Here is a 200,808-nt window from a genome sequence, read left to right as displayed (position 1 = left end):
GACAGTCAACCATAAGAGGAAGCGGAGCCTAGGAACTCCGCTCACTGCTTACTGGCTCGTTTTCTTTTGGGTTAGCCCAAATCCTAACACCCTCTTAGCATCACGTTCCGAGCTTGCGCTCTTCAGCATATTTCCCCTTCCATGAAACTACTACTCGTTGAGGATGAGCCTAAGCTCGCCACGTTCGTCAGCAAAGGCTTTCGGCATGAAGGCTACGAACTGGATGTGGCTTACGACGGCCAGATGGGGCTCTCCATGGTGCGGCAGCAGCCCTACGACCTGGTGATTCTGGACGTGAACCTGCCCCACATCAACGGTTTTGAGCTGTGCCGGCTCATCCGGGCCGACTACCCGCGCCTGCCGGTGCTGCTGCTCACGGCGCTGGATAGCCTCGATGATAAAGTAACTGGCTTTGAGGCCGGGGCCGATGATTACCTCGTCAAGCCATTCGAATTCAAGGAGTTGCTTCTGCGGGCGCGGGTGCTCACGCGGCGTGGTACCGAAGCCACCGCCGTGAAGCAGGTGCTGCGCCTGGCCGATTTGGAATTGAACCTCGACACCAAGGCCGTGACCCGCGCCGGCCAGCGCATCGAGCTCACCACCAAGGAATACGGCCTGCTCGAATACCTGCTCCTGAACCGCAACCGGGTAATTTCGCGGGTCGATATTGCCGAGAAAGTCTGGGACTTGAATTTCGACACCAATACGAATATCATCGACGTGTACGTGAGCCACCTGCGCAAGAAGATGGACAAGGGATTCGGTATGAAGCTGATTCATACCGTGGTGGGCATGGGCTACGTGGCCCGCGAGGGCGGGTGAGAGTAGTAGCGCGGACTTTTAGTCCGCGAGTTGAATAATAATGCTCGCGGATTAAAAGTCCGCGCTACAATTCATGCTGATTCGCAACAAGCTGATTCTGCGCTTTACGCTGCTCGTGCTGGCCATTCAGCTCGGGTTTTCGGCGTTTGTGTACTACTTCCACGCGGCGGCGCGGGAGCAGCGCTTCACGCGGCGGCTGGCGGGCAAGGCCATCATGACGGCCCGCCTGCACCTGCGCGCCGCACCCGCCGATTCGGCCGGGGCCGTGCGCCGCACCTTCAGCCGCAGCGACCTGCTGACCATCGAGCAGGAAGAAATCAGCATTTACGCGCCGGATAACCGGCTTATTTACGTGAGCGCTGACACCGTGCCGCAACAGACCAACCAGAGCCAGCTACTGCGGCTGGCGGCGGGCGCGCCACTGGTGCGCTTCCGCACCGGGCCGCTCGATGCGGTGGGCTTTACCTACGGGCCGGCGGGGCAGCCCTACCGGCTGTTTGCGGCCGGCTACGACGAGCTGGGCTGGGCCCAGCTGGCCAGTCTGCGGCTGATTTTGCTGGCCGGCAACGTGGGGGCGCTGGTACTCATCATTCTGGCCGGCTGGTACTTCGCCGACGAGTCGCTGAAACCCATTGCCCGGGTGGTGAAGCAGGTGAAGAAAATAACCGCCCGCGAGCTGAGCCGCCGCGTGGATGAAGGCAACGGCACTGACGAAATCGCGCAGCTGGCCATCACCTTCAACCAGATGCTGGGCGGACTGGAACAGGCTTTCGAGGCCCAGCGCAGCTTCGTGAGTCACGCCTCGCACGAGCTGCGCACGCCGCTCACCGTGGCCCTGGGCACCCTGCAAACCGCCCTGGCCTACGACCAGACCCTGCCCGATGCGCAGGAAAGCATGGCTTCGGCCGTGGAAGATTTGCGCCAGCTGGTGGGCATTACCAACGGCCTGCTGGCCCTGGCCCAGGCCGGCGAGATGGGCGGCCGCCGCGAACCCGTGCGCCTCGACGAGTGCCTGACCCAGGCCGTGGCCCAGTGCCAGGCCCGCCACCCCGGCCGGCTGGTGCAGGTGGCTTTCGGCGATATTCCCGACCAGCTGGATACGCCCTTTGCCGTGGCCGGCAATGCCCAGCTCCTCACCACGGCCCTTCTCAACCTGCTCGACAACGCCTGCAAATATTCGGCTGCCGAGGTGCGTGCCACCCTGGGCTACGCCAACCCCGATACGGTGCAGGTAGCTGTGACCGATGCCGGCATCGGCATTGCCCCCGACGATTTGTCGCGGGTATTTGAGCCGCTGTACCGGGCCGAAAACGGCCGCCAGCAGCCCGGCTACGGCATTGGCCTGGCCGTGACGCAGAAAATTGCGCAGCGGCATGGCGGCACGCTGGTGCTGGCCTCGGAGCCGGGGCAGGGTACCACGGCCACGCTGCGCCTGCCGGTGGTGGGGTAGGGGGCAACGGAAAACGACTGTCATGCAGAGCGTAGCGAAGCATCTCGCGTGTGGTAGTAATCAAAATAGTGAAGGCGTTATTGATTAGTGACGGCATGCAAGATGCTTCGCTACGCTCTGCATGACGGGCTTTTTCTTCCTGCTCTCCTCCGCACACGCTCTTGCCCTAGCCCTACCTCGCCCCGCTCACATTTTAATGTTTTTTAATCTCGTGTTCAGGCCAGGTTAATACCGGTTCGGGTCCTTTGTAGCCAACACTGCCACTGGCTTTGCTATGAAGAGAACCGCTCAAACCCGTCCGCGCATGCTGCTCTACCTGTTGGTGGGGGCCCTGGTGCTGTCGACGGCGTTCAACTTTTACTGTTTGCTGCGGCTCGAAACTCATGCCTTTGACCAAGAGCTGGAGGCCCAGCTGCGTGTGCCCACTGCCCTGCTGCTGCCGCCCGATTCGCTGCAGCAGCCCGCCGCCGCACCGGCCGATTCGCTGCTGGCCGCCCAACCCTGATACCTCACGCTATTCTTAACCCCGCCCAACACCATGTTCTCTCCTTCCTATTCGACTGCTCCGGTAAATTCCGAAATGCTGCCCCGCCAGCAGGTGCTGCTCGATGCTCTTTTTACCTGTGCCACGGCCTGCAACGAGTTCATTGCCTACAGCTGGAATGAGCCCGACCTCCCGAGCCGGGCGCGCAGCATGCGCCTGGGCCGCGACTGTGCTGACCTGTGCCAACTGGCCGGCGTGTTCGTGGCCCGTGGTTCCGAACACTTCCGCTACATCCTGCGCGAGTGCGCCGAGCTGTGCCGCGCCTGCGCCGACGAAACCACCCAGCACCCCGGCGACCTGAGCCGCCGCTGTACCGAGGCCTGCCGCATGGCCGAAGACGCCTGCCGCACCAGCTACTAGGGCTTCATTCCTGCTCCTTTCTCCCTTCTCATTCATCCTTTTTCCGCCTTAGCCATGACGACGACCAGCTTCTCCGCCCTTTCGCCCGCCGCCCAGTGGCAGGCCGTTATTCAGCTGCGCTGCGACATGGTGCGCCGGCTGGGCCGTTCGGCGGCTTCGCTCTCGTGGTGGCACCGCGCCATTCTGGCCGCCGACCCGGTGCTGGACTGGTCGGCCGACCAGCATACGGCCGTGGTGCGCCGGGGCCAGGTGCTGCTCGATTTCATGGCCCGCTGCTACCTGGTCACGCCCCGCGCCTCGGCCGTCCGGCCCGATGCCGTGGACGAGGAGCTGCTGGCCCTGCTGCCCTAAGCCGCCGGGCCGGCAGCCCTTTTCCTGTTGATTTTTCTCCTTTCGCGGACCCCACTATTTTTTTTATGCTGATTAACCCTTTTCGCCACCTGCGCCCCGTGCTGTTTCTGCTACTGCCCGTGCTGGGCGGGGCCGCTCTCACCGGCTGCGGCAATGGGGAAGCCAATACCCCCACCAAAGACGACCAGCCGCTGGAACTGCCCGTGGTGCGCCTCGTGGCCCACGATACCGTGCTCACCCGCGAATACGTGGCCGAGATTCAGGCCGAACGCAACGTGGAGCTACGGGCACGGGTGAAAGGCTACATCGAAAAAATATTCGTCGATGAAGGCCATGTGGTGAAGAAGGGCCAGCCCCTTTTCCAGATTTCGGCCGCCGAATACCGCACCAAGCTGGCCCGCCTGCACGCCGCCCTGAGCAACGCCGTTGCCCAGGCCCGCGTGGCCGCCCTGCAGTTGGACCGCGTGAAGATGCTCACCGCCAAAAACGTCATCACCGCCTCGGAGCTCGACGTAGCCCGCGCCCAGCTGAACGCCGCCGAAGCCAACGTGGCCCAGGCCCGCTCGGCCCAGAGCAACGCCGCCCTTATGCTGAGCTACACCCTGGTGCGCGCCCCTTTTGACGGGGTGGTAAACCGCGAGCTGCTGAAAGTGGGCAGCCTCGTGGACGATGGCACGCTGCTCACGACGGTATCGGACGCGAGCGAGGTATTCGCCTACTTCAATGTGTCGGAAGCGGATTACCTGGAATTCATCAAAACCCGCGCCCAGGACTCGGCCCGCAGCACCAATATGGTGCGGCTGGTGCTGGCTGATGGCTCGCTCTACTCGCCCCCGGGTAAGATTGAAACCGTGGAAAGTGAATTCGAGTCCAACACCGGAGCCATTGCCTTCCGGGCCCGTTTCGGTAACCCGAAGCGCATTCTCAAGCACGGCGCCACCGGCAAGGTGCGCCTGGCCAACACGGTATCGGATGCCGTGCTGGTGCCGCAGAAAGCGGTGTTTGAGCAGCAGGACAAATACTACGTGTATGTGCTGAACAAGCAAGGCATTGTGCATCAGCAGAGCTTCCTGCCCAAAAGCCGCCTGGCGGCCTACTACGTGGTAAAATCGGGGCTGAAGCCGGGCGAGCAGGTGGTGTGCGAAGGCATTCAGGACCTGCGCGACGGCACCCATATTGCCGGGCGGGCAGTGACGCTGAAAAGCGTGGCGGCGAACGACTAGGCGGGGACGCCCTCCGCGGGTCACCTCACCCCCCGGCCCCCTCTCCCGTGGAGAGGGGGAGCCTGACGATTTCCGTCCCAAGCATAACCGGTGCCCCCTCTCCGCGGGAGAGGGGGTCAGGGGGTGAGGTGACCCGCCCGAACGACTAAAAACCCTTCTGATTCTATGTTCAATATCTTCATTCGGCGGCCCGTTCTGTCGCTCGTTATCTCCCTGTTCATCACCCTGCTGGGGCTCGGCGCGCTGTTTGTGCTGCCGGTTACGCAGTTTCCGGATATCGTGCCGCCGTCCGTGACGGTGCGGGCCAAGTACAACGGCGCCAATGCTGAAGTGTGCGCCAAGGCCGTGGCCACGCCGCTGGAGCGCGCCATCAACGGCGTGCCGGGCATGACGTACATGAACACGGTGACGACCAACAACGGCACCACGCTGGTGGAGGTGTTCTTCGAAGTGGGCACCGACCCGGACCTAGCCGCCGTGGCCGTGCAGAACCGCGTAACCACCATTATCGACGAGTTGCCGGAGGAAGTTATCAAGGCCGGCGTGACCACCGAGAAGGAGGTAAACTCTATGCTGCTCTACCTCAACGTGGTGAGCGACGACAAAAGCGTGGGGGAGAAGTTTATCTACAACTTCGCCGATATCAACGTGTTGCAGGAGCTCAAGCGCATCAAGGGCGTGGGCCTGGCCGAGATTATGGGCTCGCGGGAATACGCCATGCGCGTGTGGCTGAAGCCCGACCGCATGCTGGCCTACAAGCTGGGGGCTGATGAGATTGTCACCGCCATTCAAGCCCAGAATATTGAGGCGGCTCCCGGCCGCTCGGGCGAAAGCTCGGGCCAGAGCGCCCAGGCGCTGCAGTACGTGCTGCGCTACACGGGCAAGCTTTTCGAGCCGGAGCAGTACCGCCAGCTGGTGGTGCGGGCCAACCCCGATGGCTCGGTGCTGCGCCTGCAGGACGTGGCCGACGTGGAATTCGGCGCACAGACCTACCGCATGACTTCGAAATCGAACGGGCAGCCCTCTGCCGCCATCATGCTCAAGCAGCTTCCCGGCTCCAACGCCTCGGACGTGATTGACGCGGTGAAAACCCGCATGGCCGAGCTGCAAAAAACCAACTTCCCGCCCGGCATGCGCTACAGCATCAGCTACGACGTGTCGCGCTTCCTCGATGCCAGTATTCACGAAGTGCTGCGCACGCTGGCCGAGGCCTTTTTGCTGGTGTTCGTGATTGTGTTCCTGTTTTTGCAGGACTGGCGCTCGACGCTGATTCCGGCCCTGGCCGTGCCGGTGGCGCTGGTGGGCACGCTGTTTTTTATGAAAATCATGGGCTTCAGCATCAACCTGCTCACGCTATTTGCGCTGGTGCTGGCCATTGGTATTGTGGTCGATAACGCCATTGTGGTGGTGGAGGCCGTGCACGCCAAGATGCACGAGGAGCATTTGAGCGCCATGGATGCTACGCTGGCGGCCATGGGCGAGATTGGCGGGGCCATTATCGCCATCACGCTGGTGATGTCGGCGGTGTTTATTCCGGTGTCGTTTATGAGCGGGCCGGTGGGGGTATTCTACCGGCAGTTTTCGCTCACGCTGGCCATTGCCATTGTCATTTCGGGCGTTAATGCCCTGACGCTCACGCCGGCCCTTTGCGCGCTTTTGCTGAAAGAGCCGAAAGCTGATAGCGAGCGCACGGGCCTGATGGGCCGGTTCTTTGCCGGCTTTAACCGCCGCTACGAAGCCTTTGCCGACCGCTACCAGGTACTGGTGCGCACGGTGGCCTCGCGCCGAGTGATTACCGTGGCCATGCTGCTGTTTTTCTTCGGCGCAACCTGGGGCGTGAGCCGGATTCTGCCCACCGGCTTCATCCCGAGCGAGGACCAGGGCATGGTGTACATCAACGTGACCACGCCGCCCGGCGCCACCGTGGAACGCACCCAGCGCGTGCTGGATAAGGTGCAGCGCGTGGCCAGCAAGCTGGGCCCTGTAGAGTCGGTTTCGACCCTGGCCGGCTACAGCTTGCTCAACGACGTGTCGGGTGCCAGCTATGGCATGGGCATGATTAACCTCGCCGCCTGGGACAAGCGCGAGCAGTCGACCACCGACATCATCAACGAGCTGAAAGCCAAAACCCGCGGCATCACCGATGCCCAGATTCAGTTTTTCACGCCGCCCACGGTGCCGGGCTTCGGCAACGCCGGCGGCTTCGACTTCCGGGTGCTGGACCGCACCGGGCGCGGCGATTTGCAGCAGACCGCGAAAGTCACGCAGCGATTTATTAAGGCCCTGAACAAGACGCCGGCCATCGAGGGCACGTTCTCCGGCTTCGACCCCAACTTTCCGCAGTACCTCATCCACCTCGATACCGACCTGGCCGCCAAAAAAGGCGTGACCGTGGAGCGGGCCATGAGCACCCTGCAAACCCTGATGGGCGCGAACTACGCCTCCAACTTCATCCGCTTCGGCCAGATGTATAAGGTGATGGTGCAGGCCCTGCCCAACGCCCGCACCCAGCCCGAGGATGTGCTGAAGCTCTACGTGAAAAACGACCGGGGTGAGATGGTGCCCTTTGCCACGTTCCTGCGCCTGGAGCGCGTGTACGGCCCCGAGCAGCTCACCCGCTACAACATGTACACCTCAGCCCAGGTGAACGGCGACGCCGCGCCCGGCTACTCCTCCGGCGATGCCGTGAAAACCATTCAGGAGGTGGCGGCCAAGGAATTGCCGCGCGGCTACAGCTACGAATGGAGCGGCATGACCCGCGAGCAAATTATTTCGGGTAACCAGGCGCTGTACGTATTCGGCATCGTGCTCATCTTCGTGTACCTGCTGCTGGCGGCGCAGTACGAGAGCTTCCTGCTGCCCCTGCCGGTGCTGCTGAGTTTGCCCACCGGCATCTTCGGCGCCTTCCTGGCCCTCAAGCTGCTGGGCCTCGAAAACAACATCTACGCCCAGGTGGCCCTGGTAATGCTGGTGGGCCTGTTGGGCAAAAACGCCATTCTCATCATCGAATTCGCGGTGCTGCGCCGCAAGGAAGGCCTCTCGGCCCTCGACGCGGCCGTGGAGGGTGCCCGCTCCCGCCTGCGCCCGATTCTGATGACTTCGTTCGCCTTCGTAGCCGGCCTGATTCCGCTCTGCATCGCCGACGGCGCGGGCGCGATGGGCAACCGCTCCATTGGTACCGCCGCTGCCGGCGGCATGTTCATCGGCACCATCTTCGGGGTAATCCTGATTCCGGGGCTTTACGTGCTGTTTTCGCGGGGCAAGAAGGAGAAAGTGGAAGAACCGCTTTCGGAGGAGGAAGTACGCGAGGCAGCCCACGCGTAACCTCACCCCCCGGCCCCCTCTCCCGCGGAGAGGGGGAGCCAGACGACTTGTAGCACATGCTTCAGCTTGTGCCTAGAAAATTAAAACTGCTTTATGTCTTTCATTCCCTCATTCCTTTTTTCTGATAATAACTCAACAACGAGTCGTCAGGCTCCCCCTCTCCGCGGGAGAGGGGGCCGGGGGGTGAGGTTAACATTAGGCGGCATCCTGCTTTTCTTAACAAGCTGCACCGCTTCGCTCCCCCTCGTCACCCAGCCCCGCGCCACGGCCGTTCCCACCGGCTTCCAGACCGCCGCCGCCGACACCGCCACCATCGCCCGGCTCGACTGGCAGCGATTCTTCGCCGACTCCGCGCTGGTTTCGTTAATTGACACTGCCCTGCGCGCCAACCCCGACCTCGGCATTGCCCTGCAACGGGTGGAGCAGGCCCGCGCCGGGCTGCTGGCCGCCCGGGGTGCGCTGTATCCGCAGGTGAGCGCCGGGGGCGTGGGTAGCCTCGACAAGTTTGCCAACTTCAGCGGCGTGGGCAACACCCAAACCAACGACGGCCGCAACCTGCCCACGCTCGTGCCCGACCTGTTCGTGGGCTTCCGTAGCACCTGGGAAATCGACCTCTGGGGCAAGCTCCGCAGCCGCCGCAAGGCCGCCTACGCCCGCCTGCTGGCCACCGAGCAGGGCCGCCGTCTGGTGCAAACTTCGCTGGTAGCCCAGGTGGCCAGCGGCTACTACGAGCTGCTGACCTACGACAACCAGCTGGCCGTACTCGAAAAAAACCGCGCCTATCAGGAGCGCGCCCTCGAAGTGGTGAAAATTCAGAAGCTGGGCGGCCGCGCCACCGAGTTGGCCGTGCAGCAGTTTGCCGCCCAACTGCTGCGCACCCGCAGCCTGGCCGCCGAAGCCCGCCAGCGCATCGCCGCCGCCGAGAACACCCTCAACCGACTGTTGGGGCGCTACCCACAGCCCATCCGGCGGGGCCGGGCCCTCACGATGCAGGCGGTGCCCGCGGCCGTGTCGGCTGGCATGCCCGCCGCCATGCTGCTGCGCCGGCCCGATGTGCAGCAGGCCGAGCTCCAGCTCACCGCTGCCCGCGCCGACGTGGCCGCCGCCCGCGCCGCCTTCCTGCCCTCGCTCACGCTGGGGCCCTACCTCGGCGTGAATGCCTACACCCCGGCCCTGCTGCTGAGCGCGCCCGGCTCGCTGGCCTACGGCCTGCTGGCTGGCGTGGCCGCCCCGGTATTCAACCGCAGCGCCGTGCGGGCCAACTATGCCCGCAACGCTGCCGAGCAGCGCGCTGCCTACCTCAACTACCAAAAAACCATTCAGACCGGCTTTGAGGAGGTGACCACCAACCTGCGCGGCGTCGAAAACTACCGCGAAGTGGCCGACCTGCGCCAGCAGGAGGTCAACGCCCTCACCAATGCCGTGGCCACGGCCAACGACCTGTACCGCGCCAACTACGCCACCTATATCGAAGTCATCACCGCCCAGCGCAGTGTGCTCGATGCCGAGCTGAACCTGACGGCCGCCCGCCGCCAGCAGTTCCTGCTGCTGATTGACCTGTACCGCGCCCTCGGCGGCGGCTGGACAGCCGCGCAGTAACCGCCTGATTTGCTCACGCTTTTGCCTGCGTATGCGACCAGCACGCGCCGGCAAAAGCGTGGGCAATCCGTTTCTAACGGCCAATATTCCGTATACCCGTTTTCCTATGCCCACTTTGCCCCAACTGCCTGCGCCCCACCTCACGCTCCGCGACGAGCTGGCGTTGGAGCGCACCAACCTGGCCAACGAGCGTACCTGGCTGGCGTACCTGCGCACGGGCATGGCGCTGGTGATTGCGGGCCTGTCGCTGATTAATTTCTTTCGGGAGTATGTTTTTGTGTGGATTGGGGCCTTTTTCATCCCATTTGGGCTGGCTCTGGTGGCGCTGGGCTGGGTCCGGTTTCGAACCAAGTACCGGCGCATCAACGCCGCGTTGCGGGCTCGGCAGCAGCGCGAAGCCGCGTATGCTTCACCGGCTCCGGTCTGACCGCCCTAGGCGGTCTGACCGGTTGTTGTCAGGGCGAAATCGACCTCGCTTCAATCGACCTCACTTCAACCGGTCAGACCGGTGGTCAGTACATTAAAACGGGCCTCTGCCCGCTCCTTTTTTCTCTCACGCTCTGCCTTTGGCTGTTTCAGCCCTTCTGCTATGTCAAAAACAATTATTGTTTCTAACCGTCTTCCTACCAAAGTTCAGCGTACCGACGACGGCCTTACTTTCCACCCCAGCGAGGGGGGGCTGGCCACCGGCCTGGGCTCCATCTACCGCCAGGGCGACAACGTGTGGGTGGGCTGGCCCGGTCTGTTTGTGCACGACGAATCCGAGGAAAGCTTCATTACCCAGGAGCTGCACACCGACAACATGGCCCCGGTTTTCCTCACCGAAGACGAAATCCGGGACTACTACGAGGGTTTCAGCAACTCTACGCTCTGGCCCACTTTCCATTATTTCACCGAATTTTCTACTTACGTCGACGAGCACTGGGCCGCCTACGTGGCCGTGAATGAGAAATTTTGCAAAGCCGTGCTGGCCCAGTCCGGCCCCGACGATATTATCTGGGTGCACGACTACCAGCTGCTGCTGCTGCCCGAGCTGCTGCGCCGCGCCCGGCCCCGGGCCACCATCGGCTTCTTCCTGCACATCCCGTTTCCGAGCTATGAGCTGATTCGGGTGCTGCCCTGGCGCACGGAGCTGCTGCGCGGCATGCTGGGGGCCGATTTGATTGGCTTTCACACCTTTGGCTACATGCGGCACTTTCTTAGTGCCGTGTCGCAGCAGCTGGGCCTGCCCAACCAGAACGGCCAGATTGAAACGCCCAGCCACACCGTGCGCGTCGACGCCTTCCCGATGGGCATCGACTACGAGCGCTACGCCACGGCCGCCGCTTCGGAAGAAGCCCAGGCCCACACGGCCGAATACCGGCAGGCACTGGGCGACACGCGCATCATCCTCAGCATCGACCGGCTGGACTACACCAAGGGCATTCCGCAGCGCCTGCGGGCCTTTAATGAGCTGCTGGAGCGCTATCCCGAGTGGCGCGGGCAGGTGAGCCTGATTATGGTGGTAGTGCCCTCGCGCGACCAGGTAGCGCAATATGCGTCGCTAAAAGAGGAGGTCGATGAGCTGGTGGGCCGCATCAACGCGCAGTACCGCACCATCAGCTGGAGCCCGGTGCACTACTTCTACCGCTCGTTTCCGTTGCCCGAGCTGGCCGCGCTCTACGCCATGGCCGATGTGGGCCTGATAACGCCCCTGCGCGACGGCATGAACCTGGTAGCCAAGGAGTACGTGGCCAGCCGGCTCGACCACCGGGGTGTGCTCATCCTGAGCGAGCGCGCCGGTGCGGCCCGCGAGCTGTCCGATGCCCTCATCATCAACCCCACCGACACCCGCGCCCTGGCCGAATCCCTGCACGAGGCCCTGGTGATGCCCGACGACGAACAGGAGCGCCGCATGCGCAACATGCAGGCGCTGGTGCAGCGCTACAACGTGTTTGCCTGGACCAAACTTTTTATGAACCAGCTGGCCTATACCAAGATGAAACAAGAAACCCTGGCCACGGCCAACCTCGACGAAGCCGCCACCGCCACGCTGCTGGCCGATTACCACGCCGCCGAGCAGCGCCTGCTGCTGCTCGACTACGACGGCACGCTCGTGCCCTTCCACCCGGACCCCACCCGCGCCGCCCCCGACCAAGAGCTGCGCCTGCTGCTGCGCGCCCTCACCGACAACCCGCAGAACCGCGTGGTGGTGATTTCGGGCCGCGACCGCAACACCCTGCAAAAGTGGCTGGGCCACCTGCCGCTGCACTTCATTGCCGAGCACGGCGTGTGGCTGCGCGGGGCCGAGTCGACTGAATGGGAGTTGTTCCAACCCCTGCGCAACGACTGGAAGCGCGAACTGCGCCCGGTGCTGGAAGTGTACGTGGCCCGCACCGCCGGCTCCTTCATCGAGGAGAAGGACTACTCCCTAGTATGGCACTACCGCCGCGCCGATGCCGAGCTGGGCCCCGTGCGCGCCCGTGAGCTGCTCAGCCACCTCAGCTTCATCACCGCCAATACCGATTTGCAGGTGCTGGAAGGCAATAAAGTGCTCGAAATCAAGAATGCGGGCATCAACAAAGGCACGGCCGCCGTGCGCTGGCTCGGCCAGTACGAGCCCGGCTTCATGCTGGCCCTCGGCGACGACCGCACCGACGAGGATACCTTCCGGGCCCTGCCGCCCGAGGCCTACACCGTGCGCGTGGGCCAGGCCCAGCACTCGGCCGCCCGCTTCCACATCGCCTCGCCCACGGATGTGCGGAAGCTCCTGCGGCAATTGATTGTGTGAGCTGAACAGCTTCCTGAAAGCCCGTCAGGCAGAGCGTAAGCAACCGTATGCTCCGGTCTGACCGCCCTAGGCGGTCTGACCGGTTGTCGTAAGGACGAAATCGTTGGTGCTTCAACCGGTCAGACCGCCTAGGGCGGTCAGACCGGAGCATACGGTTACCTCTGTACAAGTACTCTTCCTCAAGCATGCTTGCCGGGCGTCCAGCCGTGGCCGGCCAGCTGCTGCTCGCCCAGGGCCACGGCGCCGGGCTCCAGGTGCGTGCCCATCGAATCGTTCCAGCGGTTGAGGTAGCCGAAGAGGCTGATAACGCCCAGCATCTCCACGATTTCGCCCTCGTTCCAGTGCTGGCGCAGGTTGCTGGCAATGGTGTCGTTCACGGCGTTGGGCACGGCCGAGGCGGCTACGGCAAAGTCCAGGGCCGCGCGCTCGGCCGGCGAGAAGGCGGCGTGCGTGGCGTACTCCCAGATGTGGTCCATCTGTTCCTGCTCGGCCCCGTAGCGGCCGGCGGCCAGCATGGTGTGGGCCTGGCAGTACTGGCAGCCCGCCGCCAGGCTGCTCACGTAGCCGATGAGGCGCTTGAGGGCGTTGCTCACGCGGCCGTGGTTGGCCATCACGGCCTTATTCAGCTCAATAAACGCCGTGGCAATGGCCGGCCGGTGCTGCATGGTGAGCACGCTGTTGGGGCAAAAGCCCAGCGTTTCATTGAAGAAGGTGGCCAGCTGCGCCACTTCGGCATTGGCATCGGGTGGGAGTGGTGCTACGAGGGGGAGGGACATGGGAGGAGAAATAAGGGCGACGAATGGCCGCGTAAAGCTGCACCAAAATAAGCGTCTCCGCTTTGGTTCGGCGCAGCGTCAGCCGAAAAAAGGACGTCCTGCTGAACCAGTTCAGCAGGACGTCCTTTTTTGTTGGACAACTCATTTGTTGGTCTACTTACCCTACAAAGCTCGGCTTATCAAGCCGCTGGGCGATGCGGTAAGCCGCATTCACCAGCCCCACATGGCTGTAAGCCTGCGGGAAATTGCCCCACTGCGAGCCGGTTTTGGCGTCCACGTCCTCGCTCAGCAGGCCGAGGTGGTTGGCGTAGGACGTGAGGTGCTCAAACTCGCGGATGGCCTCGTCGAGGCGGCCGACGCAGGCCAGGGCCTCCACGTACCAAAAGGAGCAGATGAGGAAGGTGGTTTCGGGCGTGCCGAAGTCGTCGGGGTGGCGGTAGCGGTAGAACAGGCCCTCGGGCGTCATCAGCTCCTTTTCCAACTCGGCGAGGTGGTGTTTGGCCTTTTCTGATGAAGGGTCGAGGTAGCCCATGGTGATGAGCTGAATGGTGCTGGCATCGAGGTGGGGCGAGCCGATGGCGTTGGTGTACACGCCGCGCTCGGCGTTGAAGCACTCTTCCAGGCGCGTTTGGGCCTTTTCCATCAGGCCGGTGGCGCGGATTTCCATTTCGGTATCGCCCAGGCTTTGGGCCACGCGGCGGGCGGCGTGGCTGCCGGCCCAATGGAAAAGGTAGGTGTAGCAGTGCTTCTGGGCAATGTGGCGGAACTCCCAGAGGCCGGCGTCGGGCTGGTCCATGGTGGTTTCGATGAGGCGCAGGCACTCCTCCACCAAGCCCAGCGGGGCCACGCGCTCGGGGTCGCGGAAGCGGCTGTCCACGTACAGCGGCAGCAGGGCCACCAGCACCTGCCCGTACACATCGTTCTGAATGTGCGTGTAGGCATCGTTGCCAATGCGCACCGGCTGGTTGCCCAGATAGCCGGCCAGCGGCAGCTCCGTTTCCGTCAGCTCCGAGGCTCCGCCAATGCCGTAGAGCGGCTGAAACTTGTCCTTGACCTTGGTGCTGATGTTGGCAATGAAGTGGAAATACCGCTCCAGCTCCTCAAAGTGGCCGATGTTGTTGAAGGCCGTGAGAATGTAGTACGTGTCGCGCATCCAGCAGAAGCGGTAGTCCCAGTTGCGGGTGCTGCCGGGGGCTTCGGGCAGGCTGGTGGTGCTGGCCGCAATCACGGCCCCGGTGTCTTCGTACTGGTGGATTTTCAGGGCCAGGGCCGAGCGAATCACCTGCTCCTGGTGGAAGCTGCCGATGCTGGTGCTCTTCACCCAGTTGCGCCAGTAGGCGGCAGTGGCCAGCAGAAACCGCTCGGCGGTGCTTTCCAGCGGGGCCTCCAGGGGCGCACCGTAGGTGAGCACGAGGTACTTGGTTTCGTTCAGCACGAAATCTTCCTCGTCGAAAATATAGGTGAGCGGGATGTTGGTGGTGAGGCGAATTTCCTCTTCCAGACCCAGAAAGGCAATGTGGTTGGAGCTGCGGCGGCGCGTGAGGGCGAGTTCGCCGTACTGGCCCACGGGCCGGCAGGCCACCCGAATGCGCGGCGCCCCGCTCAGCGGCTCCACCTTCCGGATAAACATCAGCGGCTTGTAGTAGCGCTCGTACTGCGGGAAGCGGGGCGCAAAATCGGTGACGCGGTAGCGGCCGTCCTCGGTTTCGATTTCCGTGCACAGCACGTTGGTGTTTTCCTGGTAATACTGCCGGCCCGGCCCGGTAATGCCGGCGGCGGGCCGGATGCTGTACTCGCCACCCTTGTCCTCATCGAGCAGGCTGCCAAACACAAAGCTGCTGTCGAAGCGCGGCCAGCAGAGCCAGCGCACGGCGGTATCGGTGCCAATGAGGCCCAGAAAGGCGCAATTGCCAATCAGGCCCATGTCATAGGTGTGTTTCGTCATCAGGTTGCGGAATTGGTATGCGTTGGCCCCGGGTGCGGGGCAGGTTCCTTATAGGGTACCCCGTTCGGGGGGCTGGGGTTGTCACTTGTAGCACATGCTTTAGCTTGTGCAGGGGCAGCGCGCCTCATCAAAAGACCCCGGACCTGCTGTTCAACGCCGCACAAGCGGAAGCATGTGCTACAAGCCGCCGCCCAGGCGGGCCAGCACTTCGGCCGGCAGCTCCAGGGTGCGCATGGGGAAGGGGATAACGATGCCGGCCGCATCGAAGGCCCGCTTGATGCGCATGATGGCCTCGCTTTTGGCCCCCACGTAGTCGGACTGCCGGCGGTACGGAATCCAGAAGCGCAGGCTGAAGGTGATGGAGCTGTCGGCAAAGCCGGTGAACATCACCTGCGGTGGTTGCTCGGTGAGCAGCTCGGGGAAATCCTCCATCGCGGCCAGCACCACGGCGCGCACCTGGTCCAGGTCGGAGCTGTAGGCCACGCCACACTCTAAATCTACGCGGCGGCGGGTGGTGACGGTGAAGTTGGTGACGGCACTCTCGAACACCTTGCGGTTGGGCACGCGCACCAGCTCGCCCGTTACCTGGCGCAGGTCGAGGGTGCGCAGGTTGATGCGCTCGATTGTGCCGAAAAAGGCATCGGTCTGAATCACGTCGCCCACCGTGAAAGGGCGCTGCACGGCGATGATAATACCGCTGATGAAGTTGGCCGCAATGTCCTGAAACGCAAAACCCAGCGCCAGGCCAATAATTCCCACGCCGGCCAGCAGCGAGGTCACCGTCTTATCCAACCCCAGCACTTCGAGCCCGAAAAAAATGCCCACCAGCAGCACCGCCACATACGCCAGCGTGCTGATGAGGCTGTGCAGCGTGACGGCCCCCGGCGACATGCGCGGCAGCACGCTGGCCAGCGCCCGCCGCGTGAGCCGGGCCGCAAATACCGTGGCCGTGAGGACCAGCAGGGTAATGAACAGGTTAGGCAGCAGCAGAATGAACTGCTCCACCCAGCTCATAACCTTGTTGGAAAGCAAATTAAAGGTGCGGTGAATTTCAATCATGCAGTAAAAATAGGATTGTAGGGTACCCGCTGATACGGGGCGGCATCAGGCCCTGGTTTGTTCGGGCCGCATCGGTGGACCGGCTGCGGGCTTCAGCCAGCAGCCTTTTCCGCTTGCTCCGGTGGCGCGGCGGCGTTGGTGGCCGCTTGCTGTTCCTGCTGCGCTTCGGCCCGCGACTGGGGCACGTCGCCTTTGCCGGCGGGCCAGCCTTCGCGCTGGCTTTTGCGGTCGCCGTCGGTGGCTTCGGTCTGGTCGTGCCACAGAATTTGCTGCGTGGGAAACGGCAGGTCGATGCCGTGGGCGGTGAGCGTATTTTTGATGGCCTCCAGCACCCGGTCCTGCGCGCCCATGATGTCGGCGCGGCGCGGCGGGTTTATCCACCAGCGGGCGCGGATGTTGACGCTGCTGCCGGCCAAATCCACCACCAGTGCCTCGGGGGCGGGGTCGGTCAGCACGCCCTCCACGCCCTTCATGGCCTCCATAATAAGCTGACGGGCCTTGTCGATATCGTCGCCGTAGCCAATGCCGATGTCGTATTGCAAGCGGCGCTTGTCGTAGGCCGTGTTCACCGTCACGGCGTTGATAAACAGCTCGGCGTTGGGGATAACCACCCGCCGGCCGTCGTAGGTCCGGATGGTCGTGGCCCGCGTCTGAATGGTTTCCACCGTGCCCTCAAAGTCCTTGTACTTAATCTGGTCATCGATTCGGAAGGGCTCGGTAACCAGTAGCAACACCCCGGCCAGGAAGTTCTGGAAAATGTCCTTGAAGGCAAAGCCGATGGCCACGCCCCCCACGCCCAGCGCGCTGATAAGGCTGGCCGGCGTGAAGCTGGGCACCATGATGGTGACCGTAACCAGAATGCCCAGCAGCAGCGCGGCCACGTAGGATAACCGGCTCAGCAGCAGCTTCAGGCTTTGGCTTTGGCCCCGGTTCTGCACCAGCCGCTCGACCAGTGCTTTCACCCCGCGGGCAATGAAAATAAACACTACGAATACCACCAGCCCAAAGAGCAGGTTGGGCAGCAGGGCCATGAAATCGCGGCCCATCTGGTTAATTTTCTGCCAGGCGATGGAAAAGTCCATGTAGCTAAATAAGGAGGTGCGGAAAAGGGAGGTAATGCGGGAATCATTCCCGCGTCAGCTGGCCGGGCCGGTGGAATTTAGGGCGTTGCCTGGACTTCTTTCTTGATGCCTTCCAGGTTCTGCTTCGACCCTTCCAGCTGCTGCTCCATGGCGGTAAGTTTGTTTTTCTCGGTTTCGATAACGGCCTTTTGCTGGGCAATCTGGGTGGTTAGCTCCTGCACTTTGCGGGCCTGCTCGGCCACGGCCGGGTTAGCCGAATTGAGGTCGGCCGCCACGGGTGCTTCGGTCCCCGATTGGCAGCCGGCCAAGGCCAGGGTGCCGACCAGAAGTAAGATGCTGGAAAAAGAAGAGGTGCTCATCGGTTTGGTGCGTTAGAAGGTTGAGTAACTGTAACGTGATGCTTGTCAGTGAAAAGACCTATTGGTCAGGCAGCGCCAGCTCGATGTACAAAGGGAAATGGTCGGAGCCCACATCGGGCAGGCGTTTCAGCGCTACTACCTGAAACGGCTCACTGACAAAAAAGTGGTCGAGCGGCCAGCGGGCCAGCGTCGAGCGGGCATCAAACGTGTTGTACAGGCCGCGTCCGAGGCTCACGTCGTGCAGCTCGCCCTCGCGGGTAAGCTGGTGAATGGTGCTCGACCAACTCACGTCGTTGAAGTCGCCAGCCACGATGGTGGGGCGCTCATTCTGCCGTACCGCATCGGTCACCTTTTGCAGCGCCTTGCCGCGCAGGCCCACGCCGTCGGGGTAGGTATCGGGGATGGGCGGCGTGGGATGAATGCCAAAAAACGTGACCTGGCGGCCATCGGGCAGCTGCAGCCGCGTGCGAATGGACGGCACGCCGTGCTGGAGCAGGTTTTGCACCTGCGTATGGGCCAGCGGCAGGCGCGAGTAAAGTATCATGCCGTAGGCGTCATCGCGGGGCAGCTCCACGCGGTAGGGGTAGGCGGGCTGCAGGGGGCGCAGGGCCCGCGCCCACCAGGCATCGGGCTCCAGGGCCAGCAGCACATCGGGCTGCACGGCCTTCACCAGCTGCCGCAGGCGCTCGTCCTGGCGGTTTTTCATCAATACGTTGATTACCAGAATGCGAAGCCGGGTGCTGGCCCCGGCCCGGGCAGTGGGCACGTCTTTGGGGGCAAAGGGCAGGTAGGGCCACAGAAAAAAGACCTGCACGCAAATGCTTGCTCCCAGGCCGATGAGCAGCCCCTGCCGCACCCGCCGGTGCGCCGGCCAGCGCAGCGCCAGCCACCCCAGCAGCAGCACCGCCAGCACCACCAGCGCCTGGAGCCGGGGGAAGCCCAGTACCTGCACCCACCATTTGCTCGACGGCACCACCGAAACCAGCGTCAGCAGCAGTGCCAACGCGCTCAGCGTTGCCAGCAGGTAGCGGAGTCCGGTCAGCAATTGCCTCATGGATAATGTTTTGGGTGTAATATATTGGGTGTCAGTTGCCAGGCGACATTTCTTGCCTGACAACCGGCCACCCTGCAACCGGCCATCGGTACCCGCCCGCTACTGGGTTTTGGCCTGCGTTTTCACGCCTTTCAGGTTCTGCTTGGCCCCGTCGAGCTGGCTTTTCAGGGCGTCGAGTCGCTTCTTCTCGACATCGGCTTCCTCTTTCTGTTTATCAACGGCTCGCTCCCGGTCTTTCACGGCGTCTTTCTGGTTGCTGTAGGCTTTCTCCTGCGCATCTACCTGCTGCTGGAGGTCGACCACCTTTTGGGCCTGTAGCACTACGGCGGGGTTCGTCGATTTGAGGTCGTCGCTGGCCGAATGGCCCAGCGAACAGCCGCTCCCGGCAAGGCAAATCAGGGCAAATAAGCAGCTAAGGCCTGTAGGAAAATACTTCATAATATGAGGGATTTATTTTTGAAAATGAGCGTGAAAGCCCATGGGGCTCTCTTGGTTTTACGGGGTTGGGGCCGGCAAGTTCATTTCGATAGCGGTAGGGGCGGGGCGCAACCCCGTCCACTTGTGCCGGTGCGCCTACTTGCGGCGCGACGGTTTCCGGCGGGTGGGGGCCGGCCGGGGGGCGGGGTCATTCTGCGGCTCAACGAGCAGGCGCACGCGCTGGCGGTTGCCGGCCCGCAGGCTCAGCCAGGCGGCCAGGCGACGCTCCTCGGCGGCGGGCAGCGGGCGGCGGGTGCGCACGGCCACCAGCACGGTGGTATCGGCCCGCAGCGAGTCGGCGGCGGGGCGCACCAGGCGGCTCAGGCCCAGCTGGCGCACGGTGGGGTGCTCTATCTGCACTTCGCGCAGCAGCGAAACCGCGCCGGGCAGGCCAACGGCAGCGCTATCGGGGTTGGACAGCAGCTTCTGAAGCTGGGCCAAACGGGTTTCGTAGCCCACCAGGCTTTGTTCCTGGCGGCTGCGCACGTCTTCGAGCACACTGCTGCGCAGGGCCTGCGTATCGGTGGAGTCGAGGCGGGCCAGGCCCTGGCGCACGGTGAGGCCGGCACCGGCCAGGCGGTAGCTATTGAGCTGCGTGCGGGCCTTTTGCAGCTGCGCCGCCGTGAGCCGCTGGCCAGCCAGCAGCACGTTGATGGTGTGGGCCCGGGGCTTGATGCGGCTGGTGACGACGTAGGTGCCCGGCAGGTTCAGCTGCTCGTCCACGAAGCGCTGGGCGTTGTGCGTAAAGGTGCCATCGCGCACGATGCCCACGGCCAGGTACACGCTGGGCGCGGCCGTGAGCAGCGCCACCGCCCAAATGCCCAGCTGCACCCGCCGCGCCCGCTTCACGCTCACGAAGGTGTGCCTGGGCAGTGGCAGCACCCGGCACACCAGAAAGGTAGCCAGGGCAATAAACACGCAGTTGATGGAGAACAAATACAGCGCCCCAAACAGAAACGACCAGTGCGCCGTGGCCAGCCCGTAGCCGGCCGTGCACAGCGGCGGCATCAGGGCCGTGGCAATGGCCACCCCGGGAATGGCATTGGTGTGGCCCTTGCGGGTGAGGGCCACGGCCCCGGCCGCCCCGCCAAACAGGGCAATGAGCACGTCCCAGGTGGTGGGCACGGTGCGCGACAGCAGCTCGGAGCCGGCATCGGTGAGGGGCGTGAGGCGGAAATACAGGGCCGAAACCAGCAGGCTGAACGTCGAGGCCGTGAACAGGCTCTTGAGCCCGCGCTGAATCAGGTTCAGTTCCAGCGTAGCCGCCCCGTAGCCGATGCCCACGATGGGGCCCATCAGGGGCGAAATCAGCATGGCTCCGATGATAACGGCCGTCGAATTCACATTCAGCCCCACCGATGCCACCAGAATGGCGAAAATCAGTACCCACAGATTAGTACCCCGAAACGCAATTCCCGCCTCTACGTCGGCCTGAATCTCGGCCGGCTCGGCCATGTCATCGGTGAGCAGAAAGCGGATGTGCAGAAAGCGGAGCAGGACGTCAAACATGCGGCAAGATAGGCGCGGGAGCCGCACCGGAGGCTAGGGGCATATTTAAGCGGCCGGCGTGCTGGCCGGGGCCTGGTCTATTACCCGTACGCGCAGCTCGGGCAGGTTTTTGGGGAATTGCATCTCCACAATGTCGGCGGGCAGCGACACATTGTCGGCGGCCATGAGCACGGTTTTCACGCGGTTCATCACGCGCGAGCGCAGCTCCAGCACGCCGCGTCGGTATTCTTCCGATTCCGTCCAGAAAAACACTTTCAGGTTTACGGTGCTGGTAGCCAGCTCGTGCACGATGATGAAGGGCTCGTGCGGAAGTGTCTGGAGCACTTCGGCCTCCTGCCGCAGCTGGCCGCTGATGGCTTCTATCACGGTGGGCACGTCGGCCTCGTAGTCGATACCAACCAGGAAGTCCTGCCGAATGAAACCGTCGCGGGTAAAGTTCGTGACCGACTCTTTCAGCAGCACCGAATTGGGCACGTAAATATCCTTGCCGTCGTAGGTTTTGATGCGCGTCGTGCGCAGGTTCAGCTCCATCACCCGGCCCATGTGGTCCTTCACCTGAATGCTGTCGTTGACGTTGAAGGGCCGGTTGAAGGCCAGAATGACGCCGGCCAGGAAGTTCTCCGCAATGTCCTTAAAAGCAAAGCCCACCAGGAATGCCGACAAGCCCAGCCCGCCCAGCAGCCCGCCCACCACGCCCGAAAACCCGATGATTTGCAGGGCCAGCAGCAACCCGCCCAGCACCAGCAGCCAGCGCCCCACCTGCGTGAGGAAATTGGTGAGCAGTGGGTCGGCCGAATGAGCTGCGAGCCTGGCCGTGAGGAAGCTGCGCAGCCGGCTCGAAGCCAGCCACACCACGGCCAGCAGCACCGCCGCCACCAGCAGGCGCGGCAGCACAAACAGAAACTGGGTCCAGTAAGTATGGAATACAGCGGAAAATTCCTCTAGCATAGACGCAGCTGGTTGAGGGAGTGGGGCTCGTTAAAATCCAGGAAAGTCAACGGGAACATCATGCTCATCGGGCGTCTACACGGCTTCATCCGCTCGCAACCATTCCGTGGCGGGTGGAATCTCCTCAAAAAAGGCCGTGGTGACTGACCGGCGCATTTGGGCGGCCACGGCGGGCGTGTGCAGGCGGGTGTCGGGCGTGAGGGTGGGCACTACGGCGTAGCGCTCAAAGGCAGTGTCTTCCAGCACGGCGGGCAGCCAGGTATTCAGCAGCCAGTCGCGGTCGGCGGGGTCGGGGGCGGCGGGCATGGCGCGGTGGTCGGCCAGCAGGCCGCGCAGCGGGTAGCGGCGCAGCAGGTTGTGGGCATGCGTGTAGAGGGCCCGAAACTCGGGGCTCGTCATGGACGTGCCCGACCAGTGCAGGTGCACGTAGCCGTCTTCGGGGGAAAAATCCACTGAGCCAACGGCGTTGGCAAAATAATTTTGGGTGGGGAGCATTATAAATGGTACAAAAACAAACGCGGGCCCGGTGGCCCGGTTAAGCTGGACGGCTGGTGAGCCAGCCCAGTAGCCTCTTTAACGTAAGCCCCTGCACAACGGCCGAAAACAGCACCACGGCAAACGTCATGGGCACAAATACTTCGGGGTGCAGGCCCGTGGGCAGGCCCAGGGCCAGGGCCAGCGAAATGCCCCCGCGCAGCCCGCCCCAGCTCAGAATGGCCAGCGTGCGCGGCGGCAGCTGCCGCGACAGGCCCAACAGCCCCGTCGTAAGCGTGAGCACCACGTAACGCACCAGCAAGGCCAGCACGGCCGCCGCCACGCCCAGCCCCAGGTAAAACGGGCTGACCCCAATCACGACCAGCTCCAGGCCCATAAGCACGAAGAGCACGGCGTTGAGCACCTCGTCGAGCGCCTCCCAGAACTTTTCCAGGTAGTCGCGCGTAGTGTCCGACACCGCCCCGCTGCGGCTTACGTTGCCAATGGCCAGGCCCGCCACCACCATGGCCAGCGGCCCCGACACGCCCAGCGCGTGGCACAGCGCGTAGCCGCCCATTACCAGGGCCAGGGTCAGCATGACTTCGGTCTGGAAGTGGTCCACGGTTTTGATGAGGCGGTAGCCCACGTAGGCCAGCACGCCGCCGGCCAGCAGGCCGCCGCCGGCCTCGCGCAGCAGCAGCAGGGCCGCCGAGCCGGCGCTGGGCGTTTCGCCAGGCGTGGCCACCTCCAGCAAGGTCACAAATACCACCACCCCAAAGCCGTCGTTGAAGAGCGACTCGCCAGCCAGGTTGGTTTCAATGTTCTTATCGAGGTCCGTAGTTTTCAGGATGCCCAGCACGGCAATGGGGTCGGTGGGGGCAATGAGCGCCCCAAACAGCAGGCAGGGCAGCAGCGGCAGCTCCACGCCAGCCAGGTGCAGCAGGACATAGGTGCCCAGGCCCACCAGCCCGGTAGCCAGCAGCACTCCCAGCGTGGAATAGGCCGCAATGCTGCGCCACACGGCTCTCAGGGCATCTACCCGCACGTGCAGCGAGCCGGCAAAGAGCAGAAAGCTCAGCACCGAGCCCATGAGAAACTCCGTGAAATCGAACCGGAGCAGCGCCCCGCGCACGGCAACGGTGAAGCTCGGCACAATGTGGCCCCAGGCCAGCACGCCCAGCGCCACGCCCACGCCCAGCAGCAAAAACATAATGCCCGCCGGTCGGCGCATAAACCGGGCGTTCAGATAGGAAAATAAAGCAGCCAGCGTTAGGAGCGAGGCGGAAAAAGTAAATAAGCTCATCAACTAAAAAAAAGTAAAGGGGTTTGCGGCCCGCAGGCCGCCTGCCCGTGCGCCGCCAGTGGCAGCATGCCCGGCTGGCAAGTTAACAGTCTGCCCGCCCGCCGGACGGTAAAGCGCCGAGCCGGAGCTAACCGGCTACTTAAGGCGCGGCCGTGGCCCGCAGCTTTGTGTCAGTCAGGGCCCGCAGAGCAGCCTGCCCGACCTCGGTGGTTGCTTGCAGCCGTTGCACCCTACGGGCCTGGGGCGTCAGGCTGAGGTTGTTCGGGTTAAGGTCGGCGGCCAGCGTTGCTGTGTCTTCGAAACGGAATTTCGGGTACTAAAGTTGTGTGCACCGCCGAAGCCGACAACGCTCCGTTTTTGCAACATTCCGATAATAGGCGATGGCCTGTTGGCGTGAATCCGGGCTGATTTGCGCCATTTATCGGCTTACTTATAAGTTGATTAGGGGGCGGCAACCGATTTCTGGTGTGAAGGGGAGTACCCGGTCATAAAAGCAGAACTCATCGGGAGGCCCATAGGGCAGGTGCCTCAACTGGTTCGGATGCGCCAGGGCTTCAATTGCCCCGCCATGCTGCCTTCGGGCTAGGCAAAAACCAGGGTTGCGCATTTGCACAAATACCCAAACACCAGCAGCAACGACGAGATGCAAAAGGTTACGTGTTTAGTATTATTTGATTTGTGTAATATTCTGGATAACAATAGTATGAGGCCTTTTTTCAACGGCATTAGATGTCATTTTTAGTGCATGCTAAATTAATTTTTAGACTAACCTAAAAAATGCACGTACTTTTGTTCGGCTTGTTATTAGGGCAGGGGCACTCCCTGGTTTTTTACGCCAAGCCATGCCTGCCATGTCTGTTAAGTGCTTGTACCTGTTTTTATTGGTGTTCAGCGGCCCGCTGGTCCTGCGGGCCCAAAGCCTGAGCGGACAGGTGCTGGACGCGGCCGGCTGGCCGCTGCCCTTCGCCAGCGTGGCAGTGCCGGTGCTGAGCCAGGGCGCGACGGCCGACGAAAACGGCCGCTTTGCCCTGCCCAACCTGCCCGCCGGCTCCCATCGGCTACAGGTGAGCGCCGTGGGCTATGCCACCGCCACGCCCTCGGCAACGGTGCCGGCCGATAAGCCCCTGACCATTCGCCTGACTGCCGAGGGCAAAACCCTGAGCGAAGTGGTGGTGACGGGCGTGAGCCGGGGTACCGAAATTCGCCGTTCGCCGGTGCCCATCGCGGCCCTGTCGGGCAAGGAAATTCGCCTCAATGCCAACGCCAATGCCATTGATGCGGCCGTGCGGGGCATTCCGGGCCTCAGCGCCGTCACCACCGGCCCCAACATCAGCAAGCCGTTTATCCGGGGGCTGGGCTATAATCGGGTGCTCACTATGTTCAACGGCCTGCGCCAGGAGGGGCAGCAGTGGGGCGATGAGCACGGCATTGAAGTGGATGGTTACGGCGTGGACCGTATTGAGGTGGTGAAGGGCCCCGCCAGCCTGCTCTATGGCTCCGATGCCGTGGCCGGGGTGGTGAACCTGCTGCCGGCCCTGCCCGGCGGCCCCGCCGGCCAGCTGCACGGCGAGGCGCTGACCGAATACCAGAGCGTGAACGGCCTGATTGGCAATTCGCTGGCCTTCAACTACCACAAAAACGGGTTTCAGACCAGCCTGCGCGGCAGCCACCGCCTGGCCCGCGACTACCAAAACCCCGTGGACGGCCGCGTGTACAACACCGGCTTTGCCGAAACCCAGCTCACCGGCATGGTGGGCCTGGCCAGGGCCTGGGGCGGCGTGCACCTGTGGCTGACCAGCTACGACGACCGCCAGGAAATTCCCGACGGCAGCCGCGACTCGCTCAGCCGCCGCTTTACGCGGCAGGTGTTCGAGGCCAATAAAGACGACATTGGGAACCGCCCGCTGGTGAGCGACGACGAGCTGAACAGCTACCGCATTGCCGACCTGCGCCAGCGCATCCGCCACTACCGGGCCTTTGCCACCAGCGAGGTGAAGCTGGGGACCGGCGAGCTGCGCCTGCTGCTGGGCGTGCAGCAAAACCACCGCCAGGAGTTCAACCACCCCACCGCCACTAGCCAGCCGGGCCTCGACCTGCAGCTCACCACCGTGAACTACCAGGCCAGCTACCTGCTGGCCGCCGTGCGCGGCTACGAGTTGACGGTGGGCGCCAACGGCATGAGCCAGGCCAACCAGCACCTGAACGCCACCGATTTTGCCATTCCGCCCTACCGGCTGTTTGACCTCGGCGGCTTCGGGGTGCTGAAAAAAACGTTTGGCGGTCTGGAGCTGACCGGCGGCCTGCGCTACGACATGCGCCAGGTGCGCTGGGACGATTTTTACGTGGCCCCCAACCCCGCCACGGGCTTCGATGCCGTGGCCGGGCCGACCACGGCCGGTGCCGACCTGCAGTACCCCGGCTTCCGCCGCACCTATACCGGGCTGTCGGCCAGCCTGGGCGGCTCCTATGCCGTGGGGCCGCGCCTGGTGCTGCGGGCCAACGTGGCGCGGGGCTACCGCGCCCCCAACGTGCCCGAAATCGGCTCCAATGGCCTCGACCCTGGCGCGCACATCGTGTACTTAGGCAACCGCGACTTCACCCCCGAATTTAACGTGCAGGAAGACCTAGGCATCCTCTACAAAACCCCCGGCTTTGAGGGGAGCGCGGAGGTTTTCTACAACCACGTCGATAACTTTATCTACCAGGCCCGGCAGTACGACGCGCAAGGCCAGCCCCTGCGCGATGCAGTGGGCAACTCCACCTACCAGTTTCAGCAGGCGGCGGCCAGCCTCTATGGCGGCGAAGTGGCGCTCAATTTCCACCCCTCGGCCCTGCCCTGGGCCAGCCTGCGCACCGGCGCGGCCCTGGTCATCGGCCTCAATGAAAATGCGGCCCTGCGCGAGCGGGTGGGCGACGCCGGCCGCTACCTGCCCCTGATTCCGGCCCCCACCTCGCGCTCTGAACTGCGCCTGATGGCGCCCGAACGCGCCGGCGGCCGCCTCACCAACAGCTACTTCCGCTTCACGGTAGATGCCACCGCCGCCCAAAACCGCTTCTACGCCGTGGACGGGGCCGAAACCCGCACCCCCGGCTACGTGCTGTGCGGCACCGGCGTGGGCACCACCTTCCGCACCAAAGCCGGCCGCGAAGCCGTGCAGCTGGTATTGCAGGCCGATAACCTGTTCGACGTGGCCTACCAAGCCCACCTCAACCGCCTGAAATACTTTGAGTACTACAGCGCTTCGCCCACCGGCCGGCTGGGGGTTTTCAGCCCCGGCCGCAGCCTGAGCGCCAAGGTAGTAGTGCCGTTTTAGCGTTGAAGCAATTTCTGATTTGGTGTACCGGACCGGACAATAGTGCGAACTCTGTAGTTCGCGTCCCCGCGCCAATTGGGCGTCATGCAGAGCGGAGCGAAGCATCTTTACCGCAATAGCGACTGATTACTATCGCGGTAAAGATGCTTCGCTCCGCTCTGCATGACGCGATTTTTAGCGCCTATGTTGGATAGTCTCTTAGCGCTTGGTGCGATTACCGGACTGGCTGCCAGCGGCTATTGCTGCTCCAGGCGCTTTATCATGGCCTGCATCTCGGTGATTTCCCGCTTTTGGGCGCTGATGATGTCATCGGCCAGCTTGCGTACTTCGGGGTCCTGAATGTTGGCCCGCTCGCTGGTGAGAATGGCAATGGAGTGGTGCGGAATCATGGCCTTCATCCAGCGCGTGTCGTTCACGAACGTCTGGCTGCGCACCATTATCAGGGCACCCACAAACAGCGTCAGGCTGGCCCCCATGATGATGCCGTTCGTGGTTTTGTTGGGGTACATCATGGGCATCATCAGCAGCATGACCACGGCCATTACCGTCACCATCAGTACCGTCATGTAGAAGCGGGTGAGGCTGAAGTAGACGTGGTCGAGCTCGTAGGTGTTGAGGTACATCACCACGTACATGACGACGAAGGAAATGGCCATCGTCAGCAAAAACTTGCGGTAGTGGCCCTGGGGCGCGGGGGTAGCAGGCGTAGTGGGGTTCATCATCGGGAAATAAGGATAACTGGCAGATGCACGCCGTTTCCAACCCTTGGAACGACGGCCTTTGGTAGGCAAACGCACGATAGATAACGTTGGTTGTGCCACTATCCGGCCGCCGAATCGGTTAGAAACAGGCGGTGGCCGGCGGCTCCCCGCTCAATTTACCCGCACCTTTGTATAGTATATGCCCGATTCTCCCTCCCGCTACGCCCGCGTCCTGGCCTGGTTCGACCACGTTTTCATCCAACCACTGTACACGGCGCGGGTGCGGCGTCTTATCCTGCAAAGCTTCCCTTTCTGGATTGCCTCGCTGCTGACCGGGCTCATGGCCGTGGGCTACGAAAAGGTGTTTGCCTGGGCCGAAGAAATCAGTTTTTCCTGGCTGCGCCGCGAGCCGCTGCTGGCCTTTGGGCTCACGCCGCTGGCCTTTCTGGCCTCGTGGGCGCTGGTGAAATGGCTGGCCCCGGCGGCACGGGGCAGCGGCATTCCGCAGGTAATGGCCGGCATTGAGCTCTCCACGCCCGTGCAGCACCGCCGCACGGCCTACCTGCTCAGCTTGCGGGTGGCCGGCGTGAAGGTGCTCAGCAGCGTAGTGCTGCTGCTGGGGGGCGGCGTTATTGGCCGCGAAGGGCCGACGATTCAGGTTTCGGCGGCTATTTTCCGGGCCATCAACCGCCTGCAGCCGGCGGGCTGGCCCCAGCTCTCGCGCCAGATTGCGCTGGTAACCGGCGGTGCGGCCGGCCTGGCGGCGGCCTTCAACACGCCCCTGGGCGGCATCGTGTTCGTGGTAGAGGAGCTGACCCAGATTCACCTCTCGCGCTTTCGCATGGCCGTGTTCAGCGCCGTGATTATCGCGGGCCTCACGGCCCAGCAGTTTCTGGGTTCCTACCTGTACCTGGGCTTCCCCAAAATTACCTCGCCGGCCGGCTGGTACCAGGCCCTGGTGATGGTGGCGGCCGTGGCCTGCGGGCTGGCGGGCGCGTATTTTGCTAAAACCCTGCTCTGGCTGAACAGCTACCGCAAGCGCTTTACTACGCCGCTCACGCAGGCGGGCTGGGTGGTGGGCTGCGGCCTGCTGCTGGCCACACTGGCCTACCTGGTGGGCCCCGATGGCGTGGGCACGGGCAAACCCATCATCAACCGGCTGCTGTTTCAGAACAGCGGCGTGATGCCCGGCTACCTGTTTCCGGTACGCTTCGTGGGCATGGCCCTGAGCTACAGCAGCGGCGGAGCGGGCGGCGTGTTTGCCACGTCGCTGAGCGCGGGCGCGCTGCTCGGCGATGGCATTGCGCAGCTGGCGCACGTAGCCGTGGCTGACCGCAACCTGCTAATATTGGTGAGCATGGTGGGCTTTCTGACGGGGGTGGTGCGCTCGCCGTTCACGGCCGCCATTCTGGTGCTGGAAATGACGGACCGGCACTCGGCCATCTTCCAGCTGCTGATTGGGGCTATGCTGGCCCAGGCCGTGGCCGCACTGGTCGACCCGCACTCGCTGTATGAGCACCTGCGCCAGGGTTTCATCCGCGAAACGCTGAGCCAGGAAGCCGCCACGCCGCTACCCGCGTCGGAGGCCATACGGCCTTCCTAAAACCGGGGCGCAAAGGGCCCGCCAATGCGTCAGGCAACAAGCTTGCTATCGCCCGGCAGGTTTTGTTGATTTAGCCCGGGAAGCTATTGGCCGCAATAGCGGTTATGTTTGCAGGCTTTCCATTCGTTCGTCGCCCATGTCCGCTACTCCTGCCCATTTGTTGCCCGCCAACGAAACCGAGCGGCTGCAAAGTCTTCATACCTACGATGTGCTGCCCACCCTCAGCGAGCCCTTGTTCGATGAGTTTGTGGCCCTCACGGCCCAGGTATTCAGCCTGCCCATCTCCCTTATTGCCGTGGTTGAGGAAGACGAGGTGCATTACCCCGCCAACCACGGCATGCCCGGCAACGCCCAGCAGCCCCGCGTCGAAGCCCTCTGCTCTACGGCCATTCAGCAGGCCCGCACTGTGGTTTACCACGACCTGCTCCTCGAAGACAGTGACCGGCTCACGCCCGAAGCCGTTCGCGCCGCTCAGGATAACAAGCTGCGCTTTTATGCCGGGGCCCCATTGCGCCTGCCCGACCAGCGCCTCCTCGGCACGCTTTGCATCATCGACCGCGAGCCTCGCACCTTCAGCGCCGATGAGCAGCAGGTGCTCGACCACCTGGCGGCCGTGGTTAGCCAGGCCATTGCCGTGCGGCACACTTGCCTGGCCCGGTCTGCGGCCGGCGCGGCGCAGTGGGAGCAGCTGTGCACCCAGCTTCAGGAAGAGTTGCGCGAGCTCACGGCGTTGGTGCGCTACCTTTTCACGCGCCACGGCGTTCAAATCCCCGTGCCCGCCGACCTGCTAGCCCAGGTAGAGCGCCGCCTGCTCGACCTGCAACGCCTGCTTTCCGAGCCGCAGCTCTAATAAAATTTGCTGATTTTCAGCCTTCCAACGCAACACGAGCGGGCCAAATGGCCCGCTCGTGTTGCGTTGGAAGAATGGAATAGGTGCACCCGCCTCAACTGGTGGGGCCGTTGTCGACGCGGGCTTCGATGACCTGCTGCACGGCGGTGGGCACGGCCGAAAGCAGGTCGAGGCCCGTGGCCGTTTCAATGGCATCGACGCTGGTACGGTATGTGTCCCAGGCGGTGCTGAGGGAGTTGTCGTTGGGCGTGTCGATGGCGATAACGCGGGTGCCGGTGCCCACGCGGGCGGCATCGTTGGTGCCGGTGGGCAGCACCACGATGACTTTCCAGCAGTGGGCCGGCACCGCGACGCGGCCCGCGTCGAGGGTGGTGGCGTAGCCGTTGCTGCCCGTGCCGCCGCGTCCGTAGCTCCCACAAATAAGGTACACCTCATTGCCGGTGTCGAGGAAGGTGCGGCAGTAGTTCTCCATGTTGGCCCACGTCTGCTGATTGTTGCGCGGGGCCTGGGGCATCATGTTGGTCATGAAAAACGTGGCCGAGTTGTCGGCCACGGTACTGGTGCGGTCGGCACTGGGGCAGTTGTGGCCACGGTCGAAGCCCGAGCCGGTGTAGCTTGTGGCCTGCACCTGGTACCAGTCGGCGGGCAGGGTGTTATCGGGCCGGAAGTCGTCCTGGCGGGCGGCGCTGCCGCGCCATTCGGGGCTCAGGTGCCAGCTCACCCAGTTGGGAATGCCCCGGTCGCGGTGGTAGCTGAGCGCATACTGGGGCTTTAGCAGCAGGTAGTTAGTGGGCTGCGCGATGTCGGCGGTGGCTCCGCTGGGGTTGCCCAGCGTGAGGTGTTCGGGCAGCGGCTGGGTGGTTGCGGTGGGGTTGCCGGGCGTGGGGGCCACGGTTTCCCGCTGGCAGGCAGCCAGCAGCAGGGCCAGCAGCAGGGCCAGCGCGAGGGCGGGCAGGCGGAAGTGCCGGATAAGGGTGTTTTGCATAGGTTGGCATGAAGACAATTGCCTTTACTACGCAGATGAGGCGTAAAAAAGTCCTCGCATTCGCTAAGCCAAGCTATTTCAGCGCTTCCCTTCTGGTTTTGAGGGAGCTTACCTTACTCAATAATGTTACGCAATTAGTTTATTCTGCCGTTCGCCTCACCCCCTAGCCCCCCTCTCCTTTTCGGAGAGAGGGCTAGGGAGTGAGGCGAACGCGGAGGGCGACAAGCGCTGCCTAATATCAGTTATGTATGAAGTTGCTGAAAAAGTGGCATTGCTCCGGTCCGACCGCCCTAGGCGGTCGGACCGGTTGTCGCGAGGAACGGCCCAATGGTTGTTGAACTGAAGCCAACGACAACCGGTCAGATCGGAGCAACGACCTTGGGCCGACCGCAATTCCCAGCGCTTAGTACGGAAACACCGATTCGTAATACTTAATCGTCTCGGCGATGCCATCCTGAAAGTCGGTGAAGCGGAACAGCGGGAATACCTGGCGGAATTTGGCGTTGTCCATCACCTTTTTTGGGGCCCCGTCGGGCTTGCTGGCATCCCAGCGAAGCTGGCCGTGGTAGCCGAATTTGGCCTGGATGATGTCCACCAGCTCGCGCACGCTCAGGCCGTCGTTCTGGGCCAGGTTGGTGGGCTGGTCGAGGCCGGTCCGGACGGGGTTTTGCAGCACTTCCCACACCAGGCGGGCAAAATCGGGCGCGTAAAGCCACTCGCGGATGGGCAGGCCCGTGCCCCAAATCGAGAGCTCGGGCTGGCCCAGCTTTTCGGCCTTCACAAATTTTGAAATCAACGCATTGAGCGCGTGGGCTTTGTTGGGGTCGGTCGAGTCGAAGGGCCCGTACATATTGGGCGTGAGCAGGTGAATGCTGCGCACGCCGTATTGCATCTCGAAGCACTCGGCGGTGGCCCATAGAAGGCGGCGGCTGGCCCCGTAGCTTAACACCGAGCGGTGCAGGTGGCCGTTCCACCAGCCGCTTTCCTCAAATACATCGGCCTCGGCCGGGTAAGCGCAGTTAGCGATGGGGTTCACCACCAAAGCGTCTGGGCATTCGCGGGCCACGGCCTCGTACATGCCCAAAATCATGCGCGAGTTATCAGCAATTACCGTGGCGGCCTTCTCTGTCACGTAGTTGAGGCTGCCCACGTGGGCCGCGCAATTCACGATGTGCGTGGGGCGCTGGGCGCGCAGAAACGCGGCCGTGGCCGCAGCATCGCGCAGGTCGAGGCCGGTGCTGAGCGACGCGCCCACGTAGGCCACGCCCTGCTGGCAGAGTTCCCGGGCCATGTTGCGGCCGGCAAAGCCGGTGTGGCCAAATAGTACGACTTTCATGGCCGGGCTCACCATCCTTGCTTGATTATGTCCACGATGTAAGCTGCCTGCTCGGCGGTCAGGGCATCGTGCAGGGGTATGTGAATCTGGGTTTCGTCGAAGTGGCGCTGCCGGGTCAGGTCGGGGCGCTTGCCCCCAAACAGCGCGTTGTGGTCGATGCCGTCGTGCACCACCGACGCCGCCACGCCCCTGGCCCGCAGCGCCCGGATGAAGCCCAGCCGGTTCTCGACGTGGAAGCCGAACAGCCAGTGGGCGCTTTCGCGGTCGGGCTGGTGCACGAAGTGCGTGAGGCCCGGCACCCGGCGCAAGCCGTCACGGTACTGCTGCACGCGGGCGCGGCGCGCCGTCATGCGCCCGGCAAAGCCGTCGAGGTTGGCCAGCCCGAGGGCGGCGGCGTAGTCCGATAAATGGTATTTGTAGCCCACGTCGGTGAGGTCGTATTCGCGCTCGCCCAGCTCATTCACCGGTGAGCTGGCCCGGTCGATGCCAAACCAGCGCCGCCGAAAAACCTCGCGTGCCAGCTCCGGCGAGCGGGCGCACAGCGCGCCCCCATCGCCGGTGGTAAGGTGCTTGATGGCTTGAAACGAGAAGCAGGTGAAATCCGAAATTGAGCCAATGGCCTGGCCTTGGTAGGTGGCCCCGGGGCTGTGGGCCGCGTCCTCAATCACCACCAGGCCGTGCCTGTCCGCAATGGCCTGAATTTCGGTCAGGTCGCAGGGGTAGCCACCCCAGTGCACCGCCATAATGGCCTTGGTGCGTGGCGTGATGCGGTGCTCGATGTCGGCCGGGTCGATGTTGCCCGTATCGTACTGAATATCGGCAAATACCGGCCGGGCCCCTACCTGCACCACCGTCAGGGCCGAGGCGATGAAGGTTTGCGGCGCCAGGATAACCTCGTCGCCCGCCCCGATGCCCGCTACCTCCAGGGCTAGGTGCAGCGCGCTGGTGCCCGAGTTCAGGGCCGCCGGGTGGCGCATGCCCAGCTCGGCGCTCAGCCGGGCCTCGAATTCCTGCACCAGCTTGCCTTCGCTCAAGTAAGTGCTGGCCAATACATTGCATACGCGCTGGGCCGCGCTGGGATGTACAAACGTGCTGAACATGGGCAGCAGCTGGCCCGCTGCCGGAGCCGGAGCCCCAACGGATGGGGCAGGGAGGTAAGGGTTAGCCATGTGGATGAAGTAGAAAGATGCGGCTTAAATATAATAATATCTTCGGATATTTATTTACTGTTCGCAGAAATTCGCTTTTTATCGTAAAACATAGTGGTCTGGTATGAGCGGGTGCCCGCTGGCGTAGCGCCGGGCGCTGCCACCAAACCGGACGGCAATTCGGCGGTAGCACTGCACCGTGGAGCCGGGCGCGGGCCAGCGCGGGCCGCCGGCCACCCACTTCCGTGGCCCTGCAATAATAAAAATAGATTTAAAACAAAACGAATATCGGCATAAGAGAAATAGAAGAAAAATTAGCGGATATTAATATTTTGTACTTGTAATATGCTGCAATAGAGCCTTTTTGTCTCATAATGTTCAATGTAACTTTCCAAATAGAAAATTCTAATAATAGGCTTTTTCCGCGAATGGCTGAACCAAAACAAAATGGGAAAAGTTAGGCTCCCGAGTGTCAGATATAGCCCTGGTGCTGGATTCGAATGCTTAGCCGTTAAATAACTAGATGTTTCACTATGTTCGTCCCCGCTGCGGGGCGGCGTAACCCCAAAAGTTGTTTGCATGAAAAAAATGCCCCTATTCTTGGGTGTGGCCCTCGCCGCGCTGACCTTAGCTTCCTGCGAAAAAGAGCTCGAGCAAGTAAATAGCTCTCCTCAATCGGCCACTGCGGCCTCCACGCTGGCCAAGCCGGACCTGCTCACCACCGGCAACTGGCGCCAGACCGGCCTCACCGTGAGCGCCCCCGCCGAAGGCACGGCCCCGGCCGCTACCTCCGACCTGTTTGCCCAGGCCCGGCCTTCTATGCTGGTGCAGAATGCCATGTATAAGTCGGATGGCACCTACACGCTGCTGCGCGGCCCGCGCCCCGGCAAGCAAACCGCCGAGCCTGTGAGCGGCACCTGGCGCCTGACGGCCTCGGCCGACTCGCTTATCCTCACGCAAGCCGACCGCACCCGCCGCTTCGCCGTGGCCGAGCTGACGGCTACCACGATGCGCCTCACCCATTCTGAAGGCGATGCCGGCAAAGGCTCGGTGTACACGTCGGTTTTTTCGCGCTAAGCCCGCCTTCATTTTCCTGGGTATGCTGCACCGCCCGGCCACTTTGGCCGGGCGGTGTTTTTTTGGTTTTTACTCGCAGTATCCACGGTATAGTCCATGGCCGGGCTTAGCGCCGGCTGCCAATCATGCTCTCGGCCATGGGGCTATCGTCGTAGCCCGCCGTGAAATCGAGTAGCAGGCGCTTGAGCTCGGGCAGGGCGTGGGGCAGGTTGCTCACCCGGAAGTAGGCCGCGCTGGGAGCCAGGTAGCCCGACAGCGTTACCGGCCCGGCACCGGAGCGAAAACTCATGCTCCAGTCCGGAAACACCTGCTTCATGTTGTGGCCCTCGCTTATTACGATGAGGTGCTCGTGGCGCGGGTCGGCGGCAATGCGGTGGTAGTACAAGTGCTGCACGGCCCCCTTTTCGCCTTCCAATAGCTGCAGAAACTGGCCGTTAGGGGCGTGCAGCAGAATGCCCGTGATGCCTCGGGCCACATTGTACGTGCGGGATTGTTGCAGCAGTTCCAGCAGCTCTGGCAGACTGAAGCTGGCCAGGGCCTGGCTTTGGTATAGAAGGTGATACAAGCCCATGGTAGGAAAGCTGCTGAGGCCGTGGTGACGGCGGTAACAAATACGAAAGGGAGGCTTACCTGGAAAGGGCTGGGTGGGGCTTCCGACGACGCTGGCATTGGCGCAAAATGCTATTGCCAGCCCATGCTGCACGCTTTAGACCAGACTGCTGCCTACTGTGAGTGTAATAGAAGCGTCACAGGAGCTTAAGACTGTAAGTTCCTCAAATGTACATATGATTTTACGTGTTACATATTGTATATTAAATTGATTCAAAAATCAGTATGTGCTATTGTGATGCCATGGGTAGGAATAAGCCTTGGATTGGCAATACCCCCTTGATATCCCGGCCGCGCCGCTGGGCAGTAAACCCCGGGCGGTGATAGCCACGTCACCAGGGAGTAAAGGCCTGAGGCTGGGGTTAGTACGGGATTAACAGGAAAAGTAAATATGTAAAATAATCAATATTAAAAATAGATAATGGGCTGTAATTCAATCACAAGAGTTGTAATTATTTCCACAAATAAAGTTATTTAACTAGTTTTTAATTATATTTAATATTGGTAATTAAATATTAAAGCCATATCTTACTTCCATATTCACCCCGGAGCAGCTGCTGGCCGGGAGCAGTGAGCAACTTGTTACTTCCTGAGCTATGGAACGATATGTACGGTACTCGGATACTTCCCGATTTATTCTGCTGGCTATGGATGGCGTCCTTATCTGGTTGGCCTTTCATGCGGCGCAGCTGGTTGTATGGCACTCGTGGGCGATGAGGGGCGATACGCCCTTTTTTATTGTCACGTTTGCGCTGCTGTGGTGGCTGCTCTCGCGGCAGTACGCCAATGTGTACCGCCTCGACCGCCGCATTTCCTACGGCGAGAAGCTGCGGCATCTGCTCAAGGCTTTTCTGCTGCACGGGGTGCTGGTGGTGGGCACGGTGGTGGCGCTGCGCATCGACTATCTATCGACCCGCTACCTGGCGGCCATTTATGGGTTTTCGGTGGTGGGCGTGGTGGTGGGCCGCTTCGGCATCACGTTTGGCTACCGCACCTGGCTGCGGTATTTCGCCCGGCTGCACAACCGCTTTGTGATAGTGGGGGCCAGCCAGAGCGGGCAGGAGCTGTACCACGCCCTCACGGCCGACGACTCGACCAGCTATCAGTTTAAGGGCTTTTTTACGGATGAGGCGCTGCCCACCAACCTGCGGGCCATGCGGCGCGGCGCGGTAACGGACCTGATGAGCTACTGCCTGAGCACGCCGGTAGACGAAATCTACTACGCCCTGCCGCTCGACCGGCACGATTTGATTGAGGAGCTGTCGCGCTTCGCGGAAGACCATTTCCTGGCCTTCCGCATCGTGCCCGACTACCAGGGCACGGTGGGCAAGGATGTAGGGGTGTATTTCCACGACCACCTGCCCATTCTCATGGTGCGGCAGGAGCCACTGGGTTTCCGCACCAATCAGGTGCTGAAGCGGGTGTTCGACCTGGCGTTTTCGCTACTCGTGATTCTGGGGCTTTTTCCTGTTATTCTGCCGGTGCTGGCGCTGCTCATCAAGCTCGATTCGCCGGGGCCGGTGTTTTTCAAGCAGATGCGGCCGGGCAAGCGCAACAAGCTGTTTCCGTGCTACAAGCTGCGCACCATGCGCGCCGACCACCGCCAGACCGAGCTGCAGGCCACCAAGGCCGACCCCCGGGTGACCCGCGTGGGCGCTTACCTGCGCAAGTATAATCTGGACGAGTTGCCGCAGTTCTTCAACGTGCTGCTGGGGCATATGTCGGTGGTGGGGCCGCGGCCCAACATGGTGTCGCAGCTGGAGGAATACTCCAAGCGCGGCCGCACCTACCAGCTGCGCCACGCCGTGACGCCCGGCATCACGGGCTATGCGCAGGTAAACGGCTTTCGGGGCGAAACCCGTGCCCCTAACGCCATGGAAAAGCGCGTGGAATACGACCTGAAATACGTGCAGAACTGGTCGTTCGTGCTGGATTTGCAGATTATCGGCAAGACCGTGCGCAACATGGTAAAAGGGGAGGAGAATGCCTATTGAGAAGCTGAAACGAAGCAATTAGAACAACCATGCGGATTAACTGAACGGTCATGCTGAGCGCAGCCGAAGCATCTCTACCTCATTAGTAATTCAATCGATTCGACGAAGCGGTAGAGATGCCTCGGCTACGCTCGGCATGACCGTTCCGAAATATTCAAAACATCACCCCAACCCCGCCATGCTGCCAAAACACGCCGTATTGCACGCCAACATCTCCACTGGGCGCACCGCCGATTTCGTCGATGCTATTCTGGAGCTGGGCGCGGCGCGGGCTTCGGCCTACGTGTGCTTTGCCAACGTGCACATGCTGGTAGAGGCCGAGCGCAACGCCGATTTCCGGCAGATTTTGAACAACGCAGCCGTGGCCGCGCCCGATGGCAGCCCGGTGGCCGCCGCCGTGCGCTGGTTTCGGGGGCCGGCGCAGGAGCGCATGGCGGGCATGGACCTGCTGCCCGCCCTGCTGCGCGCCGCCGCCGAGCGCGGGCAGTCGGTGTATTTCTACGGCACCACCGACGATGTGCTGGAAGCCATGGTGTGGCGCGCGCGCTGGGAGCTGCCCACGCTGCGAATCGTGGGGGCATATGCGCCGCCGTTTCGCCCGCTCACGGCGGAGGAAGATGCCGAAGAGGTAGCCGCCATCAACGCGGCCGACCCGGATTTGCTGTTTGTGGCGCTGGGCTGCCCGCGCCAGGAGCGCTGGATGGCGGCCCATCAGGGGCGCATTGGGGCGTGCATGCTGGGGGTAGGGCAGGCCTTCCGGGTATATGCCGGCCTGGAGCCGCGCCTGCCGGCGTGGGCCCGCAAGCTGTGGCTGGAATGGGCCTTCCGGCTGTGGCAGGAGCCGCGCCGCCTGGCCCGGCGCTACTTCGTGACAAACACCCGCTTTGTGTACCTGATGGCCCGCGCCACGCTCGAAAACCGGGTTGGCTGGCTACCCGTCGTGGCCTGAAACAGCCCAGGCCTCCATTCACCTACTTACTCATTTACTCACTTACTCATTTACCATGAAAGCAGTGATACTAGCGGGCGGCTACGGCACCCGAATCAGCGAGGAAAGCGGCGTGCGGCCCAAGCCCATGGTTGAAATTGGCGGCAAGCCCATTCTGTGGCACATCATGAAGATTTATGCCCACCACGGCATCACCGATTTTGTGATATGCTGCGGCTACAAGGGACACCTGATAAAGCAGTATTTCTCGGATTATTTCCTGCTGAACTCGGACGTGACCTTTCGCATGGACCGCAACGAGATGCAGATTCATCGCAACAACGCCGAGCCCTGGACCGTGACGCTGGTAGATACCGGCCTGGAAACCATGACCGGCGGCCGCCTGCGCCGCGTGCAGAAATACCTGGATGATGAAACGTTTTGCCTGACTTACGGCGACGGCGTGAGCAACGTCGACATCGCGGCCAGCATTGCCTACCACCGGGCGCAGGGTGTGCTGGCCACGCTCACGGCGGTGCGGCAGCCGGGCCGCTTCGGGGTGTTCAATCTGGGCGACGGCGACAGCCACGTCAGCAACTTTATGGAGAAGCCCGAGGGCGGCGAAACGCCCTGGATTAACGGCGGCTTTTTTGTGCTGGAGCCGGGCATCTTCGACTACCTCGACCACGACCAGACGGTGTGGGAAAAGGCCCCGCTGGAGCACCTCGCCGCCGCCGGGCAGCTGGCCGCCTACCGCCACGCCGGTTTCTGGCAGCCCATGGACACCCTGCGCGACCGCAACATGCTGGAGGAGCTGTGGCAGGCCGGCAAGGCCGAATGGAAGCTGTGGGACCAGGCCCCCGCCGCCCCCGCAACCGCGCCCGAGCTCAAAACCATTCTGGCCGCGCCGCTGGCCGCGCCGGCCGGCCGGGGCCGCGCTGCCGCTACCCGCCTCATGCCCAGCGACTGACGTTCCTAATCTGTCATCCTGAGCTTGCGAAGGACCTTATCACGCCCTCATCGCCTGGATTGCTGCAAACTGTTCGGCCGTGATAAGGCTCTTCGCTGCGCTCAGGATGACAAATGGTTGAAGAGTCAGCGCCCGGTACAACCCTCACTACTAATGGAATATCGTATGAAACCTGCCCGTATTCTCATCACCGGCAACATGGGCTATGTGGGGCCCGGCGTGGTGCGCCACCTCCGACAAACCTACCCCAACGCGGAGCTGATTGGCTACGACATGGGCTTTTTTGCCCACTGCCTCACCGGGGCCACCCGCCTGCCCGAGTCGCGGCTCGACCGCCAGGTTTTTGGCGATGTGCGGATGCTGCCCTCGGGCCTGCTGGCCGGCGTGGATGCCGTGGTGCACCTGGCCGCCATTTCCAACGACCCCATGGGCACGGCCTACGAGGACGTGACGATGGACGTGAACTACCGTGCCGGTATTGCGCTGGCCCAGCGCGCCAAAACCTACGGCGTGAAAAGCTTCGTGTTTGCCAGCTCGTGCAGCATGTACGGGCTGGGCGGCGAGGATGCTAAAACCGAAACGTCGGCCCTGAACCCGCTCACGGCCTACGCCCGCTCCAAAGTGGCCAGCGAGCGCGACCTGGCCCCGCTGGCCGATGCGAACTTCCGGGTGACCTGCCTGCGCTTTGCCACGGCCTGCGGCTGGAGCGACCGGCTGCGGCTCGACCTGGTGCTGAACGACTTTGTGGCCGGCGCGGTGGCCACCGGCGAAATCAGCATTCTGAGCGACGGCACGCCCTGGCGGCCCCTCATTCATGTGCTGGACATGGCCCGCGCCATTGGCTGGGCCGTGACGCGGGAAGCCTGCAACGGCGGGGCCTTCGTGGCCGTGAACGCCGGGGCCAACAGCTGGAACTACCGCGTGCGCGAGCTGGCCGAGGCCGTGGCCGAGGCAATTCCCGGCACCACGGTGCGCCTCAACCCCGACGCCGCCCCCGACCTGCGCTCGTACCGCGTCGATTTCAGCCTGTTCCGCCGCCTCGCGCCCGACCACCAGCCCATTCATACCCTGGCTGATACCATCAGTGAGCTGCAGCGCAAGCTGGTGGAAATGGGTTTCCGCGACCCCAATTTCCGGGCCTCCCGCCTGATGCGGCTGCGCGTGCTGGCCGCCCTGCGCGAGCAGGACGAGCTGACCGAGGACCTGACCTGGGCGCTGTGCCCCACCAAAGCCGCCGTGCCGCTCTACCGGGCCGAGCTGGTGGTGGTGTGAGTTTGAACAGTAAATCGTCTGTCATCCTGAGCTTGCGAAGGACCTTATCACCGAAGAACAGCTTGCAGTAATCCACACGATGCGAGCGTGATAGGGTCCTTCGCAAGCTCAGGATGACAGACGCGAAACCAATAGCCCAACCGACACTTCCAACCTTGCTTTTGATGCGATGAAATTTACCGAAACTAAACTCTCCGGGGCCTTCATTATCGACGTGAACCGGCTGAGTGATGAGCGCGGCTTTTTTGCCCGCTCCTGGTGCGAAGACGAGTTTGCTGCCCACGGCATTGCCATGCCGCCGCAGCAGGCCAACCTGTCGTTCAACCCGCGCCGGGGCACCTTGCGCGGCATGCACTACCAGCTGCCGCCCTACGAGGAAACCAAGCTGGTGCGCTGCACCCGGGGCGCGATTCTGGACGTGATAGTGGACCTGCGCGAGGAGTCGCCCACCTTCCGGCAGTGGATAGGGGTGGAGCTCACGGCCGACAGCTACCGCATGCTGTTTGTGCCCGGCCGCTTTGCCCACGGCTTCCTCACCCTGGAGGACAATACCGATGTGTGCTACCAGGTGTCGGCCAAATACACGCCTGGGGCCGAGCGCGGCCTGCGCTGGGACGACCCCGCCATTGGCATCCGCTGGCCCTTCGAGCCCGTGCTCATCTCCGAAAAAGACCGGGCGCATCCCGATTTCCAGGGGCTGGCCGTGCCGGGGAAAGAACTGGTGACTGCCTGAGCCGGCCGCACCGGTCTGACCGCCCTAGGCGGTCTGACCGGTTGTCGGCCAAACGAACCCCGAACCAACCCAGCGGCACTTGCAACAACCGGTCGGACCGCCTAGGGCGGTCGGACCGGTGCGCCCCCAAACTGCTTTTCTCACCTCTCTCTCTGCATTATGATACTTGTTGACAATGCCTTGAAGAAACGCCAGCAGGCCGGCCAGCCCATTCGGGTGGGCATGGTGGGCGCGGGCTTTATGGGCCGGGGCGTGGCCCTGCAAATTTGCCGCTACGTGCCCGGCATGGAGCTGGTGGCCATTGCGAACCGCACCATTGGGCAGGCCCGCCGGGCCTACCACGAGGCCGGCGAGCTGGGTACTGCCGAGGTGAGCTCGGTGCACGCGCTGGAGGCCTGCATTGCGCGGGGCGAGCGCGCCATCACCGACGATGCGCTGCTGCTGAGCCGTGCCGAGGGCATCGATGCCATCATCGAGGTGACCGGGGCGGTGGAGCACGGCGCGCAGGTCGTGATGGAGGCCATCCGGCACGGCAAGCACGTGGTGCTGCTGAATGCCGAGCTGGACGGCACGGCCGGGGCTATTCTGAAAGTGTACGCCGACCGCGCCGGCGTGGTGTACACCGTGAGCGACGGCGACCAGCCCGGCGTGACCCTCAACCTGGCCCGCTTCGTGCTGGGCCTGGGCGTGAAGCCGGTGCTGTGCGGCAACATCAAGGGCCTGCACGACCCCTACCGCAATCCCACCACGCAGGAGGGCTTTGCGAAGCAGTGGGGCCAGAACCCGAGCATGGTGACGAGCTTCGCCGACGGCAGTAAAATCAGCTTCGAGCAGGCCGTGATTGCCAACGCACTGGGCATGGAAGTGGCCCAACGCGGCATGTACGGCCCCACCGTGGCCCCGGGCACGCCCATCAGCAAAGCCGCCGAATGGTACCCCCAGGAGCGCCTGCTGGACGGCGGTCCCGGCATAGTGGACTACGTGGTGGGGGCCGAGCCCGGCCCCGGCGTGTTCATCCTGGGCACGCACGACGACCCCATTCAGCAGCACTACCTCAAGCTGTACAAGCTGGGGCCAGGGCCGCTCTACTGTTTCTACACGCCCTACCACCTGTGCCATTTCGAAACGCCGAACTCGGTGGCGCGGGCGGTGCTCTTTGGCGATGCCTGCCTGGCCCCCGCCGGCGCGCCCAAAGTAGAGGTGATAACGGCCGCCAAAATTGACCTGCGGGCCGGCGACACGCTCGACGGCATAGGCCACTACATGACCTACGGGCTGGCCGAAAATTATGCCGTGGCCCGCACCGAAAACCTGCTGCCCATTGGCGTGGCCGAGGGCTGCCGCCTGCTGCGCGATATTCCCAAAGACCAGGTGCTGACCTACGACGACGTGGCGCTGCCCCCCGGCCGCCTCATCGACCAGCTGCGCCACGAGCAGGAGCTCTATTTCAACCTGCCCGTGCCGGCCGCCTCCGCTGCGCCGCTCGTGCCCGCCGGCTTTGCCCTGGCCAACCTGTAGCCAGCAGCCAGCAGCCAGCGCCGCCTTTTTTCCTGCCTTTTTACCGAAGCCTCATTGCCATGAATCCCGCTCTGGTTGAGTTTTTGAAACACCCCGGCCAGCTGCCTGCGCGGCCGGATGCCGCCGCTGCCGCCCCGGCCGAAACTGCCGTTCCGCGCCCCGCTACGGCTCCGCTCACGGTGCTGGTGCTGGAGGGCGAGTACCGCCTCACCGGGGCCGTGCTGTTTTGTCTGAGCCGGCAGCCGGGCGTGCGGGCGCACCTGCTGTCGCGCGATGCGCGGAGCCCGTACCGGTTTTCGAGCTACGTGCGCTCGTTTCACCTGCTGGGGCCCGAGAGCCCGGCGGAGGTATTTGTAGCCTTCGTGCAGAATGCCGCCTGCGCCCTTGGGGCCGAAGTGCTGCTGCCGGTGGACGTGGCCGGCATGCGCTTCGTGATTGCGCACCGCGCGGCGCTGGCGGCCGCCGTGCCGCTGCTGCCGCTGCCGGCCGGGGCATACTACGAAATTGCCACCGACAAGGGCCTGCTGGGCGCATTCATGCAGGAACACGACATTCCCGCGCCCGATACCATCGTGGACATCCGGCATAACCTGGCGGCCAAGCTGGCGCAGTTCGAGTTTCCGGTGCTGCTGAAACCCATTGAGGGGGCCGGCGGCCGGGGCATTGTGCGCTACGCCACGCCCGAGGCGCTGCTGGCCGCCGTGGCCGCGCTGCCCGACAGCAGCCGCTACATCGTGCAGAACTGCATTGCCGGCTACGACATCGACTGCAACGTGCTGTACGACAACGGCCGGCTAATTGCCCATTCCATTCAGAAGGGCCTGGTGGCCACCGGCGACGAGTACGCCCCCACCGAGGCCATCGAATTTGTGCACCACGATGCCGTGCTGGCCGTGGTAGACCGCCTGATGAAGGCCCTGCGCTGGAACGGCGTGGCCCACCTCGACCTGCGCTACGATGCCCGCGCCCGCCAAATCAAGGTCATCGAAATCAACACCCGCTTCTGGCTCACGGTGGTGGGCTCGGCACTGGCGGCGGGCGTGAACTTCCCGCTGCTGGCCTGCCAGGTGGCGGCCGGCCGGGCGGTGGCCCCCGCGCCGTTTCGGGAGGGACGCTACATCCCGTTTGCCAATTACCTGAAGTACCGCTACGGCCGCCGCGTGCGCCGGGCCGATGACGTGCAGTTCTCGCTGCGCGATACCAGCGTGGGCGCTTTTTTGGGCGACCCGCTCACCAAGCTTTACCGCTTCCTCACCGACGAGGACTAGGCCTGCCGCGTGGCCCCGGCTACGGCCGGGCCACGCGGCAGCCGTCGATACCCATTCATTTTTTCACCCACCTCACGCTTACCTCCGATGCAATTGCACCCTTTCCGTCATGAAAAATATTTTTACCGCCATTCTCTGCGCATTGCTGCTGCTAGGCAACGCGCAGGTGCAGGCCCAGACGCCGCCCACAGGCTTCACGTCCACTGTCGTTTCCGCAGGCTGGAACGAAGCGGTAGGCTTTACCTTCAATAGCAGCGGGAATAAGATGTTTGTCTGGGAGCGGCCGGGCAAGGTTTGGGTGGTGGTGAACGGCCAGCGCCAGCAGCTGATTGATATTTCGCCCGAAGTGGGGGCCTGGGAGGACCAGGGCCTGCTGGGCTTTGCCCTCGACCCGAACTTTGATGCCAACGGCTACATGTACCTGCTGTACGTGGTAGACCGGCACTACCTGATAAACTTCGGCACGGCCAGCTACAGCGCCACGGCCAACGACTACTACAGCGCCACCATTGGCCGCATCACGCGCTATACGGCCACGCCCAGCGGCACGGGCTACACCGTGAACCCGGCCAGCCGCAAAATACTGCTCGGGGCCACCAAGTCCACGGGCATTCCCTCGACCCACGACGGCCACTGCACCGGCTCGCTGGTGTTTGGCACCGATGGCACGCTACTGGTCTCGACCGGTGACGGGGCCCACTGGGCGCCGGATTTAGGCAGCTACAACGAAACGTACTACGCGGAGGCGTTGGCCGATGGCATCATCTCCGCCAAGGAAAACGTGGGTGCCCTGCGCGCCCAGCTGGTAGACTGCCTAAGTGGTAAAATCCTGCGCCTGGACCCCGCCACCGGCAACGGCGTGGCCAGCAACCCCTTCTATGACGCTGCCAACCCCGGCGCGGCCCGCTCCAAAGTCTGGACCCTGGGCCTGCGCACGCCCTTCCGTATGAGCCTGCGGCCCGGCACCGGCAACCCCGACCCCGCCCAGGGCAACCCCGGCACGCTCTACGTGGGCATGGTGGGTGCCTCCACCTGGGAAGAAATAACGGTGGTGGACCGCGCCCGCGTGAACCTGGGCTGGCCACTGTTTGAGGGCCTGACGCCCTATCCGGCGTTCAGCAACTCGACCGTGTACAACCGCGACGCGCCCAACCCGCTTTACAACACGGGCGGCTGCACCAAGCAGTTTTTCTACTTCCAGGACCTGCTGAAGCCGGCCACGCCGAGCGGCACGGCCACGTTCAGCAACTCGTGCAATACGGCGCAATCCGTGCCGGCCAGCATTCCCACGTTTGTGCACACCCGGCCCCTCATCGACTGGGGCCACGGGCCGGGGCCGTCGCGCACGGGCACCTTCAGCGGCAGTACGCCCACCACGGCAAACATCGGGGCGGCGGGCTCGCCGGTGAGCGGGGCACAGTTTGGGGGCAATTCGGTGACGGGCGGGGTGTTTTATCCCTACAGCGACTTTCCGGCCCCGTACGCCAACTCCTACTTTTTTGGGGACTACGTGGGCGGCTGGATTAAGAGCATGACCGTGAACAGCAGCAACCAGCCCAGCGCGGTGCGCAGCTTCGTGGATACTGGGGCCGTACCGGTATTTTTTGGCACCAGCCCCGGCGAGACGGGTCTGTTCTATGTCAATTTCTACCCTTCGGAAATCCGCAAAATCAGCTACGTGACCACGGCCAGCCCGCCGGTGGCGGTGGCTACGTCCAGCAAAACCTACGGCCCCGGCCCGCTCACGGTGCAGTTCACCGGCAGCAATTCGACCGACCCCAACGGCAGCCCGCTGACCTACAGCTGGAACTTCGGCGATGGCACGGCCCCCAGCGCGGCGGCCAATCCCAGCCACACGTTCTCGCCGGCTACTGCGGCCGCCACCAACTATAGCGTCACGCTCACCGTGACCAATGCCCAGGGCCTGAGCAACCAGGCTTCGCTGTCGATTTCGGCCAATAATACCCCGCCGCAGGTCACCATTACCAGTCCGGCGGCCGGCACGGTGTACCCGCTCACGGGCAACACCACCTACCAGCTGCGCGCCACCGTGGTCGATGCCGAGCAGAGCGGCCACCTGCTATTCTATAAGTGGCAAACGGTGCTGCACCACCTCACGCACCTGCACCCCGACCCCGTGGACACCACCCGCCAGACCAGCACCATTGTGGGCCCCTACGGCTGCGGGGCCGAAACCTACTACTACACCGTTGCCCTGACCGTGACCGATGCCGGCGGGCTCTCGACCACCCAGCAGGTGCGCCTCGACCCCGACTGCACCACGCCCAGCTTCACGCTCGTTGATGCCGACGCCGCTTCCGACGCCGACATTCAGCCCCTGACCAACGGGGCTATTCTCAACCTGGCCACGCTGCCTACCCGCCACCTGAACATCCGGGCCAATGCCGACCCGGCCACTACCGGCAGCATGGTGTTTTCACTCACCGGCCCGCAAACCCAGGCCGTGACCGATAACGCGGCACCCTTCGCGCTGTTCCTGGACGTGAACGGCGATTACAACTCCTGGACGCCGCCGGTGGGCAACTACCAGCTCACGGCCACGGGCTACAGCGGGGCCAATGGCAGTGGCACCGCCCGCCCACCCCTCACCGTGAGCTTCACGGTGACGGATTCCAACGCCCCGGGGCCGTTTGCGCTCACTACGGCCACGGTGGGCACCGGCACGGTGACGAAAAACCCCAATGCCGCCACCTATGCCAGCGGCAGCACGGTGAGCCTGACGGCCACGCCGGGGGCGGGCTTCACCTTCGCGGGCTGGAGCGGCGATGCCAGCGGCAGCACCAACCCCCTGGCGGTGACGATGACGGCTGATAAATCCATCACGGCCACCTTCACGGCTATTTCGGGCGGGGGCGGCTATACCTTTTACCGGGCCATCAACCTGGGCGGGCCGGCCCTCACGCTGGACGGCAACGCCTGGGGCGGCTCCACGGCGGCCAACTATGCTACCAACGGCTCCGAGTTTGAGAACCAGGCCGTGGCACTGGTGCCCACCACCGATGCCGTACGCGCGGGTATGATTCGGCAGGCCGTTTTCGGTCCCGACCTGAGCGTCGGCATCTCGGCGGTGCCCGCCGGTACTTACCAAGCCTACCTGTATGTGTGGGAAGACAGTGGTCCCGAGGTAATCAACCTGTCGCTAAACGGGCAGGTGAAGCTGAGCAACTACAGCACCGGACCCGCCGGTACCTGGAACCGCCTGGGGCCCTACAATGTGACGCTGGCAGCCACGGGCACGGTGCAGTTTACCAGCACCGGCGGTTGGCCCAATTTTTCGGGCATGGAGCTCTGGCAGCAAACCGGCGGCACGCCCACCAGCTACACCCTGACTACCGGCACGGTAGGCAGCGGCACCGTGACGAAAAACCCGAACGCGGCCACCTACACCAGTGGCAGCACGGTGAGCCTGACGGCCACCCCAGCTGCCGGCTACCAGTTTAGCGGCTGGAGCGGTGATGCCTCGGGTACGGCCAATCCTTTGTCGGTGACAATAACGGCCAACAAGAATATCACCGCCACTTTCACGGTCGTAGCCTCGGCTACTTATACCCTCAACACCAATGTGGTGGGCGCGGGTACGGTGGCCAAGAATCCGGACCAGGCCAATTATACCAGCGGCAGCACGGTGAGCCTGACGGCTACGCCAGGGGCGGGCTACCAGTTCAGTGGCTGGAGCGGCGACGCCTCGGGCACTGCTAATCCCTTGTCGGTGACAATGAATGCCAACAAGAACATCACAGCCACTTTCACGGCCCTGCCGGCCGGGCAAAGCGTGACGAGCTACACGCTGATAAATGCCGATACGAATGGCGACATTCAGCCCCTGGCCGCCGGCACCACCCTGAACCTGGCCACGCTGCCCACGCGCAACCTCAACGTGCGGGCCAATACCAACCCGGGCACCGTGGGCAGCGTGGTATTCACCCTCAGCGGCGCAGACACGCAGAACCAGACTGAGTCGGTCGTGCCTTACGCGCTGTTTTCGGACAGTGGCGGGGCGTATAATTCCTGGACGCCGGCGGTGGGCAGCTACTCGCTCACGGCCACACCCTACACGGCCGCCAGCGGCGGGGGCACGGCCGGCACGCCACTCACCATCAGCTTCAGCGTGATTGACCAGGCGGGCACTGCCTACACGCTGACTACTGCCACCGTGGGTACGGGCACGGTGACGAAAAGCCCGAATGCGGCTTCCTACGCCAGCGGCTCCACAGTGAGCCTGACGGCCACGGCCGGGGCGGGTTATCAGTTCAGCGGCTGGAGCGGCGACGCCACGGGCAGCACCAATCCGCTGTCGGTGACGATGAACGGTAACAAGACCATCACGGCCACCTTCACGGCCACCCCGACCACGAGCTACACGCTAACCACTAGTACGGTGGGCACGGGCACGGTGACCAAAAACCCGAATGCCGCCTCCTACGCTAGCGGCAGCACGGTGAGCCTGACGGCCACGCCGGGGGCGGGCTTCGCCTTCACGGGCTGGAGCGGCGATGCCACCGGCACGGCCAACCCCTTGTCGGTAACGATGAGCGGGAACAAGAACATCACGGCCACGTTCACGGCCACCTCGGGCGGGGGCTACACTTTTTACCGGGCCATCAACCTGGGCGGACCAGCCCTCACGCTGGATGGCAACGCCTGGGGCGGGAGCACGGCGGCCAATTATTCCACCAACGGCTCGGCCTTTCAGAACCAAGCCTTGACGCTCATTCCAGCCACCGACGCCACGCGGGCGGGCATGATTCGGGCAGCAGTGTTTGGCCCGGGCCTGAGCGTGACGCTCTCGGCGGTGCCGGCCGCTACCTACCAGGCCTACCTATATGTGTGGGAAGACAACAGCCCTGAAGTCATTACGTTATCCCTGAACGGGCAGGTGAAGCTGAGCAACTACAGCACCGGCCCGGCCGGCACCTGGTCGCGGCTGGGGCCTTACACCGTGACGCTGGCAACCACGGGCTCAGTAGCCTTCACCAGCAGCGGCGGCTGGCCTAACTTCTCGGGCGTGGAGCTCTGGCAGCAAACCAGCGCCCCACCGGCTGCCAGGACCGCGAGCCAAACGCTGGCAGCGAATACCCCCGAGCCGACCCCGGCCCTGGCCGTGGCTTACCCCAACCCATCGCCCAACGGGCACTTCCGGCTGCTGCTGCCGGCCACGTTCAGCGGGGCGGTGCGCTACCGGCTGATTTCGGTGCTGGGGGCCACGCTGGCCAGCGGCACGCTGCCGGCGGGGGCGCAGGCGGCCGAGCTGGACTTTGCCCAGCCGCTCTCGGGCACCAGCCTGAGCTACCTGCTGCTCGACGACGGCAAGCACACCGCCCGGCTCAAGCTCGTGCGCCAGTAAGCGCACTGCCCTTCCATTCATCCGGTAAATCCCCAAGGCCATGAAAAGCATACTCTGCATTTTCCTGTTCGTTCTGTTGGCGTTTCCCAAGGTGGGGATTGGCCAGAGCGTGACTTTCTCCACCACCCGGGGCTTTTACGATACCCCCTTCCAGCTCACGCTGAGCACCAGCCTGGCGGGCGGCACCATCCGGTACACCACCGATGGCTCGGCCCCTACCGCGGTGGTGGGCACCGTGTATGCGGGGAGCATAGCGGTGGCCACGACCAGCGTGGTGCGCGCCCTGGCCTACAGTGGCGCGGCCACCACGCCGGTAGCCACGCACTCGTACTTTTTCCTGAATGATGTGATGCAGCAGCCCAAAAACATTGCGGGCTGGCCCAACAATACCTACCCCGTGGGCGCGGGCACGGCCACCGCCGTGCACGACTACGAAATGGACCCCAACGTGGTGAACGACCCGGCCTACAGCGGCCAGGTGCGTGCGGGGCTGCTGTCCATCCCCACCATGTCGCTGGTGCTGAGCAAGGCCGATTTCTGGGACCTGTACGATGGCGAAACCAAGCACCCCACCTCGGTGGAGATGCTGTACCCCGATGGTACCCGGGAGCAGTTCGACTGCAGCCTGGAGCCCCATAGCCACGACCGGCTAAAACGCTCGATGAGCCTGTCGTTTGCCACCACCGCTACTACCAACCTGTTTCGGAAAGCGCCCTTCAACACGGCTACCGTAGCCAATACGTTTAAAGACACCAAGATTGTGCTGCGGGCGGGCAACAACCGCTCCTGGGCCCGCAACTGGAACCCCGACCGAACCGCCTACACCCGCGACGAGTGGTACCGGCAAACCCAGCAGGCCATTTCGGGCGTGGGCGGCCGGGGTACGTTCGTGCATCTCTACGTAAACGGCTTGTATTGGGGGCTTTATAACCCTGCCGAGCGCACCGATGCCGGCATGCTGGCCAACTACTACGGCGGCAGCTACGCCGACTGGATGGCGCTGGACCCCGACGGCATCCGCAGCGGCGACGCCACCCGGTTCAACTACCTCACCACCACCCTCATCAACCAGGACCTGAGCGTGCCGGCCAACTACGCCCAGCTGAAGCAGTACCTGGACGTGAGCCGCTTCTGCGACTACCTGATAGTGACCTGGATAACCGGCATGACCGACTGGCCCGGCAACAACTTCCAGGGCGGCAACCGCAACGTACCCCCCAGCCCGTTCTGGTACAACACCTGGGACTGCGAATGGTCGTGGGACACCACCAACGGCTCGAACCTGGGCGCGTGGGTGCACCCCGAGTTCCTAAACAACACCACCGGAACGAGCACCCTGGCCAAAATATGGCACGCCGCCCGCCGCAACCCCGATTTCATGCAGCTCTTTGCCGACCGCGTGTACCGGAGCTGCTTCAATACCGGCGGCCTCACCGATGCGGCCTCCCGCGCCCGCTGGGCGGCGGTGAACAGCTACATCAGCACGGCCATCGTGGACGAGTCGGCGCGCTGGGGCGATGCGCTGGCCGACGGCACCACGCGCACCAAAAACGGCCACTGGACCCCCGAAGTAAACCGCGTGGACGGCCTGATGAACGGCAACGTGAGCCGCTTTATCGCGGCGCTAACGGCCCAGGGCTATTATCCTTCGCTGGCGCCGCCCACTTTTAGCCAGGAGGGCGGCGCGGTGGCCCCCGGCTTCCAGCTCACCATCGCCAACCCCAACGCCGGGGGCACCACCTACTACACCACCGATGGCACCGACCCCGAGGCCGCCGGCGGGGCCGTGGCCGCCGGCGCGGTGGCCTACACCGGCCCGGTGGCCATTTCGGGCAGCGTGAGCGTGAAGGCGCGCGTGCGCAGCGGCAGCGCCTGGAGCCCGCTGCACGAATCCCCGTTCACGATTTCGGGCCAGATTGCCGGCTTGTTTATCAATGAGTTTATGGCCAGCAACACCAAGCTGGCCGATGAGTTTGGCGAGTTTGATGACTGGATTGAGATTTACAATTCGGGCACCCAGCCCGTGAACATCGGCGGGCTCTACGTCACCGATTTGCTCACCAACCTCACCAAGTTTCAGATTCCGACCACTAACTCGGCCCTCACCACCATTCCGGCCAAAGGCTACCTGCTGCTGTGGGCCGACAGCCAGCCCGCGCAGGGCCCGCTGCACCTCAACCTGAGCCTGAGCAAGAGCGGCGAAGCCATTGGCCTTTCCCAGATGATAGGCACCACGCCCACCGCCCTGGATTCCTACACCTTTGGGGCGCAGGCCGATGATGTATCGACCGGCCGCTTCCCGGACGGCAGCCCCACATTCCGGACGTTTACCGCCGCCACGCCCGGCAGCGCCAACGTCATCAACTTCAAATCCGGCCTGTTCATCAACGAGTTGATGGCCGTGAACCAGACGTCCGTTACGGACCCGGCCGGCGAGCACGACCCCTGGATTGAGGTGTACAACAACAACCCCACGCCCGTCGATATCGGCGGCCTCTACCTCACCAACACCCTCGGCAACCCCGCCTTCTACCGAATTCCCACCACCAGCCCGGCCCTCACCACCATTCCGGCCAAGAGCCACCTGCTGCTGTGGGCCGATAACCAGCCCGCGCAGGGCGTGCTGCACGCGGGCTTCGCGCTGAACGCGGGCGGCGGCCAAATCGGCCTGGCCGACATCGTGGGGCCCGATGTTTCCATCATCGACTCCACGCGCTACGGTGCGCAGGTGGCCGACGTTTCGCGGGGCCGCTACCCCGATGCCAGTGCGCAGTTCAAGGCCTTTGCCAGTCCCACGCCGGGCGCTACCAACACAGTGCCGGCCATTACGGGCATTTTTATCAACGAATTTATGGCCAGCAACACCAAGCTGGCCGATGAGTTTGGCGAGTTTGATGACTGGATTGAGCTGTATAATGCCGGCAACCAGCCCGTTGATGTCGGCGGGCTCTACCTTACCGATGCCCTGACCAACCCCGGCAAATTCCAGATTCCGACCACCAACCCGGCCCTTACCACCATTCCGGCCAAGGGCTTCCTGCTGCTGTGGGCCGATGACCAGGCGGTGGCCCAGGGCGTGCTGCACGTCGGCTTCAAGCTGAGCGCCAGCGGCGAGCAGATAGGCTTGTACCAGCCCAACGGCACCACCGTAACCGCCCTGGATACCTACACCTTCGGCGCGCAGGCGGCCGACGTGTCGATGGGCCGGGTGCAGGACGGTGCGGCCACGTTCGTGAGCTTTGCCGTGCCCACCCCCAACGCCAGCAACAACGGCTCCAGCACCAATGCCCCGCCCGTGGCCAATGCCGGCCCGAACCAGACCATTACCTTGCCCACCAATAGCGTCGTGCTCAGTGGCTCGGGAACCGACGATGGCACCATCACTGCCTACGCCTGGACGCAGCTGAGCGGCCCCAATACGGCCACCCTGAGCGGGGCCGCCACGGCCACGCTCACGGCCAGCGGCCTGGCGGCCGGCAGCTACGTGTTCCGCCTCACCGTGACCGATAACGGCAACGCCACCGGTACCGCCCAGGCCACCATCACGGTGAATCCGGCCGTGTCCACCGGCCCGCAGGTCGTGAGCTTCACGCTGGTAAATGCCAGTACCGGGGCCGACATCCAACCCCTGACCGCCGGCGCGACCCTGAACTTGGCTACGCTGCCCAGCACCAGCCTCAACGTACGGGCCAACCCCGGCCCCGCCCCGGTGGGCAGCGTGGTACTGGCCCTGAGCGGTGCCCAAACCCAGAACCAGACCGAATCGGTGGCCCCGTATGCCCTGTTCGGCGATAACGGCGCGGGTACCTACAACCCCTGGACGCCGGCGGTGGGCAGCTACACGCTGCTGGCCACGCCCTACAGCGCCGCCAGCGGCGGGGGCACGGCCGGTACGCCGCTCAGCCTCTCGTTCAGTGTAGTCAACCAGACGGCTACCGGCCCATTCACGCTGGCCACCAGCACCGTGGGCACCGGCACGGTGACCAAAAGCCCGAACACCGCCACTTACGCGAGTGGCAGCACGGTGAGCCTGACGGCCACGGCCGGCGCGGGTTTCACCTTCACGGGCTGGAGCGGCGATGCCACCGGCACGGCCAATCCGCTTTCGGTGACGATGAACGCCAACAAGAACATCACGGCCACCTTCACGGCCATTACGCCCACCAGCTATACGCTGGCGGTAAGTTCCGTAGGCACGGGCACGGTGACCAAGAATCCGGACGCGGCCAGCTACGCCAGCGGCACGAGCGTGACGCTCACGGCTACAGCCGGGGCGGGCTATCAGTTCAGTGGCTGGAGCGGCGATGCCACGGGCTCCACCAACCCGCTATCAGTGACGATGAATGGAAATAAATCCATCACGGCCACTTTCACGGCCCTTCCGGCCGGGCAGAGCGTCATGAGCTACACGCTGATAAACGCCGACACGAACACCGACATTCAAACGCTGACCAGCGGCGCGACGCTCAATCTGTCCGCCTTGCCCACCTCCCGCCTGAACATCCGGGCCAATACCAATCCGGCTACCGTAGGCAGCGTGGTGTTAGCCCTCAGCGGCACTCAGACCCAGAATCAAACCGAATCGGGTGCCCCGTATGCGTTGTTTGGAGACAACGGCGCGGGCGTGTATAATTCCTGGACGCCCGCAGTTGGTAGCTATAATCTCACCGCCCGGCCCTACACGGCGGCCAGCGGCGGGGGCACAGCCGGCACGCCACTGGCAATAACCTTCACCGTAACCACTGGCAGCACGCCCACCACCTACACGCTGGCCACCAGCACCGTGGGTACGGGCACAGTGACCAAAAGCCCGAATGCGGCCACTTACGCCAGCGGCAGTACGGTGAGCCTGACGGCCACGGCCGGCGCGGGTTATCAGTTCAGCGGCTGGAGCGGCGATGCCACGGGCACGGCCAACCCCCTCGCCGTGACGATGAACGCCAACAAGAACATCACGGCCACCTTCACGGCCGTGGCTCCGGCCACTTACACGCTAACCACTAGTACGGTGGGCACGGGCACGGTGACCAAAAGCCCGAATGCCGCCACTTACGCCAGCGGTAGCACGGTGAGCCTGACGGCCACGGCCGGGGCGGGCTACACCTTCACGGGCTGGAGCGGCGATGCCACGGGCAGCGCCAACCCGCTGGCAGTGACGATGACGGCCAACAAGACCATCACGGCCACGTTCACGGCGAGTTCGGGCGGGCCGCAGCTCACGGGCTTCGTGCTGGTGAACGCGAGCACCGGCACCGACATCCAGGCCCTGACCACGGGGGCGGCGCTGAACCTGGCCACGCTGCCCTCGCGCAACCTCAACGTGCGGGCCACGACCAGCCCGGCCACGGTGGGCAGCGTGGTGCTCACGCTGAGCGGGGCGGCCACGCGCAGCCAGACCGAGTCGGTGGCGCCGTACGCGCTGTTCGGCGACAACGGGGCAGGTACCTACAACCCGTGGACGCCGGCGGTGGGCAGCTACACGCTCACGGCCCGGCCCTACACGGGCGGCGGGGGCGGGGGCACGGCGGGGGCGGCGCTCACCATCAGCTTCAGCGTGAGCGACCAGGCCGCGCGGGTAACGGCGGCCAGTGGCAGTGCGTCCGGGGTGGCCCTGGCGGTGGCGTACCCTAACCCGTCGCCCAACGGGCACTTCCGGCTGCTGCTGCCGGCCACCTTCGGGGGCCCGGTGCGCTACCGGCTGATTTCGGTGCTGGGGGCCACGCTGGCCAGCGGCACGCTGCCAGCGGGGGCGCAGGCGGCCGAGCTGGACTTTGCCCAGCCGCTCTCGGGCACCAGCCTGAGCTACCTGCTGCTCGACGACGGCAAGCACACCGCCCGGCTCAAGCTCGTGCGCCAGTAGCCCCGGCTTTTGCCAGTCGGGCCAGCCTTATTTACCTGCTTTTTTCTGCAAACTCATTTTTCTCATCGCCATGAAATCTTCCCTCACTGGTTTCCTGCTGGCTTTTTTGCTGGTTTGGTGTTGTGGCGGTGTGGAGGCCCAGACGCCGCCCACGGGCTTCACGTCCACCGTCGTGTCCTCGGGTTGGAACGAGGCAGTGGGGCTGACTTTCAATAGCAGCGGCAGCAAGATGTTTGTGTGGGAGCGGCCCGGCAAAGTTTGGGTGGTGGTGAACGGCCAGCGCCAGCAGCTGATTGATATTTCGCCCGAAGTGGGGGCCTGGGAGGACCAGGGCCTGCTGGGCTTTGCCCTCGACCCGAACTTTGATGCCAACGGCTACATGTACCTGCTGTACGTGGTAGACCGGCACTACCTGATAAACTTCGGCACGGCCAGCTACAGCGCCACGGCCAACGACTACTACAGCGCCACCATTGGCCGGCTCACCCGCTACACGGCTACGCCCAGCGGCACGGGCTACACCGTGAACCCAGCCAGCCGCAAAATCCTCATTGGGACTAGCAAAACCAACGGCATCCCCTCTACCTTCAACGGCCACGTCACGGCGGCCCTGCAGTTTGGCACCGATGGCACGTTACTGGTGGTGACGGGCGACGGCGCCCACCCGTACCCCGATTTCGGGGCCTGGACGGCCTCTTACGCCCCTCAGGCCCTGGCCGATGGCATCATCACGGCCAAGGAGGACGTGGGCTCGCTGCGCGCCCAGCTGGTGGACTGCTACAACGGCAAAATCCTGCGCATCGACCCCAGCAACGGCAATGGCGTGGCCAGCAACCCGTATTACGACGCCGCCAACCCCGGCGCGCCCCGCTCCAAAGTGTGGGCCCTGGGCCTGCGCAACCCGTTTCGGGTGAGCATCAAGCCCGGCACGGGCAGTACCGACCCCTCGGTGGGCAACCCCGGCACCATTTACCTGGGCGACGTGGGCGCGGCCAGCTGGGAAGAAGTAGATGTGGTGACCGGCCCACGCCAGAACTTCGGGTGGCCGCTGTTTGAGGGCCTGACGGCCTACGACGCCTTCACCACCTCGAACGTGTACAACCGCGACGCGCCCAACCCGCTCTACAACACGGGTGGCTGCACCAAGCAGTTTTTCTACTTCCAGGACCTCATCAAGCAGGCCACGCCCACGGGCACGGCCACCTTTCCCAATTCCTGCAACACGGGCCAGACCGTGCCGGGCAGCATTCCCACCTTCGTGCACGTCCGGCCGCTGGTCGATTGGGGGCACGGGGCGGGGCCGTCGCGCACGGGCACCTTTAGCGGCAGCACGGCCACTACCAGCAACCTGGGCGCGGCGGGCTCGCCGGTGGCGGGCTCGCAGTTTGGGGGCAGCGCGTCCACGGGCGGGGTGTTTTATCCGTATGCCGATTTCCCGGTGCAGTACCGGAATACCTACTTTTTCGGTGATTACGTGGGCGGCTGGATTCGCAACCTGACCGTGAACAGCAGCAACCAGCCCAGCGCGGTGGGTGATTTTGTGCCTGGCGGAGCGGTGCCCGTGGCCTTCGCCACCAGTCCCGGCGAAACGGGCCTGTTCTACGTCAACTTTTACCCTTCGGAAATCCGCAAAATCAGCTACGTGACCACGGCCAGCCCGCCGGTGGCGGTGGCTACGTCCAACAAAACCTACGGCCCCGGCCCGCTCACGGTGCAGCTCACCGGCAGCAATTCGACCGACCCCAACGGTAGCCCGCTCACCTACAGCTGGAATTTCGGCGATGGCACCGCCCCCAGCGCGGCGGCCAACCCCAGCCACACGTTCTCGCCGCCCACTGCGGCCCCTGCCAACTACACCGTCACGCTCACCGTGACCAACGCGCAAGGCCTGAGCAACCAAGCGTCGCTGACGATTTCGGCCAATAACACCCCGCCGCAGGTCACCATTACCAGTCCGGCGGCCGGCACGGTGTACCCGCTCACGGGCAACACCACCTACCAGCTGCGGGCCACTGTGGTCGACAATGAGCAGAGCGGCCACTTGCTCAGCTACCAGTGGCAGACCATTCTGCACCACGCCAGCCACGAGCACCCCGACCCCGTGGACACCACCCGCCAGACCAGCACCATCATTGTGCCCTACGGCTGCGGGGCCGAAACCTACTACTACCGCATCCTGCTCACCGTGACCGATGCCGGCGGCCTGGCCACGACCAAAGAAGTGCGCCTCGACCCCAACTGCAACGCCACCAGCTTCACCCTGGTGGATGCCGATGCCGACGTGGACATCCAGGCCCTCACCAACGGGGCCATCCTGAACCTGGCCACGCTGCCCACCCGCAACCTGAACATCCGGGCCAATGCCAACCCCGGCACCACCGGCAGCGTGGTGTTTGCCCTGAGCGGAGCCCAGACCCAGAACCAGACCGAATCGGTGGTGCCCTACGCGCTGTTCAGCGATGTAAATGGCGACTACAACCCCTGGACGCCGCCCGTGGGCAACTACACGCTGCTGGCCACGCCTTACTCGGGCAGCGGCGGCAGCGGCACGCCGGGCGCGGCCCTGTCCATCAGCTTTTCGGTCACGGACAGTGGCACGCCGGGGCCGTTCACGCTCACCACGGCCGTGTTTGGCAGCGGCACCATTACTAAAAGTCCAAACCAAGCTACCTACGCCAATGGCACGAGCGTGACGCTCACGGCCACGCCGGCGGCGGGGTTCGCCTTCACGGGCTGGAGCGGGGCGGCCACCGGCACGGCCAATCCCTTGTCGGTGACGATGAATGCCAACAAGAACATCACCGCCACCTTCACGGCCACCACGGCCGGACAAAGCGTGGCCAGCTACACGCTGATAAACGCCGATACAAACGCCGACATTCAGCTCCTGACCGCCGGCACAACGCTGAACCTTGCCACGCTGCCCACGCGCAACCTCAACGTGCGGGCCAATACCAACCCGGGCACCGTGGGCAGCGTGGTGTTTGCCCTCAGCGGGGCGCAGATTCAGAACCAAACCGAGACGGTGGTGCCCTACGCGCTGTTTTCGGACAATGGCGGGGTGTATAATGCCTGGACGCCGGCGGTGGGCAGCTACTCGCTCACGGCCACGCCCTACACAGCCGCTAGTGGCGGGGGCACGGCCGGTACGCCGCTCACCATCAGCTTCAGCGTAATTGACCAGGCGGGCACCACTTACACGCTAACCACCAGCACCGTGGGCACGGGCACGGTGACCAGAAACCCGAATGCGGCTAGTTACGCCAGTGGCAGCACGGTGAGCCTGACGGCTACGCCGGGGGCGGGCTTCACCTTCACGGGCTGGAGCGGCGACGCCACAGGCACGGCCAATCCGTTGTCGGTGACAATGACGGCCAACAAAAACATCACGGCCACCTTCACGGCGACTACGCCCACCAGCTACACGCTGGCGGTAAGTTCCGTGGGCACGGGTACAGTGGCCAAGAATCCGGATGCGGCCAGCTACGCCAGCGGCACGAGCGTGACACTCACGGCCACGGCTGGGGCAGGCTATCAGTTCAGTGGCTGGAGCGGCGACGCCACGGGCACCACCAACCCGCTGTCGGTAACGATGACGGCCAATAAGAACATCACGGCCACCTTCACGGCCGTGTCCCCGACTACCTACACGCTAACCACCAGCACCGTGGGTACGGGCACGGTGACGAAAAACCCGAACCAGGCCACTTACGCCAGCGGCAGCACGGTGAGCCTGACGGCCACGGCTGGGACGGGCTTCGCCTTCACGGGCTGGAGCGGCGATGCCACGGGCACCACCAATCCGCTGTCGGTGACGATGACGGCCAATAAAAACATCACGGCCACCTTCACGGCTACTGCCACCTACACGCTCACTGTTGCTGTCAGCGGCAGTGGCACCGTAACCAAAACCCCCAACCAGCCCAGCTACGCCAGCGGGTCTACGGTCAGCCTCCAGGCCACGCCGGCGGCGGGCTACAAGTTCAATGGCTGGAGCGGCGCGGCTACCAGCACTGCCAACCCGCTCTCGGTGACGATGACGGCCAACAAATCCATCACGGCCACTTTCGTGGCCACCACCACCAGCTACACGCTCACCACGGCCGTGTTTGGCAGCGGCACCATCACCAAAAGCCCCAACCAAAGCACCTACCTGAGCGGCAGCACGGTGACGCTTACGGCCACGCCGGCCGTCGGCTACGCCTTCACCGGCTGGAGCGGCGGAGCCACCGGCACCGTCAACCCGCTCTCGGTGACCATGACGGCCAATAAATCCATCAACGCCACCTTCACCGCCAATGCCCCGCAGGTAACGAGCCTCACCCTGATAAACGCCGATACCGACCTCGACCTGCAAGCCCTGACCACGGGCGCGGTGCTGAACCTGGCCACCCTGCCCACGCCCAACCTCACCATTCGGGCCAATACCAGCCCGGCCACGGTGGGCAGTGTGCTCTTCGTACTGGGCGGCACCCAAGCCGTGAGCCACAACGAAAACCTGCTCCCGTACGCGCTGTTTGGCGATTCCAACGGCGACTACAACCCTTGGACGCCGGCCATTGCCGTGGGCAGCTACACGCTCACCGTCACGCCCTACACGGCCGCCGACAATGGCGGCACGGCCGGCACACCGCTCAGCATCAGCTTCACGGTGACCAACCAGGCGGCCCGCGTCGCGGCAGCTACAGCTGCTACGCCCGCCCGGGCAGGCCTCGTTCAGACGGCCACCGCCTACCCCAACCCCTCGGCCGACGGCCGCTTCTTCCTGCGCCTGCCCGAGGCCTTGCAGGGCGCGGTGCACTACCGCCTGCTCACGGCCTTGGGGGCCACGCTGGCCACCGGTACCCTCGCGGCCGAGGCCCCGGTGCAGCGCCTCGATTTCACCCACGAAATCAATGCCGCCGGGCTCTACTACCTGCTCCTCGAAAATAACCACGCCGCCGCCCGGCTCAAGCTGCTGCGGCAGTGATGGCGGCTTGGTACCCCGCCGGCCAGGGGAGTGCCGGAATGATGATTTTCTTCTCGAATCGGATAGTCTTTTATCCTCTTTATCCTCTTTACCCTCGCGGTCCGGTCCGGGCTGCGGGGGATTTTTTCGCCCGTTTCAGCTTTCTTCTTCAGTCCCCCGATATGGTGCACCGCTTATACTCCTGCTGGCTGCTGAGCTGCTGCTGCTGGGCCGCACTGCTGGCTGGCCCGGCTACCGCCCAAACGCGCATTCTATTCGTCGGCAACAGCTTCACGCACGGCATGTACGAGCCGGTGCTGAACTACAACGCCGCTGCCATCACCGACGAAAACCACAACCAGCCGCCCGGCAGCCCGCGCTATCAGTTAGACCCCGCCACGCCCGGTCCCTGGGGCGGCGTGCCGGGTATATTCAAAAAAATGGCCGACCAGGCCGGCCGGCCTTATGATGTTCACATCGAACTGGTGAATGGTGCCTCGCTCGTGTACCACTACACCAACGCCATGGCCGTGGTGCAGGCGGGGCCGTGGGACCAGGTGGTGCTTCAGGAAAGCAGCACGCAGCCCCTGCCCGTGGCCCGCACCGGCCAGCCCGCCAGTTTTCTCACCTACGCCACCCGCCTTGAGCAGGCCGTGCACGCCGGCAGCCCTGCCGCCCGGGTCTACCTGTTCCAGACCTGGCCCCGGGCCGACATGACCTACCCGGCCGGCCAGCCCTACTCGGGCCTGCCCCTCGATACCATGATGCGCGACCTGCGCCGGGCCTATGCCTATCTGGCTGCCCAAAACCCGCGCTTCGCCACCGTGGCCCCCGTGGGCGATGCTTGGCTGCGGGCCATGCAGGCCGGCGTGGCCCAGCGCAATCCCTATACCCCCAGCCCCGGCCCCCTGAACCTGTGGGGCCCCGACCATTTTCACGCCAGCAAGTGGGGCTCCTATCTGGCCGCCTGTGTGCTATTTGCCCAGCTCACCGGCCTCGACCCGCGCCTGCTTGGCCCCACCGAGCAGGCTGCCGTGGCGCTCGGCATCACCGCCGCCGCCGCCGTGGCCTTGCAGCAAATTGCGTTTCAGCAGGTATTCGCGCCCGCCGGACCGTTGCCCGTGGTGCTCACCGCGTTTGCCGCCCAGCGTCAGGCCACCGGCGTGCACCTGCGCTGGGCCACCGCCAGCGAACAGCAAAATGCCCGTTTCGAGGTGCAGCGCAGCGCCGATGGCCGGGCCTTTGCCCCCATTGCCACCGTGCTGGGAAGCGGCACCACGTTTCAGCCCACCAGCTATACCCTACTCGATGCCGCCTCCCCGCTGGCTGCGCTCTACTACCGCCTGCGGCAGGTAGACGTGGGCGGCGCGGCCACGTTGTCGCCGGTGGTGGCGGTGGGGCCGGGGGCCGCAGCGCCGGTGCTGCTCTACCCCAACCCGGCCCGGGAGCGGCTCCTCATCACGGGGGTGGCCGCCACGGTCTACCGCGTGCGCAACCACCTCGGCCAGCTATTGCGCCAGGGCAATATGCCCGCCGGGCCGGCCACCGTAGAGCTGGGCGGCCTGCCCGGTGGCCTCTACCACCTGGAGCTGGAAACGGCCAGCGGCCCCGTACGGCGCATGTTTGTGCGCGAATAGGGGCGGAGTGAATCAGCAGGGGATGTTTGGTGTTATAGGCACTTGTTATCCTGAGCGTGCGAAGGACCTTATCGCGCCTGGAATCTCGTTGGAGGTCCACTGTTCGAGCGTGATAAGGTCCTTCGCAAGCTCAGGATGACCGGCTTTTTGAAATGCCGCAAACCAGCCGCTGCTACGGCAGCACGAAACGCCCCGCGTAGCTGCCGCCCGCGTTCACGAGGTGCAGCACATAGGTGCCGGCCGCCAGCCCGGCCACCGGCACGGTGCCGGTGCCCGAGGCCGCCAGCGGGTAGTGCCCCAGCCGCTGCCCCATAATGGAATACAGCACCAGCTCCTCGGTCCCGGTGGCCGGGCCGGCGAAGGTGTAGTGCAGCTGGCCATCGGCGGGGGTGGGCACAAAGGCCTGGAGCATGGCCGGGGCCGCGCCGGGCACCACGGCCACCACCCGCACCGGCGAGTAGGTGCGCGTGCCATCCACATCTACCTGCTGCAGGCGGTAGTATAGCTTAGTGAGGTTGGCGGGCAGCTGCTTGTCGTTGTATTGATAAGCCTGCGGCAGCGTGGTGTTGCCGTGCCCGGGCACGTGGGCCAGGGCGATGAAGTCCTGCCCATCGGCGCTGCGCTGCACCACAAATTCCTTGTTCTGCTCCTCGGTGGCCGTGTTCCAGCGCAGCTGCACCGCACCCGGCCCCAGCGGCTCGGCCAGAAACGCCGTGAGCCGCACCGGCAACGGCGGGGCCACAACCACAAAGCTGATGGTCAGCCCCGAACCCTGCGCCCCGCCGCCCTGCGGCGCGTCGAAAACCGTGGCCGTGAGCGTGTAGGTGCCCCCCACCGGGGTCCAGGCGTTGTAGTTGCCATTCAAATCGCTGTACAGCGCGTACGGGGCCACATTCTCGATGCTCGAGTAGGTTTGGGGGCCGGTGAGGTCGAAAACCACGCTGCCCACCGTAGCCGGCGTGGTATTGGCCCGCACGTTGAGGTTGCGGGTGAGCAGCGTGGCCAGCGTGAGAGTCATGCCGGACGTCAGGGGCTGGATGTCGCCATTCGTATCGGCATTTACCAGCGTGAAGCCCGTGATGCCGCCCACCGAATTCACCACCGTGAAGCTGAGCGTGAGGGGCGCGCCGCTGGCTCCGGCCCCGCCGGGGTCATCAAAAGGCGTGGCCAACAGCGAGTAGCTGCCCACCGGCGGCGACCACGGGAAATAGTTGCCCTGGAAGTCGCTGAACAGCGCGTAAGGCGCAAAGTCCTGAATTTCAATGCGCGACTGGGCACCGGTCAGCACCATTACCACGCTGCCCGGCAGGGGCAGGTCGGTATCGGCCCGGATGTTGACGTTGCGGGTGGGCAGCGTGGCCAGGTCTATCACCATGCCCGGCGTCAGGGCGAAAAGGTCCAGGTTGTTGTCGGCATTCACCAGCGTGAAGCCGGTAATGGAGGCCGCTGCCACCGTGGTGCCCGTACCCGCTACCCAAGCCGGCAGCAGTGGCGTTGCCCAGGCAAAAAAGCTGATTAACAATGATAGGTAGACCTTGATTTTCATAATGCGGAAAGCGTTAAAGTGAGTACTTCACCGGCCCGGCCGGGCACGGGTTTCCAGGGATATTGCCAATCGATGGGTCATAACAAATATAATATATATAATTAAATAATAAATATCAATTTTTCTGGTTTTTATTTTGGTTCGTGTGAATTTTTTTAGGCGACTGGTCCGGTAGTGGCAGGCAAGCTGCGTGCTGCTCCAACTACACCAGCACACACGGCTGCGGCCAACCACGCAGGAGTCTAAAATCGACCTGATAAACAGAGTTTTGCTCTAATAATGATGTGTTTACACCGCCGCTAAACGGCAGTGGCCGGCGCGTGCACCGGCCGCCAGGGAGCCACCGCCACCCGCGCCGCCGCCGGCCCCGGCTGTGCCGCCCGCGCCTGAATGAGCGCCCGCGTGGTCCAGATGCCACCCCGGTGCTGCCACACATACCGGTAGGCGCGCAGCGAGGGCCGCTCCAGCAGCAGGCAGTAGAGCAGGATGCCCAGCTGCCGGGGCAGTGCCCGCAGCCACAGGCCCGGCAGCTGCCGGGCCGGCGGGTTCTTGAGCAGCAGCAGCCACTGGTTTTTCACGGCATCGGCCTTAATGGTGCCATTCAGGCGCAGGCGGCGGCGCAGGTCGGCGGGCCGGAACTCGCGCGGGTGCAGGGCCCGGCAGGCGGGCTCAAACACGGTGGTCCAGCCGTAGAGGCGGCCCCGCCAGGCAATGTCCCAGTCCTCCTTGTGGGCAAAAAAACGCTCGTCGAAAAACTGGCCATCCACCCGCAAATCATCGATAAACGTGCGGCGGTAGAGCGGCAGCGCGCCATCGGCCCCGTCTACCGGGCCGGCCGTGAGGGCCATTTCGGCCAGCGGCTGGCCGTGGTGGCGCAGCCGGAAGCGGCCGTCGGGCAGGGCCTCCAGTCCGGTGCTGTCGATGCGCGGGGCGGCCCCGGGGTTTTGCAGCAGCAGGCCGCACACCGTGCCCGCGTCGGGGTGGGCGCGCAGCGTGGCCATGGCCCGGCCCAGGTAGTTCACGGCCATTTCAATGTCAGGGTTCACCAGTAGCACGGCCTCCGAGGTGGTGCGGTCGAGGGCGTAGTTGTGGCCGCCGCAGAAGCCGGTATTGTGCGGCAGCGGGTGCAGGCGCACGCGGGCATCGGTGGCGGCCAGGGCGGCCACGCGGGCGCAGGTATCATCAGCCGAGGCATTATCGACCACCCACACCTCAAAATCGGCATACGTTTGGGCCAGTATCGAGCGCAGGCAGGCTTCGATGACGTCGGCGCTGTTCCAGCTCACGACGGAAATCAGGACGGAGGGCATGGCGGTAGGGAAATGTTGTACTGTTATCCAGACCGTCATGCTGAGTGCAGCCGAAGCATCTCTACCGCATAAGTAATCAACGACGACTGCAACGAAGCGGTAGAGATGCTTCGGCTGCGCTCAGCATGACGACCTTCTTTAATATCCTTGATGGTCGCTTTATCACGCATTCACCGGCTGGCGCAGGGCCGCTTCCACGGTCTGGCGCAGGGCTTTCAGGTCCACGGTAAGGTCGTCCTGGCGGTCGGCGGTGGCGCGCTGGCCCGAGGCCGCGTCCGGCGCGCAGATGATGGGATAATGCGGCATGCCCAGGCGGGCCGTGAGGTCGAGGTAGTCGGGCACCACCAGGTTGCGGGGCAGCAGCTCGATGAGCGGCGTGCCCTCGGCACAAAACAGAATATTGGCCAGGCCCGCGCCCACCGGCCCCACCACCGCCCGCGCCCCGGAAAACAGAGCTGCCTTCTCGCGAAAGCTCAGCTCGGTGAGGGCGTAGCTCTCGAAGCCGTATTCGGCCAGCAGGTCCTCCACCTCGGCCTCGTTGCGCACCCGCCGAAAGGCGGCATCGCGCCGGCTCACGTACACCAGCGGGCTGAAGTGGGTAGCGCGCGCCGCCGTGGTGGCCAGGGGCCGGAAGGCATCCTTCATAAACTCGCCCACCCAGCGCGGGGCGTGGTGGCCGGTGCCGCGCACCGGCGAGGTGAGCAGCAGCCGTTGGGCCTGCAGGTGGGTAGTGGTTTGCAGGTCGATTATCTGCTCGTTGCGAATGCCCAGCGCCAGCAGGGTTTCCATCACGAAGTGCTGCTCGCGGTTGTAAATCAGGAAGTAGTCAATCTCGTCCCACAACCCGGCTTCTTCTACCAAATGCAGGCGGGGCAGCGAGTCGAGCAGCCAGTGGTAGTAGTTGCCCACGGCCGTGCCGCCGCCCGACAGCAGGCTGCACACCGTGCCCGAAACCTGGCCCGGCGGCCGGAAGTAGCGCTGCCGGAAAATGGGGTTTTCCGCCGGTGGGGCCACCGCGAAGCTGCCCGCCGAAAACTGCAGCGACACATCCCCCACCAGGTAATTATCGGCCGCTATCACGGCCAGGCTGCCAAAATGGTCGGCGTTGATGCGGGCATTGGGCAGCAGCAGCACGAAAGCGGCGGGCACTTCTTCCCGCTCGGCAATGCACTTGTAGTAGGGCGGGGCCAGGGCCACAAACGCATCGGGCACGGTGAGGTGCGAAGTGTAGCCGGGGTATACTTCCACGTAGTGCGCGCCGCTGCCGGGCTGGTCGGCCAGGGCTTTGGCGGTGGAGTGCACGCCGGTGGGGCGCAGGTGTTCGTTGTGCGGAACCAGGCCCCGCAGCAGGTGGCCGGTGTGCCGTTGGGCGCGGGTAAAAAGGTCTTGCATAATAAAATAGGTTAACTGGTGGGAAGCATACAGCCCGGCGGGGGCTGGCCCGGCATCACAGCACCTGGTGCAGGCAGCTGCTGAGGGCGTTGAGGTCCACGGTGAGGTTTTCGCGCCAGCCGGCGCGGCGCGAGGTGAGCGGGCCATTGGCGGCATCGGCCACCAGGTAGCGGTGGGGCAGGCCCAGGCGGTAGCACAGCTCGGGGTACTCCACCACCGTGAAGTGCTTGGGAAACAGCTCGACCACCGGTGTGCCGGCCGGGGCAAACACCAGGTTGGCCAGGCCCGCGCCGGTGGGGGCCACCACGGCCCGCGCCCCGGCAAACAGCGCCAGCTGCTGCCCAAAGCTGTAGTCGCCCAGCACGTGCGTCTCGAAGCCATAGGGGCGCAGCAGGGCTTCCACATCGGGCTCGTTGAGGACGTGGCGGGCGGGGGCGTCGCGCCGGCTCAGGTACACGTAGGGGCTGAAGGTTTGGGGCGCGGCGGCGGCGCGCAGCTCGTCGCGCAGGAAGGAGCAGGCCCATTGTGGCGTGTGGGTGCCCGCGCCGCGCACGGGCGAGGTCACCAGCAGGCGGTCGGCTACGAGGTGGCGGTGGGTGCGCAGGTCGAGCACCTGCTCGGGCCGGATGCCCAGGGCGCGCAACGAGTCGGCCACGAAGCGCCGCTGCCCATCGTACACCAAAAAATAGTCGATTTCGTCCCAGAAACCCGCTTTTTTGAGCAGGTGCAAGCGGGGCAGCGAGTCAATCAGCCAGTGGTAGTAGTTGCCCACCGCCGCCCCGCCGCCCGAGAGCAGGCTGGCCACCGTGCCGCGCACCCGGCGCGGCTCCGAAAACCAGCGCTGGGCAAACACGTTGTTTTCCTCGGGCCGGGCCAAGTCCGAGCGCCAGGGGTCGTACTGAAACGAGGCATCGCCCACCAGCCGGTTATCGGCACTGATGACGGCCACGCTCAGGGCGTTGTCGGCCAGCAGGCGGCCCTCGGCCAGGGCCAGCACGAAGGCCGCCGGGGTCTGCTCCAGGCGGTTGGGCTTGGCGTGCAGGCCGCCGTAGTCGGTGGTGTGGGCATACAGGTCGGGCGTCACGTTGAGGTGCGATATCTGCGCGGGGTACACCTCGGTGTAGCGCGCCCCGCTGTCGGGCCGGGTGGCTACGCCCCGGCTGCTGAAGTGCACACCCACGGGGCGGTAGTGCTGGCGGCGGGGCAGCAACTCGCGCAGCAGGCGGCCCGCCCGCTGCTGCCCACGGTTCAGGATATCAGTCATTTTCACAACAGAAAAAGGATGAAAGCGGATGGTGGTCAGGAGGTGTGTTGGTTTCGCCCGTCATGACGGGCTTTTATCGCCAGTCAACCCGTGCTACTGCACGGGCACGGCCTGGTTGGCCGCCTGCCATTCGGCCGAAGCCAGCACCTGGCGCAGGCCGGCGTGCAGCGAAATGCGGTGGCGCCAGCCCAGAGCCTCTATCCGGCTCACGTCGAGCACCTTGCGCATGGTGCCGTCGGGCCGCGAGAAGTCGAAGTAGATTTCGCCGGCAAAGCCCGTGAGGTCGGCAATGAGCTCGGCCAGCTCGCGGATGCTCAGGTCGTCGCCGGTGCCCACGTTCAGGGGGCTGGCTTCGTCGTAATGGTCCATCAGGAAGAGGCAGGCCTCGGCCAGGTCGTCTACGTGCAGGAACTCGCGGCGGGGGGTGCCGGTGCCCCACACGTCCACGCGGGGCCGGTGGTGCTGCACGGCTTCCTCAAACTTGCGGAGCAGGGCGGCCATTACGTGCGAGCTTTCCAGGTCGTAGTTGTCGTTGGGGCCGTAGAGGTTGGTGGGCATCACCGTGATAAAGTTGCAGCCGTACTGGTCGCGGTAGGCCTCACACATCTTCACGCCCGCGATTTTGGAAATAGCGTAGGGCTCGTTGGTGTGCTCCAGCGGGCCGGTGAGGATGTATTCTTCGCGGATGGGCTGCGGGGCCAGCTTGGGGTAGATGCACGACGAGCCCAGATACAGCAGCTTGCGCACGCCGCAGCGGTAGCTTTCGTGCAGCACGTTGGCCTCAATCATGATGTTTTCGTAGATGAAATCGGCCCGCAGGGTGTTGTTGGCGTGGATGCCGCCCACCTTGGCGGCGGCCAGCAGCACGTATTCGGGCCGGTTTTCGGCAAAAAAGCGGGCCACGGCGGCCTGGTTGGTCAGGTCGAGCTCGGCCGAGGTGCGGGTGATGAGGTTGGTGTAGCCCCGGCGCGTGAGCTCGCGCAGCAGCGCCGAGCCCACCATGCCCCGGTGGCCGGCGATGTAAATGCTGGAATTCTTTTCCATGAGTAAAAAAGCGAAGTCGGAACGGAAGAAGGGCGCGGCAGGCCGCGGCGGCTACTCGTCGTGGTAGCTGAGCACGGCATGGCCGGCCTGCAGCAGCACGGTATCGCGCCGGAAAAGCGTCAGGTCGCTCTGCACCATGTCGCTTACCAGGCCGGCCAGGTCATACTTCGGCACCCAGCCCAGTTCGGTGCGGGCCCGCGTAGGGTCGCCGATGAGCAGCTCTACCTCGGTGGGGCGGAAGTAGGCCGCGTCTACGGCCACCACTTCCTGGCCGGGGCGCAGCTGGAAATCGGGGTTGTGGCAGGCTACCACGTAGCCCACTTCGGCCACGCCCTCGCCCGCAAAGTCTACTTCTACGCCCAGCTCGGCGAAAGCCAGCCGCACAAACTCGCGCACCCGGGTGGTCACGCCGGTGGCAATCACATAGTCGCGGGGCTCGTCCTGCTGCAGCATGCGCCACATGGCCTCCACGTAGTCCTTGGCGTGGCCCCAGTCGCGCCGGGCATCCAGGTTGCCGAGGTAGAGGCGGTCCTGCAGGCCCAAGGCAATGCGCACCACGGCCCGCGTAATCTTGCGCGTAACAAAGGTTTCGCCCCGGCGCGGGCTTTCGTGGTTGAACAGGATGCCGTTGCAGGCATACAGGCCGTAGGCCTCGCGGTAGTTCACCGTAATCCAGTAGGCGTAGAGCTTGGCCACGGCGTAGGGCGAGCGCGGGTAGAAGGGCGTGCTCTCGCGCTGCGGCACCTCCTGCACCAGCCCATACAGCTCAGACGTGCTGGCCTGATAAAGCCGGGTTTTTTTGCCCAGGCCCAGAATGCGGATGGCCTCCAGCAGGCGCAGCGTGCCCAGCCCGTCTACGTCGGCTGCGTACTCGGGCGTGTCGAACGAAACCTTGACGTGCGACATGGCCCCGAGGTTGTAAATCTCGTCGGGCTGCACTTCCTGCACGATTCTAATCAGGTTCGTGGCATCGGACAGGTCGCCGTAGTGTAGCTTGAAGCGCACGTCCTTCTCGTGCAGGTCCTGGTACAAGTGGTCGATGCGGTCAGTATTGAACATCGACGAGCGGCGCTTGATGCCGTGCACTTCGTACCCTTTGGCCAGCAGCAGCTCGGCCAGATAGGCCCCGTCCTGGCCCGTAATTCCAGTAATTAATGCACATTTCATAAGCAGCGATGAAAATGAGGGGAGAAATGACCGTCAGGTACCTCGGATAGCCTAGGTGATAGCAAGATAGTAAATTATATCAAGATTCGTATATTAATAATGTTTTTAAATATGTTATCGACAAAAAAAACCTGTTATACTACCGGGCATACTTCCGGGTAAGGCGGGCGGGCGGCCCGAAACCAAAAAAGCCTGGCCGCAGGGGCCAGGCTTTTGAGCAGGTGCGCGTTGCGCAATAATCAGGCGTGCAGACTAGAGCGTGAGGACAATTACCTTCGGGCAAAACCAAGTTAGCTTATGCGTCGTCACGAAATAACGGACCGGCAGTGGACGGTGGTTGCACCCCTGCTTTCGGGGAAGGCGACCGACTGCGGGGTTACGGCCAAAGATAATCGGCTGTTTTTCAACGCCGTCGTGTGGCTGATGCGCACCGGGGTCCCGTGGGCCGACCTGCCCGAGCGCTTCGGCAAGCCGAATTCGGTCTGCCGTCGCTTCCGCCGATTGGCGCAAAAGGGCGTGTGGGAGGCCTTGTTTGAGGCCCTAAAAGCCCCGGAGTTGGAGTGGGTCATGCTCGATTCCACCATTTTACGGGCCCATCAGCACTCGGCGGGCCAAAAAAAAGCGCCCCCGCCGCTGAATGCCTGGGTCGTAGCCGGGGCGGAATGAGCACCAAAATCCACGCCTGCACCGACGCGCTGGGCAATGCCGTGCGCCTGCTGGCCACCGAAGGACAGGCGGGGGATTGCCCCCAGACCTTGCCCTTGCTCAACGGCTTGCGGCCGGGAAAAGTCTTGGCTGACACGGCCTATGACAGCGACGAAAACCGCGCTTATTGTGCGGAGCACGGCATCGAGGCCGTGATTCCCAGCCACCCCGGACGGGTGAAGCCGGCGGAAATGGACGAAGAAATCTACCGGGACCGCAACAAAATCGAACGCTTTTTTGGCCGTCTCAAACAGTATCGGCGCTTGGCCACCCGCTACGAAAAAACCGTCGTTTCTTTCTTGGCCTTCTGGCACGTGGCCGCCGCACTCGATTGGTTGCGCTGATTGTCCTCACACCCTAGGGCAGCGGGGTGGCTTGTTTCCAGAGCTCGATGCCCGAGATGTTGGCCATGCCGCCAGTGGTGCCGATGTTCACGGTGCCGTCGGTCACGTTGGCCGTGAAGGGGCCGAGGCGGTCCCAGTGGCCGGCCGAACCGGAGTTGTAGTTGCTCAGCACGGTCTTGCCTTCGAGGGAGATGCTGAAGTTTTCCGCGTTGTTGTCCTCCCACACATAGAGGAACACGCTGTAGGTGCCGCTCGATACGCCGCCCAGGGCCAGGCCCGTGTCGCTGCCGTACATCGAGGCGCGAATCATGCTGGCGCGGGTAGCGTCGGTGGAAGGCGTCAGGGTCACGTTCTGGTTGGCAAACGTGGTGAGGCCGGTGGCTTTGAAGTTAGAAGCGCTGGCGCTGGCGGCCCAGCTCTTGCCATCGAGGGTGATGGCCTTGCCCCCCAGGTTCACGGCACGCACAAAGGTGGGCGGCGTGGAGGTGGGCGGCGTGGTAGTAGGCGGCGTAGTCGTAGTAGCAGCCGTCACGGTTACCGACGAAACGGCCGTGGAGGTAGCGGCCCCGGCGTTGTTGGTGGCGCGGGCCGTGAGGCTGAGCGTGCCGGCTGCAGCGGGCGTGAAGCTAAAGGCGTAGGGCGCCGTCAGGCTTTCGCCGAGCTTGGTGGCGCCGCTGAAGAACTCCACTTTGGCGATGGTGCCGTTGGTGGCGGCGGCCGAGGCCGTCAGGTTCAGGGCCGTGCCCACGGTGCCGGTGCTCGGCGCGCTCAGGCTAACGGTGGGGGCGCTGGGCGCGGGGGGCGTAGTCGGCGTAGTGGGCGTGGTAGGTGCGGTAGTGCCCGCGTTCTGCTTCCAGATTTCGATGCCCGAGAGGTTGTTGTTGTTGCTGCTCACGGTGCCGATGTTGATGATACCGTCGGTGATGTTGGCCGTGAAGGGGCCGAGGCGGTCCCAGTGGCCGCCGTTGCCGCTGCTGTAGTTCGACTGCACGGTCTGGCCTTCTAGGGTAATGTTGAGGGTCACCGGGTTGTTATCCTCCCACATGTAGAGGTACACGCTGTAGGTACCGCTGGCCACGCCGCCCACAGCCGCGTTAATGTTGGGGTCGTACACCGAAGCGCGAATCATGGCCGCACGGGCGGCATCGGTGGCCGGGTTCAGGGCCACGCCCTGGTTGGCGAAGGGCGAGCCGTTGATTTGGAAGTTGCCGGCGCTGTTGCCGTCCTCAAAGCTCAGGCCGTCGACGGTGGTGGCCGTGCCGCCTACGTTAATGGCGCGTACGAAGGTGGCGTTGGTCGGCGTAGTGCCGGTAGGCGGCGTGGTAGTAGGCGGCGTAGTCGTAGTAGCGGCCGTCACGGTTACCGACGAAACGGCCGTGGAGGTAGCGGCTCCGGCGTTGTTGGTGGCGCGGGCCGTGAGGCTGAGCGTGCCGGCTGCAGCGGGCGTGAAGCCAAAGGTATAGGGAGCGGTCAGGTCTTCGCCGAGCTTGGTGGCCCCGCTGAAGAACTCGACTTTGGTGATGGTGCCGTTGGCGGCCGCGGCCGAGGCCGTCAGGTTCAGGGCCGTGCCCACGGTGCCGGTGCTCGGCGCGCTCAGGCTAACGGTGGGGGCGCTGGGCGCGGGGGGCGTGGTCGGCGTGGTGGGCGTAGTAGTGCCGCCACCGCTGGTGCCGCCAGCGCCCAGCGTGATGCCGTTCTGCTGCAGCTTTTGCTGCCACAGCGTCCATTCGGCCTGCTCATCGGCCAGCGTCAGCGGGCGGTCTGGGAAGTGCGTGGTGGGGGTGCAGGTGGGGCAGGCGCCGGGGCTGGTATCCTGGCGGTTGGTGTAGGGCGTGTTGCCGCCCTTGAAGTAGAAACCAATGGTGTTATTCAGCATGTCGTTGTTGTAGAACACCGAGCTAGGCTTGTTGTAGGCATTCCAGAGACCGGCGGCAGCGTAGTTGGCCTGTAGGCGCGTGCCGTCGGGCAGCAAGCCGCTGGTAACGATGCGATTCTCGTAGAAGTGGTTGTCGTGGCCAGCGGCGATGTTGATAGCGGCGCAGGTGCTCACAAACTGGTTGTGGTAAGCATCCACGAAAGCCGATACCGTAGAGGCCGTGTTGCCGGAAGGAACGTCGCCGTCCGTAATCAGACCCGAACCGAGGTAGTCGGGGCTGGTGGCCGGGTAAGGGTAAGCGCCCTGAACGTAGTTGTCGTGCACCAGCACGTGGCTGTTGGCGGTGCCACCCGAGTTAAAGAAGTTGATGTTGTCTTCCACCCACGACTCGTTGGGCTCGTTGATAACTTCGTTCCAAGCAATTTCAGCCCCTACCAGGCCGAGCACGCCGTTCATGCCGAGGTAATTCGACCAGTCTTCTTTGCCATTCAGCATGCGGCCATCAATGTCGAGGCACTTGTTGTAGCGCACCGTAAGGGTTTGCTGTGCAGTGCCGTTGCCACCCCATAAGTATACGTCGATGCCGGTGGTGTGCTCGAAGTAGTTATGCTCGATGGTGAGGGAACGGGCCGAAACTGCCTCCACAAAGCGCCCGTGGCGGACGTTGCTGGCCGTTTGGGGCAGGGCGTAAGCCCGGCAGTTGCGCACGGTGAGAGTGGCCCCGCCATTCGACGCATCAATAAGGTCGCCCACCCCGGCAATGATGCAGTTGTCCAGAACAACCGGTTGGGTCGTTTTAATCGAAACGGCTGGCGTCGCATCGTTGCTACGGTAGTTGCCGGTGTAGGTGCCGCCCGTCGTAATAACCAAGGGGCCGGAATACGTTACGTTAGGAGCTTGTGCCTGTACCGGGTGGAAGCTCGACGCCATTATTATAAAAAAGGAGAAGGCGAAAGAAAGGAATTTGGCTTGCTGATTGGGCGCAGCCAAAGTTGCAGAGGTGATACTTGGTCTTTTTTGCATTCTGAAAAACGTAAAACGAAAAAAATTGGACAGTAATGGCCCCTTCAACCAGTCCAAAAATCAATTTGTTCCAAGTGGTATAATCAGTTTCGTCATATCTGTTAAAATGCAATTATGAAATGCTGCATCTTAGCCATACCTCTTTTTAGTGTTTTCCCAACCTTGGAAACAATGCCCATTGCTGAGGGCTAAACACACCGAAATAAATACGAATGTGTCTGTAATGACTCCAAATTAAGATAATTAGGCCTGTTCTTGTTTTAGGTTTTCACTGTTGCCAGCACAGTTTGAAGGCCCGTTAATTGGACAAGTTTCTTTGGCTTCTGGACTAAAATAAACGATAATTGCTAAAGAATTATAACGCAATTTTTTTTATGACTAAGTAAAGTGCTAATTCAATAAATTTGCGTTAACGAAAATATATAATATTGACTTTTATTATAAAAAAAGTTTATTTTCGTATAAAAATTGTATTAAAATTATATTCAATAGTTGTATTTTGGATATTTGATTATCATAAATTTGCTCCTGCTACCCCCAAAGGCCTATTTTCCGCGATGTCCTGATGCCGGTTTAACCTGCCACTTGGTGTCCTGGACCTGTACTGATGTAACGCAGTTGTCGGTAGCGCGAACTTTGTGGTTAGGGCTACTGCCTTGCTTTGACGACCTACGAGCCAATGCCGTGCTCGGCGGCGGGTTGTGCCGGGCCCACTCGGGCATAGCCTTGGTCTGCGTAAGCCAGGGTGATACCGTTGGCTCGGTGGGCTGCAACGTGCGCGAGCCGAAGCCAACGGCACTAGGCTCGGCAGAAGCACAGGAAGAACGGCAGGGGCCCAAAGCAGAGTGGTGCGACGAATTGCCCACCGGGCTTCGTCGCACCACTAATTGGTATTGCACACGGCAGCGGCAAAGAGGCGTTTAGCGGTACGACGACTGAAAAGCCGTGGTACTACCCCTTTTTAGGCCAGCGGAAACAGCAGGCAGCTACCGACCAAAAACACCGTCGAATTGGAGCAACCGCCCGGTGTCGTGGTTACTGTGCCCGGGAATAAGCGTGAGCAGCGTGCCAAAGCCCAGTGAGCGCAAGTAGGCCATCATTTCCTGGTACAGCATTTCACCGTTGTAGAGCTCCACGAGCGACATTTCCAGTTCGATAAGGGAAACGTAGGGCAGAAAGGATGAGGCGCCCGCCAGCACGTACTTTTCAAAGCCTTGGACGTCGATTTTGAGCATAATGCGCCGGTCGCTGTACCGGTCACCGTGTTCCTGCCAGAAGTCGTTGAGGGTTCGCACCTCTATTTCCTCCTTCCCCACGTAAGCTGAATCGGGGGCAGAGGCCAGGTGAGCTTCGAGCATGGGCAGTAGCGAGCTGCTGTGCGAGTTTTGCGATAGGTTGATGGTTGTAGTGCCGGCCACTTCGCCAAACGCGTGGTGGTAGGTATGCCACAGGGGGTCGGTGGCGGCGGCGGCTTTTAGCTGTTGGTAGGCGGCGCGCTGCGGCTCAAACGACAAAATTTCGGCCTGATAGCCGTAGGTGCGCAGTTCGTGACCAAACTGACCCACGTTGGCCCCAATGTCGAACGCCAAGTTGATGCCGGATTGCCGGATTAGCTGCCCGCGCTGGCCCAAAAGCGTGTCTTCAAGGGGCTGGTAGCGCACAATGTCGACTCCGCATGAGCGGGTCATTGCCCGGGCGGTGCGGGCGAGGGTTTTCATAACGGGCTCCATAAGGCAGGGCAAAAAAGGTGAGTGGAGAGGATGCTAAAGATAGGGATTTAATTGGTGTAATACATATATTAAATATAATATTTAACAAATAATTTCAACCTTAATCTATTGGACTGCTACGCCCATGGCTCTGGCAGCAGCCCGGTCAGACGCGGTAGATGCCGGCCCCACCCGAATAGCGGCATGCCGCAGTTTTTGCTGCCACAGCCGCCATTCCAACTGCTCGGTGGCCAGCGAAACGGGGCTTGGAAGGTGGCGGGTGGCAGTGCAGGGCGTGCAGGCGTCGGGGCTGGTATCCTGCCGGTTGGCAGGGGACGAGTTGCTGTCCCAGTGTACAAAGCCAATGGTGTTGTCGCGAAAGCTATTGTTGAAAAATGCCGAAGTAGACTGATGGTAGGCATTCCAGAGGCCAATGCCGGCATAATTGGCTTGCAGGCGGTCACCATTGGGCAGCAGCCCGCTGGTGACAATGCGGTTATCGAAAAAAGTGTTGTCGTGGCCGGCGGCAATGTTGAGGGCCGCGCAGGTGCTCACCAGCTGGTTGCGGTAGCCATGCACAAACGCGGTGGTGGTGAGGGCACTGTGCAGTTTCTTGTCGCTATCGAGGGTGATGCCGGAGCCAGCATAGTCGCGGCTGGTGGCGGGGAAGGGATAGGCTCCCTGAATGTAATTGTCGTGTATGCGGAGAGGACTTCGGCGGGTGCCGCTCGAGTTGAAAATGTTGATGACGTCGGCCGCCAGCGACTTATCCGGCTCGTTAATAACCTCATTCCACGATATTTCTGCGTTGACGAGGCCAAATACCCCATTCAAGCCCAGGAAATTGGCGAACTCCTCGCCGCCGCCCCGCAGGCGGCCGTCGACGTTGCGGCACTGGTTGTAGCGCACCGTCAGGGTTTGGGCGGGTGAGCCGTCGCCGCCCCACTGATGCACGTTGATGCCGGTGGTTTGCTCGAAGTAGTTGTGCTCGATGGTGAGCGAACGGGCCGAGCTGGCCTCCAGAAAGCGCCCGCGCCGGGCCTGGTCGATGGTAGGCGGCAGGCCGTAGCCGCGGCAATCGCGCACCGTAAGCTGGGCTCCGCTGGCATTGGCCCGAATCAAATCGCCGGGTCCTATTAATATACAGCCGCGCAGGGTAACGGGCTGTTGCGTTTCGACGCTGATGCAGGGTACGTTCGAATCGGAGCTACGGTAAGTGCCCGTGTAGCTGCCGCCCCGCCGAATCACGAGCGGGGCCGTGGGGTTGGGGGCCGGGGCAAAGGTGTGTGCCACCCCCAGCCCCATCACGCTCAGGGCCGCCACGACGGCGAGCCCGCGCCATACGGCCGCCCGGTGGGACGGCCGAAGCTGCCGGCCAGAACTGGACCGGGGCGGGCGGGCACGATGGGAGCTGGACGCGGGCATGGCATGGGATGGCTTACTGGAGAAGCTGTTTAAAAGCAATGTTTGACCCTGAGGATGAGTGTGGCGCTCAGCAGGAAAGTCTGATTTCCTCGAATTGAGGGTAAGGGCTAAGCGAAAAGAAGACTGCGGCCGGCTAGGAAAAGCTTGGTTCCCAGCGCTTGATGTTGGCTTGGTCTTCAAACACCATAAAATCGTCGAGTGAGCTGATGGGCTGGTCGGGGCGGTGTAGATGGAAAAGTGGTACGCGCCCGTAGAAAGAGGCCCACATGGAGTAGGTGCTAATGGGCCCGATAATGTAGTCGCAGCCAGCCATGGCGTACAAGTCCTCGACCGGGTGGTCGGACGAGCGGCCGGTATCAAAATCGGCAAAGTCGGTATCGGCAATGGGCTCGTTGGAGAAGAGCAGGAACCGCACCCGCGTGCTGGCCGGAAACAAGGCTTGCATCTGGCGCATGGCGCGGGCATACGTCGGGTTTTCGTAGAGGAAGGCCCCGCCGTACCAGCCCGCGTAGTCGCCCCGCCGAATGTGGATGCCCACCAGCACATCGGTGCCGGCGCGGTTGGTGCGCAGTACCTGTTCCACGACTTGGCGATGCACGGCAATAGGCCGGAAAACCCGGCGCAGGAAGTCGCCGTGTTGAGCAAAATGGATTTTGTCGCGGTACTGCCAGGTGTGCATCAGCAGGTTTTCGGAGCGGGCGGCGTCCAGGTAGGCGGGGTCGTTGAGGTCAACTTCATCGGAGCCGTGGTCGAGGAGCAGGCGCACTCCCAGCAGGCGCTGCAGGCTGGGCAGGCGCCTGAGACACTTCCAGCCCCAGCCCCCGCGGATGCGTACCGTGCGGTAGAGGGCATCGAACACGGCTCCACCGGGCTGCAGGCGCACCGGCAGTCCTTCAAAATCCTGGTTGGCCGTGCCCTCAAAATACGGCACGTAGCGGCTGAACGAGGGAATGGCCAGTTCGTAATTGTGTTCAACTACGTTGGCCAGAAAGTGCGACGTGAGCAACAGGTGGTTTCCAAAGCCGTCGAAGTCTTGCGTGAGAATAACCATGGAAAAAAGGCGTTGACCCGGCGCTGGGCCGGAGTGCATAAGAAATGAAGCGGAATAGCAAAGGCAGGCCGCGCCAGTGCGCAGTCCTGGCTTAGTGTAAGAAATACCCCCCCAGCCGCCGCACGTAGCCGTTCAGCAGAAAATAGGGCAGGAAAGGCATGGGACAGTTTTTGAGCGAAAAATGCGTGAAGTTGCGCAGGTTGCCTCCGCCACGGATGCCAAAAAGGTGCTGCAGGTAGCCACGCAGGCTGCGTTTGTTCCGGGTCTGCGTTTGGCCGCTTTCATCGGGGTAGGTGCTTAGACGGGCGTCGTAGTTGCAGAACACCGGGAAGCCATGGCGACGGGCCACGCTGGTGTAATCAAAATCGGCCAGGTAGTGGGGCAGGCGCTTTTCGTCAAACAAGCCAATGGCTTCGATAACGGCCAGCGGAATGAGCAGGCCCCGGCCGGGTAGGTAGGTGACGGGGTGCAGCCCGTGGCGCTCGGTGGGGGGCAGCTCGGCCAGCAGGTCGTGGCGGGTGTTGGTGCTCCAGTCCAGCTGCTCGCCACCGTAAACGGGCTCACCCGTGGCCGCGTCAAGCTCCAGGGCGCCTAGTACGGCGGTGGGGTACTGGGCCGCGCAGGCCAGCATCTGCTCAATGAAATCGGGCAGGGCCAGCACGTCGTTGTTCATCGTCATCACGCTGGTGGCACCCAGGGCCAGGGCCCGCCGCATACCGGCGTTCACACCCGCCGTCCAGAACAGGCTGCCGTTGCCGGTCACCACCTCGACTTCTGGAAATTCGGTTGCCAGCGCCTGCGCGGTGCCGTCGGTTGAGCCATCGTCGACCACGATGATGCGGAAATCGCGGCAGGACTGCTGCCGCAACGAATTCAAACAACCCCGGGTGTAGGGCAGGCGATTGAAAACGGGGATTATGATGTAGAGCATAACAGAATGTGCAGAAAATGGAAGCCGGTACTAGTGCCGAAGCAGTTTGGCAGGGGGCAGGCCGGACGCGGGTGGGAAGCTCGGTCCCGGTCAGGCCTGGTGGGCGCGGGGCGGGCCCAGGCGCCGCCGGCCGGCCAAGTGGCGCAGGCGGGCCAGGGGCTGGGCGCGAGCCAGTCGCGGCGCAGGTGCGGCCAGCTCGTCGGCGGGTATGAGGCCTCGCTTGCGGAGCAAGTTCAGCAGACGGTCGAGGCGCTGGGGCCAGGTTTGGCACAGGGCAAACTCGTAGCCGGCCCGGCCCATAGCCAGTCGGGCGGCGGGGTAGTCGTACATATACTCCACGGCGCGGGCCATAGCGGCGATGGCCACGGCCGGCGACTCCAACGAAACCTTGATGGCTGCCGCCGCGGGCAGAAAAGTGCGGGCGCCCTGGTGGTTGAGTGTGACGATGGGCAGGCCCGTGGCCAGGGCCTCCATGAATTGCGAGGCGAAGGAATCGCGCAGCGAGCCGAACAGAAACACGTCGCTGCGCAGCATAGCGGCGTGCACTTCAGCCCACGGCACACTGCCGCGCCAGGTTACGCGGCCCTTCAGGCCGTACTGGTCAATCCAACCAGGCACGAGGTCACGCATCGGCCCGTCGCCGAGTACGGTGAGATGGAAAGGAACCCGCGTCGCCACCTGTGCCAGAGCATCGAATACCAGCGGCAGAGCCTTGTTGGGGTACAGCCGGCCCACCCACAGCAATTGCAGGACCGGTTGCGCCGGGCGCTCCGGAAACTCGGCTGCCCGAAAGCATTCGGACAAGCCGGTGTCGAGGAATAACTCAACATTGCGGGCCCCCAGCCGGCGGGCCAGGTCGGCCGACTCATCGTTCGACGCCAGCACCAGCACGGCGCGGCGCAGGTTTTGGTGCAGGTTGAAGTCGAGGGTGGTGAGCACCCACGAGAAGGCCGAGCGCAGGGTTTCGGTCTGGAACCAGTCGGGCAAGTACTGGCGGAAGGCAATGGGCGCTTTTTGAGCCCCGCCCACCGGGCCGTACACCAGCGGCTTGCCCAGCCGCCACAGCCAGGAACCCATTTTCAGACTACTATAAGTGGCGTGGTGCACCAGGTCGAAATCGACCGTCTGGTCGAGCTGTCGGGCCAGGCGCCAGGCCGTGTACTGCCACACGAAGTAGTGCAGGTACACGCCAAACTGCCAGCGGTACAAGAACTGCACCCAACCGGGCACGGTGGGATATAAGAACTGCAGGCGCTGTGCCGCGCCCTCGTGGGCATTTTGGGCCAAAAAGCCGGCAATGCCGGACTGGCCGTAGGGCGTGGTGAGGCACCAAACGCGGTGGCCGCGCTGCGCCATTTCCCAGGCCCAGTGGAAGCCGTTGCCGCACTCGCCGCCCTGGGCGGGGTTGCAGGCATATGCGGAGACGAGAACTTTCATGATACTAGTGCAGAAACAGGCTGAGGGTAAGAAGCCGGAATGGTGGGTGGGCCATCGGCCAGCCCGGTCGGGGCCGAACACAGGCGGGCCAGCAGGCGCCGAACTGCGGCCCCAGCCCGGCCAGCCAGGTGCTCGCGAAAGTGGCGGGCATCGCGGCGGGTGTCGCGCAGTACCACGGGCGGGTGGCGCAGTGGGAAGGCTAGCTCGTGCGCTTGCGGGTGGGCGTGCTGGTCGTGGGGGGCAAAGGTGTGGGTGGCATTGTCGCCGAATCCGATGTTGGTGACCAGGTTCACGGCCGGAACGATGGCGAGGCCGCCGTTGGCGGCCACCGCGAAGTGCCACTGGTAGTCCCAGATGTGGGGCGGCTGCGGCCCGGTGCGCACCGCGTCAAACTTGCGCAGCCAATACTGCCGCTCCAGCCAGTGCGGGTACACATCGGGCAGAGCGCCGCGCCGGCGCAGGGTGGGCAGCAGCGCCAGGTGAAAGTCGAAGTGCTGCCAGGCCCGCCGCCAGGTGGCCCAGCCCCAGCTGTGCACCCGCCCCGAGAAGTAATAAGAATCGGCTCCGGAGGCCACCGGCAGCCGGGCTTCGTGGGCAAGGTTGTTGCCGCTGAGGTGCATCACGCGGCTGTCGTGGCGGTAGCGTTGCAGCAGCTCGGCGCAAAACCGGAAAAAACTGGCCGTGGGCAGGCAGTCGTCTTCCAGAATAATGCCCTCGGACTCGGCGCGGAAAAACCAGCCGATGGCCGTGGCCGGCCCTTGCCCGCAGCCCAGGTTCTCGTCGCGAAACAGGGTGCGTACCTCGCAGGGCCAGTCCACGCCCGCCAGCACTAGCGCGCGGGTTTCGGCGCACAGTGCGGCATCGGTGGGGCGGGTGGGGCGGGGGCCATCGGCGGCCACGTAAAGGCGAGCGGGCTGTGCCTGCCGAATGGCTTCGAACACTTGGCGGGTAGCCTGCGGGCGGTTGAATAAGATGAGCAGGACCGGCGCAGAGGGCTCAGCGGGGAGTAGCGGTAGCGGTGTGAGCATAACGGTGGGCCAGATTAGGTACTACCAGGGACGCAACAGTGGGCAGGGGAGTGGGCGCAGCCAAGCGCCGTGGCTGCCAGACTGGAGCCGCTGCCGCCAGCGCCAATCCCCACAGCCCAAAAAAGTAAAAGGACCAGTCGTAGGAAAAACCGAACACCAGCAGGCTGAGCACAAACACCATAATGGCCGCCGTCGGGGGTGGCAGGGGCAGCGGCTGCCGCAGTCGCCGCACCAGCAGTCCTACCGGCACCACCACCGTAAAGAGCAGGCCCAGCACCCCAAAGTAGAAGATGCGGTCGACGTAGAAGCTGTGAAAGTGGTGGCCCGTGCGGTAAGACCACACTGGCTCGTCGCCGCCGCCGTTGGCTGCCTCGGTGAAGAACTGCACCGGCAGTTCGAACCCTTGCAGCCGCATGCCAGCCAGCGGGTATTCGAGCATGTAGGGCTCGTAGGCCTGAAACTGCCGCAAACGCCAGTTGCCGGTGCCCCGCTTGCTGGGGTGCATAATGTCCTGAATGCTGCTACTTAGCTTTTTGCTGATTTTGGGGTCGCTGATGACTACCAGGCCGCCCGAAATCAAAACAATGAGCGGAATGAATAGCATGGGCAGCAGCCGCTGGGTGCTGAACCGCGCCCTCGCCACCCGCCCGAAAGCCACCAGCCCCACGTTCAGCAGCAGCGCCACCGATGTTGAAACCCACACCGAGCGGTGCTGCAAGAAGACGATGAACAGCAGGCCGCCGAGAAACACCAGCAGGCGCAGTAACCCGCCGTGGGCCAGGTATTGGTTGAAGTAGTACAGCGTGGGCAGCAGCAGCAGAATGGCCGACTGGGCCACAAATCCCCGCTCATTTTCCAAAAATGCCGATATGCTCAGCGCCTCGGGGTGAAAGACAAGCAGGCTCACCGAAAGGCCGCCCATGAGCAGCCCCATGAGCAGGCCTACGGGTGGCAGGCCAAACCGGCGGTGAAATCCATATATCGCAAACAAGTACAAGAGGGCCAGAAACTTAGAAAATACGTGCGGATACACCATCCAGGAGTTCCAGCCGGCGTACGACTCCAGCGCCAGGCCCAGCAGCACGGCCACCAATCCCAGCAGCCACCGCTGCATTACCCGTTCCATGTAGCGGTAAAACAGCACGCTGGCTGCCAGCGATGCTCCGAGCAGTGTCAGCCCAAACATGGTAATCTTGGGTGAGTCCTGGCCCCGGAACAGGAAGTCCGATAACCCCTCGGCCGTCAGCAGGATGCACACCATTGGCAACAGATACAGAAAGCGCAGGCTGATTTTCATGACTTGCTGGCTAGGGATGGATACACAAGTGCAGGGTTGAGAGCAGGTAGCAGCGGGCTGAGCCAATGGGCCGTGCTGGCAGAGGAGGCTATACCAGTTCCGTTTCAGGGTCGGAATAAATGGCCTGGGTTGGTTCAGTTGATGGGATGGTGGGCGCATCATGGCCTTCCTGAGCACCGGAGTCCGCCTCATATTGCAAGGTGCTGACGTTGGGGACGATGGTGATTGGCGACTCGACTCCATCCAGCCGGGCCAGCCGGGCCGCCATTGCCCCTATCAGCCGGCTCAGCAGGTTGTCGGCCGCAGGATTTGCAATGCCCCCAGTGAAGCGGGCCAGCAGGCGGCGCAGTATGTCGCGCAGCTGGGCGGGTGGATATACCAGTACTAGGCCGCCCAGCACGCCTGCGCCCACGAGCATTTCCACGCCCAGCACCAGCAGCGCCGGACTACCCAATGGCAGCAGCAGGTAGCGCACCACCCAAATGCCGGCCGCCGACACGGTGCCGGCCAGCACGCCGGGGCCATAGGCCTGCAGCAGCGTGTAGTTGGGGGCCGCCAGCAGGCGCTTCATCAGCAGGGTGTAGAGCACGGTGCGCAGCACTTCGCCAAGAACCAGCGCCCAAGCCACGCCCAGCAGGCCGTAGGGGCTACAGAAGTACATCGTGCCGGCCAGCAGCACCACAAACAGCAGGTTCAGGTAGAGCTTGGCCGTGAGGGCGGCCGTGGCATCGCATACCACCGCCGAGAACATGGTGATGGCGCTCAGAATATACGTGAGGCAGATGACGCGTAGCACCGGAATGGCCTCCAGCCATTTTGGCCCGAGCATGACCAGTACAATTTCTGGGGCGGCCACCATCACGCCCATACAGATGGGCGTGATGAGGGTGGCTATCAGCGTAATGCTGCTTAGGTACACGTCGCGCAGCCGGGCCCGGTCGGCCTGCATCTGGCTGAAGGACGGAAACAGGACTTTGGCCACGTTGCTCGACAGCAGGTACACCGGCAGCGCAATCAGCATCGAGCCGCGCGTGTAAATACCCAGGGAAGCTGGCCCCAGTAGCCGCCCAATCAGCAGCGTATCAAGCGACATGCTCACGAACTCCACGAAGCTGATAACCGACATCCGGCTACCGTAGGCCAGCAGCGGCTTGTACGCCTCCCAGTCGAACAGCGGGAGCACCGAGTGGCGCACCGCGCCGTAAGCCAGCACGGTAACCAACAAGCCCTGCCCCAGTGAAGCCCCCACCAGTGCCCACACCCCAAAGCCCTGCCAGGCCAGGAACATGCCCAGCCCCAGGTAGCTCAGCAAAAATGACAGCATTTCCATAATTGCCAGCGCCCGGAAGCGCATGGCCCGGTGTAGCAGGCTCATGGCTGTGCCGTTCACACCGCTCAGGAAAATGCCCAGCGCCAGGGCCCGCACCACGGGCACTACCTCGGGCTGGTGCACAATACTAGCTGCCAGCGGTGCACTTGCCATCAGCAGGCCAGCAAACAGCGCGCCGAGCAATACCGAGGACGTGAACGCCACGCGCACGTCTTGCTCCGTCAGGTCAGGCTTCTGAATGATGGCCCGTTCCATGCCCATCTTGGCGAAGTACACCCCGAAGCGCAGAATCACGCCCGCCAGCGCCACCAGCCCGAAGGCGGCGGGGCTCAGCAGCCGGGCCATCACGGCGGTGTAGCCCACTTGCAGTACCGAGTTGACGATGGTGGCCGTCATCGTCCACTTCACACCATTGACGGTGGCCACGGTCAGGTTTTGAGGTTCGTCGGTGGAGGCCATTGGGGTGGTGGTTTTTGGGGTTTGCGCTGGGCGCTTGGTATCAGCAAACGGTCATGCTGAGCTTGTCGAAGCATCTCTACCGCTTCGTTGCAGTTGTTATTAATTACTAGCGCGGTAGAGATGCTTCGACAAGCTCAGCATAACGTTCGGCGGGCTGGTTTCATCGTTCACCGTCGCTCAATACCCGTATTGATAAGCCTTCTGCTTATACCGGTACTCGTAGTTGTTGTTGAAGTGCATGTCGTTGATAATCATGTACAACTGCTTGATGCGCTGCGACTGGTGTAGCTCGTTTATCTGGTGCACCAGGGTGCGCTCGGTGTAGTTGTGGCGCACCACATAGATGTTGGCATCGAGAAAGCGCACCAGTACGAAATATTCGGCTACGAAGCCCACGGGCGGCGTGTCGAGCACCACGTAGTCGTACTCGGCACGGAGCTGGGCAATGAGCTCGGCCATGCGCGGGCGCTCCAGCAGCTCGGTGGGGTTGGCGGGCAGCTGGCCGCAGGTTATCACGTCGAGGTGGGGCACGCCGCTGGGGCGGCAGGCCTGGTCCAGGGTGCTTTCCTCGCGCAGGTAGCTGGCCAGGCCGTGGGCGGGCAGGGGGTCGAGGTCGAAGTAGCCGGCCATGGTGGGGCGGCGCAGGTCGGTTTCCACCAGCATTACGCGGCGGCCGGCCATGGCCAGCTCGGTGGCAATATTCACGGCGCAGAAGCTTTTGCCCTCGCCCGGAATGGACGATGTCACGCCCAGCACCTTCTTATCCATCCCCGCCGACAGGTACTGCAAATTCACCCGAATGGAGCGAAACGACTCCGCAATCGGCCCTTTGGGGTCTTGCAGCATCGTCACCTTGTCGTGCTTCGAGCCGTGCGCCACCACGCCCAGCAGCGGAATGCTCGTTACTTCGGCCAGGTCCTCGCGGCCCTGAATGCGGCGGTTGGCTTTGTCCATCAGCAGCACCAGGCCGGTGGGCAGCAGCACGCCCGCCAGGGCGGCCATCAGCCAGGCCAGCATGGGTTTTGGCGACTCGGGGCCGGCGCTGGTTTGCTGCGCCGGGTCGATTACTTTCTTGTCGGTGGCGTTGGTGGCCAGCGCAATCGCGGCCTCATTTCGCTTGTCTACCAAAAAGTTGTAGTTCTTTTCGTTGAAGTCGCTGGTGCTTTTCAGCGAGGTCAGCTGGCGCTCGCTTTCGGGCATCCGGCTCATCTGGCCGCGCACCTGGCTTAGCTGGCTGTCCAGGTCGCGCAGGGAAATATCGTTGGCCTGGCTCATGTTGGCTAGCGTCTGAATCAGCGATTCCTTGGTGTTGCGGATGCGGCCGTCGAGCACTGTTAGCAGCGGGTTTTCGCCGCTGGCGGTGGCGCTCAGCTCGGCCCGCTTCTCGTTCAGGTTGGTTAGCTGCATAATCAGGCTGTTGAGCACGGGGTCCTCAATGCCCGCGCTGCTGGGCGAGGCCACCTGGCTGGCATTGCGGTTGGCGCGCAGGTAGCCCAGCATGTTCTGGTAGTACTTGCGGCGGGTGGCAATCTGGGCGCGGTCGGTTTCGAGGCCGCTCATGCGCTGGATGCCCGTGCTCGACTGGGCGGCCACGTCCAGCACCCCGCGCGTGGCCCGGAAGGTGGCCAGCGCCTCGGCCGACTGCCGCCGCTGGCCCGAGAGCTTATCAATCTCCTGGTTCAGGAACGTCAGCGTTTTGCGGCCGGTCTGGTCCTTCTCGCGCAGGTCTTCGGCAATGTACTGCGCCATTAGCGTGTCCAGAAACTGCGTGCCCTTGGCCGAAACCGTGTTTTTGGTGGTCAGCTCGATAATGCGCGACTCGTGGTCGATGGGCCGCACGGCCAGGCTGCCCTGGTACTGGCCGGCCGCGCCGTTCAGGTCGTTCAGCACGAAGTAGTAGGCCGCCGGCTCCTGCCCAAACGGCATGCCCGGCTCCTGCCGGATAACGGCCGTGAGCAGGCGCGAGCGCAGGGTATCGCCCCAGGTACCGGTCTGGTCCACGCTCACATCGGCGATGTCTGAAATCCGCTCGCTGGTGGGCAGGCTGAAAAGGCCCCCTTTCTTGGCCGTGGCGTGCAGCCGGAAGCGGCCCGGCCCGGCCGGCTCCACGTAAATGGGCACGCCGGCCAGCTGCGGCGCCTGCAAATCGACCCAGACCCGAAACGGCACCGCGCCCGCCGCCCGCTCGCGCACCTGCAACGGCCGCAGCGTGTTCAGCCAGGTGGCCGGCTGGGCGTAGTAGCTCACGGCGTAGGGCAGCCGGGCCACGGCCTGCCGCACAAACTCGGCCGATGTAAGCACGCCCAGCTCGTCCTCCATCTTGGGTCCTTTTTCGTGCACCTGCAGCATCTGGAGCAGCTCCTGGGCCTGTTTCGAGCCGGTGCCCTGGTCACCGAGCAGCATGGTAGACCGGAAAGCGTACACTGGGGCCTTCACCTTCAGGTACAGGTAGGCGCTGCCGCCCGCCAGCAGCAGGGCCAGCACAAACAGCGGCCAGCGGGTGCGCAGCTTAAAAAACAGCGCGTGCAAATCAATCTCGTCAGGAGCGGGCCGGGTTTCCATAGTCAGAAGCAGAGAAAAGTTGGGCTGATTGAGTTGAAATTTAGAAGTTGAGCGTTAGGAGTTGAGATGCGAACTCCATGATTTTTAACGCTTAACTTCTAATTCTTAACTCTTATCTCAATTAACCTTAATGAAGCTCAGGAGCAGAATAATGCTCGAAAGGCCACCGAATACCAACCCGAGGTTGTTGGCGTTGCCGCGGCTGGTGCGGGCCTTCAGCGGCTCCACGTACAGGGCGTCGTTGGGCAGCAGGTAGTAGTACTTGGACCGTAGCAGGTTGGGGTCGGTCAGGTCGAGGAGCACCACTTCCGAGCCCTTGGGCGTCTGCCGTATCAGCTTGATATTGGTGCGGTTGCCAAACTCGCCGATGTCGCCGGCTAGGCCCAGGGCCTCCAGCACGGTGGCCTGCGAGTTGTACACGAAGTAGCGCCCCGGTGCCCGTACCTCGCCCAGTATGGTGAGCTTGAAGCTGGTAAGCTTCACCAGGACGTTGGATTCGCGCATGAAGCGGGCTACTTCCTTCTGAATAAGCTGCTGGGTTTCTTCCACCGTGAGGCCAGCTACTTTCAGCCGTCCCGCCGTGGGCAGGTTGATGCTGCCGGTATCGTCCACAGAGTACCCGGAGGAGAAAATGTTGCCCGGGTCGCCGCTCTGAATGTTCTGCCCGCTGGTCACGCTGAACAAGTCGTTCAGGGCCGGCTGCACGCTCTGCACCCGGATGCTGAGCACGTCGCCGGGCTGCAGCCGGTACACCTGCCGCTCATTATCGACCTGCACCGCCGCCCGGGTCGAGTAGTCCTTGCCCTGCAGGTACGGCAGCTGCTGCTGCGATACGCACGAGCCCAGCCCTGCCAATACCAACCCCAGAACCCACACGCGGAAGTAAAACAATGAGTTCATAGACTGACCGTAACGAAGCAGGTTCCTGGCGCAAAATCAGCGTTTCGGGCGCTGGCTTCGAGTGTCGGTTCCTACCCCAGGTAGTGGAGAATAATAGCTAATTTAGTGATTTATTCCACATATATAGCACAAATGATTTATTTTTCTGTATTAATAAGTTCTTAATGTATTTTTAATCTTGCTATAAATCAATAACCTCAACCGGCTCGATTCGGCTCTTGTGCCCCTCATTCGCTCACCCGATGGCCAAAAAAAGAGTGGTGCCCCGACCCTGAAGCCGTGGCACCACTCTTTTTCATCAGGTATTCCGCACCTTATCCGTGCGATGCGCGAACCCGGCCTAAATCCAAAAACCGGCCCGCTCGAAGCTTCTTATTTCAGATTGGTGCTCCGGTTGTTGAAGCGTACGACCTGGCCGGCGCGCTTGCCGTTGCGCTTAATGCGGGCACCGTCGGCCTGCTCCAGCACCAGGCGCGGCAGCGTGCAGTCGGTGAGGGCAATTTCCTGGGGCGTGTAGCCGGCCGCGCCCACCACCAGCGTCTGGCCCTGGTACACGGGGTCGGTGAGGTGGAATTTGCCTTCCGCATCGGTTACATATACATCGTGGGTGCCTTTCACGAGCAGCGTGGCGCCCACCAGGGGCCGGCCGTTGGGCTCATAAATGGTGCCGGTGAGGGGCGCGCACGCCAGGCGCATGGGCCGGGCCGCGCTGCTGGCCGCCGGCCGCGACGACATGGCGATGCGGTCTTGGGCATTGCCGGCCGGTGCCAGCGTGCTGGCGCTTTGAGCGGCCACGGTCAGGCTGCTGCCCAGGGCAAAAAAAGTTACTGCGGCGGCGAGAAAAAATGGGCGCATAGGTAAGCGGATTAAAACGAGCGTGCAGGGATGAATGTGAAGATATTGATTAATAATTAACCTGTGTTAATAATAGGTATAATTTTTATCGAAATGATATAGTTGTGGTGCGACTTTTCGGGCGAGCCGAGGCCGGTCAAGTAGCTGTACTATTCAACTGGCCTGGTTTTTACTTAGTTTCAAAAAGGGGAGTTTCATGCCCTATTCACGCAGTCGGGAGCAAGTTGTTGCCTCAATTAACCAGTATGCCCAAATTTCCTAAACCTCTTTTTGCCTGCCTGCGTCCGGTACGCGGGCTTCACCTGTTGGGTCTGAGCTTGTTGCTGCTGCCGGCTACCAGCTGGGCGCAGGGCCTGGTGGCGTTTCCGGGGGCCGAGGGTGCGGGGCGCTTCACCACCGGCGGGCGGGGCACGGCGGCAATGCCCACCACGGTGCTCGAAGTCACCAACCTGCTCGATGACGGCCAGCCCGGCAGCCTGCGCTACGCCGTGCAGCTGAACGCGGCCAAAGCCCCGGCCCGCACCATCGTCTTTCGGGTGTCGGGCACCATTCACCTGTTATCGCCGCTCACCATCAGCAAGGGCAATACCACCATCGCGGGCCAGACGGCCCCCGGCGGCGGCATTTGCCTGGCCGACTATCCGGTATCGGTGAAGGCCAATAATGTGATTGTGCGCTTCATCCGCTTCCGGATGGGTGATAAGAACCAGAACCAGGGCTTTGTGGACGGCGCGGGCGGCGATGATGCCTTCGGCGGCACCCGCAACAACCACCTCATCGTGGACCATTGCTCGATGAGCTGGAGCACCGACGAGGCCATGTCGGTGTACGAGGGCGACAGCACCACCCTGCAATGGAACATTATGGCCGAGCCGCTGAACTACTCCTATCACTACGAAGCCGGCGATACCGACTTCGAGCGCCACGGCTTCGGCGGCATCTGGGGTGGGCAGCATTCCTCGTTTCACCACAACCTGTTTGCGCACTGCAAAAACCGCACACCGCGCTTCAACGGCAGCCGCTACACCCACGCGGCAGGGTTCGAGAACGTCGATTTCAGCAACAACGTGATTTACGACTGGGGCGAAAACAACGTGTACGCCGGCGAGGGCGGCAATTACAACGTGGTGAACAACTACTACAAGCCCGGCCCCGGCACCAACCCCAAAGTGCAGGCCCAGGTGCTGAACCCGTACAAACTAGACAAGGAAAAAGGCCGCCTGCCCTACGGCAAGTTTTACCTGACGGGCAACTACGTAGACGGCTCGCCCGCCGTGACGGCCCGCAACTGGCGCGGCGTGGTGATGAACGGCGGCACCCCCGCCGATACCGCGCAGTCGAAAGTAACCACGCCGTTCGACCTGGGCCCGCTGGCCCTGCAAACGGCCCCCGCTGCCTACGAGGCCGTGCTGAACGGCGCGGGGGCCATCTGCCCGCAACGCGATACGCTCGACCAGCGCATTGTGCGCGAGGTGCGCACCCGCACCGGCACCATCATCGACGTGCAGGGCCACTACCCGCACGGCACGCCCTACAGCATCTCGCAAAAAGCCTGGCCGGTGCTGAAATCGACCCCCGCGCCCCTCGATACCGACCACGACGGCATGCCCGACGCCTGGGAAAAAGCCCACCACCTGAACCCTAAAAATGCCGCCGACCGCGCCCTGCGCGCTACCGATGGCTACACCAACCTGGAAAGCTATTTGAATAGCCTGGTGGCGTTGGGAGGGAAGTAGGGGCACGGCCTGAATATATATTAACGGTCATGTCGAGCGCAGCCGAGACATCTCGCGTGCAGTAGTAATCCATTCGATTGAGTTACTTCCACACGCGAGATGTCTCGGCTGCGCTCGACATGACCGTTCGACCTTTAAGCTATTACAGCATTCGCCATTCAGCCGCCATTCCGCCCGTTCAGCCGGCTGGAATACCGTTCACTTAAATTCCGTTTCGGTCGCTGCGTCGGGCCGGTAAGTTTGGGTTATTCAATCACCAACAACCCCATACTTACCCGATGAAAACTGCTGCTTTCGCCTGCCGCCTGTCCTTGTCGCTGTTGCTGCTGAGCGCGGCCGGCGCTGCTTTCGCCACCAATCCGGCCGCCGCGCCCGCCGCAAAAGTCGTGGCCGATAATCCTGCCTTGCACCCCACCTTCACGGTGCGGGTGGTGGGCAAGGGCCAGCCCATGCTGCTCATTCCCGGCCTGAACTGCCCCGGCGCGGTGTGGGACGAAACCGTGGCCCACTACCAGCGCCAGTACCAGTGCCACATCATCTCGCTGGCCGGCTTTGGAGGCACCGCGCCGGTGGCGGTGACGGACCCGCTGCTGCCGGCCGTGCGCGACCAGCTGCTGGCCTACATCAAAACCCAGAAGCTGACCCGGCCCGTGGTGGTGGGCCACAGCCTGGGCGGCTTCCTGGCGCTGGCCCTGAGCGTAGCCCAGCCCGAGGCCATCGGCCCGCTCGTGATTGTGGACTCGCTGCCTTTTCTGGCGGCCGTGCAAAACCCCGCCGCTACCGTAGAAACGGTGAAACCCCAGGTCACCGCCCTGCGCACCGAGATGAGCCGAGGCCATTTGCCGCGGGCTGCCCAGCGCGAAATGGCGGCCGGCATGGTCACCGACACGGCCCGCATCACGCAGGTGGTCCGCTGGGGCGTGGCTTCGGACCCTGCCACCGCGGCCCAGGCCATGTACGACCTCTACACCACCGACCTGCGCCCCGACCTGGGCCGCATCCGGCAGCCGGTGCTGGTGCTGGGGGCCTGGGCGGCCTACGTGCCGTATGGGGCCACCAAGCAGAGCATCCGCGCCGTATTCGCGCAGCAGTACGCCAGGCTGCCGCAGGCGCGCATCGAAATGTCGGAAGCCGGCCGCCACTTCCTGATGTACGACGACCCCCAATGGCTTCTGGCGCAGGCAGATACTTTCCTAAAGCAGCCCGCGCTGAGCAAAAAATAAGCTGCTGCCGCCCGCGCCGGCTGGTTCAGGCGGCTCTTCGCGGCCCGACCGCGTAACTTGCCCGCTTCGCTATTGCCCGTTGCCATGCCGCCGCTCACTTCTCACACCCGCTTGTATTGGACGCTCCAAACCGTGGGGTGGGGCTTGTATGGGGCGCTGGGGGTGCTGCTGGCCGCTGTGTTTGGGAAGTTTTCGCCGCTGGTTATTCCCATCGAGGCAATTGTGGCAGGTACGCTGCTGGGGTGCAGCCACCTGCTGCGGCTGTGGATGCGGCGCCACGGCTGGACGCGGCTGCCGCTGCGGGCACTGCTGCCGCGGCTGCTACTGGCGAACCTGGGCCTTGCTGTGGCCAGCCAGGTGGTGGTGGGCGCGCTGGTGGTGGTGCTGCTCTGGCTCACGCACTCGCTTGGCACCGGCCAGGGCTTCCCGTGGATGCAGTACGTGGGCTACGCGGCCAACTCGTTTTTCGCGTTCTGGCTGTGGTCGGGGGCCTATTTCAGCTTGCACTACTTCGATAATCTCCAGCGGGCCGAGGTGGAAAAATGGAAGCTGACCGCCGCCGTGCGCGATGCCGAGATGCGCACCCTCAAGGCCCAGATTAACCCGCACTTTCTCTTCAACGGCCTCAACAACATCCGGGCGCTGGTGCTGGAAAACCCGCTGCGCGCCCGCGAGATGATGACGCACCTCTCCGACCTGCTGCGCTATTCCCTGCAGCTCAACACCCGCGAGCAGGTGCCGCTGGCCCGCGAGCTCGAAATCGTGGCCCATTACCTCACCCTCGAAACCCTGCAGCTCGAAGAGCGCCTGCGCTTCACCCTCGACGTGGCCCCTGCCACCCTGGAGGTGCTGCTGCCGCCCATGACGCTGCAATTGCTGGTCGAAAATGCCATAAAGCACGGCATTGCGCCCCGGCCGGGCGGGGGGGCTATCCACATTTCGGCCCAGTTGGAACAGCCCGGCCAGGTGCTCATCACCGTGCGCAACCCCGGCCACTACCAGCCCAATCCCGCCGCCCTCGACCACACCGGCATCGGCCTGCCCAACGCCCACGAGCGCCTGCAGCTGCTCTTTGGCCCCACGGCCAGCCTCGCCATCGGCAACGATGCCCGGCAGGCCGATACCGTAACGGCCGAGCTGCGCCTGCCGGTGGGGGCGGTAGGTGTTCAAAAAGGCCGTCATGCAGCGCACAGCGAAGCATGACCTGTTTTAAAATCCTTGATTATGGATGTTTTAATCGTCGATGACTCGCGCCTGGCGCGTACCGAGCTGCGCCACCTGCTCCAGGCTTTCCCTGATGTGGCGGTGGTGGGCGAGGCCCGCCACGCCGACGAGGCCCGCGCCCAGATTCAGGCCCTGCGGCCCGATTTACTGCTGCTCGATGTGCAGATGCCCGGCCAGACCGGCTTCGAGCTGTTGGCTTCGCTGGGGGCGGCCCCGCACGTCATCTTCACCACGGCCTACGACGAATACGCCCTGCAGGCCTTCGCCGTGAATGCCCTCGACTACCTCCTGAAACCCGTGCAGGAAGCCCGCCTGGCCGCCGCCCTGGCCAAGGCCCGCGCCCATTGCAGCGCCCCGGTGCCGGCCGTGATGGCCCCTGCCGGCCCGGCCGAGGAAGGCCCGCTGGCCCCGCTCACGGCCCAGGACCAGGTGTTTGTGAAGGACGGCGAGCGGTGCTGGTTTGTGAAGCTGGCCGACATCAAGCTCTTCGAAATCAACGGCAGCTACACCCGCATTCACTTCGAAAACCACCAGCCGCTCATTCCGCGCACCTTGCAGCAGCTGGAAGCGCGCCTCGACCCCAAAGTGTTTTTTCGCGTCAATCGCCAGCAGATTATCAACCTGAAATGGATTGCCGGCATCGAGCCCTGGTTCAGCAACACACTGAAGCTGACGTTGCGCGGCGGCCCCGAGGTGGAAGTATCGCGGCAGCAGTCGGTGCGGTTCCGGGAGCTGCTGAGCCTGTAGCGGCGGCAGCGGGTTACGCGCAGAGCTCCGCGAACACCAGGATATTGCCGAACGGGTCGGTCACTTCCACCTGCATCACTTTGTCGCTCCAGCAGGTTTTTTGCAGCACCGGGCTCGGATAGGCTGAGGCTTTTTGCGTGAGCATGTGGTGAAAGGCAATCAAGCCGTTGATTTCGGCCATGGCCTTGGCCCCGGCGCAGCTTTCCTCGGGGTGGCTGGAGAGGTGCAGCACGATGCCGCCGCGCGATACCTGCATATACAGCGGCCCGCGCACCGACTGGTCCTGCCAGTCAATTCGAAACCCCAGCCAGTCGATGTAGAAATCGAGGGCCTGCTGGTAATCTAAAATCTGAAAAATGGGCGTGACCATTGGGGCGATTGGCTAAATAGCAGCGGTTGGCTTTGTGCTGATATTCGTTGAAATATAGTCCGAAATCGGCGATATTTCTTGCTGTTGCCTCACCTACGCCGGCCGCACCCGTTTCAGATTGCCCGGCCCCGTTCGCCTACATTTAACTCATGATTTCACCTGCCGAATACGACCGCCTCGACGGCCTGGCCCAGGCCGCTCTCGTGCGCACCGGCCAGCTCACGCCCGCCGAGCTGTGCACCGCCGCCATTGCCCGGGCCGAGGCCGTAAACCCTCAAATTAACGCCGTGGTGCACCCGTTGTATGCGCCCGCCCAGGCGCGCGCCGCCGCTGGGCTGCCGGCCGGCCCGTTTGGCGGCGTGCCGTTTCTGCTCAAGGATTTTGGTGCGCAGTATGCCGGCGCGCCGCACACCTCGGGCAGCCGGGCGCTGCGCCATTTTGTGCCCCACGAAGATGCCGAGCTGGTGCGCCGCTGGCAGGCTGCCGGCCTCAACATCCTGGGCAAAACCAACACCCCCGAGTTTGCCCTGATGGGCGTGACCGAACCCCTGCTGCACGGCCCCGCCCGCAACCCCTGGCACCTGGGCCACACGCCCGGCGGCAGCAGCGGCGGGGCGGCGGCGGCCGTGGCGGCCGGCATTGTGCCGGTGGCCGGGGCGGGCGACGGCGGCGGCTCCATCCGGATTCCGGCAGCCTGCTGCGGGCTGTTTGGGCTGAAACCCAGCCGGGGCCGCGTGCCCACCGGCCCCGAGCAGGGCGAAAAGTGGCAGGGTGCCGCCGTGGAGCACGTGGTGTCGCGCTCGGTGCGCGACAGCGCGGCCCTGCTCGATGCCACCCTGGGCCCCGATGCGGGCGCGCCCTACTTCCTGCCCAACCCCGCCCGGCCTTATCTGGAAGAGGTGGGCCGGGAGCCCGGCCGCCTGCGCATCGCCTTCAGCCTGGGCCACCCGCTGGGCAGCGCCCTGCACCCGGAGTGCGCCACGGCCGTGACGGAGGCCGCCAAACTGCTCGAAAGCCTGGGCCACGAGGTAGAAGAAGTACCGCTGCCGTTTGATGGCCGGGCCGTGGCTTCGGCCTTCCTGATGCTGTATTTTGGCGAAACCGGGGCCAGCATCGCGGCCCTGGCCAAACACTTGGGCCGCCCCGCCCGGCCCCGCGACGTGGAGCCCACCACCTGGCTGCTGGGCCTGCTGGGCCGCACGTATTCCGCCGCCGATTTTGCCGCCGCCCGCCATACCTGGAACGACCACGCCCGCGCCTTCGGCCGCTTCCACCTCACCCACGACCTGCTGCTCACGCCCACGCTGGCCACGCCGCCCGTACGCATCGGCGAGCTGCAGCCCAGGCCGCTGGAGCAAAAACTGCTGACGCTGGTGAATACCTTCGGCCTGGGCGGCCTCATCCGCCGCTCGGGCATCGTGGAGAAGCTGGCCGAGCAGAGCCTCGAAAAAACGCCCTACACCCAGGTGGCCAACCTCACGGGCCAGCCCGCCATGTCGGTGCCCCTGCACTGGACCGCCGACGGCCTGCCCTGCGGCGTGCAGTTCATCGCAAAGCTGGGGGCTGAGGACGTGCTGTTCCGGCTGGCCGGGCAGCTGGAGCAGGCCCGGCCGTGGTTTGATAAGCGGCCGGTGCTGTAGGAGTGCGTTTTTTGCCTCACCACACGGGTTTAGCCGTTGTGCTTCCTCCCAGCGTAGGGGTAAGATGGGTACGAGTGGGAGGTTGATGTTTGACCATTGCATTAGCTATTATACTTGTTCTGAGATGTCAGCGCGTCATGCTCTGCATGCCGTTCAATATTATCTATCGTATTCAGGAACAAGTCTATTATCTCATGCAGCTGCGCGCTATTGTCGATACGCCGGGAATATCTATCGACTACGATATTGAAAATCAGTGGCTTTATGTGGACTGGAAAGGCGTGCATGACCCAGACTCATCATGGGCTGCGTGCGGGCTGATGCTGACGAGCCTGCAGGAGTGTCCCTGTAGTAAGATTCTGAACGACAATTCCAATATCATCCACCCCACCATGCAGCTCTCGGCCAGGAGCCTGGAATGGCTCGCCCACATGCACGCCGCCGGGCTCCGCCACCTAGCCTGGGTGATGCCTCAAAAGCTTCACTCGCGGCGAACGACCGAAGGCGTGGTGTTGGAAATTGAGGCCCCCACCGTGTGCACCTTCGACGACGTGGCCACTGCCTATATGTGGCTGCAGCGGCAGTAGGAGCCCCGCTCCGGGGCATAACCCGCGTCAGCCAGGCGGGCACAGGACACAAAAAAAGCCCGGCCGAAGCCGGGCTTTTTTGCAAACGCAGGGACCGTGAAGCTTAGTGCTGCACGCTCACCTTGGTGCTGTACGTGCCACCGCTGGTCGTTACGCGCACAATGTAAATGCCCGATGCCAGGCGGCTGGTGTTCAGCTCCACGCCGCTCTGCTGCATCTGGCCGGCTGGTACCGGCACGGCGCGCAGCACGGTTTTGCCCAGCAGGTCGAGCATGTCTACCTGCATGGGGACGGTGCTGGTGAGCTGCGTGCGCACGGTGAGCACGTTCTGCGCCGGGTTGGGGTAGGCTTCCAGCGCATTGCCGGCGGTAGCGCCATTCTTGCTGGACAAGGCGATGGCCGGCGTGCCGGGGGGCAGGTCGAACGCCTGCACAATGCCCGTAACGAGTGGCGCACCGTTCACACGGTTGCCCTGCACGGCGCTGTAGCCCATGCCCCGACGGGCAAACACGTTCCAAATCAGGCCGGCGTTGGCGGCGCGGTTGGTGAGCGAGTCGGCCCGCAGCAGGCCATCGCGGCCGTCGAGGAAGCCGGGGTTGCACACCTGCAGCTTGCAGCCGTCGAGCACCAGCTTCAGGGCTTTGTTGTTGCCGCCGGTAGCGCTGAAGAAGTCGGCGTTGTAGCCGTAGCGGTAGATGAACTGCCAGTTCAGGTCCCACAGCACGGTAGCCCATACTTCGCCCACGTCGTGGGTTTCCTGGAAGCGGCCGGTAGCGGTGCCCAACTGGGCGTAGGTGTAGTTGTTCTGCGCGAAGTTGGTGGAGTACGGCTTGCGGCGGAAGCCTGGGCCCACAGCGTAGGGGTCGCCGTTGTCGTAGGTCGCCATGTAGCGGTTGGTGGCACCATCTTCGCCGGGGCGGGTGGTCATCCAGAGGGCAAAAAAGTCGCTCCAGCCTTCGCCCATGGTTTGGTTGCCAGTGGCCGAGTTGAGGCAGCTGGAGTTGGCCGGGCCGCCGGTGAGGCGGTTGCTGATGCCGTGGCCAAACTCGTGCGATACCACGCCGTTGTCAAACGAGCCGTCGAAGTCGGCACCCAGCGTGGCGGTCGCGTTCAGCGTAGCGCCGGCCAGAATGGCCGAACGCAGCCGGAAGCCATCGGCCCCGCTGATGAAAATGGCCGGAATGCGAATGCCCACGGTATCGGTACCGCCAAAATTCACCAGGTTGGTGGTGGTGCCCAGCGAGTCAAACACGATAACGGAAGTAGCACCGTTGTCCTGGGCACGCTTCACCTTGGTAGCAAAGGCGTTGGTAGCCCGGGGGTTGAGCGTGGTGAGCTGGGGGCAGCCGCCGCGCTGAATAAAGGCAATATTACCGGCCACCGCCGCCGCGTTCACGAAGGGCGAAGCACAGCCGTGGTCGCCGCCATCGGCCGATACGCCGTCGTTCACGAGCACCAGCCGGCCCGTCAGCGGCCGCTTGGTGAGGCGTGGGCCAAAGGAAACCGACGCAAAGCGGTAGCTGCCGGCCGCGCTGGCCGCGCCGGTCACGGTCAGGGCATTGGCCCCGGTGTTATCAAACAGGTACATCTGCATCCGGCCGTTGCTGCCGTCTACCGGGGTCGAGAAGTTGGCGTTGTTGCGGCCGCTGCCGTCCTGCGATTCGGCCCGCACAAAGTCGTTGCCCAAGCCCTGGGTACCAATGTTCTTGTACTGGAAGTTGCCCGATACCTCATCAAACCCCTTGCTCATCATCACATCGTGGAGCATGTTGTTCCAGTAGAACAGGTTGGTGATGCCGGCCGCGAGGTTGCCCGGGTCGCGGGGCCCCAGTGGCTGGTTGAAGGCAAAGTCGAAGTCGCGGTTGGCTCCGCCGTCGGGCGAGTTGGTGGTAGAAGCCACGTTGCCGTTGCCCGTCACCGTCGTCGCGTTGTCGTCGTAGGCCGCCACGTTGTTGCCTCGCGTGAGCTGCTTGCCACTCGAAAGCAGCGAGTAGGCATCGGCGTAGAACGCGCTGGGCGCGCGGGTGTCGCCCACCTGCCAGCCGTAGGGCGAGTACAGCGGGTTGGCCGAGCTGAAGGGCACCACCACGCGGGGCGAAAGGTCGGGGCTTTCGAACGGCACGGGGATAACCGTCATGCTGTTGGCTACGCCCGTGGTGCCTTTCGCGCCTTTGGCGTTCTTCAGCGCCTTGGCGGCTTTCGCGTCCAGGGCAATGGCAGCCGTAGTGGGCACCAGCTTGCGCCGGGCCTGCTCCTGCATCACGTGCTGGCGGAAGGTGGTCTGCTCGCTCACGGTGTAGTCGTTGCGGTCCAGCAGGCGGCCGGTTTGCGCATCCACGCGGGCGTTCCAGTAGTGCTGCTGGTCGAGTTGGGCAATGGTCACGTTCCACACCAGCACCAGCTTGTTATCAACGCGCAGGTACATCAGACGCACCGGAATGTTTTCTTCCGAAATACCGCCTTTGTTGAACACGATGCCGTCGGCCACGCGGCCTTCCGTCACGCGTTGCAGGGCTACGGGCATGGGCAGGCTCAGGCCCTTCGCAGCCGCTCCCACGGCTTGCTCCGGCGTGAGGCCCGGCGTGGCCGAAGGGGCTACTGCCGCCGCGCCCGCCAGAAAATCCTGGTTGAAATACACCACCTTGCCGCTGGCATCGGTGTGCACGGCTCCGTTGGCGTTAAACACCGTCAGGCCATTCACCCGCTGCTGCAGGTAGGTGTGCGTGAGGCCCGTGCTGGCATCCGTGTAGGAGCTGGTCACGGTCGGGTTGGCCACATCGGCCTCCGTCAGGTGGCCCTGGGCCCGCGCCTTCACGGCAAACGAGGCCAGCACCTGCGCGGCTGGGGCAACCTCCTGGGCCAGCACCAGCCCCGGCATCGCCAGCGCAATGGCCAGCGCCAGCTTGCGATAGCCTGAATAAGTAGGTAATACGTTCATATAGAGTGAAAAGTGGAAAAACAAAAACGCTTGGGCAACAGCTTTTAATTGCTGCGAATGAATGAGGGATTTCCCGAAAAACAGTTGCGTTGCCGGGGTTCGACTGGCTTGAGGGTTGAAGGTTGGCACCGAAGCGCAATTGCGAGGCAATCGCCTTCAGTGCCAACTTCTCAACGGACAGTCGATGAGGTGAAATAGTGCGGCTGCGCGTGTTATTTCACAATGCTTACCTGGCTGGTCAGGCGCTCGTCGCCGTTGCGCACCTGCAGGTAGTAAATGCCGGCCGCGAGGCTGCTCAGGTCGAGGCGGTTGGTGTAGTTGTCGCGGGCGGCGCCCGTGTACACGCGCTGGCCCAGGGTGTTGGTCACCTGCACATCAAGGCTGCCTTTGGCGTTAGCTCCGTGAATTTCGAGGTCAAACACGCCCGTGGTCGACGGGTTGGGGAACACGCTCACAGCGCGCAGCAGCGCCTCCGAAGTAGCCGTGATGGAAACGGCCGTCACCGCCACGTCGTCGATGTAGAGGTTGCCCTGGTTGGCCAGGCTCTTCACGTGGAAGCCCACGTACTGCGTGCTGGCACCGGCCGGCAACAAGGCCACCACGGGTACCGAAGTACCGTTGGCCAGGGCATAGTTGGTGTTGGTGATGGCCGTGTTGTTGTACAGCAGGTTGGTTTGGGCAGCTACCGTGGCGGCCGTGCCCGATTTCACTTCCAGGCTCTCCGTGTAGTTCGAGGGGCTGTTGGCAATGCCTTCGCCACGGTAGCGGAACGCCACCTGATAGCGCGAAGTAGCCAGCAGCGCCAGCGGCGGCGTGAAGAACCAGTCGTTGGCCACCACGTTGTTCAGCACCAGGCCCCGGTAGCGGATGCTGTTGGCGCCCGAGTTGGGGTTGGTGGCCGATACGGCCCAGGTAGCACCGTCGGCATTAGCATCCAGCACGCTGAAGCCGCAGGGCAGCGACTGGCCCGGAATCAGGGTGTCGAAGTCCTGGCTGTAGGGGAAGGCGGCTACCGTCTGGGTGGGGCTGCAGGGCGTGGTGAACGTGACGGGCGTAGCGTAGCTGCTGCTGCCGCCGGCGGTGCAGTTGCTCCGCACATATACCTGGTAGGTGGTGGCGGGCGTCAGGCCACTCAGCGGCACGGGGGCGGTGGTGCTCGTTACCAGCGTGCCGGTAGAGAGGGCGAAGCCGGCCGGGCCGTACAGCACTTCGTAGTTACTGGCCCCCGTAGCGGGCGCCGTAAAGAATACTGAAGCACCGGTGGCGGTGACGTTACCCACGGACAGGGTCGTAGGTGGTACACAGTTCGGGGTCACGGTCCCGAACTCAATCGCAAAGCGGAACGAGTTGTTGGGGGCAAAGTCGAGCCAGGTGGCCGTGCCGCCCGGCAGGTAGAAGAAGGTGCCGGGGCGAATGGGGGTCTCAAGCTGGTAAGAAAGCGACATGTTGGTGGCGCTGGTTTCTTTCACACCCACAAAAAAGCTGGTTGGTACAGCGATGTTGGGTACCGTTAGCGTAACGGTGCCGCCGGCGGTGGTGCGGTTCTGCGTAGGCGAGGTATAGAGCAGCGCGCCGGGCAGGCCCCCGGGGGCCGAAGCATCGTAGATAACCAGCTGGTACGGGGCCGTATTGGTCGTCGTGCCGGTGGCCGCAGCAAATGTTAGCACCACATCGCCAATGGTGGTAGCTGCCGGCAAGGTGTACTTCGAAGCCAGAATGGCGTTGCCGAGGCCAATGCCTCCCGTAGCCGCAGCCACCGGGTCGGTATACGACACGCGGTTGGCCGTTACCAGCTGGCCGTAGGTGGCGGTGTTGTTGTTGTTGTTGCCATCGGCCGGCACGGTTACGGTAACCGTGTTGGTGCCCGCCGCGAGCGTGGCCGGGTAGCTGGCAAACGTAACCGTAGTGGAAGCGCCCGCTGCCAGCGAGGCCACGCGCTTGGTATCGGTGAAGGTGTTGGCCCCGGTCACGTTCAGCGTCACGTCGAGGTTGGTCTGCGCCGAAACGCCGGCATTGGTCACCACGGCCCGCACGGCGTGCGGCAGGGCACCCGGGCTGGCTATTTTGCCCAGCGTATAAATAACCGATACCGCCGCGTCGCTGGTAGGAGTAGGCGCGAAGCGGTAGGTGCGGCCCGCATCCGGCAAAGCCGTTTGACGGACGTTGTGGGCGTTGCCCGCGCTCGATGCCAGGTAAGGGCCCACCATAAAGGTAGCCGCCGACCAGAGCCCCGTAGACGCCTTGGTGGCCAATACCGACGATGCCGGTACCGCGCCCTTAATGCCAACGGCTGCGTACTTGGCGTTCGATACGCCAGTGCTGGCCGTGGCAGTGCCGTACACAAACTCCACGTTATTAGTGGTTTCGTAGAGCTTTACCTGGAAGGAAAAGTTGTCGAACTGCGTGGCGATAACTGTTGCAATGGTCGACGAAGCAGCCTGGGGCTTGTCGGCCACGTTTTTCCACTGAATGGTACACACTCGGTTAGGAGCCGTGCCGGTGGTAACCACGCGGTACTCGGTGCCGCCGGCGGTGCCGGGGCCCAGGTCTAGGTTGAACGGCGCAATCAGGTTGACATCGGCCGCGTTGGTGCCGGAAATCGGGCCGGATTCCGGCGTTTGAGCAAACGGTGGAAAGGCTGCCACCGACGAAGGCGCCGCGCTGCCCAGCCGAATCAAGCCGTTCGTGTTCAGCACAAACTGCGTGAACGCGATGCCATTGAAGTTGAAGCTGAACCCAATGGCCTGTGCCGCCGAGTTGTCATCGTCCGTATTTGCCGTGGCAATGGCCGTGCCGGTCGTGCCCAGGTCGGTATAAGTGCCGGCCACGTTCACGGCCGTGCTGGGCGTATAGTTCAGCGTCTGCGCTTGTGCGGCCCCAGCGGCCCCACCCGCCACCAATACAGCCAAACCAGCCTTCTGCAAACGGCTCGCCCAGGTTTTTCGATTGTAAGATTCTATCATGAAAAAGGGTAACAGAGAAATATGATTATTGAGAGTGCTGCAATCCTCACTCTACTTGCATAGTGCAGGCAAACCGATTGCGCATGCAATATCCTGCATTTTTCATCAACTGTTTTAACAATTCGTTATCAAAAACATCATACTGTAGTAAATGCCCTGATACAGTGCTGGTAGGCCGCTGAAAAAAGGCTGGCAAGCTGCGAATAATTTCAGGAAAAGTAGGTGTTGAGCCTATTATTTTGATTATACACGGGTTTATATTGTCGATATATGAATAATGCAGTGTTTTGCCTGAAAATCCGACTGCTGCTGTCCCGCTGGCTGGGAAAATCTTATGAGGCAATACTTGCCGGAATAATTTGCTTCGCTAACCCCGGTTGCGGACTGCTAAACGGTAGCCTCCACCAGGTGGTGCCCGGCAGGGCGGCATACCGATAGCAAAGCCAGTAGCACAGAGGGTGGAGTCGCGTCGGGGCGCAAAAAATGCCCCATAAAAAGAGCCCCGGCGCTGGTGGGGCCGGGGCTTCAGAAACGAGCGTTGGAAGGTGCTGGCCTACTTGTCGAATACCTCGTTGAGCACACCGGCCAGGCGGATGCCGGCTTTCAGCACCTGCTGCTCCACAGTGGGGCCGAAGGTGGGGTAGAAGTGCCAGTCGAACTTGGTGGGCGAAACCGCCGCGCTGGCATAGATGGGCGTGCAGAGCTGGTACGACTCGAAAAGCCAGGTCGTCATATCATCCTTCTGCCACTGCTTGATTTGGGCGGGCGTGGCGTGGTCGTAGGCCGTGGCCATTTCGCTGTAGGTGAAGCCGGGGTATTCCACCAGGGCGGTATCCCACACGCTGTGCAGGTTGGTGTCGTCCTTGGCGCGCCAGTTCACCATGATGCTGTTGCCGCCTTTGTCCTCGGCGTGGCCTACGTGCAGGGGCTGGTGCACATCGCCCACCAGGTGAACTATAAACTTAAGGGCCACGAGCTTTTCCTCGGCGGTTTTCTTGGGGTCTTTCAGGTCGCGGCGGGCTTGCAGCAGAGCCGTGTAGGCGTTGGTGGGCGCGGCGGGGGCGGCCAGGGCGGGGTCGTTCAGCTGCTTCACGAATGCGGCAAAATCGAGGCCGGTGGCCACGTTGAGGTAGTGCCAGGGTGCCGTGTCGCGGAACAGCGGGTCCGAGCGCAGCTCATCGGCCCAGGTGCTTACCAGCGGCATGGTTTCGTGGCCCAGCATGCGGGCTACTTCGCGTTTGGCCGTAGAGGAAAGGTGGTTTTCGGCGATTTTGGCCACGGCCCGGTGGCCCATCACACCCCACGCCAGCAGGCTAAACGGCGCACACAACAAAGCCAGGAGGGCAACACTTTTTTTGAACATCAGCGAATAGGGTGGGAGTGAGGCGAGAGCAGGCGGTTTGCCGGGTTTCCGGGCACCTTCCGGCGCAAGCAGAACCACAAAGCTAGTGCCCGGCCGTAGCAGATGAATGCGCGGCCGGCAAAGTATTTATGCCCGGAGCTGAGCAGATGAAATCCCGGGCCGGGAAAGAATTGGTGCCGTTATTTGAGTGCGCAAAACGCCATTGCCTGCCTGCACCCCGCCAGCCCTTGCAACCCATTCTCGATTCTCCCGCCCTGTTCATCGGCCACGACGAGCCCAACCGCTGGCTCTACGTAGACCTGCGCGGCAACTATGATGGTCCCCTGGCCCAAGCCGCCTGCGAGCAAATGCTGGCTTCCCTGCGCCAGTGGCCCTGCCAGAAAATCCTGAGCGACAGCACCAACGTTCTCACCGTACACCTGCAGCACACCCAGTGGGGTACGCAGTGGCTGGAAGAGATGCAGACCGCCGGCCTGCGCTACTTCGCCTGGGTGCTGCCCCATAGCCTGCAGGCCCGCCACGCCACCGAAGAGCGGATGTGTCTTATTACCAAGCCGCTAGTGGGTACCTTCGATGACGTCGCCTCGGCCTGCCTGTGGCTGCAGCAGCAGCGGGAGCAATAGGGGAGTTAAGAGTTAAAAGTTGAGAGTCAAGAGGAACGTTATAATTTAAGCTCTTAACTCTCAACTTTTAACTACTAACTAAAACCGCCATGTTTACCAATCCCGTCCTCGACGACAACTTTCCGGACCCTACCATCATCCGCGCCGCCGATGGCTGGTACTACGCTTACGGGACCCAAACCAAGCGCGCCGGCCTCATTATCAACCTGCAAGTGGCCCGCTCCCGCGATTTGGTGGCTTGGGAATACCTCGGCGAAGGCCTGCCCGAAAAACCCGTCTGGGCCACCGAAAGCCAGAAAATATGGGCTCCGCACGTGAGCGAGCACGGCGGGCGCTACTATCTCTACTACTCGTCCAGGCACGATGGGGCCGACTATTTCAGCCTGGCCGTGGCCGTGGCCGATGCGCCCGCTGGCCCGTTCGTGGACTGCGGCCGGCCCATGCTGCCCGGTCCCGGCTTCACCTGCATCGACCCCATGGCTTTCGATGACCCCGCCACTGGCCGGCGGCTGCTGTACTGGGGCTCGGGGTTCGGCCCCATCTGGGTGCGCGAGCTGGCTACCGACCGCCTGCGCTTCGCGCCCGGCAGCGAGGCCGTGGCCGTGCTGCACCCCAGCGTTTCCGACGACCCCGCCGACTACCACCGCCTCATCGAAGGGGCCTGGGTGCACTACCGCGCCGGCTGGTACTACCTGTTTTTTTCGGGCGACAACTGCTGCGGCCCGCATGCCCACTACGCCGTGCTGGTGGCCCGCGCCCGCCAAGCCACCGGCCCCTTCGAAACCTACGCCGCCGCCACCGCCAACCCCCACGCCGCCCTGCTCACCGCCAATGCCCACTGGCACGCCCCCGGCCACAACTGCGTGGTGACCGATGCCGCCGGCCAGGACTGGCTGGCCTGCCACGCCATCGACCCCCGCCAGCCCACCTTCGACGCCATCGACGATTCGGAGGGCTACTCGCGCCGCGTGCTCATCCTGGCCCGGCTGGACTACACTGCCGACGGCTGGCCCGCCGTGGCCGGCGGCTCGCCCCAGTGGCTGCCCCAGCCCGCGCCAGCTGGCTAGGCCGGCTAGTTTAAACTACCAGCGCCGGCCTGTGTCTTTGGTGTCGGCTATCATGCGTAGCTCACGTTAATGGCTTAGCTTTAGCCCGATTGCGCCACTGCTACTGTTTTATTATGACTCGTTACATCGGGGCCAGCTTGCTGGTTGCCCTGCTGCTGAATGCCCTGGTGGGAGCCGCCCAGACCCGGCCCGCCGCCGATTCGGCCGGGGCCACGGAGGCGGGACCGCCTTGCCCGGCCCCCGTGGCCCCGCGCCGCCGGGTGGGCTTCGTCATTTCGCTCGACAACCGCGAGTCCTTCGTGCAGTCGTCGGCCGTGCACATCATTGGGGTCAATGCCGGGCTGCTGCTGCCCGGCCGGCGCTGGCGGCTGGGCCTGGGTGGCTACACCCTCAGCCGCGACTATGCCGCGCTCTACATCTACCAATACCGAAACGGCAAGCGCACCAAGAAAATCACCGATACCCTCACGCCTCAACTCGACCTCACGTACTTCACGCCCAACGTGAGCTATATTTTCTTTCAGCGGCCCTGGCTCGAAATCAGCCTGCCGCTGGAAGTGGGCCTGGGCCGCAGCCACTACACCGTTACCAACCAAAGCGGCTCCACCACTACCGACAACCGGGGCCTGTTTGTGCCCGTCGAGGCCGGGCTTTCCGTCCTGGTCAAGCCGTTTCGCTGGGTGGGGGTGAGCGGCAGCGTGGGCTACCGCAAGTCGGTGCTTGAAATTGATTATGAGGACGATTTCGACGGCATGTACTTCAGCTACCGCCTCAACGTATTTGTGGGCATAATCTGGCGCGATGTGCGCCAGTACCACCAGTCCCACCGGTTTGCCCGCGAGCTGGCCGAAGCCCGGCGCGGGTACTAAGCTGATATCCCAAAAGCCGACAGCCCGCTTGTTCGAACAGGCAATAAGTCCCTTCATCCCAGTTTGCCGTATCTTCGGCAGCCCTCGTTTTTTTCCTTGTTTATGCCTGCTGCATTACCATTTCTTCGTTTCGTGAGCCGCAAGTGGGCGAGTGCATTGGGGCTGCTGATAGCGGGCGCCGGCCCGGCGCTGGCCCAAGCCCCGGTGCCCGCCGAAACCCGCTGCCTGATGCTGCCCCTGGAGCCGGCCCGCCGCGCCCGGCAGTCGGCCCTGGTAGTTGAAGCGCAGGTGCTCGACGCCCGCAGCTTTTGGGATGCCGGCCACCGGCACCTCTTCACCCGGCACCGGCTGCGGGTCTTCTCGCTGCTGAAAGGCCCGGTAGCCGATACCACCGGCCTCACCGTCCTCACCGAAGGCGGCCGGCTGGGGCTCGACCAGCAAATCCTGACCAATACCCTGCAGCTCACGCCCGGCCAGCAGGGCATTTTCTTCCTGATGCCTGCGCCCTGGCCGGGCCTTCCCGTTGGCTCCGCCGCCTTCACCCCAGTGGGCAGCGAGCAGGGCTTCATCCAATTCAACCCCGCCGAGGGCACCGCCTCTGAGCCCTTCCGCATTTACAAGGCACTGGATGCGGGCTTTTATCAGGAAATAGCCCAGCTCACGGGGCAGGCGCGCCAGGTGTTGCAGGCCAACCCGGCGCTGGCCCAGGCGGCGGCGCCCGCGCAGCGGGGCACGACGGCCCCTACCATTGCGGGCTTTGCGCCCACCAGCCTCACGGCGGGTACCGGGGCGGTGCTCACCATCACCGGCGACGGCTTTGGCAGCACCCGGGGCAGTGGCTTTGTCGAATTCAGGAATGCCGACGATGGCGGCGCGACCCGCGTGAAAGCCCGCGACGACGACTACCTCAGCTGGACCAACAACCAGATTCAGGTGCGGGTGCCTTCGACGGCCAGCGGCGGTAGCCCGGTGAGCAGCGGCCACCCCGCCGGCTCCGGCCCCGTGCGCGTCACCACTTCCGACCAACTCAATGTCGAAAGCAGCAGTGTCCTGACCATTGTCTATGCCCTCACCAACGTGGAAAGCACCGATGGCAAGTTCCTACAGCGCCCCAACCACATTGCCCTCAATGCCACCGGGGGCATCACCTTCCGCTTCGGGCCCAACTTCACGGCCACGCCGGCGGCGGCCTGGCAGCGCGCCTTGGCCACCTGGCGCTGCCAGACGGGCATGAACTGGGAAGTGGGCCCCGCCAGCGCCACCAACACCATCGCCGACGACGGCCAGAACGTTGTGGCCTTCGACCAGGGGGCCGAGCTGCCCGCCCGCGTTCTGGGCCGCACCACCAGCTACTACAAAGGCTGCTACGCGCCAAATGGCGAAGTAATATTCTGGGTGAAGGAAATCGATATGCAGTTCGACGATGGCTCGCCCTTCCAGTTTGGTCCGTTGCCGGCCACCACCAGCCAGGTCGATTTTGAGTCGGTGGCCGTGCACGAGCTGGGCCACGCCCAGCAGCTCAACCACCTCAACCTGCCCCGTGCCATCATGCACTACGCCCTGGCGCTTGGCCAAACCACCCGTTCGCTGAACCCCCTCAGCGATGTGGCCGGTGGGCGGCAGGTGCTGCGGGTGCGCAGCTTTCGCAACTTGGGCTGCAGCGGCCCGGCCCTGCTGCCCTCTCCCCTCACCGGCCTCACCGGACAGTACACTGCCGGCACCGGCGCCACCCTCAACTGGACCACCCGCGACGAGTGCTTCCTGAGCCGCTTCGTGGTGGAGCGCAGCCTGAGCGGCGATACCACCGCCTGGACGCCGCTGGCCACCATCGCCCCGCGCCCCCCCGCCAGCCAGTACCAGTACGTAGATGCCCAGCCGCTCACCGGCCTGCACTACTACCGCCTCCGCCTGCAGCGCCCCGATGGCTCACTCGACAACGCCGCTCCCGTAGTCATAAGCTCGGAAAGCGCCAGCGTCAGCATCTTCCCCAACCCGGTGACGGACTCCCGGCTGCGCCTCCAATACCCCGCCTCCGCCGATGGCACGGTAATTTTCTGGGTGTATGACATGCTGGGCCGCCGCATCATGGCCACCGCCCTCAGCGTATCTGCCGGCCTGAACGTGCTCACGCTAAATCTGCCCGCTACGCAGTCCGGCCTGTACGTATTGCGCTGGCAGGATGCGCAAGGCCGCACGGGCAGCCAGAAGTTCACCCAGCTGTAGGTTGTTGATGATAATCGCCAGCCTTTGACGCTACCGCAGCTACAAGCTGCTCCCCGTAGCCGGCGCGGCCGCAGCCGTGGCCACCGGTGCCACCTCGTAGCGCCCAAGCTGGGCCTCGTCCAGGTTGCCGTTTAGCCACTCGTCTTCGATGGTCGCGCCCATCTTTTTGTAAAAGCCGATGGCGGGCTCATTCCAGTTCAGTACCTGCCATTTCATCCGCACGGCGCCGGTGGCGCGGGCTTCGGCCACCACGGCATCGAACAGCAGCCGGCCCAGGCCGCCGCGCCGGCCCGCCTCCGTCACCACTAGGTCTTCGAGGTACAGCATCCGGCCCTTCCAGGTAGAGTAGGCTGTGTAAAACAACGCCAGCCCGATGATTTCGGTCCCCTCATTTTCCAGCACGAAAAAGCCGAAGATGGGGGCCGGCCCAAACCCATCGCGCTGCATGGCCACCAGCGTGTTGGTCACGGCCTCCGGCGCTTTCTCGTATTCGGCCAGTTCCTGAATCAGGCCCAGCACCTGCGGCAAATCAGCTTCCACGCCCCGGCGCAGCACAATGTTGTTTTCCATGGTAATTAAATCAGAAGAAAAAGAAATTGGGCCGCCACCGCCTCAGCAGTAACGACCCAATCAATTAAAAGCAGAAAACCCAATGAATGGCCCGGGTCAGCGCTACCTCAACCAAAGGTCAGCGTCCACAAAATCCGTGAAATCCGCTAAAATCCGAGCCAATCAGTGATTACATCTGCGGCTGCATTTTCTTGATGTCTTCCGTGGCGTTCACCGAGTTCAACTCGCGCATCTGCTCGGGCTGCTTGGCACCCTGGGTGGTGTCGGGGGCGGCGGGCAGGGGAGGGAGAGCAGTGGTGGCGATATCATCATCACCCTCGGCGACAGACGGGCCGCACGAAGGCAGCGTGAGCGACAGCAGAGCAGCGGCCAACAGGCCGGGGAGGAGCGTTTTTTTCATGTGTGGCTAAACGAATTCGGGTGCAAGTTACGCACGTCCGGTGGGTTGCGATACGAAAATATTGCAAAAACGGTCCACGCTCCAGTCAACAAAAACGCCGGATATTTGCCCGCCCATGCCCATTCCTCTCTCCGTCGTCATTATCACCTTCAACGAAGCGGCCAATATTGCCCGCTGCCTCCAGGCCCTGGGCGACGTGGCCGACGACGTGCTCGTGGTCGATTCCTTCTCCACCGATGCCACCGTGGAAATCTGCCGCCAGCACGGAGTCCGCGTTATCCAGCACGCCTTCGCCGGCTACGTCGAGCAGAAAAACTATGCCACCAGCCAAGCGAAATTCGACCACATCCTCCAGCTCGATGCCGACGAAGTCCTCACCGACGAGCTGCGCCAATCTATCTGCGCTGCCAGGGCCGACTGGCAGCACGCCGCCTACTCGCTGGCCCGCCTCACCAACTACTGTGGCCACTGGGTGCGCCATGGCGGCTGGTATCCCGACCGTAAGCTGCGCCTCTACGACCGCCGCCTGGGCCGCTGGACCGGCCTGCTCCTGCACGAAAAATTCGAGGTAAACCCCGGCCAAACCACCGGGTTGCTCGTCGGCGATGCCCTGCACTACAGCTACCATAGCATTGCGCAGCACGTCAGCCAGCTTAATAAATTCACCAGCATCACGGCCCAGGAACTGGCCCTGCGCGGCCGTACCCACGTCAATCTGTTTCACCTGCTTCTCAAACCGCTCTGGAAATTCGTCCACGGCTACATCTTCCGGCTGGGCTTTCTCGATGGTTTCGCCGGCCTGTGCATCGCCGGCATTTCGGCCTGGGGCGTGTTCCTGAAATTCGCCAAGCTGAAAACCCGCACCGAACAAGCCGAAGCATGAGCCCGGAAAAAACCTTCACCTTCCTCGTCTCCCGCACCGACGCCATCGGCGACGTAGTGCTCACCCTGCCGGTGTGCGGGCGGCTCAAGCAGCTGTTTCCCGGCTGCCGGGTGGTGCTCATCGGCCGCACCTACACCGCGCCCGTGGCCGCCGCCTGCCCCTGGGTCGATGATTTCCTGAACCTGGACGAGCTGCTGAAGGAGCCCGCAACGGCTCAGCTCGAAACCCTGCGCGCCTATGAGGCCGCCGCCATCATCCACGTCTTCCCCAATAAAATTCTGGCTCGCCTTGCCCAGAAGGCCAAAATCCCGCTGCGCATCGGTACCCGCAACCGCTGGCAGCACTGGCTTACCTGCAACCAGCTCATCGCCCTCAGCCGCCGCCACTCGCCCCTGCACGAAGCCCAGCTAAATGTGAAGCTGCTGGCGCCCCTCGGCGATACTTCCACGCCCACCACAAAGGAAGTGGCCCAGCTGGTGCGCCTGCACGCCACCGAGCCGCTGGCCCCGCCGCTCCAGGAACTGCTCCAGCAGCGCCAGCCCAGCCAGCTCAACGTCATCCTGCACCCGCGCAGCCGGGGCAGCGCCCGCGAGTGGGGCCTCGACAACTTCGCCCAACTCGCCCGTCTGCTGCACCGCGCCGGCCACCGCGTCTTCATCACCGGCACGGGCGCGGAAGGGGAGGAGCTGGCCCCCTGGCTCCAGGAAAATGCCGCCTTCCTCACTGCCGACCTCACCGGCCAGCTCAACCTGCCGCAGTTCATCGCCTTCATCGCCGCCGCTGATGGCCTTGTGGCCGGCAGTACCGGCCCGTTGCATCTGGCTGCCGCGCTGGGCCGCCACGCGCTGGGCCTGTACCCGCCCATCCGGCCCATGCACCCCGGCCGCTGGGCCCCACTGGGCCCGCACGCCGAATTCATGGTTTTTGATAAGCCGAATTGCGACGACTGCCGCCAGCAGCCCGCCGCCTGCACCTGCATCCGGGCCATTGCGGCGGCGGCGGTGGCGGCGCGGGTGGCCGCGTGGGCGCCGCTGCCGGTCGAACAATAAATGCTATATGGCGACGAACAATGGCCGATTCGTCTAGTTAGTTTGCTGCTTATTTGCCGTATCGCAACCTAGCAGACGCTGCAATCCGTACATCGGGCAATGCGCCGCACGTTGCGTTGCGCTACTTTTGGCCTTTCCGGGCTGCGGGTAGCGTCGTGCAACGAGCGGTTATTGGCGTGAAGTAACCCGGTCAGCCCCCGCTGCCGAGTTGCTGCCTCACCTGCTTCTATTGTCATAATCCCCTATTCCTTCGTAGGTTTCGGCCTGCAATTTCCCCCGCCCACCTGTATGAGCGATTCCCCCGAACGGGTTAAACTGAGCAAAGAGGAAAAAGACCGGCGTTTTCAGGCCGAGCTCATGCCCGTGCTCGACCCGCTCTACAACTTTGCCTATCGCCTCACCCTCGACGAGGATGATGCCAACGACTTGGTGCAGGAAACCTACCTCAAGGCGTACCGTTTCTTCGAGTATTTCGAGCCCGGTACCAACGCCAAGGCCTGGCTATTCCGCATTCTTAAGAACTCGTTTATCAACGACTTCCGCAAGAAAAGCAAGCAGCCCGCCAAGGTCGATTACAGCGAGATTGAGGGCTATTACAACCCCGACGATGTAGAGGCCGAAGGCGAAATCGGCGCTTCCTCGTCCGATATGCGTCAGCAATCGACCCGCGACCTCATCGGCGACGAAGTTGCCAGCGCGCTAAATTCTTTGCCGGTTGATTTTCGCACCGTCATCATCCTCTGCGACCTCGAAGGGTTTACCTACGAGGAAATGGCCAAAGTGCTTGATATTCCGATAGGTACGGTGCGTTCACGGCTGCACCGCGCCCGTAATTTTCTCAAGGATAAGCTGGAGAAATACGCCCAGTCAATGGGATATGGCAATGATGCAATAGACGATGAAACGGAACTAACCGAGGCCGAGAATAATTAACGTCTTCAACAAGGGCGCATTATTCCCGGCCCTGTACTGCATTGCTCCTCACCCCTTTCCTGCATTTTCAATTATGAACCAATCCGCTACTAAAGAAACCAATACGTCGGCCCCCATTTTGGCTAATGGCCCCGACTGCGAACGAGTGAACACTGTACTAGAACAACTCATCGAAGGCCAGCCCCTGACCGCCGAGGACGAAGATTACCTCTTCGACAACGCCACGGACTGCTCGCCTTGCTTCGACGACATCGAGAAGCAGCGCGTATTTATCGGTTTTCTGAACCAGCGCGTAACCCGGCAGCCTATTCCGGCCACCTTGCACGATGCCATTTTGGCTCGCGTAGGTGCGCAAATGGCCTAATACCGGTAGCTTTGCGCGATGCAAGGCAAAATCATTGTGTTTTCGGCCCCCTCGGGCGCTGGCAAAACCACCATCGTGCACCGCCTCATGGACCGGTTGCCGGAACTTAGCTTTTCCATTTCTGCCTGCACCCGCGACCGTCGCGGCCGGGCCGAAGTGCAAGGCAAGGACTACCATTTTATCTCCGTTCAGGATTTTCAGGACAAAATCAGCAATGATGAGTTCGTGGAGTGGGAGGAAGTGTACGAGGGTGCTTTCTACGGCACCCTGAAGTCCGAAATCGAACGCATCTGGGAAAACGGCAAGCATGCCATTCTCGATGTCGATGTGAAGGGTGGCCTCAGCATCAAGGAGTTCTATAAGGACCGGGCGCTGGCTATTTTCGTTCGCCCGCCATCTATCGAAGTCTTGGAGCAACGCCTGCAGGCCCGCGCTACCGACTCGCAATCCAGCATTTCATCGCGGGTGTACAAGGCCAATTTCGAGCTTGGCTTCGAAAACCGGTTCGACGTGACTGTGGTCAACGACAACCTCGATGAAGCCTCCGACCACGCCGAAAAGCTGGTGCGCCAGTTCATCAGCGGCGAGCCCGCCATCGTCTAGACTGTCATCCTGAGCGGAGCGAAGGACCTTATCACGTTCGTCCGTTTGGTTGGCTATTCAACGGTGATAAGGTCCTCCGACCTTGCTTAATGCGCGACATGCTCAGCATGACCAATCGTATCGGCCTGCTATTTGGCTCGTTCAATCCCGTGCACACCGGCCACCTCATTTTGGCCGAGCATTTTGCCACGCGCACCGATTTGGCCGAAGTCTGGCTCGTCGTCACGCCCCACAACCCCTTCAAAGCCGCCGCCGACCTGCTGCCCGATACCCAGCGCCTAAGCCTCGTGCAGCGCGCCATCGCCGATAACCCCCGCCTGCGCGCCGAGGACATCGAATTCAGCCTGCCCCGCCCCAGCTACACCATCGCCACGCTCGACGCCCTGCGCCAGCGCCACCCCACGCACGATTTCGTGCTCCTCATGGGCAGCGACAATCTCCCCAGCCTGCCGCGCTGGCAAGAGGCGGCCCGCCTGTTGGCCGAGGTCGACATCTACGTGTATCCCCGTCCCGGCTCGCCCATTCCCGATTTAGCGCCCTTTCCCCGCGTGCAGGTCATGACCGCGCCGCTGCTCGACATCTCGGCCACCTACATCCGCGAAAGCCTGCGCCAGGGCCACAGCATCCGCTACCTGGTACCCGCCGCCGTCGAAGCAGCGCTGCAGCCTCCGCGCACCTCCGCGTAACCACTGCGCACCTCTGCGAGAATTACGGCCTACAAAAAAGCCTGACGATAATTCGCCAGGCTTCGTCGTTATTAAAAGGCCAAATCAGATGGTCATAATCTCGGATTCCTTCCTGCTGAGCGTCTTTTCAACCTCCGCAATGTAGTTGTCCGTCGTTTTCTGCACCTTCTCTTCGGCGCTCTTCACGGCATCTTCCGAAGCGCCTTCTTTTAGCAGCTTGCGCAGGCTCTCGTTCACATCCTTGCGGATGCCCCGCACCCGCACCTTGCCGGCTTCCGATTCGTTTTTGGCCTGCTTCACCAAATCGCGGCGGCGCTCCTCGGTCATGGCCGGAATGTTGAGGCGTACCCCATCTGCATCCGACACGGGGTTCAGGCCCAGGTCACTGTTTTTGATTGCTTTAGCCACCTCGCTCACCATGTTTTTCTCCCAGGGCTTGATGAGGAGCGAGCGCGCATCGGGTGCGGTGATGTTCGCAATCTGGCTCACGGGCGTGGGGGTGCCGTAGTAATCCACGCGCAGGCCATCGAGCATCGCCGGTGAGGCCCTGCCCGCCCGAATGCGGCTCATTTCAACGTTTACGTGTGCCAAAGCTTTGCTCATCGATTCGGCAAGCTCATCAAGGTAAAACTGAATTTCTTCGTCCATTTCGTTAGAAGGGTTGAATTTTGAGGGTTGAATGTTGAATGACGTTGAGTTGAGGCCGAAATAATCATTCAACCCTCAAAACTCAACATTCAAAATTTCTTATGCTTGCTCCGGCTGGTTGCCCACCAGCGGCTGCAACAGGCTTTGCGTGGGGTCGATGGGGGGCTTGCGGCCATCGCGGCCGGGGCCGGTACCGCCGGCGCTCACCAGCGTACCCATAGACTCGCCATTCAGCAAGCGCTCCAGGTTGCCCGGGGTGTTCATGTCGAACACGATGATGGGCAGGTTATTTTCCTTGCAAAGCGTGAAGGCCGTCATGTCCATCACGTTCAGATTCTTGCTCAGCACCTCGTCAAATGTGATTTCGGGGTAGCGCGTGGCCGTGGGGTCCTTTTCCGGGTCGGCCGTATAAATGCCGTCCACCCGTGTGCCTTTCAGTACCACGTCGGCCTCAATCTCAATGGCTCGCAGCGAAGCCGCCGAGTCCGTAGTGAAATAAGGCGAGCCGATACCAGCCCCGAAAATCACCACCCTGCCCTTTTCCAGGTGCCGTACGGCACGCCGCCGGATATACGGCTCACACACCCGCTGAATGGTGAGGCCGGAAAGTAGGCGCGTGCTCACTTCCAGCTTCTCCAGGGCGCTTTGCAGGGCCATCGAGTTGATGACCGTAGCCAGCATGCCCATGTAATCGCCCTGCACGCGGTCGAGGCCGAAGGCTTCGGCCTGCACGCCCCGGTAAATGTTGCCACCGCCAATCACGACGGCCACCTGCACGCCCGTCGCGGCCACGCTTTTAATTTCGGAGGCGTACTGCATCAGCCGTTCGGCGTCGATGCCGTACTGCTGCTGGCCCATCAGCGCTTCGCCGCTGAGCTTGAGGAGGATGCGATTGTATTTCAATTTCGTGGTTTTCAGGCAAGCCTTCTATTTAAGGCCGCGAATTAAATCGATAATTTGAGTCAAGCCAGCTGTTGTTTCCTGCTGAAATTTTTCCGTGTCCCGGCGTAGCTCCAACACGTTGCGACTTACGTCTTCCAACTTTCCTTCCACGCGTTCAATGCGGTTTTCTACGCGCACTATTTTAGTATTCAGCTCGCTCTGTCCTTCTCGCACACGAGCGAGTTCTTCAACCGTACGGTCTTGCTTGTGCAGCATTTCGACCATTACGTCTTCCAGCTGCTTGAATCTTTCGTCGATATTCATGAGGATGAAATAAAATGAAAGACTTAGAACTACGAAAACTGCACCAGCACCTGGCCTTTCTGCACGTTGTCGCGCAGGTTCACTTTCAGGGTGCTCACCGTGCCGTCGGCGGGCGCTTTCAGAATATTTTCCATTTTCATGGCCTCCAGTACCATCAGCGGGTCGCCTTTCTGCACGGTCTGGCCGGGCGTCACCCGAATGTCTACGATGAGGCCGGGCATGGGGGCTTTTAGTTCGTTTACTTTGGCTACGGCGGCATTGCTCATGCCTAGGCGCTCAAGCAGCAGGTCGAACCGGTCTTTGGCTTGCATCACCACGCGCTGGCCGTTCAGTTTCAGCACAATGTTTTTGGTGGCGTAGTCAATTTCGACAACTTCTGCATTGTAAGAGCGACCTTCGTAAAGCACATGAAATCGTCCTTCGCCCAAATCCGCTACATCCCAAGCCAACGGCTGGCCATTGAGCGTGATAGCGTCGGTGGCGCGATAGTCTACTTCCCAAACTTGGTCGGGGGCGGTGCTGATTTGGAACATCGAAAGCGGATGGGGTGGGGGGAAAGCGGTGTTAAAGGTAGCCCAAATCTCAAATTAATTCAGAAATTGAGGCGTTTTTCGCCTGTTGCTGTTGGCATGAAGTATCTGGTTCCGGGCCTTACCAGCCTGTTGTTGTTCGCACAATTTATGGCGGTTGCCCAAAGGGGTACGTCTGGCTCGGGCAAGTTGCCCATTAAAGCCCCCATTCACAAAAAAATCGTGCCCGAACCGCCGACCGCCTCCACATCGGCCGGCCTTGTAGTACCGTCCTGGCTGCCTTCGGAAGCACCCATCCAGCCCGCCGCCACCATCCTCACCGATGTCGTGGACACGAAGCTTGATGTTCGTTTCGATTACAAAAAGCAATACCTGCTGGGCACGGCCATTCTCACGTTGCGCTCGCATTTCTATCCGCAGGGAGAAGTGGTGCTCGATGCCAAGGGTTTCGATGTGCAGAAAGTAGAGCTGGTTGGCGAAAAGAAGAATAAAAGCCTCACCTATAACTACAACCGTCGCAAGCTCGTTATCGCGCTCGACCACCCGTACCCGCGCAACACGCCCTATCAGGTGCGCATCGTGTACGTAGCTAAGCCCAACGAGCTGCCGCAGGGCGGTTCCGCCGCCATTACCAACGACAAGGGCCTGTACTTCATCAACCCGCTGGGCCTGGAGAAGAATAAGCCCCGCCAAATCTGGACCCAGGGCGAAACGGAGTCCAGCTCCTGCTGGTTTCCCACCATCGATAAGCCCAACCAGCGGATGACCCAGGAAATCAGCATGACCGTGGAAAAGCAGTTCAAAACGCTTTCCAACGGCCTGCTCACGGCCTCCCACGCCAACCCCGACGGCACCCGCACCGATACCTGGAAGCTGAGCACGCCCCACGCGCCCTACCTCGCCACGATGGTGGTGGGCGACTTTGCCGTCGTAAGCGACTCCTGGCACGGCAAGCCTGTCGACTATTACGTGGAGCCCAAATATGCCGGCACCGCCCGCGCCGTCTTCGGCCACACGCCCGAGATGCTGGATTTCTTCTCCAAAAAGCTGGGTGTGGAGTACCCATGGGAAAAATACGCCCAGGTGGCCGTGCGCGACTACGTGAGCGGGGCTATGGAGAATACCACGGCTTCCACCTTCGGCAGCTTCGTGCAGGCCTCCCGCCGCGAATTGCTCGATGCCAATTTCCAGACCAGCGAGTTTGTGATAGCCCACGAGCTGTTCCACCAGTGGTTCGGCGATTATGTGACCTGCGAAAGCTGGGCCAACCTCCCCCTCAACGAGTCCTTCGCCGATTATTCCGAATACCTCTGGGCCGAGCATAAGTACGGGGCCGACGAAGCCGGCCTCGTGCAGGAAATCAAAATCAACAATTACCTCGAAGAAGCCCAGTCCAAGCGCGAGCCCCTCATCCGCTACCGCTACGCCAACCGCGAAGACATGCTCGACCGGCATTCCTACGACAAAGGCGGCCGCGTGCTCCACATGCTGCGCAAATATGTGGGCGACGAGGCATTCTTTGCTTCCCTCAACCGCTACCTGACCCAGAACAAGCTCTCAGCCGTCGAAATTTCCAAGCTGCGCACCGCTTTCGAAGAAACCACCGGCGAGGACCTGATGTGGTTTTTCAACCAGTGGTTCCTCAAGCGTGGCCACCCCGAGCTGCGCATCACCCACAGCTACGCCAACGGCCAGGTAGCCCTGCGCGTGCAGCAAACGCAGGATACCCTGTTTCAGCCCGTCTACCGCCTGCCCGTCACCGTTGCCGTCTGGACCGGCAGCAACCAGCCCACCGAGCACCACATCACCGTCACCAAAGCCGACCAGACCTTCCAGCTACCCGCCGGCCAGAAGCCGGTTTTCGTTAAGTTCGATAGCGAAAGCCAACTCCTGGCCCAGTTCGACGAAGAGCGCACCACCGATGAGCTGGTTTTTCAGTTCTACCACGCCCAGAGCTACCAGCAGAAGTCGGAGGTGTTAGAACTGCTCCAGAACAAAACCGACCAGATGGCCGTGAGTAGCCTGCTCCGCAACGCCCTCAACGATAAATTCTGGAACGTGCGCCGCCTCGCCCTCGACCACCTCCGTCGCTACCGCGGCCCCGAGCCCGCCGGGATGCGCAAAGACATCCAACGCCTCGCCGCCGACCCCGTTTCCCGCGTCCGGGCCCAGGCCATCACCACCCTGGCCACCTTCCCCGATGGCAATTATGGCGCTATCTATGAGAAAGCCGTCGGCGACAGCTCTGCCTTGGTAGCCGCCGCCGCGCTCGTGGTCCTCGCCAAAAGTCCCGAGCCTACCACGCAACAGCAGGTCGCCGCCATCGAAAATACCACGAGCAGCCCGCTCCTCGTCGCCATCGCCAGCTATTATGCCCTCAACGGCGGCCTCGACCAATACCCCTGGTTTCTGCGCCGCCTGCCCGATGTTGCCGAAGCCGACCTCTACGCCTACTTCCAGTCTTTCGGCACTTTCATGGCTCACATTCCGCCCGTGGAGCGCGACAAAGGCCTCAAAATCCTCGAAGACTATGCCCGGAATTCCCCGCGCTACGAAATCCGTTTAGGTGCCTACAAGAGCCTCGCGCTCCTGCTTCCATCCATGCCCAGCCTCAAAGCCACCCTCCAAAACATCCGCGAGAAGGAAACTGACGACCGACTGAAGGCATTTTATAACCTTATGTAGAAGCAACTTCCGTAAATAGCGTAAAAAAAGAACAACCTTTTTTTACGCTACCCCTTGCCTTGTGTCAAAAAACCTCTAATTTTGCGACTCCTTACGAAACACTACTACTACGGTAGCAGCGAAACGCAAGGGGTTACGCCACCCGGCAATCGGCCGGGCAGCACCAAAAATGGGGGTATCGCATAGTGGCAATTGCGGGTGACTGTAACTCACCTCCTTCGGGTTCATAGGTTCGAGTCCTGTTACCCCCACCATTTTTGAGTTAAAAGTTAGGAGTTAAAAGTTAAGAGATTTTAACTCCTAACTTTACACTTTTAATTCTTAACTCCCTTCTGCGGGAGTAGCTCAGCTGGTAGAGCGGCAGCCTTCCAAGCTGCAGGTCGCGGGTTCGAACCTCGTCTCCCGCTCATTTTTCAGAATAAGCCGTTTTAGCTCAGTGGTAGAGCACTTCCTTGGTAAGGAAGAGGTCATGGGTTCAAATCCCATAAATGGCTCAGATTATTACACAAGTCCAGCAATCGGAATTATTCCGGTTGCCGGCTCGGTTCTCTCAGGCAAGCGACGCACAGTTTTCTATTTCAGTAGGGGCTGAGTCTCGCTTTCTTCGTGTAGGTTCCGATTTTACCTTCAAATTCACTTCACCACCTCTTTTTTACTCTTTACAATGGCTAAAGAAAATTTCGACCGGTCCAAGCCGCACGTAAACATCGGTACCATCGGTCACGTCGACCACGGCAAGACCACCCTGACTGCTGCTATCACGCAGGTGCTGGCCGGCAAAGGCTTGGCCGAAAAGCGCGATTTCGGTTCGATTGACAACGCCCCCGAAGAGAAAGAGCGTGGTATCACCATCAACACTTCGCACGTAGAGTACTCGACGGTTAACCGTCACTATGCTCACGTTGACTGCCCCGGTCACGCCGACTATGTGAAGAACATGGTAACTGGTGCTGCCCAGATGGACGGTGCTATCCTCGTGGTAGCTGCTACCGATGGCCCGATGCCCCAGACCCGTGAGCACATCCTGCTCGCCCGTCAGGTAGGTGTTCCCCAGCTGGTGGTGTTCATGAACAAAGTAGACATGGTGGATGACCCCGAGCTCCTCGAGCTGGTGGAAATGGAAATCCGTGAACTGCTCTCGTTCTACGACTTCGACGGCGACAACATTCCGGTTATCCAGGGTTCGGCCCTCGGCGGCCTGAACGGCGATGCCAACTGGGTTCCCAAAATCGAAGAGTTGATGGACGCGGTTGACTCGTTCATTCCGATTCCTGCTCGTCTCACCGACCTGCCCTTCCTGATGCCTGTTGAGGACGTGTTCTCGATTACCGGCCGTGGCACTGTTGCTACCGGTCGTATCGAGCGCGGCATCATCAACTCGGGTGAGCAAGTTGACATCCTGGGTATGGGCGCTGCTGCCGGCCTGAAGTCGACGGTTACGGGTGTGGAAATGTTCCGCAAAATCCTTGACCGTGGCGAAGCTGGTGACAACGTAGGTCTGCTGCTCCGTGGTATTGAAAAAGAAGCCATCCGTCGCGGCATGGTTATCTGCAAGCCCGGCTCGGTAACTCCTCACCAGAAGTTCAAGGCTGAAGTCTACGTTCTCTCGAAAGAGGAAGGTGGCCGTCACACGCCGTTCTTCAACAACTACCGTCCGCAGTTCTACCTGCGTACCACCGACGTTACCGGCATCATCACCCTCCCCGAGGGCGTTGAAATGGTAATGCCTGGTGACAACATCACCATCACCGTTGAGCTCATCAACAAGGTGGCGATGGAGAAAGGCCTCCGTTTCGCTATCCGTGAGGGTGGCCGTACGGTAGGTGCCGGTCAGGTAACCGAAGTTCTCGACTAGTTTTAGCCTAACCGCTAAATGTGAAAACGCCCCCGAGCAATCGGGGGCGTTTTTGTATGTCTTTCTCTACCTTTAGTCATTCCTTCCAAAGTTCATTACCCAAGTTATGAAGTCAATAATCTACTCACTATTGATTGGAGCGCTCTTTATCACTTCCTGTAAAAAGGAGAAAATGGAGCCAACACGAGACGAAATGCTGAGTGGAGGTAGCTGGAAGATGGACTCAATGACCTCTCCATTACCGTCTGTTACTGGCTTTGATTTGCTATTGCTGAACCATAGCGACCTGCCTGCCTGCCGGTTAGATAATAATTACCAGTTTGAGCAGGGAGGGCGGTACATTTTTGATGATGGTTCTATCTCTTGCTCTTCAGCTTCTCAAACGGGTACAGGTACTTGGCAATGGGCTAATAATCAGTCTCAAATAGTCGTTGGCTTAGGAGGCGTCAGTATTGCATACGATGTGTCAGAATTGAGCAGTACACACGTTAAGCTGACGGAAGTGCAGCCTTACCTCAATACTTCGTCGCATCAATACCGCGTTTATACCCGGTAATAATAAACCTCAAATATCCGATGCTTCTTAGTGAAATTATTTGCTTTGTAGCGGGTTTTTAGTACCTTTGCACTCCCTTTAGCGAAATGCGCTTTATGGGAATGTCAATAAACGAGTGTGGTGCAGCGGTAGCATACGGGTCTCCAAAACCTTTGACGGGAGTTCGAATCTCTCCACTCGTGCAATCTGGGTCAGTTGGCCCGCTCCATGTCGTCATCAGCGGCAACGCTGTTATTTCCTCAACCAATGGACAAACTGAGCAATTATTTCCGCACCACCATCGAGGAGATGCGTTACAATGTAACGTGGCCCACGACGACGGAACTGCAGAAAAGCGCCGGCCTCGTGCTGATTGGTTCGCTGGTTTTTGCCATTGTGGTAGGCGTCATGGATATCAGCTTTGAGTCGGTACTTAAAGCGTTTTACAACTCGTTTCGCTAATCAGCAATCAAGATGGGCGAATTGAAATGGTACGTGGTCCGCTCCGTGAGCGGCCAGGAAAAGAAAGCCAAAAACTACCTCGAAACGGAGCTCGGCCGGCATAGCCTGACCGAGCTTGTGCCGCAGGTACTGATTCCGGTAGAGAAGGTGTTCGAGATGCGCAACGGTAAGAAGCGCGTCCGCGAGCGGAACCTCTACCCCGGCTACATCATCATCCACGCCGACCTCAGCCACGGCGAAGTTGACCACATCATCACCAGCACGCCTGGCGTGATTGGTTTCCTCGGCGACAAGGATAAAAAGGACGCTTCGAACAACAAGCCCGTTCCGCTCCACATCACCGAAGTAAACCGAATTCTCGGTATCGTGGATGAAGCCGAACAGCAGGTTGATGCCGCCCTCGACAAGCCTTACGTAGTGGGCGAACTCGTGAAAGTGGTAGATGGCCCCTTCAATGGTTTCTCCGGTAATGTGGATGAGGTATTTGAAGAGCGTAAGAAGCTGAACGTCGTTGTGAAAATCTTCGGCCGCTCGCAGCCGGTGGAACTCAGCTACACCCAAGTAGAAAAAGAAGTATAGTTAGTTGTCCGTTGCTAGTTGTCAGTTGTCAGAACGAATGCACTGAACACTAACAACTGACAATAATCAACTAACATCCAGATTATACCACGCCGGCTAATTGCTCCGGGTCGGCGGGGCTTCCAAAACAGGAGTTTACTAAACTGAGGCAAGCGCGAGTTACGACGCAGGAGCCACAGCCAACACAATCAAATGGCCAAAGAAATCAGAGGTTATCTGCGTCTGCAGATAAAGGGAGGCTCAGCGAACCCATCGCCGCCGGTAGGACCTGCACTTGGTAGCAAAGGCTTGAACATCATGGAGTTTTGCAAGCAGTTCAATGCTCGCACCCAGGATAAAGCCGGTCAAGTGTGTCCTGTACTTATTACCATGTACACCGATAAGTCATTCGACTTCGTGGTGAAGACGGCACCGGCTCCGGTGTTGCTCATGGAAGCAGCTAAGATTCAGAGCGGTTCGAAAGAGCCGAACCGGAACAAGGTTGGCTCCGTGACGTGGGACCAAGTACGTACCATTGCCGAAACGAAAATGGTTGACTTGAACGCCTTTAAGGTGGAGTCGGCTATGAAGTCGGTGGCTGGTACGGCCCGCAGCATGGGTATCACCATCAGTGGCACTTCTCCTTTTGCTGAATAATTAAACGGAGAAACTACACATGGCACAAGTAAGCAAAAAGCGCAAGGAAGCCCTTGCCAAACACGACCTGACGCAAATGCGCAGCCTCGTGGAAGCCGCAATCGTGGTGAAGGATATTACCTACACCAAGTTCGATGCTTCAGTAGATATTGACGTTCGCCTCGGCGTGGACCCTCGCAAAGCGGACCAGATGGTTCGTGGCGTGGCCACCCTGCCCCACGGCACCGGCAAAACCGTTCGCGTGTTGGCCTTGGTTACTCCCGATAAGGAGGCTGAAGCTCTGGCCGCCGGTGCCGACTTCGTGGGTCTGGACGACTATATCGCTAAAATCGAGAAAGGCTGGACCGACATCGACGTAATCATCACCATGCCCGCCGTAATGGCTAAGGTAGGTCGCCTGGGCCGTGTGCTCGGTCCCCGTGGTCTGATGCCGAACCCGAAGTCGGGCACCGTTACGACCGACGTCGCTAAGGCGGTGCAGGAAGTGAAGGCTGGTAAAATCGACTTCAAAGTTGACAAAACCGGTATCATTCACTGCTCCGTTGGTAAAGTATCGTTCGACCCGAGCATGCTGGCCGAAAACGCCCTGGAGGTAATCCAGACGTTGGGTCGCCTGAAGCCTTCGTCTTCGAAAGGTACCTACATCAAGAGCATCACGCTCTCGAGCACGATGTCGCCCGCCGTTCCGGTGGACAGCCAAGTAAACTCCGCTAGCTAATTAACCCAACCAAACATGACTCGGGAAGAAAAACAAACCCTCGTGGATGAGTTGAGCGGAAAAATGCAATCGCACAACTCGTTCTACATTGTCGATGCTTCGGTAATGTCGGTAGCGAAAATCAACGACTTCCGTCGTCTGGCGTTCAACCGCGGTCTGGAATACAAGGTGTACAAAAACACCTTCATCCGGAAAGCGCTTGATACCCTCGGCCATGATACGTCGGAGATGGATGCCGCGCTGAAAGGCCAGTCGGGCGTATTGTTCTCCACGGAGAGCGGTTCAGCTCCTGCTAAATTGCTGCGCGACTTCTATAAGGCTCAGGCTTACCCCCGTGGTACCACGCCCAAGCCCGTGCTGAAAGGCGCTTATGTAGATGCCAGCATCTACATCGGTTCCGACCAGCTCGAAGGTCTCACGACCCTCAAAGGCAAGCAGGAACTGCTCGGTGAACTCATCGGTCTGCTCCAGTCGCCCGCCAAAAATGTTATCTCGGCTCTTCAGAGCGGTGGCAACAAGCTGGTCGGCATCCTCAAAACCCTCAGCGAAAAAGAGGCCGCTTAGTCAGCTGCTTTTTCGCCCTCCAATCAAAATTTTCAACAACACATTTTTTTAACAATCTACAGAAATGGCAGATTTGAAAGCATTCGCTGAGCAGCTCGTAAACCTGACGGTGAAAGAAGTAAACGAATTGGCAACCATCCTGAAGGACGAGTACGGCATTGAGCCCGCTGCTGCTGCTCCTGTAATGATGGCTGGTGGCGGTGGCGCTGCTGCTGACGAGGCTCCCGAGGAGAAGACGTCGTTCGACGTTATCCTGAAGGCTGCCGGCGGCGCTAAGCTGGCCGTAGTTAAGCTGGTGAAGGACCTGACCGGCCTCGGCCTGAAGGAAGCCAAAGAGCTGGTTGACGGTGCTCCTAAGCCCGTGAAAGAAGGCGTAACCAAGGATGAGGCTGAGTCGCTGAAGAAGCAGCTCGAGGAAGCCGGTGCTGAAGTAGAGGTTAAGTAATTTCTGCTCCTGAAGCATCTCCGGACCCGCTTCGAATAAGGATAGACCTGGCAACTTAGCCAGGTCTTTTCCTGTTTGTAGCGTGTCAACCGCGCGAGCCAACCAGTTCGCGCTTTTGCTATGTCAGCTAACTATCTTGTTGCATAGGTAGTTAAGGAGTGCAACGCACTGCTGACGGGCCCCACCCTGGCCTTCCTTTTTTACGCTTCTGTGTCCATCTTATAATCCCCATCGCATTGGCTACACCGAAAGCAAAGACGGCCGCGCTCAAAAAGGCCGCCGACGCGCGAATCAATTTCGCCAAGATTAAGAAGGTTATCGAGTACCCGGACTTCCTGGACGTGCAGGTTCGCTCGTTCCAAGAATTCTTTCAGTTGGAAACCGCTGCTGAGCGTCGTTCTAACGAAGGATTGTTCAAAGTGTTCGCCGAGAACTTCCCAATTTCGGATTCGCGCGAAAACTTCGTACTGACCTTTATCGACTATCACGTTGACCCCCCGAAATATTCGGTCGACGAATGCATCGACCGTGGTTTGACTTATTCAGTTCCGCTGAAGGCCAAACTGCGCTTGGTGTGCAATGATAAGGACAACGAGGACTTCGAAACGATTGAGCAGGAGGTGTTCCTTGGGAACATTCCTTACATGACAGTGAAGGGCTCGTTCGTTATCAACGGTGCCGAGCGCGTTATCGTATCGCAGCTGCACCGCTCGCCGGGCGTATTCTTCGCCCAGAGCAAGCACACGAACGGCACCAAGCTGTATTCGGCCCGGATTATCCCGTTCAAAGGTTCGTGGATTGAATTCGCTACGGATGTGAACAACGTGATGTACGCGTACATCGACCGGAAGAAGAAATTCCCGGTTACGACGCTGCTGCGCGCCATCGGCTACGGCACTGACAAAGACATTCTCGACCTGTTCGGGCTGTCGGAGGAAGTGAAGTCCGACAAGAAAAACCTCAAGAAAGCCGTTGGTCGCAAGCTGGCTGCCCGGGTGCTCCGCACTTGGACGGAAGACTTCGTGGACGAGGACACCGGCGAAGTAGTATCGATTGACCGCAACGAGGTGTTGCTGGAGCGCGATGCGACCATTGAGGAAGCCGATATCGACGTGATTCTGGAGGCCGGCGCCAAGTCGGTGATTCTGCACCGCGAGAACGTGAACATTGCGGATTTCGCAATCATCTACAACACGCTGCAGAAGGATAACTCCAACTCGGAGAAGGAAGCTGTTGAGCAGATTTACCGCCAGCTCCGGAACACGGAGGCTCCGGACGAAGAAACTGCTCGTGACATCATCCAGAAGCTGTTTTTCTCGGACAAGCGCTACGACCTCGGCGAGGTGGGCCGCTACCGGATTAACAAGAAGCTTCAGATTGGCATGGACCAGGAGTCGCGCGTGCTGACGAATCAGGACATTGTGCTGATTGTGAAGTACTTGATTGGTTTGAGCAACTCGAAGGCCATTGTCGATGACATTGACCACTTGAGCAACCGTCGGGTGCGCACCGTGGGCGAGCAGCTCTACGCCCAGTTTGGCGTGGGCCTGGCCCGTATGGCGCGTACCATCAAGGAGCGCATGAACGTGCGTGACAACGAGGACTTCAAGCCGGTGGACCTGATTAACGCCCGGACGCTGTCCAGCGTTATCAACTCGTTCTTCGGTACGAACCAGCTGTCGCAGTTCATGGACCAAACCAACCCGCTGGCCGAGGTGACGCACAAGCGTCGCGTATCGGCGCTCGGGCCGGGAGGTCTGTCGCGGGAGCGCGCTGGTTTCGAAGTACGTGACGTGCACTACACCCACTATGGCCGTCTTTGCACCATCGAAACGCCGGAAGGACCTAACATTGGTCTGATTTCGTCGCTGTGCGTGCACGCTCGTGTGAATGCGATGGGCTTCATCGAAACCCCTTACCGCGACGTGAAAGGCGGCAAGGTGGACATGAGCCCCAACGTGAAATTCCTGACTGCTGAGGAAGAGGATACCCACCACATCGCGCAGGCCAATTCCCTGCTGGATGAGGGCGGCAACCTGACCCAGGAGTTGGTGAAAGGCCGTTTCGAGGGTGACTTCCCGGTGGTGAACCCATCGGAGTACTCCTACATGGACGTGGCCCCGAACCAGATTGTATCGGTAGCGGCGTCGCTGATTCCGTTCCTGGAGCACGACGACGCCAACCGGGCACTGATGGGCTCGAACATGCAGCGCCAGGCCGTGCCGTTGCTCCGCCCCGAAGCTCCGATTGTGGGCACGGGTCTGGAAGCACGTATCGCCAGCGACTCGCGTACGCTGATTATGTCAGAAGGCGAGGGCGTGATTGACTACGTTGATGCCAACAAAATCGTGGTGAAGTACGACCTCACGGACGACGACATCATGGTGAGCTTCGATGCTGAGCGCATTACCTACGACCTCATCAAGTTCCGTCGCACCAACCAGGATACCTGCCTCAACCTGACGCCGCTCGTGAAGCGCGGCGAGCGGGTGACCAAGGGCCAGGCGCTCTGCGAAGGCTACGGCACCAACCGGGGCGAGCTCGCTCTGGGCCGCAACATGCAGGTGGCGTTTATGCCGTGGCAGGGTTACAACTTCGAGGATGCCATTGTCATCTCGGAGCGCGTGGTTCGCGACGACATTTTTACCTCGATTCACATTGAGGAGTTTGAGCTGGAAGTGCGCGAGACCAAGCGCGGCGAAGAAGAGCTGACCTCGGAGATTCCGAACGTGAGCGAAGAAGCCGTGCGCAACCTCGACGATAACGGCATCATCCGCCTCGGTGCGGAGGTGAAGGAAGGCGACATTCTGATTGGTAAAATCACGCCAAAAGGCGAGACGGACCCCACCCCGGAAGAGAAGCTGCTCCGCGCCATCTTTGGCGACAAGGCCGGCGATGTGAAGGATGCTTCCCTCAAAGCGCCGCCCTCCCTGCAGGGTGTGGTGATTGGCACCAAGCTCTTCTCGCGTCCGAAGAAAGACAAAAACCTCCGGGCCAAGTCGAAAAAGGAAGTGGAAGACCTGAAGGGCACTTACGCGCAGGAGTTGCGTGGCGTGAAAGCCATCATGATTGACAAGCTGGTGCAATTACTGGAAGGCAAGACGAGCCAGGGCATCAAGCACCGCTTCGGCGAGGAGATGATTTCCAAGGGCGTAAAGTTCAACCGCAAGAACATCAACGAGGGGATGTTCCCCGAGAAGAACCCCTACAAGGACGAAAGCAACTACGCCGTTCCGGAAGAAGTGAACCTGTTTAAGGACCTGATTCTGGAAGGTTGGACGGCTGATGCCCGCGTGAATGGCTTGGTGCTGGAGTTGGTGCGTAACTACGCTAAGCGCCGCAACACCATCACTGCCCGCTTCAAGCGTCAGCGCTTCACCCTGGAAGTAGGGGATGAGCTGCCCGCCGGCATCGTGCAGCTGGCCAAAGTGTACATCGCCAAGAAGCGCAAGCTGAAGGTGGGTGACAAGATGGCTGGTCGCCACGGTAACAAAGGTGTAGTGGCCCGCATCGTGCGCGATGAGGACATGCCCTTTCTGCCCGACGGCACCCCGATGGACATCGTGCTTAACCCGCTGGGTGTACCAAGCCGCATGAACATCGGTCAGATTTACGAGACCGTACTAGGCTGGGCTGGTCTGAAAATGGGTCGCACTTATGCTACCCCCATTTTCGACGGCGCTACCGAGGACGAAGTAGCTCACGAGCTGACCGAAGCCGGCCTGCCGGATTGGGGTCGTGCTTACTTGTACGATGGCCTAAGCGGCGACCGTTTCGACCAGCCAGTAACCGTAGGCGTGATTTACATGCTCAAACTCGGTCACTTGGTTGACGACAAGATGCACGCTCGTTCCATCGGGCCGTACTCGCTCATCACGCAGCAGCCGCTGGGTGGTAAGGCGCAGTTCGGTGGCCAGCGCTTCGGCGAAATGGAAGTGTGGGCACTGGAGGCCTTCGGTGCTTCCAACGTGCTGCAGGAAATCCTGACCATTAAGTCGGACGACGTGGTGGGCCGTGCCAAGGCGTACGAAGCCATTGTAAAAGGTGACATTCTGCCCAAGCCGAACATCCCCGAGTCGTTCAACGTGCTGCTCCACGAATTGCGTGGTCTGGCACTGGAAATCACGATGGAATAGTGAATTGCTGCCAGTTGCGGCTGAGGCAAAAGCTTCGGCCGCAACTAGCGGTTTGTCTGCCCGGCAGGCAACAGGAGGCGCTGATTGAGCGACTCTGGTAACGAAAGATGAGAAAACGCTTCGGTGAAAGAGGAGCGGGGGCTGTTCCGAGATATGGTCAGTGCAGCATCAACCCCTAGTAAATCTTAATCGAAGGCCTTTTTATCATTCAGCCTGCCCGCAGTTTTAAATTTTAGACCTTTTTGAAGTGCTTTTGCCCGACATACCTATCTGTTACGCAAAGGCACTTTTTGAAGCGTCAACCTGTTCTGATTCTCTTGCGCCCTTCTGGCGAACGGCGAAGAATCAGGCAGCTCAAAGCCAACAGCTACTAGCTTAACCCCAATCAAATGGCTTTCGCAAAAAACAAGAAAGTAGTTCAGGACTTCTCCAAAGTCACGATTTCGCTGGCCTCGCCCGAAGCAATTCTGGAGCGCAGCACCGGCGAAGTGGTGAAGCCTGAAACCATCAACTACCGCACGTACAAGCCCGAAATGGGTGGTCTGTTCTGCGAGCGCATTTTCGGTCCTGTGAAGGACTGGGAGTGCCACTGCGGCAAGTACAAGCGGATTCGTTACAAGGGCATTATTTGCGACCGTTGCGGCGTGGAGGTGACCGAGAAGAAAGTGCGTCGTGAGCGCATGGGCCACATCGAATTGGTGGTTCCCGTTGCCCACATCTGGTACTTCAAGTCGCTGCCCAACAAAATTGGCTACCTGCTGGGCCTGCCCACCAAGAAGCTCGACCAGATTATCTATTACGAGCGTTACGTAGTTGTACAGCCCGGCTCGCTGGCGGAAGAAGGCGTACAGATTCTCGACTTCCTCACCGAAGATGAGTACCTGGATATCATCGACAAGCTCCCCCGCGAGAACCAGATGCTGCCCAACGAGGACCCCAACAAGTTCATCGCCCGCATGGGTGCCGATGCCCTGCACATGCTGCTGGAGCGCATCAACCTGGACGAGCTGAGCTACTCGCTGCGTGACTCCGCTGCCCACGAAACTTCGCAGCAGCGTAAGGCTGAAGCGTTGAAGCGTCTGCGTGTAGTAGAGGCGTTCCGTGATGCCGCAACCCGCGTGGAAAACCGCCCCGAGTGGATGGTCATCCGCATGGTGCCCGTTATTCCCCCGGAATTGCGTCCCCTCGTTCCGCTTGACGGTGGCCGTTTCGCCACTTCCGACCTGAACGACCTGTACCGTCGCGTTATCATCCGCAACAACCGCCTCAAGCGCCTGATTGAAATCAAGGCTCCTGAAGTGATTCTGCGGAACGAAAAGCGCATGCTGCAAGAGGCTGTTGACTCCCTTTTCGACAACTCGCGTAAGGTGAACGCCGTGCGCGCCGAAGGAAACCGCGCTCTGAAGTCGCTGTCCGATATGCTGAAAGGCAAGCAGGGCCGCTTCCGTCAGAACCTGCTCGGTAAGCGGGTGGACTACTCGGGTCGTTCGGTAATCGTCGTTGGTCCGGAGCTGAAGCTGCACGAGTGCGGCCTACCCAAGAACATGGCGGCCGAGTTGTTTAAGCCGTTCATCATCCGCAAGCTCATCGAGCGCGGCATTGTGAAGACGGTGAAATCGGCCAAGAAAATTGTGGACCGCAAGGACGCAGTCGTTTGGGACATCCTGGAAAACGTGCTGAAAGGCCACCCAGTGCTGCTCAACCGGGCTCCTACGCTTCACCGTCTGGGTATCCAGGCGTTCCAGCCGCGCCTCATCGAGGGCAAGGCTATCCAGCTGCACCCCCTCGTTTGTACGGCCTTCAACGCTGACTTTGACGGTGACCAGATGGCTGTGCACGTGCCCCTCGGCCCGGCCGCTATTCTGGAAGCCTCCATGCTCATGCTGGCCTCGCACAACATCCTGAACCCCGCCAACGGCGCGCCCATCGCGGTACCGTCGCAGGACATGGTTCTGGGTCTCTACTACGTGACCAAAGGCAAGCGCAGCACCGAAAACGAGAAGATTGTCGGTGAAGACCGGGTTTTCTACTCGGACGAAGAGGTTGTTATCGCCATCAACGAAGGGCAGCTTTCTAAGCACGCTTTCATCAAGGTGCGGACGCAGATTCGTGACGAAAACGACGACTTGGTAACCAAAATTGTGGATACCGTAGCCGGTCGCGTGCTGTTCAACCAGCTTGTGCCGGAAGAAGTAGGTTTCGTGGACGAGTTGCTGACCAAGAAGAAGCTCCAGCAAATCATATCGACGGTATTCAAGCGCACGGGCATGGCTCGTACCGCGCAGTTCCTAGACGAAATCAAAACGCTCGGCTTCCAGTCGGCCTACAAAGGCGGCTTGAGCATGGGCCTCGGCGATATCAAAATCCCGATGGAGAAGGACGTGCTGGTAAAGCAGGCGCAGAACGACGTGAAGGCCGTAACCCAGAACTACCAGATGGGTCTGATTACGGACAACGAGCGTTATAACCAGGTTATTGACATCTGGACGCGCATCAACAACCAAATTACGGAGACGTTGATGGGCCGCCTGGAAAAAGAGGACCAGGGCTTCAACTCCATCTACATGATGATGCACTCGGGAGCCCGTGGCTCGCGCGAGCAGATTCGTCAGCTGGGCGGGATGCGTGGCCTGATGGCCAAGCCCCAGAAGTCGCTGCAAGGCTCGATTGGCGAGATTATCGAAAACCCGATTCTGTCGAACTTCAAAGAAGGCCTCGACGTAATCGAGTACTTTATCTCGACGCACGGTGCCCGTAAAGGTCTGGCCGACACGGCTCTGAAGACGGCTGACGCCGGCTACCTGACCCGTCGTCTGGTGGACGTTTCGCAGGATGTTATCGTGAACGAGCCGGACTGCGGCACGCTGCGCGGTATCGAAACCTTCGCCTTGAAAGACAACGAGGACATCGTGGAGCCGCTGGCCGAGCGTATCCTGGGCCGCGTAACGGTTCACGATATCATCGACCCGCTGACCGGTGAAGTACTCCTGACTTCGGGTTCCGAAATCAAGGAAGACACGACCCGCCGCATCGATGCCACGAGCATTGAATCGGTGGAAATCCGCTCGGTACTGACCTGCGAAAGCAAGCGCGGCATCTGCGCCAAGTGCTACGGCCGTAACCTGGCTTCGGGCCGCATGGTACAGCGTGGCGAGGCAGTAGGTGTTATCGCTGCTCAGTCGATTGGTGAGCCCGGCACGCAGCTGACCCTGCGTACTTTCCACGTAGGTGGTACGGCTTCCAACATTGCCGTGGAGTCCAACATCAAAGCCAAATTCGCTGGTGTGGTGGAGTTCGAGGACGTTCGTACCGTGGCTACCGTGACGCCGGAAGGCGTGAAGGGTGCCGTGGTAATGGGCCGCTCGGGCGAAGTTCGCATCGTGGAGAAAGGCACCGGCCGCGTCTTCACTTCCAACCACGTTCCCTACGGCTCATTCATGCTCGTAACGGAAGGCCAGGAAGTAGAGAAAGGCACAGAGCTGAACAACTGGGACCCTTACAACGCCGTTATTCTGGCTGAGTTTGATGGTACCGTACAGTTCGACGCCATCACCGAGGGCATCACCTACCGTGAGGAATCGGACGAACAGACCGGTCACCGCGAGAAGGTCATCATCGAGTCGAAGGCCAAAGACCAGAACCCTTCTATCATCGTTCGCCCTGGCAAAAAGGGCGACGCCGAAGGTCAGAAGGGCTACAGCATCCCGGTGGGTTCGCACTTGAACGTTGAGAACAACGAGAAAATCACGGCTGGTCACATCCTCGCCAAGATTCCTCGCTCGGTGGGCAAGACCCGCGACATCACCGGTGGTCTGCCGCGTGTAACGGAGCTTTTCGAAGCCCGGAACCCGTCGAACCCCGCCGTGGTATCGGAAATCGACGGCGTAGTAACTTACGGCACCGTGAAACGCGGTAACCGTGAAATCTATGTCGAGTCGAAAGACGGTGTCAAGAAGAAGTACATGGTGCCGCTGTCGAAGCACATTCTGGTGCAGGACAACGACTTTATCCGCGCCGGCATGCCGCTGTCGGATGGTGCCATCACGCCTTCGGACATCCTGAGCATTCAGGGCCCCGGCGCCGTGCAGGAGTACCTCGTGAACGAGATTCAGGAGGTGTACCGCTTGCAGGGTGTGAAAATCAACGATAAGCACATCGAGGTGGTTGTTCGCCAGATGATGCAGAAAGTGGTGATTCTGGATGCCGGTGACACGTCGTTCCTCGAAAATCAGGTGATTGATAAAATCATCTTCATGGCCGAGAACGACATGATTATCGACATGAAAGTGGTGACCGAAGCCGGTGATTCAAGCAACATGAAGCCCGGTCAGATTGTGACGGCTCGTCGCCTCCGCGACGAGAACAGCAGCCTGAAACGCCGCGACCTTGCCCTTGTGCAAGTGCGCGACGCGCAGCCTTCGGTATCGCGTCCCACGCTGCAGGGCATCACGCAGGCCTCGCTGGGTACGGCCTCGTTCATCTCGGCCGCCTCCTTCCAGGAGACGACCAAAGTGTTGAGCGAAGCCGCCATCCGTGGCAAGGCCGACCAGCTGCTGGGCTTGAAGGAGAACGTAATCGTCGGTCACCTCATCCCGGCCGGTACCGGTTTGCGCGAGTACACGCGTCAGATTGTCGGCTCGAAAGAGGAGATGGAAGCTGCCCAAGCCGCCCAGGCGGCTGAAGCGGCCGTTCCCGCCAAGCGCCCCAGCCGTGCTGGCAAGCGCGAAGTGTCGGCTGAGTAAGCTGGCCCTTTAAAGCAAGAAGAAGCCGACCGGTGCAAACCGGTCGGCTTTTTTGTTTTCCTTTACGGCCATGAAGCGCGCCTTACAGTTATATAACCGTCTGCCGGAAATAGTCAGGTTCGTTCTGTATATGATACTCCTGCTGTTCAGTTGGGGATTATGCAGTAAGTATTTATCACCTGCCTTTGATGTATTAGCGACAAAAATATGGAAGTCAGGAGATGAGTTGCTTGTCAAACTCTTCCCAGCAATCGGTCATGACGCTAAAATTGTCGTAGCTGTTGCTACACTCTTTGTAATTCCTGTTCTGTTTGGCACATGGATAATAAGCCACAACAACAAGGTAAAAGCTCGAAAACAGAATCAGGAATCTTTATAATCACCTCATGCAACCCACCGACCAAAATCCGGACCCCAACGCCATCAACATCGAGCTTTCCGAAGCCATGGCCGAGGGCGAATACGCCAACCTCGCCATGATTGCGCACAGCAACAGCGAATTCGTGATTGACTTCATCCGCATGATGCCCGGCCTGCCAAAGGCCAAGGTGAAGGCGCGCATCGTCGTCACGCCCGAGCACGCCAAGCGCCTCCTGCAAGCCCTCACCGAGAACATTGAGCGGTTTGAAGCCGCCTTCGGCCCCATCAAGATGCAGAACGAAGCGCCGAGCTACCCGATGAACTTTGGTGGCGCGGTAGGGGAGGCGTAGGGCCAAGCTCTAGTTGCGTAAGCGTCTCCATGTTGCAATGGAGGCGCTTTTCTGTGTCGGCCTGATGGGTCACCTCACCCCCCGGCCCCCTCTCCCGCGGAGAGGGGACACCGGTAATGCGGCAAACGAAAATCGTCAGGCTCCCCCTCTCCGCGGGAGAGGGGGCCGGGGGGTGAGGTGACCCGTCAGGGCAATTCGCAGCTATCTGAAAATTAACATCCTCACGCTGTTTGCTATTGCGGCGAAATAATCTTACCTTTGCAAGCCAAATTTTAGGGGCAAACGGCTCCAAACAAACCATTCCTTAAATGCCAACCATCAATCAGTTAGTACGGAAAGGCCGTGAGGCTTTGACTACCAAGTCGAAGTCGCCCGCCCTTGATTCGTGCCCGCAGCGTCGGGGCGTATGCACTCGCGTGTATACCACCACGCCTAAGAAGCCGAACTCGGCTATGCGCAAAGTGGCCCGTGTGCGCCTTACCAACGGTAAGGAAGTAAACGCATACATCCCCGGTGAAGGCCACAACCTCCAGGAACACAGCATCGTGCTGATTCGTGGCGGCCGGGTTAAAGACTTGCCAGGTGTTCGCTACCACATTATCCGTGGCGCCCTGGACACCGCCGGTGTAAGCGGCCGGACCCAGCGTCGTTCGAAGTACGGTGCCAAGCGTCCGAAGCCCGGTCAGCCCGCCGCAGCAGCGAAGGGTGCACCCGCTAAGAAGAAGAAATAAATCATTAGGGTCTTGGGTGCTTAGGGACTTAGGGTTTTGGCTATCGTTTCGACGGCCAGGGCCCAATGCCAACCGCTCTAAGTCCCCGAGCCCCCAAGTCCCCAAGACCCTATACAATGAGAAAGTCAAAACCAAAAAAGCGCATCTTGCTGCCGGACCCTAAGTACAAGGAGACGCTGGTAACCCGCTTTGTGAACTACATGATGTACGACGGTAAGAAAAACCTGGCGTACACCATCTTCTATGACGCCTGCGACCTCGTGGAGCAGCGCACCAAGGAGAGCGGCCTCGAAATGTGGCGCAAAGCGTTGAACAACGTGATGCCCACCGTGGAAGTGAAAAGCCGCCGCGTAGGTGGTGCCACCTTCCAGGTTCCGATTGAAGTGCGTGCTGACCGCCGCATTTCGGTAGGTGCCAAGTGGATGATTCAGTACGCTCGTCGTCGTGGTGAGAAGACCATGAAGGACAAGCTGGCTGGCGAAATCATCGCTGCTGCCAAAGGCGAAGGCGCTGCCGTGAAGAAAAAAGACGACACGCATCGCATGGCTGAGGCCAACAAGGCCTTCTCGCACTTCCGTTTCTAAATAGCCATTAGGTACCTGGGGTCTTAGGGACTTGGATTTATTTGACGAGTATAACCGTTGAACAGCCCAAGACCCTAAGACCCCTAGTCCCTAAGACCCCAACCTAAATCATGGCCGTCAACAAAGAACTTCAATACCTCCGCAACATTGGGATTATGGCGCACATCGACGCCGGTAAGACCACGACGTCGGAGCGTATTCTGTATTACACGGGTAAAACCCACAAAATCGGGGAAGTGCACGATGGTGCCGCCACGATGGACTGGATGGAGCAGGAGCAGGAGCGCGGCATCACGATTACCTCGGCTGCCACCACTACCTTCTGGAACTACCCTACCGATGTGAAGGGTGACCCTACGCCGGATACCCACCAGTACAAAATCAACCTGATTGACACTCCCGGCCACGTTGACTTCACGGTAGAAGTAGAACGTTCGTTGCGTGTGCTTGACGGTGCCGTCGCACTGTTCTGCGCCGTTTCGGGCGTTGAGCCGCAGTCGGAAACCGTATGGCGTCAGGCTGACAAGTACAGCGTGCCCCGTATCTGCTTCGTGAACAAGATGGACCGTGCCGGTGCCGACTTCTTCAAGGCTGTAAACGAAATTAAGGAGAAACTGGGCGCTAACCCCATTCCCCTCCAGATTCCAATTGGCGCTGAAGATACCTTCAAAGGCGTAGTTGACCTGCTCACTGGCAAAGCCATTGTGTGGGACGACAAAACCGAAGGCAAGTCGTACGACGAAATCCCCGTTCCCGAGGACCTCGTTGAGACCGTAGCCGAGTGGCGTCAGAAGCTCGTTGAGAGCGTAGCTGAGTATGATGACGCTTTGCTGGAGAAATTCTTCGACAACCCCGATTCCATTACGAAAGAGGAGATGATGGTTGTTATCCGCCAGGCGGTTATCGACATGAAGTTCTCGCCCGTATTGTGCGGCTCAGCCTTCAAAAACAAGGGTGTGCAGACGATGCTGGATGCCGTTATGGCTTACCTGCCGTCGCCCCTCGACATGCCCGCCATCATCGGTACCGACCCCGACACCGGGGCCGAAATTGAGCGTCACCCCGACAACACGGAGCCGTTCACCGCGCTGGCCTTCAAAATTGCTACCGACCCGTTCGTAGGCCGTCTGTGCTTCTTCCGCTGCTACAGCGGCGTGCTGGACGCTGGCTCGTACGTGCTCAACAACCGCACCGGCAAGAAAGAGCGTATCTCGCGCCTCATGCAGATGCACTCCAACAAGCAGAACCCGATTGACAAAATCCAGGCGGGCGACATTGCTGCTGGTGTTGGCTTCAAAGACATCCGCACCGGCGACACACTGAGCGAAGAGAAGTACCCCATCGTCCTAGAGTCGATGAGCTTCCCCGAGCCGGTAATCGGCTACGCTATTGAGCCGAAGACGCAGGCCGACGTTGATAAAATGGGCATGGCTATCGCCAAGCTCATCGAGGAAGACCCCACGCTGAAAGTGAACACCGACCCCGAGACGGGCCAGACCGTTCTCCGTGGCATGGGTGAGTTGCACCTTGAAATCATCATCGACCGTATGCGTCGCGAATTCAAAGTGGAAATCAACCAGGGTGCCCCAATGGTAGCCTACAAGGAGATTCTCACCAAGAAAGTCGACCACCGCGAAACATACAAGAAGCAGACCGGTGGCCGCGGTAAATTCGGCGACATCGTGTTTGAACTCGGTCCGAAAGAGACCGACCCGGAAAAGCCCGGCTTCGAGTTCGACAACGCTATTGTGGGTGGTGTTATCCCCCGCGAATTCATTGCCCCCATCCAGAAGGGTTTTGAAGAAGCTATGAAGCAAGGTCCGTTGGCCGGCTTCCCGATTGAGGGCATGAAAGTGCGTCTCTACCACGGTTCCTTCCACGACGTTGACTCGGACGCCCTGTCGTTCGAACTCGCCGCCCGTGGTGGTTTCCGCGAAGCTGCCCGCCAGGCTGGCCCGAAATTGCTCGAGCCCATCATGAGCGTGGAAGTGGTGTGTCCCGACGAGTACACGGGTCCCGTAACCGGTGACTTGAACCGTCGTCGTGGTCTGATGAAAGGAATGGACACCAAAGGCGGTGCTCAGCTGATTAAGGCCGATGTTCCCCTGTCGGAACTGTTCGGCTACGTAACTGCACTCCGTACGATTTCGTCGGGTCGGGCTTCGGCTTCGCTCACGTTCTCGCACTACGAGCAGGTGCCGAGCAACATGGCTGAGGCCATCATTGCCAAAGTAAAAGGAAGTAAATAATACCGGTCACTAACTTGGTCAATCGGACCAAAACCCCCAATGAACCAGAAAATTCGCATTAAGCTGAAGTCCTACGACCACAACCTCGTAGACAAATCGGCCGAGAAAATCGTGAAAGCAGTGAAGGCCACCGGTGCCATCGTAAGCGGCCCGATTCCTTTGCCGACTCAAAAAGAGAAGTTCACCGTGTTGCGCTCGCCCCACGTGAACAAGAAGAGCCGGGAGCAGTTCCAGCTTTGCACCTACAAGCGCCTCGTGGACATCTTCTCGACTTCGTCGAAGACCGTAGATGCCCTCATGAAGCTGGAGTTGCCCAGCGGCGTTGACGTAGAAATCAAAGTCTGAGGATTCGATTTCAGTATTAATTGAGTTAAAGCCCCACCATGATTCGTCGTGGTGGGGCTTTTTCTTTCGAACTTGCGGTGCCACTATATACCATTCATGCTTTCTGTATTTTCCATTGCGCGCCTACATCGTTCAGCTTTCTTCTTCTGTGCCTGCATTATCATCAGTATTTTCCTGGTCAATTGGCTGAGGGTAGCATTGGGTATTGCCATGGGAGGGCTGGCGGTGACAAGTGTGGTTTTCGCCTTGGTGCATAAACGAATTGCCAATCGTTCGTTGTGGCCAGTATTCGGAAGCATTGCAATGGTATTCGTGCTTCATTTACTGGCTGGGATTCATACCCAGGCGGTAAACATGGATGAATATCGGTTTGACCTGGGCATGCAACTGCCTTTTCTGATGCTGCCGCTTTCCTTCTGGTTGTTGCCACCACTACCCAGCCGCTACCTACGCGGGCTGTGGTGGATATTTATAGCCATGACGGTGCTGGCAGCTTCGGGAGCTACAATCAACTACCTGCTGCATGCACAGCAAATCAACGAGTCATACATGCACTCCAAAGTGATGCCGACGGAGCCAGACCACATTCGGTTCAGCATCATGATTACCATGGCAATTGCCGCTGTCGTACTGCTGGTTGCTCATCATACGGTGGCCCCACGGTGGCGCACCTGGGCAAAGGCTTCCATCGTAGGAATGGTACTTTTCTTACACTTGCTGGCCGTGCGAAGCGGAGAAATGACCTTCTATGCTTTGGGTGGACTAGCAGTATTATGGTTGGCATTTGGTAAAAAGCAATGGCGAAAAGCTGCCGTGCTGGCCACTGTGCTGATAATGCTGCCAGTAGTAAGCTATTTTGCCTTTCCCACTTTCCGCAACCGGGTCTACAATACCCAGGAAGATGTGAGCAAAGTACAGGAGAGCTCCGAAGGCAAGAACTTCTCTATTTCGGCTCGGGTATATTCATACCAGGCGGCGCTTGCGGTGTGGCGTGATAACAAGCTGACCGGAGTAGGGAAACCAAATCTGGAAGGTGAGATGGCCAAGCGCTATGCAGCGTTGTACCCCCAGCTCACGTCGGATTTTTACATAATGCCCCACAACCAATACTTGTATAACCTTGCGGCCTATGGTAGTATTGGGCTACTGGTATTCTGCCTGAGTCTGTTCTACCCCGCTTGGTGGGCCCGAAAGAAACACGCTCCACTACTATTGGCGCAGTACGTTAGTATTGCCTTGTCCTTCTTGGTCGAATACACGCTGGAAACGCAGATTGGTCTTGCCTTCGCGGTATTCTTCTTACTCTTGGCTCTGCAGGGTTCGTTACCCCACGACGACCCGGACCCAACTTGGCGTCCCGCCTGATATTCCCAATTCCCTGCAAGGATAATAATGAGCAGGGGAGGGGCCCTCTAAAAGAGCTAACAGCCTCACTGCGAAAATATTTCTCTGCATCATTGGGATGCCCCAGTCTTTTTTCCTATCTTTGCACTCCCTTAGCGAAAACGGCACTCGGCCGTTTTCTTTTAGTGTTCATTAATAACCAAATAGAATGCCTGGCATCATCGGTAAAAAAATCGGTATGACAAGCCTCTTCACTCCGGATGGGAAAAACATTCCCTGCACGCTCATCGAAGCGGGTCCGTGCGTAGTGACGCAGGTTAAGACTATCGCGAATGACGGTTACACCGCCATTCAAATTGGGTACGGCGAGAAAAAAGAGAAGAACACCACCAAAGCATTGGCTGGTCACTTCGCTAAAGCCGGTACTACCCCCAAGAAAAAACTGGTTGAATTCCGCCTCGACGCCGAATCGACCTACGCCGCCGGCGCAACCATCGACGCTACCCTCTTCGAGGAAGGCGAGTTTGTTGACGTGGTTGGTACTTCCAAAGGCAAGGGTTTCCAGGGTGTTGTAAAGCGTTACAACTTCCAGGGTGTTGGTGGCCAGACCCACGGTCAGCACAACCGCCTGCGTCACCCTGGTTCTATCGGTGCCTGCTCCTGGCCTTCGCGCGTATTCAAAGGAATGCGCATGGGTGGCCGGATGGGCAACGACCGCGTGAAAGTGCAGAACCTGAAGGTGATGCGCGTAGTAGGCGACAAGAACCTGATTCTGGTGAGCGGCTCGATTCCCGGTGCTAAGAATTCTTACGTGGTAATCGAGAAATAGACGATACGATGGAACTCGCAGTATATAGCCTCAAAGGCGAAGACACCGGCCGCAAGGTGACCCTGTCTGACGCCATCTTCGGTCTCGAAGTAAACGAGCACGTGATGTACCTGGACGTGAAGCAGTACCTGGCCAACCAGCGCCAGGGCACGCACAAGTCCAAGCAGCGCAACGAGGTGCACGGCACCACGAAGAAGCTCAAGAAGCAAAAAGGTACGGGCGGCGCCCGAGCCGGCAGCATGAAGTCGGGTGTGTTCGTTGGTGGTGGCCGCATGTTCGGTCCCCAGCCCCGCGACTACGGCTTCAAGCTGAACAAGAAGACCAAGCGCGTAGCACGCCTCTCGGCTTTGTCGAGCCTGGCGAAGGATGGCAAAATCTCCATCGTGGAGAACATTGCCATGACTGCTCCCCGCACCAAGGACTTCGTTGCCATCATGGACGGCCTCAAGCTGAACACTGGCAAAAAGACCATGCTCGTGACCGGTGAGGTCAACAAAAACGTGCTCCTGAGCGCCCGCAACCTGCAGAAAGTGAAAGTGTCGACGCCCATCGGCCTCAACACCCACGACCTGCTGAACACGGACACGCTCCTGATTTCAGAAGACGGCATGGCTTCATTGGTTGAACTCTATAGCACCGCCGAATAATGAGCACGCTGAAACGCCCCATCATTACCGAAAAGGCCACCGGCCTCAACGAGAAAGGTCGCTACACCTTCGAAGTGGAGCGCACCGCCAACAAAGTGCAAATCAAGAAGGACATCGAAACGCTGTACGGCGTGACGGTAACCGACATCAACACGATGCGCACCATTGGCAAAATCAAATCGAAAGGTACCAAAGGCGGCCAGGTTTCCGGCCGTCGTTCCAATGGCAAAAAAGCCATTGTGACCGTGAAAGAAGGCGATGTAATCGACTTCTATAGCAACCTCTAGGCTTCGCCAACAAAAGATTCTCTCGCCGCAAAAGCACAACTAGCTAGTAATGGCACTTAAAAAACTCAGACCAACAACCCCAGGGCAACGCCACCGCGTTGCGCCGGTGTTCGACGAGATTACGACGTCGACCCCGGAGAAGTCGTTGATGACTTCCCTCCCCAAATCGGGTGGCCGGAACTCTTCCGGTAAAATGTCCAACCGCTACATCGGTGGTGGTCATAAAACCCAGTACCGTATTGTGGACTTCAAGCGTGACAAGGCCGGTGTGCCCGCCACGGTGAAGACCATCGAGTACGACCCCAACCGGACCGCCCGCATCGCCCTGCTCAGCTACGCTGACGGCGAGAAACGTTACATCATCGCTCCCGCCGGCATGCAGGTAGGTGCGAAGATTGTATCGGGCCCCGGTGTGGCTCCCGAAGTGGGCAATACCTTGCCGCTGCGCGAGATTCCCCTCGGTACCATCCTCCACAACATCGAATTGCAGCCCGGCCAGGGTGCGGCCATGGCCCGCTCGGCCGGCACCTACGCCCAAATCGTAGCCCGCGAAGAGAAGTACGCCACGCTCAAATTGCCTTCCGGCGAGATGCGCATGGTGCTCGTTACCTGCATGGCCACGGTCGGCACGGTATCGAACGGAGACCACATGAACACCGTGATGGGTAAGGCTGGCCGGAACCGGTGGGCTGGTCGTCGTCCCCGCGTTCGTGGCGTGGTTATGAACCCTGTCGACCACCCCATGGGTGGTGGCGAAGGCAAATCGTCGGGTGGTCACCCGCGTAGCCGTAACGGCATTTTGGCTAAGGGCCAGAAGACCCGTAACAAGAACAAGTATTCGGAGAACCTGATTGTGAGCCGCAAAGGCAAGAAGTAATATATGGCACGTTCACTCAAAAAAGGGCCGTACATTGACTTCCGGCTGGAAAAGAAAGTCACGGCACTCGAAACGGCCGGTAAAAAATCAGTGGTAAAGACTTGGTCGCGCCGCTCGATGATTTCCCCCGATTTCGTTGGCCACACATTCGCTGTTCACAACGGCAATAAGTTCATCCCGGTGTATGTGACCGAGAACATGGTAGGACACAAGTTGGGCGAATTTGCCCCGACGCGTAACTTCCGTGGTCACGTCGCCAAAAAAGATAAAGGCAAGCGCTAAGATGGAAGCAGTAGCAAAACTCCGCAATGTGCCGACCTCGCCTCGTAAGATGCGACTGGTGGCCGACCTCGTGCGCGGCAAGAAAGTGACCCAGGCCCTCGGCCTGTTGCGCTTCGAAGCCAACATCGGCGCCGAGAAGATTGAGAAACTGCTCCTTTCGGCCTTGGCCAACTGGCAGCAGCACAACGAAGAAGAGCGGATTGAGGACGCAAACCTCTACATCAGCGAAATCTTCGTGGACGAAGGACGCCAGCTGAAGCGCCTGCGCCCCGCCCCCCAGGGCCGTGGCCACCGCATCCGCAAGCGCAGCAACCACGTGACCCTGAAAATCGACACGAAAGTGGAGAAAGCCGGTTCGAAAGCTGCTCGTGCGCAAGCTGAAAACACCACCGAGCACGCTAAGCAAGTTGGTACTACCGATAACCCTAAGGCCGACGCCAAATCCTAATTTAATATGGGACAGAAAGTAAATCCGGTTGGCTTCCGCTTGGGAGTCATCAAAGGCTGGGACTCGAACTGGTACGGCGGCAAGGACTTCGCCGAGAAATTGGTGGAGGACGAGAAAATCCGCAAGTACATCAATGCACGCATTCAGAAAGGTGGCATCAGCCGCATTGTGATTGAGCGCACCCTGAAGCGCATCACCATCACCATCAACACGGCCCGTCCGGGTGTGGTGATTGGCAAAGGCGGCCAGGAGGTTGATAAGATTAAGGACGAGCTGAAGCAAATCACCAGCAAAGACGTTCAAATCAACATCTTCGAAATTAAGCGTCCGGAGTTGGATGCCAAACTGGTAGGCGAGAGCATCGCCCAGCAGCTGGCCGCTCGTATCTCCTTCCGTCGCGCCATGAAGATGTCGATTCAGGCTGCAATGCGTGTTGGTGCCGAAGGCATCAAGATTCAGTGCGGTGGCCGTCTTGGCGGTGCTGAAATTGCCCGTTCGGAGCAGTACAAAGAAGGTCGTACGCCGCTGCACACGCTGCGCGCTGATATCGACTACGCTTTGTCGGAAGCTCAGACCGTATATGGCAAAATCGGCATCAAGGTGTGGGTAATGCGTGGTGAGGTGTTCGGCAAGCCCGACCTCTCGCCCAACCAGCAGCTCACCAACCCCGGTGGCGATGCCGGTGGACGTCGTGACGACCGTGGCCCCCGTGGCGAGCGTCGTGAAGGCGACCGCGGCCCGCGTCGTGACGGTGGTGCTGGTGGCCGTGGTGGCAACGACCGTGGCAGCAACGCCGGCGGTGGTGCTCCTCGCGGCGACAACGCCGGTCCCCGCCGCAACGGCCCCGCCCAAGGTGGTGGTGCTGCCGGTGGTGCCGCTCGCGGCCCACGTCGCTAGAATAAGTCAAGCGCATTTCGCTTCGTTTGCCAACTTGGTGAACGAAGCGAAATGTTCGACTGTTCGCTCAATTCCTTTTAGAAAATCTCTTTTATTAAAATCAAATGTTACAACCGAAAAGGACCAAGTATCGCAAGATGCAAAAGGGTCGCGTGACTGGCCTGGCCTACCGCGGCAGCTCCATCGACTTCGGTTCGTTCGCTATCAAGTCGCTGGAAGTGTCTTGGATTACGGCTCGCCAAATTGAGGCTGCTCGTATCGCCATGACCCGCGCCATGAAACGCGAAGGGCAAGTATGGATTCGCATTTTCCCCGACAAACCTATTACCAAGAAGCCTGCTGAAGTGCGGATGGGTAAGGGCAAAGGCTCACCCGAGTACTGGGTAGCCTGCGTGAAGCCGGGTCAAATCATGTTCGAGTCGGACGGCGTATCGCTGGAAGTAGCCAAAGAGTCGCTCCGTCTGGCGGCTCAGAAGCTGCCGGTTCGTACTTCATTCGTGGTTCGCCGCGACTACACGGACGCCGCTTAAGTCATGAAGAACAAGACCGATAACAAAGGCCTTTCCGCCGACGCGCTGAAAGAGCAAATCAAAACCGAGCAGGCTACGGGCCAGCAGCTGCGTTTCGCTCATGCGATTTCGCCCCTGGAAAACCCGGCCCGCCTCAAGGCCAACCGTAAAAACGTCGCCCGCTTGCTCACCGAGCAGACTCGTCGGAACAACGAGCAGGCCTCTAACCCCGCTTAATTCCGATGGCAACCGACGTAACAACCCAAGACCAAACCGCTGCTGATGAAGCTTCGCGCAACATGCGCAAAGAAATCACCGGCAAGGTGACGAGCAGCAAGATGGATAAGTCCATCACCGTGGCTGTGGTGCAGAAACAGAAGCACCCTAAGTACGGCAAGTTCGTGACCAAAACCACGAAATTCCACGCCCACGACGAGAAAAACGAGTGCGGCGAAGGCGATACGGTTCTCATCATGAGCACCCGCCCGCTGAGCAAAACCAAGCGGTGGCGCCTGGTGGAAATTATTGAACGCGCTAAATAATCTAATTCGATGATACAGCAAGAATCCCGCCTGACGGTGGCCGACAATAGCGGCGCCAAGGAAGTCCTCTGCATCCGCGTTTTGGGTGGCACGGGCAAGAAATACGCCAGCGTTGGCGACAAGATTGTGGTAGCCATCAAGTCGGCTATCCCTTCGGGCAACGCTAAGAAAGGCACCGTGAGCAAGGCCGTAGTAGTGCGTGTGAAGAAGGAAGTGCGCCGTAAAGACGGTTCGTACATTCGCTTCGACGATAACGCTGCTGTGTTGCTCAACAACAACGACGAGCCCCGCGGCACGCGCATCTTCGGCCCAGTGGCCCGTGAGCTGCGTGAGCGTCAGTTCATGAAAATCGTATCCCTAGCACCCGAAGTACTCTAAATCATGGCTATCAGAAAAGCAGACCCCGTGCAGCTGCACGTAAAGTCGGGCGATACCGTGAAGGTGATTGCTGGCGACGAAAAGGGCAAAACCGGCAAAATCGTGTCGGTAAACCGGGTAACCCAGCGCGTAACCGTTGAGGGGTTGAACTTGGTGACGAAACACAACAAGCCGAGCGCCAAATCGCCCCAGGGCGGCATCACCAAGATGGAGGCGCCCATGCACGTGAGCAACGTGCAGGCTATTAACCCCACCACTGGTGAGCGGGTGCGTAAAGGCGCCGCAGCTGACGCAGCTCCGGCTGCTGCTCCTGCTAAAGCCAAGCGTGCCACTGCCAAAACGGCTTAAGCAGCCCCCCGCATCATGGCCCGTCTCAAAGACATTTATAAAAAAGACATCGTACCCGCGCTCCAGGAGAAATTCCAGTTTAAGAGCATCATGCAGGTACCCCGTGTCACCAAAATCTGCATCAATCGCGGCATTGGCGCGGCGGTAGCCGATAAGAAATTGGTCGACAACGGCGTGGAAGAGCTGACGGTTATCACCGGTCAGAAAGCCATTGCTACCATCGCTAAGAAATCGGTGTCGAACTTTAAGCTACGCGAAGGCATGCCTATCGGTGCTAAAGTGACACTGCGCGGCGAGAAAATGTACGAGTTCATGGACCGTCTCCTGACGGTAGCCCTGCCCCGCGTACGTGACTTCAAAGGCATCAACGACAAAGGTTTCGATGGTCGTGGCAACTACACGCTCGGCGTGAAGGAGCAAATCATCTTCCCCGAAATCTCGATTGACAAAATCAAAGGCATCTCGGGCATGGACATCACGTTCGTGACCAATGCTGAGAACGATGAGCAGAGCTACGAATTGCTGAAAGCTTTCGGTATGCCTTTCGCCAACGCTAAAAAAGACGCTTAATCCCTACCTCTTATGGCTAAAGAATCCATCAAAGCACGGGAGCGCAAGCGCATTGCCACCGTGGCCCGCTACGCTGAGAAGCGCAAGGCTCTGAAAGCTGCCGGCGACTACGAAGGTCTCGACAAGCTGCCCAAGAACGCTTCGCCCGTGCGCCTGCACAACCGCGACATGATTGACGGCCGCCCCCGCGGCTACATGCGCAAGTTTGGCATCAGCCGCGTGCGTTTCCGCGAAATGGCTCTCGCCGGTAAAATCCCCGGTGTGACCAAGTCGAGCTGGTAGTATCCGGTTTAGGCTTTTCGCTTAATAGTTTGATAGCCGTCTCAACTTTGGTTGGGGCGGCTATTTTTTTGACAGTGACCGTATTATTATGAATCAATATTGGTATAGTTTTATGGAGAGCCAAAAAACAATTCATTATGCGAGATGACGCAAACCTATTTCCTGGAGCTATTGTAAAAATTCCATCTCGAACATCTGGGGGTGATGATGCATCAACTACAATAGTTGTCAAAAGGGCATTAGCGAAAAATCAGAATTACTTATTTATAAACAGTTGGGAATACCTGCGCGGCTGGGGATGTACCAATAAGGATATCTTAGTTGCTTGTACTGATACCCTGGGAGCAGGGGCAGACTATTTCGTGTTAAGCGACTTAGAAATATGTGATGACTGGGATAGAGGAGATATCTGCAGGATATGTGGCGATGTGATTCTACCGTTACACAATTTTACGGAATGCGAGGATTGTTATAAGAGATTCTACAAAGAAGATTCAGATAATCAATCTATAGGTTTTAATACTGACCCGATTGGTGAGTGGCCTGTTAAGTAACTGATGGTGCATAGTAGTATAGCAAAAGATTATTCAGCCTAATCATCAGTTGAGCCTGCCGCCCCTACAAGTTTCTTCAGATGCGCGCCGGGCGGGTGGTGGAGGGGGCTAGCTAACTGGTGGCTACTTCGCGTTTGCGAAAAAGCTCAACCTGCAGTATCCAATCACGAGGTCGCTGGCAAGACGGAGAAGTGTGCTCAATACCGCGTATAAAGAGGATAATCTAAACTGGCGGTGTCGTGAAATTTGCAGGACAATAGCTTTCATTGTGTTATGTGGATGCACATGGGTAGTTATCGCTGGAAAACAATTTGTTAAACTCGTGCTTGATGTCAGTATTCATCACTCACCTAATCATTCGTTTGCAAATCAGTACATAGTCCATGCCTAAAATCATATCTCCCCAGGTAGAATACGCCACCCTGCTGGCTCAGGTAAAGCAGGTGACTCCGGAAATATTCACTGCCGAGGGTGGTTTCCTTAATATGATGGAAGGGCGTTGGCAGGAGCCCGGCCGGCCCCGCGAGTTTCGTTCGCCCATTGATGGGACTGTGCTGGGCAGCCTGCCCATGCTGAACCAGGAGGCGGCCGTTTGCGCCGTAGTGGCCGCCAAGAACGAAGCCTCCGCCTGGGCCGCTACCAACCACGATGAGCGCCGGACCAGGGTGCAGGCCGCACTCGACCTGTTGCGGCCGCAGGTAGAACTCATCGGCAAGCTGCTGATGTGGGAAATCGGGAAAACCTACAAGCTGGGCTTCACCGATATTGACCGGGCCGTAGAGGGGGCGCAATGGTACGTCGATAACATCGACTCGATGCTGGGCAGCCGCACCCCCTTGGGTTTGGTATCCAACATTGCCTCCTGGAACTATCCCATGTCGGTGCTGCTCCACGCCGTGCTGGTGCAAGCCCTGTGCGGCAATTCAGTTATCGCCAAAACGCCTACTGACGGTGGCTTCATTTCCCTGAGCCTGGCGTTTGCCCTGGTGCGCCGCGCCGGCCTGCCCGTGACGCTGGTGAGTGGTGCCGGCGGCGAGTTGAGCGACGCGTTGGTGAAGCACCCCGCCATCGATTGCCTCAGCTTTGTGGGTGGCCGCAAAAATGCCCGCAACATTGCCGATGCGCTTTCTACTACTGACAAGCGCTACATGCTCGAAATGGAAGGCGTCAATGCTTACGGCATCTGGGACTACAGTGACTGGAATGCCTTGGCCGACCAGCTCAAAAAGGGCTACGACTACGGCAAGCAGCGCTGCACCGCCTATGTGCGGTTCGTAGTGGAGCGCCGGCTATTTCCTCAGTTTCTGGAAACGTATACTGAGGCCGTACGCAACCTGAAGGTGGGCAACCCAACTTTGGTGGACAATGCGGGTGATAAGCTACCGGACCTCGCCTTTGGTCCGGTTATCAACGCGGCACAGGCTCAGGACCTCGACCGTCTCTATGCGGACGCCCTCAAAACGGGTGCTACGCCCATTTACGAGGGTAAATTCGACGACAGCCTCTTCCTACCCGGTCAGAACCGGTCGGCCTATGCCATGCCCCGCGCGCTGGTGAACCTGCCCCGGCAGAGCGAGCTGTACTTCAAGGAGCCTTTTGGTCCCATCGACAGCATCGTGCTGGTCGACCGGATGGAGGAGCTTGTAGGAGAAATGAACATCTCGAATGGTGCCTTGGTGGCTGCCATTGCCTCCGACAATGAAGAGCTGGCCCGCCGCACGGCCCGCGAAATACGCTCCTTCAAAGTGGGCGTAAACAAGCTGCGCTCGCGCGGTGACCGTGAGGAAGTCTTCGGTGGTTTGGGTGAATCCTGGAAAGGCGCATTTGTGGGAGGTAAGCTACTGGTGGAAGCCGTAACCAACGGTCCGGCCAGTCAGCCTGTGCTTGGAAATTACCCCGATGCCACTTATCTGCCCGAAAAAGCTTAGCGGCATATACTTCGCTTTTTAAGTGTAGGCAGACAAGATAAAAAAGCTGTGAAGAAGCCCGGTTGCTAACGCGACCGGGCTTCTTCATGTACCGGTTATGTCGAAGTCGGCCGTGCACTACCATCGCCCGCTCAAAGGAAACTTCGGGGCAAAGCTTGCAAAAGCCCTGTGAGCCTGCTACCTTTGCACTCCGAAAAAGTATCGAGGCTTGCCTCAAAACCATTTGGCAGGTTGCCAAAAGAAACCATTGGCCGTGCCGTCGCCGGACGTGCCAAGTAGTCTTAACCGAAATTTCGTTGGTCCCGTTGGGCACCCGGCGAAATTTTCTTATCTTTGCGCTCCGAAAAAAGCGGACGTATTTAATAAATAATGAACACTGACCCCATTGCCGACTACCTAACCCGGGTACGCAACGCCATCAAGGCGAACCACCGGGTGGTAGAAATCCCGGCCAGCAACATCAAAAAGGAAATCACGAAAGTGCTCTACCACAAGGGCTACATTCAGTCGTACCGTTTTGATGATTCGTCGGTTCAGGGCACTATCAAAATTGCTCTGAAGTACAACCCGACCACGAAGGCACCCGCCATCACCAAGCTGCAGCGCGTTTCGACGCCCGGCTTGCGTCAGTACGTGGCCTCCGATAACCTGCCCCGCGTCCTCAGTGGCCTGGGTGTAGCCATCATCTCCACCTCGAAGGGTGTGATGACGGAGAAAGAGTGCAAAACCGAGAACGTGGGCGGCGAGGTGCTGTGCTACGTGTACTAGTCCGGAACCGCTTTAGCAAATTCAATTATGTCACGTATTGGTAAACTGCCGATTTCCGTCCCCGCTGGGGTCGCTATTTCGGTCGACAACGACAACGCGGTGACGGTGAAAGGCCCAAAGGGCTCGCTCACTACGCAAGTAGACCGCGACATCACCGTAGCCATCGAAGACGGTGTTCTCACCGTAACCCGTCCAACCGAGCAGAAGCGCCACAAGGCCATGCACGGTCTGTACCGCTCGCTCATCAACAACATGGTAACCGGTGTTAGCGCTGGTTTCGAGAAGAAGCTTGAGCTGGTAGGTGTAGGTTACAAAGCCTCGCTCGTAGGCAGCACGCTGGAGCTGGCCCTGGGCTACTCGCACAACGTGTACATTGCCCTCCCCGGCGAAGTAACCGCCACTGCCGTTACCGACAAAGGCAAGAACCCGATTGTAACGCTCAACAGCATCGACAATCAGTTGCTGGGCCAGGTAGCTGCCAAAATTCGTTCGCTGCGTAAAGTGGAGCCTTACAAAGGCAAAGGTGTGCGCTTCGTGGGTGAGATTATCCGTCGCAAAGCTGGTAAAACGGCCTCTAAATAAATTCGCATCATGGCATTTGATAAAGCAACTCGCCGCAAGCGGATTCAGCGCATCATCCGCACGAAAGTGTCCGGCACTACGGAGCGTCCGCGCCTGTCGGTGTTCCGCAGCAACACGGGCATTTATGCTCAGATTATCGACGACACGACCGGCCATACCCTGGCCTCCGCAACGTCGAAAAAAGTAACCGCCGAAGGTGGTAACGGTGTAGCACTGGCTGCTGCCGTAGGTCGGCAGCTTGCCGCCGTCGCCCAGGAGAAAGGCATCACGAAAGTGGTGTTCGACCGCTCGGGTTACCTCTACCACGGTCGCGTAAAATCATTGGCTGAAGGTGCTCGCGAAGGCGGCCTCAATTTCTAAACTATCATGGCGCAAGAACGCGACAACAATCGTCCTGGCGGAGACCGTCAGCGCAGCAACGACCGCGACCGGAACAAGGACAACTCCCGCATGGGTGCTGACTCCGACTTCAAAGAAAAAGTAGTAGCCATCAACCGCGTAGCGAAGGTGGTGAAAGGTGGTCGCCGCTTTAGCTTCTCTGCCATTGTGGTAGTAGGCGACGGCAACGGCAACGTAGGCTACGGCCTCGGCAAAGCCAACGAAGTAACCGACGCCATTGCCAAAGGCATTGACGACGCTAAGAAGAACGTAGTGAAAGTACCCATGTACAAGCACACCGTTCCTCACCTCATGGAAGGCCGCTACGGCGGTGGTTTCGTGCTCATCCAGCCCGCAGCGGCTGGTACGGGTGTAATCGCCGGCGGTGCAATGCGCGCCGTGTTCGAGAGCGCCGGTATCAAGGATGTGCTGGCGAAGTCGAAAGGCTCGTCGAACCCTCACAACGTGGTAAAAGCTACGTTTGCAGCCCTCGCTAAAATGCGTGACCCGTTGCAAATCGCTCAAGCCCGTGGTATTTCTTTGGCCCGCGTTTTTAACGGTTAATTGACATGGCACAAATTCAAGTAAAGCTCGTGCGCAGCGCCATTGACCGCCCCGAGCGTCAGAAGCGCACCGTTCAGTCCCTCGGCCTGAACAAACTCAACAGCACTGCTACCCACGAAGTAAACCCGTCCGTTATGGGCATGGTGAAGAGCGTGCAGCATTTGCTCCAAGTAACCGAACTGTAAGCTATTATCGTCATGCTTAATCTCAGCAATCTATCGCCCGCCTACGGCTCGACTAAAAACGAGAAGCGGATTGGCCGGGGCGAAGGCTCTACGCGTGGTGGTACGTCCACCCGTGGTCACAAAGGTGCCAAGTCGCGCTCGGGCTACAAGCGCAAGTCCGGTTTTGAAGGTGGCCAGATGCCCCTCCAGCGCCGTGTGCCTAAGTTCGGCTTCACGAATATCAACCGTGTAGAGTATAAAGCCATCAATCTTGATGCGCTGGCTACCCTCCTCGAAAAGAACAGCGCTACCACTATGGACGCTGCCTACTTCGTTGCCAACGGCTTGGTTTCCAAGAACGCCAAAATCAAAATCCTCGGTCGCGGCGAAATCGCCACGGCTGTAGAAATCCATGCTCACGCATTCTCGAAGTCGGCTGTTGAAGCCATCGAGAAGGCCGGCGGCAAAGCGGTTACGCTCTAAAAAGCTACCTTCGGCAATGAATAAGTTTATCGAGTCGATAAAAAATATCTTTGCGATTGAGGATTTGCGTACGCGAATCCTCAATACGCTATTTTTCATTGCCATCTATCGCCTCGGCGTGTACGTGGTGTTGCCGGGCGTGGACCCTACCCAACTCAAGACGGGTGCGGCTGGCCTGTTCGGTATTCTGGATACGCTGCTTGGCGGCGCATTCAGCCACGCGTCGATTTTCGCGTTGGGCATCATGCCGTACATCTCGGCGTCTATCGTATTGCAACTGCTCACGATTGCCGTGCCTTACTTCCAGAAACTCCAGAAGGAAGGCGAGTCGGGACGTAAAAAAATCAATCAGTACACCCGGGTTCTCACGATTCCGATTGTACTGGCTCAATCAGTTGGCTTCATCGCCACGATTAACGCTGAGGCCATCATCAACCCCGGCACATTTTTCACCGTTTCGACCATGATTATCATCACGGCCGGCACGTTGTTCTGCATGTGGCTGGGTGAAAAAATCACGGATAAAGGTATCGGCAACGGTATCTCGATGCTGATTATGATTGGTATCGTGTCGCGTCTGCCCGGTGCTATCATCGGTGAGGCTGCAGCCAAAGGCGTGAACAAGTCCCTGATTTTCCTGCTGGAAATGGTGGTTCTGTTCCTCGTTGTAATGGCCGTTATCGTGCTCACGCAGGCGGTTCGCCGCATCGCGGTGCAGTATGCTAAGCAGGTTGGTGGTACTACGCAGCTGGATGCACAACGTCAGTTCATTCCCCTCAAGGTGAATGCGGCCGGCGTAATGCCCATCATTTTCGCGCAGTCCTTGATGTTCGTTCCCGCCATCGTGGCATCGGTATGGCAGAACCAGAGCGATACCGCCAGCTACATCGGCGTGAAGTTCTCGGACTACACCTCGTGGCAGTACAACCTGACTTTCGCCCTGCTGATTATCATCTTCACCTACTTCTACACGGCCATCAGCGTCAATCCTAATCAGATTGCTGATGACCTGAAGCGGAGTGGAGGTTTCGTGCCCGGCGTGAAGCCAGGTCGCGATACTTCGGAGTTTATCGATGAAATCCTGACCCGTGTTACCCTGCCGGGTGCGGTTGCACTGGCTCTTATCGCCATCTTCCCTGCTATCGCGCTGCTGTTGGGCGTTACGCGTCCGTTCTCAGCTTTCTATGGCGGTACGTCGCTCATCATTATGGTGGGTGTAGTGCTCGACACAGTGAACCAGGTGCAGAGCTACTTGTTGATGCAGCACTACGATGGTATGATGAAATCGGGCAAGCTGCGCGGTCGCACGGCACAGCCCATTTCAGTCGCTTCGTAAATAGCAGCAATGGCAAGCGGTAGCATTCAATATAAAACTGAAGAAGAGATTGACCTCATCCGTGCCAGCGCGCTTGTGCTGGCCAAGGCTCACGGCGAAGTCGCGAGTATGGTGAAGGAAGGAGTGACGACGCGGCAGCTGGATAAGCGCGCAGAGGAATTCATCCGGGACCATGGTGGAGTGCCATCCTTCAAAGGATACAATAAGTTTCCCTACAGCCTGTGCCTCTCGCCGAATTCGGTGGTGGTGCACGGGTTCGCTACCGATGAGCCACTGAAGAGCGGCGACATTCTCTCGGTGGACTGCGGGGTTTATCTGAATGGTTTCCACTCAGATAGTGCTTATACCTACCCAATCGGGGAGGTAGCGCCGGAAATACTCACGTTGCTGCGGGAAACCAAAGCTTCGCTGTATAAAGGCATCGAACAAGCCGTGAGCGGCAATCGCGTGGGCGATATCAGCTACGCCATCCAGAACCATGTGGCCCCGATGGGCTACGGGGTGGTGCGCGAGTTGGTCGGCCACGGAGTTGGCGCGAAGCTGCACGAGAAACCTGAGGTGCCGAACTACGGCAAGCGGGGTTCCGGGCCGCTTTTGCAAACGGGCCTGGTCATCGCCATCGAACCGATGGTGAATCTGGGTAAAAAAGACGTGGTACAGGAGGCGGATGGCTGGACTATCCGTACCAAGGACCGCAAAGCATCGGCGCACTTTGAGCATACCGTTGTTGTTAGAAAAGAAAAGGCGGAGATTCTCACCTCCTTTGAGTACATCGAAAAAGCATTGCAGCAGTAGCCCTTATGGCAAAACAAGCCTCGATTGAGCAGGACGGAACCATCCTGGAAGCCCTCTCCAACGCCATGTTCCGCGTGGAGCTGGAGAATGGTCACCAGCTGATTGCCCACATTTCGGGTAAGATGCGGATGCACTACATCAAAATTCTGCCCGGCGACAAAGTGAAGCTGGAAATGTCTCCTTACGACTTGTCGAAGGGCCGCATTAAGTATCGCTACAAGTAATATCCTTGCTTCTAGACGAGTTCAATGATAACTGAGAGCCACTCCTTTGTGGTTTTAAAGCAGTTGTTACTTTTGTTCTTGCCTTGGTTGTTTTCGGTATTACAAAGCAGCCAACTTCTTCCACAGAAATTCTAGAAGCAAAACCGCAAGTAATAACAAGTAACTCTTTTCAGCAATGAAAGTCAAAACCTCCATCAAAAAGCGTAGCGTTGACTGCAAGATTGTGCGTCGCAACGGCAAGCTCTACGTTATCAACAAGAAAAACCCGCGCTTTAAGCAGCGTCAGGGTTAATTCAATTTTTAGAACCCCGGAACCTTGGGTACTGAGTCGTTGGTTAATATCCTCCGGCCCGCCTTCCAAGTAGTTGCCGGGTTTCTGTCCGCAAACACATAACCATCCAATATGGCTCGTATCGCAGGGGTTGATATCCCGGACAACAAGCGCGGCGAAATTTCGCTGACCTACATTTTCGGCATTGGCCGGAGCAACGCCAGCAAGATTCTGGTAAAAGCTGGCATCGATGTCAACAAGAAGGTGAAGGACTGGACCGACGAGGAGTCGGGTGCCGTCCGCGCCATCATTGCTGCCGAGCACAAGACCGAAGGCGTGCTGCGCTCGGAAGTAACGACGAACATCAAGCGTTTGATGGACATCGGCTGCTACCGTGGTCTGCGTCACCGCAAAGGTCTGCCAGTTCGTGGTCAGCGCACCAAGAACAACTCGCGTACCCGTAAGGGCAAGCGTAAGACCGTGGCCGGCAAGAAGAAGGCAACTAAATAATTTATAACCGGGAATCAGTTCCTGCGGAACAATTATGAATTATGAATTATGAATTATGAGTTGGCAGAACATCAACTCATAATTCATAATTCATAATTCATAATTGCCCGGAGGGCCTAACACCTCCCGCATTTTTTGCGATAACCAAATGGCACAAAAAAGAAAAGACAAAGCCAAGAAGCGCGTTGTCGTGGTGGAGCAGGTGGGCCAGGTACACATCCGTGCCTCGTTCAACAACATCATCATCTCGATTACGAACAATAACGGTCAAGTGATTTCGTGGGCTTCGGCCGGCAAAATGGGCTTCCGTGGTTCGAAGAAGAACACGCCCTACGCCGCCCAAATGGCGATGAGCGACTGCGGTAAAGTAGCCCACGACCTGGGTATGCGCAAAGCCGAAGTCTTCGTAAAAGGCCCGGGTTCGGGCCGTGAGTCGGCCATCCGCGCCCTCGGCAACGTGGGTATTGAGGTGACCACCATCCGCGACGTAACGCCGCTGCCCCACAACGGCTGCCGCCCTCCCAAGCGTCGTCGCGTTTAGTTTTTCACTTCAGAAATTAGATTACAATGGCACGTTATACTGGCCCAACCTCAAAAATTGCCCGTCGCTTCAACGAGGCGATTTTCGGCCCGAGCAAAGCGCTCAACAAAAAAGCCTATCCTCCGGGCCAGCACGGCCGCGGCCGTCGCAAGAAGCAGTCGGAGTACGCTGTCCAACTGATGGAGAAGCAGAAGGTGAAGTACATGTACGGCATGTTGGAGAAGCAATTCGAAAACCTGTTCCACAAAGCAGCAGCTCTTCCCGGCATCACCGGCGATAACCTGCTCGCCCTGCTGGAAGCCCGTCTGGACAATGCTGTGTACCGTTTGGGCATTGCCTCGACGCGTCGCGCTGCTCGCCAGCTCGTTGGTCATAAGCATATCACCGTAAACGGTGAAGTGGTTAACATCCCTTCGTACCACCTGCGTCCCGGCGACATTGTTGCCGTGCGTGAGAAGTCGAAGTCGCTGGAAGCCATCACCACGAGCCTGTCGGTTCGCAACTCGCGTCAGTTTTCCTGGCTGGAGTGGGACGGCAAGGAGTTGGCTGGCAAGTTCATCAACGCTCCCGCCCGTGAGCTGATTCCGGAGAAAATCACCGAGCAGCTCATCGTCGAACTGTATTCGAAGTAAATAGCGCTACTGGTAGCGGCCCGGCAATTTGTCGGGCCGCTCTTGTGCTTATACTTCACCCCATTTTTTTACATTTTTTACGCCCCACATATGTCAATCTTAGCTTTTCAGATGCCGGAGAAAGTGGTGATGGAGAAATCCGACGACTTCACCGGGACGTTTGAATTTAAGCCGCTCGAGAAGGGCTACGGCGTCACCATCGGCAATGCGTTGCGTCGCATTCTGTTGTCGTCGCTGGAGGGTTTCGCCATCACGTCGGTGCGCACGAACAGCGTGCTGCACGAGTTTTCGACCATCGAAGGGGTGATTGAGGACATGTCCGAAATCATTCTGAACCTGAAGATGGTCCGCTTCAAGAAAGTGAGCGATGCCATCTCGGATAAAATTACGGTGCGCGTGAAAGGCCAGGATTCCTTCTCGGGCGCTGATATTGCCAAGTTCGCCAGCGGCTTTGAAGTACTGAACCCTGACCATGTGATTGCTCACCTGGACCCCAGCACCGAGTTGGAGTTTGAGTTGACGATTGCCCGTGGCCGTGGCTATGTGCCTGCCGACGAGAACAAGCCAGCTGACCAGGTTTTCGGTCAGATTGCTATTGATGCTATCTACACGCCTATCAAGAACGTGAAGTATAGCATTGAGAACACCCGCGTAGAGCAGAAAACCGACTATGAGAAGCTCGTTATCGAGATTCAGACCGACGGTTCGATTCACCCGGAAGAGGCACTGAAAGGTGCGGCTAATATCCTCATTCAGCACTTCATGCTGTTCTCGGATAACACGATGACCCTCGAAGGTCCTCGCGTGACGGAGGACGAGCCGATTGATGAGGAAACCATGCAGATGCGCAAGATGCTCAAGACTCCTTTGGAGGACATGGAGCTCAGCGTACGCGCCAAGAACTGCCTCAAGGCCGCCGACATCAAGACGATGGGCGAATTGGTGCAGCTCGAAATCGCTGACATGATGAAGTTCCGCAACTTCGGCAAGAAGAGCCTGACTGAACTGGAGAACCTCGTTGAAGAGCGTGGTTTGGAGTTTGGGATGGACCTGGGCAAGTATCGCCTGGAGGAAGACTAGGTTTTATAATGTGGAGATGTGATAATGTGGAAATGTGAGCTTCGCGCTCAGCCCACAATTTTCACATCTCCACATTTTTTTATTTTCACATTTTATCCACAGTGTGCCCAAGGGGCAGCGGTTCTAATGAGGCCTTTTTGGTCCGCCGTGGTCGCCGCCCGCAAGCACACACTTTTTCAAACGTCCAATGCGACACGGAAGAAAGATTAACCATTTGGGCCGGACTACCGCCCACCGTCACGCCATGTTGTCGAACATGTCGTCTTCGCTCATCCTGTACAAGCGCGTTACCACGACGGTAGCCAAGGCTAAGGCCCTGCGTAAGTACATCGAGCCGCTGCTGACCAAGTCGAAAGACGATACGACGCACTCGCGCCGCATGGTGTTCGCTGCGTTGCAGGACAAGGAGTCGATTAAGGAGTTGTTTGGTAACATTTCGGGCAGAATTGCTAACCGTCCCGGTGGCTATACCCGCATTCTGAAGCTGAGCGATACCCGTCTGGGTGACAACGCCGAGATGTGCATCATCGAACTGGTGGACTTCAACGAAACGTTGATGGACGCTAAGACGGCTGCTGCTGAAAAGGCTACTGCTACGACCCGTCGTTCGCGCAGCCGTGGTGGTAAGAAAACTGCTGGCGACGACGCTACTTCGGCTACCGAAGTAACCGGCGAAGCGGTAGCTCCTGCCGCTGTAGTTGAGCAGTCGGCTCCGGCTGACACCGCTACTGAAACCGTTAAGGATGGCGAGAGCCGCGAAGAGGCGAAGGCTGACGAAGCTGGTGCTTAATTCGTAGCAATTGCTACAAAGTGAAAAGGGATGCTCCGTAGGGGCGTCCCTTTTTTTGTGCGAAATTTTGCCGTGGCCAGACTAAACCCTACGGCTTATCGGGGCTGATTCAATCGTTAGCACAGGCAAGGGATGACGCGTTTGCGGAGGCTCCGATATGCTCTTTTACCGGGTGAATTGTGCTTATGCCGGCTGATTCGCGTACGTTTGCAGCATATTTAACTGTTAATAAAACGACTTGCTATGAGCTTCATCTCGCAAATTCACGCTCGCCAGATTTTTGATTCCCGCGGTAATCCGACGGTAGAAGTTGACGTAACGCTCGACTCGGGCGTGGTAGGCCGTGCCGCCGTTCCTTCGGGTGCCAGCACCGGCAAACACGAGGCGGTGGAAATGCGCGACAACGATAAGTCGATGTACATGGGTAAAGGCGTGCTGAAAGCCGTGGAGAACGTGAATTCGCGTATTGCGGAGGAGCTGGTGGGCTTCTCGGTGTATGAGCAAGCCTTGCTCGATAAAATAATGATTGAGCTGGACGGCACGCCCAATAAAGCTAACCTGGGGGCTAATGCCATTCTGGGCGTGAGCCTGGCCGCTGCCCGTGCTGCGGCGCAGGACGCGGGCATGCCGCTGTACCGCTACATTGGTGGGGTAGGGGCTTCGACGCTGCCGGTGCCGATGATGAACATCCTGAACGGCGGCTCGCACGCCGACAACTCGATTGACTTCCAGGAATTCATGATTATGCCCACGGGCGCTTCGTCGTTCTCGGAAGCATTGCGCTGGGGTACGGAGATTTTCCACCACCTGAAAGACGTGCTGAAGAAGCAGGGCTTTAGCACCAACGTGGGTGACGAGGGCGGCTTTGCGCCCAACATCAAGTCGAACGAGGACGCTATTAAAATTGTGTTGCAGGCCATTGAAACGGCTGGCTACCGTCCCGGCGAGGACGTGTTCATTGCCATGGATGCAGCCGTGTCGGAATTCTACGAGGATGGTGTGTACCACTTCAAGAAGAGCACCGGCGACAAGCTGACTTCGAGCCAGATGGTGGACTACTGGGCTGACTGGGTGAAGAAATACCCCATCATCAGCCTGGAAGATGGCATGGACGAGGACGACTGGAGCGGCTGGAAGAGCCTGACGGAGCGCGTGGGCAAGCAGACCCAGCTGGTGGGCGACGACCTGTTCGTGACCAATGTGGACCGCCTGCAGCGCGGCATCGACGAGAATATTGCCAATGCCATTCTCATCAAGGTGAATCAGATTGGTACGCTGACGGAAACCATCGCCGCCGTGAACCTGGGCCGTCGCAATGGTTACAAGAGCATCATGAGCCACCGCTCGGGTGAGACGGAGGACAGCACAATCGCCGATTTGGCCGTGGCGTTGAATACCGGCCAGATTAAGACGGGCTCGGCTTCGCGCTCGGACCGGATGGCGAAGTACAACCAGCTGCTCCGCATTGAGGAGGAGCTGGGTGAGGTGGCGTACTTTCCCGGCAAGAAGATGTAAGAAATCACCTAGTTAGGATGCCAAACGGCCAATTTCGCATTAGCGGAATTGGCCGTTTGTATTACCTTTATAGCGATGAATCTACCTTCCTTCATTAGCCCGATACTTCGGGTAGTGCGCAGCTTCTATTTTCTGACCGGCGTGGGCTTTTTAGTCTGGATGCTGGTATTCGATGCCAACGACGTGGGCAAGCAGTTCGACATCTACCAGAAGTGGACGGAGCTGCGGAATGAGAAGCAATATTACCTCGACAACATTGAGGTGGTGAAAAAAGACCGGGCCGAACTGATGAGCTCGCCAGCCTTGCTGGAAAAATTTGCGCGGGAGAAATACCTGATGAAACGCCCCGGTGAGGACGTATTCGTGCTGGTGCCCCAAAGCGAGAATCAATAGCGGGAAACTGAGGCCGTGTAACGATATAGCAATATTGTTGCCTGAAATCTGTGTGCCTGTTCGTTGCTGGTGTTTCTACTAATTCCCTTTTTATTTTTAATCCTTTTCACATGAAGCAACCCTACAATGCGATTTTCCGGAAACCTGTGCGCTGGTGCGTATTGGTGGCCGTGCTGCTCTGGAGCCAGCTGGCAAATGCGCAGACCTACCTTTTGCCGGTTTCGGGCATTACCACTGTAACGACCTGCACGGGTACGCTCTACGACGATGGCGGGGCGTCGGGGCCTTATTCGGCCAATGCGCTGGGGGGCACTACGCTGGTGCCCGCCACGGCTGGCAATAAAATCCGGCTGCAATTCAGCCAGTTCAACATTGACCCTTACTACGATGTGGTGCGGATTTATGACGGCAGCTCGACGTCGGCCCCGCTCATTGGGGAGTATACCAACTACAACCTGCCCCCGGCTTCGGTGTATGCCACCAACGCCACGGGCAGCCTGACGGTAGTACTCCAGAGCGACTATTACTACAACCTGAGCGGCATTGAGGCGGCTATTTCGTGCGTGACGACGGTGCCGCTGGCCGATTTGGCCGTGCAGGGGGCCTCGGTTAGCCCGCTGAGCACCGTGGCCGGCAACACGGTGTCGCTGAGCTGCTCCATCTATAACATTGGAGCAGGCGTGGCTACCAGCAGCAACGTAGGGTATTATTTCTCGACGGATGCCACGCTGGATGCCAGCGACGTGCTACTGGGCAATTCGACGGGCTACGCGCTGAATCCGGGCTTGTCGAGCAGCCGCTATGCTTCGGTTACCATTCCGGCTACGACTGCCCCGGGCAGCTATTACATCCTGTTTGCCGGCGATTACCTGAACCAGGTGAGTGAGAGCAACGAAAATAATAACGTGGCTTCGGTGAACGTGACAGTGGTAGCGCCCAGCATTGACCTGACCATTCTGCAGCCTTCGGTGACGCCAACGACTACGGCCGTGGGCACGCCGATATCCATGAGCTGCTCCATTCTGAACACGGGCAATGCCGTTGCACCCAGCAGCAGCGTTGGTTTTTATATTTCGACGAACAATACGCTGGATGCCAATGATATTCTGCTGACTTCGCAGTACGGTGGGCCGCTCACGACGACGTATTCGTCGTCGCGCTACGGCACGGCGGCCATTCCGACGGGCCTGACGCCCGGGACGTACTACATTTTGTTTGTGGCGGATTATCAGGGCCAGGTAGCGGAGACGAATGAGAACAACAACGTTGCTTCCGTGGCCATTACGGTGGCCCCTCCCGGCGTGGATTTGATAGTGCAGCAGCCTTCGCTCTACTACAGCTCGACCGTGCCAGGTGGTACGGTGCAGGCCTCGGCATCGGTATTTAACCAAGGCAACGTGACGGCTACGAGCAGCACGCTGGGCTTTTACCTCTCGACCAATACCACGCTGGATGCCAGCGACGTGTTGCTGTCGACCGTGACGGGCGGCGCATTGGCCGCCAACTTGTCGTCGTACCGCTCGGCTAACCTGACGGTGCCGTTGGGTACGACGGCGGGCAGCTACTACGTGCTGTTTGTGGCCGACCCGGCCAACGCCGTGACGGAAACCAACGAGACCAACAACGTAAGCAGCCTTCCGCTGACGGTAATTGCGCCGACGGTGGACCTGTCGGTAACTTACCCTTATGTGTCGCCCATTACGGTGGCGGCAGGAGCCAGCGCCAATGCTTCGTGCTACCTCAACAACCTAGGCAATGCGGTAGCCAGCCCGGCTAACATTGGCTTTTATCTGTCGACGGACAACGTGTTCAGCGCGAATGATGTGCTGGTGGGCAGCCAGGCAAACACCACGCTGTACGGCGGTGGCTACCTGAGCATCTACTCGACCATTACGGTGCCGACCGGCACTGCTTCGGGGTCGTACTACCTGCTGTTTGTGGCCGACCCGGCCAACCTGGTGGCCGAAACCAACGAGAACAATAACGTGGCCAGCACCACTATTCAGGTAACGGCCCCAGGCATCGACCTGCAAATGAGCCAGGTGTATGCCTCGCCCTACACGGTGGGAGCCGGCGGCACGCTGACCCTGAGCTCGTACATCTACAACACGGGCACACTCGCAGCTCCGAGCAGCACCGTGGGTTACTACCTGTCGACGAACTCGACGCTGGATGCCAACGATGTATTGCTGAACACGGTGGCTGGTGGCCAGCTGGCGGCTGGTTCCAACTCTTACCGGACAGCTTCTGCTATCGTGCCAACGGGCACGGCGGCGGGCTACTACTACGTGCTGTTTGTGGCCGACCCGGCCAATGCCGTGACGGAAACCAATGAAACCAATAACGTAGCCAGTACCACTATTCAGGTGGTTACGCCGACGGTTGATTTGTCGGTAACCTATCCGTATGTGTCGCCGACGTCGGTGGCGGCGGGGGCCAGCGTTAATGCTTCGTGCTACCTCAATAATCTGGGCAATAGCGCCGCTACCCCGGCTAACATAAGCTTCTATTTGTCGACGGACAATGTGTTCAGCGCGAATGATGTACTGGTGGGCAGCCAGCCGAATACCACGCTGTACGGCGGCGGCTATTTGAGCATCTACTCGAATATTACGGTGCCGACCGGCACGGCTACGGGCACGTACTACGTGCTGTTTGTGGCCGACCCGGCCAACCTGGTGGCCGAAACCAATGAGAACAACAACGTGGCCAGCACCACCATTCAGGTAGTGGCCCCGGGCATCGACCTGCAGATTTCGCAGGTATTTATGAACCTCACGTCGGTGGCCCCCGGCACGTCGGTTGGGGTCACGTCCTACATTTTTAACTCGGGCAACACTACCTCGCCGAGCAGCAACGTGGGCTACTACCTGTCGAGCAACACCACTTTGGATGCCAACGACGTGCTGATGAGCACCACCACCGGCGGCCAGCTGGGGGCCAATCAGTCGTCGACCTCGTACAGCAGCGTAACCGTTCCCACGGGTACTGCCGCCGGCAACTACTACCTGCTGGCCGTAGCCGACCCCACGAACGTGGTGAGTGAAACCAACGAAAACAACAACGTGGGCTATTACCAGTTCACGGTGACGGGCCCCTTCACGGGCATTATCGTGCCTTACAGCGGCAGCAATACCGTGACCACCTGCAACACGACGGTGTATGACCACGGTGGATTTGGCAACTACTCGGACAATGCCAACGGCACGCTGACCATTAACCCCGGCACGGCCAACAGCCGCATCCAGCTTTCGTTCAACTCGTTTGTGGTGGAAGGCTGCTGCGACCGGTTGATGATTTACGATGGCCCGAATGCCCAGTCGCCGCTGCTGGCTACGCTCACGGCCATGCCGTCGCTGCCCATCATGGCTACCAACTCGACCGGTGCCCTGACGCTGGTGTTCACGAGCGATGGCAGCGTGACGTACGCGGGCTTTGATGCTGCCGTGACCTGCGTAGCTGCTCCCGTGGTGCTGCCCGACCTGCTGCTGACGCAGATTGGTGCTTCGCCTTCGTCGGTACCCGCCGGGGGCAACCTCTCGCTGAGTGCCACCGTGGCCAACCAGGGCGGCGGCTCGGCGGCCAGCTCGGCCGTGGGTTACTACCTCTCTACCAACCAGACGCTGGATGCCAGCGACATTCTGCTGGGCAGTAGCGCCGGCACTTCCCTGGCGGCCAGCGCGAGCGCCACCCGTCAGCTGGTGGCCGCAGTGCCAGCCAGCGTAACGCCGGGTGCTTACTACGTGCTGTTTATAGCCGACCCGCTGAACGTGGTGGCTGAATCGAACGAAACCAACAACCTGGCATCGCTGGCCGTGACGGTAACCACCGGCCTGGCTGCCCGTGAGCAAACGGCTGGCTACAGCGTGGCCGTGGCCCCCAACCCCGTGGCCAATGGCAATGCCCTGCGCGTGCAACTGACCGGGGTGGGCGCTACCTGCACGGCTTCGGTTGACCTGTTCAATGCCCTGGGGCAGCGGGTGAGCTCGCAGCAGCTGCAGCTGGGTACCGGCCGCGCCAATCAGGCTGAGATTCCGACGCGTGGCCTGGCCACCGGCGTGTATGTGCTGCACCTCACCGGCCCGAACCTGAACGTGACCCGGCGTGTGGTAATCGAATAACCTGCGCAAGCTAACCGGCCCTGCCAAGGGCCGGAGCGGGGGCGGCGGCTTGGACATTGGTCCGGGCCAGCCGCCCCCGCTTATTTTTGGCTATGCAAGCACCCCCAACCCGCAACCGAATGCAGTGGCTGTCCGCTGCCAGCGCAGGCTTGCTGCTGCTGAGTCTCACCGCAGTTGGGATGGGCAGTACTGGCTTGAAAGTCGCGCAGCACAGCGCACGGCGGCCCAGCCAGGGCCAGGCGGCGGGCCAGTTCCTGCGGGCGGTGCTACGCGCCAATTATTCAGGGGCTTATGGCCGGTTGGCACCGGAAGTGCGGCAGGGGATTAGCCTGCCGAGGTTTGTGGTAGCGGCCCGGCCGCTCTGGAAAAGCGGCCAGCGGCCCGGTCGCGGTACGGCTATTGAACTCTATAAACTGGGGATGCGGCTGGGCGATAAGGGCAGCTCGCGGCTGTTCTACAGCTTTTCCTTCGCGGCTGATTCGAGCCTGCGAATGCCCTCGGAGCTGCTGGAAGTTACGTTTCGGGACACGGCCTCGCGGGTGGTGCTGGGCTTTAGTCTGCGCCCCAACGGTGTAGCGGTGCCAAAGAAGCCAGCCGGTACAAAACCGCACGGCCGGTAGCAGCTGGTGCTTCAGGCACTGCGCGGGCGTTTGCTAATCTAAGCAGTTATGGCAGGCATATTTTGCCCAGGCTGATGTCGGGGTTGCCCGCAATGGTTTCGTTGGCCAGCACGGCGAATAGCACGGCTTCTTTGGCATCGGCGGGGATGCCCAGGGCGTCGATGGGTGCAAAGCGGGCGTCGGGCAGGTGCCGTTCCAGGGCCTGAAGCAGCGCGCCGTTGTGGCTGCCGCCGCCGCTTACGTAGCAGGTAGCGGCGGGCTGTTCGGTGGACGGGAAGCACTGCTGAACGGCGGTGGCTACGCCGGTAGCCGTTAGCTCGACCAGGGTAGCCAGCACATCGGCGGGTGGGAGAGTGGAAGTGCCGGTCACAAGCTGCGCCTCGTGCAGGTAGGCGGGGGCGAACAACTCGGGGCCGGTGGTTTTGGGCAGTGGCGCGGCGAAGAACGGATGGTTCAGCAGCTCCCGCAGCAGGGCCGGATGAACGGTGCCACTGGCCGCAATGGCACCGTTTTCGTCATATTCGCGGCCCGGGAAATGCTGCCGCGTCACGGCATCGAGCAGGGTATTGCCGGGGCCGGTATCGGTGGTGAGGGGCGGGCCGGCGGCGGGCTGGGCCGGCAGGTAGGTGAAGTTGGCAATGCCGCCCAGGTTGAGCAGCAAGCGGTTTTCGGTGGGCGAAGCAAACAGCAGCTGGTCGGCATAGCCGGCCAGTGGGGCCCCCTCCAAGCCGTGGGCGACGTGTTTCTGCCGGAAATCGGCCACGGTGATAATGCCGGTGAGCGCCGCCAGGTGGTCGCCATCGCCGATTTGCAGTGTGGCATGGTACGGGAAATCGGCCTGCTGATGCTGGTGGCGCGGCGCGTGCCAGATGGTTTGGCCGTGGCTGGCAATGAGGTCGACTTCGGCCGCCGCCACATGCCACGATTGCAGGCAGACCAGCACCATTTCCGCGTGCTGCCGGGCCACCTCAGCGTTCAGGATGGCCACGTCCTGCAACGCCACCGTGGGCTGCGAGATGGCCCGCAGCCGTTGCTGGAATTCCGCAGAATAGGGCAGGGTCGCAAAGTGCTCCAGCGTGGTCTGCAGGCCCGCACCGTGGCCTTCGCAATGGCACAGGGCTACGTCCAGCCCATCGAGCGAAGTGCCCGACATCAGGCCGATGATGCGGCGGCCGGGCTGCTGGGCTACGGCCACAAGGCGAGCGAGGTAGGGATTCACGGGTAGGCCTTTGAGAACTTTTGCGAGGGTATAAAAAGCGGTTTGTGCCCTGTTGTGCCGATTGGCCGGGAGCTAGCCGATTTTCTTGCCCGCCATGGCTTGCTGAATGGAAATGTTCATCACCCGCTCGGCATAAGGGCGGGTTAGTTCATCGAGCTCGTCCATGGCTTTTAGAATGGGGTCGCGCTCAGTGCCAGCCAGCGCCGCCTGCACGGTGGCCACCTGCGCTTCGGTGGCAGTCAGCTCGGTTTCGGTGAGGTGCTGGCGGTTTTTGCGGGTGAAGTTATTTACCTGGTACAACAGCTGCTCGGCGGCGGTGCGGGCCTCGATGAGCAGGCGCGCCGCTACGTCGTCTTTGGCGTTCACCAGCGAGTCCATCAGCATCTGCTCCACCTGCTCATCGGTGAGGCCGTACTGGGGCTTTATTTCCACCTGCTGGCGTGTGTTGGAACGTAGCTCGATGGCTTCCACTTGCAGAATGCCGTCGGCGTTCAGCAGGAAGTTCACATCGACCTTGGGCAGGCCGGCGGGCATGGCCGGGATGCCGGTCAGGGTGAATTCGCCCAGCTTGCGGTTCTGGCTCACGAGGTCGCGCTCGCCCTGGTACACGGCAATTTTCAGATTCACCTGCCCATCCACGCTGGTGGTGTACTGGCGGCCGGCCTTGGTCGGGATTTTCGAGTTGCGCGGGATAATCGGGTCCAGCAGGCCGCCCAGCGTTTCAATGCCCAGCGTGAGCGGCGTTACATCGAGCAGCAGCACGTCGCGCCGGTTGCCGGCCAAGATATCGGCCTGAATGGCCGCACCCAGCGCCACTACTTCATCCGGATTCAACGAGTTGTTGGCCGGCTGGCCGAAGAACTCCGAAACGGCGTCGTACACCAGCGGCACGCGGGTGGAGCCGCCCACCAGCAGGACGGCATCCAGCTTGGTTTCGAGCTTGGCATCGGCCAGGGCCTGGCGGCAGGCGGCAATGGTGCGGTCCACCAGCGGGCGAATCAGCGCATCGAATTGCGTGCGGGTGAGCGTGACGGGAATGTTCTGGCCGGCCTCATTGGTGAGGTGGGTCGTGAAATCGTCGTGCTGGCTGAGGTATTTCTTGGCTATCTCGGCGGCCAGGCGTAGCTGCTGCTGCAGGTGCGGGTTGGTGTGGAAGGCCTCCGAAAGGCCAAAGGTGGCCGTCCAATGGTCCACCACGGCGCGGTCCAGGTCGTCGCCCCCGAGGTAGGTGTCGCCGTTGGTGCTCAGTACCTCAAAAATGCCCTGCTGAATGCGCAGAATGCTGATGTCGAAGGTGCCGCCGCCGAGGTCGTACACGGCCACGGTTTTCTCCTCGTCGGGGTCGAGGCCGATGCCGTAGGCCAGGGCCGCCGCCGTGGGCTCGTTCACAATGCGCAGCACTTCGAGGCCAGCCAGGCGGCCCGCGTCGCGCGTGGCCTGGCGCTGCGAGTCGTTGAAATAAGCCGGCACGGTGATAACGGCGCGGTTTACCGGGGTTTTGAGGGCGTGCTCGGCGCGGGCCCGCAGCTCCCGCAGGATATCGGCCGACAGCTCGATGGGGGAGAAGAACCGGTCATCGACCCGGATTTTTACCAGGCCTTCGGAGTTGTCGTCGATGACCTTGTAGCCGAGCTGGCTGGCGTGCTGGCCCAGGTCGCGGTAGCTTTTGCCCAGCAGGCGCTTCACGGAGTAGATGGTGCGCTGCGGGTCGGTGAGGAGGTACTCACGCGCCGCAGCCCCGATGATGGGGTCGGCCCCATCGGCGGGGAAGTGTACCACCGATGGCACGATAGTGCCCCGGCCCAAATCGTTGATGGCAGCGGGCTGGCGGCTCTCGGGGTGCACGTAGGCCACAAGGCTATTGGTGGTGCCCAGGTCGATGCCGACAATGATTTCTTCCTGCTGAAAGCTGCCGGTGGCCAGATTGATTGATACTGTAGCCATATAAACGAGGGGCTACCACTACCGGCAACCCGAAAAATGAAAATAAAAGGCGCCGAAAAGCGCGTTGCAAAAGTACGGGGTAAAGCCCGCCTTCCTGTGGGATGATAAAGGGCCTGAAAGCAGATGAACGGGACTTGCCAAAATCTTATTGAACTATTATTAGAAAAATCAAAACCGAAGTTGCACATCCGAACGTAGAGAAAGTACAACTGTGCAGCCAAGCTCGAAAAGGCCACATGACATGAGGTTTTGATGGTTGTACAGTCCAGCTTACAATTCATTTCAGGTTTCCTTACACCTCACCCCAACCCATTTCCCAAAAGTTTTTTATGAAAAATTTACTTACTCGTCCTCTGTTCCAGGCTGCTCTGCTCGCAACCGCGGCAGGAGGTGTGGTGGCCCTAAGCAGCCAGCACAACACGCTGGAAGCCTCCAGCCACCGCGAAGCTCCCCTTATCGCCGACGACCCGTTGGCTGACAACACCGACCTATACGCTTTCCGTAGCCCCGATTCGCCTAACAACGACGGTGCCGCCAGCGTGACCATCATTGCCAACTACATTCCGTTGGAGCTGCCCCAGGGCGGACCTAACTACAACACGTTCGGCGAGAACATCCGTTACGAAATTCACGTGAAAAACAACTCGGCTACGGCTGGCGACGACATCACGTACCGTTTCACGTTCACCCGGGCCAACCAGGACCCCAGCACGTTCTTCAATATCCGTCTGGGTATGCAGAACCTGAAAACGACTTACATCGTCGAGAAGAGCGTAGGCGGTGGTGCTTTCACCAACGTAACCGTGGGTACGGGCATTGTACCTCCCCCCAACATCGGCCCGCGCTCCATCAATGGTGCCGCTGGCTTGAACCAGGCGGCCACGTATGCTACGTTGATGAACAACGCCATCATGACGCTGCCGGACGGTACCAAAATCTTCTGCGGCGCTACCGACGACCCGTTCTTTGCTGACTTGGGCGGCATCTTCGACTTGGGCGGTATTCGTGCCCCCGGCGCAGCCCGCGACGGCCTCGCTCGTAAGAACACCCACGCTATTGCACTGCAAATCCCGGTAACGGTACTGGCCAAAACGGGCACTGCTGCCTTGACCAGCGCAACCAATATTCTCGATTCCAACTACATCATCGGTGTGTGGGCTTCGGCCAGCCGTCCCGCTACCCGGGTGCTTTCGGCCACAGGTGCTGCATCTACAGTATCGGGCAACTATGTGCAGGTATCGCGCATTGGTATGCCTTTGCTGAACGAAGTTATCAACCCCATCGGAGCTAAGGATGCCTGGAACGCCGGCACGCCTTACGCTGAGGTTGCCGCTACGGACGACTACCTGTCGAACCCGGAACTGGGCCTTTACATGGCCGATAACAACCCTTCGGCTACTACTGCTCCTAAGCCTGCCGGCCAGACTTACTACGGTGAGGCTGTACCGGGCTTGGGCCCGCTGCGCATCCAGAGCAAGTCGCTGGCCGGCACCGCTGGTTTGCCCGCTGCTGGCTTCGACTTCCGTAATGGAGCCGCTGGTCTGAGTGGCCTGGCTGGCAATGCTGCCCTGAACGGCACGGCGCTGGCCACTACTGGTCCTGCTCCTTATGGTGCGTACTTGCTGCGTGCTGGCAAGCCGCGCTCAGTCGATATCCTGCCGATTTTCCATACTGGTGTACCCAATTACCCTCCTTACCAGTTGGCAACCGGCAAAAACGGCAACCCGCTGGCCGCTGGCAAGCCTTTCATCAACAACTTCCTGTTGGTGGGTGGTTCGGCAAGCAACCCCGGTGGCGACATGCTGCGCCTGAACATGGCCGTACCGCCTACGGCTCGTAACTCGGCTAACTTTAGCTCGGAAGGCCTGCTGGCCGCTGCTGTACTGGGCCTGACGAACACGACCTACAACGGCAGCACGGCTGTGCAGAACATCCCCAACATGGATGGCTTCCCCAACGGTCGTCGCCTCGAGGATGACGTGACCCGCATCGAACTGCAAGCCGTGGGTGGTGTGGTACTGGCCGCCATCGGCCTGTGGTACGACGACTACGCTGCTGGCGCTGCCAACCCCGTTACCCCACAGTTGGGCAACGTGCTGAACTTCAACGCTGGCGTAACTGCCAACGATACGACGTTCAAAGCTGCGTTCCCGTACTCGCAGACGCCCTGGAGCGGTACCAATGCTCAGCGCATAGCTCTGGCTCAGCGTGCTTCGGGCCTTGGCCTGTCGCCTAACCTGACCGTGGCTCAGGCTTATCCCAATCCTTTCGCCGACCGCACCACGCTGCGCTTTGAACTGCCTACCAAAGGCACGATGAGCGTTGTTATCAGCGACGTGACCGGCCGCAAGGTGGCTACCATTGCCAAGGACAAGTCCTTCGGTGCTGGTGCCAATGAGCTGAACTGGACGCCCGGCCGCGATGTGGCCCCCGGCCAGTACATCGCCACGCTGTACAACGGCAGCACCGTGGTACAATCGGTACGCATCGAGCGCCAGTAATCGGCACTAGAAGCTAATTGAAAAGAGCCGTCGTTTGGTCCTGGTCTGGACTGGCGGCGGCTCTTTTTTAGGCGTTATTTTTACTGCTACTCCTCCACTCTGTCATCTTTCTCTGTCTTGAAAAAGTACTTATACCCCAGTCTATTAGTTGTTTTTGGCGTAATGGCGGCCGCCATTTTCTTCTTTAAAAAGCCGGAGGTTCGCACGCCGGAGTTGAAAGACCGGCGCGGGAGCTTGTCGGTCGGCAACGAATGGCTGAACACTAAGGCGGCCATTGAGGGCCTGCTGGCCAAGCTGCGCACCAACCCCAAGGACCAGAAAAGCCGCCTGCTGCTGGCCCAGGCCTACATGCAGGAGGGCCGCGTGACCGGCGACCACCCATATTACGACGGAGCCGCCATGAACTTGCTGGAGCAGGTGCTGGCCGCCGAGCCCGAAAACTTTGAGGCCCTGTGCTGCAAAGCCTCGCTCTGCCTCACGCAGCACCACTTCGCCCAGGGCCTCGGCATTGCCGAGCAGGCCCAGAAGCTCAACCCCAACAGCGGCTTCGTGTATGGCCTGCTGACCGACGCCAACGTGGAAATGGGCCACTATGAGGAAGCCATTAAAATGGCCGACAAGATGAACCAGGTGCGCCCCGACCTACCGGCCTACGCTCGGGTAAGCTACCTGCGCGAGATTTACGGCGACGTGCCCGGGGCCATTCAGGCCATGGACATGGCCGCCAAAGCTGGCTATATTGGCCTGGAGCAAACCGAGTGGACCCGCGTGGCCCTCGGCCACCTCCACGAAGTGAGCGGCGACACGGCCCGTGCCCGGGGCTACTACCTCATGGCCCTGGCGGCCCGCCCCGGCTACGCGTATGCGCTGGCTGGCCTGGGCCGTATGGCGGCGGCGCGCAAGGATTACCCGCGCGCCATCAAGCTTTATCAGGAGGCCCGTATCACGGTGAAGGACTATGCTTTTGCCGATGAGCTGACCGACCTGTACCGCCAGAACGGCCAGCCAGATGAGGCTGATAAAATGGCGAAGGAGTCCATCGATATGCTGGCCAATGCCGCCAAGGAGGCCGACAGCAATGAGGAGATGGGCCACTACGCCGACCGCGAGCTGGCTTACGCCTACCTCAAAACCAATGAGCTGGACAAGGCACTGGAGCACGCCAAAATAGAGTACGCCCGCCGCCCCGACAACATCGACGTGAACGAAACCATGGCTTGGGTGCTCTACAAGCGCGGGCAATACGCCGAAGCCCAAAAGTACATGCAGGTAGCCCGCCGCACGGGCTCGAAAAACCCGGTGCTGCTGGGCCGTGCCGGACTCATTCTGAGTAAGATGGGTAAGACGGCAGAGGGCCAGGCGTTGATTGAGAACTCGCTGAAAACTGCGCCTTACCTCAATCCTGAAGTAGAAGCGGAAGGCAAGAAAATGTTGGCGCTGGCTGCGCGGTAGTGAACCGTCATGCAGAGCGTAGCGAAGCATCTTTACTGCGCGACGCAATTCAGTAACTGCTGCGGTAAAGATGCTTCGCTGCGCTCGGCATGACGTTCTTATGTTTTCCTATTACCTATGAGTCTCTTCCGTCCGTTGCGAAGCCTGCGGTTTTTGCCGCTGCTGGTGCTGCTGGCAGTGCCGGCCGCCGCGCACGTCCTCAACACGGACCTGAGCAAGCTCTCGCGCACCGAGATTTTCTGGACTTACCTGCAGCTGGGCTTCACGCACATCATTCCGCTGGGGTTCGACCACATTCTGTTCATCATCAGCCTCTACATTCTGGAGCCGCGCCTGAAGCCGGTGCTCATGCAGGCCACGGCGTTTACGGTGGCGCATTCCATCACGCTGGGGCTGGCCATGTATGGGTTTATTCAGCCACCGTCGTCGGTTATTGAACCGATTATCGCGCTGTCCATCCTGTTTGTGGCCATCGAGAACATCATTACCGATAAGCTTAACCCGTGGCGGCTGGTGATTGTGTTCGGCTTTGGGCTGGTGCACGGCATGGGCTTCGCCAGCGCCCTCACGGGGCTGGGGCTGCCGCAGAAAGACTATTTCGGCTCGCTCATTTCCTTCAACGTGGGGGTTGAGCTGGGCCAGGTATCGGTGATATTGCTGTGCTGGGCGCTGGTGGGGCGCTGGGCGGCCGATAAGAGCTGGTACAAGCAGCGGGTTGTGATTCCGGTGTCGGTGGTTATCGGCCTGATAGCGGCTTACTGGACCGTAGAACGGGTGTTTTTTGCCTGAATAATAAATCGAAATTCGTACACCCTTGCCGGGCCTTTTCGCCGTAGATAGCGCAAGCCCACCCCGCACTCATGGCCCTTCGCCCGTACCTCACGCTGCTGCTGCTGCTCAACTACCTGCTGGTAGTGGGAGCGGGCCTCGTGGAGCGCCCGGCGCGGGTGATTGACCGGCCCTTTGCCTACGTGCACAGCCACGACTGCCAACTGCGCCACACCCTGCGTCTGGGCTGTTTCGATGATTGCAACGGCGTGCAGTACACGGTGCAGAAAAACGGCGAGCGTCTGCCTTTGCAGCAGCTGCTCAGCTCCTTCAAAGGCTTGGATACGCATTGCCTGGCGGAAACGCGGGTGGTGTTTGCCCGGCCGGTTTTTAGTGCTGCCGTGGTCCGGCAGATGGCTCGCGAGTCGGTCGTGCCGGTGGGCTATCGGGGCCGGATTGAGTTGCCGCCCCGGCGGGGATAAGTTGAGTTGTGGCTGCGGTTGGGTTCGATTCCAGCTGTTGCCACTGGGCACGGCTGCCATTAGCTGGTCGTGCCGCTTCTTCTTATCCAATAATCCGACGCTGCCTGCTGGGCTACTGTGCCCGGGCGCGTTCAACTCCTCATCCCATGATTTTCCGGGCCAATTCTTTCCAACCCGTAGCGGGCGCTACGGGTGTTATCTCCCGCGTGCAGCTGCCCTCGGCGGGTCGCATTGCCAGCTCGTTGTTCGATGCGGGCAACAGCCGGACACTGCCAGCCATCAGTGAGACGGCCCTACGCGACCAGCAGCGCGGCCACCTGGCGCGGCAGCAGGCCCAGCACCGGGCGCAGTGCCGCGCCAACTGCATGAGCAAGGCCAATTTCTAGTCGGCCTATTCTTCCCTTTTATTCAAACGAGCTGCTGGTGGGCGGTGCTTCGGTGCCGCCTGCCCGCCGCCTTGATTTCCGACTAGATGAAACAATTTCTTACTGCTTTATCGGCCTGGGGGCTTGTTCTCGGGCTGTTTTTATTGACCTGTTCGGCGCAGGCGCAGGGCACCGCCACGCTGCGCGGCACCGTGGCCGACTCACTCTCGGGCCAGCCGCTGGCGGGCGTGAGCGTGGGCCTGCAAGGCCAGCCCGGCAGCACGGCCACCGATGCGCTGGGCAACTTCCGGCTGAGCGACCTCAAGCCCGCCACCTACACGTTGCGGGTGGGGGCCCTCGGCTACCGCTCCCAGGCCGTGCCCGTGCTGCTGAAAGCCGGCGAAACCCAGCGCCTCAACGTGCGCGTGGCCACCACCACGCTTAGCCTGGCCGAGGTGACCGTGAGCCAACCCCGCGACCCCAACCAGAGCCTGGCCGCCATCTCGCATATCGACCAGCTGCTGCGGCCCGTGAACTCGGCGCAGGACTTGTTGCGCCTCGTGCCGGGCCTGTTTATTGCGCAGCACGCGGGCGGGGGCAAGGCCGAGCAGATTTTCCTGCGCGGCTTCGATTGCGACCACGGCACCGATTTCGCGGTGAGCGTGGACGGGCTGCCGGTGAACATGGTGAGCCACGCCCACGGCCAGGGCTACGCCGATTTCCACTTCGTAATTCCCGAAACGGTAGAGCAATTGAAGGTGTACAAGGGGCCGTATACGGCCCGATTCGGCGATTTTGCCACGGCCGGCGCGGGCGAGTTCAGCACCAAAACCCGGCTGGAGCATAGCCAGGTGAAGCTCGAAGTGGGCCAGTTTGCCACCCGCCGGGCGCTGGTGATGCTGGACCTGCTGGGGCCGGACCACCACCTGCTCAGCAAGCGCCCCGAAAGCGCCTACGTGGCGGCCGAGTACAACTTCACCAACTCGTATTTCGACCAGCCGCAGCACTTCAAGCGCTTCAATGGCATGGCCAAATACACCGGCCAGCTCTCCGACAAAACGGCGCTTACGGTGCTGGGCTCGCACTTTGCTTCGAACTGGGACGCCAGCGGGCAGATTCCGGAGCGCGGCATCGAGCAGGGCATTATCTCGCGCTACGGCAGCATCGACCCCACCGAGGGCGGCCGCACCAGCCGCACCAACGCCAGCGTGGTGCTCACCACCGCACTGCCGCACGATGCGGTGCTGCGCCAGCAGGCCTACTATTCGAAGTACGATTTCAGCCTGTTTTCCAACTTCACTTTCTTCCTGCACGACTCGATAAACGGCGACGAAATTAACCAGACCGACAACCGGAACCTGTTCGGCTACACGGCCACGTATGAGCGCGACGACCAACTCGGAGCCCGCTCGCTGCACAGCACGCTGGGCGTGGGCACCCGCAACGACTTCTCGACCCTGGGCCTGCGCCATACCGTGCGGCGCGAAACGCTCGATACCATCAGCACGGGCCGGCTGTTTGAGCAGAACATCAACGTGTACCTCGATGAAACCCTGACCCTGACCGACCGCCTCACGGTGAACGCGGCGGTGCGGGCCGACTTTTTTGCCTTCGATTTCCGGGGCCGGCGGACTGATGAGGGCACCGGCCTACCCGCGCCGCTGGCGGGCCGCGTGGCCCGGGCCCGCGTGTCGCCCAAGCTCAACCTCTACTACCAGCTGTCGCCGGCCGTGCAGCTGTTTGCCCGCTCAGGCTTCGGCTTCCACTCCAATGATGCGCGGGGCGTGATTCAGGGCGTGAATGCCAATGTGCTGCCCCGCGCCATCGGTTCCGAAATCGGCAGCACGTTTAAGCCGCTGCCCAGTCTGGTGGTGAATGCCGCCCTCTGGAGCCTGCATTTGCAGGATGAGCTGGTGTACGTGGGCGATGACGCCGTGGTGGAAAGCACCGGCCCCACCCAGCGCTACGGCCTCGATTTGTCGGTGCGCTACCAGCTGGGCAGCCGGTTGTTCCTCGATGGCGACTTCAACTACAACCACGGCCGCCAGCTCGACGCGCCCGAAAAGGCCAACTATATTCCGCTTGCGCCCACCTTCACCAGCACCGGCGGCCTCACCTACAAAGCCCCGAAAGGCCTGAGCGGCAGCCTGCGCTATCGCCACATCGACTCGCGCCCGGCTAATGACGACGGCAGCATCCGCGCCAAAGGCTACTTCCTGCTCGATGCTGTGCTGGCTTACACCACGCCCCGCTTCCAGATCGGGGCTTCGGCCGAAAACCTGCTGAACGTGGAATGGAACCAAGCCCAGTTCGCCACCCAAACCCGCCTGATTAACACGCCCAAAAGGGAACCCCTCGAAGGCGTCGATGAGTTGCACTTCACGCCCGGCACGCCATTTTATGCGAAGCTGAACGTGAGCGTGTTTTTCTAGCCCCAGGCGGGTCACCTCACCCCCTGACCCCCTCTCCCGCGGAGAGGGGACACCGGTAATGCTCCGGGCGAATTGTTCTACACGAAAAAGGGAACCTGCATAGCGCAGGCTCCCTTTTTCGTTTGAAAATTGTCAGGCTCCCCCTCTCCGCGGGAGAGGGGCCGTGCCCGGCAGGGGCCGGGGGGTGAGGTGACGCCAGGCCTTACTGCACCGCCACCTTCTGGCTCACATGAAACTCGGGCACGCTCAGCTGGTAAATGCCGGCCGGCAGCGTCTTTTTCACGCCGAGGCGCAGCTCGTTTGTGCCGTTGTAGAGGCGCACGGTTTCCTGGTGCACCAGGCGGCCCGTGAGGTCGTGCAGCTGCACGGTGGCGGCCTGCTCGCGGTTGGCGGTAATCACCACGTCGATGCGGTCGGCGGCGGTGGGGTTGGGGTACACCAGTACCTCGGCGGCGGGTGCTTCCTTAGTGTTGGCCAGCACGGCGGCATCGCGGCGGCCGGTCATGGCGCCGGTTACCACGGTGGGGGCGGTGTAGGTGGCCTTCACGAAGGCACCCTGGCTGGGGTTGGCGGTGCTGGCGTTTTTGGCTTTCAGCGTGTACCAGCCCTCGGTGGTAGGCGTGTAGGTGCCCGTGAGGGTGCCGGTGCCGGTCTGGCTGCTCACCACGGTGCCGGCGCTGTTCAGCACGGCCACCGTGAGGCTGCGCGTGGCATCGACGGGGAAAAGGGTGTAGGTAACGCCTTTGTTGGCGGCCACATAAATGCGGCCGGCCGTGCGGTAGGCCGTGGAGGCGGCTGGCAGCGCGCCGCCCTGCATCAGGCTGCGGCTGTCGGAGTCGCCGAGGTCGTTGGCCAGCTCCCACTCCTGGGTGGTGGTCAGGGCCGGGCGGGTGTAGCCGGTCACGGCATTGGTGGGGGCCCACACCGAGTAGCCCCGGCGGCCGCTGGCGGCCGTGCCGTTGCACGGCGGGGTGTTGATGGCCACGGTCTGCGAGCCGCTCACCGTGACGGTAGCAGTGCCGTTGGCCCCGGAATAGTCTTTCAGCACGGTACCGGGCGCGAAATCGCAACTCACCGTGTTGTTCTGCCAGGTGGTGAAGTTGTCGTTGATGCCGATGATGGCCTTCGTGCTGCGCTCAATCACGAGGTGGTCGGCGGCCTGGTAGCGCACTTTATACGCGCCGTCCTTGAAGTGCAGGTTCTGGTGGCACCACACCAGGTTCACGAGGTCGTCGCGGGTGGGCAGGTCCACGGTGCTTTTGGGGCTGTGCACGTAGCGCTTGCTGGTGTTGCCCACGTTGAAGACGTCCTCAAAAAAGAGCATCGGCGAGCCATCCATGGCCAGCGCGGCAGCATACACGGCCGAGAGGCGCGGGTCAAACGGGTCGATGTGCGGGGCCAGCTCCGAGCCGGTATTCCAGCCGGTGTAGTTGCCGTTGGCGTCTACCTGGGGCCGCATCGTGTCGTGATTGTTCACGAAGGGCACCGTGCGGTGCACAAACGTCCCGTTGATGTTCACCACCCGCGTGCCCTGCTGGTAGCTGGGCAGCGTACCGATGTCGAAGCTGCCGCCCTGGCTCACAACGTTGTACAGGCCGTTGCGCAACGAGAAATCGAAGGTGCCCGAGCGGTTGTTCACGTTGGCCACCCAGCCGTCCATCTGGCTCGACGAGCCTACCCATTCGCCCACGGCGTACATGGTGGCCCCGCCGCTGGCCCAGCCGGCGTTGCTCTGCATATTATACAGGAAGTCTTCCGAAGCGAAGTCGGGGAAATGCTTCACCGCGTCCATTCGTACGCCATCGAAGCCCACTTGCTTCTTGTACCAAATCAGCCAGTTGCGGTTGCCGGTGCGCATGTAGTCGCTGGCCTGCACGGGGTTGTAGGTGGTGGCGTTGGAGCTTTGGCCGTTCGAGCCGGGGTAGTAGCTGATGTCCGGCCCGAAGTAGGTAGCGTTCCAGTCGCCCGAGGTCGAGTTGTTGCCCGGGTTGGGGTTGAAGTTCTGCCAGTTTTTGGCGAAGCGGCCCGAGCGGCTATAGTAGTCAGCGGCGCTCTCGTCGGTCACGGGCTTGGCGTAGCTCACGTAGCGGAAGTTCTTGTACTTGCTGGTGCTGCCGTCTTCCCAGGCGGCGGGGTCCTGCCCGCCCGCACCGGTCGAGGAACCTGCCCCGTCGTTGTGGTTCAGCACCAGGTCCTGAATTACTTCTACGCCATTGGCGTGCAGCACGGCTACGGCGCGCAGCAGCTCGTCCTTGGTGCCCATGCGGGTGGCCAGGAAGCCTTTTTGCCACTTATCGCCCAGGTCGTAGTTGTCGAAGGGGGAGTAGCCGTTGCCCTGGTTGGCGTTTTTGATGGTTGGCGGAATCCAGATAGCATCCACGCCCATGGTTTTGAGGCGCGGGGCCAGGTCGGCGAGGTAGTTGGCCCAGCCGTTGGGGTAGTTCGAATTCCAGAAATCCCACCAGAAGCCCTGCATGACTACTTTTTGGGCGTGGGCCGACTGGTTGCCGGCCCCCAGCAAGGCCAAAGCCAGGGCCAGCGTAAACCGGAATCGTTTGCGGAACGAAAAATGAGGGGAAAAGTGCAGCATGTGTGGGAATTGGGTTTTGTAAAGAAAAAAAGAAGCGTGGCTTAGCAGTCAGCCGCAAAGCAAAAGGGGATATTTTGTTGCTGATTGGGGTATCAAGGTAGAAGAAATGGTTCGGATGGCCTTGCAATGACAAAATATTATTTGTGCATTCGATTGCATTTTTTAAATAATTGTGCTAAAACAACATTTATTGTTCATCAGGCTTCGGGCTAAGCGCTGGCATGGTGCTTTGGGCAATGGTTTCGCACCGGCTCCAGCTTGGTTCGTTTTAGTAAAAGTGTCGGTTGGCGAGTGGTTGCTGCAGCCGCGTGCCGTAGTTTTGGCCCATGGTTAGGTTGAGAGGAGTATGGGAATTTGTCACAGCGTCCGCCGGTAAGGCGCACATCACTGGTTGCCTGGCAGTCACGCTGCTCACCGCCGGTTGCCAGCTGCGCGCCGAGGAGGCGCAAACGCCCGCCAAAAAGCTCGTTTCTACTGCCGCTGCCCTCACATCGGCCGCTTTGCCAGCGGGGGCCGCCCCGGTCCCCGATTCGCTGCGCCTGACCCCGGTGCCCGCGCTGGCCGCCGTGCCCGATACCCTGCGCCAGGCAATCGAGCAGCTGCATGCCGCCCTTGGCCCCGCCGCCGCCACGCTGCGCCCCGAAGTGCTGGAGCAGGCCTGCGTGGGCTACCTCACGCTGCACCCTACCGGCCGAATCGAGCGCGCCGGCCTGCTGGCCGTGGCCGATATGGACCTGCCCAACACCGCCGAACGCCTCTGGGTCATCGACCTGCAGGAAGCGAAAGTGCTGCACCGCAGCCTGGTGGCGCACGGCGAAGGCTCGGGCCACCTGCGCGCCCGCCGCTTCTCCAACCAGGAGTCGTCGGCCTGCACTTCGCTGGGCTTCTACCGCACGGCCGGTACCTACGACGGCATTCACGGCTACTCGCGCCGCATTGAAGGATTGGATAAAAACCAAAACGCCAATGCCTTTGACCGGTATGTGGTGCTGCACGCCGCCGATTACGTCAGCCCGCAATACGTGCGCCAATATGGCCACCTGGGCTATAGCCGGGGCTGCCCTGCCCTGCCACCCGAGCAGTTCAAAGCCATTATTGCCACGCTGCGGGTGGGCAGTATGCTGCTGGTGAGCGGCCCCGGTCTGGCCTCGCGCTGGCTGGATGGGCCGGCCGCCGGCCGCCGGTTTTTGCAGCGCGGCTGGCGCTAGCCGGGCCGCACCTGGAGAAGCAACGGAATCATTTAGCCCGGCAAATCGTTTTTAAAGTAGCCGCCGGAATTTCCACTCCGTATAAAGCATCCGAAACAGCTGTCGCCCGTGCGCCGGCTGCTTTTGTTTCTCCAACCAGCCACTTCGATTATGCATTCGCATCAGCCCAGCATTGTTCAGCGCAAACGCCAAAGCCTGCGTCGTCAGCGCATGGCGCGCCGCGTTCTGCCGTTTTTGGCCTCGTTGTTTTTGGCTACGCCCATGGCCGGCCCTGTCACCAAATCGATGGCTGTCGGCTCGCGCAACGAGTTGCGGATGCCCAAAATAGAATTTTCGCCTAAAGCCCAGTTCGACCAGGAGCTGCGTACCACCTACAAAGCCCTCGGGGCCGAGCAGGAAGGGCTGCGTTTCGAAACCTTTGCCAAGGCCATGACCGGTTACCTCAACCTGCGCCAGGCCGGCAAGCTGGCCGAGGACAAGCAGGTGCTGACGGTTATTGACTTCGACCTGCCCAGCACCGAAAAACGCCTCTGGGTGCTCGATTTGGGCAAGAAGGAAGTTCTCTTCCATACCCTCGTGGCCCACGGCCACAACTCGGGCGAGAACGAAGCCAGCAGCTTTTCCAACACCGACCAAAGCAATATGAGCAGCCTGGGCTTTTATGCCACCGGCAGCGAATATGAGGGCAAGCACGGCCATTCGCTGCGCCTCGAAGGCATGGACGAAGGCGTGAACAGCAACGCCGCGGCCCGTTCCATCGTGATGCACGGCGCTGATTATGTGAGCGAAGACTTTATCAAGCAGAACGGCCGCTTGGGCCGCAGCCTCGGCTGCCCTGCCCTGCCCATGGACCAGTATTCGCAGATTATCGACGTGGTGAACGGTGGCACTTGCCTGTTTCTGAACAAGTCGGACGCAGGCTACTCGTCGCAGTTTTTGAACCAGCAAGTGGCTATGGCTGCTATGGTGCCCCACGCCACGGCCCACGGCATCTCGTAGGTTTCAGCACCGCTGATATTATTGAGAAAGGCTCCCCGCGCAAGCAGGGAGCCTTTTTGTTTTTGGCTGGCTGTCGGAATAAAGGCGAAATGCTACAGCTTCACGCCAAACTTCGCGCCCACTCCTTCCAAATCCTTCACCACGGCATCAAGCAGCGGAATACCGTCCAGCAGGCGATGGGCGGCCATTTCGCGCTCCGGGTCGCCGGGGATGAGGACTTTTTTGCCTTCCACGGCCTGGGCGTTGCGGAAGGTGGTAATCCAGTTATCCATATGCGTTTTAAACTCGTCGGCGGGCCGGAAGGCATCGACGCGCATTGCGCCAAAGAAATGGCCCAGGCCCTGCCCCACGGGGTTGGCCGAGGGCTGGAGGAAGGCCACGAAGGGCGGCACCCACGGCCCGTAGTTCGCCCCGGAGAGCACGGCCGAGAAAATATCGACCACCGCGCCCAGACCGTAGCCCTTGTGCGAGCCGGTAGCCCCGCCCAGAGGAAGCAGCGCGCCGCCGTTTTTCACGGCATTGGCATCGGTGCTGGGCTGGCCGTCGGCAGTTTGGGCCCAGCCTTCGGGCAGGGGTAAGCCCTTGCGCTGGGCAATTTCGAGCTTGCCGTTGGCGGCGGTAGTGGTGGCCATGTCGAGCACGAAATCGGACTGCTCGCCGGCGGGCACGGCCACGGCAATGGGGTTGGTGCCAAGCAGGCGGTCGAGCGAGAAGGTGGGCGCGACGAGCGGCGAGGCATTGGTCATGGCGATGCCAATCATGTCGTGTGCCAGCGGCAACATGGCGTGGTAGCCGGCAATGCCGAAGTGGTTGGAGTTCTTCACCGAAACCCAGCCGGTGCCTACCTGCCGGGCTTTCTCAATGGCCACGTGCATGGCCCGGGGGCCTACTACCAGGCCCAGACCGCCATCGCCGTCCACCACGGCGGTGCTGGGCGTTTCGTAGGTCACGCCCACGCGGGGCGTGGCGTTGATGCGGCCGGCTTCCCACAGGCGCACGTAGCCCACCAGGCGGGCCACACCGTGAGAATCCACGCCGCGCAAGTCGGCCGAAAGCAGGGTTTCGGTGGCGAGGGTGGAATCCTCGGCCGGGCAGCCCATGGCGAGAAAAACGTTTTCGGTGAAGGTGAAAAGCTGGCTGTAGGAGAAGGTCATGTCTTGAGGAATCGGGAAAATGGGGACGTCATGCAGCGCGCAGCGGAGCATCTTTACCGCACTACTAATCCATTCGATTGGTTTAGTGACTGCTGGCAAGATGCTTCGTGGCGCGCTGCATGACGCTCAAAGTAAATTAGACGGCCAGCATCTCCGCCAAAAGCCCTTCCTTGAGCGCATAAGCCGACGTACGAATCCGCGTAATTTCCGTGATGCCCAGCACGAAATCAATCAGCACGGTGGCTACAACCAGCATATCGGCCCGCATGGGCAGGATGCCGGGCAGGGCCTTGCGTTGCTCGTGGTTGCCGCCGAGCAGGTGGCGGTAGCTGCTTTGGAATGATTCGAGGGCCAGCTCGGTGCAGGGCGGCAGCTCGGCCTCGGTGCGCAGCTGGCCGAGCTGCATGTCGGCCAGGCTGTCGAAGCTGCCGGATGCGCCCACAATGCCCACGGGCCGGTACTGCCGCACGGCTTCGATGAGCGGCGTGAGCATTGTGCCGAGGTACTGCTGCTCGGCCTCGACGGCGGCGGCGGGGAATACGCCGCTGGGGTCGGGGAAGAACATATCCAACAGGCGCTGGGCTCCGATTTCGAAGCTCTGCTTCCAGAAAATGGTGGCCTGATTGGCAATGATGAACTCCACCGAGCCGCCGCCGATGTCCATTATCAACTGCGATTCCTCCCCCAAATCCACGGCCTGGCGCACCCCCTGGCAGATTAGTTCGGCCTCGCGCTCGCCAGGAATCACGTTAACCTGAATGCCGGTTTGCTCGAAAATTTCGCGCACCAAATCGGGACCATTTTTCGTGACGCGCATGGCGCTGGTGGCGGTGGCACGCACCTCCGTCACGGCGTGCAGCTCCATTTCCTCCTTGAAGCCAGCCAGCGTGTGCAGGGCGCGGTCGTAGGCCGCCGGGGCGATGATGCCCTGGCTGATGCCGCCTTCGCCCAGGCGCACGCCGGCTTTGGTGCGCAGCACGACCACCGGTGGCTGGCCGGGCGTGGTGGGCATTTCCACAATAAGCAGGTGGAACGTGTTGGTGCCCATATCAATCAGGGCAAGGCGGCGGGGGTGAGAATGGGCGTGATGCATTGAGAAGAAAATATGGCAATGGCAACGAAGGGTGCGATGGGGCTTAGCCGAAGCGCCCGAACATGCGCTTGCTTCCTACGTAAAGAAAGAGCGATGGCTGATAAAAATTTTATTTCAACGAAGAAGTGTCCGGCCTGTCAGCAGTGGTCGCACTGGCAGCAGCAAGCCACCGACCGTTGCGAACACTGCGGCGCGCTGCTGGACCCGCGCACACACGAGGAAACCCGGCAGCGCGCAGCCACGGAGCACCTGCGCGGGGGCATTCAGCTCGTGGAAATATACCCCGAAGATGGCGGCATGGTGCGGTTTTTCAAGACCATCGTGCGGGGCGGGCAGCTGCTATTCGTGGCCATTCTGGGCTTCATTGTGTGGCTGGTAACCGCGCTGGCGGCTTGATATGCGGGTGCTGGCCGGGCTTCGCCACCCCATGTTTTTAGGTAGTGCGCTGCTGTATGGCAGCTACCAGCTGAACAGGCACTGGCTGCAAATACCCCTGCCAGCCGGCCTTGGCTCGTATCTGGGCGATGTGCTGTTTCTGCCCCTGGCGCTCAGCCTGGCCCTGGCTGCGCACCAAATGGTGTACGGCCGCCATGCCACGCTGCCCGGTACCTGGGTGCTCGCCGCCTGGGCCGGCGTAGCGCTGTGGTTCGAAGGCCTACTGCCGCTTTGGTCGGCCCAAGCCGTGGCCGACCCGTGGGACGTGCTGGCTTACGCGGCCGGGGCGCTCATTTTCCAGCTGTGGATGAATAAGCGCGTGCGGTAAGCTTTAGCTTGCCGGGTTTTGAGGCCTTGGGTTTCCCAAAACGGCAAGCTAAAGCTTACCTCACTCACACCGCGAACCGGCAGAACGTGCCCAGCGGCAGCTTGCGCTGGCCGGCATCGTGCAGGTAAATCTCGCCCAGCTCGCGCACGGTCTTCTCACCGGGAAAAATGGCGGTGGTCAGGTTGTCCAGAATCAGGGCTGAGAAGCCCAGCGAATAGAGGTTCACCACGAAAAAATGGTCTTCCGGGTCGAGGAGCTGCTGGCTGAGCTTGAGCATTTCGTTGAGCTCGTCCTCGAGCTGCCATTTCTCGCCGTTGGGGCCGCGGCCGTAGGCGGGCGGGTCGAGAATGAGGCCCTGGTACTTGCTGCCGCGCTTCACTTCGCGGCGCACGTACTTCATGGCGTCTTCCACCAGCCAGCGCACGCCGTCGAGCTGGCTGGCCTCCATGTTGTCGCGGGCCCAGAAGTTGACCTGTTTCACCGAATCGAGGTGCGTAACATCGGCCCCGGCGGCGCGGGCGGCCAGCGTGGCGGCCCCCGTGTAGGCAAACAGGTTGAGCACGCGGGGCAGCTTGGCGCGGCGCAGCCGGGTCTGGTTGTAGATGAACTGCCAGTTGGGGTCCTGCTCGGGAAACAGGCCCACGTGCTTAAACGACGACAGGCCGAGGCGGAATTTCAGCTTCAGGCCATCGGGCCGCTCGTAGGCAATCACCCACTGCTCGGGCATGCTGGGCTTGAGGCGCCACTGGCCTTTTTCGGTGGAGCCGGGAGCGCGGGCGAAAGCAGCATCGGCTTTTTCCCATTCCTTGATAGGCAGGTGCGGGTCCCAGATGGCTTGCGGCTCGGGCCGGGCCAGCACGTAGGGGCCGAAGCGCTCGAGCTTTTGAAAGTTGCCGGAATCAATCAGCTCGTAATCGGGCCAGGGGGAGGTGGTGAGGAAGTCGTACATAAGCAGGCCGCAAAGGTAGGGCCGGGCCGTTTGAGCAAAGCGCCCGGCGCGTAGGTTCCCGGTTTCGTACTGCCTCCGTACGTATCCATCGAAGAAGCGCCCTGCCGCGCTTCACAAACTATTAGCTTTACCGAATGCTTAAATCCGCTAATAACTGGAAAATGAGCTTCATCGCAACACTATTGTTACTGGTCACGGCCTGCTCATCGCCCAACCCGCAGCAAGGAGAAGCATCCGCGCCAGCCCCGGATACCAGCACCGCCTACACCCGCTGCCGCGTGGTGGTACCCAATACTTCCGCCCGCGGCCGGGTGCTCGACCGCAACGACTCGGTGCTGGTGGCCACCCGCGCGCAGTACCTGCTCAGTCTGCCCCGCCGCCCGCCGCTCGATACCCTGGCGCTGGGCAAGCTCCTGGGCTGGGGCCCCGTGGCCACCAAACAGCGCATCGCCGATGCCCTGCCTTACGAGGAAGCCCCCGCCGGCTACCCCGTGCAACTCAGCCTGAGCAAAGCCGAGGCCGAGCGCGTGAAAGCGCACCAAAAAGAATGGCCCGACCTCAAGCTCACCGAGCGCATGCGGCGCGTGTACACGACCCAGGCCGGCGCTCCTGCCCTAGGTTACATGACTGCCGAAGCGCAGTCGTTCCTAAACCAAGCCAGCCGCTACCGGCGGGGACGGTTTTTCCGGCTGCGCAACGGGGGCGTGGAGGCGTACTATAATGGCCTGCTCACGGGCCACGGCGGCATATTGCATCCGCTGCTCGATTCCGCCAACCAAGAGCACGGCACCTGGGCCCCCGATACCATCCAGCAGGTCGGTCAGGACCTGCACCTCAGCCTCGACGCCCGGCTGCAGGCCTACGCCGAGAGCCTGATTGGGGGCCGCAAGGGCTACCTGGTGGCTCTCGACCCGCGCACCGGCGAAATTCTCTGTTTCGTATCGGGGCCCACGTTTTCGGCCCGCACCCTCACCGCGCCCGACCAGGCCGGCGTGCGCGCCAAGCTGCTGCAAAGCGAAGACATGCCCTTGGTGAACCGGCCCGCCATGCTGGCCAACCCGCCGGGCTCGGTGTTCAAGCTCGTGAATGCCGCCGTGGCCCTGCAGCTGGGAGCCATCACGCCCCAAACCGGCTTTCACTGCGACCAGTCACTCATCAGCTGCGTGCACCACCACCCGCCCGGTAAAAACCTGACCATCGGCCTGCAGTACAGCTGCAATCCCTACTTCTACCAGGTGATGCGCAACATCATCAGCCGTATGCCCGACAGCCTCGCCACCGATACCGTGGCCGCCCGCCACGCCAACCTGGCCCAGTGGCGCCGCTACGTGCGGTCCTTCGGCCTCGACTCGGTGCTGGGCGTGGATGTGCCGCGCGAGGCCCCCGGCTTCCTGCCCACGCCCGCTTACTACGACAAAGCCCGCCGCACCACGCACTGGACCTACCGGTCCATCTACTCACTCAGCATCGGGCAGGGCGAAATCAACCTCACCGGCCTGCAAATGGCCAATATGGCCGCCATCATTGCCAACCGGGGCTGGTACATCCGGCCGCACCTGGTGCGCAGCGTGGGCGACGGCGGCCCGCTGCCCCGCTTCACCGAAAAGCACTATACCTTGGTCGACAGCGCCAACCTGGCCGCCCTCGTCCCCGGCATGATTGCCGTGATGCAGCGCGGCGGCACCGCCGAAACCTCCAGCCTAGCCGATGTGGGCATCACCGTGGCCGGCAAAACCGGTACCGTGCAAAACGACGAAGGCGACGACCACGCAACCTTTGTCGGCTTCGCCCCCGCCAACAACCCGCGCATTGCCGTGGCCGTGTACCTCGAAAATGCCGGTTTCGGGGCCACCGCCGCCGCGCCCTGCGCCGTGATGGTGATGGAGAAATACCTGAAGGGCAGCATTGCGCCCAAGCGCAAGCACTGGGAGTCGCGCATCAAGCGCCGGGCGAAGATTGAGGATTAGGGTGGCGCGGGCCGCCCACGAGCACCTCTCCGTTTACCCATTACGTTCCGGCGTCGTCGTCCTTCGCGTGCGCCTCATCCCCCGGCCCCTTCTCCGAAAAGGAGAAGGGGAGCCACGGAGTCTCGTTGAGGAAGTAGTTCTGGAACTCGTTGAACGCACCCCTTCTCCTTTTTCGGAGAAGGGGCCGGGGGATGAGGCGTACGCGAAGGACGACGCCGCCAGGGCCCGACCCACCACCCATTACTTTTGCACCATGCAATTCCATAAATATCAGGGCACCGGCAACGACTTCGTCATGATAGACGACCGTACTCACGCTTTCGACGAAACCGACCAGCCGCTGATTGCCCGGCTCTGCGACCGCCGCTTCGGCATTGGGGCCGACGGCCTGATTCTGCTGCGCAACAAGCCCGATTTCGACTTTGAAATGGTGTATTTCAACGCCGACGGCCGCCCCAGCTCCATGTGCGGCAACGGCGGCCGCTGCACTGTGGCCTTTGCCAAATACCTCGGCCTCATCGGCGACGAAACCCATTTCCTGGCCGTGGACGGCCCCCACGAAGCCCGCGTGGAGCCCGACGGCACCGTGCGCCTGCGCATGATAGACGTGGCCGCCGCTCAAAAAGCCGGGGTAGGGGAGGCCGACGTTTTCCTGCACACCGGCTCGCCCCACCACATTCATTTCCTCGACCCTGAAGAAGGACAGAAGCTGGCCGAGTTCAACGTGTACGGCACCGGACACGAAATCCGGCATAACCCGGCTTACAGCCCGGCCGGTACCAATGTCAACTTCGTAGAAATACCCGCCGACCCCACCCAGCCCTGGCCCGTGCGCACCTACGAGCGCGGCGTAGAAGACGAAACCCTGAGCTGCGGCACCGGCGTAACGGCCGTGGCCCTGGCGGCCTCGCAGCGCGGCGCTACCTCGCCCGTGCGCCTGCAAACCATGGGCGGCGAGCTGGAAGTAAGCTTCGAGCAGCGCCCCGATGGCGGCTTTGAGAATGTGTGGCTGAGCGGGCCGGCTACGCGGGTTTTCGGTGGGGAGATTTAGCCTAACGTCAACCTCACCCCCTGACCCCTGCCGGGCACGGCCCCTCTCCCGCGGAGAGGGAGCACCGGATATGCTGTAATGACAAAAAAATAGCCCGCTTAATGGCGGGCTATTTTCATACGAAGCGAGTTCGTCCGCTCAAAACCGGTGCCCCCTCTCCGCGGGAGAGGGGCCGTGCCCGGCAGGGGGCAGGGGGTGAGGTGACCCGTGAGGCTACTTCTTCAGCATCGCCAGCAGCTCTTCAGCGGCTTTCTCCGACGAGGCGGGGTTCTGGCCCGTAATCAGGTTGCCGGCCGATACCACGTAGGGTGCCCAGTCGGCACCTTTCGAGTACTCGCCACCATTTTCTTTCAGCATGTCTTCCACCAGGAAAGGCACTACGTTGGTCAGCTGCACGGCTTCTTCTTCGGTGTTGGTGAAGCCGGCTACCGACTTGCCTTTCACCAGGGGCTCGCCGTTGGCGGCTTTCACGTGGCGCAGCACGCCGGGGGCGTGGCACACGGCGGCTACCGGCTTGCCGGCGTTGTACATGGCTTCGATGAAGGCGATGGACTTCTTGTCTTCGGCCAAATCCCACAGGGGGCCGTGGCCGCCGGGGTAGAACACGGCATCAAAATCGTCGGCCTTGATGGTGTCGAGCGTCACCGTGCTGGCCAGGGCTTGCTGGGCGGCGGTGTCGGCCTTGAAGCGCTTGGTAGCATCGGTCTGGGCGCTGGGGTCGTCGCTTTTGGGGTCGAGGGGCGGCTGGCCGCCTTTGGGCGAAGCGAGCGTAACATCAGCGCCGGCATCGATGAAGGTGTAGTAAGGCGCGGCGAATTCTTCGAGCCAGAAACCGGTTTTGTGGCCGGTGTTGCCGAGTTCGTCGTGCGAGGTCAAAATCATTGCAATTTTCATGGTGTCTGGGTTTTAGTGGTAATGGAAAAAAAGAGCGGCCGGCGTTAGTCCAGCAGCTGGTAAAAAGTCACGGCACGCTCAGCCAGCAGCGGCCCTATTTGCTTCACCACCAACTCCTGGTAGTGAGCCGAGTCGCGGTGGGCTTCGAGGGCCGTCTGGTCGGCGTACTGCTCGTAAATGAAGAACTTAGTGGGCTCTTTCGGGTCCTGGTGCGCGGTGTATATCAGGTTGCCGGGCTCATCGGCCCGCACGGCAGCGGCGGCTTGCAACAGCAGCTGGCGCACGGTTTCTTCCTGGCCGGTCTGGGCCTGGAAGTGGGCAGCTACGCAGATAATGGATTTGTTGGAGGACATGGCGTAATGTAGGGGCAGGGCCTGCCCCCGCCCGTCGTTGAACGGAATTGTTGCACAGGTTTCTCAGCGGCGCGAACGGCGGGCGGGGGCAGGCCCCGCCCCTACATTACGCCACTTTCACCACGGCTTTGCCGGTATTCTCACCCTTGAACAAGCCCAGGAAAGCCGCCGGAATCTGGTCGAAGCCTTCCGTAACGGTTTCCTCGCCTTTCAGCTGGCCGGCGGCGTACCACTCCGTGAGCTTGGCCACGCCCTCGGGCCAGCGGCTGTAGTAGTCGCTCACGATGAATCCCTGCAGCTTGGTGCTCGTTTTCAGGAGCTTGCCTTCGGGGCGAGGGCCGGTGGGCGTTTCGGTGGCGTTATAGGTTGAAATCTGGCCGCAGAGGGCAATGCGGGCGTGCTTGTTCAGCAGGTCGTACACGGCATCGGTGATGGCCCCGCCCACGTTGTCGAAGTAGCAGTCCACGCCGTTGGGGGCGGCGGCGGCTAGTGCCTTGGCAATGTCGGGCGTGGTTTTGTAGTTGATGGCTTCGTCAAAGCCCAGGGCTTTGAGGTGGGCCACTTTCTCGTCGGAGCCCGCCGTGCCAACCACCCGGCAGCCCTGAATCTTGGCCAGCTGGCCCACAATCAGGCCCACGGCCCCGGCCGCGCCAGATACCACCACCGTTTGGCCGACCTTGGGCTGGCAGATGTCGAGCAGGCCAAAATAGGCCGTGAGGCCGGGCATGCCCAGCAGGCCCAGGAAGTAGCTGGCGGGCGCTTTGTCCACGGGCACGGGGTTCAGGGTTTTGGCATCGGCCACGCTGAACTCCTGCCAGGGCAGGTTGCCCACTACGGTGGTACCTACAGCCAAGTCATCGCTCTGGCTTTCAACAACCTCAGCTACTACGCCACCCGCAATGGGCTGGCCCACTTCAAACGGGGCCACGTACGATTTGGCCGCGCTCATCCGGCCCCGCATGTAGGGGTCGACGGACACGTACCGCGTTTTTAGCAGTACCTGGCCGGCGGCAAGGGCGGGCGTTTCGCGGGTTTCGAACTGGAATTGCTCGGCCGTGGGCTCGCCCTGGGGACGGCTGGCGAGCAGAATAGCTTGCGTTTTCATAGGTATGAGGTATTGAGTTCAGTGAATAAAAAATAGCCGTGCCAGCGTGGTGGCGGCACGGCTATTTCAACTTGGCCGGCCCGAAAGCCAGCGCGCTTAGGCGTTGGTCGTGGTGGTAAGGCTCACCTCGATATTGCCCTTGGTAGCGCGCGAGTAGGGGCAGATGCCGTGAGCGGCTTCCACCAGCTCCTCGGCCTGCTTCTGTTCGAAGCCGGGCAGGTTTACGTGCAAATCGGCCGAGATACCGTAGCCACCGTCCGTGGCCTGACCGAAGCCGATGAGGGCCTCCACGGTCACGTTGTTGAGGCGCACGTTGGCTTGGCGAGCAGCCACGCCCAGCGCGCCTTCGAAGCAGGCGGCGTAGCCGGCGGCAAACAGCTGCTCGGGGTTGGTGGCGCCGGCTTTGCCGGGGCCGCCCATCTCTTTGGGCGTGCTCAGGGTCAGGTTAAGAACGTTGTTGTTGGAGCTAACGTGGCCGTCGCGGCCGCCTTTGGCCAAAGCCTGGGCAGTGAAGATTTTTTCGATTTTCATCGGATTGGGTAAGAAAAAAGTTGAGCGCTGGCCGCTAAGCCAACTGGGTAAGTAAGTGGGTAAGGTGGGTGCGCAGGGCCGTTATCTCGCCTTCCGACATCTGCATCTTGTCGAGCATGAGCAGCGGAATCTGGTCGGCCCGGGCTTCGAGAGCTCGGCCCGCCGGCAGTAGCGCGATGATAACCGACCGCTCGTCGCGCGGGTCGCGGCGGCGGCTGAGCCACTGCTTCTGCTCCATGCGCTTGAGCAGCGGCGTGAGCGTGCCCGAGTCGAGCAGCAGCTTTTCGCCCAGCTCCTTCACCGTGAGCTGCTCGTGCTCCCACAGCAGCAGAAACACGAGGTACTGCGGGTAGGTAAGGTCGAGGGCCTGCAACAGCGGCTGGTAGGCCTTGGTGAGCAGCCGCGACACGGCATAGAACGGGAAGCACAGCTGGTTTTCCAGCTTCAGCAGCGAGTTCTTAGCGGATGGGGTAGGAGGAGTTGCCATGTGGTTTCAAATGGATAAACGGATAACGGTTGTGTAATGTTTGATTGTGCACAATTTATTTTTCTATTACCTGGAAGTAGCCCTGCTTGTAGCACATACTTTAGCTTGGGCGGCGTTGAGCGGACGTTGCCCCACGGGCACAAGCTAAAGCATGTGCTACAAGCTCCGCAATACCTTTACCTCACCATGCACCTGCGCGCCCTCGAACCCGACGACCTCGAATTCCTCTACGCCCTCGAAAACGACCCCGACATCTGGGGCGTGTCGGATACGCTGGCCCCGGTGTCGCGCCACGCCCTGCGCGAATACCTGGCGCACGCCGGCGCGGATTTCTACGTAGTGCGCCAGCTGCGGCTGGTGATTACTACTGAGATTGGCAGCCCGGCCGTGGGTGTCGTCGACCTGTTCGACTTCGACCCGCTGCACCTGCGGGCGGGTGTGGGCATCACCATTCTGGTCAGCGAGCGCCGCCACGGCTATGCCCGCCAGGCCCTGGAGCTACTAAAAAACCACGCTCGCCAGCTGCTGCGCCTGCACCAGATTTACGCGACCGTAGGTGCTGATAATGCCGCGAGTCTGAAGCTGTTTCGCGCCGCTGGGTTCCGGCGCGTGGGCATTCGGCACAGCTGGTTGCGCACCGCTACTGGCTGGCAGGATGCCGTGGAATGGCAGTGCCTGCTCCAGCCTTCGGCCGGGATATAAAAAATCTGATAGCTTTATATTGTCCTGATAGCGTGTAGCGTTGGCATGTGCTTAGCAAAGTAAGCTGGGCTATATCCTTTGGCCGAAGGGCTGCGTATACCCTTGCAAGCGTCCCGGCTGCGTAGGTAGAGAGTCCCTCCGGCGCGGCGCGAAACCCCTTTTCCTGCCAAGTTTCATGCCCCCTTCTTCGACGGTGGAAGTGCCTTTACGCGCCTCTGCCACCGCTGCCCGGCCCAGCGAATCAGCTGCCGAAAATAACGCTCCTTATACGTTGCCCGACCTGGTGTGCTTCGCGCATTTGCATTGGGATTTTGTGTGGCAGCGCCCCCAGCACCTGCTGTCGCGCTTTGCCCAGTACGGCCGGGTGTTTTATGTCGAAGACGCTTTCTACCACCACGATAACCTGGTTGAGCCGCACGTCGAAATCAAGCTCCGCGACAACGGCGTGAAAGTAGTGGTGGTGCACCTGCCCGCGCGCCTGCGCGAGGACGAAGCCGCCGCCGACCAGGCCCAGTTCGAAGTACTGAGCCATTATTTTGCCGAGCAGAGCGTCACGAACTACGTGTTCTGGTACTACACGCCCATGGCCCTGGGCAAGTCGCGCCAGTTCACGCCCAAGCTCACCGTGTACGATTGCATGGACGAGCTGGCGGCCTTCAAGTTTGCCCCGCCCGAGCTCAAAAAGCGCGAGCAGGAGCTCTTCGCCAAAGCCGACCTCGTGTTCACCGGCGGCCACACGCTCTACGAATCCAAGCGCGAGCAGCACCCTGACGCGCACCCCTTCCCGAGCAGCATCGACAAAGCCCACTTTGGCCAGGCGCGGGGCCCCATGGCCGAGCCCGCCGACCAGGCCGGCATTGCGCACCCCCGCATCGGCTTCTTCGGCGTGGTGGACGAGCGGCTGGATATTGAGCTGCTGCGCGAGCTGGCGGAGAACCACGCCGAGTGGCAGTTTGTCATCATTGGCCCGGTGGTGAAGATTGACCCGGCTACCCTGCCGCGCACCCCCAACGTGCATTACCTCGGCGGCAAGGATTATAAGGAACTGCCCGCCTATTTAAAGGGTTGGGATGTAGCCACGCTGCTGTTTGCTGATAACGAAAGCACCAAGTTTATTTCGCCTACTAAAACGCCTGAATATCTCGCCGCTGGCAACCCCGTGGTGAGCACGCCCATCCGCGACGTGGTGCGGCCCTACGGCGACCTCAAGCTGGTGCACATCGCCGATAACGCCGCCGATTTCGGTGCCGCCATTGCCAAAGCCCTCACCCAGCGCACAGACGCCGACTGGCGCCAGCGCACCGACGATTACCTGGCCACCATTTCCTGGGACCAGACCTGGCAGCAAATGGTGAGCCTGATGCAGGCCCGCCTGGGTGCCAAAAAGCCCGACGCTTCCACCACCATGACCGGTGTGCCGCTCATGCCCACCAAAGTATCGGAAGTAACGCTGCCGCCCATCGCCTAGCCTCTTGGCCGTCGGGAAGGGCCGGCCCAAGCCGCGCCTGGCCGACGAATTGCGCCTTGGTTTTATGGCATATATGCTGATTATCAGCTGATTAAAAAAAATAAAACGTCCCTTTCTTACCACTTTCCATACACAGCACTATGTTTGATTACCTCATCGTTGGGGCCGGTTTTGCCGGCAGCGTGCTGGCCGAGCGGCTGGCCACCCGCAGCAACAAAAAAGTCCTCGTAATTGACAAGCGCAGCCACATTGCCGGCAACGCCTACGACCATTACAACGAGGACGGCATTCTGGTGCACAAGTATGGCCCGCACATCTTTCACACCAATTCGAAAGACGTGTTCGAGTACCTCGGCAACTTCACCGACTGGCGCCCCTACGAGCACCGCGTGCTCGCGTCTGTGGATGGCCAGCACGTGCCGATGCCCATCAACCTGGACACTATCAACAAGCTCTACGGTCTGAACCTGACCAGCTTCGAGGTGGAAGAATTCTTCGCCTCCGTGGCCGAGCAGGTCGATGTCATCAAGACGTCGGAAGACGTGGTGGTGAGCAAAGTAGGCCGCGAGCTGTACAACAAATTCTTTAAGAACTACACCAACAAGCAGTGGGGCCTCGACCCTTCGCAGCTCGATAAGTCGGTGACCAGCCGCGTGCCCACCCGCACCAACCGCGACGACCGGTACTTTACCGACACCTACCAGGCCATGCCCCTGCACGGCTACACCCGGATGTTTGAGAACATGCTCAACCACCCGAATATCAAGGTGATGCTGAATACGGACTACCACGAAATCATGGACTTCATTCCCTTCAAGGAAATGATTTTCACCGGCCCGGTAGATGAGTATTTCGACTTCAAGTTCGGCAAGCTGCCCTATCGCTCGCTCGAATTCCGGCACGAAACCCTGAACAAGGAGAAGCACCTCGCCGCCCCCGTGGTGAACTACCCCAACGATAACCTCTACACGCGCATCACTGAGTTCAAGGCCCTCACCGGTCAGGAACACCCCAAAACGGCCATTGTGTACGAATACCCGCAGGCTGAGGGCGACCCGTACTACCCCATCCCGATGCCCGAAAACGCCGAGCTGTACAACAAGTACAAGAAGCTGGCCGACGAAACGTCGGGCGTGCATTTTGTAGGCCGCCTCGCCACCTACAAGTACTACAACATGGACCAGGTAGTGGCTCAGGCCCTAACGCTCTACAAGAAGCTGACCGAGAAGGAAAATGCCAGCAAGCCCGCGTTGCCCGCTATCTCCGGCAGCACCGCGCTGGTCGAGAAGCTGATAAGCCGCTCGCCAAAACAGGAGTAACGTACCGTAAGCTTCAGCTTGCGACGAGCAAAGCGAGTATAATTGCTACACGGAGCGGGACCGATACTCGCTCTGCTCGTCGCAAGCTGAAGCTTACGGTACAGTAGTCAGGCCCCGCCAATTTGGCGGGGCTTTTCGTTTTGGGACGGTTTTAGCAGAACGCTCCGTAAATTTGAGGTGCGCGCAAACGCATTTCGCTATAAAAACTACCTGATGTTTGACTTCCTAGGCAAGACCGTCGCCAAAATATTCGGCTCCAAGTCGGAGCGTGATTTAAAGGAAATCGTGCCCTACGTGGCGCTGATTAATGCCGAATATGCCAAACTGGCCGGTTTGACCGATGACCAGCTGCGCGACCAGACCGACGCCGTGCGCGCCCGCATTGCCGAGCGCCTCGCTGGCCTCGACGGCCAGATTGCCGGTTTGCACCAGCAAATCGACACGCAGCTGCAGCTGGATGTGGCGCAGAAAGAAGTGCTGTTCGAGCAGATTGACGCGCTGGAAAAGCAGCGCAACAAGGACCTCGAAGCCGTGCTGCTGGAGGTGCTGCCCGTGGCTTTCGCCATTGTGAAGGACACTGCCCGCCGCTACAAGGACAACGGCCAGCTGGTAGTAACCGCCAATGCCCGCGACCGCGAATACGCCGCTACCCACGGCAACGTGACCTTCGAGGGCGATAAAGCCATCTGGAGCAACAAGTGGCTGGCTGCCGGTGCCGAAATCGTCTGGGACATGGTGCACTACGACGTGCAGCTGATTGGCGGCGTGGTGCTGCACCAGGGCAAAATATCGGAAATGGCCACGGGCGAAGGCAAAACGCTGGTTTCTACTTTGCCCTCGTTCCTGAATGCGCTCTCGAAGCGCGGCGTGCACTTGGTGACGGTGAACGACTACCTGGCCAAGCGTGACTCCGAATGGAACGCGCCGCTGTTCGAGTTCCACGGCATCACCGTGGACTGCATCGACAAGCACCAGCCCAACACGCCCGAGCGCCGCGCCGCCTACCAGGCCGATATTACCTACGGCACCAACAACGAATTCGGCTTCGACTACCTGCGCGACAACATGGCCCGCGACCCCGAGGAGTTGGTGCAGCGCAAGCACCACTTTGCCATGGTCGACGAAGTAGACTCCGTGCTGATTGACGATGCGCGGACGCCGCTCATTATCTCCGGCCCGGTGCCGCGCGGTGATGTGCACGAGTTCTACCAGCTTAAGCCGCGCATTCAGCGCATCGTGGACGAACAGAAAAAAGTGGTGCAGGCCTACCTCGTGGAAGCCCGCAAGCAGATTGCCGCCGGCAAAACCGGGGTGGAGCCCGGCGACAAAAACGGCGAGGGCGGCCTGATGCTGTTCCGCGCCCACCGCGGCCTGCCCAAGAGCAAGCCCCTCATCAAGTACCTCTCGGAGCCCGGCATCCGCGCCATATTGCTGGCTACCGAGAACCACTACCTGGCCGACAACTCGCGCCAGATGCCCAAGGCTGATGAAACGCTGTTCTTCACCATTGACGAGAAGAACAACCAGATTGAGCTGACCGAAAAAGGCCTGGATTTGATTACGGCGCAGGGCGAAGACCCGCAGTTGTTCATCATGCCCGATATCGGAATGGCCATTGCCGACATCGAGAAAAATACCGGCCTCACCGCCGAAGAGAAGCTGCATCAGAAGGAAAAACTGATGAGCGACTACAACGAGAAAAGCGAGCGGGTGCACACCGTGAACCAGCTGCTGAAGGCCTACACGCTGTTTGAGAAGGATGACCAGTACATCCTGACCGACGACGGCAAGGTGAAAATCGTGGACGAGCAGACTGGCCGCGTAATGGAAGGCCGCCGCTACTCCGATGGCCTGCACCAAGCCATTGAGGCCAAGGAAAATGTGCGCGTGGAAGACGCGACGCAGACCTACGCCACCGTAACGCTGCAGAACTACTTCCGCATGTACCACAAGCTGTGCGGCATGACCGGTACGGCCGAAACCGAAGCCGGCGAGTTCTGGGAAATCTACAAGCTCGACGTGGTGGTGATTCCCACCAACCGGGTGATTTCGCGCCAGGATTCCGATGACCAGGTGTACAAAACGGTGCGTGAGAAATACAACGCCGTAGCCCTCGAAATCCAGAAGCTGGTGGAAGCCGGCCGGCCGGTGCTGGTGGGTACCACATCGGTAGAAATTTCGGAGCTGATGTCACGCATGCTCAAGCTGCGCGGCATTCAGCACCAAGTACTGAACGCCAAGCAGAATCAGCGCGAGGCCGAGATTGTGGCCGCCGCCGGCTACCCCGGCACTGTGACCATCGCTACCAACATGGCCGGCCGGGGTACCGACATCAAGCTGCGTGAAACCTCCAAGGCGTCGGGTGGCCTGGCCATCATTGGCACCGAGCGCCACGAAAGCCGCCGCGTAGACCGCCAGCTGCGGGGCCGCGCCGGCCGTCAGGGCGACCCCGGCACCTCGCAGTTCTTCGTGTCGCTTGAAGACAACTTGATGCGCCTGTTCGGCTCCGACCGGATTGCGAAGCTGATGGACCGCATGGGCATGGAAGAGGGCGAAGTGATTCAGCACTCGATGATTACCAACTCCATCGAGCGTGCTCAGAAGAAAGTGGAGGAGAACAACTTCGGCACCCGCAAGCGCCTGCTGGAGTACGACGACGTGATGAATGCCCAGCGCGAAGTGGTGTACAAGCGCCGCCGCAACGCCCTGCACGGCGACCGCATGGAAGTCGACATTCTCAACATGATTTACGACGTGAGCGAGGACATCGCCGCCGGCCACAAAATCACGGGCGATTTCGAGGATTTCAAGCTGAACGTCATCAAGGTATTAGGCTACGATACTTACCTCTCAGCGCAGGATTTGACTAGCCTGCAGGTTCCTGCTCTTACGCAGAAGCTGTACGATGAGGCCCTGGGCTACTTCCAGAGCAAGAACGAGCACATCGCCAGCAACTCGCTGCCACTGGTGAACGACCTGCTGAGCAACGGCGCACCCTATGAGAACATCGCCGTGCCCTTCACCGATGGCAAGAAGCAGGTGCAGGCCATTGCCAACCTGCGCCGCGCCCAGGCCACCGGTGGCCACGACATCCTCCGCCAGATGGAGAAAGTGGTGGTGCTGTCGGTCATCGACACGGCTTGGACCCAGCACCTGCGCCAGATGGACGACCTGAAACAGGTTGTGCAAAACGCCGTGTACGAGCAGAAAGACCCGCTGCTGGTGTACAAATTCGAGAGCTTCGAGCTATTCAAGCGCATGATTGGCAAGGTGAACGAGGAAACCACCGCCTTCCTCTTCCACGCCGATGTGCCGGTGAACACCAGCATGGTGGGCACCAATGAAGAGCAGGACTACTACCTCGAAGACGAGGAGCCCCAGCCCCAGCTCACCGTAGAGCACGAGAGTAACCTCGACTCGCTCGGCGCTGGCCCCGAGGACATGGGCCCCGACTACCAGTCGCCCCAGGCTGCTGAGAAACAGGTGCCCGTGCGCAGCCAAAAAGTGGCCAACCGCAACGACAAAGTGAACGTGCAGTACATGGACGGCACCGTGAAGCGCGACGTGAAGTACAAGTCCGTGGAGCAGGACGTGGAAACCGGCCGCGCCGTGCTGGTGGATTAAGGGAGTTAAAAGTTGATAGTTAAAAGTTAAAAAGGCGGCCATCCCATTTGGGAGGCCGCCTTTTTTGTGTGGTTGGTGCTACTGCCAGAGCCTGCTGTTCTGGTCCATGACATCGGCCACGAATTCAGCCAGCTCGCGGTAGGCGGGGGGCTGGGCCTGCTGGATGGCGCGGAGCAGACGAATTAATTGCGGTTTGTCTTCGGTGTCCTCGTCTTTCATTACTTCGATGAAAGCCGGCAGGGTGGGAGGCAGGCCGAAGTCAGCCAGGGCCAAGCCGGAGGCGTGGGCGGCCTCGAAAATCCAGGTATCGCAGGCGGGCTCCATCACGATGAGGTAGTGGCTAGCATGCGCCGGGTGCTGGTAGATGCAATAGCGGCAGTCGGGGCCGAGGCGGGCGGCCACGGGCCGGGAATTGGCAAACGGGCGCAGGTAATGCACATCGGCGAACTTCTTGTCCTTATCCACCATGCCTACCACAAAGCGCGCTTTGCCCGATTTGGCTTGGTCGCGCAGTACGTTGGCTACTTTGGATATGCCGTGCTGGTGGTTGATGAAGGTGAGCCGGTCGGCGAGGAGGGTGCGGGTGAGGGCGGTATCGACGTGGCACTCGGGTACGAACAGGACGTTTTCAGGCATTGGAGGCCGCGCCGGTCGTGAACCGCTTCATGTTGTAGAACACATCAATACCATCGTTGCGAATGCTGCGAATTTCCTCGTCGCTGAGCTGGTGCACCTTGGTTTGGTGGTCCTCATAATAGGCTGCGAACATGGCCAACTCACCAGCCTGCGCGTCGTCGGTGAGCATGGTTTCCAGTATCTCGGTGATGAGGTAGGGGCTGTGTGTGTCGATGAAGAACTGATTACTGGTGCTCTCCACAATACGCCGGCCCAGCTTAGACACATATACCGGAAACGAGTGCGCCTCGGGCTCTTCAAATAGCAGCACCGCATCGTCGTTGCTCTCGATGGCGGCTAGGTAGAAGATGATGCGTTGGAGGGTGTCGGCGACGCTGGAGTAGGGGTAGGAATAGATGATGCCGTCTTGGTCCTTGATGATTTCGAGCCGCCGCTCGTCCATTCTTAATTGTAATTTCTGATTGTAATGCTCAAACATGCGTCCCACTTCTTGCCGTAGCTGGGGGTATCCTTGAATGATTTCAATTAGGTTATCACCATAAGGAGGATTTAAGTATGCATTTCCAGAATCCTGATTAACTAAGGTGCCTTTGCGAAAAGTGTATGGTTTTGGTGTAAAATAAAACGGGGATAATAGCCAATTCTCTCGGAATCCAACTTTGCCATCAACGGTAAATGTTGCTTGTGCATCAAGCTCTGTGTATACAAATTCACAAAGGCTAGATTCGGCTGTAGCTTCTAAATCCAATCTTGGCAGACCATGCATTACAACCTGTTCCATTTCTCCAACAACTTGATTGGACACAATAGAATCATTAGCTCCTGCTAACTCCTGATAAAAGTCTAAATCGCAAAACAAGAATTTAAAGCGACTAGCCCTCTTATCAAAGAACAGCACCGCCACATCCTTATCTGTCTCCACCTTAATCGTATTCCCCACCAGATTATCATAAAACAGCTGGCGCGGCTCTTCGTACCGGATGAAGCTGCCCATGAATTTCTCGGTCTGCTCGTAGGTGATGCCGCCCAGCAGCGTCATAGCTTCCAGCAGGTTTGATTTGCCCACGTTGGGCTCGCCGATAATCAGGTTCACCCGGCGCGGGTGCAGCGTGATGTCCTTGATTGACTTGAAATTCTGGATGCGCAGGAACTTGATGTCGTTTTCCATGGGGAGCGGGGCTTTGGCCAAAAGTACGGGCAAAGCGTAAGGTGTAGGCCAACGCCAGCACTACTGCCCGCCGTACCTTTGCCCCATGACCCTCGCCGCCCGAATCGACCACACCCTGCTGCGCCCCGACTGCACGGAAGCGCAAATCATTCAGCTTTGCGAAGAGGCCGCCGCCCACGGCTTCGCCACGGTGTGCGTGCCGCCGTGCTACGTGGCCCTGGCTACGGCTAAGCTGGAAGGCACGGCGGTGGGCATTTGCACCGTGGTGGGGTTTCCACTGGGCTACGCCACCTCGGCCGCCAAGTTCAAGGAAGCCGAAGTGGCGCTGTATGACGGCGCGACGGAACTGGACATGGTCATCAACATCTCGGCCCTGAAATCGGGCAAAGCCGATGCCATTCAGGCCGAAATCCTGGATTTGGCCGATTTGTGCCACGTCCACCAGGCCCTGCTCAAGGTCATAATTGAAACGGCCTTGCTCACGGAGGAGGAGATTGTGCTGGCCTGCCGCCTGTGCGTGGAAGGCGAGGCCGATTTCGTGAAAACCTCCACTGGCTTTGCCAGCCGGGGCGCTTCGGTGGCCGATATTGCGCTCATGCGCCGTTCCCTGCCCGATTCCGTACGCATCAAGGCCGCCGGGGGCATCCGCACCCGCGAAGCCGCGCTGGCCCTGGTGGCCGCCGGCGCCGACCGCATCGGCGCATCCAATAGCTTGGCCATGATTGCTGAAACCGATGAACCGAATGCTGCCTAAGATGCTCGTTGCCTCCCTGCTTTTCGGTCTCACGGCCTGCGCCGGCACCACCCCTCAGGCCCCCCGCGCCAGCGCGCCCGTTGATACCACGCTCAAAAAAGCCGCTGCAGCGCCTGCCCTACCCGCCGAGGACGTGACGAAGTATCGCCCCGCCTTTGCCGCGCCCAAAGCCACGCCCATCGCGGCCACCGCGCCCGCCAAAACGAACGTGCTGCCTACCAACCACGTCAACGCCCCGGTAGAGCAGCGCCTGCGCGACCAGGCCTTCACCAACCAAAACGTGAAGTATGCCCAAGGCTACCGCCTGCTGGTGTACCTCGGCATCGAGCGCGACCAGGTGATGGCCATCCGCCGCACCGTAATCGGCCGCTACCCCGATGAGACGGACTATATTACCTTCAAATCGCCGGTTTACCGGCTGTATATCGGCGACTACCTCACCAAGCTGGAGGCGGCCCGCGCCATTGCCCGCCTGCGTGGTCTCACGCCCAAGCTGGAGCTCGAACCCACGCAAGTGCTGCTGAACAAGACCCCGTAGAAGCTGATGGAACAGCAAACTCCCCTCCTTTTTTAAGGAGGGGATGTTCGAGCCGAAGGTTCGGACGGGGGCGGTGAAGTCGGTGTTAGAATGGCGCACCGCGTGTTGAATGGTGGGGTGGGGCCCACGTGAAACAAGTAAACCCCCCCAAATTTGTGTTTGGGAAAAAAACCCCACCTATA

The 200,808-nt window shown here is 60.9% G+C and carries 169 protein-coding genes, 4 tRNA genes and 2 pseudogenes; 117 read left to right on the top strand and 58 right to left on the bottom strand.

The features are described from left to right. Positions 1-141 precede the first annotated feature (141 nt). The 10 genes from HBN54_RS06255 (at position 142) to HBN54_RS06210 (ending at position 12,443) form a co-directional block, all read left to right on the top strand. A complete protein-coding gene (locus tag HBN54_RS06255; RefSeq protein ID WP_168672278.1) occupies positions 142-822 on the top strand; it encodes a response regulator transcription factor in 681 nt (226 codons plus the stop codon). 73 nt (positions 823-895) lie between these two features. Continuing rightward, positions 896-2,272 carry a sensor histidine kinase gene (locus HBN54_RS06250; protein ID WP_168672277.1) on the top strand — a complete coding sequence of 459 codons (1,377 nt, stop codon included), beginning with the start codon at positions 896-898 and terminating at the stop codon, positions 2,270-2,272. Between the two features lie 274 nt (positions 2,273-2,546). Further along, positions 2,547-2,777, top strand: coding sequence for a hypothetical protein (locus HBN54_RS06245; RefSeq protein ID WP_168672276.1), 231 nt, complete (start codon positions 2,547-2,549; stop codon positions 2,775-2,777). 33 nt (positions 2,778-2,810) lie between these two features. Next, positions 2,811-3,176 carry a four-helix bundle copper-binding protein gene (locus HBN54_RS06240; RefSeq protein WP_168672275.1) on the top strand — a complete coding sequence of 122 codons (366 nt, stop codon included), beginning with the start codon at positions 2,811-2,813 and terminating at the stop codon, positions 3,174-3,176. 54 nt (positions 3,177-3,230) lie between these two features. Further along, positions 3,231-3,527, top strand: coding sequence for a hypothetical protein (locus tag HBN54_RS06235; protein ID WP_168672274.1), 297 nt, complete (start codon positions 3,231-3,233; stop codon positions 3,525-3,527). Between the two features lie 65 nt (positions 3,528-3,592). Next, entirely contained in the window at positions 3,593-4,750 is a 1,158-nt protein-coding gene (locus tag HBN54_RS06230; RefSeq protein ID WP_168672273.1) for an efflux RND transporter periplasmic adaptor subunit, read from the top strand. A gap of 165 nt (positions 4,751-4,915) precedes the next feature. Further along, positions 4,916-8,074 carry an efflux RND transporter permease subunit gene (locus HBN54_RS06225; RefSeq protein WP_168672272.1) on the top strand — a complete coding sequence of 1,053 codons (3,159 nt, stop codon included), beginning with the start codon at positions 4,916-4,918 and terminating at the stop codon, positions 8,072-8,074. 183 nt (positions 8,075-8,257) lie between these two features. After that, complete coding sequence (locus HBN54_RS06220; RefSeq protein ID WP_317170175.1) at positions 8,258-9,673, top strand: efflux transporter outer membrane subunit; 1,416 nt, start codon at positions 8,258-8,260, stop codon at positions 9,671-9,673. A 106-nt stretch (positions 9,674-9,779) separates the two neighbouring features. Then, a complete protein-coding gene (locus HBN54_RS06215) occupies positions 9,780-10,100 on the top strand; it encodes a DUF202 domain-containing protein (protein WP_168672270.1) in 321 nt (106 codons plus the stop codon). Positions 10,101-10,262: 162 nt separating this feature from the next. Further along, positions 10,263-12,443 carry a bifunctional alpha,alpha-trehalose-phosphate synthase (UDP-forming)/trehalose-phosphatase gene (locus HBN54_RS06210; RefSeq protein ID WP_168672269.1) on the top strand — a complete coding sequence of 727 codons (2,181 nt, stop codon included), beginning with the start codon at positions 10,263-10,265 and terminating at the stop codon, positions 12,441-12,443. A 179-nt stretch (positions 12,444-12,622) separates the two neighbouring features. Here HBN54_RS06210 and HBN54_RS06205 read toward each other — a convergent pair whose 3' ends face one another. The 11 genes from HBN54_RS06205 to HBN54_RS06155 all read right to left on the bottom strand — a co-directional run bounded on the left by HBN54_RS06205 (position 12,623) and on the right by HBN54_RS06155 (position 23,429). Beyond that, positions 12,623-13,219 carry a carboxymuconolactone decarboxylase family protein gene (locus tag HBN54_RS06205; RefSeq protein WP_168672268.1) on the bottom strand — a complete coding sequence of 199 codons (597 nt, stop codon included), beginning with the start codon at positions 13,217-13,219 and terminating at the stop codon, positions 12,623-12,625. A gap of 157 nt (positions 13,220-13,376) precedes the next feature. Further along, complete coding sequence (locus tag HBN54_RS06200; protein ID WP_168672267.1) at positions 13,377-15,164, bottom strand: glycoside hydrolase family 15 protein; 1,788 nt, start codon at positions 15,162-15,164, stop codon at positions 13,377-13,379. A 177-nt stretch (positions 15,165-15,341) separates the two neighbouring features. Beyond that, a complete protein-coding gene (locus tag HBN54_RS06195; RefSeq protein WP_168672266.1) occupies positions 15,342-16,223 on the bottom strand; it encodes a mechanosensitive ion channel family protein in 882 nt (293 codons plus the stop codon). 92 nt (positions 16,224-16,315) lie between these two features. Beyond that, positions 16,316-17,305 (bottom strand): mechanosensitive ion channel family protein, encoded by a 990-nt coding sequence (locus tag HBN54_RS06190; RefSeq protein ID WP_168672265.1) that lies wholly within the window; start codon positions 17,303-17,305, stop codon positions 16,316-16,318. Positions 17,306-17,382: 77 nt separating this feature from the next. Continuing rightward, the gene (locus tag HBN54_RS06185; protein WP_168672264.1) at positions 17,383-17,664 is read right to left on the bottom strand and encodes a hypothetical protein; all 282 of its coding nucleotides are present in this window, start codon (positions 17,662-17,664) and stop codon (positions 17,383-17,385) included. 58 nt (positions 17,665-17,722) lie between these two features. After that, the gene (locus HBN54_RS06180) at positions 17,723-18,709 is read right to left on the bottom strand and encodes an endonuclease/exonuclease/phosphatase family protein (protein ID WP_168672263.1); all 987 of its coding nucleotides are present in this window, start codon (positions 18,707-18,709) and stop codon (positions 17,723-17,725) included. Positions 18,710-18,817: 108 nt separating this feature from the next. Next, positions 18,818-19,156 carry a hypothetical protein gene (locus HBN54_RS06175; protein ID WP_168672262.1) on the bottom strand — a complete coding sequence of 113 codons (339 nt, stop codon included), beginning with the start codon at positions 19,154-19,156 and terminating at the stop codon, positions 18,818-18,820. Between the two features lie 135 nt (positions 19,157-19,291). Beyond that, positions 19,292-20,704 (bottom strand): DUF389 domain-containing protein, encoded by a 1,413-nt coding sequence (locus HBN54_RS06170; protein WP_168672261.1) that lies wholly within the window; start codon positions 20,702-20,704, stop codon positions 19,292-19,294. A 45-nt stretch (positions 20,705-20,749) separates the two neighbouring features. Further along, positions 20,750-21,652 (bottom strand): mechanosensitive ion channel family protein, encoded by a 903-nt coding sequence (locus tag HBN54_RS06165; protein ID WP_168672260.1) that lies wholly within the window; start codon positions 21,650-21,652, stop codon positions 20,750-20,752. Positions 21,653-21,727: 75 nt separating this feature from the next. Then, positions 21,728-22,147, bottom strand: coding sequence for a hypothetical protein (locus HBN54_RS06160; RefSeq protein WP_168672259.1), 420 nt, complete (start codon positions 22,145-22,147; stop codon positions 21,728-21,730). A gap of 40 nt (positions 22,148-22,187) precedes the next feature. Beyond that, positions 22,188-23,429, bottom strand: a complete 1,242-nt coding sequence (locus tag HBN54_RS06155; protein ID WP_168672258.1) for a cation:proton antiporter — start codon at positions 23,427-23,429, stop codon at positions 22,188-22,190. Between the two features lie 851 nt (positions 23,430-24,280). Here HBN54_RS06155 and HBN54_RS06150 point away from each other — a divergent pair. Continuing rightward, positions 24,281-26,743 carry a TonB-dependent receptor gene (locus HBN54_RS06150; RefSeq protein ID WP_168672257.1) on the top strand — a complete coding sequence of 821 codons (2,463 nt, stop codon included), beginning with the start codon at positions 24,281-24,283 and terminating at the stop codon, positions 26,741-26,743. A gap of 236 nt (positions 26,744-26,979) precedes the next feature. On the opposite strand, the gene HBN54_RS06145 is transcribed toward HBN54_RS06150, so the two are convergent. After that, positions 26,980-27,465, bottom strand: coding sequence for a DUF305 domain-containing protein (locus tag HBN54_RS06145; protein WP_235955395.1), 486 nt, complete (start codon positions 27,463-27,465; stop codon positions 26,980-26,982). Positions 27,466-27,643: 178 nt separating this feature from the next. On the opposite strand from HBN54_RS06145, the gene HBN54_RS06140 reads away from it, so the two are divergent. Next, positions 27,644-29,047, top strand: coding sequence for a chloride channel protein (locus tag HBN54_RS06140; protein ID WP_168672256.1), 1,404 nt, complete (start codon positions 27,644-27,646; stop codon positions 29,045-29,047). 136 nt (positions 29,048-29,183) lie between these two features. Next, a complete protein-coding gene (locus tag HBN54_RS06135; RefSeq protein WP_168672255.1) occupies positions 29,184-29,897 on the top strand; it encodes a GAF domain-containing protein in 714 nt (237 codons plus the stop codon). Positions 29,898-29,991: 94 nt separating this feature from the next. Here HBN54_RS06135 and HBN54_RS06130 read toward each other — a convergent pair whose 3' ends face one another. From HBN54_RS06130 to HBN54_RS06120, 3 genes are all read right to left on the bottom strand, one after another. Next, positions 29,992-30,882 carry a DNA/RNA non-specific endonuclease gene (locus tag HBN54_RS06130; RefSeq protein ID WP_168672254.1) on the bottom strand — a complete coding sequence of 297 codons (891 nt, stop codon included), beginning with the start codon at positions 30,880-30,882 and terminating at the stop codon, positions 29,992-29,994. Positions 30,883-31,285: 403 nt separating this feature from the next. After that, positions 31,286-32,218 carry an NAD-dependent epimerase/dehydratase family protein gene (locus HBN54_RS06125; protein WP_168672253.1) on the bottom strand — a complete coding sequence of 311 codons (933 nt, stop codon included), beginning with the start codon at positions 32,216-32,218 and terminating at the stop codon, positions 31,286-31,288. 8 nt (positions 32,219-32,226) lie between these two features. Beyond that, positions 32,227-33,387: a DegT/DnrJ/EryC1/StrS family aminotransferase gene (locus HBN54_RS06120; protein ID WP_168672252.1), complete on the bottom strand. Its 1,161-nt coding sequence runs from the start codon at positions 33,385-33,387 to the stop codon at positions 32,227-32,229. A 567-nt stretch (positions 33,388-33,954) separates the two neighbouring features. Here HBN54_RS06120 and HBN54_RS06115 point away from each other — a divergent pair. Further along, on the top strand, positions 33,955-34,443 hold the full coding sequence (locus tag HBN54_RS06115) for a hypothetical protein (RefSeq protein ID WP_168672251.1): 489 nt from the start codon (positions 33,955-33,957) through the stop codon (positions 34,441-34,443). Positions 34,444-34,549: 106 nt separating this feature from the next. Here HBN54_RS06115 and HBN54_RS06110 read toward each other — a convergent pair whose 3' ends face one another. After that, positions 34,550-35,008, bottom strand: a complete 459-nt coding sequence (locus HBN54_RS06110; protein ID WP_168672250.1) for a BLUF domain-containing protein — start codon at positions 35,006-35,008, stop codon at positions 34,550-34,552. Between the two features lie 640 nt (positions 35,009-35,648). Between HBN54_RS06110 and HBN54_RS06105 the strand changes: the two genes are divergently transcribed. From HBN54_RS06105 to HBN54_RS06055, 11 genes are all read left to right on the top strand, one after another. After that, positions 35,649-37,046: an exopolysaccharide biosynthesis polyprenyl glycosylphosphotransferase gene (locus HBN54_RS06105; protein ID WP_235955394.1), complete on the top strand. Its 1,398-nt coding sequence runs from the start codon at positions 35,649-35,651 to the stop codon at positions 37,044-37,046. A gap of 178 nt (positions 37,047-37,224) precedes the next feature. Then, positions 37,225-37,995, top strand: coding sequence for a WecB/TagA/CpsF family glycosyltransferase (locus HBN54_RS06100; RefSeq protein ID WP_168672249.1), 771 nt, complete (start codon positions 37,225-37,227; stop codon positions 37,993-37,995). A gap of 55 nt (positions 37,996-38,050) precedes the next feature. Then, on the top strand, positions 38,051-38,944 hold the full coding sequence (gene rfbF, locus HBN54_RS06095) for a glucose-1-phosphate cytidylyltransferase (protein ID WP_168672248.1): 894 nt from the start codon (positions 38,051-38,053) through the stop codon (positions 38,942-38,944). 165 nt (positions 38,945-39,109) lie between these two features. Further along, a complete protein-coding gene (locus HBN54_RS06090; protein WP_168672247.1) occupies positions 39,110-40,216 on the top strand; it encodes an NAD-dependent epimerase/dehydratase family protein in 1,107 nt (368 codons plus the stop codon). Positions 40,217-40,385: 169 nt separating this feature from the next. Continuing rightward, positions 40,386-40,949: a dTDP-4-dehydrorhamnose 3,5-epimerase gene (gene rfbC / locus HBN54_RS06085; protein WP_168672246.1), complete on the top strand. Its 564-nt coding sequence runs from the start codon at positions 40,386-40,388 to the stop codon at positions 40,947-40,949. Positions 40,950-41,108: 159 nt separating this feature from the next. Next, positions 41,109-42,467, top strand: a complete 1,359-nt coding sequence (locus HBN54_RS06080) for an NAD(P)H-dependent oxidoreductase (protein WP_168672245.1) — start codon at positions 41,109-41,111, stop codon at positions 42,465-42,467. 59 nt (positions 42,468-42,526) lie between these two features. Continuing rightward, the gene (locus HBN54_RS06075; RefSeq protein WP_168672244.1) at positions 42,527-43,735 is read left to right on the top strand and encodes an ATP-grasp domain-containing protein; all 1,209 of its coding nucleotides are present in this window, start codon (positions 42,527-42,529) and stop codon (positions 43,733-43,735) included. A 109-nt stretch (positions 43,736-43,844) separates the two neighbouring features. Further along, on the top strand, positions 43,845-49,100 hold the full coding sequence (locus HBN54_RS06070; protein WP_168672243.1) for an InlB B-repeat-containing protein: 5,256 nt from the start codon (positions 43,845-43,847) through the stop codon (positions 49,098-49,100). A gap of 40 nt (positions 49,101-49,140) precedes the next feature. Continuing rightward, on the top strand, positions 49,141-54,960 hold the full coding sequence (locus tag HBN54_RS06065; RefSeq protein ID WP_168672242.1) for an InlB B-repeat-containing protein: 5,820 nt from the start codon (positions 49,141-49,143) through the stop codon (positions 54,958-54,960). 70 nt (positions 54,961-55,030) lie between these two features. Further along, positions 55,031-59,929, top strand: coding sequence for an InlB B-repeat-containing protein (locus HBN54_RS06060; RefSeq protein ID WP_168672241.1), 4,899 nt, complete (start codon positions 55,031-55,033; stop codon positions 59,927-59,929). A 161-nt stretch (positions 59,930-60,090) separates the two neighbouring features. Beyond that, the gene (locus HBN54_RS06055) at positions 60,091-61,545 is read left to right on the top strand and encodes a T9SS type A sorting domain-containing protein (protein ID WP_168672240.1); all 1,455 of its coding nucleotides are present in this window, start codon (positions 60,091-60,093) and stop codon (positions 61,543-61,545) included. Between the two features lie 172 nt (positions 61,546-61,717). Here HBN54_RS06055 and HBN54_RS06050 read toward each other — a convergent pair whose 3' ends face one another. The 6 genes from HBN54_RS06050 to gmd all read right to left on the bottom strand — a co-directional run bounded on the left by HBN54_RS06050 (position 61,718) and on the right by gmd (position 69,268). After that, complete coding sequence (locus HBN54_RS06050; protein ID WP_168672239.1) at positions 61,718-63,091, bottom strand: T9SS type A sorting domain-containing protein; 1,374 nt, start codon at positions 63,089-63,091, stop codon at positions 61,718-61,720. 299 nt (positions 63,092-63,390) lie between these two features. Then, on the bottom strand, positions 63,391-64,401 hold the full coding sequence (locus HBN54_RS06045) for a glycosyltransferase family 2 protein (protein WP_168672238.1): 1,011 nt from the start codon (positions 64,399-64,401) through the stop codon (positions 63,391-63,393). A 162-nt stretch (positions 64,402-64,563) separates the two neighbouring features. Beyond that, entirely contained in the window at positions 64,564-65,793 is a 1,230-nt protein-coding gene (locus HBN54_RS06040) for a glycosyltransferase family 61 protein (RefSeq protein ID WP_168672237.1), read from the bottom strand. Positions 65,794-65,848: 55 nt separating this feature from the next. Beyond that, positions 65,849-67,057, bottom strand: coding sequence for a glycosyltransferase family 61 protein (locus HBN54_RS06035; RefSeq protein ID WP_168672236.1), 1,209 nt, complete (start codon positions 67,055-67,057; stop codon positions 65,849-65,851). Between the two features lie 93 nt (positions 67,058-67,150). Next, complete coding sequence (locus HBN54_RS06030) at positions 67,151-68,101, bottom strand: GDP-L-fucose synthase family protein (protein WP_168672235.1); 951 nt, start codon at positions 68,099-68,101, stop codon at positions 67,151-67,153. A 51-nt stretch (positions 68,102-68,152) separates the two neighbouring features. Continuing rightward, positions 68,153-69,268 (bottom strand): GDP-mannose 4,6-dehydratase, encoded by a 1,116-nt coding sequence (gene gmd, locus HBN54_RS06025; protein WP_168672234.1) that lies wholly within the window; start codon positions 69,266-69,268, stop codon positions 68,153-68,155. A gap of 324 nt (positions 69,269-69,592) precedes the next feature. Between gmd and HBN54_RS06020 the strand changes: the two are divergent. Continuing rightward, a pseudogene (locus tag HBN54_RS06020) lies at positions 69,593-70,317 on the top strand (IS5 family transposase); the annotation flags it as partial. 13 nt (positions 70,318-70,330) lie between these two features. On the opposite strand, the gene HBN54_RS06015 reads toward HBN54_RS06020, so the two are convergent. The 12 genes from HBN54_RS06015 to HBN54_RS05960 all read right to left on the bottom strand — a co-directional run bounded on the left by HBN54_RS06015 (position 70,331) and on the right by HBN54_RS05960 (position 88,200). Next, positions 70,331-73,123: an Ig-like domain-containing protein gene (locus HBN54_RS06015; RefSeq protein ID WP_168672233.1), complete on the bottom strand. Its 2,793-nt coding sequence runs from the start codon at positions 73,121-73,123 to the stop codon at positions 70,331-70,333. 1,079 nt (positions 73,124-74,202) lie between these two features. Beyond that, positions 74,203-74,934: an FkbM family methyltransferase gene (locus tag HBN54_RS06010; RefSeq protein WP_168672232.1), complete on the bottom strand. Its 732-nt coding sequence runs from the start codon at positions 74,932-74,934 to the stop codon at positions 74,203-74,205. Between the two features lie 117 nt (positions 74,935-75,051). Beyond that, positions 75,052-76,248, bottom strand: a complete 1,197-nt coding sequence (locus HBN54_RS06005; RefSeq protein WP_168672231.1) for a glycosyl hydrolase — start codon at positions 76,246-76,248, stop codon at positions 75,052-75,054. Between the two features lie 235 nt (positions 76,249-76,483). Further along, positions 76,484-77,401: an alpha-1,2-fucosyltransferase gene (locus HBN54_RS06000; protein WP_168672230.1), complete on the bottom strand. Its 918-nt coding sequence runs from the start codon at positions 77,399-77,401 to the stop codon at positions 76,484-76,486. A 91-nt stretch (positions 77,402-77,492) separates the two neighbouring features. Then, positions 77,493-78,332, bottom strand: coding sequence for a glycosyltransferase family 2 protein (locus HBN54_RS05995; protein WP_168672229.1), 840 nt, complete (start codon positions 78,330-78,332; stop codon positions 77,493-77,495). A 90-nt stretch (positions 78,333-78,422) separates the two neighbouring features. Further along, positions 78,423-79,769: a glycosyltransferase family 4 protein gene (locus HBN54_RS05990; RefSeq protein WP_168672228.1), complete on the bottom strand. Its 1,347-nt coding sequence runs from the start codon at positions 79,767-79,769 to the stop codon at positions 78,423-78,425. Then, on the bottom strand, positions 79,766-80,797 hold the full coding sequence (locus HBN54_RS05985; RefSeq protein ID WP_210427952.1) for a nucleotide-diphospho-sugar transferase: 1,032 nt from the start codon (positions 80,795-80,797) through the stop codon (positions 79,766-79,768). Before HBN54_RS05985 ends, HBN54_RS05990 begins: the two co-directional genes overlap by 4 nt. Beyond that, entirely contained in the window at positions 80,766-82,094 is a 1,329-nt protein-coding gene (locus tag HBN54_RS05980; protein WP_168672227.1) for an O-antigen ligase family protein, read from the bottom strand. The genes HBN54_RS05985 and HBN54_RS05980 overlap by 32 nt, the downstream gene beginning before the upstream one ends. An 88-nt stretch (positions 82,095-82,182) precedes the next feature. Continuing rightward, a complete protein-coding gene (locus HBN54_RS05975; RefSeq protein WP_168672226.1) occupies positions 82,183-83,883 on the bottom strand; it encodes a lipopolysaccharide biosynthesis protein in 1,701 nt (566 codons plus the stop codon). A 177-nt stretch (positions 83,884-84,060) separates the two neighbouring features. Beyond that, a complete protein-coding gene (locus HBN54_RS05970) occupies positions 84,061-86,445 on the bottom strand; it encodes a polysaccharide biosynthesis tyrosine autokinase (RefSeq protein WP_168672225.1) in 2,385 nt (794 codons plus the stop codon). Between the two features lie 117 nt (positions 86,446-86,562). Further along, complete coding sequence (locus HBN54_RS05965; protein ID WP_235955393.1) at positions 86,563-87,345, bottom strand: polysaccharide biosynthesis/export family protein; 783 nt, start codon at positions 87,343-87,345, stop codon at positions 86,563-86,565. 372 nt (positions 87,346-87,717) lie between these two features. Continuing rightward, positions 87,718-88,200, bottom strand: coding sequence for a carboxypeptidase-like regulatory domain-containing protein (locus HBN54_RS05960; RefSeq protein ID WP_168672224.1), 483 nt, complete (start codon positions 88,198-88,200; stop codon positions 87,718-87,720). Positions 88,201-88,445: 245 nt separating this feature from the next. Here HBN54_RS05960 and HBN54_RS05955 point away from each other — a divergent pair, with 245 nt between their 5' ends. The 4 genes from HBN54_RS05955 (at position 88,446) to HBN54_RS05940 (ending at position 93,130) form a co-directional block, all read left to right on the top strand. Beyond that, entirely contained in the window at positions 88,446-89,936 is a 1,491-nt protein-coding gene (locus tag HBN54_RS05955; protein ID WP_235955392.1) for a pectate lyase family protein, read from the top strand. Positions 89,937-90,214: 278 nt separating this feature from the next. Then, complete coding sequence (locus HBN54_RS05950; RefSeq protein WP_168672223.1) at positions 90,215-91,159, top strand: alpha/beta fold hydrolase; 945 nt, start codon at positions 90,215-90,217, stop codon at positions 91,157-91,159. 84 nt (positions 91,160-91,243) lie between these two features. Next, positions 91,244-92,362: a sensor histidine kinase gene (locus HBN54_RS05945; RefSeq protein ID WP_168672222.1), complete on the top strand. Its 1,119-nt coding sequence runs from the start codon at positions 91,244-91,246 to the stop codon at positions 92,360-92,362. A 21-nt stretch (positions 92,363-92,383) separates the two neighbouring features. Next, complete coding sequence (locus HBN54_RS05940; protein WP_168672221.1) at positions 92,384-93,130, top strand: LytR/AlgR family response regulator transcription factor; 747 nt, start codon at positions 92,384-92,386, stop codon at positions 93,128-93,130. Between the two features lie 13 nt (positions 93,131-93,143). On the opposite strand, the gene HBN54_RS05935 is transcribed toward HBN54_RS05940, so the two are convergent. Continuing rightward, entirely contained in the window at positions 93,144-93,500 is a 357-nt protein-coding gene (locus tag HBN54_RS05935; protein WP_168672220.1) for a glyoxalase superfamily protein, read from the bottom strand. A 149-nt stretch (positions 93,501-93,649) separates the two neighbouring features. Here HBN54_RS05935 and HBN54_RS05930 point away from each other — a divergent pair, with 149 nt between their 5' ends. Both HBN54_RS05930 and HBN54_RS23185 read left to right on the top strand, forming a co-directional pair. Continuing rightward, positions 93,650-95,140, top strand: a complete 1,491-nt coding sequence (locus HBN54_RS05930; protein WP_168672219.1) for an amidase — start codon at positions 93,650-93,652, stop codon at positions 95,138-95,140. Between the two features lie 320 nt (positions 95,141-95,460). Continuing rightward, positions 95,461-95,727: a hypothetical protein gene (locus HBN54_RS23185; RefSeq protein WP_210427951.1), complete on the top strand. Its 267-nt coding sequence runs from the start codon at positions 95,461-95,463 to the stop codon at positions 95,725-95,727. A 103-nt stretch (positions 95,728-95,830) separates the two neighbouring features. Here the strand turns inward: HBN54_RS23185 and HBN54_RS05920 are convergent, their stop codons facing one another. The 3 genes from HBN54_RS05920 to HBN54_RS05910 all read right to left on the bottom strand — a co-directional run bounded on the left by HBN54_RS05920 (position 95,831) and on the right by HBN54_RS05910 (position 102,991). After that, positions 95,831-98,665, bottom strand: a complete 2,835-nt coding sequence (locus tag HBN54_RS05920) for a M36 family metallopeptidase (protein ID WP_168672217.1) — start codon at positions 98,663-98,665, stop codon at positions 95,831-95,833. 212 nt (positions 98,666-98,877) lie between these two features. Beyond that, a complete protein-coding gene (locus HBN54_RS05915) occupies positions 98,878-101,628 on the bottom strand; it encodes a T9SS type A sorting domain-containing protein (RefSeq protein ID WP_168672216.1) in 2,751 nt (916 codons plus the stop codon). 553 nt (positions 101,629-102,181) lie between these two features. Continuing rightward, positions 102,182-102,991 carry a S1/P1 nuclease gene (locus HBN54_RS05910; protein WP_168672215.1) on the bottom strand — a complete coding sequence of 270 codons (810 nt, stop codon included), beginning with the start codon at positions 102,989-102,991 and terminating at the stop codon, positions 102,182-102,184. 227 nt (positions 102,992-103,218) lie between these two features. On the opposite strand from HBN54_RS05910, the gene HBN54_RS05905 reads away from it, so the two are divergent. The 4 genes from HBN54_RS05905 (at position 103,219) to HBN54_RS05890 (ending at position 107,773) form a co-directional block, all read left to right on the top strand. Beyond that, positions 103,219-103,614, top strand: coding sequence for a hypothetical protein (locus tag HBN54_RS05905; RefSeq protein WP_168672214.1), 396 nt, complete (start codon positions 103,219-103,221; stop codon positions 103,612-103,614). 89 nt (positions 103,615-103,703) lie between these two features. Continuing rightward, entirely contained in the window at positions 103,704-104,681 is a 978-nt protein-coding gene (locus HBN54_RS05900; RefSeq protein ID WP_168672213.1) for a glycoside hydrolase family 43 protein, read from the top strand. A 113-nt stretch (positions 104,682-104,794) separates the two neighbouring features. Continuing rightward, positions 104,795-105,550, top strand: coding sequence for a hypothetical protein (locus HBN54_RS05895; RefSeq protein WP_168672212.1), 756 nt, complete (start codon positions 104,795-104,797; stop codon positions 105,548-105,550). Between the two features lie 102 nt (positions 105,551-105,652). Then, positions 105,653-107,773, top strand: a complete 2,121-nt coding sequence (locus HBN54_RS05890; RefSeq protein ID WP_168672211.1) for a T9SS type A sorting domain-containing protein — start codon at positions 105,653-105,655, stop codon at positions 107,771-107,773. Between the two features lie 39 nt (positions 107,774-107,812). Here HBN54_RS05890 and HBN54_RS05885 read toward each other — a convergent pair whose 3' ends face one another. Both HBN54_RS05885 and HBN54_RS05880 read right to left on the bottom strand, forming a co-directional pair. After that, the gene (locus HBN54_RS05885) at positions 107,813-108,343 is read right to left on the bottom strand and encodes a GNAT family N-acetyltransferase (RefSeq protein ID WP_168672210.1); all 531 of its coding nucleotides are present in this window, start codon (positions 108,341-108,343) and stop codon (positions 107,813-107,815) included. A 169-nt stretch (positions 108,344-108,512) separates the two neighbouring features. After that, positions 108,513-108,743 (bottom strand): hypothetical protein, encoded by a 231-nt coding sequence (locus tag HBN54_RS05880; protein ID WP_168672209.1) that lies wholly within the window; start codon positions 108,741-108,743, stop codon positions 108,513-108,515. A gap of 115 nt (positions 108,744-108,858) precedes the next feature. Here HBN54_RS05880 and HBN54_RS05875 point away from each other — a divergent pair, with 115 nt between their 5' ends. The 6 genes from HBN54_RS05875 to nadD all read left to right on the top strand — a co-directional run bounded on the left by HBN54_RS05875 (position 108,859) and on the right by nadD (position 113,261). Next, positions 108,859-109,626 (top strand): glycosyltransferase family 2 protein, encoded by a 768-nt coding sequence (locus HBN54_RS05875; protein WP_168672208.1) that lies wholly within the window; start codon positions 108,859-108,861, stop codon positions 109,624-109,626. Next, positions 109,623-110,675 (top strand): glycosyltransferase family 9 protein, encoded by a 1,053-nt coding sequence (locus HBN54_RS05870; protein WP_168672207.1) that lies wholly within the window; start codon positions 109,623-109,625, stop codon positions 110,673-110,675. The genes HBN54_RS05875 and HBN54_RS05870 overlap by 4 nt, the downstream gene beginning before the upstream one ends. Before the next feature lie 288 nt (positions 110,676-110,963). Then, positions 110,964-111,608, top strand: coding sequence for a sigma-70 family RNA polymerase sigma factor (locus HBN54_RS05865; RefSeq protein WP_168672206.1), 645 nt, complete (start codon positions 110,964-110,966; stop codon positions 111,606-111,608). 73 nt (positions 111,609-111,681) lie between these two features. Then, entirely contained in the window at positions 111,682-111,972 is a 291-nt protein-coding gene (locus HBN54_RS05860; protein WP_168672205.1) for a hypothetical protein, read from the top strand. Between the two features lie 18 nt (positions 111,973-111,990). After that, positions 111,991-112,575 carry a guanylate kinase gene (gene gmk / locus HBN54_RS05855; protein WP_168672204.1) on the top strand — a complete coding sequence of 195 codons (585 nt, stop codon included), beginning with the start codon at positions 111,991-111,993 and terminating at the stop codon, positions 112,573-112,575. 89 nt (positions 112,576-112,664) lie between these two features. Beyond that, positions 112,665-113,261, top strand: coding sequence for a nicotinate (nicotinamide) nucleotide adenylyltransferase (nadD, locus tag HBN54_RS05850; protein ID WP_235955391.1), 597 nt, complete (start codon positions 112,665-112,667; stop codon positions 113,259-113,261). A gap of 84 nt (positions 113,262-113,345) precedes the next feature. Here nadD and frr read toward each other — a convergent pair whose 3' ends face one another. From frr to HBN54_RS05830, 4 genes are all read right to left on the bottom strand, one after another. After that, on the bottom strand, positions 113,346-113,909 hold the full coding sequence (gene frr, locus HBN54_RS05845; protein WP_168672203.1) for a ribosome recycling factor: 564 nt from the start codon (positions 113,907-113,909) through the stop codon (positions 113,346-113,348). A 99-nt stretch (positions 113,910-114,008) separates the two neighbouring features. Then, positions 114,009-114,812, bottom strand: coding sequence for a UMP kinase (pyrH, locus tag HBN54_RS05840; protein ID WP_168672202.1), 804 nt, complete (start codon positions 114,810-114,812; stop codon positions 114,009-114,011). 24 nt (positions 114,813-114,836) lie between these two features. Beyond that, entirely contained in the window at positions 114,837-115,115 is a 279-nt protein-coding gene (locus HBN54_RS05835; RefSeq protein ID WP_168672201.1) for a hypothetical protein, read from the bottom strand. Between the two features lie 29 nt (positions 115,116-115,144). After that, on the bottom strand, positions 115,145-115,648 hold the full coding sequence (locus HBN54_RS05830) for a biotin/lipoyl-containing protein (protein WP_168672200.1): 504 nt from the start codon (positions 115,646-115,648) through the stop codon (positions 115,145-115,147). A 219-nt stretch (positions 115,649-115,867) separates the two neighbouring features. On the opposite strand from HBN54_RS05830, the gene HBN54_RS05825 reads away from it, so the two are divergent. The 57 genes from HBN54_RS05825 (at position 115,868) to HBN54_RS05545 (ending at position 164,110) form a co-directional block, all read left to right on the top strand. After that, the gene (locus HBN54_RS05825; protein ID WP_317170173.1) at positions 115,868-118,330 is read left to right on the top strand and encodes a M1 family metallopeptidase; all 2,463 of its coding nucleotides are present in this window, start codon (positions 115,868-115,870) and stop codon (positions 118,328-118,330) included. Between the two features lie 171 nt (positions 118,331-118,501). After that, positions 118,502-118,584 (top strand) — tRNA-Tyr (locus tag HBN54_RS05820). 80 nt (positions 118,585-118,664) lie between these two features. Further along, positions 118,665-118,737 (top strand) — tRNA-Gly (locus HBN54_RS05815). Between the two features lie 15 nt (positions 118,738-118,752). Continuing rightward, positions 118,753-118,824, top strand: a tRNA-Thr gene (locus HBN54_RS05810). Between the two features lie 170 nt (positions 118,825-118,994). Then, complete coding sequence (gene tuf, locus HBN54_RS05805) at positions 118,995-120,185, top strand: elongation factor Tu (protein WP_168672198.1); 1,191 nt, start codon at positions 118,995-118,997, stop codon at positions 120,183-120,185. Positions 120,186-120,291: 106 nt separating this feature from the next. After that, positions 120,292-120,741, top strand: a complete 450-nt coding sequence (locus tag HBN54_RS05800; protein WP_168672197.1) for a hypothetical protein — start codon at positions 120,292-120,294, stop codon at positions 120,739-120,741. A gap of 111 nt (positions 120,742-120,852) precedes the next feature. Then, a tRNA-Trp gene (locus HBN54_RS05795) sits at positions 120,853-120,923 on the top strand. A gap of 64 nt (positions 120,924-120,987) precedes the next feature. Beyond that, the gene (gene secE / locus HBN54_RS05790; protein WP_168672196.1) at positions 120,988-121,182 is read left to right on the top strand and encodes a preprotein translocase subunit SecE; all 195 of its coding nucleotides are present in this window, start codon (positions 120,988-120,990) and stop codon (positions 121,180-121,182) included. 12 nt (positions 121,183-121,194) lie between these two features. Further along, positions 121,195-121,761, top strand: a complete 567-nt coding sequence (gene nusG / locus HBN54_RS05785; protein ID WP_168672195.1) for a transcription termination/antitermination protein NusG — start codon at positions 121,195-121,197, stop codon at positions 121,759-121,761. Between the two features lie 192 nt (positions 121,762-121,953). Next, positions 121,954-122,397 carry a 50S ribosomal protein L11 gene (gene rplK, locus HBN54_RS05780; RefSeq protein ID WP_168672194.1) on the top strand — a complete coding sequence of 148 codons (444 nt, stop codon included), beginning with the start codon at positions 121,954-121,956 and terminating at the stop codon, positions 122,395-122,397. A 19-nt stretch (positions 122,398-122,416) separates the two neighbouring features. Beyond that, the gene (gene rplA / locus HBN54_RS05775) at positions 122,417-123,115 is read left to right on the top strand and encodes a 50S ribosomal protein L1 (RefSeq protein WP_168672193.1); all 699 of its coding nucleotides are present in this window, start codon (positions 122,417-122,419) and stop codon (positions 123,113-123,115) included. Positions 123,116-123,130: 15 nt separating this feature from the next. Further along, a complete protein-coding gene (rplJ, locus tag HBN54_RS05770; RefSeq protein ID WP_168672192.1) occupies positions 123,131-123,679 on the top strand; it encodes a 50S ribosomal protein L10 in 549 nt (182 codons plus the stop codon). Between the two features lie 64 nt (positions 123,680-123,743). After that, entirely contained in the window at positions 123,744-124,124 is a 381-nt protein-coding gene (rplL, locus tag HBN54_RS05765) for a 50S ribosomal protein L7/L12 (protein ID WP_168672191.1), read from the top strand. A 290-nt stretch (positions 124,125-124,414) separates the two neighbouring features. Then, positions 124,415-128,260: a DNA-directed RNA polymerase subunit beta gene (gene rpoB, locus HBN54_RS05760; protein WP_382213401.1), complete on the top strand. Its 3,846-nt coding sequence runs from the start codon at positions 124,415-124,417 to the stop codon at positions 128,258-128,260. A gap of 389 nt (positions 128,261-128,649) precedes the next feature. Beyond that, positions 128,650-133,002, top strand: coding sequence for a DNA-directed RNA polymerase subunit beta' (gene rpoC, locus HBN54_RS05755; protein ID WP_168672189.1), 4,353 nt, complete (start codon positions 128,650-128,652; stop codon positions 133,000-133,002). 70 nt (positions 133,003-133,072) lie between these two features. Beyond that, positions 133,073-133,381 (top strand): hypothetical protein, encoded by a 309-nt coding sequence (locus tag HBN54_RS05750; protein WP_168672188.1) that lies wholly within the window; start codon positions 133,073-133,075, stop codon positions 133,379-133,381. 7 nt (positions 133,382-133,388) lie between these two features. Then, positions 133,389-133,712 (top strand): DUF3467 domain-containing protein, encoded by a 324-nt coding sequence (locus HBN54_RS05745; RefSeq protein WP_035567389.1) that lies wholly within the window; start codon positions 133,389-133,391, stop codon positions 133,710-133,712. 308 nt (positions 133,713-134,020) lie between these two features. Further along, positions 134,021-134,443: a 30S ribosomal protein S12 gene (gene rpsL / locus HBN54_RS05740; RefSeq protein WP_035567920.1), complete on the top strand. Its 423-nt coding sequence runs from the start codon at positions 134,021-134,023 to the stop codon at positions 134,441-134,443. A 116-nt stretch (positions 134,444-134,559) separates the two neighbouring features. Continuing rightward, positions 134,560-135,027 carry a 30S ribosomal protein S7 gene (gene rpsG, locus HBN54_RS05735; protein WP_035567919.1) on the top strand — a complete coding sequence of 156 codons (468 nt, stop codon included), beginning with the start codon at positions 134,560-134,562 and terminating at the stop codon, positions 135,025-135,027. Between the two features lie 110 nt (positions 135,028-135,137). After that, a complete protein-coding gene (gene fusA / locus HBN54_RS05730) occupies positions 135,138-137,276 on the top strand; it encodes an elongation factor G (RefSeq protein ID WP_168672187.1) in 2,139 nt (712 codons plus the stop codon). Positions 137,277-137,315: 39 nt separating this feature from the next. Next, complete coding sequence (gene rpsJ / locus HBN54_RS05725) at positions 137,316-137,621, top strand: 30S ribosomal protein S10 (RefSeq protein ID WP_035567915.1); 306 nt, start codon at positions 137,316-137,318, stop codon at positions 137,619-137,621. A 96-nt stretch (positions 137,622-137,717) separates the two neighbouring features. Next, positions 137,718-138,986 carry an O-antigen ligase family protein gene (locus tag HBN54_RS05720; RefSeq protein WP_168672186.1) on the top strand — a complete coding sequence of 423 codons (1,269 nt, stop codon included), beginning with the start codon at positions 137,718-137,720 and terminating at the stop codon, positions 138,984-138,986. Positions 138,987-139,173: 187 nt separating this feature from the next. Beyond that, positions 139,174-139,794, top strand: coding sequence for a 50S ribosomal protein L3 (rplC, locus tag HBN54_RS05715; RefSeq protein ID WP_168672185.1), 621 nt, complete (start codon positions 139,174-139,176; stop codon positions 139,792-139,794). 8 nt (positions 139,795-139,802) lie between these two features. After that, the gene (rplD, locus tag HBN54_RS05710) at positions 139,803-140,441 is read left to right on the top strand and encodes a 50S ribosomal protein L4 (RefSeq protein ID WP_168672184.1); all 639 of its coding nucleotides are present in this window, start codon (positions 139,803-139,805) and stop codon (positions 140,439-140,441) included. After that, on the top strand, positions 140,441-140,728 hold the full coding sequence (gene rplW / locus HBN54_RS05705) for a 50S ribosomal protein L23 (protein WP_168672183.1): 288 nt from the start codon (positions 140,441-140,443) through the stop codon (positions 140,726-140,728). The genes rplD and rplW overlap by 1 nt, the downstream gene beginning before the upstream one ends. A 49-nt stretch (positions 140,729-140,777) precedes the next feature. Continuing rightward, a complete protein-coding gene (rplB, locus tag HBN54_RS05700; RefSeq protein ID WP_168672182.1) occupies positions 140,778-141,605 on the top strand; it encodes a 50S ribosomal protein L2 in 828 nt (275 codons plus the stop codon). Positions 141,606-141,608: 3 nt separating this feature from the next. Next, a complete protein-coding gene (gene rpsS, locus HBN54_RS05695; protein ID WP_068191730.1) occupies positions 141,609-141,887 on the top strand; it encodes a 30S ribosomal protein S19 in 279 nt (92 codons plus the stop codon). Between the two features lies 1 nt (position 141,888). After that, a complete protein-coding gene (gene rplV, locus HBN54_RS05690; RefSeq protein WP_168672181.1) occupies positions 141,889-142,335 on the top strand; it encodes a 50S ribosomal protein L22 in 447 nt (148 codons plus the stop codon). A 6-nt stretch (positions 142,336-142,341) separates the two neighbouring features. Further along, positions 142,342-143,232, top strand: coding sequence for a 30S ribosomal protein S3 (gene rpsC / locus HBN54_RS05685; protein ID WP_168672180.1), 891 nt, complete (start codon positions 142,342-142,344; stop codon positions 143,230-143,232). Between the two features lie 104 nt (positions 143,233-143,336). Beyond that, on the top strand, positions 143,337-143,762 hold the full coding sequence (gene rplP, locus HBN54_RS05680) for a 50S ribosomal protein L16 (RefSeq protein WP_035567899.1): 426 nt from the start codon (positions 143,337-143,339) through the stop codon (positions 143,760-143,762). 3 nt (positions 143,763-143,765) lie between these two features. Beyond that, positions 143,766-143,978 carry a 50S ribosomal protein L29 gene (gene rpmC / locus HBN54_RS05675; protein ID WP_168672179.1) on the top strand — a complete coding sequence of 71 codons (213 nt, stop codon included), beginning with the start codon at positions 143,766-143,768 and terminating at the stop codon, positions 143,976-143,978. 5 nt (positions 143,979-143,983) lie between these two features. After that, the gene (gene rpsQ, locus HBN54_RS05670; protein ID WP_168672178.1) at positions 143,984-144,283 is read left to right on the top strand and encodes a 30S ribosomal protein S17; all 300 of its coding nucleotides are present in this window, start codon (positions 143,984-143,986) and stop codon (positions 144,281-144,283) included. Positions 144,284-144,292: 9 nt separating this feature from the next. Further along, a complete protein-coding gene (rplN, locus tag HBN54_RS05665; RefSeq protein WP_035567895.1) occupies positions 144,293-144,661 on the top strand; it encodes a 50S ribosomal protein L14 in 369 nt (122 codons plus the stop codon). A 3-nt stretch (positions 144,662-144,664) separates the two neighbouring features. Continuing rightward, on the top strand, positions 144,665-145,009 hold the full coding sequence (rplX, locus tag HBN54_RS05660) for a 50S ribosomal protein L24 (protein WP_168672177.1): 345 nt from the start codon (positions 144,665-144,667) through the stop codon (positions 145,007-145,009). 15 nt (positions 145,010-145,024) lie between these two features. Further along, entirely contained in the window at positions 145,025-145,579 is a 555-nt protein-coding gene (gene rplE, locus HBN54_RS05655; protein ID WP_168672176.1) for a 50S ribosomal protein L5, read from the top strand. Positions 145,580-145,591: 12 nt separating this feature from the next. Then, complete coding sequence (gene rpsN / locus HBN54_RS05650) at positions 145,592-145,861, top strand: 30S ribosomal protein S14 (protein ID WP_035567891.1); 270 nt, start codon at positions 145,592-145,594, stop codon at positions 145,859-145,861. 137 nt (positions 145,862-145,998) lie between these two features. Continuing rightward, the gene (locus HBN54_RS05645) at positions 145,999-146,415 is read left to right on the top strand and encodes a hypothetical protein (RefSeq protein WP_168672175.1); all 417 of its coding nucleotides are present in this window, start codon (positions 145,999-146,001) and stop codon (positions 146,413-146,415) included. A gap of 383 nt (positions 146,416-146,798) precedes the next feature. Continuing rightward, positions 146,799-148,343: an aldehyde dehydrogenase family protein gene (locus tag HBN54_RS05640; protein ID WP_168672174.1), complete on the top strand. Its 1,545-nt coding sequence runs from the start codon at positions 146,799-146,801 to the stop codon at positions 148,341-148,343. Positions 148,344-148,712: 369 nt separating this feature from the next. After that, a complete protein-coding gene (rpsH, locus tag HBN54_RS05635) occupies positions 148,713-149,111 on the top strand; it encodes a 30S ribosomal protein S8 (protein WP_168672173.1) in 399 nt (132 codons plus the stop codon). 27 nt (positions 149,112-149,138) lie between these two features. Continuing rightward, positions 149,139-149,693 carry a 50S ribosomal protein L6 gene (gene rplF / locus HBN54_RS05630; protein ID WP_168672172.1) on the top strand — a complete coding sequence of 185 codons (555 nt, stop codon included), beginning with the start codon at positions 149,139-149,141 and terminating at the stop codon, positions 149,691-149,693. Positions 149,694-149,702: 9 nt separating this feature from the next. Continuing rightward, positions 149,703-150,053 (top strand): 50S ribosomal protein L18, encoded by a 351-nt coding sequence (rplR, locus tag HBN54_RS05625; protein WP_168672171.1) that lies wholly within the window; start codon positions 149,703-149,705, stop codon positions 150,051-150,053. A 90-nt stretch (positions 150,054-150,143) separates the two neighbouring features. Continuing rightward, on the top strand, positions 150,144-150,635 hold the full coding sequence (rpsE, locus tag HBN54_RS05620; RefSeq protein ID WP_035567955.1) for a 30S ribosomal protein S5: 492 nt from the start codon (positions 150,144-150,146) through the stop codon (positions 150,633-150,635). Between the two features lie 5 nt (positions 150,636-150,640). After that, positions 150,641-150,820: a 50S ribosomal protein L30 gene (rpmD, locus tag HBN54_RS05615; protein ID WP_168672170.1), complete on the top strand. Its 180-nt coding sequence runs from the start codon at positions 150,641-150,643 to the stop codon at positions 150,818-150,820. Positions 150,821-150,832: 12 nt separating this feature from the next. Further along, entirely contained in the window at positions 150,833-151,282 is a 450-nt protein-coding gene (gene rplO, locus HBN54_RS05610; protein ID WP_168672169.1) for a 50S ribosomal protein L15, read from the top strand. Between the two features lie 16 nt (positions 151,283-151,298). Beyond that, positions 151,299-152,618: a preprotein translocase subunit SecY gene (gene secY / locus HBN54_RS05605; RefSeq protein ID WP_168672168.1), complete on the top strand. Its 1,320-nt coding sequence runs from the start codon at positions 151,299-151,301 to the stop codon at positions 152,616-152,618. 9 nt (positions 152,619-152,627) lie between these two features. After that, the gene (gene map / locus HBN54_RS05600; protein WP_168672167.1) at positions 152,628-153,413 is read left to right on the top strand and encodes a type I methionyl aminopeptidase; all 786 of its coding nucleotides are present in this window, start codon (positions 152,628-152,630) and stop codon (positions 153,411-153,413) included. 5 nt (positions 153,414-153,418) lie between these two features. Beyond that, positions 153,419-153,637 (top strand): translation initiation factor IF-1, encoded by a 219-nt coding sequence (gene infA / locus HBN54_RS05595; protein WP_035567874.1) that lies wholly within the window; start codon positions 153,419-153,421, stop codon positions 153,635-153,637. Positions 153,638-153,812: 175 nt separating this feature from the next. Continuing rightward, a complete protein-coding gene (gene ykgO, locus HBN54_RS05590) occupies positions 153,813-153,929 on the top strand; it encodes a type B 50S ribosomal protein L36 (protein ID WP_035567872.1) in 117 nt (38 codons plus the stop codon). 111 nt (positions 153,930-154,040) lie between these two features. Continuing rightward, positions 154,041-154,418, top strand: coding sequence for a 30S ribosomal protein S13 (gene rpsM / locus HBN54_RS05585; RefSeq protein WP_035567870.1), 378 nt, complete (start codon positions 154,041-154,043; stop codon positions 154,416-154,418). 148 nt (positions 154,419-154,566) lie between these two features. Then, a complete protein-coding gene (gene rpsK, locus HBN54_RS05580) occupies positions 154,567-154,959 on the top strand; it encodes a 30S ribosomal protein S11 (protein ID WP_035567868.1) in 393 nt (130 codons plus the stop codon). 26 nt (positions 154,960-154,985) lie between these two features. After that, a complete protein-coding gene (gene rpsD / locus HBN54_RS05575; RefSeq protein WP_168672166.1) occupies positions 154,986-155,591 on the top strand; it encodes a 30S ribosomal protein S4 in 606 nt (201 codons plus the stop codon). A gap of 90 nt (positions 155,592-155,681) precedes the next feature. Beyond that, on the top strand, positions 155,682-156,671 hold the full coding sequence (locus HBN54_RS05570; protein ID WP_168672165.1) for a DNA-directed RNA polymerase subunit alpha: 990 nt from the start codon (positions 155,682-155,684) through the stop codon (positions 156,669-156,671). A gap of 187 nt (positions 156,672-156,858) precedes the next feature. Next, positions 156,859-157,461 (top strand): 50S ribosomal protein L17, encoded by a 603-nt coding sequence (gene rplQ, locus HBN54_RS05565; protein WP_168672164.1) that lies wholly within the window; start codon positions 156,859-156,861, stop codon positions 157,459-157,461. A gap of 243 nt (positions 157,462-157,704) precedes the next feature. Continuing rightward, positions 157,705-158,976, top strand: a complete 1,272-nt coding sequence (eno, locus tag HBN54_RS05560) for a phosphopyruvate hydratase (RefSeq protein WP_168672163.1) — start codon at positions 157,705-157,707, stop codon at positions 158,974-158,976. 75 nt (positions 158,977-159,051) lie between these two features. After that, the gene (locus HBN54_RS05555; RefSeq protein WP_168672162.1) at positions 159,052-159,369 is read left to right on the top strand and encodes an FtsB family cell division protein; all 318 of its coding nucleotides are present in this window, start codon (positions 159,052-159,054) and stop codon (positions 159,367-159,369) included. Between the two features lie 110 nt (positions 159,370-159,479). Next, a complete protein-coding gene (locus HBN54_RS05550; protein ID WP_168672161.1) occupies positions 159,480-163,490 on the top strand; it encodes a CARDB domain-containing protein in 4,011 nt (1,336 codons plus the stop codon). A gap of 119 nt (positions 163,491-163,609) precedes the next feature. Beyond that, positions 163,610-164,110, top strand: coding sequence for a hypothetical protein (locus HBN54_RS05545; protein ID WP_168672160.1), 501 nt, complete (start codon positions 163,610-163,612; stop codon positions 164,108-164,110). A gap of 46 nt (positions 164,111-164,156) precedes the next feature. Here the strand turns inward: HBN54_RS05545 and HBN54_RS05540 are convergent, their stop codons facing one another. Further along, positions 164,157-165,329 (bottom strand): anhydro-N-acetylmuramic acid kinase, encoded by a 1,173-nt coding sequence (locus HBN54_RS05540; RefSeq protein ID WP_317170172.1) that lies wholly within the window; start codon positions 165,327-165,329, stop codon positions 164,157-164,159. Between the two features lie 72 nt (positions 165,330-165,401). Continuing rightward, positions 165,402-167,273, bottom strand: coding sequence for a Fe-S protein assembly chaperone HscA (gene hscA, locus HBN54_RS05535; RefSeq protein ID WP_168672159.1), 1,872 nt, complete (start codon positions 167,271-167,273; stop codon positions 165,402-165,404). Positions 167,274-167,602: 329 nt separating this feature from the next. On the opposite strand from hscA, the gene HBN54_RS05530 reads away from it, so the two are divergent. From HBN54_RS05530 to HBN54_RS05505, 6 genes are all read left to right on the top strand, one after another. Then, on the top strand, positions 167,603-169,774 hold the full coding sequence (locus tag HBN54_RS05530) for a DUF4331 family protein (RefSeq protein ID WP_168672158.1): 2,172 nt from the start codon (positions 167,603-167,605) through the stop codon (positions 169,772-169,774). A gap of 117 nt (positions 169,775-169,891) precedes the next feature. Then, complete coding sequence (locus HBN54_RS05525; protein WP_168672157.1) at positions 169,892-171,226, top strand: tetratricopeptide repeat protein; 1,335 nt, start codon at positions 169,892-169,894, stop codon at positions 171,224-171,226. Positions 171,227-171,343: 117 nt separating this feature from the next. After that, positions 171,344-172,015: a HupE/UreJ family protein gene (locus tag HBN54_RS05520; protein WP_168672156.1), complete on the top strand. Its 672-nt coding sequence runs from the start codon at positions 171,344-171,346 to the stop codon at positions 172,013-172,015. Between the two features lie 71 nt (positions 172,016-172,086). Then, on the top strand, positions 172,087-172,476 hold the full coding sequence (locus HBN54_RS05515) for a hypothetical protein (RefSeq protein WP_168672155.1): 390 nt from the start codon (positions 172,087-172,089) through the stop codon (positions 172,474-172,476). A 146-nt stretch (positions 172,477-172,622) separates the two neighbouring features. Beyond that, complete coding sequence (locus HBN54_RS05510; protein WP_168672154.1) at positions 172,623-172,862, top strand: hypothetical protein; 240 nt, start codon at positions 172,623-172,625, stop codon at positions 172,860-172,862. 86 nt (positions 172,863-172,948) lie between these two features. Continuing rightward, positions 172,949-175,273, top strand: a complete 2,325-nt coding sequence (locus HBN54_RS05505) for a TonB-dependent receptor (protein ID WP_168672153.1) — start codon at positions 172,949-172,951, stop codon at positions 175,271-175,273. A gap of 202 nt (positions 175,274-175,475) precedes the next feature. Here the strand turns inward: HBN54_RS05505 and HBN54_RS24110 are convergent, their stop codons facing one another. After that, entirely contained in the window at positions 175,476-175,778 is a 303-nt protein-coding gene (locus HBN54_RS24110) for a T9SS type A sorting domain-containing protein (protein WP_382213398.1), read from the bottom strand. A 945-nt stretch (positions 175,779-176,723) separates the two neighbouring features. Further along, a pseudogene (locus tag HBN54_RS24105) lies at positions 176,724-177,659 on the bottom strand (alpha-amylase family glycosyl hydrolase); the annotation flags it as partial. Between the two features lie 530 nt (positions 177,660-178,189). Between HBN54_RS24105 and HBN54_RS05495 the strand changes: the two are divergent. Continuing rightward, entirely contained in the window at positions 178,190-179,071 is an 882-nt protein-coding gene (locus tag HBN54_RS05495; protein ID WP_168672151.1) for a murein L,D-transpeptidase catalytic domain family protein, read from the top strand. Positions 179,072-179,221: 150 nt separating this feature from the next. Beyond that, positions 179,222-180,070, top strand: coding sequence for a murein L,D-transpeptidase catalytic domain family protein (locus HBN54_RS05490; RefSeq protein WP_168672150.1), 849 nt, complete (start codon positions 179,222-179,224; stop codon positions 180,068-180,070). 92 nt (positions 180,071-180,162) lie between these two features. Here the strand turns inward: HBN54_RS05490 and HBN54_RS05485 are convergent, their stop codons facing one another. Together HBN54_RS05485 and HBN54_RS05480 are read right to left on the bottom strand one after the other, a co-directional pair. Then, a complete protein-coding gene (locus HBN54_RS05485) occupies positions 180,163-181,224 on the bottom strand; it encodes an Ldh family oxidoreductase (protein WP_168672149.1) in 1,062 nt (353 codons plus the stop codon). A gap of 136 nt (positions 181,225-181,360) precedes the next feature. Then, complete coding sequence (locus HBN54_RS05480; protein ID WP_168672148.1) at positions 181,361-182,317, bottom strand: Ppx/GppA phosphatase family protein; 957 nt, start codon at positions 182,315-182,317, stop codon at positions 181,361-181,363. A gap of 93 nt (positions 182,318-182,410) precedes the next feature. On the opposite strand from HBN54_RS05480, the gene HBN54_RS05475 reads away from it, so the two are divergent. Both HBN54_RS05475 and HBN54_RS05470 read left to right on the top strand, forming a co-directional pair. Then, positions 182,411-182,713: a hypothetical protein gene (locus HBN54_RS05475; RefSeq protein WP_168672147.1), complete on the top strand. Its 303-nt coding sequence runs from the start codon at positions 182,411-182,413 to the stop codon at positions 182,711-182,713. 31 nt (positions 182,714-182,744) lie between these two features. Continuing rightward, positions 182,745-183,080, top strand: a complete 336-nt coding sequence (locus HBN54_RS05470; protein ID WP_168672146.1) for a magnesium citrate secondary transporter — start codon at positions 182,745-182,747, stop codon at positions 183,078-183,080. Positions 183,081-183,144: 64 nt separating this feature from the next. Here HBN54_RS05470 and HBN54_RS05465 read toward each other — a convergent pair whose 3' ends face one another. Then, positions 183,145-184,029 (bottom strand): class I SAM-dependent methyltransferase, encoded by an 885-nt coding sequence (locus HBN54_RS05465; RefSeq protein ID WP_168672145.1) that lies wholly within the window; start codon positions 184,027-184,029, stop codon positions 183,145-183,147. A gap of 134 nt (positions 184,030-184,163) precedes the next feature. Between HBN54_RS05465 and HBN54_RS05460 the strand changes: the two genes are divergently transcribed. Then, positions 184,164-185,996 (top strand): peptidoglycan D,D-transpeptidase FtsI family protein, encoded by a 1,833-nt coding sequence (locus HBN54_RS05460; protein WP_168672144.1) that lies wholly within the window; start codon positions 184,164-184,166, stop codon positions 185,994-185,996. A gap of 253 nt (positions 185,997-186,249) precedes the next feature. Beyond that, the gene (gene dapF, locus HBN54_RS05455; protein WP_168672143.1) at positions 186,250-187,047 is read left to right on the top strand and encodes a diaminopimelate epimerase; all 798 of its coding nucleotides are present in this window, start codon (positions 186,250-186,252) and stop codon (positions 187,045-187,047) included. A 213-nt stretch (positions 187,048-187,260) separates the two neighbouring features. Here the strand turns inward: dapF and HBN54_RS05450 are convergent, their stop codons facing one another. The 5 genes from HBN54_RS05450 to HBN54_RS05430 all read right to left on the bottom strand — a co-directional run bounded on the left by HBN54_RS05450 (position 187,261) and on the right by HBN54_RS05430 (position 190,417). Further along, the gene (locus tag HBN54_RS05450; RefSeq protein WP_168672142.1) at positions 187,261-187,941 is read right to left on the bottom strand and encodes a type 1 glutamine amidotransferase domain-containing protein; all 681 of its coding nucleotides are present in this window, start codon (positions 187,939-187,941) and stop codon (positions 187,261-187,263) included. 44 nt (positions 187,942-187,985) lie between these two features. Further along, complete coding sequence (locus tag HBN54_RS05445; protein WP_168672141.1) at positions 187,986-188,294, bottom strand: putative quinol monooxygenase; 309 nt, start codon at positions 188,292-188,294, stop codon at positions 187,986-187,988. Positions 188,295-188,400: 106 nt separating this feature from the next. Next, the gene (locus HBN54_RS05440; protein WP_168672140.1) at positions 188,401-189,399 is read right to left on the bottom strand and encodes an NADP-dependent oxidoreductase; all 999 of its coding nucleotides are present in this window, start codon (positions 189,397-189,399) and stop codon (positions 188,401-188,403) included. 96 nt (positions 189,400-189,495) lie between these two features. Continuing rightward, positions 189,496-189,930, bottom strand: a complete 435-nt coding sequence (locus HBN54_RS05435; RefSeq protein ID WP_168672139.1) for an organic hydroperoxide resistance protein — start codon at positions 189,928-189,930, stop codon at positions 189,496-189,498. A gap of 34 nt (positions 189,931-189,964) precedes the next feature. Then, positions 189,965-190,417 carry a MarR family winged helix-turn-helix transcriptional regulator gene (locus HBN54_RS05430; protein ID WP_168672138.1) on the bottom strand — a complete coding sequence of 151 codons (453 nt, stop codon included), beginning with the start codon at positions 190,415-190,417 and terminating at the stop codon, positions 189,965-189,967. A 186-nt stretch (positions 190,418-190,603) separates the two neighbouring features. Between HBN54_RS05430 and HBN54_RS05425 the strand changes: the two genes are divergently transcribed. The 4 genes from HBN54_RS05425 to secA all read left to right on the top strand — a co-directional run bounded on the left by HBN54_RS05425 (position 190,604) and on the right by secA (position 197,530). After that, positions 190,604-191,119 (top strand): GNAT family N-acetyltransferase, encoded by a 516-nt coding sequence (locus HBN54_RS05425; RefSeq protein WP_168672137.1) that lies wholly within the window; start codon positions 190,604-190,606, stop codon positions 191,117-191,119. Positions 191,120-191,294: 175 nt separating this feature from the next. Beyond that, positions 191,295-192,587, top strand: a complete 1,293-nt coding sequence (locus HBN54_RS05420; protein ID WP_168672136.1) for a glycosyltransferase family 1 protein — start codon at positions 191,295-191,297, stop codon at positions 192,585-192,587. Between the two features lie 140 nt (positions 192,588-192,727). Continuing rightward, the gene (glf, locus tag HBN54_RS05415; protein ID WP_168672135.1) at positions 192,728-193,906 is read left to right on the top strand and encodes a UDP-galactopyranose mutase; all 1,179 of its coding nucleotides are present in this window, start codon (positions 192,728-192,730) and stop codon (positions 193,904-193,906) included. A 213-nt stretch (positions 193,907-194,119) separates the two neighbouring features. After that, complete coding sequence (gene secA, locus HBN54_RS05410; protein ID WP_168672134.1) at positions 194,120-197,530, top strand: preprotein translocase subunit SecA; 3,411 nt, start codon at positions 194,120-194,122, stop codon at positions 197,528-197,530. Between the two features lie 78 nt (positions 197,531-197,608). Here the strand turns inward: secA and HBN54_RS05405 are convergent, their stop codons facing one another. Beyond that, complete coding sequence (locus tag HBN54_RS05405; protein ID WP_168672133.1) at positions 197,609-198,166, bottom strand: hypothetical protein; 558 nt, start codon at positions 198,164-198,166, stop codon at positions 197,609-197,611. Next, entirely contained in the window at positions 198,159-199,334 is a 1,176-nt protein-coding gene (locus HBN54_RS05400; protein ID WP_168672132.1) for an AAA family ATPase, read from the bottom strand. Before HBN54_RS05400 ends, HBN54_RS05405 begins: the two co-directional genes overlap by 8 nt. Positions 199,335-199,419: 85 nt before the next feature. Here HBN54_RS05400 and deoC point away from each other — a divergent pair, with 85 nt between their 5' ends. After that, a complete protein-coding gene (gene deoC / locus HBN54_RS05395) occupies positions 199,420-200,088 on the top strand; it encodes a deoxyribose-phosphate aldolase (protein ID WP_168672131.1) in 669 nt (222 codons plus the stop codon). A gap of 1 nt (position 200,089) precedes the next feature. Further along, on the top strand, positions 200,090-200,626 hold the full coding sequence (locus HBN54_RS05390) for a hypothetical protein (RefSeq protein ID WP_168672130.1): 537 nt from the start codon (positions 200,090-200,092) through the stop codon (positions 200,624-200,626). The last annotated feature ends 182 nt before the right edge of the window (positions 200,627-200,808 follow it).

Source organism: Hymenobacter artigasi, assembly GCF_012275535.1.
Taxonomy (GTDB): Bacteria; Bacteroidota; Bacteroidia; order Cytophagales; family Hymenobacteraceae; genus Hymenobacter; species Hymenobacter artigasi.
This window is presented reverse-complemented; position numbering and strand designations above follow the sequence as displayed.

Excerpts from the sequence above, each read along its gene's own strand:
- rplF (WP_168672172.1), top strand. The coding sequence starts at position 149,139 with ATGTCACGTATTGGTAAACTGCCGATTTCCGTCCCCGCTGGGGTCGCT.
- HBN54_RS05515 (WP_168672155.1), top strand. The coding sequence starts at position 172,087 with ATGGCCCTTCGCCCGTACCTCACGCTGCTGCTGCTGCTCAACTACCTG.
- rpsQ (WP_168672178.1), top strand. The coding sequence starts at position 143,984 with ATGGCAACCGACGTAACAACCCAAGACCAAACCGCTGCTGATGAAGCT.
- HBN54_RS06205 (WP_168672268.1), bottom strand. The coding sequence starts at position 13,219 with ATGTCCCTCCCCCTCGTAGCACCACTCCCACCCGATGCCAATGCCGAA.
- HBN54_RS05930 (WP_168672219.1), top strand. The coding sequence starts at position 93,650 with ATGATTTCACCTGCCGAATACGACCGCCTCGACGGCCTGGCCCAGGCC.
- rfbF (WP_168672248.1), top strand. The coding sequence starts at position 38,051 with ATGAAAGCAGTGATACTAGCGGGCGGCTACGGCACCCGAATCAGCGAG.
- HBN54_RS06200 (WP_168672267.1), bottom strand. The coding sequence starts at position 15,164 with ATGACGAAACACACCTATGACATGGGCCTGATTGGCAATTGCGCCTTT.
- rplK (WP_168672194.1), top strand. The coding sequence starts at position 121,954 with ATGGCCAAAGAAATCAGAGGTTATCTGCGTCTGCAGATAAAGGGAGGC.
- HBN54_RS05990 (WP_168672228.1), bottom strand. The coding sequence starts at position 79,769 with ATGAAAGTTCTCGTCTCCGCATATGCCTGCAACCCCGCCCAGGGCGGC.
- HBN54_RS06075 (WP_168672244.1), top strand. The coding sequence starts at position 42,527 with ATGAATCCCGCTCTGGTTGAGTTTTTGAAACACCCCGGCCAGCTGCCT.
- rpmD (WP_168672170.1), top strand. The coding sequence starts at position 150,641 with ATGGCACAAATTCAAGTAAAGCTCGTGCGCAGCGCCATTGACCGCCCC.
- HBN54_RS24110 (WP_382213398.1), bottom strand. The coding sequence starts at position 175,778 with ATGACCGGCCGCCGCGATGCCGCCGTGCTGGCCAACACTAAGGAAGCA.
- nusG (WP_168672195.1), top strand. The coding sequence starts at position 121,195 with ATGGGCGAATTGAAATGGTACGTGGTCCGCTCCGTGAGCGGCCAGGAA.
- HBN54_RS05955 (WP_235955392.1), top strand. The coding sequence starts at position 88,446 with ATGCCCAAATTTCCTAAACCTCTTTTTGCCTGCCTGCGTCCGGTACGC.
- rpsL (WP_035567920.1), top strand. The coding sequence starts at position 134,021 with ATGCCAACCATCAATCAGTTAGTACGGAAAGGCCGTGAGGCTTTGACT.
- rplP (WP_035567899.1), top strand. The coding sequence starts at position 143,337 with ATGTTACAACCGAAAAGGACCAAGTATCGCAAGATGCAAAAGGGTCGC.
- HBN54_RS05910 (WP_168672215.1), bottom strand. The coding sequence starts at position 102,991 with ATGTTCAAAAAAAGTGTTGCCCTCCTGGCTTTGTTGTGTGCGCCGTTT.
- HBN54_RS06070 (WP_168672243.1), top strand. The coding sequence starts at position 43,845 with ATGAAAAATATTTTTACCGCCATTCTCTGCGCATTGCTGCTGCTAGGC.
- HBN54_RS06210 (WP_168672269.1), top strand. The coding sequence starts at position 10,263 with ATGTCAAAAACAATTATTGTTTCTAACCGTCTTCCTACCAAAGTTCAG.
- HBN54_RS05510 (WP_168672154.1), top strand. The coding sequence starts at position 172,623 with ATGATTTTCCGGGCCAATTCTTTCCAACCCGTAGCGGGCGCTACGGGT.
- HBN54_RS06050 (WP_168672239.1), bottom strand. The coding sequence starts at position 63,091 with ATGAAAATCAAGGTCTACCTATCATTGTTAATCAGCTTTTTTGCCTGG.
- rpsC (WP_168672180.1), top strand. The coding sequence starts at position 142,342 with ATGGGACAGAAAGTAAATCCGGTTGGCTTCCGCTTGGGAGTCATCAAA.
- HBN54_RS05495 (WP_168672151.1), top strand. The coding sequence starts at position 178,190 with ATGGTTAGGTTGAGAGGAGTATGGGAATTTGTCACAGCGTCCGCCGGT.
- HBN54_RS05900 (WP_168672213.1), top strand. The coding sequence starts at position 103,704 with ATGTTTACCAATCCCGTCCTCGACGACAACTTTCCGGACCCTACCATC.
- rplD (WP_168672184.1), top strand. The coding sequence starts at position 139,803 with ATGGAACTCGCAGTATATAGCCTCAAAGGCGAAGACACCGGCCGCAAG.
- HBN54_RS05645 (WP_168672175.1), top strand. The coding sequence starts at position 145,999 with ATGCGAGATGACGCAAACCTATTTCCTGGAGCTATTGTAAAAATTCCA.
- deoC (WP_168672131.1), top strand. The coding sequence starts at position 199,420 with ATGACCCTCGCCGCCCGAATCGACCACACCCTGCTGCGCCCCGACTGC.
- HBN54_RS06010 (WP_168672232.1), bottom strand. The coding sequence starts at position 74,934 with ATGAAAACCCTCGCCCGCACCGCCCGGGCAATGACCCGCTCATGCGGA.
- HBN54_RS05550 (WP_168672161.1), top strand. The coding sequence starts at position 159,480 with ATGAAGCAACCCTACAATGCGATTTTCCGGAAACCTGTGCGCTGGTGC.
- HBN54_RS05950 (WP_168672223.1), top strand. The coding sequence starts at position 90,215 with ATGAAAACTGCTGCTTTCGCCTGCCGCCTGTCCTTGTCGCTGTTGCTG.
- HBN54_RS05980 (WP_168672227.1), bottom strand. The coding sequence starts at position 82,094 with ATGAAAATCAGCCTGCGCTTTCTGTATCTGTTGCCAATGGTGTGCATC.
- HBN54_RS05530 (WP_168672158.1), top strand. The coding sequence starts at position 167,603 with ATGAAAAATTTACTTACTCGTCCTCTGTTCCAGGCTGCTCTGCTCGCA.
- secA (WP_168672134.1), top strand. The coding sequence starts at position 194,120 with ATGTTTGACTTCCTAGGCAAGACCGTCGCCAAAATATTCGGCTCCAAG.
- gmk (WP_168672204.1), top strand. The coding sequence starts at position 111,991 with ATGCAAGGCAAAATCATTGTGTTTTCGGCCCCCTCGGGCGCTGGCAAA.
- rplW (WP_168672183.1), top strand. The coding sequence starts at position 140,441 with ATGAGCACGCTGAAACGCCCCATCATTACCGAAAAGGCCACCGGCCTC.
- HBN54_RS05945 (WP_168672222.1), top strand. The coding sequence starts at position 91,244 with ATGCCGCCGCTCACTTCTCACACCCGCTTGTATTGGACGCTCCAAACC.
- HBN54_RS06185 (WP_168672264.1), bottom strand. The coding sequence starts at position 17,664 with ATGAGCACCTCTTCTTTTTCCAGCATCTTACTTCTGGTCGGCACCCTG.
- HBN54_RS06195 (WP_168672266.1), bottom strand. The coding sequence starts at position 16,223 with ATGATTGAAATTCACCGCACCTTTAATTTGCTTTCCAACAAGGTTATG.
- rpsE (WP_035567955.1), top strand. The coding sequence starts at position 150,144 with ATGGGTGCTGACTCCGACTTCAAAGAAAAAGTAGTAGCCATCAACCGC.
- rpsJ (WP_035567915.1), top strand. The coding sequence starts at position 137,316 with ATGAACCAGAAAATTCGCATTAAGCTGAAGTCCTACGACCACAACCTC.
- rfbC (WP_168672246.1), top strand. The coding sequence starts at position 40,386 with ATGAAATTTACCGAAACTAAACTCTCCGGGGCCTTCATTATCGACGTG.
- HBN54_RS05960 (WP_168672224.1), bottom strand. The coding sequence starts at position 88,200 with ATGCGCCCATTTTTTCTCGCCGCCGCAGTAACTTTTTTTGCCCTGGGC.
- rpsD (WP_168672166.1), top strand. The coding sequence starts at position 154,986 with ATGGCACGTTATACTGGCCCAACCTCAAAAATTGCCCGTCGCTTCAAC.
- hscA (WP_168672159.1), bottom strand. The coding sequence starts at position 167,273 with ATGGCTACAGTATCAATCAATCTGGCCACCGGCAGCTTTCAGCAGGAA.
- HBN54_RS23185 (WP_210427951.1), top strand. The coding sequence starts at position 95,461 with ATGCTGACGAGCCTGCAGGAGTGTCCCTGTAGTAAGATTCTGAACGAC.
- HBN54_RS05485 (WP_168672149.1), bottom strand. The coding sequence starts at position 181,224 with ATGACCTTCTCCTACAGCCAGCTTTTCACCTTCACCGAAAACGTTTTT.
- HBN54_RS06140 (WP_168672256.1), top strand. The coding sequence starts at position 27,644 with ATGCCCGATTCTCCCTCCCGCTACGCCCGCGTCCTGGCCTGGTTCGAC.
- HBN54_RS05915 (WP_168672216.1), bottom strand. The coding sequence starts at position 101,628 with ATGATAGAATCTTACAATCGAAAAACCTGGGCGAGCCGTTTGCAGAAG.
- HBN54_RS06090 (WP_168672247.1), top strand. The coding sequence starts at position 39,110 with ATGAAACCTGCCCGTATTCTCATCACCGGCAACATGGGCTATGTGGGG.
- HBN54_RS05470 (WP_168672146.1), top strand. The coding sequence starts at position 182,745 with ATGTTTTTAGGTAGTGCGCTGCTGTATGGCAGCTACCAGCTGAACAGG.
- HBN54_RS06120 (WP_168672252.1), bottom strand. The coding sequence starts at position 33,387 with ATGGCTAACCCTTACCTCCCTGCCCCATCCGTTGGGGCTCCGGCTCCG.
- rpsG (WP_035567919.1), top strand. The coding sequence starts at position 134,560 with ATGAGAAAGTCAAAACCAAAAAAGCGCATCTTGCTGCCGGACCCTAAG.
- rplN (WP_035567895.1), top strand. The coding sequence starts at position 144,293 with ATGATACAGCAAGAATCCCGCCTGACGGTGGCCGACAATAGCGGCGCC.
- HBN54_RS05940 (WP_168672221.1), top strand. The coding sequence starts at position 92,384 with ATGGATGTTTTAATCGTCGATGACTCGCGCCTGGCGCGTACCGAGCTG.
- HBN54_RS05440 (WP_168672140.1), bottom strand. The coding sequence starts at position 189,399 with ATGAAAACGCAAGCTATTCTGCTCGCCAGCCGTCCCCAGGGCGAGCCC.
- HBN54_RS06000 (WP_168672230.1), bottom strand. The coding sequence starts at position 77,401 with ATGGTTATTCTCACGCAAGACTTCGACGGCTTTGGAAACCACCTGTTG.
- tuf (WP_168672198.1), top strand. The coding sequence starts at position 118,995 with ATGGCTAAAGAAAATTTCGACCGGTCCAAGCCGCACGTAAACATCGGT.
- HBN54_RS06055 (WP_168672240.1), top strand. The coding sequence starts at position 60,091 with ATGGTGCACCGCTTATACTCCTGCTGGCTGCTGAGCTGCTGCTGCTGG.
- rplL (WP_168672191.1), top strand. The coding sequence starts at position 123,744 with ATGGCAGATTTGAAAGCATTCGCTGAGCAGCTCGTAAACCTGACGGTG.
- rplA (WP_168672193.1), top strand. The coding sequence starts at position 122,417 with ATGGCACAAGTAAGCAAAAAGCGCAAGGAAGCCCTTGCCAAACACGAC.
- rplO (WP_168672169.1), top strand. The coding sequence starts at position 150,833 with ATGCTTAATCTCAGCAATCTATCGCCCGCCTACGGCTCGACTAAAAAC.
- ykgO (WP_035567872.1), top strand. The coding sequence starts at position 153,813 with ATGAAAGTCAAAACCTCCATCAAAAAGCGTAGCGTTGACTGCAAGATT.
- HBN54_RS05830 (WP_168672200.1), bottom strand. The coding sequence starts at position 115,648 with ATGTTCCAAATCAGCACCGCCCCCGACCAAGTTTGGGAAGTAGACTAT.
- frr (WP_168672203.1), bottom strand. The coding sequence starts at position 113,909 with ATGGACGAAGAAATTCAGTTTTACCTTGATGAGCTTGCCGAATCGATG.
- HBN54_RS06175 (WP_168672262.1), bottom strand. The coding sequence starts at position 19,156 with ATGAAGTATTTTCCTACAGGCCTTAGCTGCTTATTTGCCCTGATTTGC.
- HBN54_RS06065 (WP_168672242.1), top strand. The coding sequence starts at position 49,141 with ATGAAAAGCATACTCTGCATTTTCCTGTTCGTTCTGTTGGCGTTTCCC.
- HBN54_RS05435 (WP_168672139.1), bottom strand. The coding sequence starts at position 189,930 with ATGAAAATCGAAAAAATCTTCACTGCCCAGGCTTTGGCCAAAGGCGGC.
- HBN54_RS06105 (WP_235955394.1), top strand. The coding sequence starts at position 35,649 with ATGGAACGATATGTACGGTACTCGGATACTTCCCGATTTATTCTGCTG.
- rplE (WP_168672176.1), top strand. The coding sequence starts at position 145,025 with ATGGCCCGTCTCAAAGACATTTATAAAAAAGACATCGTACCCGCGCTC.
- rpmC (WP_168672179.1), top strand. The coding sequence starts at position 143,766 with ATGAAGAACAAGACCGATAACAAAGGCCTTTCCGCCGACGCGCTGAAA.
- HBN54_RS05545 (WP_168672160.1), top strand. The coding sequence starts at position 163,610 with ATGCAGTGGCTGTCCGCTGCCAGCGCAGGCTTGCTGCTGCTGAGTCTC.
- HBN54_RS05875 (WP_168672208.1), top strand. The coding sequence starts at position 108,859 with ATGCCCATTCCTCTCTCCGTCGTCATTATCACCTTCAACGAAGCGGCC.
- HBN54_RS05405 (WP_168672133.1), bottom strand. The coding sequence starts at position 198,166 with ATGCCTGAAAACGTCCTGTTCGTACCCGAGTGCCACGTCGATACCGCC.
- HBN54_RS05425 (WP_168672137.1), top strand. The coding sequence starts at position 190,604 with ATGCACCTGCGCGCCCTCGAACCCGACGACCTCGAATTCCTCTACGCC.
- HBN54_RS06155 (WP_168672258.1), bottom strand. The coding sequence starts at position 23,429 with ATGAGCTTATTTACTTTTTCCGCCTCGCTCCTAACGCTGGCTGCTTTA.
- rpsS (WP_068191730.1), top strand. The coding sequence starts at position 141,609 with ATGGCACGTTCACTCAAAAAAGGGCCGTACATTGACTTCCGGCTGGAA.
- rpsM (WP_035567870.1), top strand. The coding sequence starts at position 154,041 with ATGGCTCGTATCGCAGGGGTTGATATCCCGGACAACAAGCGCGGCGAA.
- HBN54_RS05480 (WP_168672148.1), bottom strand. The coding sequence starts at position 182,317 with ATGCATCACGCCCATTCTCACCCCCGCCGCCTTGCCCTGATTGATATG.
- HBN54_RS06100 (WP_168672249.1), top strand. The coding sequence starts at position 37,225 with ATGCTGCCAAAACACGCCGTATTGCACGCCAACATCTCCACTGGGCGC.
- HBN54_RS05865 (WP_168672206.1), top strand. The coding sequence starts at position 110,964 with ATGAGCGATTCCCCCGAACGGGTTAAACTGAGCAAAGAGGAAAAAGAC.
- HBN54_RS06115 (WP_168672251.1), top strand. The coding sequence starts at position 33,955 with ATGCCCCTATTCTTGGGTGTGGCCCTCGCCGCGCTGACCTTAGCTTCC.
- fusA (WP_168672187.1), top strand. The coding sequence starts at position 135,138 with ATGGCCGTCAACAAAGAACTTCAATACCTCCGCAACATTGGGATTATG.
- HBN54_RS06145 (WP_235955395.1), bottom strand. The coding sequence starts at position 27,465 with ATGATGAACCCCACTACGCCTGCTACCCCCGCGCCCCAGGGCCACTAC.
- rpsK (WP_035567868.1), top strand. The coding sequence starts at position 154,567 with ATGGCACAAAAAAGAAAAGACAAAGCCAAGAAGCGCGTTGTCGTGGTG.
- HBN54_RS05750 (WP_168672188.1), top strand. The coding sequence starts at position 133,073 with ATGAAGCGCGCCTTACAGTTATATAACCGTCTGCCGGAAATAGTCAGG.
- HBN54_RS06150 (WP_168672257.1), top strand. The coding sequence starts at position 24,281 with ATGTCTGTTAAGTGCTTGTACCTGTTTTTATTGGTGTTCAGCGGCCCG.
- infA (WP_035567874.1), top strand. The coding sequence starts at position 153,419 with ATGGCAAAACAAGCCTCGATTGAGCAGGACGGAACCATCCTGGAAGCC.
- nadD (WP_235955391.1), top strand. The coding sequence starts at position 112,665 with ATGCGCGACATGCTCAGCATGACCAATCGTATCGGCCTGCTATTTGGC.
- HBN54_RS06170 (WP_168672261.1), bottom strand. The coding sequence starts at position 20,704 with ATGTTTGACGTCCTGCTCCGCTTTCTGCACATCCGCTTTCTGCTCACC.
- HBN54_RS05835 (WP_168672201.1), bottom strand. The coding sequence starts at position 115,115 with ATGAATATCGACGAAAGATTCAAGCAGCTGGAAGACGTAATGGTCGAA.
- HBN54_RS06015 (WP_168672233.1), bottom strand. The coding sequence starts at position 73,123 with ATGGCGTCGAGCTTCCACCCGGTACAGGCACAAGCTCCTAACGTAACG.
- HBN54_RS05895 (WP_168672212.1), top strand. The coding sequence starts at position 104,795 with ATGACTCGTTACATCGGGGCCAGCTTGCTGGTTGCCCTGCTGCTGAAT.
- HBN54_RS05970 (WP_168672225.1), bottom strand. The coding sequence starts at position 86,445 with ATGGAAACCCGGCCCGCTCCTGACGAGATTGATTTGCACGCGCTGTTT.
- HBN54_RS06190 (WP_168672265.1), bottom strand. The coding sequence starts at position 17,305 with ATGGACTTTTCCATCGCCTGGCAGAAAATTAACCAGATGGGCCGCGAT.
- HBN54_RS06215 (WP_168672270.1), top strand. The coding sequence starts at position 9,780 with ATGCCCACTTTGCCCCAACTGCCTGCGCCCCACCTCACGCTCCGCGAC.
- HBN54_RS06255 (WP_168672278.1), top strand. The coding sequence starts at position 142 with ATGAAACTACTACTCGTTGAGGATGAGCCTAAGCTCGCCACGTTCGTC.
- HBN54_RS06130 (WP_168672254.1), bottom strand. The coding sequence starts at position 30,882 with ATGCAAAACACCCTTATCCGGCACTTCCGCCTGCCCGCCCTCGCGCTG.
- dapF (WP_168672143.1), top strand. The coding sequence starts at position 186,250 with ATGCAATTCCATAAATATCAGGGCACCGGCAACGACTTCGTCATGATA.
- HBN54_RS05870 (WP_168672207.1), top strand. The coding sequence starts at position 109,623 with ATGAGCCCGGAAAAAACCTTCACCTTCCTCGTCTCCCGCACCGACGCC.
- HBN54_RS05935 (WP_168672220.1), bottom strand. The coding sequence starts at position 93,500 with ATGGTCACGCCCATTTTTCAGATTTTAGATTACCAGCAGGCCCTCGAT.
- HBN54_RS05520 (WP_168672156.1), top strand. The coding sequence starts at position 171,344 with ATGAGTCTCTTCCGTCCGTTGCGAAGCCTGCGGTTTTTGCCGCTGCTG.
- HBN54_RS06080 (WP_168672245.1), top strand. The coding sequence starts at position 41,109 with ATGATACTTGTTGACAATGCCTTGAAGAAACGCCAGCAGGCCGGCCAG.
- HBN54_RS06245 (WP_168672276.1), top strand. The coding sequence starts at position 2,547 with ATGAAGAGAACCGCTCAAACCCGTCCGCGCATGCTGCTCTACCTGTTG.
- rplJ (WP_168672192.1), top strand. The coding sequence starts at position 123,131 with ATGACTCGGGAAGAAAAACAAACCCTCGTGGATGAGTTGAGCGGAAAA.
- HBN54_RS05400 (WP_168672132.1), bottom strand. The coding sequence starts at position 199,334 with ATGGAAAACGACATCAAGTTCCTGCGCATCCAGAATTTCAAGTCAATC.
- HBN54_RS05745 (WP_035567389.1), top strand. The coding sequence starts at position 133,389 with ATGCAACCCACCGACCAAAATCCGGACCCCAACGCCATCAACATCGAG.
- HBN54_RS06030 (WP_168672235.1), bottom strand. The coding sequence starts at position 68,101 with ATGGAAAAGAATTCCAGCATTTACATCGCCGGCCACCGGGGCATGGTG.
- HBN54_RS05975 (WP_168672226.1), bottom strand. The coding sequence starts at position 83,883 with ATGGCCTCCACCGACGAACCTCAAAACCTGACCGTGGCCACCGTCAAT.
- eno (WP_168672163.1), top strand. The coding sequence starts at position 157,705 with ATGAGCTTCATCTCGCAAATTCACGCTCGCCAGATTTTTGATTCCCGC.
- HBN54_RS05860 (WP_168672205.1), top strand. The coding sequence starts at position 111,682 with ATGAACCAATCCGCTACTAAAGAAACCAATACGTCGGCCCCCATTTTG.
- HBN54_RS06045 (WP_168672238.1), bottom strand. The coding sequence starts at position 64,401 with ATGCCCTCCGTCCTGATTTCCGTCGTGAGCTGGAACAGCGCCGACGTC.
- HBN54_RS06125 (WP_168672253.1), bottom strand. The coding sequence starts at position 32,218 with ATGAAAGTCGTACTATTTGGCCACACCGGCTTTGCCGGCCGCAACATG.
- HBN54_RS05995 (WP_168672229.1), bottom strand. The coding sequence starts at position 78,332 with ATGCTCTACATCATAATCCCCGTTTTCAATCGCCTGCCCTACACCCGG.
- HBN54_RS05570 (WP_168672165.1), top strand. The coding sequence starts at position 155,682 with ATGTCAATCTTAGCTTTTCAGATGCCGGAGAAAGTGGTGATGGAGAAA.
- HBN54_RS05985 (WP_210427952.1), bottom strand. The coding sequence starts at position 80,797 with ATGCTCACACCGCTACCGCTACTCCCCGCTGAGCCCTCTGCGCCGGTC.
- HBN54_RS05490 (WP_168672150.1), top strand. The coding sequence starts at position 179,222 with ATGCATTCGCATCAGCCCAGCATTGTTCAGCGCAAACGCCAAAGCCTG.
- HBN54_RS06160 (WP_168672259.1), bottom strand. The coding sequence starts at position 22,147 with ATGCTCCCCACCCAAAATTATTTTGCCAACGCCGTTGGCTCAGTGGAT.
- rplQ (WP_168672164.1), top strand. The coding sequence starts at position 156,859 with ATGCGACACGGAAGAAAGATTAACCATTTGGGCCGGACTACCGCCCAC.
- HBN54_RS05450 (WP_168672142.1), bottom strand. The coding sequence starts at position 187,941 with ATGAAAATTGCAATGATTTTGACCTCGCACGACGAACTCGGCAACACC.
- secY (WP_168672168.1), top strand. The coding sequence starts at position 151,299 with ATGAATAAGTTTATCGAGTCGATAAAAAATATCTTTGCGATTGAGGAT.
- rplR (WP_168672171.1), top strand. The coding sequence starts at position 149,703 with ATGGCATTTGATAAAGCAACTCGCCGCAAGCGGATTCAGCGCATCATC.
- HBN54_RS05465 (WP_168672145.1), bottom strand. The coding sequence starts at position 184,029 with ATGTACGACTTCCTCACCACCTCCCCCTGGCCCGATTACGAGCTGATT.
- map (WP_168672167.1), top strand. The coding sequence starts at position 152,628 with ATGGCAAGCGGTAGCATTCAATATAAAACTGAAGAAGAGATTGACCTC.
- HBN54_RS05475 (WP_168672147.1), top strand. The coding sequence starts at position 182,411 with ATGGCTGATAAAAATTTTATTTCAACGAAGAAGTGTCCGGCCTGTCAG.
- HBN54_RS06230 (WP_168672273.1), top strand. The coding sequence starts at position 3,593 with ATGCTGATTAACCCTTTTCGCCACCTGCGCCCCGTGCTGTTTCTGCTA.
- rpoC (WP_168672189.1), top strand. The coding sequence starts at position 128,650 with ATGGCTTTCGCAAAAAACAAGAAAGTAGTTCAGGACTTCTCCAAAGTC.
- HBN54_RS05885 (WP_168672210.1), bottom strand. The coding sequence starts at position 108,343 with ATGGAAAACAACATTGTGCTGCGCCGGGGCGTGGAAGCTGATTTGCCG.
- HBN54_RS06135 (WP_168672255.1), top strand. The coding sequence starts at position 29,184 with ATGTCCGCTACTCCTGCCCATTTGTTGCCCGCCAACGAAACCGAGCGG.
- HBN54_RS06235 (WP_168672274.1), top strand. The coding sequence starts at position 3,231 with ATGACGACGACCAGCTTCTCCGCCCTTTCGCCCGCCGCCCAGTGGCAG.
- HBN54_RS06165 (WP_168672260.1), bottom strand. The coding sequence starts at position 21,652 with ATGCTAGAGGAATTTTCCGCTGTATTCCATACTTACTGGACCCAGTTT.
- HBN54_RS05460 (WP_168672144.1), top strand. The coding sequence starts at position 184,164 with ATGCTTAAATCCGCTAATAACTGGAAAATGAGCTTCATCGCAACACTA.
- HBN54_RS05420 (WP_168672136.1), top strand. The coding sequence starts at position 191,295 with ATGCCCCCTTCTTCGACGGTGGAAGTGCCTTTACGCGCCTCTGCCACC.
- rplC (WP_168672185.1), top strand. The coding sequence starts at position 139,174 with ATGCCTGGCATCATCGGTAAAAAAATCGGTATGACAAGCCTCTTCACT.
- HBN54_RS06060 (WP_168672241.1), top strand. The coding sequence starts at position 55,031 with ATGAAATCTTCCCTCACTGGTTTCCTGCTGGCTTTTTTGCTGGTTTGG.
- rplV (WP_168672181.1), top strand. The coding sequence starts at position 141,889 with ATGGAAGCAGTAGCAAAACTCCGCAATGTGCCGACCTCGCCTCGTAAG.
- HBN54_RS05880 (WP_168672209.1), bottom strand. The coding sequence starts at position 108,743 with ATGAAAAAAACGCTCCTCCCCGGCCTGTTGGCCGCTGCTCTGCTGTCG.
- HBN54_RS05555 (WP_168672162.1), top strand. The coding sequence starts at position 159,052 with ATGAATCTACCTTCCTTCATTAGCCCGATACTTCGGGTAGTGCGCAGC.
- HBN54_RS05800 (WP_168672197.1), top strand. The coding sequence starts at position 120,292 with ATGAAGTCAATAATCTACTCACTATTGATTGGAGCGCTCTTTATCACT.
- HBN54_RS06225 (WP_168672272.1), top strand. The coding sequence starts at position 4,916 with ATGTTCAATATCTTCATTCGGCGGCCCGTTCTGTCGCTCGTTATCTCC.
- glf (WP_168672135.1), top strand. The coding sequence starts at position 192,728 with ATGTTTGATTACCTCATCGTTGGGGCCGGTTTTGCCGGCAGCGTGCTG.
- HBN54_RS05505 (WP_168672153.1), top strand. The coding sequence starts at position 172,949 with ATGAAACAATTTCTTACTGCTTTATCGGCCTGGGGGCTTGTTCTCGGG.
- secE (WP_168672196.1), top strand. The coding sequence starts at position 120,988 with ATGGACAAACTGAGCAATTATTTCCGCACCACCATCGAGGAGATGCGT.
- HBN54_RS05920 (WP_168672217.1), bottom strand. The coding sequence starts at position 98,665 with ATGAACGTATTACCTACTTATTCAGGCTATCGCAAGCTGGCGCTGGCC.
- HBN54_RS06250 (WP_168672277.1), top strand. The coding sequence starts at position 896 with ATGCTGATTCGCAACAAGCTGATTCTGCGCTTTACGCTGCTCGTGCTG.
- rpsN (WP_035567891.1), top strand. The coding sequence starts at position 145,592 with ATGGCTAAAGAATCCATCAAAGCACGGGAGCGCAAGCGCATTGCCACC.
- HBN54_RS05445 (WP_168672141.1), bottom strand. The coding sequence starts at position 188,294 with ATGTCCTCCAACAAATCCATTATCTGCGTAGCTGCCCACTTCCAGGCC.
- HBN54_RS06040 (WP_168672237.1), bottom strand. The coding sequence starts at position 65,793 with ATGCAAGACCTTTTTACCCGCGCCCAACGGCACACCGGCCACCTGCTG.
- rpsH (WP_168672173.1), top strand. The coding sequence starts at position 148,713 with ATGAACACTGACCCCATTGCCGACTACCTAACCCGGGTACGCAACGCC.
- HBN54_RS05430 (WP_168672138.1), bottom strand. The coding sequence starts at position 190,417 with ATGGCAACTCCTCCTACCCCATCCGCTAAGAACTCGCTGCTGAAGCTG.
- HBN54_RS05720 (WP_168672186.1), top strand. The coding sequence starts at position 137,718 with ATGCTTTCTGTATTTTCCATTGCGCGCCTACATCGTTCAGCTTTCTTC.
- HBN54_RS05390 (WP_168672130.1), top strand. The coding sequence starts at position 200,090 with ATGCTCGTTGCCTCCCTGCTTTTCGGTCTCACGGCCTGCGCCGGCACC.
- HBN54_RS06240 (WP_168672275.1), top strand. The coding sequence starts at position 2,811 with ATGTTCTCTCCTTCCTATTCGACTGCTCCGGTAAATTCCGAAATGCTG.
- HBN54_RS05890 (WP_168672211.1), top strand. The coding sequence starts at position 105,653 with ATGCCTGCTGCATTACCATTTCTTCGTTTCGTGAGCCGCAAGTGGGCG.
- rplX (WP_168672177.1), top strand. The coding sequence starts at position 144,665 with ATGGCTATCAGAAAAGCAGACCCCGTGCAGCTGCACGTAAAGTCGGGC.
- gmd (WP_168672234.1), bottom strand. The coding sequence starts at position 69,268 with ATGAAATGTGCATTAATTACTGGAATTACGGGCCAGGACGGGGCCTAT.
- HBN54_RS06035 (WP_168672236.1), bottom strand. The coding sequence starts at position 67,057 with ATGACTGATATCCTGAACCGTGGGCAGCAGCGGGCGGGCCGCCTGCTG.
- HBN54_RS05640 (WP_168672174.1), top strand. The coding sequence starts at position 146,799 with ATGCCTAAAATCATATCTCCCCAGGTAGAATACGCCACCCTGCTGGCT.
- rplB (WP_168672182.1), top strand. The coding sequence starts at position 140,778 with ATGGCACTTAAAAAACTCAGACCAACAACCCCAGGGCAACGCCACCGC.
- HBN54_RS05965 (WP_235955393.1), bottom strand. The coding sequence starts at position 87,345 with ATGAACTCATTGTTTTACTTCCGCGTGTGGGTTCTGGGGTTGGTATTG.